Origin of the sequence: Klebsiella sp. BIGb0138 (genome assembly GCF_004342285.1) — a bacterium.
In the GTDB taxonomy this organism is placed as follows: domain Bacteria; phylum Pseudomonadota; class Gammaproteobacteria; order Enterobacterales; family Enterobacteriaceae; genus Klebsiella.
Genome location: NZ_SMCV01000001.1, coordinates 228,834 through 458,417, shown reverse-complemented (window position 1 = coordinate 458,417; position 229,584 = coordinate 228,834). Strand labels below are relative to the sequence as shown.

211 protein-coding genes, 3 tRNA genes, 7 pseudogenes and 1 other annotated feature (1 of these 222 cut by a window edge) are annotated in these 229,584 nt (G+C 55.3%); of the genes and pseudogenes, 135 read left to right on the top strand and 86 right to left on the bottom strand.

Annotation, left to right across the window (positions count from 1 at the left end):
- The 6 genes from EDF73_RS02240 to EDF73_RS02215 form a co-directional block, all read left to right on the top strand.
- On the top strand, nt 1-384 hold the 3' end of the coding sequence (locus tag EDF73_RS02240; RefSeq protein WP_132725240.1) for a glycosyltransferase family 1 protein. 672 nt of this gene lie to the left of the window's left edge; only the last 384 of its 1,056 coding nucleotides appear in the window; its start codon lies off the left edge, out of view; its stop codon occupies nt 382-384.
- 15 nt (nt 385-399) lie between these two features.
- Complete coding sequence (locus tag EDF73_RS02235; RefSeq protein ID WP_132725238.1) at nt 400-1,428, top strand: cellulase family glycosylhydrolase; 1,029 nt, start codon at nt 400-402, stop codon at nt 1,426-1,428.
- Nucleotides 1,429-1,582: 154 nt separating this feature from the next.
- Complete coding sequence (locus EDF73_RS02230) at nt 1,583-2,719, top strand: acyltransferase (protein ID WP_132725236.1); 1,137 nt, start codon at nt 1,583-1,585, stop codon at nt 2,717-2,719.
- 191 nt (nt 2,720-2,910) lie between these two features.
- Complete coding sequence (gndA, locus tag EDF73_RS02225) at nt 2,911-4,314, top strand: NADP-dependent phosphogluconate dehydrogenase (protein ID WP_132725234.1); 1,404 nt, start codon at nt 2,911-2,913, stop codon at nt 4,312-4,314.
- Nucleotides 4,315-4,547: 233 nt separating this feature from the next.
- Complete coding sequence (ugd, locus tag EDF73_RS02220; protein WP_132725228.1) at nt 4,548-5,714, top strand: UDP-glucose 6-dehydrogenase; 1,167 nt, start codon at nt 4,548-4,550, stop codon at nt 5,712-5,714.
- Nucleotides 5,715-6,343: 629 nt separating this feature from the next.
- Nucleotides 6,344-7,354 carry an acyltransferase gene (locus EDF73_RS02215; protein ID WP_132725226.1) on the top strand — a complete coding sequence of 337 codons (1,011 nt, stop codon included), beginning with the start codon at nt 6,344-6,346 and terminating at the stop codon, nt 7,352-7,354.
- Nucleotides 7,355-7,453: 99 nt separating this feature from the next.
- Here the strand turns inward: EDF73_RS02215 and EDF73_RS27600 are convergent.
- From EDF73_RS27600 to EDF73_RS02190, 6 genes and pseudogenes are all read right to left on the bottom strand, one after another.
- Nucleotides 7,454-7,600: pseudogene (locus tag EDF73_RS27600) on the bottom strand (IS3 family transposase); the annotation flags it as partial.
- 258 nt (nt 7,601-7,858) lie between these two features.
- Nucleotides 7,859-8,474: pseudogene (locus EDF73_RS02210) on the bottom strand (integrase core domain-containing protein); the annotation flags it as partial.
- 35 nt (nt 8,475-8,509) lie between these two features.
- Nucleotides 8,510-8,908: a transposase gene (locus EDF73_RS02205; RefSeq protein WP_132725224.1), complete on the bottom strand. Its 399-nt coding sequence runs from the start codon at nt 8,906-8,908 to the stop codon at nt 8,510-8,512.
- A 138-nt stretch (nt 8,909-9,046) separates the two neighbouring features.
- Entirely contained in the window at nt 9,047-9,538 is a 492-nt protein-coding gene (locus tag EDF73_RS02200; RefSeq protein WP_165905621.1) for a transposase, read from the bottom strand.
- Between the two features lie 50 nt (nt 9,539-9,588).
- A pseudogene (locus EDF73_RS02195) lies at nt 9,589-10,086 on the bottom strand (transposase); the annotation flags it as partial.
- A gap of 418 nt (nt 10,087-10,504) precedes the next feature.
- Nucleotides 10,505-11,587, bottom strand: a complete 1,083-nt coding sequence (locus tag EDF73_RS02190; RefSeq protein WP_132725220.1) for an acyltransferase family protein — start codon at nt 11,585-11,587, stop codon at nt 10,505-10,507.
- A gap of 2,042 nt (nt 11,588-13,629) precedes the next feature.
- Between EDF73_RS02190 and EDF73_RS02185 the strand changes: the two genes are divergently transcribed.
- The 4 genes from EDF73_RS02185 to EDF73_RS02170 all read left to right on the top strand — a co-directional run bounded on the left by EDF73_RS02185 (nt 13,630) and on the right by EDF73_RS02170 (nt 21,046).
- Nucleotides 13,630-16,236 (top strand): DUF4214 domain-containing protein, encoded by a 2,607-nt coding sequence (locus EDF73_RS02185; RefSeq protein ID WP_132725218.1) that lies wholly within the window; start codon nt 13,630-13,632, stop codon nt 16,234-16,236.
- A 270-nt stretch (nt 16,237-16,506) separates the two neighbouring features.
- Nucleotides 16,507-18,246 carry a type I secretion system permease/ATPase gene (locus EDF73_RS02180; protein WP_132725216.1) on the top strand — a complete coding sequence of 580 codons (1,740 nt, stop codon included), beginning with the start codon at nt 16,507-16,509 and terminating at the stop codon, nt 18,244-18,246.
- Between the two features lie 83 nt (nt 18,247-18,329).
- Nucleotides 18,330-19,661 (top strand): HlyD family type I secretion periplasmic adaptor subunit, encoded by a 1,332-nt coding sequence (locus tag EDF73_RS02175; RefSeq protein WP_132725214.1) that lies wholly within the window; start codon nt 18,330-18,332, stop codon nt 19,659-19,661.
- Between the two features lie 2 nt (nt 19,662-19,663).
- The gene (locus tag EDF73_RS02170; protein WP_132725212.1) at nt 19,664-21,046 is read left to right on the top strand and encodes a TolC family outer membrane protein; all 1,383 of its coding nucleotides are present in this window, start codon (nt 19,664-19,666) and stop codon (nt 21,044-21,046) included.
- A gap of 58 nt (nt 21,047-21,104) precedes the next feature.
- Here EDF73_RS02170 and EDF73_RS02165 read toward each other — a convergent pair whose 3' ends face one another.
- Nucleotides 21,105-22,109 (bottom strand): acyltransferase, encoded by a 1,005-nt coding sequence (locus EDF73_RS02165; RefSeq protein ID WP_132725210.1) that lies wholly within the window; start codon nt 22,107-22,109, stop codon nt 21,105-21,107.
- Between the two features lie 295 nt (nt 22,110-22,404).
- Entirely contained in the window at nt 22,405-23,409 is a 1,005-nt protein-coding gene (locus EDF73_RS02160; RefSeq protein WP_132725208.1) for an NAD-dependent epimerase, read from the bottom strand.
- A gap of 1,146 nt (nt 23,410-24,555) precedes the next feature.
- Between EDF73_RS02160 and rfbB the strand changes: the two genes are divergently transcribed.
- The 8 genes from rfbB (at nt 24,556) to EDF73_RS02120 (ending at nt 34,394) form a co-directional block, all read left to right on the top strand.
- Entirely contained in the window at nt 24,556-25,620 is a 1,065-nt protein-coding gene (rfbB, locus tag EDF73_RS02155) for a dTDP-glucose 4,6-dehydratase (RefSeq protein WP_087848943.1), read from the top strand.
- 12 nt (nt 25,621-25,632) lie between these two features.
- Nucleotides 25,633-26,502, top strand: a complete 870-nt coding sequence (gene rfbA / locus EDF73_RS02150; RefSeq protein ID WP_132725206.1) for a glucose-1-phosphate thymidylyltransferase RfbA — start codon at nt 25,633-25,635, stop codon at nt 26,500-26,502.
- Nucleotides 26,503-26,546: 44 nt separating this feature from the next.
- On the top strand, nt 26,547-27,437 hold the full coding sequence (gene rfbD / locus EDF73_RS02145; RefSeq protein WP_087848941.1) for a dTDP-4-dehydrorhamnose reductase: 891 nt from the start codon (nt 26,547-26,549) through the stop codon (nt 27,435-27,437).
- Between the two features lie 14 nt (nt 27,438-27,451).
- Nucleotides 27,452-28,006: a dTDP-4-dehydrorhamnose 3,5-epimerase gene (gene rfbC / locus EDF73_RS02140; RefSeq protein WP_087848940.1), complete on the top strand. Its 555-nt coding sequence runs from the start codon at nt 27,452-27,454 to the stop codon at nt 28,004-28,006.
- Nucleotides 28,007-28,112: 106 nt separating this feature from the next.
- Nucleotides 28,113-28,943: a glycosyltransferase family 2 protein gene (locus EDF73_RS02135; protein WP_132725204.1), complete on the top strand. Its 831-nt coding sequence runs from the start codon at nt 28,113-28,115 to the stop codon at nt 28,941-28,943.
- Between the two features lie 30 nt (nt 28,944-28,973).
- Nucleotides 28,974-29,807 (top strand): ABC transporter permease, encoded by an 834-nt coding sequence (locus EDF73_RS02130; protein WP_087848938.1) that lies wholly within the window; start codon nt 28,974-28,976, stop codon nt 29,805-29,807.
- Entirely contained in the window at nt 29,797-31,125 is a 1,329-nt protein-coding gene (locus EDF73_RS02125; RefSeq protein ID WP_132725202.1) for an ABC transporter ATP-binding protein, read from the top strand. The genes EDF73_RS02130 and EDF73_RS02125 overlap by 11 nt, the downstream gene beginning before the upstream one ends.
- 182 nt (nt 31,126-31,307) lie before the next feature.
- A complete protein-coding gene (locus EDF73_RS02120; protein ID WP_243655192.1) occupies nt 31,308-34,394 on the top strand; it encodes a hypothetical protein in 3,087 nt (1,028 codons plus the stop codon).
- 109 nt (nt 34,395-34,503) lie between these two features.
- Here the strand turns inward: EDF73_RS02120 and hisIE are convergent, their stop codons facing one another.
- The 9 genes from hisIE to hisL all read right to left on the bottom strand — a co-directional run bounded on the left by hisIE (nt 34,504) and on the right by hisL (nt 41,755).
- Complete coding sequence (gene hisIE / locus EDF73_RS02115; RefSeq protein ID WP_132725200.1) at nt 34,504-35,103, bottom strand: bifunctional phosphoribosyl-AMP cyclohydrolase/phosphoribosyl-ATP diphosphatase HisIE; 600 nt, start codon at nt 35,101-35,103, stop codon at nt 34,504-34,506.
- Nucleotides 35,097-35,873, bottom strand: a complete 777-nt coding sequence (gene hisF / locus EDF73_RS02110) for an imidazole glycerol phosphate synthase subunit HisF (RefSeq protein WP_132725198.1) — start codon at nt 35,871-35,873, stop codon at nt 35,097-35,099. Before hisF ends, hisIE begins: the two co-directional genes overlap by 7 nt.
- Nucleotides 35,855-36,592, bottom strand: coding sequence for a 1-(5-phosphoribosyl)-5-[(5-phosphoribosylamino)methylideneamino]imidazole-4-carboxamide isomerase (gene hisA, locus EDF73_RS02105; protein ID WP_132725196.1), 738 nt, complete (start codon nt 36,590-36,592; stop codon nt 35,855-35,857). The genes hisF and hisA overlap by 19 nt, the downstream gene beginning before the upstream one ends.
- On the bottom strand, nt 36,592-37,182 hold the full coding sequence (gene hisH / locus EDF73_RS02100; protein ID WP_048336079.1) for an imidazole glycerol phosphate synthase subunit HisH: 591 nt from the start codon (nt 37,180-37,182) through the stop codon (nt 36,592-36,594). The genes hisA and hisH overlap by 1 nt, the downstream gene beginning before the upstream one ends.
- Complete coding sequence (gene hisB, locus EDF73_RS02095) at nt 37,182-38,249, bottom strand: bifunctional histidinol-phosphatase/imidazoleglycerol-phosphate dehydratase HisB (RefSeq protein WP_048336077.1); 1,068 nt, start codon at nt 38,247-38,249, stop codon at nt 37,182-37,184. The genes hisH and hisB overlap by 1 nt, the downstream gene beginning before the upstream one ends.
- Nucleotides 38,246-39,307 (bottom strand): histidinol-phosphate transaminase, encoded by a 1,062-nt coding sequence (gene hisC, locus EDF73_RS02090; RefSeq protein WP_132725194.1) that lies wholly within the window; start codon nt 39,305-39,307, stop codon nt 38,246-38,248. Before hisC ends, hisB begins: the two co-directional genes overlap by 4 nt.
- A complete protein-coding gene (gene hisD / locus EDF73_RS02085; RefSeq protein ID WP_132725192.1) occupies nt 39,304-40,608 on the bottom strand; it encodes a histidinol dehydrogenase in 1,305 nt (434 codons plus the stop codon). Before hisD ends, hisC begins: the two co-directional genes overlap by 4 nt.
- Before the next feature lie 52 nt (nt 40,609-40,660).
- A complete protein-coding gene (gene hisG, locus EDF73_RS02080) occupies nt 40,661-41,560 on the bottom strand; it encodes an ATP phosphoribosyltransferase (protein WP_132725190.1) in 900 nt (299 codons plus the stop codon).
- Nucleotides 41,561-41,606: 46 nt separating this feature from the next.
- Nucleotides 41,607-41,729: a sequence feature (His leader region), on the bottom strand.
- Nucleotides 41,705-41,755 carry a his operon leader peptide gene (gene hisL / locus EDF73_RS02075; protein ID WP_004899375.1) on the bottom strand — a complete coding sequence of 17 codons (51 nt, stop codon included), beginning with the start codon at nt 41,753-41,755 and terminating at the stop codon, nt 41,705-41,707. It overlaps the preceding feature by 25 nt.
- 176 nt (nt 41,756-41,931) lie before the next feature.
- Between hisL and EDF73_RS02070 the strand changes: the two genes are divergently transcribed.
- The 3 genes from EDF73_RS02070 to EDF73_RS02055 all read left to right on the top strand — a co-directional run bounded on the left by EDF73_RS02070 (nt 41,932) and on the right by EDF73_RS02055 (nt 45,333).
- On the top strand, nt 41,932-42,756 hold the full coding sequence (locus tag EDF73_RS02070; RefSeq protein ID WP_132725188.1) for an SDR family oxidoreductase: 825 nt from the start codon (nt 41,932-41,934) through the stop codon (nt 42,754-42,756).
- A gap of 37 nt (nt 42,757-42,793) precedes the next feature.
- Nucleotides 42,794-43,684 carry a LysR substrate-binding domain-containing protein gene (locus tag EDF73_RS02065; protein WP_132725186.1) on the top strand — a complete coding sequence of 297 codons (891 nt, stop codon included), beginning with the start codon at nt 42,794-42,796 and terminating at the stop codon, nt 43,682-43,684.
- A 290-nt stretch (nt 43,685-43,974) separates the two neighbouring features.
- Entirely contained in the window at nt 43,975-45,333 is a 1,359-nt protein-coding gene (locus EDF73_RS02055) for an APC family permease (RefSeq protein WP_132725184.1), read from the top strand.
- Between the two features lie 251 nt (nt 45,334-45,584).
- Here the strand turns inward: EDF73_RS02055 and EDF73_RS02050 are convergent, their stop codons facing one another.
- The gene (locus EDF73_RS02050) at nt 45,585-45,896 is read right to left on the bottom strand and encodes a helix-turn-helix domain-containing protein (RefSeq protein WP_132725182.1); all 312 of its coding nucleotides are present in this window, start codon (nt 45,894-45,896) and stop codon (nt 45,585-45,587) included.
- Between the two features lie 239 nt (nt 45,897-46,135).
- Here EDF73_RS02050 and fusA point away from each other — a divergent pair, with 239 nt between their 5' ends.
- Nucleotides 46,136-48,238 (top strand): elongation factor G, encoded by a 2,103-nt coding sequence (gene fusA, locus EDF73_RS02045; RefSeq protein WP_132725180.1) that lies wholly within the window; start codon nt 46,136-46,138, stop codon nt 48,236-48,238.
- A gap of 104 nt (nt 48,239-48,342) precedes the next feature.
- On the opposite strand, the gene sbcB is transcribed toward fusA, so the two are convergent.
- Nucleotides 48,343-49,767, bottom strand: coding sequence for an exodeoxyribonuclease I (gene sbcB, locus EDF73_RS02040; RefSeq protein ID WP_132725178.1), 1,425 nt, complete (start codon nt 49,765-49,767; stop codon nt 48,343-48,345).
- 239 nt (nt 49,768-50,006) lie between these two features.
- Between sbcB and dacD the strand changes: the two genes are divergently transcribed.
- Together dacD and EDF73_RS02030 are read left to right on the top strand one after the other, a co-directional pair.
- Entirely contained in the window at nt 50,007-51,173 is a 1,167-nt protein-coding gene (gene dacD / locus EDF73_RS02035; RefSeq protein WP_165905620.1) for a serine-type D-Ala-D-Ala carboxypeptidase DacD, read from the top strand.
- Nucleotides 51,174-51,326: 153 nt separating this feature from the next.
- Nucleotides 51,327-52,763: a capsule assembly Wzi family protein gene (locus EDF73_RS02030; protein WP_132725174.1), complete on the top strand. Its 1,437-nt coding sequence runs from the start codon at nt 51,327-51,329 to the stop codon at nt 52,761-52,763.
- Here EDF73_RS02030 and EDF73_RS02025 read toward each other — a convergent pair.
- Together EDF73_RS02025 and EDF73_RS02020 are read right to left on the bottom strand one after the other, a co-directional pair.
- Nucleotides 52,753-53,526 carry an ABC transporter permease subunit gene (locus tag EDF73_RS02025; protein WP_132725172.1) on the bottom strand — a complete coding sequence of 258 codons (774 nt, stop codon included), beginning with the start codon at nt 53,524-53,526 and terminating at the stop codon, nt 52,753-52,755. The two genes, EDF73_RS02030 and EDF73_RS02025, sit on opposite strands and share 11 nt — an antisense overlap.
- Nucleotides 53,527-53,540: 14 nt before the next feature.
- Complete coding sequence (locus tag EDF73_RS02020; RefSeq protein ID WP_243655197.1) at nt 53,541-54,440, bottom strand: extracellular solute-binding protein; 900 nt, start codon at nt 54,438-54,440, stop codon at nt 53,541-53,543.
- 269 nt (nt 54,441-54,709) lie between these two features.
- Here EDF73_RS02020 and sbmC point away from each other — a divergent pair, with 269 nt between their 5' ends.
- From sbmC to cobT, 4 genes are all read left to right on the top strand, one after another.
- Nucleotides 54,710-55,183: a DNA gyrase inhibitor SbmC gene (gene sbmC / locus EDF73_RS02015; RefSeq protein ID WP_132725168.1), complete on the top strand. Its 474-nt coding sequence runs from the start codon at nt 54,710-54,712 to the stop codon at nt 55,181-55,183.
- Nucleotides 55,184-55,281: 98 nt separating this feature from the next.
- Nucleotides 55,282-56,340 carry an FUSC family protein gene (locus EDF73_RS02010; RefSeq protein ID WP_132725166.1) on the top strand — a complete coding sequence of 353 codons (1,059 nt, stop codon included), beginning with the start codon at nt 55,282-55,284 and terminating at the stop codon, nt 56,338-56,340.
- A 168-nt stretch (nt 56,341-56,508) separates the two neighbouring features.
- Entirely contained in the window at nt 56,509-56,844 is a 336-nt protein-coding gene (locus tag EDF73_RS02005) for a DUF496 family protein (RefSeq protein WP_132725164.1), read from the top strand.
- A 165-nt stretch (nt 56,845-57,009) separates the two neighbouring features.
- Nucleotides 57,010-58,068 (top strand): nicotinate-nucleotide--dimethylbenzimidazole phosphoribosyltransferase, encoded by a 1,059-nt coding sequence (gene cobT / locus EDF73_RS02000; RefSeq protein ID WP_132726258.1) that lies wholly within the window; start codon nt 57,010-57,012, stop codon nt 58,066-58,068.
- A 45-nt stretch (nt 58,069-58,113) separates the two neighbouring features.
- Here the strand turns inward: cobT and EDF73_RS01995 are convergent, their stop codons facing one another.
- Nucleotides 58,114-59,223: an adenosylhomocysteinase gene (locus EDF73_RS01995; RefSeq protein WP_132725162.1), complete on the bottom strand. Its 1,110-nt coding sequence runs from the start codon at nt 59,221-59,223 to the stop codon at nt 58,114-58,116.
- A gap of 201 nt (nt 59,224-59,424) precedes the next feature.
- On the opposite strand from EDF73_RS01995, the gene EDF73_RS01990 reads away from it, so the two are divergent.
- Entirely contained in the window at nt 59,425-60,156 is a 732-nt protein-coding gene (locus tag EDF73_RS01990) for an HPP family protein (RefSeq protein WP_132725160.1), read from the top strand.
- Nucleotides 60,157-60,175: 19 nt separating this feature from the next.
- On the opposite strand, the gene EDF73_RS01985 is transcribed toward EDF73_RS01990, so the two are convergent.
- Nucleotides 60,176-60,565 carry a tautomerase family protein gene (locus EDF73_RS01985; protein WP_132725158.1) on the bottom strand — a complete coding sequence of 130 codons (390 nt, stop codon included), beginning with the start codon at nt 60,563-60,565 and terminating at the stop codon, nt 60,176-60,178.
- Nucleotides 60,566-60,682: 117 nt separating this feature from the next.
- Here EDF73_RS01985 and EDF73_RS01980 point away from each other — a divergent pair, with 117 nt between their 5' ends.
- The gene (locus EDF73_RS01980) at nt 60,683-61,606 is read left to right on the top strand and encodes a LysR family transcriptional regulator (RefSeq protein ID WP_132725156.1); all 924 of its coding nucleotides are present in this window, start codon (nt 60,683-60,685) and stop codon (nt 61,604-61,606) included.
- On the opposite strand, the gene EDF73_RS01975 is transcribed toward EDF73_RS01980, so the two are convergent.
- Complete coding sequence (locus EDF73_RS01975) at nt 61,599-62,339, bottom strand: lipoate--protein ligase family protein (protein ID WP_132725154.1); 741 nt, start codon at nt 62,337-62,339, stop codon at nt 61,599-61,601. The two genes, EDF73_RS01980 and EDF73_RS01975, sit on opposite strands and share 8 nt — an antisense overlap.
- A 46-nt stretch (nt 62,340-62,385) precedes the next feature.
- Nucleotides 62,386-63,708 (bottom strand): shikimate transporter, encoded by a 1,323-nt coding sequence (shiA, locus tag EDF73_RS01970; RefSeq protein WP_132725152.1) that lies wholly within the window; start codon nt 63,706-63,708, stop codon nt 62,386-62,388.
- Between the two features lie 297 nt (nt 63,709-64,005).
- Between shiA and EDF73_RS01965 the strand changes: the two genes are divergently transcribed.
- From EDF73_RS01965 to EDF73_RS01930, 8 genes are all read left to right on the top strand, one after another.
- The gene (locus EDF73_RS01965; protein WP_132725150.1) at nt 64,006-64,503 is read left to right on the top strand and encodes a molybdopterin-dependent oxidoreductase; all 498 of its coding nucleotides are present in this window, start codon (nt 64,006-64,008) and stop codon (nt 64,501-64,503) included.
- Between the two features lie 10 nt (nt 64,504-64,513).
- Nucleotides 64,514-66,439, top strand: coding sequence for a bifunctional diguanylate cyclase/phosphodiesterase (locus EDF73_RS01960; protein ID WP_132725148.1), 1,926 nt, complete (start codon nt 64,514-64,516; stop codon nt 66,437-66,439).
- Nucleotides 66,440-66,644: 205 nt separating this feature from the next.
- Nucleotides 66,645-66,977, top strand: coding sequence for a DUF1971 domain-containing protein (locus EDF73_RS01955; protein ID WP_132725146.1), 333 nt, complete (start codon nt 66,645-66,647; stop codon nt 66,975-66,977).
- 10 nt (nt 66,978-66,987) lie between these two features.
- On the top strand, nt 66,988-67,326 hold the full coding sequence (locus tag EDF73_RS01950; protein WP_132725144.1) for a DUF1869 domain-containing protein: 339 nt from the start codon (nt 66,988-66,990) through the stop codon (nt 67,324-67,326).
- 355 nt (nt 67,327-67,681) lie between these two features.
- Complete coding sequence (locus tag EDF73_RS01945) at nt 67,682-68,692, top strand: LacI family DNA-binding transcriptional regulator (RefSeq protein WP_132725142.1); 1,011 nt, start codon at nt 67,682-67,684, stop codon at nt 68,690-68,692.
- Between the two features lie 16 nt (nt 68,693-68,708).
- Nucleotides 68,709-69,833 (top strand): mandelate racemase/muconate lactonizing enzyme family protein, encoded by a 1,125-nt coding sequence (locus EDF73_RS01940; RefSeq protein ID WP_132725140.1) that lies wholly within the window; start codon nt 68,709-68,711, stop codon nt 69,831-69,833.
- 13 nt (nt 69,834-69,846) lie between these two features.
- Entirely contained in the window at nt 69,847-71,070 is a 1,224-nt protein-coding gene (locus EDF73_RS01935) for an MFS transporter (protein WP_132725138.1), read from the top strand.
- Between the two features lie 394 nt (nt 71,071-71,464).
- Entirely contained in the window at nt 71,465-72,298 is an 834-nt protein-coding gene (locus EDF73_RS01930; protein ID WP_132725136.1) for a sugar phosphate isomerase/epimerase family protein, read from the top strand.
- A gap of 55 nt (nt 72,299-72,353) precedes the next feature.
- Here the strand turns inward: EDF73_RS01930 and EDF73_RS01925 are convergent, their stop codons facing one another.
- On the bottom strand, nt 72,354-73,517 hold the full coding sequence (locus EDF73_RS01925; protein ID WP_132725134.1) for a dihydrodipicolinate synthase family protein: 1,164 nt from the start codon (nt 73,515-73,517) through the stop codon (nt 72,354-72,356).
- Between the two features lie 278 nt (nt 73,518-73,795).
- Between EDF73_RS01925 and EDF73_RS01920 the strand changes: the two genes are divergently transcribed.
- Nucleotides 73,796-74,929, top strand: a complete 1,134-nt coding sequence (locus EDF73_RS01920) for an acyl-CoA dehydrogenase family protein (RefSeq protein WP_132725132.1) — start codon at nt 73,796-73,798, stop codon at nt 74,927-74,929.
- 129 nt (nt 74,930-75,058) lie between these two features.
- Here the strand turns inward: EDF73_RS01920 and EDF73_RS01915 are convergent, their stop codons facing one another.
- The 5 genes from EDF73_RS01915 to EDF73_RS01895 form a co-directional block, all read right to left on the bottom strand.
- Nucleotides 75,059-76,720, bottom strand: coding sequence for an electron transfer flavoprotein-ubiquinone oxidoreductase (locus tag EDF73_RS01915; RefSeq protein ID WP_207896578.1), 1,662 nt, complete (start codon nt 76,718-76,720; stop codon nt 75,059-75,061).
- 24 nt (nt 76,721-76,744) lie between these two features.
- Nucleotides 76,745-77,674, bottom strand: coding sequence for an FAD-binding protein (locus EDF73_RS01910; protein ID WP_132725128.1), 930 nt, complete (start codon nt 77,672-77,674; stop codon nt 76,745-76,747).
- A gap of 1 nt (nt 77,675) precedes the next feature.
- Nucleotides 77,676-78,425 (bottom strand): electron transfer flavoprotein subunit beta/FixA family protein, encoded by a 750-nt coding sequence (locus tag EDF73_RS01905; protein WP_132725126.1) that lies wholly within the window; start codon nt 78,423-78,425, stop codon nt 77,676-77,678.
- 111 nt (nt 78,426-78,536) lie between these two features.
- Nucleotides 78,537-80,123, bottom strand: coding sequence for a GMC family oxidoreductase N-terminal domain-containing protein (locus EDF73_RS01900; RefSeq protein ID WP_132725124.1), 1,587 nt, complete (start codon nt 80,121-80,123; stop codon nt 78,537-78,539).
- A 21-nt stretch (nt 80,124-80,144) separates the two neighbouring features.
- Complete coding sequence (locus tag EDF73_RS01895) at nt 80,145-81,662, bottom strand: aldehyde dehydrogenase family protein (RefSeq protein WP_132725122.1); 1,518 nt, start codon at nt 81,660-81,662, stop codon at nt 80,145-80,147.
- A gap of 331 nt (nt 81,663-81,993) precedes the next feature.
- Here EDF73_RS01895 and EDF73_RS01890 point away from each other — a divergent pair, with 331 nt between their 5' ends.
- Nucleotides 81,994-82,638: a TetR/AcrR family transcriptional regulator gene (locus EDF73_RS01890; protein ID WP_132725120.1), complete on the top strand. Its 645-nt coding sequence runs from the start codon at nt 81,994-81,996 to the stop codon at nt 82,636-82,638.
- A gap of 21 nt (nt 82,639-82,659) precedes the next feature.
- On the opposite strand, the gene EDF73_RS01885 is transcribed toward EDF73_RS01890, so the two are convergent.
- Nucleotides 82,660-84,168, bottom strand: a complete 1,509-nt coding sequence (locus tag EDF73_RS01885; RefSeq protein ID WP_132725118.1) for a CoA-transferase — start codon at nt 84,166-84,168, stop codon at nt 82,660-82,662.
- Between the two features lie 181 nt (nt 84,169-84,349).
- Here EDF73_RS01885 and EDF73_RS01880 point away from each other — a divergent pair, with 181 nt between their 5' ends.
- The gene (locus EDF73_RS01880; protein ID WP_132725116.1) at nt 84,350-85,378 is read left to right on the top strand and encodes an aldo/keto reductase; all 1,029 of its coding nucleotides are present in this window, start codon (nt 84,350-84,352) and stop codon (nt 85,376-85,378) included.
- A 78-nt stretch (nt 85,379-85,456) separates the two neighbouring features.
- Here EDF73_RS01880 and EDF73_RS01875 read toward each other — a convergent pair whose 3' ends face one another.
- From EDF73_RS01875 to EDF73_RS01855, 5 genes are all read right to left on the bottom strand, one after another.
- Nucleotides 85,457-86,500 carry an alcohol dehydrogenase catalytic domain-containing protein gene (locus EDF73_RS01875; RefSeq protein WP_132725114.1) on the bottom strand — a complete coding sequence of 348 codons (1,044 nt, stop codon included), beginning with the start codon at nt 86,498-86,500 and terminating at the stop codon, nt 85,457-85,459.
- A 12-nt stretch (nt 86,501-86,512) separates the two neighbouring features.
- The gene (locus tag EDF73_RS01870) at nt 86,513-87,529 is read right to left on the bottom strand and encodes an ABC transporter permease (protein WP_132725112.1); all 1,017 of its coding nucleotides are present in this window, start codon (nt 87,527-87,529) and stop codon (nt 86,513-86,515) included.
- A 19-nt stretch (nt 87,530-87,548) separates the two neighbouring features.
- Entirely contained in the window at nt 87,549-89,054 is a 1,506-nt protein-coding gene (locus EDF73_RS01865) for a sugar ABC transporter ATP-binding protein (protein WP_132725110.1), read from the bottom strand.
- Nucleotides 89,055-89,059: 5 nt separating this feature from the next.
- Nucleotides 89,060-90,025, bottom strand: coding sequence for an ABC transporter permease (locus EDF73_RS01860; protein WP_132725108.1), 966 nt, complete (start codon nt 90,023-90,025; stop codon nt 89,060-89,062).
- 66 nt (nt 90,026-90,091) lie between these two features.
- Nucleotides 90,092-91,207 (bottom strand): sugar ABC transporter substrate-binding protein, encoded by a 1,116-nt coding sequence (locus EDF73_RS01855; RefSeq protein ID WP_132725106.1) that lies wholly within the window; start codon nt 91,205-91,207, stop codon nt 90,092-90,094.
- A gap of 485 nt (nt 91,208-91,692) precedes the next feature.
- Here EDF73_RS01855 and EDF73_RS01850 point away from each other — a divergent pair, with 485 nt between their 5' ends.
- Genes EDF73_RS01850 through EDF73_RS01840 form a run of 3 tightly spaced genes read left to right on the top strand, consistent with a single transcriptional unit; the run spans nt 91,693 to nt 94,452 of the window.
- A complete protein-coding gene (locus tag EDF73_RS01850) occupies nt 91,693-92,472 on the top strand; it encodes a 3-ketoacyl-ACP reductase (RefSeq protein WP_132725104.1) in 780 nt (259 codons plus the stop codon).
- Between the two features lie 19 nt (nt 92,473-92,491).
- Nucleotides 92,492-93,670 carry a glycerate kinase gene (locus EDF73_RS01845; RefSeq protein WP_132725102.1) on the top strand — a complete coding sequence of 393 codons (1,179 nt, stop codon included), beginning with the start codon at nt 92,492-92,494 and terminating at the stop codon, nt 93,668-93,670.
- The gene (locus EDF73_RS01840) at nt 93,667-94,452 is read left to right on the top strand and encodes an aldo/keto reductase (protein ID WP_132725100.1); all 786 of its coding nucleotides are present in this window, start codon (nt 93,667-93,669) and stop codon (nt 94,450-94,452) included. The genes EDF73_RS01845 and EDF73_RS01840 overlap by 4 nt, the downstream gene beginning before the upstream one ends.
- Before the next feature lie 61 nt (nt 94,453-94,513).
- Here EDF73_RS01840 and EDF73_RS01835 read toward each other — a convergent pair whose 3' ends face one another.
- Nucleotides 94,514-96,034 (bottom strand): MFS transporter, encoded by a 1,521-nt coding sequence (locus EDF73_RS01835; protein WP_132725098.1) that lies wholly within the window; start codon nt 96,032-96,034, stop codon nt 94,514-94,516.
- A gap of 641 nt (nt 96,035-96,675) precedes the next feature.
- On the opposite strand from EDF73_RS01835, the gene EDF73_RS01825 reads away from it, so the two are divergent.
- From EDF73_RS01825 to EDF73_RS01810, 4 genes are all read left to right on the top strand, one after another.
- Entirely contained in the window at nt 96,676-97,572 is an 897-nt protein-coding gene (locus tag EDF73_RS01825) for an alpha/beta hydrolase (RefSeq protein ID WP_132726255.1), read from the top strand.
- A 485-nt stretch (nt 97,573-98,057) separates the two neighbouring features.
- Nucleotides 98,058-98,513, top strand: a complete 456-nt coding sequence (gene accB, locus EDF73_RS01820) for an acetyl-CoA carboxylase biotin carboxyl carrier protein (RefSeq protein ID WP_132725096.1) — start codon at nt 98,058-98,060, stop codon at nt 98,511-98,513.
- 8 nt (nt 98,514-98,521) lie between these two features.
- Nucleotides 98,522-99,868, top strand: coding sequence for an acetyl-CoA carboxylase biotin carboxylase subunit (accC, locus tag EDF73_RS01815; protein WP_132725094.1), 1,347 nt, complete (start codon nt 98,522-98,524; stop codon nt 99,866-99,868).
- An 80-nt stretch (nt 99,869-99,948) separates the two neighbouring features.
- A complete protein-coding gene (locus tag EDF73_RS01810; RefSeq protein ID WP_132725092.1) occupies nt 99,949-101,220 on the top strand; it encodes a Glu/Leu/Phe/Val dehydrogenase in 1,272 nt (423 codons plus the stop codon).
- A gap of 57 nt (nt 101,221-101,277) precedes the next feature.
- Here the strand turns inward: EDF73_RS01810 and EDF73_RS01805 are convergent, their stop codons facing one another.
- The gene (locus EDF73_RS01805; protein ID WP_132725090.1) at nt 101,278-102,198 is read right to left on the bottom strand and encodes a DMT family transporter; all 921 of its coding nucleotides are present in this window, start codon (nt 102,196-102,198) and stop codon (nt 101,278-101,280) included.
- A gap of 298 nt (nt 102,199-102,496) precedes the next feature.
- On the opposite strand from EDF73_RS01805, the gene EDF73_RS01800 reads away from it, so the two are divergent.
- From EDF73_RS01800 to EDF73_RS01785, 4 genes are read left to right on the top strand one after another with little or no spacing between them, the layout of a single operon-like run.
- The gene (locus EDF73_RS01800; protein ID WP_132725088.1) at nt 102,497-103,336 is read left to right on the top strand and encodes an ABC transporter substrate-binding protein; all 840 of its coding nucleotides are present in this window, start codon (nt 102,497-102,499) and stop codon (nt 103,334-103,336) included.
- Nucleotides 103,337-103,338: 2 nt separating this feature from the next.
- The gene (pxpB, locus tag EDF73_RS01795; protein WP_132725086.1) at nt 103,339-104,046 is read left to right on the top strand and encodes a 5-oxoprolinase subunit PxpB; all 708 of its coding nucleotides are present in this window, start codon (nt 103,339-103,341) and stop codon (nt 104,044-104,046) included.
- The gene (locus EDF73_RS01790; RefSeq protein ID WP_132725084.1) at nt 104,043-105,029 is read left to right on the top strand and encodes a biotin-dependent carboxyltransferase family protein; all 987 of its coding nucleotides are present in this window, start codon (nt 104,043-104,045) and stop codon (nt 105,027-105,029) included. The genes pxpB and EDF73_RS01790 overlap by 4 nt, the downstream gene beginning before the upstream one ends.
- Before the next feature lie 10 nt (nt 105,030-105,039).
- Nucleotides 105,040-105,810: a 5-oxoprolinase subunit PxpA gene (locus EDF73_RS01785; protein ID WP_132725082.1), complete on the top strand. Its 771-nt coding sequence runs from the start codon at nt 105,040-105,042 to the stop codon at nt 105,808-105,810.
- A 223-nt stretch (nt 105,811-106,033) separates the two neighbouring features.
- Here EDF73_RS01785 and EDF73_RS01780 read toward each other — a convergent pair whose 3' ends face one another.
- Nucleotides 106,034-107,236, bottom strand: coding sequence for a pyridoxal phosphate-dependent aminotransferase (locus tag EDF73_RS01780; protein ID WP_132725080.1), 1,203 nt, complete (start codon nt 107,234-107,236; stop codon nt 106,034-106,036).
- Nucleotides 107,237-107,598: 362 nt separating this feature from the next.
- On the opposite strand from EDF73_RS01780, the gene nac (EDF73_RS01775) reads away from it, so the two are divergent.
- From nac (EDF73_RS01775) to EDF73_RS01750, 6 genes are all read left to right on the top strand, one after another.
- Nucleotides 107,599-108,522, top strand: a complete 924-nt coding sequence (gene nac, locus EDF73_RS01775) for a nitrogen assimilation transcriptional regulator NAC (protein ID WP_132725078.1) — start codon at nt 107,599-107,601, stop codon at nt 108,520-108,522.
- Between the two features lie 117 nt (nt 108,523-108,639).
- Nucleotides 108,640-109,080 carry an acetyl-CoA carboxylase biotin carboxyl carrier protein subunit gene (locus EDF73_RS01770; RefSeq protein ID WP_243655191.1) on the top strand — a complete coding sequence of 147 codons (441 nt, stop codon included), beginning with the start codon at nt 108,640-108,642 and terminating at the stop codon, nt 109,078-109,080.
- Nucleotides 109,081-109,193: 113 nt separating this feature from the next.
- Nucleotides 109,194-109,946 carry an SDR family oxidoreductase gene (locus tag EDF73_RS01765; RefSeq protein WP_032686847.1) on the top strand — a complete coding sequence of 251 codons (753 nt, stop codon included), beginning with the start codon at nt 109,194-109,196 and terminating at the stop codon, nt 109,944-109,946.
- Nucleotides 109,947-109,969: 23 nt separating this feature from the next.
- Nucleotides 109,970-110,665: an amino acid ABC transporter permease gene (locus EDF73_RS01760; RefSeq protein WP_132725076.1), complete on the top strand. Its 696-nt coding sequence runs from the start codon at nt 109,970-109,972 to the stop codon at nt 110,663-110,665.
- A gap of 5 nt (nt 110,666-110,670) precedes the next feature.
- Complete coding sequence (locus tag EDF73_RS01755; protein ID WP_132725074.1) at nt 110,671-111,432, top strand: amino acid ABC transporter permease; 762 nt, start codon at nt 110,671-110,673, stop codon at nt 111,430-111,432.
- A 9-nt stretch (nt 111,433-111,441) separates the two neighbouring features.
- Nucleotides 111,442-112,179, top strand: coding sequence for an amino acid ABC transporter ATP-binding protein (locus EDF73_RS01750; protein WP_132725072.1), 738 nt, complete (start codon nt 111,442-111,444; stop codon nt 112,177-112,179).
- A 462-nt stretch (nt 112,180-112,641) separates the two neighbouring features.
- Here EDF73_RS01750 and EDF73_RS01745 read toward each other — a convergent pair.
- A tRNA-Asn gene (locus tag EDF73_RS01745) sits at nt 112,642-112,717 on the bottom strand.
- 194 nt (nt 112,718-112,911) lie between these two features.
- On the opposite strand from EDF73_RS01745, the gene EDF73_RS01740 reads away from it, so the two are divergent.
- Together EDF73_RS01740 and EDF73_RS01735 are read left to right on the top strand one after the other, a co-directional pair.
- A complete protein-coding gene (locus EDF73_RS01740) occupies nt 112,912-114,348 on the top strand; it encodes an EmmdR/YeeO family multidrug/toxin efflux MATE transporter (protein ID WP_132725070.1) in 1,437 nt (478 codons plus the stop codon).
- A 127-nt stretch (nt 114,349-114,475) separates the two neighbouring features.
- Nucleotides 114,476-114,551, top strand: a tRNA-Asn gene (locus EDF73_RS01735).
- Nucleotides 114,552-114,752: 201 nt separating this feature from the next.
- Here EDF73_RS01735 and EDF73_RS01730 read toward each other — a convergent pair.
- Both EDF73_RS01730 and EDF73_RS01725 read right to left on the bottom strand, forming a co-directional pair.
- Nucleotides 114,753-115,700: an NAD-dependent epimerase/dehydratase family protein gene (locus EDF73_RS01730; protein ID WP_132725068.1), complete on the bottom strand. Its 948-nt coding sequence runs from the start codon at nt 115,698-115,700 to the stop codon at nt 114,753-114,755.
- A gap of 205 nt (nt 115,701-115,905) precedes the next feature.
- Complete coding sequence (locus EDF73_RS01725; protein ID WP_132725066.1) at nt 115,906-116,736, bottom strand: alpha/beta hydrolase; 831 nt, start codon at nt 116,734-116,736, stop codon at nt 115,906-115,908.
- A gap of 185 nt (nt 116,737-116,921) precedes the next feature.
- Here EDF73_RS01725 and EDF73_RS01720 point away from each other — a divergent pair, with 185 nt between their 5' ends.
- Nucleotides 116,922-117,347, top strand: a complete 426-nt coding sequence (locus tag EDF73_RS01720; RefSeq protein ID WP_132725064.1) for a MerR family transcriptional regulator — start codon at nt 116,922-116,924, stop codon at nt 117,345-117,347.
- Between the two features lie 89 nt (nt 117,348-117,436).
- On the opposite strand, the gene EDF73_RS01715 is transcribed toward EDF73_RS01720, so the two are convergent.
- From EDF73_RS01715 to EDF73_RS01705, 3 genes are all read right to left on the bottom strand, one after another.
- Nucleotides 117,437-118,240, bottom strand: coding sequence for an HAD-IIB family hydrolase (locus EDF73_RS01715; protein ID WP_132725062.1), 804 nt, complete (start codon nt 118,238-118,240; stop codon nt 117,437-117,439).
- A gap of 179 nt (nt 118,241-118,419) precedes the next feature.
- Nucleotides 118,420-119,874 carry an AMP nucleosidase gene (locus EDF73_RS01710; protein ID WP_132725060.1) on the bottom strand — a complete coding sequence of 485 codons (1,455 nt, stop codon included), beginning with the start codon at nt 119,872-119,874 and terminating at the stop codon, nt 118,420-118,422.
- Nucleotides 119,875-120,013: 139 nt separating this feature from the next.
- A complete protein-coding gene (locus EDF73_RS01705) occupies nt 120,014-120,259 on the bottom strand; it encodes a histidine kinase (RefSeq protein WP_132725058.1) in 246 nt (81 codons plus the stop codon).
- 171 nt (nt 120,260-120,430) lie between these two features.
- Between EDF73_RS01705 and EDF73_RS01700 the strand changes: the two are divergent.
- Nucleotides 120,431-121,957: pseudogene (locus EDF73_RS01700) on the top strand (alpha/beta fold hydrolase); the annotation flags it as partial.
- On the opposite strand, the gene EDF73_RS27595 reads toward EDF73_RS01700, so the two are convergent.
- The 7 genes from EDF73_RS27595 to EDF73_RS01660 form a co-directional block, all read right to left on the bottom strand.
- Nucleotides 121,958-122,890 (bottom strand): nucleoside recognition domain-containing protein, encoded by a 933-nt coding sequence (locus tag EDF73_RS27595; RefSeq protein ID WP_243655190.1) that lies wholly within the window; start codon nt 122,888-122,890, stop codon nt 121,958-121,960.
- 170 nt (nt 122,891-123,060) lie between these two features.
- Nucleotides 123,061-123,453, bottom strand: coding sequence for a hypothetical protein (locus tag EDF73_RS01685; RefSeq protein ID WP_132725054.1), 393 nt, complete (start codon nt 123,451-123,453; stop codon nt 123,061-123,063).
- 112 nt (nt 123,454-123,565) lie between these two features.
- A complete protein-coding gene (fhuB, locus tag EDF73_RS01680) occupies nt 123,566-125,488 on the bottom strand; it encodes a Fe(3+)-hydroxamate ABC transporter permease FhuB (RefSeq protein WP_132725052.1) in 1,923 nt (640 codons plus the stop codon).
- Nucleotides 125,485-126,372 (bottom strand): ABC transporter substrate-binding protein, encoded by an 888-nt coding sequence (locus EDF73_RS01675; RefSeq protein ID WP_243655189.1) that lies wholly within the window; start codon nt 126,370-126,372, stop codon nt 125,485-125,487. Before EDF73_RS01675 ends, fhuB begins: the two co-directional genes overlap by 4 nt.
- Nucleotides 126,372-128,714, bottom strand: coding sequence for a TonB-dependent siderophore receptor (locus EDF73_RS01670; RefSeq protein WP_132725048.1), 2,343 nt, complete (start codon nt 128,712-128,714; stop codon nt 126,372-126,374). Before EDF73_RS01670 ends, EDF73_RS01675 begins: the two co-directional genes overlap by 1 nt.
- Before the next feature lie 73 nt (nt 128,715-128,787).
- The gene (locus EDF73_RS01665) at nt 128,788-129,831 is read right to left on the bottom strand and encodes a FecR domain-containing protein (RefSeq protein ID WP_132725046.1); all 1,044 of its coding nucleotides are present in this window, start codon (nt 129,829-129,831) and stop codon (nt 128,788-128,790) included.
- Nucleotides 129,828-130,325, bottom strand: a complete 498-nt coding sequence (locus EDF73_RS01660) for an RNA polymerase sigma factor (protein ID WP_132725044.1) — start codon at nt 130,323-130,325, stop codon at nt 129,828-129,830. The genes EDF73_RS01665 and EDF73_RS01660 overlap by 4 nt, the downstream gene beginning before the upstream one ends.
- A gap of 1,249 nt (nt 130,326-131,574) precedes the next feature.
- Here EDF73_RS01660 and EDF73_RS01655 point away from each other — a divergent pair.
- The 18 genes and pseudogenes from EDF73_RS01655 to EDF73_RS01570 all read left to right on the top strand — a co-directional run bounded on the left by EDF73_RS01655 (nt 131,575) and on the right by EDF73_RS01570 (nt 148,583).
- The gene (locus tag EDF73_RS01655) at nt 131,575-132,195 is read left to right on the top strand and encodes a hypothetical protein (RefSeq protein ID WP_132725042.1); all 621 of its coding nucleotides are present in this window, start codon (nt 131,575-131,577) and stop codon (nt 132,193-132,195) included.
- Nucleotides 132,196-132,230: 35 nt separating this feature from the next.
- Nucleotides 132,231-132,812, top strand: a complete 582-nt coding sequence (locus EDF73_RS01650; RefSeq protein ID WP_132725040.1) for a fimbrial protein — start codon at nt 132,231-132,233, stop codon at nt 132,810-132,812.
- Between the two features lie 102 nt (nt 132,813-132,914).
- Entirely contained in the window at nt 132,915-135,521 is a 2,607-nt protein-coding gene (locus EDF73_RS01645; RefSeq protein WP_132725038.1) for a fimbria/pilus outer membrane usher protein, read from the top strand.
- Between the two features lie 37 nt (nt 135,522-135,558).
- Nucleotides 135,559-136,275, top strand: coding sequence for a molecular chaperone (locus EDF73_RS01640; RefSeq protein WP_132725036.1), 717 nt, complete (start codon nt 135,559-135,561; stop codon nt 136,273-136,275).
- On the top strand, nt 136,272-137,615 hold the full coding sequence (locus EDF73_RS01635) for a hypothetical protein (RefSeq protein WP_132725034.1): 1,344 nt from the start codon (nt 136,272-136,274) through the stop codon (nt 137,613-137,615). Before EDF73_RS01640 ends, EDF73_RS01635 begins: the two co-directional genes overlap by 4 nt.
- 158 nt (nt 137,616-137,773) lie before the next feature.
- Nucleotides 137,774-138,355 (top strand): fimbrial protein, encoded by a 582-nt coding sequence (locus tag EDF73_RS01630; protein WP_165905619.1) that lies wholly within the window; start codon nt 137,774-137,776, stop codon nt 138,353-138,355.
- Between the two features lie 140 nt (nt 138,356-138,495).
- Nucleotides 138,496-138,639: pseudogene (locus tag EDF73_RS01625) on the top strand (transposase); the annotation flags it as partial.
- A 275-nt stretch (nt 138,640-138,914) separates the two neighbouring features.
- The gene (locus EDF73_RS01620; RefSeq protein WP_132725030.1) at nt 138,915-139,166 is read left to right on the top strand and encodes a hypothetical protein; all 252 of its coding nucleotides are present in this window, start codon (nt 138,915-138,917) and stop codon (nt 139,164-139,166) included.
- Between the two features lie 130 nt (nt 139,167-139,296).
- Nucleotides 139,297-139,656 carry a hypothetical protein gene (locus EDF73_RS01615; protein WP_132725028.1) on the top strand — a complete coding sequence of 120 codons (360 nt, stop codon included), beginning with the start codon at nt 139,297-139,299 and terminating at the stop codon, nt 139,654-139,656.
- Between the two features lie 329 nt (nt 139,657-139,985).
- The gene (locus EDF73_RS01610) at nt 139,986-141,077 is read left to right on the top strand and encodes an ABC transporter substrate-binding protein (RefSeq protein ID WP_132725026.1); all 1,092 of its coding nucleotides are present in this window, start codon (nt 139,986-139,988) and stop codon (nt 141,075-141,077) included.
- Nucleotides 141,061-142,674 carry an FAD-binding protein gene (locus tag EDF73_RS01605; RefSeq protein ID WP_132725024.1) on the top strand — a complete coding sequence of 538 codons (1,614 nt, stop codon included), beginning with the start codon at nt 141,061-141,063 and terminating at the stop codon, nt 142,672-142,674. The genes EDF73_RS01610 and EDF73_RS01605 overlap by 17 nt, the downstream gene beginning before the upstream one ends.
- The gene (locus tag EDF73_RS01600) at nt 142,675-143,037 is read left to right on the top strand and encodes a 4Fe-4S dicluster domain-containing protein (protein WP_132725022.1); all 363 of its coding nucleotides are present in this window, start codon (nt 142,675-142,677) and stop codon (nt 143,035-143,037) included. It begins immediately after the preceding gene.
- Nucleotides 143,034-143,870, top strand: coding sequence for an ABC transporter permease (locus tag EDF73_RS01595; protein WP_132725020.1), 837 nt, complete (start codon nt 143,034-143,036; stop codon nt 143,868-143,870). Before EDF73_RS01600 ends, EDF73_RS01595 begins: the two co-directional genes overlap by 4 nt.
- Complete coding sequence (locus EDF73_RS01590) at nt 143,867-144,664, top strand: ABC transporter permease (RefSeq protein ID WP_132725018.1); 798 nt, start codon at nt 143,867-143,869, stop codon at nt 144,662-144,664. Before EDF73_RS01595 ends, EDF73_RS01590 begins: the two co-directional genes overlap by 4 nt.
- Nucleotides 144,649-145,434 (top strand): ABC transporter ATP-binding protein, encoded by a 786-nt coding sequence (locus EDF73_RS01585; RefSeq protein ID WP_207896576.1) that lies wholly within the window; start codon nt 144,649-144,651, stop codon nt 145,432-145,434. The genes EDF73_RS01590 and EDF73_RS01585 overlap by 16 nt, the downstream gene beginning before the upstream one ends.
- Nucleotides 145,435-145,809: 375 nt before the next feature.
- The gene (locus EDF73_RS01580; RefSeq protein WP_132725014.1) at nt 145,810-146,733 is read left to right on the top strand and encodes a TIGR03571 family LLM class oxidoreductase; all 924 of its coding nucleotides are present in this window, start codon (nt 145,810-145,812) and stop codon (nt 146,731-146,733) included.
- Nucleotides 146,734-146,828: 95 nt separating this feature from the next.
- Nucleotides 146,829-147,263 (top strand): hypothetical protein, encoded by a 435-nt coding sequence (locus EDF73_RS01575; protein ID WP_132725012.1) that lies wholly within the window; start codon nt 146,829-146,831, stop codon nt 147,261-147,263.
- Nucleotides 147,264-147,266: 3 nt separating this feature from the next.
- A complete protein-coding gene (locus tag EDF73_RS01570) occupies nt 147,267-148,583 on the top strand; it encodes a sorbosone dehydrogenase family protein (RefSeq protein WP_132725010.1) in 1,317 nt (438 codons plus the stop codon).
- Between the two features lie 21 nt (nt 148,584-148,604).
- On the opposite strand, the gene EDF73_RS01565 is transcribed toward EDF73_RS01570, so the two are convergent.
- The 4 genes from EDF73_RS01565 to EDF73_RS01550 all read right to left on the bottom strand — a co-directional run bounded on the left by EDF73_RS01565 (nt 148,605) and on the right by EDF73_RS01550 (nt 153,271).
- Nucleotides 148,605-149,321, bottom strand: coding sequence for a glutamine amidotransferase (locus tag EDF73_RS01565; protein ID WP_132725008.1), 717 nt, complete (start codon nt 149,319-149,321; stop codon nt 148,605-148,607).
- Between the two features lies 1 nt (nt 149,322).
- Nucleotides 149,323-151,017, bottom strand: a complete 1,695-nt coding sequence (gene cysI / locus EDF73_RS01560) for an assimilatory sulfite reductase (NADPH) hemoprotein subunit (protein ID WP_132726249.1) — start codon at nt 151,015-151,017, stop codon at nt 149,323-149,325.
- A 262-nt stretch (nt 151,018-151,279) separates the two neighbouring features.
- Nucleotides 151,280-151,657 (bottom strand): AraC family transcriptional regulator, encoded by a 378-nt coding sequence (locus tag EDF73_RS01555; protein ID WP_132725006.1) that lies wholly within the window; start codon nt 151,655-151,657, stop codon nt 151,280-151,282.
- Nucleotides 151,658-151,873: 216 nt separating this feature from the next.
- Nucleotides 151,874-153,271: a PLP-dependent aminotransferase family protein gene (locus tag EDF73_RS01550; protein ID WP_132725004.1), complete on the bottom strand. Its 1,398-nt coding sequence runs from the start codon at nt 153,269-153,271 to the stop codon at nt 151,874-151,876.
- Between the two features lie 278 nt (nt 153,272-153,549).
- Between EDF73_RS01550 and cyoA the strand changes: the two genes are divergently transcribed.
- Genes cyoA through cyoD form a run of 4 tightly spaced genes read left to right on the top strand, consistent with a single transcriptional unit; the run spans nt 153,550 to nt 157,381 of the window.
- A complete protein-coding gene (cyoA, locus tag EDF73_RS01545; RefSeq protein ID WP_132725002.1) occupies nt 153,550-154,458 on the top strand; it encodes a ubiquinol oxidase subunit II in 909 nt (302 codons plus the stop codon).
- Nucleotides 154,459-154,461: 3 nt separating this feature from the next.
- Nucleotides 154,462-156,435: a cytochrome o ubiquinol oxidase subunit I gene (gene cyoB / locus EDF73_RS01540; RefSeq protein WP_132725000.1), complete on the top strand. Its 1,974-nt coding sequence runs from the start codon at nt 154,462-154,464 to the stop codon at nt 156,433-156,435.
- Nucleotides 156,436-156,438: 3 nt separating this feature from the next.
- Entirely contained in the window at nt 156,439-157,044 is a 606-nt protein-coding gene (gene cyoC / locus EDF73_RS01535) for a cytochrome o ubiquinol oxidase subunit III (protein WP_132724998.1), read from the top strand.
- A 1-nt stretch (nt 157,045) separates the two neighbouring features.
- Complete coding sequence (gene cyoD / locus EDF73_RS01530) at nt 157,046-157,381, top strand: cytochrome o ubiquinol oxidase subunit IV (protein ID WP_132724996.1); 336 nt, start codon at nt 157,046-157,048, stop codon at nt 157,379-157,381.
- Nucleotides 157,382-157,439: 58 nt separating this feature from the next.
- Here the strand turns inward: cyoD and EDF73_RS01525 are convergent, their stop codons facing one another.
- Complete coding sequence (locus tag EDF73_RS01525) at nt 157,440-157,703, bottom strand: hypothetical protein (RefSeq protein WP_132724994.1); 264 nt, start codon at nt 157,701-157,703, stop codon at nt 157,440-157,442.
- 94 nt (nt 157,704-157,797) lie between these two features.
- The gene (locus EDF73_RS01520) at nt 157,798-158,736 is read right to left on the bottom strand and encodes an AraC family transcriptional regulator (RefSeq protein ID WP_132724992.1); all 939 of its coding nucleotides are present in this window, start codon (nt 158,734-158,736) and stop codon (nt 157,798-157,800) included.
- 109 nt (nt 158,737-158,845) lie between these two features.
- Between EDF73_RS01520 and EDF73_RS01515 the strand changes: the two genes are divergently transcribed.
- Genes EDF73_RS01515 through EDF73_RS01495 form a run of 5 tightly spaced genes read left to right on the top strand, consistent with a single transcriptional unit; the run spans nt 158,846 to nt 163,200 of the window.
- Nucleotides 158,846-159,397: a carboxymuconolactone decarboxylase family protein gene (locus tag EDF73_RS01515; RefSeq protein WP_132724990.1), complete on the top strand. Its 552-nt coding sequence runs from the start codon at nt 158,846-158,848 to the stop codon at nt 159,395-159,397.
- Between the two features lie 33 nt (nt 159,398-159,430).
- A complete protein-coding gene (locus tag EDF73_RS01510) occupies nt 159,431-160,489 on the top strand; it encodes an acyl-CoA dehydrogenase family protein (protein ID WP_132724988.1) in 1,059 nt (352 codons plus the stop codon).
- Complete coding sequence (locus EDF73_RS01505; RefSeq protein ID WP_132724986.1) at nt 160,486-161,286, top strand: ABC transporter ATP-binding protein; 801 nt, start codon at nt 160,486-160,488, stop codon at nt 161,284-161,286. Before EDF73_RS01510 ends, EDF73_RS01505 begins: the two co-directional genes overlap by 4 nt.
- Entirely contained in the window at nt 161,270-162,460 is a 1,191-nt protein-coding gene (locus tag EDF73_RS01500; RefSeq protein ID WP_132724984.1) for an ABC transporter substrate-binding protein, read from the top strand. The genes EDF73_RS01505 and EDF73_RS01500 overlap by 17 nt, the downstream gene beginning before the upstream one ends.
- Nucleotides 162,457-163,200, top strand: coding sequence for an ABC transporter permease (locus EDF73_RS01495; RefSeq protein ID WP_132724982.1), 744 nt, complete (start codon nt 162,457-162,459; stop codon nt 163,198-163,200). Before EDF73_RS01500 ends, EDF73_RS01495 begins: the two co-directional genes overlap by 4 nt.
- A 7-nt stretch (nt 163,201-163,207) precedes the next feature.
- Here the strand turns inward: EDF73_RS01495 and EDF73_RS01490 are convergent, their stop codons facing one another.
- Nucleotides 163,208-163,987 carry a metallophosphoesterase gene (locus EDF73_RS01490; protein ID WP_132724980.1) on the bottom strand — a complete coding sequence of 260 codons (780 nt, stop codon included), beginning with the start codon at nt 163,985-163,987 and terminating at the stop codon, nt 163,208-163,210.
- Nucleotides 163,980-165,509 (bottom strand): MFS transporter, encoded by a 1,530-nt coding sequence (locus EDF73_RS01485; protein ID WP_132724978.1) that lies wholly within the window; start codon nt 165,507-165,509, stop codon nt 163,980-163,982. The genes EDF73_RS01490 and EDF73_RS01485 overlap by 8 nt, the downstream gene beginning before the upstream one ends.
- A 116-nt stretch (nt 165,510-165,625) precedes the next feature.
- Here EDF73_RS01485 and EDF73_RS01480 point away from each other — a divergent pair, with 116 nt between their 5' ends.
- The 5 genes from EDF73_RS01480 (at nt 165,626) to EDF73_RS01460 (ending at nt 169,474) form a co-directional block, all read left to right on the top strand.
- The gene (locus tag EDF73_RS01480; protein WP_132724976.1) at nt 165,626-166,495 is read left to right on the top strand and encodes a LysR family transcriptional regulator; all 870 of its coding nucleotides are present in this window, start codon (nt 165,626-165,628) and stop codon (nt 166,493-166,495) included.
- 116 nt (nt 166,496-166,611) lie between these two features.
- Entirely contained in the window at nt 166,612-167,670 is a 1,059-nt protein-coding gene (locus EDF73_RS01475; protein ID WP_132724974.1) for a catalase family peroxidase, read from the top strand.
- Nucleotides 167,667-168,218, top strand: coding sequence for a cytochrome b/b6 domain-containing protein (locus tag EDF73_RS01470; RefSeq protein ID WP_132724973.1), 552 nt, complete (start codon nt 167,667-167,669; stop codon nt 168,216-168,218). Before EDF73_RS01475 ends, EDF73_RS01470 begins: the two co-directional genes overlap by 4 nt.
- A gap of 3 nt (nt 168,219-168,221) precedes the next feature.
- Nucleotides 168,222-168,728, top strand: coding sequence for an RNA polymerase sigma factor (locus tag EDF73_RS01465; protein ID WP_132724972.1), 507 nt, complete (start codon nt 168,222-168,224; stop codon nt 168,726-168,728).
- The gene (locus EDF73_RS01460) at nt 168,725-169,474 is read left to right on the top strand and encodes an anti-sigma factor (protein WP_132724970.1); all 750 of its coding nucleotides are present in this window, start codon (nt 168,725-168,727) and stop codon (nt 169,472-169,474) included. Before EDF73_RS01465 ends, EDF73_RS01460 begins: the two co-directional genes overlap by 4 nt.
- Nucleotides 169,475-169,526: 52 nt before the next feature.
- Here EDF73_RS01460 and EDF73_RS01455 read toward each other — a convergent pair whose 3' ends face one another.
- Together EDF73_RS01455 and EDF73_RS01450 are read right to left on the bottom strand one after the other, a co-directional pair.
- A complete protein-coding gene (locus tag EDF73_RS01455) occupies nt 169,527-170,594 on the bottom strand; it encodes an aldo/keto reductase (protein WP_132724968.1) in 1,068 nt (355 codons plus the stop codon).
- 25 nt (nt 170,595-170,619) lie between these two features.
- Nucleotides 170,620-171,579 carry an oxidoreductase gene (locus EDF73_RS01450; RefSeq protein WP_132724966.1) on the bottom strand — a complete coding sequence of 320 codons (960 nt, stop codon included), beginning with the start codon at nt 171,577-171,579 and terminating at the stop codon, nt 170,620-170,622.
- A gap of 79 nt (nt 171,580-171,658) precedes the next feature.
- Here EDF73_RS01450 and EDF73_RS01445 point away from each other — a divergent pair, with 79 nt between their 5' ends.
- The 7 genes from EDF73_RS01445 to EDF73_RS01410 all read left to right on the top strand — a co-directional run bounded on the left by EDF73_RS01445 (nt 171,659) and on the right by EDF73_RS01410 (nt 178,333).
- Nucleotides 171,659-172,639 (top strand): AraC family transcriptional regulator, encoded by a 981-nt coding sequence (locus EDF73_RS01445; protein WP_132724964.1) that lies wholly within the window; start codon nt 171,659-171,661, stop codon nt 172,637-172,639.
- Nucleotides 172,640-172,817: 178 nt separating this feature from the next.
- Nucleotides 172,818-174,011: a GTP-binding protein gene (locus EDF73_RS01440; RefSeq protein WP_132724962.1), complete on the top strand. Its 1,194-nt coding sequence runs from the start codon at nt 172,818-172,820 to the stop codon at nt 174,009-174,011.
- A gap of 47 nt (nt 174,012-174,058) precedes the next feature.
- Nucleotides 174,059-174,478 carry a TraR/DksA C4-type zinc finger protein gene (locus EDF73_RS01435; protein ID WP_132724960.1) on the top strand — a complete coding sequence of 140 codons (420 nt, stop codon included), beginning with the start codon at nt 174,059-174,061 and terminating at the stop codon, nt 174,476-174,478.
- Nucleotides 174,479-174,494: 16 nt separating this feature from the next.
- On the top strand, nt 174,495-175,319 hold the full coding sequence (locus EDF73_RS01430) for an ABC transporter ATP-binding protein (protein ID WP_243655188.1): 825 nt from the start codon (nt 174,495-174,497) through the stop codon (nt 175,317-175,319).
- Nucleotides 175,320-175,327: 8 nt separating this feature from the next.
- Nucleotides 175,328-176,284, top strand: coding sequence for an ABC transporter substrate-binding protein (locus EDF73_RS01420; protein ID WP_132726246.1), 957 nt, complete (start codon nt 175,328-175,330; stop codon nt 176,282-176,284).
- Nucleotides 176,281-177,297, top strand: a complete 1,017-nt coding sequence (locus EDF73_RS01415; RefSeq protein ID WP_132724956.1) for an iron ABC transporter permease — start codon at nt 176,281-176,283, stop codon at nt 177,295-177,297. Before EDF73_RS01420 ends, EDF73_RS01415 begins: the two co-directional genes overlap by 4 nt.
- 355 nt (nt 177,298-177,652) lie before the next feature.
- The gene (locus EDF73_RS01410) at nt 177,653-178,333 is read left to right on the top strand and encodes a GntR family transcriptional regulator (protein ID WP_132724954.1); all 681 of its coding nucleotides are present in this window, start codon (nt 177,653-177,655) and stop codon (nt 178,331-178,333) included.
- Here EDF73_RS01410 and EDF73_RS01405 read toward each other — a convergent pair.
- Entirely contained in the window at nt 178,300-179,793 is a 1,494-nt protein-coding gene (locus EDF73_RS01405; protein WP_165905618.1) for an amidase, read from the bottom strand. The two genes, EDF73_RS01410 and EDF73_RS01405, sit on opposite strands and share 34 nt — an antisense overlap.
- Nucleotides 179,794-179,906: 113 nt before the next feature.
- Between EDF73_RS01405 and EDF73_RS01400 the strand changes: the two genes are divergently transcribed.
- The 6 genes from EDF73_RS01400 to EDF73_RS01375 all read left to right on the top strand — a co-directional run bounded on the left by EDF73_RS01400 (nt 179,907) and on the right by EDF73_RS01375 (nt 186,005).
- Nucleotides 179,907-180,875, top strand: coding sequence for an ABC transporter substrate-binding protein (locus tag EDF73_RS01400; protein WP_165905617.1), 969 nt, complete (start codon nt 179,907-179,909; stop codon nt 180,873-180,875).
- A 9-nt stretch (nt 180,876-180,884) separates the two neighbouring features.
- Entirely contained in the window at nt 180,885-181,706 is an 822-nt protein-coding gene (locus tag EDF73_RS01395; protein ID WP_243655187.1) for an ABC transporter permease, read from the top strand.
- Nucleotides 181,703-182,482, top strand: a complete 780-nt coding sequence (locus EDF73_RS01390; RefSeq protein ID WP_132724949.1) for an ABC transporter ATP-binding protein — start codon at nt 181,703-181,705, stop codon at nt 182,480-182,482. Before EDF73_RS01395 ends, EDF73_RS01390 begins: the two co-directional genes overlap by 4 nt.
- A gap of 52 nt (nt 182,483-182,534) precedes the next feature.
- On the top strand, nt 182,535-183,422 hold the full coding sequence (locus EDF73_RS01385; RefSeq protein WP_132724947.1) for an ABC transporter substrate-binding protein: 888 nt from the start codon (nt 182,535-182,537) through the stop codon (nt 183,420-183,422).
- 3 nt (nt 183,423-183,425) lie between these two features.
- Nucleotides 183,426-184,574, top strand: a complete 1,149-nt coding sequence (locus EDF73_RS01380) for an LLM class flavin-dependent oxidoreductase (protein WP_132724945.1) — start codon at nt 183,426-183,428, stop codon at nt 184,572-184,574.
- Nucleotides 184,575-184,736: 162 nt separating this feature from the next.
- Nucleotides 184,737-186,005: an OprD family outer membrane porin gene (locus tag EDF73_RS01375; RefSeq protein ID WP_132724943.1), complete on the top strand. Its 1,269-nt coding sequence runs from the start codon at nt 184,737-184,739 to the stop codon at nt 186,003-186,005.
- Nucleotides 186,006-186,036: 31 nt separating this feature from the next.
- Here the strand turns inward: EDF73_RS01375 and EDF73_RS01370 are convergent, their stop codons facing one another.
- The 13 genes from EDF73_RS01370 to EDF73_RS01310 form a co-directional block, all read right to left on the bottom strand.
- Entirely contained in the window at nt 186,037-186,699 is a 663-nt protein-coding gene (locus tag EDF73_RS01370; protein ID WP_207896574.1) for a GntR family transcriptional regulator, read from the bottom strand.
- A 99-nt stretch (nt 186,700-186,798) separates the two neighbouring features.
- Nucleotides 186,799-187,545 carry a carboxymuconolactone decarboxylase family protein gene (locus EDF73_RS01365; RefSeq protein ID WP_132724939.1) on the bottom strand — a complete coding sequence of 249 codons (747 nt, stop codon included), beginning with the start codon at nt 187,543-187,545 and terminating at the stop codon, nt 186,799-186,801.
- An 8-nt stretch (nt 187,546-187,553) separates the two neighbouring features.
- Nucleotides 187,554-187,946: a cupin domain-containing protein gene (locus tag EDF73_RS01360; RefSeq protein WP_132724937.1), complete on the bottom strand. Its 393-nt coding sequence runs from the start codon at nt 187,944-187,946 to the stop codon at nt 187,554-187,556.
- A 13-nt stretch (nt 187,947-187,959) separates the two neighbouring features.
- A complete protein-coding gene (locus EDF73_RS01355) occupies nt 187,960-188,904 on the bottom strand; it encodes an NAD(P)-dependent oxidoreductase (protein ID WP_132724935.1) in 945 nt (314 codons plus the stop codon).
- Nucleotides 188,882-190,231, bottom strand: a complete 1,350-nt coding sequence (locus EDF73_RS01350; protein ID WP_132724933.1) for an MFS transporter — start codon at nt 190,229-190,231, stop codon at nt 188,882-188,884. Before EDF73_RS01350 ends, EDF73_RS01355 begins: the two co-directional genes overlap by 23 nt.
- A gap of 95 nt (nt 190,232-190,326) precedes the next feature.
- A complete protein-coding gene (locus tag EDF73_RS01345; protein ID WP_132724931.1) occupies nt 190,327-190,725 on the bottom strand; it encodes a carboxymuconolactone decarboxylase family protein in 399 nt (132 codons plus the stop codon).
- Nucleotides 190,726-190,800: 75 nt separating this feature from the next.
- On the bottom strand, nt 190,801-192,231 hold the full coding sequence (locus EDF73_RS01340; protein WP_132724929.1) for an aldehyde dehydrogenase family protein: 1,431 nt from the start codon (nt 192,229-192,231) through the stop codon (nt 190,801-190,803).
- Nucleotides 192,232-192,233: 2 nt separating this feature from the next.
- Nucleotides 192,234-193,124: an NAD(P)-dependent oxidoreductase gene (locus tag EDF73_RS01335; RefSeq protein ID WP_132724927.1), complete on the bottom strand. Its 891-nt coding sequence runs from the start codon at nt 193,122-193,124 to the stop codon at nt 192,234-192,236.
- A 32-nt stretch (nt 193,125-193,156) separates the two neighbouring features.
- A complete protein-coding gene (locus EDF73_RS01330) occupies nt 193,157-193,483 on the bottom strand; it encodes an NIPSNAP family protein (RefSeq protein ID WP_132724925.1) in 327 nt (108 codons plus the stop codon).
- Between the two features lie 13 nt (nt 193,484-193,496).
- Complete coding sequence (locus EDF73_RS01325; RefSeq protein WP_132724923.1) at nt 193,497-194,312, bottom strand: N-acyl homoserine lactonase family protein; 816 nt, start codon at nt 194,310-194,312, stop codon at nt 193,497-193,499.
- Nucleotides 194,313-194,647: 335 nt separating this feature from the next.
- Nucleotides 194,648-195,064, bottom strand: a complete 417-nt coding sequence (locus EDF73_RS01320) for a heme-binding protein (RefSeq protein WP_132724921.1) — start codon at nt 195,062-195,064, stop codon at nt 194,648-194,650.
- 10 nt (nt 195,065-195,074) lie between these two features.
- A complete protein-coding gene (locus EDF73_RS01315; protein WP_132724919.1) occupies nt 195,075-196,301 on the bottom strand; it encodes an MFS transporter in 1,227 nt (408 codons plus the stop codon).
- Between the two features lie 83 nt (nt 196,302-196,384).
- Nucleotides 196,385-197,377, bottom strand: a complete 993-nt coding sequence (locus EDF73_RS01310; RefSeq protein ID WP_132724917.1) for an aldo/keto reductase — start codon at nt 197,375-197,377, stop codon at nt 196,385-196,387.
- A gap of 88 nt (nt 197,378-197,465) precedes the next feature.
- On the opposite strand from EDF73_RS01310, the gene EDF73_RS01305 reads away from it, so the two are divergent.
- From EDF73_RS01305 to EDF73_RS01295, 3 genes are all read left to right on the top strand, one after another.
- Nucleotides 197,466-198,374: a LysR family transcriptional regulator gene (locus EDF73_RS01305; RefSeq protein WP_165905616.1), complete on the top strand. Its 909-nt coding sequence runs from the start codon at nt 197,466-197,468 to the stop codon at nt 198,372-198,374.
- Nucleotides 198,375-198,782: 408 nt separating this feature from the next.
- Nucleotides 198,783-199,838 carry a catalase family peroxidase gene (locus EDF73_RS01300; RefSeq protein ID WP_132724913.1) on the top strand — a complete coding sequence of 352 codons (1,056 nt, stop codon included), beginning with the start codon at nt 198,783-198,785 and terminating at the stop codon, nt 199,836-199,838.
- Complete coding sequence (locus tag EDF73_RS01295; RefSeq protein ID WP_132724911.1) at nt 199,835-200,374, top strand: cytochrome b/b6 domain-containing protein; 540 nt, start codon at nt 199,835-199,837, stop codon at nt 200,372-200,374. Before EDF73_RS01300 ends, EDF73_RS01295 begins: the two co-directional genes overlap by 4 nt.
- A gap of 54 nt (nt 200,375-200,428) precedes the next feature.
- On the opposite strand, the gene EDF73_RS01290 is transcribed toward EDF73_RS01295, so the two are convergent.
- Nucleotides 200,429-201,184: an SDR family NAD(P)-dependent oxidoreductase gene (locus EDF73_RS01290; protein ID WP_132724909.1), complete on the bottom strand. Its 756-nt coding sequence runs from the start codon at nt 201,182-201,184 to the stop codon at nt 200,429-200,431.
- A 79-nt stretch (nt 201,185-201,263) separates the two neighbouring features.
- Here EDF73_RS01290 and EDF73_RS01285 point away from each other — a divergent pair, with 79 nt between their 5' ends.
- The 14 genes and pseudogenes from EDF73_RS01285 (at nt 201,264) to EDF73_RS01225 (ending at nt 212,438) form a co-directional block, all read left to right on the top strand.
- Nucleotides 201,264-201,629 carry a hypothetical protein gene (locus tag EDF73_RS01285; RefSeq protein ID WP_132724907.1) on the top strand — a complete coding sequence of 122 codons (366 nt, stop codon included), beginning with the start codon at nt 201,264-201,266 and terminating at the stop codon, nt 201,627-201,629.
- A complete protein-coding gene (locus EDF73_RS01280; RefSeq protein ID WP_132724905.1) occupies nt 201,619-202,206 on the top strand; it encodes a TetR/AcrR family transcriptional regulator in 588 nt (195 codons plus the stop codon). Before EDF73_RS01285 ends, EDF73_RS01280 begins: the two co-directional genes overlap by 11 nt.
- A gap of 606 nt (nt 202,207-202,812) precedes the next feature.
- Nucleotides 202,813-202,884, top strand: coding sequence for a hypothetical protein (locus EDF73_RS27980; RefSeq protein ID WP_347812713.1), 72 nt, complete (start codon nt 202,813-202,815; stop codon nt 202,882-202,884).
- Between the two features lie 24 nt (nt 202,885-202,908).
- Nucleotides 202,909-203,079 (top strand): annotated as a pseudogene (locus EDF73_RS27590) (hypothetical protein); the annotation flags it as partial.
- A 415-nt stretch (nt 203,080-203,494) separates the two neighbouring features.
- Nucleotides 203,495-203,959 carry a PTS sugar transporter subunit IIA gene (locus EDF73_RS01270; protein WP_165905615.1) on the top strand — a complete coding sequence of 155 codons (465 nt, stop codon included), beginning with the start codon at nt 203,495-203,497 and terminating at the stop codon, nt 203,957-203,959.
- Nucleotides 203,960-204,019: 60 nt separating this feature from the next.
- Nucleotides 204,020-204,301: a PTS sugar transporter subunit IIB gene (locus tag EDF73_RS01265; protein WP_048024389.1), complete on the top strand. Its 282-nt coding sequence runs from the start codon at nt 204,020-204,022 to the stop codon at nt 204,299-204,301.
- A gap of 11 nt (nt 204,302-204,312) precedes the next feature.
- Entirely contained in the window at nt 204,313-205,704 is a 1,392-nt protein-coding gene (locus tag EDF73_RS01260; RefSeq protein WP_132726240.1) for a PTS galactitol transporter subunit IIC, read from the top strand.
- Between the two features lie 76 nt (nt 205,705-205,780).
- Nucleotides 205,781-207,292, top strand: coding sequence for an FGGY family carbohydrate kinase (locus tag EDF73_RS01255; RefSeq protein WP_132724901.1), 1,512 nt, complete (start codon nt 205,781-205,783; stop codon nt 207,290-207,292).
- Complete coding sequence (locus EDF73_RS01250; protein WP_132724899.1) at nt 207,292-208,326, top strand: zinc-dependent dehydrogenase; 1,035 nt, start codon at nt 207,292-207,294, stop codon at nt 208,324-208,326. The genes EDF73_RS01255 and EDF73_RS01250 overlap by 1 nt, the downstream gene beginning before the upstream one ends.
- 182 nt (nt 208,327-208,508) lie before the next feature.
- Nucleotides 208,509-209,252, top strand: a complete 744-nt coding sequence (locus tag EDF73_RS01245; protein ID WP_048024381.1) for a GntR family transcriptional regulator — start codon at nt 208,509-208,511, stop codon at nt 209,250-209,252.
- 5 nt (nt 209,253-209,257) lie between these two features.
- The gene (locus tag EDF73_RS01240; RefSeq protein ID WP_048024379.1) at nt 209,258-210,097 is read left to right on the top strand and encodes a class II aldolase; all 840 of its coding nucleotides are present in this window, start codon (nt 209,258-209,260) and stop codon (nt 210,095-210,097) included.
- 43 nt (nt 210,098-210,140) lie between these two features.
- Entirely contained in the window at nt 210,141-210,410 is a 270-nt protein-coding gene (locus tag EDF73_RS01235; protein WP_048024377.1) for an HPr family phosphocarrier protein, read from the top strand.
- A gap of 70 nt (nt 210,411-210,480) precedes the next feature.
- Nucleotides 210,481-211,263, top strand: a complete 783-nt coding sequence (surE, locus tag EDF73_RS01230) for a 5'/3'-nucleotidase SurE (RefSeq protein ID WP_132724897.1) — start codon at nt 210,481-210,483, stop codon at nt 211,261-211,263.
- A 92-nt stretch (nt 211,264-211,355) separates the two neighbouring features.
- Nucleotides 211,356-212,438 (top strand): galactitol-1-phosphate 5-dehydrogenase, encoded by a 1,083-nt coding sequence (locus tag EDF73_RS01225; RefSeq protein ID WP_243655185.1) that lies wholly within the window; start codon nt 211,356-211,358, stop codon nt 212,436-212,438.
- A 389-nt stretch (nt 212,439-212,827) separates the two neighbouring features.
- On the opposite strand, the pseudogene EDF73_RS01220 reads toward EDF73_RS01225, so the two are convergent.
- Together EDF73_RS01220 and EDF73_RS01215 are read right to left on the bottom strand one after the other, a co-directional pair.
- Nucleotides 212,828-213,094 (bottom strand): annotated as a pseudogene (locus EDF73_RS01220) (Arm DNA-binding domain-containing protein); the annotation flags it as partial.
- A 193-nt stretch (nt 213,095-213,287) separates the two neighbouring features.
- A tRNA-Asn gene (locus EDF73_RS01215) sits at nt 213,288-213,363 on the bottom strand.
- A gap of 330 nt (nt 213,364-213,693) precedes the next feature.
- Between EDF73_RS01215 and nac (EDF73_RS01210) the strand changes: the two genes are divergently transcribed.
- The 4 genes from nac (EDF73_RS01210) to EDF73_RS01195 all read left to right on the top strand — a co-directional run bounded on the left by nac (EDF73_RS01210) (nt 213,694) and on the right by EDF73_RS01195 (nt 217,448).
- Nucleotides 213,694-214,611, top strand: a complete 918-nt coding sequence (nac, locus tag EDF73_RS01210; protein WP_132724895.1) for a nitrogen assimilation transcriptional regulator NAC — start codon at nt 213,694-213,696, stop codon at nt 214,609-214,611.
- A 106-nt stretch (nt 214,612-214,717) separates the two neighbouring features.
- A complete protein-coding gene (gene cbl / locus EDF73_RS01205; protein ID WP_132724893.1) occupies nt 214,718-215,668 on the top strand; it encodes an HTH-type transcriptional regulator Cbl in 951 nt (316 codons plus the stop codon).
- Between the two features lie 98 nt (nt 215,669-215,766).
- Nucleotides 215,767-216,711, top strand: a complete 945-nt coding sequence (ldtA, locus tag EDF73_RS01200; protein ID WP_132724891.1) for a L,D-transpeptidase — start codon at nt 215,767-215,769, stop codon at nt 216,709-216,711.
- Nucleotides 216,712-216,869: 158 nt separating this feature from the next.
- Nucleotides 216,870-217,448 (top strand): cytochrome b, encoded by a 579-nt coding sequence (locus EDF73_RS01195; RefSeq protein WP_132724889.1) that lies wholly within the window; start codon nt 216,870-216,872, stop codon nt 217,446-217,448.
- 67 nt (nt 217,449-217,515) lie between these two features.
- On the opposite strand, the gene EDF73_RS01190 is transcribed toward EDF73_RS01195, so the two are convergent.
- From EDF73_RS01190 to EDF73_RS01180, 3 genes are all read right to left on the bottom strand, one after another.
- Nucleotides 217,516-218,085 (bottom strand): YceI family protein, encoded by a 570-nt coding sequence (locus tag EDF73_RS01190; RefSeq protein WP_132724887.1) that lies wholly within the window; start codon nt 218,083-218,085, stop codon nt 217,516-217,518.
- Nucleotides 218,086-218,249: 164 nt separating this feature from the next.
- Nucleotides 218,250-219,200, bottom strand: coding sequence for a Gfo/Idh/MocA family oxidoreductase (locus EDF73_RS01185; RefSeq protein WP_132724885.1), 951 nt, complete (start codon nt 219,198-219,200; stop codon nt 218,250-218,252).
- Nucleotides 219,201-219,587: 387 nt separating this feature from the next.
- Nucleotides 219,588-219,866, bottom strand: a complete 279-nt coding sequence (locus EDF73_RS01180) for a DUF1471 domain-containing protein (protein ID WP_132724883.1) — start codon at nt 219,864-219,866, stop codon at nt 219,588-219,590.
- A gap of 220 nt (nt 219,867-220,086) precedes the next feature.
- On the opposite strand from EDF73_RS01180, the gene EDF73_RS01175 reads away from it, so the two are divergent.
- The 5 genes from EDF73_RS01175 to EDF73_RS01155 all read left to right on the top strand — a co-directional run bounded on the left by EDF73_RS01175 (nt 220,087) and on the right by EDF73_RS01155 (nt 224,658).
- Entirely contained in the window at nt 220,087-220,356 is a 270-nt protein-coding gene (locus EDF73_RS01175; RefSeq protein WP_132724881.1) for a hypothetical protein, read from the top strand.
- 33 nt (nt 220,357-220,389) lie between these two features.
- Nucleotides 220,390-220,692 carry a hypothetical protein gene (locus tag EDF73_RS01170; protein WP_132724879.1) on the top strand — a complete coding sequence of 101 codons (303 nt, stop codon included), beginning with the start codon at nt 220,390-220,392 and terminating at the stop codon, nt 220,690-220,692.
- 374 nt (nt 220,693-221,066) lie between these two features.
- Nucleotides 221,067-222,359, top strand: coding sequence for a glycoside hydrolase family 28 protein (locus EDF73_RS01165; RefSeq protein WP_132724877.1), 1,293 nt, complete (start codon nt 221,067-221,069; stop codon nt 222,357-222,359).
- 98 nt (nt 222,360-222,457) lie between these two features.
- Nucleotides 222,458-223,438: a Gfo/Idh/MocA family oxidoreductase gene (locus tag EDF73_RS01160; protein WP_132724875.1), complete on the top strand. Its 981-nt coding sequence runs from the start codon at nt 222,458-222,460 to the stop codon at nt 223,436-223,438.
- Between the two features lie 191 nt (nt 223,439-223,629).
- The gene (locus tag EDF73_RS01155; protein WP_132724873.1) at nt 223,630-224,658 is read left to right on the top strand and encodes an LLM class flavin-dependent oxidoreductase; all 1,029 of its coding nucleotides are present in this window, start codon (nt 223,630-223,632) and stop codon (nt 224,656-224,658) included.
- Nucleotides 224,659-224,733: 75 nt separating this feature from the next.
- Here the strand turns inward: EDF73_RS01155 and EDF73_RS01150 are convergent, their stop codons facing one another.
- On the bottom strand, nt 224,734-225,069 hold the full coding sequence (locus EDF73_RS01150) for a gamma-glutamylcyclotransferase family protein (protein WP_132724871.1): 336 nt from the start codon (nt 225,067-225,069) through the stop codon (nt 224,734-224,736).
- Between the two features lie 256 nt (nt 225,070-225,325).
- On the opposite strand from EDF73_RS01150, the gene EDF73_RS01145 reads away from it, so the two are divergent.
- The gene (locus EDF73_RS01145) at nt 225,326-225,865 is read left to right on the top strand and encodes a DUF2058 domain-containing protein (RefSeq protein ID WP_132724869.1); all 540 of its coding nucleotides are present in this window, start codon (nt 225,326-225,328) and stop codon (nt 225,863-225,865) included.
- Nucleotides 225,866-226,065: 200 nt separating this feature from the next.
- Here the strand turns inward: EDF73_RS01145 and EDF73_RS01140 are convergent, their stop codons facing one another.
- Nucleotides 226,066-226,971 (bottom strand): LysR family transcriptional regulator, encoded by a 906-nt coding sequence (locus EDF73_RS01140; protein ID WP_132724867.1) that lies wholly within the window; start codon nt 226,969-226,971, stop codon nt 226,066-226,068.
- A 103-nt stretch (nt 226,972-227,074) separates the two neighbouring features.
- Here EDF73_RS01140 and EDF73_RS01135 point away from each other — a divergent pair, with 103 nt between their 5' ends.
- On the top strand, nt 227,075-228,175 hold the full coding sequence (locus EDF73_RS01135) for an aldo/keto reductase (protein ID WP_132724865.1): 1,101 nt from the start codon (nt 227,075-227,077) through the stop codon (nt 228,173-228,175).
- A 641-nt stretch (nt 228,176-228,816) separates the two neighbouring features.
- On the opposite strand, the gene EDF73_RS01125 is transcribed toward EDF73_RS01135, so the two are convergent.
- Nucleotides 228,817-229,581 carry a GntR family transcriptional regulator gene (locus EDF73_RS01125; RefSeq protein ID WP_132724861.1) on the bottom strand — a complete coding sequence of 255 codons (765 nt, stop codon included), beginning with the start codon at nt 229,579-229,581 and terminating at the stop codon, nt 228,817-228,819.
- Nucleotides 229,582-229,584: the final 3 nt, after the last annotated feature.

Below are 229,584 nucleotides of genomic sequence, written 5' to 3'. Positions count from 1 at the left end.
GATTTGACTTCTGAGGATAGTCGGATTTCATTTCTTGGTCGCGTCAGTGATGAAGAATTGGCTGAATTATATTCTAATGCGTCTTGCTTTATTTTCCCTTCACTCTATGAAGGCTTTGGTATACCCCCCTTAGAAGCTCAGGCGTGTGGATGTCCAGTTGTCTCATCAAATCGTGCATCTATGATTGAAGTTCTGGGAAGGAGTGCCATTTATTTTGACCCGGAGTCTGATAGCGAAATTTTAGAAGCGATTAACCAGATCACAACTGATTCTATTTTGCGTGAGAAATTAGTTCAATCTGGCTTTATTAATTTCAAGCGTTTTTCTTGGTACGATTCTGCATTCAAGATTAATACTATCATTAAGTCCTTAGAACACCAATAATTTTGGGAGATTAATATGATTAGACTGATGAAAGGTTTGTTGCTAATTTTAGTCTTTTGGCCGTTAATTGCCTTATCATCGATGGAAATTGGGGTGTGTACACATTTTGGGCGATATAAAAATGACCCGGCGGCATATCTTAGGCTATTAAAACAATATGGATTTACCTCTTTTAGAGGTGATTATGGATGGGGAGGTATTGAGGAGCAAAAAAATATATATAAGGTTAGTGACAGACTAAGAAAATCTGACCAGGCATTCATGGAGAGCTCTAATTACGGAATTTCTGGTATGCTGATTCTTGCTTATGGAAATAAGCATTATGATTCTGGAGGATACCCTTTATCTGAAGATGCAGTAAAAGGATTTGCTAACTATGCAGCTTGGACGGCAAAAAGATTTAAGGGTAAAGTTAAGTATTATGAAGTTTGGAATGAGTGGACAAATGGTACTGGTATACAAAGGTCTACTCGTGTGATTCCATCAGCAAATGACTATTTTAACTTAGTTAAGGCTACGAGTATTGCAATTAGACAAGTAGATCCATCTGCGATTGTCATAGCTGGAGGCTTTAATTCATTAAATGGTGTAAATAAAAAAACAGGTTTAACTGGTACTGAATGGTTTAATATATTAGTAGAAAAGGGCATTCTAAAATATATTGATGGAGTATCCATTCATCCATATTCATTTCAGCTTCCAGATGTTAAACTTAAAAGTGCTGCTGGTAACATAAATCAAATCGATAAATTCCATGAATATTTTAAAAGAAAATACAATGTAAATATTTCTGTGTATTTAACTGAATATGGTGTTCCTGTTTATAGTGGCGTCGGAGGAACTTCAGAAAGTATTGCAGCATTCACTATAAAAAATTATATTTCTGAGGCTAAGAAAAGAGATTATATAAAAGGTGTTTGGTTATATGACTTAATTGATGATGGTCCCGATAAATCTAACAGGGAACATAATTTTGGTCTTTTCAGACAGAATCTAAAACCTAAAACGGCTGCACTCGAATTACAGAAGTTAGATGAAAAATGAATCCCCTTTAAGTTTTTTAAAATTTATTAAGATTTTATTGTGGTCTTGATAAATAATATAATGGGTGACATGCTATTTATTTCAATTTTACAGCATGTTTTGGAAAAGGTTTTTAGAGTCTTTGTATCTAAACTCAATATTTTGTGGTGAATAGATGTCACAAAGCAAAAATTGGTCCCCCGAATTGGATGGATTACGTGGCTATGCTTCTTTATGGGTGTTACTTGGACATATATGTATTTTGACCCAATGTAACATTCCATTATTAAGTAATCCCGACCTTGGAGTTGATCTTTTTATTTTATTGTCAGGCTATTTGATGGCAAAAAACTATATTGAAAGACGTCATTTTGAACCATGGAATTCGTTAAAAACAATGTGCATTTTTTGGATAAGACGTTTTTTTCGAATCGCACCTCTTTACTATATTCTTTTGATTTTCGCTTTTTCTTTTGGTGAGTTATTTGGTCATTTTCGAGATAACATAGCAAGTGCTTGGCCTTTAACACAGACTGAAACCTCACGATACGCGGATTCGTCTTTTTTAAATATTATAACACACTACTCTTTTTTATTTGGTTTTATGCCTTATTATTCATTTAGGACAGTACTGCCTGATTGGAGTATCGGCCTTGAGATGCAATATTATGCAGTGTTCCCCTTTATTATGCTATTAATTACTAGGCTTGGATTTATTTATGCATCTATCACTATGATTCTTCTATGTATTATTAGCTCTTGTTTTTTTTCAGAGTATTTTTCTGCATTCGAAATGCCTTCGATGATACTATTTAAGCTACCACTTTTCATTTCTGGAATGCTTATATATAAAGCAGTTTCGGAAAGTAAAAAAATGTATGTATTAACTGCATTGTTATCACCTGTTACTGCATATGCTATGGGGTATTTTATTTCTCCAATTAGGATGGTTATTGAATGTTTCCTTATTATTGGTATGGCAATGCTGTTAATGCCATATGATAACAAGTGTCAAGCAAGGCATTTTGTTAAATTTATAAGAAAATTTCTATCGTTACGTCTTAGCCAGTTTCTTGGGGACGTATCTTACTCTGTGTATTTGTTACATTTGATGATAGTGATTCCGGTGATTGGAATACTGGTTCAATATACTGACTTTTTAAATTTAGCATCACCGATGCGTTTTATTCTTAGTGCATTAATATCTTTGCCGTTTACATACTGTATTGCTTTAAATCTGTTCAAATACGTTGAGAGAAATGGAATTATATTAGGACGGAAAATTATTAGAAATGCACTTGACAAAAGCTAAAGGGATTTTGATACTTATTCATTTGTTTGCTTAGTGATGTACGCTTTGATATATATGCTATACAATAGCTTCATTGTGACATACCATTTATAGATATTTTATGTCTATGCGCATTACTTACTTTAAGCTAATATAATTCTACTTTTAAGCTGCGAATGTGTCGCAGCGACCACACCAGACAGGAGTATGTAATGTCCAAGCAACAGATCGGGGTTGTCGGTATGGCAGTGATGGGGCGCAACCTTGCGCTCAACATCGAAAGCCGTGGTTATACCGTCTCTGTTTTCAACCGCTCCCGTGAAAAAACCGAAGAAGTGATTGCCGAGAACCCTGGCAAGAAACTGGTTCCATATTATACCGTCAAAGAGTTTGTTGAATCCCTTGAAACTCCTCGCCGTATCTTGTTAATGGTGAAAGCGGGTGCTGGTACGGATAGCGCGATTGACTCTCTTAAACCTTATCTCGATAAGGGTGATATCATTATTGATGGTGGCAACACTTTCTTCCAGGATACTATTCGTCGCAACCGCGAATTGTCTGCTGAAGGCTTTAACTTCATCGGTACTGGGGTTTCTGGTGGGGAAGAGGGCGCGCTGAAGGGTCCATCTATCATGCCTGGTGGGCAAAAAGAAGCTTATGAGCTGGTAGCGCCAATTCTTGAGCAGATCGCTGCTCGTGCAGAAGATGGTGAACCTTGTGTCGCCTATATTGGTGCCGACGGTGCTGGTCACTATGTGAAGATGGTTCATAACGGCATTGAGTATGGCGATATGCAGCTTATTGCGGAGGCATACGCTTTGCTGAAAGGTGGCCTTGCTCTGTCTAATGAAGAACTGGCAACAACCTTTACTGAGTGGAACGAAGGCGAACTCAGCAGCTACCTGATTGATATCACCAAAGACATCTTCACTAAAAAAGACGAGGAAGGAAAATACCTTGTTGATGTGATTCTTGATGAAGCTGCCAACAAAGGTACAGGTAAATGGACCAGCCAGAGTTCACTCGACCTGGGCGAACCGCTATCCCTGATTACTGAATCTGTCTTTGCGCGTTACATTTCTTCACTGAAGGACCAGCGTGTTGCCGCTTCTAAAGTCCTGACGGGTCCAAAAGCTCAAACGGCTGGTGATAAGGCTGAGTTTATCGAGAAAGTTCGTCGGGCTCTTTACCTTGGCAAAATTGTTTCCTATGCACAAGGCTTCTCTCAGTTGCGTGCTGCATCTGATGAATACAACTGGGATCTGAACTACGGTGAAATTGCCAAAATCTTCCGTGCCGGTTGCATCATTCGTGCTCAGTTTCTGCAGAAGATCACTGATGCTTACGAGCAGAATGTTTGTATCGCTAACCTGCTGCTGGCACCGTACTTCAAACAGATTGCTGATGAATATCAGCAGGCTTTGCGTGATGTAGTTGCTTATGCTGTGCAGAATGGTATACCGGTACCAACTTTTTCTGCTGCTATTGCATACTACGATAGTTATCGTTCTGCGGTTCTACCAGCCAACCTGATTCAGGCTCAGCGTGATTATTTCGGTGCTCATACTTATAAGCGCACTGATAAAGAAGGGGTATTCCATACTGACTGGCTGTAATAGCCTGAGTTAACTTATTGATATTTCAATCCCGGCGCTACTGTGTCGGGATTTTCTGGTTTCTTGTTATTTATTTAATAGCCTGAGTATTTTGTCTAGAATTTTCATAATATTCCTTAGTCATGTTAATTATATTCTTGACAGGTAATTTCTTTCGGAGTAAAACCGCACAGAGTAACATTAAATCGTGTGGCTAACGCCATCGGCTAGTTAACTGATGTAAGTGTAAACGAATGAAAATTACTATTGCTGGAACCGGTTATGTTGGTTTATCGAATGGCATCTTAATTGCGCAGCATCATGAAGTGGTTGCCTTAGATGTCATTCAGACCAAAATTGATATGCTTAATAAAAAGCACTCACCTATTGTCGACAAAGAAATTCAACAGTACCTGACTAACAAATCACTCAATTTTCGAGCTACTATAGATAAGCATGACGCTTATCAAGATGCTGATTATGTTATTATTGCTACCCCTACAGATTACGACCCGAACACAAATTACTTTAATACCTCTACCGTTGAAGGGGTCATTCGTGATGTCACGGAGATCAACCCGAACACGGTAATGATCATTAAATCGACAATCCCGGTTGGTTTTACTCGAGAAATTAAGAAACGCCTGGGAATTGATAACGTCATTTTCTCACCGGAGTTTCTGAGAGAAGGTCGCGCATTGTTTGATAACTTGTATCCCTCTCGTATCGTTATCGGTGAGCGTTCTGAACGTGCTGAGCGATTCGCAGAATTGCTGCGGGAAGGGGCGATAAAAAAAGATATTCCGATATTATTCACCGATTCGACCGAAGCAGAAGCGATAAAATTGTTTGCCAATACCTATCTGGCATTACGAGTTGCTTACTTTAACGAACTTGATAGCTATGCTGAAAGCCAAGGTCTGAACAGCAAGCAGATCATCGAAGGTGTTTGTCTTGATCCGCGTATTGGTAATCACTATAACAATCCTTCATTTGGTTATGGTGGTTATTGTTTACCAAAAGATACCAAACAGTTACTAGCAAATTATGAGTCGGTACCCAACAATATTATTGCGGCAATCGTTGATGCTAACCGTACGCGTAAAGATTTCATTGCAGACTCAATTCTGGCTCGTAAGCCTAAGGTCGTGGGTATCTATCGTTTAATCATGAAAAGCGGTTCTGATAACTTCCGTGCATCTTCTATTCAGGGAATAATGAAGCGTATAAAAGCAAAAGGGATCCCTGTCATCATTTATGAACCGGTGATGCAAGAAGATGAGTTTTTTCATTCGCGCGTAGTCCGTGACCTTACTGTTTTTAAGCACGAAGCTGATGTTATTGTTTCAAACAGAATGGCTGAAGAACTATCCGATGTTGCAGATAAAGTCTATACGAGAGACTTATTTGGAAATGATTGATTAGTTTTTATCAAGCCGACGAGTGTCGGCTTTATATTTTATGAAATCATGTGATTGCTATTTTAATTGTAGATTTTTGTTATGATTATGATTTTTAGTTAACATCTGAATTTGTATGTCGTTGGCATCTATAGGATTTAAATAATGCAATAGTTTACATTGATATTCTGATTTTTGAAGAGTGTATTGATGAATATACTCAGGGGATTCTAAAATATTATTTTTCGGTTGCTATTACTGATGGCAATCATGATAAAATTTCTTTCGTATGCATTGTATTTTGTTCAAATTCTACTTTATCGAATATATTAGGTGACGGGGAGGGGCTTAAAATAAACTGTGGCCCAAAAACAAGATGCATTAGAGTGGAACAAGTTTCGAAATGTTTGGTGCTAGGAAAAATTCCTGTGTAAATGCCTTATAGTTTTCGATATATCACTTTATGTCATTCAAACTTTTTTTCCTCTGCTGATGTAATACCTAACTTCGATGCTTATTAGTTAGAGAACCGGTATCTGTATGATTTTAATGCCAAACCAGCGGAATCATTAATTTGACATGATAAAATTAGTCGTTTTTTCTTAACTAATCGCAATTAATAATTCATTTTTATAAAACAGGATGCTTTCATGGGCAAGATTTCCTATATCCATTATCTAAGAGGAATAGCAGCTTTCTTTATCGTTGCAATTCACTTTAATTTATTTACAAATACTGAAACATTATCAGGTCGTATATTTTATTATTTTCTATCCGAATGGACAGCTATTTTTGTTTTGATCTCTGGTTTTTTATTTCAGCATTTGGTTCATAAGTATAAACCAAAAAAATTCTTTATTAATAAATTAAAAAATGTTCTTATCCCCTATTTTATTATATCGTTCCCAGTTATATTGATCTTTGCATTGAAATTAAAATCCGATCACCCATGGTTGGATTTAGATGAATTATATAGTCATTCTGCACTGTATATTATGTTGTTTTTCTATGCTACTGGTGCTCAAATGGCTCCTTTATGGTTTATACCTGTATTGACATTGATATTCTTAACGTCAAAACCATTGTCTATCCTTGCAAGAAATCAGTCATGGTTAGGTTTCGCAGCTTGTATTTCTGTAATTGTAATTATTTTTACTTCTCGTCCTGAACACAATTTAAATCCATTTTTAGCCTATTTCCATTTTTTACCGGTATATATTATTGGAATGTTCATTTGCTCAAAAAAAGACAGTTTAATAAAGCAAGATTATAAAAATATATTCTTGTTCATTTATTTATTGGCTCTTACTTCTTGCATAGTTTTAGGGCTTAATGCTAGCTATTCCGTAGTATCAAAAATTCCATTATTTTTGTATTTATGCATAGTCCTTGATCGTGATATAAAAAATGATAGACTTGCTGCGGTAATATCGGTTTTGGCTGATGTAAGTTTCTCAATTTATTTTATTCATGGCATATTTATTGGTGTAGTAAGAAGGGGGGGTAATTCGATAGCAAGTTACTTACATCACGATATAAGTAATATGGAAGGGATATTTTTGGCGTTATTGATTACTGCCGTCATCATTACGATGATAACTTTTTTTTGTGTTATAGTAAAAAGAACTACAACATATTCTAGAATGCTTATAGGCTCGTAGTTTGTCGTCTATTTATTAGTGTTTCGGTCAGTGTAGCCTTTGATATATTGATATTGGCCGATTACATTTGTATGTTAAAATTTGTAGTTGCTCACAAAATCAAGACGCCGGAATAACCTGTTTCCATTTCTCTTCATGCAAGTAAGACGATAAATCGCGATTGTTCGTATGAGGGTGGTATGCGTTGTAATAACTATTTACCCTCTTGTTTATATCGCATTCCGAATGGCTTAAATCACCATGTCCGTCATTTATCTTGCTGATATTTGACAACCCGTTCGATAGCTTCGAGTTTGAACTTTGGAGAAAATGTGCGTTTGGTCCGACGAGTTTTGGTCATACATCACCTCATGTTCACTGTTTTAACATTAACAGCATTTCGAGGTGTCCTTAATTAGCCACTCACTACATACGCCTACTGATCCAGGATCCGCAGGCTTCCATTAGCCTGAAAACATCCTCACCTTTCAGCGATTTTCCAGCATGGGTGTAAGCATACCCATTTTAGTTCCACACACTTTTTGAGATTTCCGGTTTTCCGCCATCAGTCGGTACTCTTCCGGTATCAGGTTATTCAGGGATTCATGAGGCCGCTCGTTGTTATATTCACCTAGCCAACGCTCCGTAATCTCCCGGCCTTCATTCAGTGTCCTGAACACATAAAAATCCAGGATTTCTGTCCGGTACGTTCGGTTAAAACGCTCGATAAAAGCATTCAGTGTAGGCTTGCCCGGATTAATAAATTCCAGCAACACACCGTGTTCTTCTGCCTACTGTTCCAACGCCAGTTAGACCAGTTCTGGTCCGTTGTCCATCCGCATCTTCAGCGGGTATCCGTGGTTTGCCACGATCCTGTCCAGGACCCGGATGACACGCTGGCCGGGATATTCAGGTCGATTTCCATCGCCAGCGCTTCACGGTTAAAATCATCCACCACATTGAAGGTCCGGAAGCGTTTGCCACAGACCAGCGCATCGTGCATAAAATCGATAGATCAGCTCTAGTTTAACGCTTCCGGCGTCGCCAGCGGTGCAGGGTTACGGGCTGGCAGGCGCTGCTTTCCCTTACGACGAAAATTCAGTTTCAGCAGGCAGTAAATTCGTTGAACGCGTTTATCGTCTAATCAGTCAATATCAGGATATGATTTTTTACTTCTCAATTTACCGCTTTAAGCCGTTCATTATAAAAAGTCTCTGATTTCCACATACTCAGCATTAATGTTGTCAGTTTTCTCGCCAAAGAAACAATAACTTTCTTGTAGCCCATTCTGTGCCTGAGTTCATTTGCCCATATAGCCAGACTTGTATCCTTGCCATAGCGGGTCAGCAAGCAGGATGCTGCTTCATAGATAAGTGTGCGTGTCATTCTGTTGCGCTGTTTTGAAATTCCCCCATTCCTGTCCACCTCACCGTATTGGTACTTTTTGGGCGTTAAGCCGAGGAAAGCGCCAGCATCACTGACACGTCTGAAGCGCGAAGGGTCATCAATTGATGTTTTAAAGCTTAATGCCGTCAGAACGCCCACTCCCGGAACAGACAGTAATATCTGACACACAGGATCGTTTCGGGCAAGTTTATCAGCAGATAATTAAATTTTCTTATCTGGCCAGAAAGATGTTCCCACGTATCCAGCAGCATCATAACTGCAGGTTTAATGGTTTCCAGGGAAGGTGATGACTCAAGTACAGCACGCTCAAAAAACACTGTTTTTCCCCAGAGGAAGAACAACTCCAAATGTTTTCAGGAGCCCGCGGATCTGATTCGTGACAGCAACTCTGAGTTGAACCAATTTTTCCCGGCTGGTCAGAATGAGTCTTTGCTGATGGCATTCAAGGTTTTTGACATGTACCGGCTTATACCATCCAGAAAGAACCAGCCGGGCGATACCAAAAGCATCATTTTGCTCGGTTTTATTCAACTGCATCGACAAAGCGGCATGGACGTGCCTGGCGTGGACACAATCAATGTCCAGGCCAAAACTCTTGAGTGAATGGTAAAGCCATACGCAAAGCGGCCCTGTTTCCAGACCGACTTTTGACTTATCAAAACCTTCAGAAAAGAGATAATTAGCGACAACCCCAGGATGTGTATCGACGTTAACCATACGAATTTTATTGCCGTTATGGTCTATCACGCAAGTGCTTGTTTTATTGTGAGAAACATCAATTCCAACGAAAGTTTTCACGGCAGTCACCTCGGATATCACAGACTGGGATCGTATTAAGATTACAGCATGTGGTTCCAGGTATTGCCCTGCCTTCGCAGCAATTGAAACAGCTTCTTAAAACCGTATCGTGGATAGCGTTCCGCCAGCTCAGCCAGCGTCTGGATCACCGGTTCATCGCGTCGGGTATAGGGCTGGTAAAAATAGACCGTCCTGCTTAGCGATAACATCCTGCACGCCTGGCGTACGCTCATCGAAAACATCTCTTTCAGATAGCTGACGAGCTTACGCTTTATCGCTGGTTTTAAAGCGTTTTTTCTATGACGTCTTTTAATGCACGATTTTCCAGACTGAGATCGGCAAACATCTGTTTGAGTCGACGATTTTCGTCCTCAAGATCCTTCATTTTTTATATCGGAGGCGTCCATCCCACCGTACTTTGCTTTCCAGTTATAGTACGAGGCCTCCGATATCCCCGCTTCGCGGCAGACATCCTTGAGGGTATGTCCGGCTTCGACAGACTTCAGAACGACGATGATCTGGTGCTCAGTGAATCGGGCTTTGCGCATAACGATCTCCTCAGAGGACATAATCAGTATGTCGTAAGATCTCTAAAAGTGAATGGCTCGTTTAAGCGGGATGCTTACATGACTGCTTCTGATCTAATTTTTCGCTTATATGTATGAGAAAAGCAGTCTCGGTTATTACTTCAGTATCAACCAGGCCATTTTTTTGATTTGATAAAATATTTTACAAATGTTACCGGGACGATGTGGAGAATATTCCACAATCATTTTCGTTTCCCGCAAGCGAATGACAACCTAGACAGACTTCCATTCCAATCGTGGGCCGGCGCAAGCAGGTTAAATACTCAATAATAAAACGTTATAAACTATATTTTTGTGTGAATTAATTTACTGAGATTTGGATGCGAAAATAATACCGTGCATTATTAATAACATAGTGCACGGTATTAGAATGTTTAATTTACACTACCTTTTGAACGTTATTTATAACTAGTTTTGGGTGAGTAAATAATACTTTCCCAAATCCATTATTCAATAGTTTCCATACGAATAGAGAAAGTATGGTATACAGAAAAACTGATATAATAGGAAAGGCTACTCCCCATATTAATGAATAAGTTGTATTTTTGAACCAATAATCATCGATCCCAAGATGTAAGAAAGTAATGCCAAAAAATTCTACGAATATCCTATGTATGACATAAATTTGGAGCGTGTTTTTTCCGATCCAGTTTAACCATGACATGTTAAAGTTACTATTCAAGAATTTACATATAATTATGGAGGAGATAATTGCGGTTACGCATACAAATATATTTTTGCCAATTCCCAGTTTTATATTTATTAGAGCTAGTGTGATTATAAAAATCCATGGTATTATGTTTTTCTTTTTGAGTTCACTGTATCCAATAATAATTTCACTCAGATAAACTCCAATTACAAAAAACACCATATTTTGCGCAATACTGACTAATCCCCACCCTTCAATTAATCCGAGGCTTGAAACATAATTTAAAACTATCGCAATGACTATAATGAGGTATTTTTGGGTGTTAAAAAGCTTTGTAAAAAAAAAGTATCCTGCAAGGGCATAAAGATACCATAAGCTAGTCGATGCCTTGAAAAGAAATGTAAAAAAATCAATGGGAGAAGTGGCATATGCACTATTTTGAGCGTCAGATAACTGCATTCCTAATGGCTCAGTAATGATTTTCTTAATAAACAACCACTGTAAAATGCCCCATAAAATATAGAGATAGACAAGGTTAGATACTTTTTTGGTAAATACGTCCGCCCATTTTTTCTTCACTACCGAACTTGATGCGAGAAGCCCTGAAACAAAGAAAAATGCTGGCATCCTAAGTGGCGATACCGATTTATTGAAAAATTCCCACATTTTTGCAGGTAAAACACCACTCGACAAGTAATCGATAGATGGTATGAGCGTGGTTATTATCGAGTGATGAAGAATAACTAGAAGGATACAAGCTCCTTTCAGCGTATTTACCCATAAGATTGTACCACTTCTTTCTTGAGTAGACATATATATACCAAGATTTTTGACGGTAGCTAATAGCAGCTCCGCAATACTAGCATTGATAGACGATAATGAAGAAGATACTCAAATAGGTAAAGTAATGCAATGTGAAATCGGATAATTCTGTGGTGGTCTAGTGCATTTGGGATGTTACCAAGACATTAGGTTATTATTAATATGATAATAATCAATGTATTAGCTTGATTTTGTGCTATGGGAGCAGTGCGGAAAATGTATCACGAGTAGAGTAATAGTGGGACTTTATGCTTTGTCTCTGCAAGTCCCTGCATGGATTCAGCTAAATAATCATCAACAAATTACATCAGTATAGATGATTGATAAACTATGGATTTACCCTATGTATTGTATGGCTTTATCCTCACCTGAAGTTGTGATTACAAATTCAGTACCATGAGTGGTACCCTATGTGCTCTTTGGTGTGATATCCGCTGTGCTTGTTGTTTGCCATAGCCTAAGCTATTAACTATAACATGATTAACTGGTATTTTTTGTCAATATAGATGGTTGACTTTACTAAAAATTTGTGACGGAACATCGATTTTTTCGTGCAAGATGATAAGGCTGGCTTGCATCCCTGTTTTTTTGCCGTCTAGAGTCCCAACTGTACCTAAGATAACTTCGTATTACTCATACGTTTTATCTGGGAGTGTTTGGGTGGACAATAATGAATGCGGATTTTTTTGTTCCGTCAAACGTGGTTCACAGTGATGAAATGTATCTACGGTTTGAACTAAAGAGGTGGTCTGTTCAAATTGTTGTTGAGAGCTAACTGTAATAGCATATACTGTTGTATACCTACATCTGTTTTGGTGGAAAAAAAAGACCTTCATTTCTTTTATTCCGATATATATTTCTCCTTTATCAAAATTAACATCCCCCGAGAAAGTTCACCATGTCATTATCCGGTGTGAATCGCATTGGCCCGCAATAAGGTTGCTTGATATAGAATAATTTCCATCAGAGCATTTTACCACTTAGTATAGAAGTAAGTCTATTTGTACGCATCCCGTTAAAATGAGACCAGTCTAAACCGAAGTATCCAATCTTTTTTTTCACTTCACCGCGAGGCATATCCGTCATGAAAATGAAGAACAGGTTGCCTTTTCGCAGAAACAGGGCGAAATCGGTACCCGTGTGGAGGAAGTCTGCGGAAAGAAGCGGGGAAGTCCTTTTATAACGGGAAATTACTGAAGAGTCATGATGTGGTCAGCATTATGGAAGCTCTGCGGGGCTGGATAACTGCTCATTGGTAAGTATTCAGGCGGATAATGGTGGTGAATTTATCTCGAAAAGTCTCGATGAGCGGGGATTAGCACGTCGTGACAATGGACTTTTCCTATCGTAACAAACCGAGATTACCCATTTTCTTATTACTTAGTGTTGCTTGAGTGGCAAAAGAACTCTTTTTTTGTGCTGAGCTGATTCCAAAACTATGATTAAAATTAACTGATGTTCTATTTTTGTGTGTGATGCTATTTTCCCATGGAGTTAATTACTCTTTTTTTATATTTGTGGCTCCTTGAGCTGAACTATTTGTGATAGCCTAGGCTTGTTATAATGGTGCACATTGGATGAGGCTGCTGTAAATATATTTCACAGGCCTATTTAAAATGAGAGATTACTCGAAGGTTGTTGTGATATGGATCATAAATTATGAGCGATTTTTATGAAATTAACGTAGATTCAAAGGGGGGAATAAATTGCTAGTAGTATGATATATGTATCTCTATAGTTGGAATTTTAAATATATAAGTAATGATATAATGGTTATGTGTTCATCATTAAAATATTGCCATAATAAAATGGAGTTGTTTTTTTGGTTTTTTATGTTGCATTTTGTTTTTTTTTGGTTCTTTATTCTGATTGTCTGTCTTGTGTTGCTTTTTTGTTCTTTTTTGTTTCTTTTCGTTTGACGAGATGTAACTTACAGCTATTTCTTATTGTGCGGCAAGTGTTTTTGCACTAGCCCCCATGCTTAACTTGTCGTACGGGTTGAGTCAGGAGTGCTCAAAAGAGAGGGTTTAAAAATGGTTGCTCAGGTTTTACTCACACAGAAAGAAGTTGCTGCAATTCAATATGCCATTTTAGGGAAGGATACTTATACTACTGCTACTGCCTTTGACTCTATTGCTGGGCAATTTCGTGCAGGAACTCTTACGGAGGAAAGCTACATTGATAGTTTGATTAACTCATCTGCAGGGCAAACATTATATGCTGGCAAGTCAGACCTTGATATTTTAAAAGATGTTTACACCAAAATATATGGTAGTACGCCCAGTGACATAGAACTACAGACCTCCTTGGATGCTGGAAACTTAAACAGTGCAGTTGCAAATGCAATTAATACCCTATTGAATTATAATGGATTTGATGCAACTACCCTTACCGCTCAACAAACTTATGATGCCGCACTCAATAAGGTATTGTTTCAGGATTATGGTACTAGTACGTGGAACAGTTGGAGTAATGCATTATCATCCAAAGAGCAAGTTGCAGCTTCTTTTCTGACTTTGGCCGGTCGTTCCGCTGATATGACAGGTCTAGGTTTTTGGAGCAATGTGTTGGTTCAACAAGGGAAAACATTTGATTTTCTTCTTGGAAGACTGCTTAGTTCTTCCGAAGTACAGTCAAAAGGTGGTAATTTGACTGGTGATAATTATATTAATTATATTTATAAAGCAGTTTATGGTGTCGATGCGAATAGCACTGCGTTGGCAACTTATGGAGCTTTAGGTACTGATAAAACTGCAATTGCTCAAGCTATTATCAATGATCTTAGAAACTCTACGGCAACTGATAACATCACGGTTTCAAGTCTTCATGCTTTTGAAAATGCGATTGGTACCAGTTTGCTCTACAAAACAGGTGCCATCCTGACCGCAACACCAGGCGGCGGCAATGCTACTGGCACTGTCAACACAAACGCTAGTCATCAAATTAGCAATGCTGAAACGGCCGTTCTGACTAATGTTCAGCTCAATGCTAACGCGGCAACAACCGTCAATTTAAAATTTGCCGATCATCTGGCTAATCTTGAGATTGGTGGTGGCAGTGCGGCAACCGTTAACCTCTCTGATAATGGCGTGAATCCTGGCGTTAATATCACAGTCGACAACGGTAGCATCACGTTAAACGCCAGTTCTGGTGCAGATAAGGTACTGTTAACCACTGATGCGGTTGTTGCTTCAGCTACCGGTAAATTCAACCTGGGAACGGGTAATGATTCGCTGAAATGGTTGGGCAATGGAGTTTCTAACGGAGCAAACACGGTATCTACTGCTATTACGGCCAATGGCGGTGATGGCGTTGATACAATTTCCGCTAATTTAATCACTAAAAACGTTGTGATGTCAGGTAACGCCGTTACCCGTACAGCAACTATCAGCACCAACACTTCTCAGTTCACCAACTTTGAAAAACTGGATCTGGCCGGATATATTGGCAAGGCGACAGTAAGTTCAGGTTCTACCGCCGCGAACCACACCTTCGACTTTGGTATTCTGACGGGTAATGCGGTATCCGAGTCTAGTACTACTGGTCTGACTAACAACGTTGTACAGGCAGCAACATCAACCATTGGTTCCCAGGGCTTTGTCCTGTCTGGCCTTGCCGACCAGGTGCATGTAATTAATGCCGCTGGTGGCAACTCAGCACAACTGGAAGTCACGGGTAATGCAACTGCTGCTAGCAGCGTGGATATCACTTTCCTGCAAAACGCAACTAATCATTTTGATGTCAACTTCACTGCAACCAGTGATTCTGACATCAATGCTGGCTCTCTCTCGTTGATCAGCAGTAGTAGTTTGCTTGGTGGAACTGCGCTGTCTACAGTAAACATTGGCTCTGGTGGGACAGGCAATTTTGACAATGTTCTGTCACTAACAGGCGCGAATACACAGGTACAAACTATCAATGTGACTGGCGACCATGCTCTGAATCTGACGGTCGGTACAGGGTATAGCAACGTCCATGATATTAATGCTTCTACTAATACTGGCGGATTGAACCTGACATCCAATGTTGGCGGTACTGGTGATGGTATTCTTGTTCAGTTGTTGAATGCTTTACCGCTCAGCGGCGTAACGACCACGATCCTTAATTTGTTAGGATTAAATGGTGGTTACCATTTGAGTGTTGAAGGAACTTCAGTTGCTGATTCCTTCAATGTTGTTGGTAACACGGTTGTTACAGGGGGAACCGGCGAAAACCTGTATCAGCTGAAATCGAGCACCATTAATTCTGGGGTGACCATCTCCGACTTTAACAGTGGTAAAGATACCATTTTTGATACTGCCTCCGGTTTGACAATCAATAATGATACTTCGCACACAGCTATCGCTGATTATGGTACCCGAGCTACGGATGTGGTCGAGTCTTTGTTAGGTACCTTGGTTACTGGTATTGTTGGTGGTGTCGTTGGCCTACTGGGGCAAATTCTCGGTATTGGCAATAATGGCGATCTGACCTCTAAAGTTGGACTCGCATCCGTCGTCTGGGCTGATAACTCCCATGAGGCAAGTAACTACCTGATTATTGATAACAACAACGATCATACTTTGGATGCGAATGACACAGTTGTTTATCTGAATGGTCAGACGCACCAACAGTTGGTTGATACTCTGCACTATGCATAATTAAAGTTTTGCAAGTCTAAGTCTGTAAAAAAGCGGGGAGGGAAACCTCTCCGCTTTAATATTGTGATGTAACTCCTATTATTTCTATTTTATTAAACATTGTTTATTTTGTGGTTATCTTTGTGACTATAAAAAATATTGCTTTTGGCTTGATATTTAGGTCTTTTCCTATTTATATATAAGATATCTCCGGCCGGTGGTGAGTGCCAGATTCCCCTGTGTTTAGCAGGGGCACGTGGCTGAGGATACCCAAAAATTAAGGGAAAGAGAGTGGAACATTTTATACCGCGGAATGAAATCGCAGATGTAATTCGTACACGCAGCAAAATATTTTGGACTGTTGGTGTTTTTACTGCGTTCATCAACATATTAATGCTGGTACCCTCAATTTATATGCTCCAGGTCTACGACCGGGTGCTACCGTCAGGTAACGAAATTACGCTTTTAATGCTGACTTTGATCATGCTTGGCATGTTCGGGATGATGGCGTTGTTAGAGTATGCGCGTAGCATGGTGGTTATTCGCATAGGTTCTCAGCTGGATATGCGTTTGAATTCGCGAGTTTACACCGCTGCGTACGAAGAGAATCTGAAGAATAAGTCAGCCGATGCCGGGAACATGTTGAATGATTTGACCAATGTGCGTCAGTTTCTGACCGGGAACGCGCTGTTTGCCTTTTTTGATGCCCCATGGTTTCCCATCTATCTTCTGGTGATTTTCCTTTTCAATCCTTGGCTCGGCTTGTTTGCTCTCATTGGTTCGTTGCTATTGGTTGCTTTGGCCGTCGTCAATGAAATGGTTTCAAAAAAACCATTGTCCGAGGCCAGCAAGCTGGCATTGCAGTCAGGGAGTCTGGCAAGTACTAATTTGCGCAATGCCGAAGTGATTGAAGCTCTGGGTATGCTACCTAACATAAAGCGCCGTTGGTACGAACTACATCAGAGATTTCTTAATAGCCAGCGCATTGCCAGTGAAAGAGCAAGCAGCGTAACGTCTATCACTAAATTTGTTCGCCTGTCATTGCAATCACTTGTTCTGGGTCTGGGGGGATGGTTAGCGATCGATGGTCATATTACTCCTGGGATGATGATTGCTGGCTCCATTCTTATGGGTAGAACGCTCGCACCTATTGAGCAAGTGATTAACGTCTGGAAAAGCTGGAGTTCAGCAAAGCTTTCCTACCAGCGCCTGGTGAAATTACTTGAGCAAAATCCACCGCGCGGTACAAACATGTCTTTACCCGCTCCGGAGGGGGCCCTCTCTGTCGAGAATGTTTCCGCGACGCCTCCTGGCTCTCAGGGTGAAGCAGTGTTGCATAATGTTTCGTTTTCAATCCAGCCTGGCGATGTCCTCGGGATTATTGGCCCAAGCGCTTCTGGGAAATCGACGCTGGCACGTTTAATGGTGGGTATCTGGCCAGTCGGTGAGGGAATTGTACGCCTGGATAATGCGGATATTTATCAGTGGAACAAAGACGAACTCGGTCCCTACATCGGTTATTTACCACAGGATATTGAATTATTTGCCGGTACAATTGCTGAGAATATTGCTCGATTCAGCGAGGTCGATGCCGAAAAAGTGATTGATGCAGCCAGGCTTGCTGGCGTGCATGAACTCATTTTACGTTTTCCGCACGGATATGACACCGTAATCGGTAATAGTGGGGCCGGTCTGTCGGGTGGACAAAAACAGCGTATTGGCCTTGCCCGCGCATTGTACGGCGATCCATCATTAATTGTTCTCGATGAGCCTAACTCTAACCTTGATGATGCCGGAGAGCTAGCGTTGAACCAGGCGATTGCCTTACTAAGGCAACGTAAAAAAACGGTGGTACTCATTACTCATCGTACCAATCTGCTGTCGATGACCAGCAAGTTACTATTACTGGTTAGCGGTAAGGTGAACGCTTTTGGGCCGACTAATCAGGTGCTGCAGGCTCTGGCGAATGCGCAAAAAGCTCAGGCCGCGCAGCAACAGGCTGCGCATGCGGTGAACAGCGATATACATTAAGGCAATAATCCGGAAGCACCAATTAACCAAAACGCGATCTTGCCGGCGGAAGATATTCGCCGTTAGTAGTCGAAGGAGTGGGTATGTCTGTGCAGGTCAATATACCGCAGGGAAATAATGCTGAGCAATCATCGACGGATGAACGCAAGTTTACTCGTCTGGGGTGGCTGGTTATTGGCATTGGTTTGGTGGGGTTTTTTATGTGGGCGAGTCTGGCGCCGCTGGATAAAGGTGTCGCATCACCCGGGTCTGTTACAGTTTCAGGGAACCGTAAAACAATTCAATCCCCAGCAGGGGGGGTTGTCAGAAAAATAGATGTAAAAGAAGGGGATAAAGTTAAGGCTGGCGAAGTGTTGGTGCAAATGAGTCAGGTCCAGGCGCAGGCGCAGGTCGACTCCTTAAAAGACCAATATTACACCACTCTGGCTACTGAAGGTCGTTTACTGGCGGAACGGGATAATCTGAGCAAGATTCGCTTTTCACCCGTTTTTGATACTCTCAAAGATGATCCGCGGGTCGCGGAAATTATTGCTCTGCAGGTACAACTTTTTTCTTCTCGCCAGCAAGCCCTGCGCAGCGAAGTTGATGGCTTTAAACAATCGATAGATGGCATTCGTTTTCAGTTAAAGGGGTTGCAGGACTCCCGTGCTAACAAACAAATCCAGTTGGGCAGTATCCGTGAACAAATGAGTAGCATGAAGCAGCTGGCTACTGAGGGCTATTTACCGAGAAACCGCTATCTGGAGGCACAACGTCAGTTTGCAGAAATTAATAGTAGCATTGACGAAACGATAGGGCGTATTGGACAACTCCAGAAGCAACTCCTCGAATCGCAGCAACGTATCGATCAACGCTATGCTGATTATCAACGCGAAGTCAGAACCCAACTTGCACAAACCCAAATGGATGCCAATGATTTCAAGAATAAGCTTGAAATGGCAAATTATGATCTTGGCAATACTTCCATCGTTTCCCCGGTTGACGGCACTGTTGTAGGGTTGAGCATCTTTACCCAGGGTGGCGTAGTAGGTGCAGGGGACCACCTGATGGATATTGTGCCAAGTGAAGCTTCTCTTGTGGTTGATTCCCGGCTCAAAGTAGAAATGATTGACAAAGTCTATAGCGGTCTGCCTGTTGAGTTAATGTTTACTGCATTTAATCAGAACAAAACCCCAAAAATACCGGGAACCGTTACATTGATTTCTGCCGACCGTTTGGTTGATAAGGGGACCGGGGAACCTTATTACCAGATGCAGGTAACGGTGACACCTGAAGGACTCAAAATGCTGAGCGGCGCGGATATCAAACCGGGTATGCCAGTAGAAGTATTCGTCAAAACAGGGTCACGTTCATTGCTGAGCTATTTGTTCAAGCCAATTTTAGATCGCGCTCATACATCATTGACTGAGGAATAATCTTGATTCAGGTTAAACGGCAGATTTATGGTCTGGCCATAAGTTCATTGACGCTTATGATCTCTGCACCTGCTTATTCGTTAGGGATTCTGGATGCATACTCCCTGGCTCTGGAGAAAGATCCAACTTTTCAGGCTGCAATTAAAGAAAAAGAGGCAGGGAATGAAACTGAGAACATCGGTAGAGCCGGTCTTTTACCGAAGGTTTCTTTGAATTACCAAAATGCTCCTCGTAACTGGCAAACACAAAAATACCAGGCGAGTGATATTTTTGGCAACGTCAGTGATGTGACAAAACGACAGCAATACCGGAGTTATGCGGGGTCAGTGACATTGACTCAACCTCTTTTTGATTATGAGGCATATGCAAAATATAAATCCGGTGTTGCACAATCTCTGATGGCGGATGAAAAGTACCGTGGGAAATATCTTGATCTGGCCGTGCGTGTGATTACGGCCTATGTCGGGGTGGCCTACGCCAAAGATCAAATCGCTTTAGCCGAGGCGCAAAGGGAGGCTTATAAAGAGCAGTTAGCACTGAACGATCGTTTGGTCAGTGCCGGTGAGGGAACCGTCACTGATGTCGCTGAGACCCAGGCTCGTTATAGCCTGGCGGAGGCCCAGCTTATAGAAGCTCGGGATGCATTAGATTCCGCACAGCGTGACCTTGAGGTGATTATCGGTATTCCTCTTGAGCAACTGGACGATCTCCAGACTCTGCGTGCCGGTAAATTTCAGGTGAGACCGTTACAACCCACCAAATTTGAGGACTGGCAGCAGATTGCCATGAAGCAAAATCCGCTTCTTATGTCATCCCGACATGGTGTTGATGCCGCCAAATATGAGGTGGAAAGAAACCGCGCAGGTTTTATGCCACAGGTTCAGCTCTATGCTTCGCATTCAGAGAATGATTCTAGCAGTGACAACACGGTAAATCAGAAATACCGAACGGATAGTATTGGCGTACAAGTGAGTATGCCTATCTATTCAGGGGGCGGAGTTGCAGCATCAACCCGGCAGGCGGCGGCGCGTTATGGCCAGGCAAAGTATGAGCTGGATGCGCAAGTGGGTAGTGTTATTAATGACTTACGTAAGCAGTTTAATTTGTGTATCAGTAGCCAGGCGAAGCTTCTTGCTTATGATTATGCGGTTAAATCAGCGACAACTCAGGTTGAGGCAACGCGTAAAAGTGTTCTTGCGGGCCAGCGTGTGAACGTTGATGTTCTGAACGCCGAACAGCAACTTTATAGCGCACGGCGGGATCTTGCTGAAGCGAAGTACACTTACATTAAATCATGGATCTCACTGCTTAGTGACTCCGGAACTTTGAGTGAAAAGGATATTTCTCAAGTGGCAGGGTATTTTTCTTCACAGCGTGTAAATTAGGGCTTGTAGAATAAAACTAGCCAGTCCATATTCTGGCTAGTTTTAATATATTATATTCTTAACTCGACATTTTCTTTTTTCGAGGGAATGAGAATAAAAAATTTATATTATACCTCTTTGTAAAGAAGTAGACAGCTACCGGCGCTATAATACCAATGGAAATGCCTGTAATAATATGGATGTACCAATTCTGTATGTGCAGGAATTTGCTGAGTATTATTCTTGTACCACTTGCCGATAAAATATGTAGCAAATATATTACCATACTCAGAGTACCTATGGTCTCTAATGTATGTATTTTTATTTTCTCAAGTTGCATTGATAACAATGTGATGAAAGTTATACCAATTGTCGCTAGAGCAAATGTGAATAACCCGGTATCCATATAAATCAACCCCAATTTGATGTGGAAGATGTATTGCGCAATACCGAAAATTAAAAATATTAGCAATAAAGATCCCCATCCAGAGTTTATTTTTTCGGTCAGCGATAATTTATGATATATACAGCCCATAAAAAAGAAGATAATATAGTTTGTGATGTAATTAATATGAAACGATGTTCCAGTTGCATTGCTGAATATGTAGATGACAAAGGATAATAAAATGATAAGTGGAAGTGATTTTGAAAAGCTATCTCTTTTATAAATTAATGCAGCAACAATAAATATCATTAGTAAAGCATAAAGAAACCAAAATTGAGCTCTTGGATAGATAAGAAAAGAAAGGACATCAGTAAGTTCAGTTTTAGAATTGGTATACTTTGAAAGAATAACTTCAATCCCGCCTTGGAAAAGGGACCATAGAACATATGGATAAAATATTGTATCAATTTTATCTATGAAGAATGATTTCTTACCTTTTCTGTCTATTGATTTTACGAAGAAAAGACCGGATAAAAAGAAAAAAAGCGGCATGTGAAAAGTATAAATAATACTATCGAATAAAGTATAAAATTGCTTTGAAATGTAGATTCCGGAACTATAGAGACCTCTGTTAACATGGCCTGCCACGACTAAAATGATTCCTAGCGCCTTGGCATAGTCGACCCATACTTCTCTCATTTTTTCACCTGTCATTTAAAATTATGCTAGATAAATTTCTTTGATTATCATTTTTAATTTTCTTATCGTCAATACATAAATCGCATTAAGTCCTACATATTATAAGGCTTTTGTCTATGGTTACAGGATTAGAAACAACATTGTTAACCCCTAATATAATTAGTGACCACAAAAATGACAGGGAATTTCTGGTGGTTAGTATGATGAGTTAGTTTGGTTTATTAAACATAGCTTGAGTAACATTAATAAGAATAAGAGCCTATATACTGCAGGCCCTTATTCTTTAAAACACCAGTCAGGCGCGATAGAACTCTCGATACCAATCCACGAAGTTCTTCACGCCATCCTTGACCGACGTCTGCGGTTTAAAGCCAACCAGATCATACAGCGGCTTCGTGTCTGCGCTGGTTTCCAGCACATCTCCCGGCTGGATCGGCATCATGTTTTTCTCAGCGATCATTCCCAGAGCCTCTTCGAGAGCGGTGATGTAATCCATCAGCTCGACCGGCGAACTGTTGCCGATATTATAAACGCGGTAGGGCGCCGAGCTGGTGGCCGGCGAGCCATTCTCTACGCTCCACTCCGGATCCGGCTGCGGAATGACATCCTGCACGCGAATAATCGCTTCCACGATGTCATCGATATAGGTGAAGTCGCGCTTCATCTTACCGTAGTTGTAGACATCGATACTCTTACCTTCCAGCATCGCCCTGGTAAATTTGAACAGCGCCATGTCCGGGCGTCCCCACGGGCCATATACGGTGAAGAAGCGTAAACCGGTGGTCGGGATGCCATAGAGATGGGAATAGGTATGTGCCATCAGTTCATTGGCTTTTTTGGTTGCCGCATACAGCGAGACCGGATGGTCGACCGAATCGTCGGTTGAAAAAGGCATTTTGCGGTTCAGGCCATACACCGAACTGGAAGAGGCGTACAGCAGGTGCTGTACCTTGTTATGCCGGCAGCCTTCCAGAATGTTCAGGTAACCGATCAGGTTGGCATCGGCATAGGCATGCGGATTTTCCAGCGAGTAGCGCACGCCGGCCTGCGCAGCCAGGTGGATCACGCGGTCAAATTTCTCGCTCACGAAAAGCTCAGCCATGCCTTCCCGATCGGCAAGATCGATTTTGTGGAAGCTGAACAGGGGGGATTGCAGTAAATCCAGGCGAGACTGCTTGAGATTGACATCGTAGTAATCGTTCATGTTGTCGATGCCAACAACCTCGTGGCCCGCCTCCAGAAGGCGCTGACTGGTATGAAAGCCGATGAATCCTGCGGCTCCAGTGACTAAAAACTTCATATTCATCCTCCGGGTTTGTTGTTCCCCGCTATATATAATGGCTGATTTTACACTGGCTTGCCGTAGGGGTCATCTGCTTTACCGTTGCTGAATATAAGCATGAGCCGTGGAAACAGCCCGTTCATCTATGTATAACGCCTGTTTTATGAGCGTCAGCGGTGTGGTGTTTTATTGGAAATAGCAATCATTATCATTTTAAATAAGTTAGCACAATAATAGTCCCTGATGTTTTTACGCTAGTTAATATTCCCGTTTCATGGCGCCAGCCAGGTCCGTTGAAAAGTGTGTAACGTCTGTTCATATTGTATCCGTTTATATATTTTCCGAACGTTTCCTGAAAAACCATTCGTCATTACTATATCAATTGTTTGTCAGTATGATTGTTTTTTGTTTTAAATCAGTGTGTTGTACGTTGATTGCTTAAGTGTTCAAATAATGTCTCGCGGATGCTTAATTTTTACCAGAACGGATTCATCATGCTTTTTCATTTTTATTCTTACAGACCGGGGCTATAATGCGCGCGTAATTCATCTGTGGCACGAATGCATTATTGAGACAGATCAACATTTGGCCCCAACAGAGCATCGGCTGAGTGGCATCATAGAAGGCGGAGTCAATCCGCTATAAAGAAGAAATGATTCGCGGAGCGTTGCCATTTCCTCTGGGTTATCGTTGTTGAGCGATTTTGATGTCATCTCAGTAACGCCTGGTTACCGGTGGGTGGTGTTTACTCCATGGTTTTAAGCATCGTTCTGTTCCTGTGGCCCGGCTTGTCGCGAGACCGCTGAGCAAATGAGAAAGTCCTGATGGATAGCATGAGGAAAAATGGCGAAAGTAATGGGATCATTCTGCCATTTGAACTGTAGAGGGCAAGTCTGAAAACAGAGCTATGTCTGCTGATATACCTCTGTTTTTCGCTTTTTTGCGCCGGGCTGACTAGTCTGCTTGTATAGGGGGGAGCTTCACCGCAGAGGCCGGCGGGCAGCAGATGAGTGTTGTACCGTCCTGTCATCGTGCAGCCGGGTGCCATGAATACAGTCTGGTAGCGTTACGCGCTTTGGTTGCGATAGCCAATGGCGGTAGCGTGTTTGAAATTTAAGATATGTGCCCGAGTGGCATTTAACTCATTGAAAAACGAGAGAGAGTATGAAGATCCTTGTCACCGGTGGCGCCGGGTTTATTGGTTCTGCCGTTGTTCGTCATATTATTGAGAATACCCAGGATGACGTACGCGTTGTGGACTGCCTGACCTATGCAGGTAATCTCGAGTCTCTGGCCTCAGTAGCCGATAATGAACGCTATTCTTTCTCGCGTACGGATATCACCGACGCCCAGGGTATTGCAGAGCAGTTCAGTGAGTTTCAGCCTGATATCGTGATGCATCTGGCGGCAGAAAGTCATGTCGATCGTTCCATTGACGGCCCGGCAGCCTTTATCCAGACCAACCTTATCGGTACCTTCACGCTGCTGGAAGCTGCCCGTCAGTACTACGCCTCGCTGAATGAGGCGCGCAAAAAAAGTTTCCGCTTCCACCATATTTCAACAGATGAAGTCTATGGCGATCTGGAAGGTACTGACGACTTATTCACCGAAGAGACGCCATACGCCCCGAGCAGTCCTTACTCCGCCTCTAAAGCCGGGAGTGACCATCTGGTGCGTGCCTGGAACCGCACCTACGGTCTGCCGGTGGTGGTGACCAACTGTTCGAACAACTACGGTCCCTATCATTTCCCGGAAAAACTGATCCCGTTGACCATCCTTAACGCGCTGGCGGGCAAACCGCTGCCGGTTTATGGCAACGGCCAGCAAATTCGTGACTGGCTGTACGTGGAAGATCACGCCCGGGCGCTGTACAAAGTGGCCACCGAAGGTCAAAACGGTGAAACCTACAACATCGGTGGTCATAACGAACGTAAAAATATCGATGTGGTGAAAACCATTTGCGCCATTCTCGATAAGGTTGTTGAGAAGAAGCCGGGCAACATCAGCCATTTCGCTGAGCTGATCACCTTCGTGACCGACCGTCCAGGCCATGACCTGCGCTATGCGATTGATGCGGCAAAAATTGCGCGCGATCTCGGCTGGGTACCGCAGGAAACTTTCGAAAGCGGGATTGAGAAAACGGTCCGCTGGTATCTGGATAACCCGACGTGGTGGCAGCGCGTGCTGGACGGCTCCTATGCCGGTGAACGCCTGGGTCTGAATAACTAAAGGAACCGCAGAATGAAAGGTATTGTTCTCGCCGGGGGCTCCGGAACCCGCCTGTATCCGATTACGCAGGGCGTGTCCAAACAGCTGCTGCCGATTTACGATAAACCGATGATTTACTATCCGGTGTCGGTGCTGATGCTGGCCGGTATCCGGGACATCCTGATTATCACCACGCCGGAAGATATGCCGGCCTTCCAGCGTCTGCTGGGGGATGGCTCCCAGTTCGGCGTCAATTTCTCTTACGCTATTCAGCCTTCTCCGGACGGTCTGGCTCAGGCCTTTATCATCGGTGAAGAGTTCATCGGGAATGATGCCTGTGCATTAGTGCTGGGCGATAACATCTACTTCGGGCAAAGCTTCGGTAAGAAACTGGAAACGGCAGCGAGTAAAACCTCCGGGGCCACCGTCTTTGGCTATCAGGTCCTCGATCCGGAACGGTTTGGCGTGGTCGAGTTTGACGAAAACTTCACCGCGCTATCGATTGAAGAGAAGCCGCTGAAGCCAAAATCTAACTGGGCGGTGACCGGGCTCTACTTCTATGACAATGACGTTGTAGCAATGGCGAAAACGGTGAAACCTTCCGCACGTGGCGAGCTGGAAATTACCACCCTCAACCAGATGTATCTGGAACGCGGCGATCTGCAGGTTGAGCTGCTGGGCCGCGGTTTTGCCTGGCTGGATACCGGCACCCATGACAGCCTGATTGAGGCCTCGCAGTTCATTCACACCATTGAGAAGCGTCAGGGGATGAAAGTGGCCTGCCTGGAAGAGATCGCCTTCCGTAATAAATGGCTGTCTGCTGAAGGGGTTGCGGCCCAGGCCGAACGACTGAAGAAAACGGAATATGGCCGTTATCTGAACATGTTGATTAACGAACGTTAATGCCTCTCCGCGTGCGAAGTAACAATAATACAGAGTATTCGTTTATGAAGATTTTACTTATTGGGAAAAATGGTCAGGTTGGCTGGGAGCTGCAGCGTTCGCTCTCCACCCTGGGTGAAGTGGTCGCCGTTGACTATTTCGATAAGGAACTGTGTGGCGATCTGACGGATCTCGCCGGGATTGCGCAAACCGTCCGCCAGGTTAAACCGGATGTGATTGTCAATGCGGCAGCCCATACGGCGGTGGATAAAGCGGAAAGCGAGCGCGAGCTGTCCGATCTGTTGAATGACAAAGGCGTGGCGGTGCTGGCGGAAGAGTCAGCGAAGCTGGGTGCCCTGATGGTGCATTACTCCACCGATTATGTCTTCGACGGCGAGGGGGATCATTACCGCCTCGAGGACGAAGCCACCGGGCCGCTGAATGTTTATGGCGAAACAAAGCGTGCCGGGGAACTGGCGCTGGCGCAGGCCAATCCGCGCCATCTGATTTTCCGTACCAGCTGGGTCTATGCCACCCGCGGCGCAAACTTTGCCAAAACGATGCTGCGCCTGGCCGGTGAAAAAGAGACGCTGTCGATTATTAACGATCAGCACGGTGCGCCGACCGGGGCTGAACTGCTGGCAGACTGTACCGCTATCGCCATCCGTGAAGAGTGGCGCAATAAAGCGGTTGCCGGAACCTACCACCTGGTCGCCAGCGGGGAAACCAGCTGGTATGACTATGCCCGTTTTGTCTTTGATGTCGCGCGTGCCAACGGCGCTCAGCTGGCGATCAAGGAGGTGAACGGGATCCCGACGACGGCCTGGCCGACGCCGGCGAAACGCCCGTTGAATTCGCGTCTGTCGAATGAAAAGTTCCAGCGGGTATTTGGCGTGACGATCCCGGACTGGCGTCAGGGCGTTGAACGGGTGGTTGTTGAAGTTTCAGGTAAGTAGGTGAGTACAGCAGCATGAATATTATTAAAACTGACATTCCGGAAGTCTTAATCTGCGAGCCGCGAGTCTTTGGCGATGCGCGCGGATTTTTCTTTGAAAGCTTCAGCAGCAAGGTGTTTGATGAGGCGGTAGGTCGCAAGGTGGAGTTTGTGCAGGATAACCATTCGCAGTCGCAAAAGGGCGTTTTACGCGGCCTGCACTACCAGCTGGCCCCTCATGCACAGGGCAAACTGGTGCGCTGCGTGGAAGGTGAAGTCTTTGATGTGGCGGTGGATGTCCGTCGTTCCTCACCGACCTTTGGTCAGTGGGTCGGCGTCGTACTCAGTGCGGAAAATAAGCGTCAGCTGTGGATCCCGGAAGGGTTTGCCCATGGTTTTCTCGCGCTGAGCGACACGGTGCAGTTTGTCTACAAGGCAACCAATTACTATGCCCCGCAGTCTGAGCGTAGTATTCGCTGGGATGACCCGCAGATTAATATTAAGTGGCCCGATCTGAATGGCTGCGCGCTTTCATTGTCAGAGAAAGATATGCAGGCGCATACATTAGCAACCGCTGAAGTTTATGCCTGACAGGAAGCCATTTTTTACAGTTGATACACTTAACACATCCTCTTTTATTCATTAAAAATTATAACAATAATGCCATAGCGATGTTTACTCTAAAGGTAATAGATTAATGACTTATGAAGCAATGAAGCCGAAGATAATCGCTTCTATTGTATTATTTAATCATTCCTATGATGATATTAAGGATACATTGATCTCATTATGTCATGAGAATGGTGTTGAAAAAGTTGTCTTAGTTGATAATGGTGGTTGTCAATGGGTAACAGAACTGAATGAACCAAAGGTCAGTTATATTAAATCGCCTTACAATTGCGGATTTGGAGCTGGTCACAATCTGGCAATCAAGGCCAATGCAGATTTTGACGGCTATTTTCTGATCTGTAACCCGGATATTAGTTTCGCCCGGGGAGAGCTTGATAAGTTATTATCCTTTGCCTGGGATAATCAGTTTACATTTGTCTCACCTAAAATTCTCTATAAAAACGGCGATCGGCAATACAGTTGCCGTTTATTACCCACACCGGTTAATCTTTTTTTACGGCGTTTTTTACCGACTACCGCGCTGAAGTTTGATCTTGAGTATGAGCTGATGGATGCCGAGTACGATAAGGTTTTCTCTCCACCTTCGGTCTCTGGCTGCTTTATGCTGTTAACGAATGCTCTGCTGCAACAGCTGGATGGTTTTGATGAGCGCTACTTCATGTATCTGGAAGATGTCGATTTATGTCGCCGCGCATTGCCATTGACCAAAATATATTATTGCCCGGAAACGACAATCATTCACGTTTTTAATAAAGGGTCGTATAAAAGCAAACTGCTGCTTTGGTATCATGTTCGCTCTGCTATTTCCTACTTTAACAAATGGGGATGGTTTTTTGACCGTAAGAGGCATGTATACAACAAAAAAGCCCTGCTTGAAATCCCCCGGAAGTTAAGTTGATTTTTCAGATAATTTTATTACGAGTTTAAAATGAAAAACCCGCATCAAAAACTTTCATCATCACCCGTAGAAATTGTGCGTAGTATTTCTGGCCACTGGAGTATTATCCTGCAGATGGCAAAGCGTGATGTTATCGGAAGATATAAAGGTTCAGTGATGGGCTTGCTTTGGTCCTTTCTGAACCCACTGTTCATGCTGACCGTTTATACCTTTGTTTTCTCAGTGGTGTTTAAAGCGCGTTGGTCGACCGGTGGCGATGAGAGCCGAACCCAGTTTGCGATAATCCTGTTTGTCGGTATGATTGTTCACGGTTTCTTCAGTGAAGTCATCAACAAAGCGCCACTGATTATCCTCAGCAATACCAACTACGTAAAAAAGGTCATCTTCCCGCTGGAAACCCTGCCGGTGATCTCGCTGCTGGCGGCTCTCTTCCATACCTGCATTAGCCTGTTTGTTCTGCTGGTGGCCTTTGTCCTCTTTAACGGCTATCTGCACTGGACGATTGTGTTCCTGCCGTTAGTCTTCTTCCCGTTAATCATTTTCTGCCTTGGCTTATCGTGGATTCTGGCCTCATTAGGCGTTTTCCTGCGTGACGTGAGCCAGACTACGGTCATTATTACTACTGTCATGATGTTCTTATCCCCGGTGTTTTTCCCGATAAGCGCCTTGCCCGCGAAATATCATATCTGGATCATGCTTAACCCGTTGACCTTTATTATTGAACAAGCCCGCAGCGTTCTGATTTGGGGCGGGATACCTAACTTTTGGGGTCTCTTACTGTATTCCATGGGGGCATTAGTTGTCGCCTGGCTGGGTTTTGTCTTCTTCCAGAAAACAAGGAAGGGGTTTGCTGATGTCCTCTAATGAAATTGCAATTCAGGTCACCAATCTGAGCAAATGCTACCAGATCTATGCGAGTCCGACCGATCGGCTAAAACAGTTTTTTGTGCCAAAAATTCAGCAAGTCGCCAGAAGAGAGCGTAACTGTTATTTCCGTGAGTTTTGGGCTTTAGACGATGTCTCCTTTAGCATCAAGAAAGGAGAGACCGTCGGTATTATCGGTCGTAATGGCGCGGGTAAATCCACACTGCTGCAAATTATCTGCGGGACCTTAACGCCTTCCGCGGGGGATGTCCGGGTCAACGGGCGCATTGCCGCTCTGCTGGAGTTGGGCGCCGGTTTTAACCCTGAATTTACCGGGCGCGAGAACGTCTATCTGAACGGTTCCGTACTGGGGTTAACGAAAGATCAAATCGCGGCGAAATTTGCCGAGATTGAAGAGTTTGCCGATATCGGCCAGTTTATCGATCAGCCGGTGAAAACCTACTCCAGCGGGATGTACGTGCGCCTTGCGTTTGCCGTGCAGGCCTGCGTGGAGCCGGAAATTTTAATCGTCGATGAGGCGTTGGCGGTTGGCGATATTGGCTTCCAGTACAAGTGCTATAAGCGGATGGAAGCGCTGCGTGCGAAGGGCGTCACCATCATCATGGTGACCCACTCGACCGGAAGCATTCTCGAATATGCGGACCGCTGTTTAGTCATGGATCACGGTAAGCTGATTGGTGATACCACGGATGTTCTGGCGGCGGTTCTGGCCTATGAAAAAGGGATGATCCTCGCCAACGGGAGTGAGAAACCTGCCGTGGTCAGCAAGGCTGACAAGGGTTCCGTTGAAGACGTCAGCGTCGAAGAGCTGAAGGCGATTCAGCTGCGTACTACCAATGAGGCGATTGGCGAGAAGCGTTTTGGGAGCGCGCGCGCAATCATCGAGGATCTGACGATTTATAAATCGGACGGCACCACCCTTGCTGAGAAGCCGCTGATTAAATCCGGGGAAGAAGTGACGTTTGATTTTTCGATTCTGGCTTCCGAAGAAATTAAAGATATCGCGTTAGGGATTTCAATGTCGAAAGCGCAGGGTGGAGATATCTGGGGTGACAGTAATATCGGCGCAGGTGCGGCGATTACGCTGCGGCCCGGTCATCAGCGTATCGTGTATAAAGCCACGTTACCTGTCAATTCCGGAGATTACCTCATTCACTGCGGGCTGGCTAAGGTTGGCAACGGCGACAGGGAAGAGCTCGATCAGCGGCGTCCGATGATGAAAGTTAAATTCTGGTCTGCAAGGGAGTTGGGTGGTGTGATTCACGCCCCGTTGAAAATTATTTCGAATGGAGAGTAATGATGCTGGCTGTATTTTTACCTCCTTATCCGTTCAGGGGGCTTAAAGCCCCTTATTTATGGCTGTTTTATAAATATCTTCACTGCGCAACCGACAAGATTTTGTTTATTACCGGTGAGGGTTATTTAGACATCATAAATGATGACGCTCAGCATGGGCGTTGGGAATATGATCCGGCGTCGATGGCGTCGCTAGGATATGCGTTACCTACGGATGAAAGTATCGCGCGTCATGAGTACCTGCATCTCGATAATGGCCTATATGAAACGCTCCTTTCCCGTCACCACCACGATCCGATCGCATCATTTACGGCGTTTCTGACCGAGCGGATCCCTGAACTGGAAACAGAACTGCGCGTTTTGCTGGAGAGCAAAAGAGGCTTAGTTGACCAGGTCGATGCTTTTATCTCTATTTGCAACTGTCCTTCCCTGGAGCATCTCGCGAAGACTCTGGGGAAAGAGGTGATGCACATCGAGATTGGTCCGCTGCGTGCGCCGATGTATCGTAATACCGCCTATCTGGACTTTTCCGGCGTGAATGGGGGGACCGAGGCCAGCGAGCGGTATCAAAAATGCCAGTCCGAACTGGATATAAAGGCCTCGTTGGACGATTTGCACCGTTATTTTCTTGAGGCTCTACCGTCCACTGAAACTACTACCCCTTCGGCGGCCGGCGTGGTGCTTCAGGTTGAGGATGATTCCAACCTGATTGCCTATAATCACGGCTTTACCAACATTTCACTGATTTCGTACGTTCGCCAGCTTTATGAAAAAGACGACATTCTGGTGCGTGCGCATCCGGGAAGTTTGTTCCGCTTAAGGGACGACGTCTTTACGATTGATGACTCAGCCAATAGCCTTGCCTTCATTAATAAGTGCCAGGAAGTGTTCACCATTAACTCAAGCGTCGGTCTTGAGGCACTGCTAACCGGAAAGAAAACCACGGTTTTAGGTGACTGCTCTTACTCTTTTATCAATGAATTAGCTGAAGCCCCAGCCAGAGTCAATGCGGCCGCGTTTTATCTCTTCTCTTACCTGGTGCCTTTTGATCTGGTTTTCAGTCAGGAGTACCTCAACTTCAGATTACGCCATCCTGAAGAACAAGAGATTGCCGGCAAGCATCTTGAATTTTACTCAGCTGATATGCCGGGTAGCCCATCCGAGGCTGCACATACCCTGTCATCATTGATAAATGAAGCTATTTCCCAAGACAAAGCGATGAGAAAGATTTTAGAAAACTCCCTGCAAGAACATAACAAACAGCTCGATTTGTTAAAAAACCAGCTTGCCGCGGAGGTGTCCGAACGTGAGAAACTGACGGCCACGCTCGCGCAACTACAGGACAAGGTCGAGATTGCGGCGCACGCCAAAGCGGGACTGATATCGGCCGTCGAAACGAAGCAGGAAGAAATCAACCGCATGCGTAATAGTCTGTCGTGGAAACTGACCATGCCAGTGCGTATGTCGGGCCGAATTTGCCGCGGCGAATTCGCAACGATTAAGGCGATGACCCGCCACCACGCGGCGTCGGGTAATGGGGCGTTATCGCGCTTCCTGCTCTCGGGTGGTCTTCTGTCAAAATCGAAATATAAAACCGCGCTGCGGCTCATTATGTCCGGTAACTGGAAAGGGGCCGCGGACGGTTTTAAACGCGTGATGAACCGCGCGGCGACAGATTCTGCGCCGGCAGCGACGTTTCTTGATAACGGCGACGTGCGGATCCTCGCAACGCAGCACACCTTATTCGTTGCTCATTTGATCGAGAAAAGTCTGCTGGAGAACGGTGTCACCGCGCAGGTCAGTACCGCATACGTTGCAGAGCATGATAATGGTCAGCTGCATATCGTCGTCTGTCCGCAGATGTTTAAGCAACTACCTAAGCACTATATCGCGTTCCAGATGGAACAGTCGGTCAACTCCAGATGGTTCACCGAGGACTATTTCGCTCGCTTGAATAACGCGGTGGCGATATTTGATTACTCGCTGAAAAATATTGAATACCTGCTGCAACAGGGGATCCCCTATCAGAAACTATTCTATATGCCGATCTCCAGTTACGCAGATTATCCCGCTTATCTCTCGCAGATTGGCTATGACCTCAGTGAGAAGAAGGGTGATAAAGCCGCTGACGTTCTATTCTATGGCGATCCCAATTGCGAGCGGCGCAAAGCCTATCTGCAGGAGTTGAAGAAACATTTCAACGTAACCGTCGCTTCTGAAGTATTTGGCGATCGCCTGACCAAAATGGTTAAGGATGCGCGGGTGGTCATTAATATCCATTACTATGAGGATGCGCTGCTGGAGACGACGCGTTTGTATGAAACGTTGTCGTTAGGTACGCCGATCGTCAGTGAAAGCAGTTCGGATATTGAAGAACATCAGGACCTGCAGGGCGTGATTGATTTCTGCCCGGTTGGCGATATCCAGGCGATGGTGGCAAAGCTGCAGGCGCTGCTGTCTGATGAGCAACATTATCGCGAGACGCGGGCGGCTATTGCGCGCTTTACAGCGGAGGATAAGAAAAATAACGTCTATCTGAAGCGTTATTTACTGTCGATCGATAAGCTTACGTTCCCGCAGTACGAAAGCAGCTATAGCTTCGATGATATCGAGGAAAACGATATTCCACGTCTGTGTCTGTCGCTGTCGGAAACGCCGGCGCGCAGGAAGGCCTTCTTTAAGAGCCCTTCGCATGGCTTCCGCTTCTTTGACGGTATTCGTTATCGCATCGGCTGGATTGGCTGCGGGATGAGCTATAAATATATGCTTTCCGCAATGTTGGCCAGTAAAGCGAAAATGGGCATTATCTGTGAAGATGATGTGATTTTCCCACTTGATTACGACCAGAAGCTGAATAAGATTATCGACCATCTGCAGACGACCGAGATCGAATGGCATATTTTTGCCGGTATCATCGCGCATCTGCATGACGATACCCGAATCATTGACGTCAGAGAGATCGACGGTATCGAATATGTCTATATCGATAAAATGACCAGCATGGTGATGAATATCTACTCACGCAGCGGGATGGCGCTGATTTCGCAGTGGGATGAAACTAACATCGATGCGGAGACCAATACGATCGACCGCTATGTCGAATCTGCGCAAGATCTGGTGGTGATCACCACGGTTCCATTCCTGGTGGGATATGCGGAAGAGCAGCAGTCCACGCTCTGGGGCTTTGAAAACTCGCAATACACCTCGCTAATTAAGGCCAGCGAAGAGCTGCTGGCGAAGAAGGTGGCGGAGTTTAAACGCAACCGCTAGTTGTCAGCGGCGACCCCAGGGGGCGTATAGCAAAAGGCCGGGAGTTGAACGGGATCCTGAGTAAGGATGGTTCAACCCCGGCCTTTTTTATGCCTTAAATCTGCCGTTCTTACTGATGGCGGCTTTTTAAGTTGGCAATGATATCTTCCAGCGACAGCCCCTGGTCCTGCAGCAGCACCATCAGGTGATACATCAGGTCCGAGGCTTCGTTCTTCAGTTCGAACTGGTCATGCACCGTCGCGGCCAGCGCGGTTTCCACGCCTTCTTCCCCGACCTTTTGCGCAATACGCTTGGTACCGCTGGCGTACAGCTTCGCCGTATACGAGCTTTCCGGATCGGCATGTTTACGTTCGGCCAGCAGCTGTTCCAGCTGATACAGGAATAACCACTGATGTCCTGTCTCGCCGAAGCAGCTGGACGTGCCTTTATGGCAGGTGGGGCCAATCGGGTTCACCAGCAGCAGCAGGGTGTCGTTATCGCAATCCGGGGTAATGCTCACCACGTTGAGAAAATTGCCGGAAGTTTCCCCTTTGGTCCACAGGCGCCGTTTGGTCCGCGAATAAAAAGTCACTTTACCGCTCTCTTCGGTCTTCGCCAGCGCCTCCTGATTCATGTAGCCCAGCATCAGCACTTCGCCGGAGATGGCGTGTTGCACGATAGCCGGCATCATGCCGTCGGTTTTTTCCCAGTCCAGCTGTTCACTTAACATACCCTAATCTCCACGCCCTGTGCTGCCAGGTACGTTTTCAGTTCACCAATATTAATAATCTGCTTGTGGAACACCGACGCCGCCAGCGCGCCGTCGACGTTGGCGTCGCGGAAGGCTTCAAGGAAGTGCTCCATGGTGCCGGCGCCGCCGGAAGCGATCAGCGGTACGTGGCACACGGCGCGGACTTTGCGCAACTGCTCAAGATCGTAGCCGTTACGCACCCCGTCCTGGTTCATCATGTTCAACACGATCTCGCCGGCGCCGCGCTTCTGCACTTCCTGCACCCAGTCGAGAGTTTCCCACCGGGTGACGCGGGTACGGCTCTCATCACCGGTGTACTGATTGACGTGATACTTGCCGCTTTCAGCGTCAAACCAGGTATCGATGCCCACCACGATACACTGCACGCCAAAGCGATCGGCGAGGCGGGTGATCAGCGTGGGGTCCGCCAGCGCCGGGGAGTTAATTGAAATCTTGTCGGCGCCGAAGGAGAGAATCTGCGCGGCATCGTCAAGAGATTTGATACCGCCGGCAACGCAGAACGGAATATCGATAACCTCCGCGACCCGCGATACCCAGCTCTTATCCACCACCCGGCCATCGCTGGAAGCGGTGATATCGTAGAACACCAGCTCATCGGCGCCTTCGTCGGCATAGCGTTTTGCCAGCGGCACGATATCGCCGATGATTTCGTGATTACGGAACTGAACGCCTTTCACTACCTGGCCGTCGCGCACGTCGAGACAGGGGATTATCCGTTTTGCCAGCATTGAATGGCCTCCGTTACGTTGAATTTATCTTCCAGCAGCGCGCGGCCGACGATCACCCCGCGCACGCCGGTTCCGCGCAGCGCGGCAATATCATTAAGATCGCCGATGCCGCCGGAAGACTGGAACGCCACCTGCGGATAGCGGGCGCACACTTCTTCATACAGCGAGACGTTAGAGCCCGCCAGGGTGCCGTCACGAGAAATATCGGTGCACAGCACGTGCTGCAAGCCTACCGGCAGATAGCTTTCCACCAGCTCTTCGAGGGTCACCCCCGAGTTTTCCTGCCAGCCGCTGACCGCCACCTGTTTATTGCCCTCGGCATCAATGCGCACGTCTAACGCCAGCACCAGATGCTGCGGGCCAAAACGCCGGAACCACTCTTTCACCGTCTCCGGGGATTTGACCGCGGTTGACCCCACCACCACCCGGGCGACGCCGGCGTCCAGCAGGGCGGCCACGTCCTCTTCGCTGCGTACGCCGCCGCCGACCTGCACCGGGACATCCACGCCGGCCACCAGCGTCTTGAGCAGGGCAATCTGGCGTTTCTGCGGATCTTTTGCGCCGGTCAAATCGACCAGATGCAGGACTTCCGCCCCCTGCGCGGCGTAGGACTGCAGGCGCGGCAGCGGGTCGTTGCCGTAATCACGCTGCTGGCCGTAATCGCCCTGATGAAGGCGGACTACCGTGCCGTCAATTAAATCTAAAGCCGGAATGATCATCACATCTCCAGGAAGTTTTTCAGCAGCTGCGCGCCGGCGCTGCCCGAGCGTTCCGGGTGGAACTGCACGCCAAAAAAGTTATCTTTCTGTACCGCTGCGGTGAACGGTTCGCCGTAGTTGCACTGTGCGATGGTGTAAGGGTTCACCGGCATGGCATAACTGTGGACGAAATAGAAATACGCGCCGTCATCGATGCCGCGGAACAGGCGGTTCCCGGCTTTCGGGTACACCCGGTTCCAGCCCATGTGCGGCAGCGGCAGCCCGTGGTCGGCCATTTTCGGCACCTCTTCTTCAATAATGCCCAGCAAATCCACGCCGTTACTCTCTTCGCTGCGCTGTCCCAGCAGCTGCATGCCGAGGCAGATGCCCAGCACCGGCTGGGTACAGGCTTTCACCAGTTCAATCAGCTCGCGCTCGCGCAGCTGATCCATCGCCGCCTGGGCGGTGCCAACGCCGGGTAAAAATAGCTTATCGGCGCGCAGCACCACATCCGGGTCGCGGCTGACCGCCGGCTCATAGCCGTGACGGCCGATCGCCGACTTGACCGAATTGAGGTTGGCGCAGCCGGTATCGAGGATCACCACGTTCATCACAGCACTCCTTTCGAAGAGGGCAGCGTATCGCCCTGCACGCGAATCGCCTGGCGCAGCGTGCGGCCAAAGGCCTTAAACAGGCTCTCGACGCGGTGGTGGTCGTTCTTGCCCTTGGTTTTCAGGTGCAGGGTCACCGCCATGGTATAGGAGAGCGAGCGGAAGAAGTGTTCCACCATCTCGGTGCTCAGGTCGCCGACGCGCTGATAGGCAAAGTCCGCTTTATATTCGAGGTGCGGGCGCCCGGAGATATCCAGCGCGCAGCGGGCCAGGCATTCGTCCATCGGCAGGACGAAGCCAAAACGGTTGATGCCGCGCTTATCGCCTAACGCCAGACGCAATGCTTCGCCCAGCGCCAGGCCGGTATCTTCCACCGTGTGGTGATCGTCGATATACAGATCGCCGCCGACGTTAATCTCCAGACGGAAACCGCCGTGGGTGGCGATTTGATCGAGCATATGATCGAAGAAACCAACGCCGGTGTGAATTTTGCTGCCGCCTTCGCGGTCCAGCCAGACCTTGACGTCAACCTGGGTCTCTTTGGTATTGCGCTCAACGTGGGCGTAGCGGTCGCGGCGGGTCAGCTGCTCGCAGATGGTCGGCCAGTTCAGCGTCTCACGGTCATAGCGCAGGCCGATGATGCCCATATTGTCCGCCAGCTCAACGTCGGTGGCGCGATCGCCGATGACATAGCTGTGGGCTTTATCCATCACCCCGTCTTCCAGCCACGGCAGCACCAGCTGAGTCTTCGGCTTGCGGCACGCGCAGTTGTCGGCCGGGAGGTGCGGGCAAATCAGCACCTCTTCGAAGTCGACGCCCTGCGAAGAGAACACCTGCATCATCAGGTTATGCGGGCCGTCGAACGCCTCCTGCGGCAGGCTATCGGTCCCCAGACCGTCCTGATTGGTGATCATCACCAGTTTGTAGCCTTCCTGTTGTAATTTCAGCAGGGCCGGGATCACCTGCGGCTCAAAGGCCAGCTTGTCAAAGCGGTCTACCTGAAAATCAACCGGTGGCTCAGAAATCAGCGTACCGTCACGGTCAATAAAGAGAAACTTCTGGGTCATACATTCTCCGCAGTCAAGGCGTCAATCACGCGCTGGCTCTCTGCACGGGTACCGATAGTGATACGCAAACAGCCGCTTAATGAGGGTTGTTTATTTTGGTCTCGTAAGATAATGCCCTGATCCCACAAAGATTTAAACACCGCGCTGGACGCTTTAACGCGCACGAGGAGGTAGTTGGTCTCGGAATCGAAAACCTGCTCAATGCAGGCGATGCCGCGCAGCTGGCTCACCAGGTACGCACGCTCATCGAGGATCTGCGCTACGCGCTCCCGCATCGCGGCAATCCCGGCGGCGTTGAGCGCCTGGGCGGCGATATCGGCCACCGGCGTCGACAGCGGGTAGGGGGCGATGACTTTCAGCAGCAGGCTAATCACCTCGGCGTTCGCCAGGGTAAAGCCGCAGCGCAGCCCGGCGAGGGCAAACGCTTTCGACAGCGTACGCAGCACCACCAGGTGCGGGTAGTCGCTCAGCCAGCCGGCCAGCGTCGCCTGCGGACAGAACTCGATATAGGCTTCATCGGCCACCACAATCGCTTTCCCGCGGGTCATCTCCAGCAGCGTGCGCATATCGTTGGGGTTAATAATCTGCCCGGTCGGGTTGTTCGGGCTGCAGACAAACACCACCTTCACGCCGTCGAGATTCGCGGCGATGCCGGGCAGATCGAGCTGCCAGTCGCTCAGGCTCGGCACCGTCCGGCAGGCCACGCCGATGGTTTCGGCGCTGACGCTATACATCCCATAGGTCGGCGGGCAGTAGAGCACCGCATCCCGCCCCGGTTCGCAGAAGGCGCGGATCAGCAGTTCAATGCCTTCATCGGCGCCGCGGCTGACCAGAACCTGCTCCGGCTTGACGCCGGCATAGCGGGCGTAATTCTCAATCACCGCTTTCGGCTGGCATTCCGGGTAGCGGTTCAGCGTTTGCTGCGTCAGCTGAAATTCGACGGCGGTCGGAAACTCATTGGCGTTCAGCCAGACATCGCCTTTGCCGCCCAGACGGCGAGCAGACTGATAAGGCGTCAGATCGCGCACGTTAGCGCGGGCTAAATCTTCGATGCTCATGCTTGCTCCTTAAGGGCTGCAACGCGCAGCGTAACGGCATTTTTGTGGGCGGTCAGGCGCTCTGCGGCGGCCAGGATCTCGATGGTAGAGGCGAGGGCGGCGAAACCTTCGCGCGATAGCTCCTGCACGGTCATCCGCTTCTGGAAATCCGCCAGGCCAAGGCTTGAGCAGGTTGCGGTATAGCCGTAGGTCGGCAGCACGTGGTTGGTGCCGGAGGCGTAATCGCCGGCGGATTCCGGCGACCAGTCGCCGAGGAACACCGAACCGGCGCTGGTGATGCCGTCGACCAGCTCACGGGCGTTGCGGGTCTGGATAATCAGGTGCTCCGGGCCATACTGGTTGGAAATCTCGACGCACTGGGCAAGATCGCGGGCCACGATGATGCGGCTGGCGGAGAGCGCCTCGCGCGCGGTCTCCGCGCGCGGCAGTTCCGCCAGCTGGCGCTCAACGGCGCGGGCGACCTGCTCGCCCATCGCCGCATCCGGGGTCAGAAGGATAACCTGGGAATCCGGGCCGTGTTCCGCCTGCGACAGCAGGTCGGAGGCGACAAAGTCCGGCGTCGCGCCGCTATCGGCAATGACCAGCACCTCTGACGGGCCCGCGGGCATATCGATGGCCGCGCCGTCCAGACGCTGGCTGACCTGGCGTTTGGCTTCGGTGACGAAGGCGTTGCCCGGGCCAAAGATTTTGTCGACTTTCGCCACCGAGTCGGTGCCGAACGCCAGCGCGGCAATCGCCTGCGCGCCGCCGACGTTAAAGATATTGCGCACGCCGCACAGCTGGGCGGCATAGAGGATCTCATCGGCAATCGGCGGCGGAGAGCAGAGCACCACCTGCTGGCAGCCGGCGATCCGCGCCGGAGTCGCCAGCATCAGGACCGTGGAGAACAGCGGGGCGGAACCGCCCGGAATATATAAGCCGACGGAGGCGATAGGCCGGGTCAGCTGTTGGCAGCGTACCCCCGGCAGCGTTTCGACATCCACCGGCGCCAGCTTTTGCGCGTTGTGGAAGGTTTCGATATTTTTTACCGCCACCGCCATCGCCTGTTTCAGCTCATCGCTGAGGCGATCGCCGGCGGCGGCAATCTCTTCGGCGGTGACTTTCAGCGTTTTGACGTCGGTTTTATCAAACTTCGCGCTGTACTCGCGCAGCGCCGCGTCGCCGTTGTTTTTCACGTTATCAAGAATTTCCGCCACCGTACGGCTGATGCTGTCGGATGCGGAGATCGCCGGGCGCATTAAGAGTTGTTGCTGTTGTTCTGCGCTGCAGCTGTTCCAGTCGATGATTGTGTTGAAGCTCATGATCGTTTCCCCCTGTTTAACCCGGTTCCCGGCTTGCGCCGGGCGCGTTGGCTTACTCCATCATCTTCTCGATCGGCAGCACCAGAATCGAGCTGGCGCCCAGCGCTTTCAGTTTTTCCATGGTTTCCCAGAACAGGGTTTCGCTGCTGACCATGTGCATCGCGACGCGCTGTTTATCCCCCGCCAGCGGCAGAATGGTCGGGCGCTCGGCGCCAGGCAGCAGGGCCACTACTTCTTCCAGGCGCTCGGTCGGCGCGTGCATCATGATGTATTTGGATTCGCGCGCCTGAATCACCCCCTGGATACGCGTCAGCAGGCGGTCGATCAGCTGCTGTTTGCCATCGGCCATCTCGCCGTCGCGCTGGATCAGACAGGCTTTGGAACGGAACATCACTTCCACTTCGCGCAGGCCGTTGGCTTCAAGGGTGGCGCCGGTTGATACCAGGTCGCAAATCGCGTCGGCGAGGCCGGCGCGCGGGGCGACTTCAACTGAACCGTTCAGCAGACAGGATTTAAAGGAGATGCCTTTCTGGTCGAGGTAGCGCTTGAGCAGGTGCGGGTAGGAGGTGGCAATGCGTTTGCCATCCAGCGCCGCCGGGCCGTCCCAGCGTTCATCCGCCGGAGTCGCCAGCGACAGGCGGCAGCCGCCAAAATCCAGGCGACGCAGGGTGAAGTAGCGCGGGTCTTCGCCCTGAGCGCGGCGGCTCAGCAGCTCTTCTTCCAGCACGTTCTCGCCGATGATGCCGAGATCCACCACGCCGTCCATAATCAGCCCCGGGATATCGTCATCACGCACGCGCAGAATATCGATCGGCATATTTTCCGCCAGCGCAATCAGGCGCTGGGTGTGCAAATTCACTTTGATGCCGCAGCGGCTGAGTAATTCGCGTGAATCTTCGCTTAAACGCCCTGATTTCTGAATAGCTATGCGTAAACGGCTGTTGTCTAACATTCTTATTTCCTCTTAATTCCTGTCTGAATCTGGCCGAATTTGGTTCAAAAAAAAGCCCCCGGAAGTAAATCTTCCGGGGGCTCTATTCGCGCTCATGCACCTCTGGAAGATCTAAACGTCTTCCAGCACACATCGCCTGAAAGACTAGTCAGGATGATGGTGATGATGGTGGTGTTTAAATTGAACGCGGTTCATAAAATTCTCTTTGAATGACTATGCATTTGATGCCTTTTAACCTAAACCACTTCAAGCGCAGAAAGCAAGGGCTTTTTACTATCATTAATTCATTTCATATTCACTGAAGAAATTGTCAGTTGCCGCCGGCTGGCGTAGCCTTAAGTCAGCACAGCGAAAGAGTCAGGAGCCAGGGTATGAAAAAGGTCGCAATTGTCGGTTTAGGATGGCTGGGGATGCCACTTGCCCTGTCATTAAGCGCACGCGGATGGCAGGTTACCGGCAGTAAAACCACCGAGGATGGCGTGGAGGCGGCGCGGATGTGCGGTATCGAAAGCTATCCGTTACGCCTGGAGCCGCAGCTGGTTTGTGATACCGAAGATCTGGATGCGTTAATGAACGTCGATGCGCTGGTGATCACGCTGCCGGCCCGCCGCACCGGGCCGGGGGAAGAGTTTTATCTGCAGGCGGTGCAGGAGCTCGTCGATACCGCTCTGGCCCATCATATACCGCGGATCATTTTTACCAGTTCGACCTCCGTCTACGGCAATGCCAGCGGTACGCTGAAAGAGAATTCGCCGCGCGACCCGCAAACCGCCAGCGGCAGGGTACTGAAAGAACTGGAGGACTGGCTGCATAACCTCCCCGGGACCTCGGTGGATATTTTGCGTCTGGCCGGGCTGGTGGGGCCATCCCGCCATCCGGGGCGCTTCTTTGCCGGGAAATCCGCGCCGGACGGCCAGCACGGCGTGAATCTGGTCCATCTGCAGGATGTCATTGCGGCGATCGAACTGCTGCTGCAGGCCCCGAAGGGTGGACACATCTATAATATATGTGCGCCCAAACATCCGGCGCGCGGCGTCTTCTACCCGCAAATGGCCCGCGAACTCGGCCTGCCCGCCCCGGTGTTTGCTGATAATCCCGCCGGCGGCACGGGTAAGCTTATCGATGGCAACCGTATCTGCTACGAACTGGGGTTTGAGTATCAGTACCCCGATCCGCTGGTGATGCCGATGGAGTAATCCACCAGCGGGAAATCGCGTACCTAAGGGGGGGGCGATGAAACCACTGCTGGATGTCCTCGTTATTCTTGATGCGCTGGAAAAAGAGGGGAGTTTTGCCGCAGCCTCGGCAAAGCTCTATAAAACGCCTTCCGCGCTGAGCTATACCATCCACAAGCTGGAAAGCGATCTTAATATTCAACTGCTTGACCGCAGCGGTCATCGCGCGCGCTTTACCCCTACCGGGCAGATGCTGCTGGAAAAGGGGCGGGAAGTGCTGCATACCGCCCGCGAGCTGGAGCTACAGGCGGTTAAGCTACATCAGGGCTGGGAAAATGCGCTGGTGCTGGCCGTAGATAGTGCCTTTCCTTTCTTTTTACTGCCGCCTCTGGTCAGTCAGTTCTATCAGCAGCACACGCTGGCGCAGCTGCGCTTTCTCCGCGCCAGGGCGACTACCGGCTGGGATGCGCTGCTGGAGGGGCGGGCGGATATGGTGCTGGGGGCGTTAAGCGACCCTCCATCGCTCGGCGGCTACGGTTTCAGCCTGCTGGGCGAACTGGAGCATGTTTTTGTCGTGGCGCCGGGACATCCGCTGGCGCAGATGGACGCGCCGCTGAGCTGGCGGGTGATGAAGCGTCATCGGGCAATCGTCAGCGGGGGAAGCTGGCCGCCGGTCGGTGAGCAGGAGCAGCTGGCGACGTTTGATTTCTCCGGCCAGTTAATGCTGATCTCCGCCGGGCTCGGCTGGGGATATGTCCCGCGCTATCTGGCGCAGGCGCAGCTGGATAGCGGCGAGCTTATCGAGAAGGCGGTTGCCTCGCATGCGCCTTTGCATCGGGCGTGGCTGGGCTGGAATGAAGACAGCGCCGGGCGCTCCTGCGCCTGGTGGCGCAGCGAGATTTTAGCAAATAATGCTATCCACACGATCTACAATACTAAAATTGCATAAATATTAATCGGTTAAATAATTGTAGCGCTGATTTGCCGCTGCAACATCTTGTCATCCAGCCAGAAAATGTTGCAAAATACGCGGCCTGAAAAATAGAAACTAGCCGACGCTTTTTTAAAGCGTCGGTTATTTTTTTGCTTTTAAGACACATCATTCAATACCAAGAGGCCGGGCTTCGTACCGGATAGATATTTACTAAAAACCGACAGTCGTTGTCGCTGAGGAATACACTGAAATGGGGCAATTTTTTGCTTACGCGATGGCCTTCGCCGTAAAAGGGGATAACCACCATGTCGCATAACGCTACTCCAAACACCTCTCGCGTGGAATTACGTAAAACGCTTACGTTGATTCCGGTTGTAATGATGGGCCTGGCCTATATGCAGCCGATGACGCTGTTCGATACGTTTGGTATCGTCTCTGGTTTGACCGACGGTCACGTCGCGACGGCCTACGCCTTCGCGTTGATCGCGATTCTCTTTACGGCGCTGAGCTACGGTAAACTGGTGCGTCGTTTCCCGTCAGCGGGTTCCGCTTACACCTACGCCCAGAAATCCATCAGCCCGGCGGTTGGCTTTATGGTGGGCTGGTCATCGCTGCTGGACTACCTGTTCATGCCGATGATCAACATTCTGCTGGCGAAAATTTATTTTGAAGCGCTGGTGCCTTCCGTACCATCGTGGATTTTCGTTGTCGCGCTGGTGGCCTTTATGACCATCTCTAACCTGCGCAGCATCAAAACCGTGGCGAACTTCAACACCCTGATCGTTATCCTGCAGATGGGGATCGTGGCGGTGATTGTTGGCCTGATTATCTACGGCGTGATGCACGGCGAAGGCGCGGGCACGCTGACCAGCACCCGTCCGTTCTGGTCTGAGGGGGCGCACGTGGTGCCGATGATTACCGGTGCGACGATCCTGTGCTTCTCGTTCCTCGGCTTTGACGGTATCTCTTCGCTGTCTGAAGAGACCAAAGACGCTGAGCGGGTGATTCCGAAGGCGATCTTCCTGACGGCGCTGATTGGCGGCCTGATTTTCATCGGCGCCTCTTACTTCCTGCAGCTGTACTTCCCGGATATCTCACGCTTTAAAGATCCGGACGCGTCACAGCCTGAAATTATGCTGTACGTGGCGGGCAAAACCTTCCAGTGGGGCGTGCTGATTTTCTCCAGCGTGACCGTACTGGCCTCCGGTATGGCGGCGCACGCGGGCGTTTCGCGTCTGATGTACGTCATGGGCCGCGATGGCGTGTTCCCGACGCGTTTCTTCGGCTACGTGCACCCGAAATGGCGTACCCCGGCATGGAACGTGCTGCTGGTGGGCGCGATTGCTCTGCTGGCGATCAAATTCGATCTGGTCACGGCGACGGCGCTGATTAACTTCGGCGCGCTGGTGGCGTTCACCTTCGTTAACCTGTCGGTGATCTCCCAGTTCTGGATCCGTGAGAAGCGCAACAAGACGCTGAAAGACCACTTTAACTACCTGGTCCTGCCGGTGTGCGGCGCGCTGACCGTGGGCGCACTGTGGATTAACCTCGAAGAGAGCTCGATGATTCTGGGCCTGATCTGGGGGGGTATCGGTCTGGTGTACCTGGCCTGCGTGACGAAAAGCTTCCGCAACCCGGTGCCGCAGTACGAAGACGTTGCCTAATCACGTTTGGTGATGAGAAAGCCGGAGGGAAACCTCCGGCTTTTTTGTTTCTGGCGGATGTCGATCTTCCCGGCTCGCGCTACGCTTAGCCGGACTACAGGTTCACCGCTGCTCACGGTCTGGTAGCCCGGGTAAGGCGTGTACGCCGCAACCCGGGATTCCCGGGCACGAGTTCATGTGGTTTTGCGGGCCGGTAGCCCGGACAGATGCGCAGCATCGCCTCCGGGAGATTCGGCAGAAATGTGGGCGATTTACTTCTCCTGCTGCATCACCTTAAGCAGCGCATCCAGCAGGCCGGGAAAACGCGCGTCGAGATCGTCCCGGCGCAGAGAAATCATATTCTCCCGCCCCTGCGGGCGCTGCCAGATCACCCCGCTATCGCGCAGGACGCGCCAGTGGTGGGTCATCGTCGACTTCGCCACATCTTCATGACGCAGCGCGTTGCAGCTCTGCTCGCTGCCGTCGGCGAGGCTGCGGATGATCTCCAGCCGCATCGGATTGCCAAGGGCAAAAAGCACATTTTCCAGGCGAATTTGTTCACGTTCGGGATGATTGGCGATCATAATATTCCTGTGTCGGCGGTTGCTCTGCTCCCGGGAGCAGCAGCCCGTATCGGCGGCTGGCCGGTAATATACCGAAACTGAATTTCTAAAGCCATGCGAGTCGGTGCCGCTTCACCAATAGCTACGATAGCAAAAATAGTTCGAATATACTCGTACAGTTGTACTATGATAGCTGCCGTGAACCATACCGCGGCACACTCTGGCCGCTAACTGACAGTCAAAACGACTAAGGACGCATCATGCCCCGACCCATCCCCCTCGAACGTTATCGCAACATCGGTATCTCCGCGCATATCGATGCCGGTAAAACCACCACTACCGAGCGCATTCTGTTTTACACCGGAATGAGCCACAAACTGGGTGAAGTACACGATGGCGCGGCAACCACCGACTGGATGGCGCAGGAGCAAGAGCGCGGGATTACCATTACCTCCGCGGCGGTCAGCTGCTTCTGGCCGGGGATGGACCGAAGCTTCGAGCCGCATCGCATCAATATTATCGACACCCCCGGCCACGTCGACTTCACCATTGAAGTCGAACGCTCCATGCGCGTGCTGGACGGCGCGGTAATGGTGTATGACTCGGTGGGCGGCGTGCAGCCGCAGTCGGAAACCGTCTGGCGGCAGGCGAATAAGTATCACGTCCCGCGGCTGGCCTTCGTCAATAAAATGGACCGTCCCGGCGCCGATTTCTTCCGCGTCGTGCAGATGATGATTGACCGCCTGAAGGCCAACCCGGTGCCGATCGTTATCCCGATTGGCGCCGAAGAGCATTTCACCGGCGTGGTGGATCTCATCCGCATGCGCGCCATCCTGTGGGATGACGCTACACAGGGGATGACCTTCAGCTACGCGCCGGTGCCGGATGCGCTGCAGGCCAGCGCAGGAAAGTGGCGGGAAAAAATGGTGTCAGCGGCGGCGGAAGCCAACGATGAGCTGATGGACAAATATCTTGAAACCGGTGAGCTCAGCGAGGCCGAAATTGTGGCCGGGCTGCGTAAACGTACCGTGGCGGGGGAGATCCAGCCGGTGCTGTGCGGCAGCGCGTTTAAAAATAAAGGCGTGCAGCGGATGCTCGATGCGGTCATCGAACTGATGCCGTCGCCGCTGGACGTTCCGGCCATTGAAGGCGTCGATGAAAAAGGACAACCGGCGGCACGTCATCCCGGGGACGATGAACCCTTCTCGGCGCTGGCGTTTAAGCTGATGACCGACCCCTATGTCGGCCAGCTGACCTTTATTCGGGTCTATTCCGGCACCCTGAAAAAAGGCGATGCGGTGTATAACCCGGTCAAAGGTAAGAAAGAGCGGATCGGGCGCATCGTGTTGATGCATGCCAACGATCGCCATGAGGTGGATGAACTGCATGCCGGGGATATTGCCGCCTGCGTCGGGTTGAAGGATGTCACCACCGGCGACACGCTGTGCGACCCGGATGCGGTGATTACCCTTGAACGGATGGAGTTTCCGGATCCGGTCATCTCTCTGGCGATTGAACCGAAGACCAAGGCCGACCAGGAGAAAATGGGTATTGCCTTGCAGCGCCTGGCGTCTGAGGATCCCTCTTTCCGTCTGCATACCGACGAGGAGTCGGGCCAGACGATTATTTCCGGGATGGGTGAGCTGCATCTGGAAATTATCGTTGACCGGATGCGCCGTGAATTCGGCGTTGAGGCCAATATTGGCCGCCCGCAGGTGACCTATCGCGAGACCCTGCGTAAAACGGTCAACGAGGTGGAAGGCAAGTTTGTCCGCCAGTCCGGCGGGAAAGGGCAGTACGGCCATGTGGTGCTGACGCTGGAACCGCTTCCGCCGGGAAGCGGCTTTGTGTTTGAAGACGCCACCAAAGGCGGCGTGGTGCCGCGGGAGTATATTCCTTCCGTCGAGAAAGGGCTGCGCGAAGCGATGGGATCCGGGGTGCTGGCCGGTTATCCGGTGGTTGACGTGAAGGCGATCCTGACGTTTGGTTCGTATCATGACGTCGACTCCTCGGAAATGGCCTTCCGCATGGCGGCGATTTTCGGCTTCAAGGAGGGGGCGCGCCGGGCGGATCCGGTGATTCTCGAACCGGTGATGCACGTGGAGGTGGAAACGCCGGAAGAGTACGCCGGGAATATTATGGGCGATCTCTCTTCCCGTCGTGGGATGGTGCAGGGCATGGAGGAGCGGTTCGGCAGCCAGATCATTCGCGCTGACGTACCGTTGGCCGAGATGTTCGGCTACTCCACCACGCTGCGCTCGATGTCGCAGGGGCGGGCCACCTACAGCATGGAGTTCCACCACTACGCCGAGGCGCCGCGTAACGTGGCAGAGGCGATTATCGCCAGCCGCGCTAAAGGCTAAACTCCCCTTCCCGGGTGGCGGCTAACGCCTTGCCGGGCGACGAATCCGTGCGGTCGTGGATTTTGTCGCCCGGACAAGGCGCCGTCTCCGGGAATTCCCGCCAGTTAGACAATTTCCTGCGCGTACTGCCACAGCGCTTTTAGCAGCGCCAGCTTCTCGCTGTCGTCAGCATACTGCTGATACAGTCTCTGTAGCTCATCGGCGTAGGCCTGTAAAAACTCCGGCGTAAACACCTCGCGGCGATGATCTAGCCAACGCTGCTGCTCGGCTTCGTCAAGGCTGCCGGGGAAGTTGCGCGCGCGGTAGTTGAACAGCAGGCGCTCAATACGTTTATCGGCGAAAGTGATATCCAGCGCCGGCAGGTTGCGCGGCTCGGTCTCGAGGACGATTTTCATCGCCGCGCGGTCGGCGTCGCTGAAAAAGCCGTTATACAGCTGGGTGTCAACATTGTCGGAAGGGACAAACGGCTCCGCTTCGGCAAAGATGGCGACCACTTTCTCACGCACCTGCGGATGTGCGCGTAACAGCTGCAGGTTATCCAGACAGCGCTGACGGTTGATCCCCAGCCGGTCGGCATCCTCCGGGCGCAGCGTATTGGCCTGCGCCAGTACCGGGCATTTATTGAGATGGACTAATTTAACCGGCACCGCCGCCCGCTCGCCGAGTTCGGCTTTTGGCGTGTACAGCCGTTCGCGCAGCGTATCGGCATCCAGATCCAGCAGCGGCGACATATCGCCGGCAAGATCGACCATGATCACCGCATTGCGGTTGTCCGGGTGCCAGGCCAGCGGAGCCACCCAGCTGGTGTTGCCGCGCGCCGCGCCGAACATCCCGGAGACGTGGACCAGCGGTTTCATCTGCGGGACGTCAATCAGCGTCGCCAGCTTGCGCTTATGGCGATAGGCGTAGAGATACTCAAACAGGCGCGGCTGCTGGGTTTTGACCAGTTTCGCCATCGCGATGGTGGCATAAACGTCGGCCATCGCATCGTGAGCATTGCTGTGTTCAATCCCGTTGGCCACGGTCAGGTGTTCCAGGCGAAAGCTCGGCAGCCCTTCGTCGTTCTCCGGCCAGTTGATCCCTTCCGGGCGCAGGGCGTAGCAGGCGCGCATCACATCCAGCAGATCCCAGCGCGAGTTGTCGTGCTGCCAGCTCCAGGCGTAAGGATCGTAAAAATTGCGATAAAAAATATTTCGGCTGACTTCATCATCGAAGCGCACGTTGTTATAGCCGACGATACAGGTTTTCGGCACCGTGAACAGATCGTGGATGCGGCGGGCAAAGGCGGCTTCGTTTTCACCTTTGGCGAGAGCCTCCTGCGGCGTGATCCCGGTGATCAACACCGCCTGCGGCTGCGGCAGATAGTCGTCGGCGGGTTTACAGTAGAAGACTTCCGGCTCGCCGATGATATTCAAATCCGCATCGCTGCGGATGGCGGCAAACTGCGCCGGCCGGTCGAGCGAGGGGCTGGTGCCAAAGGTCTCGTAATCGTGAAACAAAAATCCGGGCTGATTGGCGCTATCTTGCATAGTCTGTTCATTATCCATGGTGGCTGGCATCTATACCCTAAATAGTTCGAGCTGTAGCCAACGCACATGCAGCTTGAAGTATGACGGGGATATTATGGTAAACGATTTGCCAGGGCATCAGAAGGGCAACGGCTGCGCAATGTTTTTAGCGTGTCATATTTTCTTGCAATTAAACCCTGATTCGAAAGGAGAATTTCCGTAAAAAGGACGGCGGATCTGTAAATCTAGAGGATATGCCGTTGAAAGGCCGTTTTTTTATTGCTGTTACTTTGCTCGCTTCGAGCGTTTCTTGCGCATTCGCTGGCAATGATTTTCCCGTCACCGTGACGCCACCTGCCATCCAGGCAGGCTCCTGGGTACTGATGGATTACACCACCGGGCAGATATTGACTGCGGGGAATGAACACCAGCAGCGCAACCCTGCCAGCCTGACGAAATTAATGACCGGTTATGTCGTCGATCGCGCCATCGACAGCCACCGTATCACCTTTGACGATATTGTCACCGTCGGCCGCGACGCCTGGGCGAAAGGCAATCCCGTTTTTAATGGCTCATCGCTTATGTTCCTTAAACCCGGCGACCGGGTCAGCGTGCGTGATTTAAGCCGCGGCTTAATCGTCGATTCCGGTAACGACGCCTGTGTGGCGCTGGCGGATTACGTGGCCGGCGGGGAAGCGCAGTTTGTGGCGATGATGAACGAGTACGTCGAGAAACTGCATCTGCAGGACAGCCATTTTGAGACCGTGCATGGTCTGGATGCGCCAGGCCAGCACAGCTCCGCCTACGACCTGGCGGTGCTCTCCAGAGCCATCATTCACGGCGAGCCGGAGGTGTACCATATGTACAGCGAAAAAAGCCTGACGTGGAACGGCATCACCCAGCAGAACCGCAACGGACTGCTGTGGGATAAAACCATGAACGTCGACGGCCTGAAGACCGGGCACACCTCCGGCGCCGGCTTTAACCTGATAGCGTCCGCGGTGGACGGTCAGCGGCGGTTGATTGCCGTGGTGATGGGGGCAGAGAGCCCGAAAGGTCGCGAACAGCAGGCGGCGAAGCTGCTGCACTGGGGGCAGCAAAACTTCGATACCGTCCAGGTGCTGCAAAAAGGTAAAATGGTCGGGAGCGAACACATCTGGTACGGCGATAAACAACAAATCCAGCTGGGTACCGACCAGGATTTCTGGTTAGCGTTGCCGAAGTCGGAAGTGTCGCGTATCAAGGCCAAATACGTGCTGGATAAAAAAGAGCTCGAAGCGCCGATTGCCGCCAATCAGCGGGTCGGAGAAATCTCGCTCTATGATGGCGACAAAGTGGTTGCCCACTGGCCGCTGGTGACGCTGGAAAGCGTCGGCAAGGGCGGACTGTTCTCGCGAATGCGCGATTATTTCCAGCAAAAGCTGTAACCCTCCTGCCGCTCTTTGATCGGGCGGCATCTTTTCTGGCGCGACATTGTTATGGCGCTGGTTGGCGCTTCGTTTAGTTTCAGTCCATTACCTTACCTGCTCACCCTTCAGGAAATACGCCGGCGCCCGCGCGCCGAAAATGGAGCTGGGAAGATGAAATATTTTGCGCGTCGCGCGCTTTCTCTGGGATTTTTTGCTGTATTGAGTACCCCAGGTTTTGCCTCTGGTCTGGTTCCGGGCGATAACGAATTGCGCAATGATTTAGCATGGCTATCCGATCGTGGAACCCTCGCCTTGAGTTTATCGACCTGGCCCCTGAGCGAAGAGGAGATTACCCGCGCGCTGGCGAATGCGCATCCGACCACTTCAGCCGAGCGGGGAGTGTTAATCCGGGTCGAGCGGCGACTCAGGTCACTAAAAACCGCTGTCCGTATCAGCGGCTACAGCTCGACGGACAGGCCGGGGACGCCGCAGGGTTTTGCCCAATCTCAGCCCGCGGATCGCGCGCTCTCCCTCGCGCTGAATACCAGCGGCGAAGGGTGGGATCTGCATCTGCAGGGCAATGTCGAAGGGGACAAACGCATCGACAATGGGTCCGCGGTGAATGCCAACGGCGCTTACGGGGCGGTGAAGCTGTGGAACCAGTGGCTGGCGTTTGGGCAAATTCCGCAGTGGTGGGGGCCCGGCTATGAGGGGAGCCTGATCCGCTCCGACGCCGCGCGGCCGCTGACCGGTTTTCTGCTGCAACGCGCCGAACAGCAGGCGCCGGAGAGCGCCTGGCTAAGCTGGATCGGCCCCTGGCAGTACCAGATTTCCGCCAGCCAGATGAGTCAGTACGCCGCGGTACCGCACACCAAAATCTTCGGCGGCCGCCTGACGCTCTCGCCGTTTTCCTCCCTGGAACTGGGGGCTTCGCGCATTATGCAGTGGGGGGGCGAGGGACGGCCCTCCTCGTTTGGTAGCTTCTGGGAGGGGCTCTCCGGGCGCGATAACACCGGCGATTCGGCGGACGATCCCGGCAATCAGCTGGCGGGCTTTGATTTTAAACTGAAGCTGGCGCCGACCACGGGCTGGCCGGTGAGCGTCTACGGGCAGATGATCGGCGAGGATGAAGCCGGGTATCTGCCGTCCGCCCATCTCTATCTCGGCGGCGTGGAAGGGCACCACCAGTGGAATAGCAACGCCATTAACTGGTACCTCGAGGCTCACGATACCCGTTCGAATATGGGGCGCACCAACTACGTCTACAACCACTTTATCTATAAAGACGGCTATTACCAACAGGGCTACCCGCTAGGCGATGCGCTGGGCGGCGACGGAAGGCTGTATGCCGGCAAGGTTGAGCTGGTGACCGAGGAGAACCAGCGCTGGAGCGCGCGTCTGGTCTACGCCGAGGTGAACCCGGAAAATCAGCGGATTAATAAAGCGTTCCCGCACGCCGATACGCTGAAGGGCGTGCAGCTGGGCTGGAGCGGCGACGTGACGCCAACGGTGCGCCTCAGCACCTCGGTGTGGTATACCGACGCCGGCCACAGCGACAGCGACGACCTGGGCGCCAGTATGGGGATTGAACTACCGTTTAGTTTGTAGCCGGCGGCGGCGTTTTTCGCCGCCACGTCGCGCCTCTTCCCAACGCAAAGCAGGCCAGCGGCAGAGGCAGGGTGACGATCAGCAGCATCCACAGCAGGGTATAGACCGCGTCAACGCCGTCGTTTTGCAGATTGGTATAGAGTTTTACCGGGATCCCCTGGGGGAAGTAGGCAAAGATCATCACAATGCCGAACTCGCCGACGGCGCGTACCCAGGCCAGAGCCACCGCGGAGGCCAGCCCCGGCAGCGCCAGCGGCAGGGCGAGAAAACGAAAACGGTTCCAGCCCGAGGCGCCCAGCGTTTGCCCGGCTTCAAGGATCGCTTTCGGCACCGTGGCGAACGCCGAGCGGGCGACCACGATAAAGTAGGGTAGCGCGCCGTAGACCTGAGCGAGGACAAAGGCGGCGGGATTGTTGACCAGCGTGACGCCCATCCGCGTCAGCCACTGGCCGGCCAGTCCGTAGGGGCCATAGGCGCTGACCAGTAAAATACCCATCGCCAGCGGCGGGGTCAGCAGCGGGATCATCAACAGCAATTCCGCCAGCAGACGCGGACGACCGCGGGCCTGCGACAGCCACCAGGCGGTCGGCAGGCCTATCGCCACGATCGTCGCCAGCGCCAGGCACCCCAGCCCCATCGACACGAGGATCGCATCGTCGTCGCGCCAGGCAAGGCGCAGATGATGCCACGGCGTGACGCTGATTAAGGTCAGAAAGGGGACGCTGAGCAGCAGCAATGCCGGCAGCGAGAGCCAGCCGGCAATGCGCCCGGCGCGTTTTACCTGGCGTATAAATTATCTCCTTTCGCCGCGGCATAGCCGTATTGTTTAAACAGCTGCTGCCCCTGGGCGCTTTGCATGAACTGGACAAATTTTTGCCCTTGTTCCACGCCGTTCGGGGCGTTTTTCAGCACCGCGGCGTAGAAAACCAGCGGCTGAGTATGCAGCGTCTGGTCTTTACCGGCGCTGTCCTTAATGGTGAAACTGACGGTGTCGTACCACTGTTTCGCCATTGCCGGGTTGCTGAGGTTAATTTCATCGGGCAGCGCGACGTACGGCAGGTGCGCGGAGATCACTTCACTTTCATAGCCCGCCGCGGCATCGACCTGGCCGCTTTCCAGGCGGCTCAGCAGGCCGCCTTCCTGGTGGGTCTGCGCCGGGTTTTGCAGTTCGCCGAGGATTTTTTCACTGATGCCCGGCTGGCGGTAATACTTCTCGGCCAGCAGCAGGGTAAAGACGATATTCTGGCCTTTCGGATCGACGTACGGGTCGGTGCGGCCAAAGCGGACGTCTTTCTGCGACAGTAGATTCAGCCACGAGGCATCCTGATTTTTATTCGCCGCGGCAAATTGCGCGGCGTATTTTCCTTTCGGGCTGTACGCGACCACCATGCTGGTGCTGGCGACCGGTATCGCGTCGTCAATCAAACCGGCGTCTTTCAGAATCTGCATCGGACCCGGGGTTATTGAGACAAAAACGTCGGCGGTCAGCTTATGGCTGGCCAGCAGGCGCGCCATGCCGTAGGCGCCCTGGCCTTGTCCCTGATAATCGCCGTTTTGCGCTTTGGCAAACGCCGGGCCTAGCCCCTGATCCATGACCTTCCCCATCGAACCGGCATAGGTGACGCGAATATCCTGCGCCATGGCCGCCGGGGTCAGCTGCCACACCAGCAGCGCCATGAGCGTGTACTTGATTTTTCCTTGCATAGGTCCTCTTTATCGTTATGTCGTTATTTATATAGCGAGTATCGATAAACGGCCGGGCGAAGACAATGAAAGCGAAGGGCGCGTTGAGGTGCGGTTGAAGTAAACGCCGCGTGGAAAGCGGGCGACGTCATTTTTCAGCCTCCGGCGATGGCGACTCTGTGAATCAGCGCACATACTGTTTTCTGGCTGCCTGCTACATTGCATGTATATATATACAGTATTCAATCAATCGCGGAGGCAACATGAACTACAGCGTGAAGTCCGTCGGCAACAAGAAAATTGCCGGTTTTCATCTGGTAGGGCCCTGGGAGCAGACCGTTAAACAGGGCTTTGAACAGCTGATGGCCTGGGTCAGCAACAGTCAGGTGCCGGCGCAGGAATGGGTTGCCGTCTATTACGATAATCCCGATCAGGTTCCGCCTGAGAAACTGCGCTGCGATACGGCGGTGACGGTCGCCGATGATTATGTGATCCCGCCGAATAGCGAAGGGGTGATTCTGACCGAGATTGCCGGCGGTGAGTATGCTTTCGCCCGCGCGCGGGTGGTGGATCATGATTTCTCCACGCCGTGGCTGCAGTTCTTCAACAGCCTGATGCAAAGCAAGGAGTATCAGATTGCGGCACAACCCTGCTTTGAAGTCTATCTGAACGATGGCAATCAGGACGGCTACTGGGACATTGAGATGTATGTCGCGGTCGAACGTGGCGGGAAATAAACGGGCGTCCCTGCTACAGGCAAGGTTTTTTAGATTAGCGTGCTGCTTGTGCTGAAAAAGCAGTTACAATTGGCCTTTGCTTCTTGCTGGAGAGGGCCGTGCGCGCTGATAAATCACTAAAGCCTTTTGAAATTCGCCTGTATCGCCACTATCGGGTGGTACACGGTATTCGGATCGCTTTGGCTTTTGTCCTCACATTTTTGTTGGTACGTCTGCTGAATGTCCCGGAAGGGACCTGGCCCCTGATTACCCTGGTGGTGGTGATGGGGCCGATTTCGTTCTGGGGCAACGTGGTGCCGCGCGCCTTTGAGCGTATCGGCGGGACCATTCTTGGCTCGGCGCTCGGGCTGGTGGCGCTAAAACTTGAGCTTATCTCCTTACCCATCATGGTGCTGTGGTGCGCGGTGGCCATGTTCCTCTGCGGCTGGCTGGCGTTGGGCAAAAAACCGTATCAGGCGCTGCTTATTGGCATTACCCTGGCGGTGGTGGTCGGAGCGCCGCCGGGCGATATGCACACCGCGCTCTGGCGAAGCGGAGACGTTATCTTCGGCTCGCTGCTGGCCATGCTGTTCACCGGTATCTGGCCGCAGCGGGCCTTCCTGCACTGGCGGATCCAGATGGCCAGTTACGTTACCGCCTTCAATCGCCTCTACCAGGCCGGGTTTTCCCCGAACCTGGTGGAAAGGCCGCGGCTGGAAAAACATCTGCAACAGGTGCTCAACGACGTGGTGAAGATGCGCGGGTTGATTACGCCGGCCAGCAAAGAAACCCATATCCAGAAGGCCATCTTCGAAGCGATTCAGACCGTCAGCCGCAACCTGGTCTGCATGCTGGAGCTGCAGATCAACGCTTACTGGATTTCGCGTTCTGGCCATTTCGTGATGCTGAACGCCCATACGCTGCGTGAAACCCAGCAGATGACCCAGCAAACATTATTGACCATCGCGCATGCGCTGTATGAAGGTAATCCGCAGCCGATTCGCGCCAACAGCGAAAAACTCAATGAGATCGTTGCCGAGCTGCGCGAGCTAATGGAAGCGCATCAGGGGGATAACCTGGCGGAAACGCCGATCCACGGCTACGTCTGGTTGACGATTGAACTGGCGCGCCAGCTTGAGCTGCTGTCGAATTTGATCTGCCGCGCTTTGCGTAAATAACAGCCAGATGCGTGCAATTTACCCACCGGTTGCTTCGATTCAGCAGCATTTAGGGGTATGATAAACATAAAGGAAAAAACATTGTCATCCGCGGCTGCTAACAGTTATGTTAGCCCTATATAGCAGTCGCTTTAGCGAATCCGAATCTCAAATATTAGGGGTGTAAAAATGGAAACAACTAAGCCTTCTTTCCAGGACGTACTGGAGTTTGTTCGCCTGTACCGTCGTAAGAACAAGCTGCAGCGTGAAATTCAGGACGTTGAGAAAAAGATCCGTGATAACCAGAAGCGCGTACTGCTGCTGGACAACCTCAGTGACTACATCAAACCGGGCATGAGCGTTGAAGCTATTCAGGGCATCATCGCCAGCATGAAAAGCGATTACGAAGATCGTGTTGATGATTACATCATCAAAAACGCCGAACTGTCGAAAGAACGTCGCGACATTTCCAAAAAGCTGAAAGTGATTGGCGAAGCGAAGGTCGAAGAGAAGATCGCTGAGTAATCACGCTGTACCTGCCCGGCGGCGACTCGCGCCGCCGGGGATGCCCCCTCCCTCTGATTGATATCCTTCCCCCTGCGGCGAACCGCCGTGTAACGCTGCCTGCGGAGCGCGACGCTGTTTGCGACGGGCGACGGTAAATCACTGAAAAATGCTACGAGGAACATGATGGACACTCTTTCTGCTTTCATCGCCGCCATTCCGCTGCCGGATCGAACCGCGATGGCCCAGGCACAGCTGCATCTGGATGGTTTATTAAAGCCACCGGGCAGTTTAGGGCGTCTGGAAGCACTGGCCGTACAGCTGGCCGGCATGCCGGGGTTGCAGGGGCAGCTGCGTCTGACGGAGAAAGCCATCGTGGTGATGTGCGCCGACCATGGCGTCTGGCATGAAGGGGTCGCCATCTCACCTCAGGTCATCACCGCGATTCAGGCGGCCAACATGACCCGGAAAAATACCGGCGTTTGCGTACTGGCGGCACTGGCGGGGGCGCAGGTACATGTGGTGGACGCCGGTATCGATGCGGATCCGCTCCCCGGACTGGTGAATATGAAAATGGCGCGCGGCAGCGCCAATATTGCCCGCACCGCGGCCATGAGCCGGGAGCAGGCGACGACGTTGCTGCTGGCGAGTATACGTTTTACCCGGGAGCTGGCGGCTGAGGGCGTCAGATTGTTTGGCGTCGGCGAGCTCGGTATGGCTAACACGACGCCGGCTGCGGCGGTAGTCAGCGTGCTGACCGGGCATGATGCGCGTGACGTGGTGGGGATCGGCGCTAATCTACCGGTATCGCAGCTGGCGCACAAAGCGGATGTCGTACGCCAGGCGATCGCCGTCAACCAGCCGCAGCCTGAAGATGGCCTCGACGTGCTGGCAAAAGTGGGGGGCTTCGATCTGGTCGGCATGACCGGCGTTATGCTGGGGGCCGCCTCCTGCGGGCTGCCGGTGGTGCTGGACGGTTTCCTCTCCTATGCCTCGGCGCTGGCCGCCTGTCGTCTGGCTCCGGCGGTTCATCCTTACCTGATCCCTTCGCATCTGTCGGCAGAAAAAGGGGCGCGTATTGCCCTCGAGCACCTGCGGCTGGAGCCCTATTTAGATATGGGGATGCGTCTCGGCGAGGGAAGCGGCGCAGCGCTGGCGATGCAGCTGGTGGAGGCGGCCTGTACGGTATTTAATGAGATGGGCACGCTGGCTGAGAGCAATATTGTATTGCCGGAAAGCCGCTAAACCTGAATCAGGGCGCCGATGGCACCCTGAACTCGTTGCGGGCGGCTATAGCGCTTTTTGCCAAACGTTCTGCGGCAGCAAATAGACCTCTGCCGCGGCTTTCATACCGTCAGTCACGATGTGATGGATCCCGCTTGCCATCACCGCCAGGGTCACGTCAAAGGCGTTGAGGCTATCACCAAACCCTGCGGTCAGATTCAGCATTGAGCCGTTAGCCATCAGATAGACGGTTTTATTCTCCATCCGCCAGGCGTTAATGTACGGCATCACCTCTTCATGGCTGAACTGCCGCAGGTACTCACAATCGATCTCTTCCGCGACGTGGCCCACGTTGAGGATAAATACGCCATCTTTGGCCTTATCCAGCGCCTGGCGGTTGACCACTTTTTTGCCGCCGGTTGCCGTTGCCACCACATCGGCTGCGGCGATGGCCTCCTGCAGGTCGACGACGTGCCAGCCATCATAGGCGGCCTGCAGGCGACGGGCGGGGTCGATTTCCGCCACCATCACCTGTCCGCCAAAGGCTTTGGCCGCCGCTGCGACGCCCTGGCCCACCAGACCGTAGCCAATGACCAGTACCTTTTTCTCATGCAGGGTCAGATGCGTGGTCTGGAAGAAGGTATGCCAGGCGGTGAGGCCCACCATATGGCGATTATGCAGACCCTCTTTAACCGGCAGGTCATCCCAGTTAAAAATAGGGTAGCCCGGGCGGATATCGCCAAGACGACTGACGCCGGAGCCGGTGGCCTCAAGGCCCGCCACGATGTTGCCAAACTCGCCGCGCTGGTGGAGCAGGGTAGTAATATCGGCCCCCATTTCGCACAGATGGGTGGGGCCCCAGGCGATGGCTTGTTCCCAGGAGCGCCGCCAGTCGGACTCGCTCATATCGCGCCAGGCGCAGGCTTCCGCGCCGCGCTCTACCAGCCAGGCAACCACCTCATCCTGGACGGTGGTGGGGTTACAGGTGGTTAAAAACACTTTCGCCCCTTTTTCCAGAATCCCCTGTACCAGCGGGATCATTTTCATATCCAGATGCATACAGCAGGCCAGGCGAACGTGGCTCAGGTCGGGAAGGGCGGCGACCTGACGCAGGGTACGCGGCATATTCTGGCTGGCCCATGCCACTTCTTTCACTAAATTTGTCTTATTATTCACTATATTATGACCTTCAATCCGTAGAGTGGGTGAAACCCTGGTTAGGGAAAAAGATTCTAACGTAGTGTGCGGGAATCACATAACTGCGGCGTATCGCTAAATTCCGGGGGGCGGTAGCCATGATAAAGATAAGGTTGTTAAAATATGGTTAAAAAAAGACAATGAAGCATAAGTTATGATTATGACGTGGTGAGTTGTCAGATGTTAAGCGTGTTACCCTCCGCTCTGTTTTCGCGGTTGCGCATTTTTTTAGGACGCCTCAAGCCGCATGCGCTGCCGGTTGCCAGAAAACATATTCTCCTCGGATCGATTGGCGCGGGCACCGGACTGGCTGTCACCAGTATGTTCAGCCACTGGCTGCTGGGCGAGGTCAACCTGTGGTTTATCGCCCCGATGGGGGCTTCCGCGGTGTTGTTGTTTGGGGTCCCCAGCAGTCCGTTAGCCCAGCCGTGGTCAATTGTCGGTGGCAATGTGCTTTCGGCACTGATCGGCGTCACCGTCGGGCTGCTGGTTCCCAACCTGGCACTGGCCTGCGGTCTGGCTGCCGGGCTGGCCATCGCGGCGATGTATTTTCTTCGCTGCCTGCACCCGCCCGGCGGCGCCGTGGCGCTGACGGCAATCCTCGGCGGAGCGGGCATCCACAGCGCGGGATACCACTTTGTGCTGACTCCGGTGCTGCTGAATTCAGCCATGCTGGCGCTGCTGGCCATCATCTTCAATAATCTGGTCGGGCGCCGCTATCCGCATCCTCTAGCGGCGGAAGAGGTCAAACCTCAGGTCGTCCCGCTGGGTATCCCGGTAACCCGGGAAGATATTCACGCCGCGCTGCTTGACGGGCAGTTCCTCGATATTGATGAGGATGATGTGCAGGAGCTGCTGGAAAATATCGAGCAAAAGGCCCGCCTGCGCATGGCCGCCGCGCCGCATTCGTAGCGGCTGCTGGCTCTGCGGCTCACAGCTCCCCGGTCATATACTGGGCGACGCCGCGGCCAAAACTCCAGTCGCCTTGCTGATTGCCGATCACGGAAATCATTAAATCATCCGCGCTCAGCCCGCAGTGCTCCTGCAGCTCAGCGAGCAGCGTGGCGTAGAACAGCTGCTTCTGCTCTTCGCTACGGGGACTGGTGAATACCCGTACCACCACCAGACTTTTGCTCCGCGTCAGGCCCAGCCCGGTATCCTCAATCACCATATGGTGTGCTTTATTTTCGTGAACAATCTGGTAACGGTCGCGCTCCGGCACTTTAAAGGCCCGGATAACGGCACGATGAGCCGCATCCAGCAGGGTTTTGATTTCGCGTGCAGTTCGACCTTCAATCACATCAAATGTCAATAATGGCATGGCGGGCGCTCCTTGAGTCTGTTGATGAAAAAGCTGACACCCATAAAGCTACCCCATGCCCTGATGAGCAAAAACCGCTATATTTGAATTCATTGTTTTTACTGGTGAACAATCACTATGAGCGAAATCCGCCCCGAGAGTTACTGGACCCATCTGTACTGGCTGACGGTGCTGGAGGAGCAAAAGAGCTATACCCGCGCGGCGGAAAAGCTGGCGGTCAGCAAATCGGCCATCAGCCAGAAAATTAGCGAACTGGAGCGTATTACCGGCAAGACGCTGGTACATCGCACTACCCGCAACGTGACGCTGAGCGAAGACGGGCTGCGGCTGGTGGCCGAGCTGAATGAACCTTTCGGCCAGCTGCGGGACATCTTTAGCGCAACCTGTGATGAAGGCGGGCCGCTGCGGGGGACGTTGCGGGTCACGGCGCCGGTGGCGTTTTCCCGTCAGCAGCTGGTGCCGGCGATTACCCCGTTTCTGCATCAGCACCCGCAGCTTCAGCTACAGCTTGAGGTTACCGATCGGCTGGTATCGTTGGCCAGCGAGGGATTTGACCTGGCGATTCGCCACTGCCGCCGGGAGGCGCTGCCGGATACCCACGTCGCGTGGCCTCTGTGTCAGACCGCGACGCTGATTGTCGCATCGGCGGAGTATATCCGTCGTTTTGGTCGCCCGGAGGGGCCCGAGGCGCTGCGTCACCATCAGTGTCTGACCTATCCGCGCGGGCCGCAAAGCCCGGAGTGGACATTTGCCTCCTGTAATGGGCGCTCCGAACGTGTGAGCGTGAAGGTTCATGGGCCTTTCGCCACCAATAACAGCGAATCGCTGCGCGATGCGGTGCTGGCGGGGCTGGGGATTGCCCTGCTGCCGGATTTTAGCGCCCGGGAGGCGATTGGCCGCGGCCTCGTTCAGGAGCTGCTGCCAGGCTGGCGGCCGGTGGACGTCTTTGCGCCGCAGCTGTATGTCATTCGGCCATTTGCGCCGCGCGTGTCGCGGGCGGTGGAAACCTTCAGCCGTTATCTGAAGAGCACTTTCAGCTGAGATCCGCCAGCTGCGCCATCAGCGCCTGGCGGAAGCGGGGAAGTAACCGGGTTTCGCCGGGCAGGAGCTGCGCCAGCGTGACGGTCTTATCCGCGCGATAGACGCGGCCGCTGTTGAGCCGGGTTTCAAATTCGTTGGCCGCCTGATGGGCGGCGAGCAGGTCCGCTTCGAGTAATATCACCGCGTGGGCGAGCACCACATGGCCCTTGCCTTCGGGCAGCGGCCGCCAGTACTGCGCGGTACCGGCAATTTTACGCACATTGTCGCCTTCGCCGCAGGCCAGATTGTAGCGCCCGTCGCAGAAAGAGCCGCTGACCGCCTGAAAATGACTGCTGACGCCGAATGTCGCCAGCGTACGTTGCAGTAGCCCGCAGAGCAGGAGATAGATCGGCTCTGCCGCTTCGCCCAGCGGCTGAGACACCGGCCAGGCAAGGCTAAGGTTGATAATCCCCGGCCCCTGCGGCACCAGCCCACCACCAGAGCGGCGTAACCATACCGGCCAGCCGCGTTGAGCAAAGCGCGTGCTGACCGCGCTGAGCTCGCTAAATTTGCGGTAGCTGCCCGGCACGACAAATCCCTGCGGCGCCTGCCACAGCTGGGCAACCGCTTCACCGCTGCGGGCCTGCTCAAACAGCGGCTGTTCGGCAAGCGTCGGATCCGGGCAGTGCTGCAGAGGAAGCTGTTGGTGATGAAACCCGCTGGGCCAGCAGGCCATTCGGCTGTCCTGAATCATGATATCTCCTTTTCTGGACGGCGCTTTTCCGCCGTCCGCAATGCGCTCAGGCGTGAGGACTTTTTTTCATCAGCATCGCCGTGACGGCAGAGAGCAGGCAGCCGACGGTCAGGTAAATCGCCACGCTATGCCATGAGCCGCCGGAGAAGGTGACGAGTGCGGCGGCGATAAAAGGCGTAAAGCCGCCCCCGACGACGCTGGCGACCTGATAGCCGACTCCGGCGCCGCTGTAGCGATAGCGGGCGCCAAACATCTCGGTGAACATCGGCTGCTGTACGCAAACCACCATATCATGGGCGATATTGGCCAGCATCAAGGCGAAGAACAGGATCCAGAAATACGACTGGCTTTCCAGCGCCATAAAGAACGGGAAAGCGCTGAGGGTACCGATCAGCGCGCCGGTGATGTAGATCCGCCGACGGCCAAAGCGGTCAGCCAGCCAGGCGAAGCAGGGGATCGTCAGACAGCTAATCCCGCCGACCAGCAGGCCGATGTTGAGGAACAGTTCACGCGGCAGGCCGAGGTTCTGCGTCGAGTAGTTCAGGGCGAAGGCGGTGACGATATACATGGTCAGCAGTTCGCACAGGCGCAGGGCGATTATTAGCAAAAAAGCGCCGGGATGGCGGAATAGCGCTTCGACGACCGGCAGACGCGGCTTCTTTGGTTGGCCAGGGGCTGCACGCTGCTGATCTTCGAACTCGGCCGATTCGGCCATGCCGTGGCGGATCCACAGCGCGGCCAGCACCAGCACGACGCTGAACAAGAAGGGCAGACGCCAGCCCCAGCTGAGGAACTGTTCATTGCTGGTGTTGGCGCTGATCAGCGAGACCAGACCGGTGGAGAGCAGCAGGCCGACGCCGTAGCCGACCTGGACGCCGCTGCTGTAGAAGGCTTTTTTCTTTTCAGGCGCGCTTTCCACCGCCAGCAGCGCCGCGCCGCCCCACTCGCCGCCAACGGCGAAGCCCTGAATCGCGCGCAGAGTCACCAGTAACACGGGGGCCCACCAGCCAATCTGGTTAAAGGAGGGCAGCAGGCCGATACAGGCGGTGGCAATTCCCATCATCCAGACGGTCATCATCAACATCCGTTTCCGCCCGAGGCGATCGCCAAAATGACCGAAGATAATGCCGCCTAAGGGACGAAACAGAAAGCCAACGCCGAAGGTGGCGAATGCGGCAAGCGTGCCCATCGCCGGGCTAATCTGCGGGAAAAATTCGCGGTTAAATACCAGGGCGGCGGTAATACCGTAAAGCAAAAAGTCGTACCAGTCGACGACGGCGCCGGCGAAACTGCCCCATGCGGCTCTTCTGGCGCGGCTGAGCGAACAAGGTTCTTTACCGTGGCGGGGGGAAATCAGCGTTGAGTCCATACCTGTTCTGTCCTGTCTGTTACAAAGTTTGTAATTATTGGAATGAGACGCAGTCATAGCCGCATCTCCACAAAGACTACCGCGCGCCAGGACGAGAGCAAAGATTTTTAGCGAACGCTCTGCGTTAATGGCAAAAAATGTGCTTTTTATCACCAGGTGTAAACATGGGATCGGAGGGTTCTGAAAGCAAAAAATATTTTTAATTAAGAACCTCACAACCCGTAGCCTGACCGCTTTTAAGAATTGACATGAATGGTTTACAATTAACCTATCTCCAATTCCGGAATGGTGAGTTAAATGCGTCTACTTTTCGCAGTTTTATTTTGTGTTATGGTTTTACCGAATGCTTTTGCAGAAAAACTGCCTGCGCCAACGGGAAAGCCCGTTTTAACCATTTCCGGCCTGATTGGAAATACAAATGAAGGTGATACTGCGGTGTTTGACCTCGCCGCGTTAGAAAAGCTGGGGATGGAGACAATCGTCACCACCACGCCGTGGTACTCCGGTAAGGTCCGTTTTGACGGCGTTTCCCTTAGCAAACTCATGGATTTAGTTGGCGCAAAAGGCAAATCCGCGCGGGTCATCGCCCTCAATGACTATACGACCATTGTTCCCATCAATGACTTTCAGCAGTTCCCGGTTATTCTGGCTTTAAAAATGAATGGCGAATATATGCGCATTCGCGACAAGGGGCCTTTATTTATTGTCTATCCGTACGATAGCAGCCCCGATTTACAGAATCAGATCTATTATTCCCGTTCGGCATGGCAAGTTTCAAAAATTATCATTGAGTAAGGGTTTGATCTTGAATCGAATACTTACTGCCATTATTTTGTCGCTTTTCATCATCACCGGATACATTACCTATCTGGTGCATGAGCGTCAGAGTGAGTTGCAAAAATTAACCCGCTATACCGACTCCTGGTCAGTCGCGCAGATGGTTTCCGAATATATGCGGCTGGAGTCGAGTTTAAGCGGCTTTGTGCTCGGTGTTGATAGCATCGATCGCGATGAGGTTCGCCTGCGTCTGGAGATCATGTTGAGCCAGATTGAGCTGCTGCAGCAGGGCGATCTGGGCAATTTTATTCGCAAAGATACCCGGCGCCAGGCCACCGTCGATAGTTTGATTCATATCTTGCATCAGCTCGACGAGCAGCTGGATACCATGACGCCTGCGCAGATCAAGCCGGTGTTGCGGGCGATGAACGCGCTTGATGGGCCGATGACCTCAATCGCCTCAACGTCGCTGGCGCAGGATATCGACATTGTTAATCTGACTCACGATAAAATACAAAATCTGTATTATATCTATTCAATCATCTCGATCCTGCTGATTATTATGTGTATTTCGTTGGGATTGCTGATGCTTCGCCAGAATAACAACCTGCGTCGCGCCCACGTGCGTATGAAGCTGCTGGCCAACGATCTGCAGGCCTCAAAAGAGAAGCTGCAGGTGCAAAACCGTCGCCTGCAATATGATGCGTACCATGATTCATTGACCGGCATGCCTAATCGGCTCTCTTTCTGGCAAAAGCTGCAGGAGATCGTTAATCAGGTCAGGCCTTATCACGGTTCCGCGGTGGTGATGCTGTTTGACCTCGATAATTTTAAAGACGTGAATGATTCGCTGGGCCACGATGCCGGGGATAAACTGCTGCAGGAGCTGGCCAGCCGTCTCTCTTTCTTCCGTAAAACGTCTGAAACGCTCTACCGTCTGGGGGGCGATGAGTTTGCGCTTGTCTCCTGTGATTTGAGTGAAGAGATGGCGCTGGAACGGGCGCATGTCATTCGGGAAAAGATCAGTCAGCCGTATCAAATTTATGACTCGCTGATCAATATCGGCGCCTGTATCGGCATCGTGATATCCGATCGGGAGAGCCGTAGCGATTATTTATATAAATGTGCCGATCTTGCGCTGTACGAGGCGAAAAAAGAGGAATCCGGGACGGTAAAAATCTTCCGCCCGGGCATGCTGCAGCGTTTGCAGGAGAATAAATCCTTTGAGGACGATCTGCTGCAGGCTCTGGATAATGGCGAGTTCCAGGTCTATTACCAGCCGATAGCCGATACGGTCAGCGGTGAAATCTATGGTTATGAAGCGCTGGTGCGCTGGTTCCATCCGCTGCGCGGCGTGGTGCCGCCAACCACCTTCATCCCGGTTGCTGAAAAGACGGGGATGATCAACCCCCTCGGCGAGTGGGTGCTCAGGACCGCTTGTGAGGAAGCGGCCAGCTGGTCTTCACCGCTTAAGGTTTCGGTTAACGTATCGCCTGTTCAGTTGATTAACAGTTCGCTGACCGAGATGATCGTCTCAGTCCTGAAAAAAACCGGCCTCGATCCGCATCGCCTGGATCTGGAAATTACCGAGTCGGATATGTTTAACGAAAACACCCGTTCCTTAGAAATTCTCAGCCAGCTCCGGGAACTGGGCATACAAATTTCCATCGATGATTTCGGTACCGGCTACTCGTCACTGTCGCGCCTCAGCTATTTCCCCTTTGATAAGATAAAAATCGACCGCTCATTTGTGATTAATATCCCGATGCAGAAAGACGATCTCGATATTGTCCGCCTGATTATCAGCATGGGGAAAAGTTTACATATGCGCATTGTCGCCGAAGGGGTCGAGACGGAAGAGCAGTTAGCTTCTTTACGGCAATTAGGCTGCGATTTGGTCCAGGGTTATCTGATTGGTAAACCTGGCCCGCTGAATAGATCGACACCGCGATAATTCTCTTCTCTTAATTATGGTGGTGCTGAATTTTAGAACCGCCATTTTTATATTTAAACCAAATTAACCCTTATTGAGTATAAATAGGGGTAGGCAGCGAGAAAACAAAAAAATAATACCCTTAGCGATTAAAAGGGGTATATCATATGCAACATATTTTCCCGTTCCAGACCGCGTTCATTCTTGCGGAAAGAGAGGCAGAATCATGCAGCGAATCATTATTCCCACCCATTACGTGCATACCCGTACGACGCCGCTGTGGACGAAAGAGACGGCGCCAGCATCAATCTGGCGGCGGCATCTCGATGCCGGTACCCGGCAGGGCGTGTATCCCCGTCTGGCGGTGATGCAGGGAGCGATACGTTATTATGGTTATGCCGATGAGACCAGCCCGAACCCGGTTGAAACGATGACCATTGCCGCCGGCCAGTTTGCCGTTTTCCCGGCGGAGAAGTGGCACCGGATCGAAGCCTTAACCGACGATACGGTATTTAATGTTGATTTCTATGTTGATCCTACGATTCTGCTAGAGGGATGAAACTGAACTTATGCACAGTGAAAATAAAGGTTATTCATTAGCCCTGGTTAATGGCAACAATAATGAGAAACAAGAGAAAGTCTATCTGAAACCGATGGCGCTTTATATTCCCGATATTGCCGTGCAGGCAGTGGCCGAACTTATTGCCGGGCTGTCAGCGGATCGCGCGTCGGGCGACGGTTTACTGCTGTCGGTCACCAATAATAATAATGGCGTCTCGGTGGATAAAGCGTTTGCCGCCCTGAGCGAACTCCAGGATCCGCTTATCGCCGCCGACGCGGTCAAAGATCTGGTGAATATTGTTCGCGGTTATGAATCAGATGAAGAGACCAACGTCTGCGGCTGGTAGCCACGGCATCGACAAATCAGGCAGGCATCACCCGGTGTCTGTCTTATCTCTCCCGTTCTCATCTTTCATCCCTCCATACATCCGTACATTCCGGATCGGCCAATGCGGCTTCATGCGCCGTATGAGCTAATCCCTTCCCCAGTCACTGAACATCCCGCGTTTGCTCTCTGCGACATACCCGATTAGACCGCAACAAGCTCGGTTGGGCCCGGATACGGCGGATCCATTGGCATCCTGACCCGCGGCGTAGCAAAGATCGACATCTCTCTTCGTTCCATGTTTTGAGATCATAATCACAGACAGTCCTGTATTGCGCGGTATATTTAGGTAATCGATTACCTAAAATTTAAAAATCATGAAGAATAAGTTATTAATTAAAGATGTGGCTAAGATGGCGGGGGTGTCGACGGCGACGATTTCCCGTTTTCTTAATGGGAAATACCATTCTATGAGCGAAGCGACTCGCCATCATATCGCCAGCACGATCGAGAAAATCGGATATCAACCAAACAATATCGCCCGCTCACTCAGAAGCCAGCAAAGTAAAACCATTGCGGTGATTATGGCTGATATTTTTAATCCATACTCGATGGATGTTCTGCGGGGAATCGAAGAGTTCTGCTCTCTTGAAGGTTATAAGATTTTCATCTGTGATGCGAAAAATTCAGGAAGCAGGGAACGTAATTATATTGAAGAGATGATTAGTCGTGGCGTTGATGGCATTATTATCAATACTACGGGTGAAAACGATCTGTTTATCAAGGGTGTTTCGTTAGAGCATCCTGTTGTTTTAATTGGTCGAAAGATTAAAGGCAGCAATATCAGCAGCGTAGTCGCAGATAACGCTCAGGGTATTCAGCTGGCGCTTGAGCATCTTTTAAATACAGGTTGTCGGCGAGTCAGTTACCTGACACCAGCACCAGGGAATGTTTCTCCACGAATAGAACGAATCGAAAATTTCGCGACTTTTTCCGCCCTGCGTGCCTTTTCTCATATTACATTTGAATGTCTCAGGTTCGAGAGGGTCGATCGTGAACATGTGCTGAACGTAATGCAAAAGCTGGTGGTTAACTCAACAAAAGATCACGCCATCATTACCGGTAACGGGCAGCTGTCGCTGTTCGTTGTACAAGCCGCCAGAGCCTTAGGTAAGTCTATTCCTGAGGACTTTTCCTTAATTGGTTTTGACGAAACTGAGTGGTCAGAAATACTGAAGAATCCACTTACGGTTGTTGCCCAGCCGACCTATGAAATTGGCTGTACTGCCGCTAAAAATATAATAAAAACCTTGCGCAATGAACATGGGAACGATGATCCGACAACCACTCTCCTGCCATTTTCACTGATTGTCAGGGATACCGCCTGACGGAAGAGAGGATATTATGAAAATTAGCGCTATCAAAACTCGTGTCATCACCGATGCGCTGTCAGAGCAATTCGGCATGTCGCAATGGTTCTGGAATAAAAGAGCGATATGCGTGGTTGAAGTTGAAACCGATGCCGGCATCAGCGGTTGGGGCGAGTGTTTTGGTCCGGCCCAGGCAAATGCCGCCTTGATCAATGAGCTATTTATTCCGTTGCTGACCGGGCGCAACCCGCTACAGCGCCGTGTTTTATGGGAAGAGATGTATAACCGTACCCGCGAATTTGGTCGCAAAGGTATCGCCATTACCGCTTTGTCGGGGATTGACATCGCGCTATGGGATATTTTTGGCAAAGTTACCGGAAAACCGATTGCCGAACTATTGGGCGGTGATATTGATACGCAGATTATTGCATATGCTTCCAGTTTTTATTATTCCCCGAATGATAACCTGCGGCAAATTGCAATTGATGCTAACCGCGGACTGTCGGAAGGGTATCAGCATTTTAAAATGAAAGTGGGGGCGCTGTCTCTCGCGGAAGATATTCAGCGCGTTGCCAGAGTTCGCGAATTAATTGGCCCTGAGGCCACGTTGGCCGTTGATGCTAACCGTGCCTATACCACGCATGAAGCGCTGAAATTCGCGCATGCTATCGAGAAATACGACATCAGCTGGTTTGAAGAACCAATACTCCCTGATGATACGACGGCATATCACCAGCTCAAGTTACAATTTCCGATGAAGCTTGCCGCCGGGGAGTCTGAATTCACCCGCTTTGGCTTCCGTCGTTTCCTCGAAGCGGACTGCGTGGATATTTCCCAGCCTGATGTTGCCGCCTGCGGCGGTATTAGCGAAATCCTCAATATTGCTGCACTTTCAACCACCTATGGCGTGGAGTGTTATCCGCACCAGTGGGGATCGGGGATCTCTCTTGCGGCCACGTTGCACGTTATGGCGTCGCTACCGATCGCAGTACCGCGTATGGCGAAAGAACCCGCCAGACTGGAACTCGACCGGGCGCCTAATATTTTCCGCGACCAGTTAACCAATCTCAATATTGGGCCGGTAATGACGGTGCCTGATAAACCAGGGCTGGGCATCGAGGTCGACCTTGAAATGCTTGACCATTTTTCTATCCACTAAAAGGTAGAGAACAATGTTTAAATCGAAATGGTTCAGAATTGGCTTTACGCTAATGGTTGGTCTGTTCGTCGCCTACCTTGATCGTTCAAATCTCTCTATCGCATTGCCAGGCATGGAGGAAACGCTGGGTATTGATGGCGCTGCAACAAAAAGTCTGGCGCTCACCGGGTTTCTGATTGGCTACGCGCTGGCGAATTTCTTCGGTGGTTTTTTGACAAATCGCCTGAATCCTAAAATCACCATCGTGACCATGGTGTTATTGTGGTCTATCGTGCAAATCATGACGGCGTGGATTTCCTCGGCGGCGTTGCTGATAGCGTTTCGCATTATTCTGGGTATTGCCGAGGGGATTTACTGGCCACAGCAGTTCCGCTTCGCCAGAGCCTGGTTTAATAAAGACGAAATAACGCGCGGCACTAACCTGATTCAATTCTACGGGCAGTTCCTGGCGCTCACTCTGGGTTTCATCATCCTGACTCCGATCTTCGATCATCTGGGCTGGCAATGGGTGTTCTACATTACCGGCGGGATGGGCGTCTTTATTGTGGTTCCGATGTTCCTCGCGTTCCTGAAAAACAGCCCGGATAAAACAAGTTCAGCGGATGAACCTGAGGTGGCAGCGGAAGCCGCGGGGGGAAAAATTAGCTTCCGCGATCTCGGCGGCGCGCCATTCCTGCTGCTGGTATTCAGCTATTTTGCTAACGGGATGCTGTTCTGGGGGATCACGCTGTTTATGCCGATGGTCATGCTTTCACTGGGGTTCAGCGGTTTTTCGCAGGGGGCGGCGAGCGCGCTACCTTATTTCTTCGCCATTCTGCTGGCAATCCCCGTCTCGTGGTACAGCGATAAAACACAAAAACGGGGATTAATTGCCGCCTGCGGGCTTGGCTCCGGGGGGCTGTTTTTAATCGCGCTGCCATTTATCGACAGTCCGGCAGGTAAGCTGGCGCTGATTACCTTGTCCATTGCCTGGTTTACCAGCTGCTATACCACGAATATCTGGTCGATCATTACCTCCAGCGTGAAAAAATCGGCGGTGGGGCCCGCTGCCGGAGTCATCAACGGTATTGGCGCGGGTCTGGGCGGGACTACCGCGGGGTTTATCGTTCAGTATCTACAATCCTGGAGTGGATCTTATGTCCCCGGTTTTACCGTGTTGGGGGGCGTCGCGATTGTGGGGGGCTTCTGCGTATACGCCTACAGCCGAATTATCGCCGCGCGGCCGATGACTTTGTAATTGCGTAAAAGGTCAACGGCCGCCGCGGCCGCCGTTGACCTACGTTCAGGAAACACCTGGCTAGTCGACAGGTGAATAATGACGCCTTACTCTCTGCCAGCAGGCGCAAATACCGACTCTGCAGGAGCCGCGTAACCTGCCACGATTCCCCGCCGCTGACCACCCGCCGCGCACTCAGACGATAATAAATGGCAAACGATCTTATTTAGCGGCGGAGATCCTTCAGTATCCCGTCACTGGTTGTAAATTACAATCATTGTAACTAACTGGTTGGTTATGTGATGGCGATCGTATTTACCCAACATATTCATTTCTATAATGCTTTGTTGAGCATATTGCTGCTTAAATTATTTGGGTTTAACGTTTTTCCGGCAAAACTACTGAGGTCACCGAGATGAATCAACCCGACAGCCGTAAACTGTCCCTCAATACCGCCACGGTGCGGCAGAAATGGAAACTCGATCAGATCATTGAAGGGTGCGCCCGGCATGAGATCCGCGGTATTGCGCCATGGCGGGATCAGGTGCAGGCGCTGGGGTTAAAAGAGTCTGCGCGTCTTATTCGCCATCATGACCTGACGCTGAGCGGCTATTGCCGCGGCGGGATGTTTCCCGCTAGCACCCCGGAGGAACGCCGGGAGAAAGCGCTGGATAACCGACGGGCGGTGGACGAAGCGCTGGAGCTTGGCGCTCCCTGTCTGGTGCTGGTGGTCGGGGGGTTGCCTGCGGGGTCGAAAGATTTACCCGCCGCCAGGCGGCAGGTGCGCGATGGCCTGAGCGAGCTGCTGGACTATGCGCGCCCGCTCGGCATGCCGCTGGCGATCGAGCCCCTGCATCCGATGTACGCCGCCGAACGCGCCTGCGTGAATACTCTGGCGCAGGCCAACGATCTGTGCGACGAATTAGGTGACGAGGGGCTGGGGATTGCAGTGGATCTCTATCATACCTGGTGGGATCCGCAGTTTCAGCAGCAGATCGAACGGGCAGGCGTGGCGCGGCTGCTGGCTTTTCATATTTGCGACTGGCTGGTGCCGACGGCGGATATGTTGCTGGATCGCGGCATGATGGGGGACGGGGTCATCGATATCCGCAGCCATCGCCAGGCGATCGAGGCTCTGGGCTATACGGGTCTTCATGAAGTCGAGATTTTTTCCCGGAATAACTGGTGGCAGCGGGATCCGGATGAGGTACTTACCATCTGTAAACAACGCCACCGCGAATTCGGCTAGAAAGTGATTTTCCCAGAGACGGTCGCTCTGGGAAATGGCTGTCGCCCCGCAATGCTCAGAGGCCGTAAACCTTCAGTAGACTTTGCATCCGCAGGGTGGCCAGCTGCGGGTCTTGCAGCAGACCGGCCCGATCGGCCAGGCGGAAAATCTCGGCATAGTGGCTAATCTCACGCGCGGCCTGCATCCCGCCGGCCATTGCGAAATGATTCTGGTGGCCGTTAAGCCAGGCCAGAAACACAATTCCCGCTTTGTAATATTGCGTCGGCGCCTTAAAGATTTCCCGCGACAGGGCAACGGTGGGGTTCATCAGGCGGTAGTATTCCCCGCGATTGCCCTGCGCCAGTTCATTGAGCGCCGTCGCGGCTACCGGGGCGATAGCGTCAAAAATACCTAACAGCGCATGTGAGTAATAGCCATCCTCTCCCTCAATCAGCTCGGGATAGTTGAAATCGTCGCCGGTGTACATTTTCACCTGCGACGGCAGGCGCTTGCGGAAGGCGACCTCTTTCTCTTTACTTAGCAGCGAAATCTTAATGCCTTCCACTTTATCGACGTTGCTGGCGATGATCTCGAGCACGGTATCGGCAGCGGCGGCAAAATCCGTCGTTCCCCAGTAGCCGCTCAGCGCCGGATCAAACATCTCTCCCAGCCAGTGGAGAATAATTTTACCCTGGCTCTGTTCAAGCAGGCGGTTATAGACGGCAAGATAATCCTGCGGCGTTTTTGCCACTTTGGCTAAAGCCCGGCTGGCCATCAGGATGATTTTCCCGTCATGCTGTTCAACCAGTTCCATCTGCTCTTCATAGGCCGCGATAACCTGTGCCAGCGTGGTGGCGTGAGCCGCCTCCAGCTGATCGGTACCCACGCCGGCGGCAAGGTCGGCGCCCGGTACGCTTCGCGCCTCTTGCAGCGAACGAACGATCAGCTCTTTGGCAATCTCCCAGCTTACCCCCATCCCGCGCTGCGCGGTGTCCATCGCTTCCGCAATATTGAACCCCAGACGCCAGAGATGATGGCGATAGGCCAGCGTTGCGTCCCAGTCAATGCGCGGGTTGTTCAGCCAGTCCGCCCCCTGATGCTGCGGGTCGATCACCACGTGCGCGGCGGCATAGGCGATACGGTTAAACGCGGGCGTGATAAGCGTAGGGCGTTCTTCTGTCGTCACCAGCTGATAATCGGTGATAGTCCCTTGTGGGGTAGGCAGGTGAATGTTAAACATGCTGACTCCTTAGTTAAGTATCTATTTGGTTACTTTTAGGTGTACTTTTTGCCCGCGAAAAAGTCAAGATCCTCACGGCTAAAGTGATAAGCCGGACGGCTTCTGTTGATCGGGAGGCCGCCTTTACCTGCGATATTTGTCGCACAGTTAACAACAATTCTTTAACCGGATTGACAACAATATCTATCCATTGTAGTAACTATCTGGTTATTTAATTAATGTGTTCAGATGTCGTAAAAAAACCGACGGCATGACTAATAGCTGGCAGGAGGATGACCATGTATTTGACTGAAACCCATCAACAGATCCGCGAGATGACCCGTAAGTTTGCCGACGAAGTGATTCGTCCCCAGGCGGAAGAGCTGGACAGAGAAGAGCGCTTTGCCGCAGAGATCTATCAACAAATGGGGGAACTGGGGCTGTTCGGCATTACCGTTCCGGAAGAGTACGGCGGCGTCGGACTGGATGCGGTGGCTTACGCCGTGGTGATGGAAGAACTGTCGCGTGGCTATGCTTCCATTGCCGATCAGTGCGGGCTGGTGGAGCTGCTGGGAACGCTGCTGTCGCAATACGGCAATGACGCCCAGCGTGCGCAATGGCTGCCGGGGTTGCTGAACGCGTCGCTGAAAGGGGCCTACTGCATTACTGAAGCCGGGGCCGGTTCCGACGTATCAGGGATTAAAACTACCGCTACCCGCACTGAAGAAGGCTGGGTGCTGAACGGAAGTAAGCTGTGGATCCATAATGCGCCGGTCGCCGATGTGGCCTTTGTGCTGGCGCGTACCGATAAAGAAGCCGGTCACCGCGGCATGAGTATTTTTATTGTCGATTGCTCTCGCGACGGCGTCTCCCGCGGCCCGAAAGAACACAAAATGGGCCAGCGTTCATCTCAGGTGGGCGAACTGCACTTCAACCAGGTCAGGCTGCCGGCGCAAGCGCTGCTGGGGCCAGAAAACCGCGGCTTCCATATTATGATGAGCGTGTTGAATAAAGGGCGGGTGGGGATCGGTGCACTGGCGGTAGGTATTGCCCGGGCCGGGCTGGAAGCGGCGATCGAATATGCGAAACAGCGCGAACAGTTCGGCAAACCGATTGCTGATTTCCAGGGCGTGCAGTTTATGCTGGCGGATATCGCCAGGGACACCGAGGCTGCTCGCCTGCTGGTACATAGCGCGGCCTATAAAATTGACACCGATGCGCCGGATACTTCGATTGCCTGCTCGATGGCGAAATGTTTTGCCGGCGATGTCGCGGTGCAGCACAGCGGCAATGCGGTGCAAATTTTTGGCGGCGGCGGCTATATCCGCGGCGTGGAAGTGGAGCGCCTGTACCGCGATGCCAAGATAACCCAAATCTATGAAGGTACTAACCAGATTCAGCGCATGATTATCGGCCGCAATTTGCTGGCGTAAACCCCGATTACCCGGCAGAACAGGCACCCCAGGCGGGGTGCTTTTTTTTGGGGCCTGTAACCGGGGTAGGGGCAGGGAAGGGGGGAACGCAGGCAAAGAAAACTCCGGCGTTGCCGGGGGGATAACACATCACATATTCGGGTAGTTGGGGCCGCTGCCCCCTTCGGGTACCGTCCAGACGATGTTCTGGAAGGGATCTTTGATGTCGCAGGTTTTACAGTGCACGCAGTTCTGCGCGTTGATCTGTAATCTGCTCTTCCCCTCTAAGGCGATAATTTCATAAACGCCCGCCGGGCAGTACCGCTGCGCCGGTTCAGCAAAACGCGGTAGCGTTTCCCGTATCGGTAGTTCGGGGTCTTTTAGCCTGAGGTGACAGGGCTGATCTTCATCGTGCGATGTATTCGCCAGATACACGGAAGAGGGCTTATCAAAGCTCAGCCGGTTATCCGGCTTCGGATAGTTGACCGGCGTACTTTGTTCGGCTGTACGCAGCTGCAGATGATCCGCCTTGCGGTCGTGCAGAGTGAACGGCAGTTTGCCTTTAAACCAGTTCTGATCGATATAGTTTAATGCGCCGCCTGCCAGCGTACCAAAACGGTGCAGCAGCGGACCAAAGTTGCGCGACTGGCGCAGCTCTTCGCCCAACCATGATTCGCTAAACGCCTGCGCGAAATCATCAAGGTCCCGTTTTTCATCCGGGGTTTGTATCAGCGCCCGATAGACCGATTCAGCGGCCAGCATGCCGCTTTTCATCGCCGTGTGGCTACCTTTAATTTTGGCGAAGTTGAGCGTTCCCGCGTCGCAGCCAATCAGCAGCCCGCCGGGAAAGTGCATTTTGGGTAACGCATTCATACCCCCTTTGGTGATGGCGCGCGCGCCGTAGGAGAGGCGTTTCCCACCGCTCAGGGTTTCACTAAAGGCCGGGTGGTGCTTCAGGCGTTGAAACTCATCGAACGGACTTAAATAAGGGTTGCGATAGTTGAGATCGACTATCAATCCAACCACGGCCTGATTATTTTCCGTATGGTAGAGAAAACTCCCCCCCGACGCGCCTTCGCTAAGCGGCCAGCCCGAGGCGTGGATGACCTGACCGGGCCGGCTTTTTTCCGGGGCGATCTCCCACAGTTCTTTAATACCCAGCGCGTAGTGCTGCGGATCGCGGCCGGCGTCGAGCTGATAATGGGCGATCAGCTGTTTGCCGAGGTGGCCGCGGCAGCCTTCGGCGAAAAGCGTATATTTCGCCAGCAGGTTCATGCCCGGCGTAAAACCGGGCTTCTCTTCCCCCTGCGCGTTAATGCCCATATCACCGGTGGTGATGCCGGCGACGGCGCCTGCATCGTCATACAGGATGCTGGCGGCGGCGAAGCCGGGGAAAATATCCACCCCCAGCGACTCTGCCTGGCGGGCAAGCCAGCGGCAAAAATCCCCCAGACTGATGACATAATTACCTGCGTTATGCATCGGGGCAGGGATAAAGGCCGCCGGGATCTTCCACGCTTTTTCGCCATTGCGCAGCAGCAATAGCTCATCTTGCGTCACGGGCGTATTCAGCGGCGCGCCAAGGGACTGCCAGTCGGGAAAGAGCTCATTGAGCGCCCGGGGTTCGAACAGGGCTCCGGAAAGAATATGCGCGCCAACCTCAGCCCCTTTTTCAATCACGCAAACGCTCAGCTGACGTTGTTCCTGCTGCGCCATCTGCATCAGCCGGCAGGCCGCCGACAGCCCGGCGGGACCCCCACCGACAATGAGGACGTCAAATTCCATCGTTTCACGTTCCACCGTAACCTCCATCTTTCGTTGCCTGCCCCTTGCGCATCAGAGTTTCGCCACCAGCTGCGGCACAATCTCGAACAGATCGCCCACCAGGCTGTAGTCGGCGATTTTGAAAATTGGCGCTTCTTCATCGCTGTTGATCGCCACGATGACTTTGGCATTGCTCATCCCCGCCAGGTGCTGAATCGCGCCGGAAATCCCCACCGCGATATACAGATCCGGCGCGACAATTTTACCGGTCTGCCCGACCTGCAGGTCATTGGCGACCATACCTGCGTCGACCGCCGCGCGCGATGCTCCGACGGCGCCGTGCAGTTTGTCGGCAAGCTGTTCGATCAGGGCAAAGTTTTCGCGACTACCCAGCGCACGGCCGCCGGAAACCACCACGCGGGCGGTAGCAAGCTGCGGGCGATCGGATTGCGCCAGCTCTTCATGAATAAAGCGGGATACCGGCTGGTGAGCGACGCCGTCCACCGGCTCAATCGGCGCGGCGGATTCGCTTTCTTGCGCCGCCGGGAAGCTGGAGGCGCGCAGGGTCATGATCACCAGGGGGTCGAGACTCTCGACGGTGGCGATTGCGCTGCCCGCATAAATGGGACGTTTGAAGACCCTGGGGTTGACCACCGCAACCACGTCGGAGATTTGCGCGACGTCGGCGAGGGCGGCCACGCGCGGCAGGATGTTTTTGCCGTTTGAACCGGCGACGGCGAGGATATGGCTGTAACTCTCGCGAAGCGAGAAGATCAGCGCGGCGACGTTTTCGGCCAGCTGATTTTTACAGGCGCTATCGTCGGCCAGCAGCACCTTCGCCACCCCCGCAATGCGCGCCGCCTGTTCCGCCACCGCGCGGCAGTTTTCGCCCGCCACCAGCAGGGTCACCTCGCCACCCAGCTCCCGGGCGGCGCTGACCGCGTTTCTGGTCACCGCGTTGAGCTGGTTATTATCATGTTCGACAAGGAGTAAAGTAGCCATATCAAATCACCTTCGCTTCGTTTTTCAGCTTGTTCAACAGTTCATCCACGCTCCCGACACGCACGCCGGCTTCGCGTACCGGCGGCGTCTCGACCTTTAACAGCGTCGTGTGCGGGCGTAATTCAAGGCCAAACTCCGCCACCGGCAGGATGCTGAGCGGTTTCTTTTTGGCCTTCATCATGTTGGGCAGGGAGGTATAGCGCGGCTGGTTCAGGCGCAGGTCGGTAGTGACCACTGCCGGCAGCGTCAGCGACACGGTCTGCAGGCCGCCGTCAATTTCACGGGTGACGATGGCCTGACCATTCTCAACGCGCAGCTCGGCGGCAAAGGTTCCCTGCGGGTAACCGCACAGCGCGGCGAGCATTTGTCCGGTCTGGTTATTGTCGCCATCGATGGACTGTTTACCCATCAGGATTAACGACGGCTGCTCCTGTTCGACGACTTTTGCCAGCAGCTTTGCCAGATTGAGCGGTTCGAGGGGCTGGTCGGTCACGATCAGTAATCCACGGTCGGCCCCCATCGCCAGCGCGCTGCGCAGCTGTTCCTGGGCCGCTTCTTCACCGATGCTCACCACCACAATCTCACTGGCGATGCCGAGCTCTTTCAGGCGAATGGCTTCTTCAACGGCAATTTCACAGAACGGGTTGAGCGCCATTTTCGCGTTGGTCAGATCAACCTGGCTGCCATCGTTTTTTACGCGGATTTTGACGTTATGATCGACAACGCGTTTAACGGGGACGAGAACTTTCATCGTTACCTCTCGGGATGTTTACATGTCTTTCTTGCTTTAAGTAAATAACTATTTAGTTATTTATTCAACCGGTTTTTGCCCATGAAAACGAACATGGGCAGCAATTTGTGATCAGTTCGACGCGATAATCAGATCGCTGGCTTTTTCGGCGATCATAATGGTGGGCGCGTTGGTGTTGGAGCTGACCAGATCGGGCATCACCGATGAGTCCACCACGCGTAGCCCTTCAATACCGCGAACGCGTAATTGGCTATCGACCACCGACATCTCGTCGACGCCCATTTTGCAGGTGCCTACCGGGTGATAGCAGGTGCGCGCAAACTGGCGGATGTAGTTTTCCAGATCTTTATCGCTTTGCGCCTCGCCTCCCGGCATATGCTCGCGGCGAATATAGGGGGCGAAGGCGCTTTGCTGCATGATATCGCGCATCAGTTTGCAGCCTTCGATCGTCATTTTCAGATCGTAAGGATCGCTGAGGTAGTTGGGGTCGATAAGCGGGGCATCGCTGGCGTTTGCCGAGCGTAAAGAGACCCGGCCGCGACTGCGCGGACGCAGGAAATAGCTGTTAATGGTCACGCCGGAGCCGGAGGGCACCGGTTCGATACCGGCTTCCACCCCGGCGCCCGCCAGGAAGTGTATTTGTGTATCCGGATTGGCAGACTGCTTATCGACATACCAGAACGCGCCGCCTTCGACGATGTTTGAACACACCGGGCCTTTGCGGAACAGCAGATACTCCAGCCCGGCCCACAGCATCCAGTGCGTTTTCTTGTACTTGTCATAGCTCAGCGCGTTGCCGAGCTCAAAGATCAGGTCGATACCCAGGTGGTCCTGCAGGTTTTCCCCGACGCCCGGAAGATCGGCTATGACCGGAATGCCTTGTTTGCTCAGCTCAGCGGCTGCGCCAATCCCGGAAAGCTGCAGCAGTTTAGGGGAGCCAATCGCCCCGGCGCTGACGATGACTTCACGGCTGGCGTGCAGCCGCTGCGATTTGCCATCCTGATAAATCTCCACGCCAACGGCGCGCTGATTATCGATAAGCAACCGGGAAATAGAGCAGCCGGTCTTAATGGTGAGGTTGTTGCGCTGGCCTGCCTCTTTCAGATAGGCCACCGCCGCAGAACAGCGGCGGGCGTTGCGCGTGGTGGTCTGATACAGACCGCAGCCGGCCTGGGTGGCGCCGTTGAAGTCCGGGTTGTACGGCAGCCCCGCCTGCTGGCAGGCTTTACTGAAGGTTTTACTCATCAGATTGGCGCCGATCGGACTGGAGACGCCGAGCGGGCCGCCGACGCCGTGCCAGGCGTCGGAAAAGGTGTCGTTATCTTCAGATTTAATAAAATAGGGCTGAATATCGGCAAATGACCAACCGTCGCAACCTTTTTCTGCCGCCCAGCGGTCATAGTCCGCTGGCGTGCCGCGGGTAAACACTTCGGCGTTGATAGAGCTACCGCCGCCCAGTACCCGCCCCTGGGCAAACAGCAGCTCGCGGTTGCCGAGCTGGGGTTGAGGCACGGTTTTATAGCCCCAGGTCAGCGGCCCGGCGGTGAGTTTGCTAAAACCGACCGGTAAATGGATATAGGGGTTGCTGTCCTTCGGGCCTGCCTCAACCAGCAGCACTTTACAGTCGGCGTTTTCGCTTAAGCGCGATGCAAGGACGCTGCCCGCCGAACCGCCGCCAATAATAATGTAGTCGTACATGTCTGATCCTCTGCCCAAAAATCACTCAGCGAGCCATTTAGCGCGCTTGCCCAACTGGATATGTACGGATTTAATTTCGGTGTATTCATCCAGACCATAGCTGCCGCTTTCGCGCCCGATGCCGGACTGTTTAAATCCGCCGGAAGGCAGTTCCGGGCCGCCGGCGATAGTGGTGTTTACCCACAGTCTGCCCGCTTTCAGATCGCGGAATCCCTGCACCGCCTTATCCAGGTTCGAAGTCCAGATGCTGGCCGCCAGCCCGTAGCAGGTATCGTTGGCGATGCCGATCGCCTCTTCATAGCTGTCGAAGGGGGTGACGCAGAGCACCGGGCCGAAGATCTCTTCGCGGAAAATGGTCATTTCCGGGGTTACATCGTCGAAAATGGTGGGTTCGATAAACAGTCCATTACCGGTGGGAACCGCATGGCCGCCGGTGAGCAGGGTCGCACCCTCATTTTTTCCCTGTTCGATATAACCGAGCACGGTCTGATAGTGTTTCTCAGTAATAATCGCGCCAATCTGGGTGTTTTCATTCAGCGGATCGCCGCTGCGTACTTTCTGCGCGCGTTCAACCAGCTTCTGGCAGAAATCTTTATGGATAGAACGCTCCACCAGCAAACGGCTGCCGCTGACGCAGCACTGCCCGCTATTGAACAGAAAGCCAAACAGCGTACCGTCCAGCGCGGCGTCAATATCGGCGTCGGCGAAAACCACCTGCGGGTTCTTACCGCCCAGCTCCAGCCCAAGACGTTTAATATTGTTTGCCGACGCGTGCAGCGCCATCTGGCCGACGGCGGTGGAGCCGGTGAAGGAGACCATATCGATGTCGACATGCTCGGTAATCCGCTGGCCGACGAGCGAACCGCTGCCGGTGACAACGTTAAATACGCCGTCGGGCAGACCCGCCTCTTTCAGGATCCCGGCCAGCAGCAGAGTCGTACCGGACGTGATCTCAGCGGCTTTCGCCACCAGCGTACAGCCGGCGGCCAGAATATAGGGGTAGCGTTCTGCGCCAATAAAGAAAGGGAAGTTCCACGGCGTGATAACGCCGACAACACCGATAGGTTCGCGGGTCACCAGGCCCAGCATGCTGTCGCCGAGGTTATTAAAACTGTCGCCATTGACGCTGCGCGCCAGACCGGCGGCATATTCCCAGATATCGGCCGCGCCCTGGATCTCACCGCGCGACTGGGCGATGGGTTTGCCGGTTTCCAGCGTTTCCAGCAGCGCCAGCTCCGCCAGGTTCTCGCGAATGAGCTGGGCGGTTTTCAGCAATACCGCCGCGCGCGCCGCACCGCTAATGCGTGACCATTTCCCTGAATCAAAGGCGTCTCTGGCCGCCTTTACCGCGTCATCAACGTCTTCAGCGGTGCCTGCCGGGTAAGTGCTAACGACAATATCGTGGGCCGGGCTTTTACGGACAAAACTTTCGCTGCTGTGACCCGTGGTCCACTTGCCATTGATGAACATCTGAAATTGCCGTGCTTTTTCAGGCAGCAAAGGGTGGTTAACGTCTACAGGGTGAAATGTATTACTCATAATCCTCTTTCCCATCGTTCATAGCCTTGCTTACCGGTCGGTAAGAGCCAGTGCGTGATCGTTGTCATCCTGCTGGCGCCTTTTTAACGCTGACAAGATGAGTTGGTTATGATTGTATTTAACTAAATGTTTTATAATGATAATATGTTATATATATAACTATATGGTTACATATATTAGCACGCTGTTTTGGGATTGAATAAGGAAACGCCAGCCCTTGTAATGAAATTGTTAAGCGGCTAGCAGAAAGGAGATTAGCGAAAAATTTTTCTTGATTTCCGCCAATGAGTAAGGGTTAATCATCAGCCAGATCCGCAACCAAAACGATGTAATGACTAAATCAGCTTCGGAAAAAACAGTACAGGTCCGTGACCCCATTGCGACACAGAATCGGATCCTGAAAGCCGCGAAACGAGAGTTTGCGCAAAAGGGACTCGGCGGCGCACGCATTGACGTTGTCGCTGAAAAGGCAAAGTCAAATAAGCGTATGATTTATCACTATTTTGGTAGCAAGGAACAGCTTTTTCAGAAAGTTGTCGAAGACTCCTATCTTGATATTCGCGCCGCGGAAAAAAAATTAAATCTCGAAAGTCTGGAACCGCAAGAAGCGGTTGAAACGCTGGTCAGGTTCACCTGGAACTACTACCTGAAAAACCCGGAGTTTCTGACACTGGTCAACAGCGAAAACCTGCATCGTGCCGTGCACCTGAAAAAATCGGTGGCGATTAAGTCGGCGCAGAAATCGATGGTCACCCTGATGGAAGGCATTCTTCAGCGCGGCGTGGAGCAGGGCGTATTCCGGGCCGGCGTTGATGCGGAACAGCTGGTGATTACCATCGCCGCGGTCAACTATTATTACTTCAATAACAAATATACCGGCGCCATTCTGTTCGATCGCAATTTCATGGATGCTGATTCCCTTCAGCAGCGCCTTGATTTCAACGTCGAAACGATAATGCGGATACTGCAGCCCTGATATCCGCATTGCGTTGCTTATTCAGAGAGAAACCACCGCGGGGCGATCGACTTTCGGGCAGAATTGCATACGCTGCAAAATATCCTGCTCGAGGTTAACCCCGCTGACAATCGCCGCCAGTTCCACCCCTTCTTCCGTCAGTTTGAAAATGGCGCGCTCCGTGACGTACAGCACTTCCTGCCCGCGTTTTATGGCTTCCGGCCCGCTGAAAGTGATATGGCGAACCTTTTGCACCAGCTTGGGAATTTGCCCATGAGACTCAATTTGTAAACGTTCACCCTGCTGACAAACCTGCAGGCCTTTCGCTTCGAAGGTGCCGCAGAAAACGACTTTTTTGGCCCCGCAGGTAATATCAATAAAGCCGCCCGGACCGACGATGGTATCGCCAAGCTGCGAAACGTTGACGTTGCCCTCGGCGTCCATTTCGCCCATGCCGAGGAAGGTGATATCCAGCCCGCCGCCGCAAAACAGATCGAACTGATCGAGCGAGCTGACAATGGCCTGCGGATATTTTGCCGCGCCAAACAGCGCCCCGTCGAGAAGCTGGCCGTTGTGAATACCTTGTTCCACCATCTGCCAGCAGGAGTCGACCAGCGATTTCTCGGCCATGGCGGAGATCCCGCCGGGGATGCCGAACCCGTAATTGACCCGCATATTCGGTTTCAGCTCCCGTACCGCCAGTCCCGAAATCAGGCGGCGAATACCTTCCGCTGGCGCATCGAGCGGGTGCTCGTCCGGCGGGGCCATCTGCCCGGAGATGGCCGGATCGTATTCGGCAAGGTAGCTCTGCCACTGCGCCGGGCATTCAACGATATGGTCGATCATCACACCGGGAACGGTGACCTTACGGGCCGGGACAAAGTGCTCCTGAACGGTGGATTTCACCTGCGCGATAACCATCCCGCCGTTGTTGTGCGCGGCCAGGGCCACGGCATAGGTATCCAGATCCGCGGGCTCTTCGCTGGTGGAGATATTCGCCGCGACGTCCGCCTGCGATCCGTGAATCACCGCGACATCCACTTTAAACGGTTTGTAATGCAGCCAGGTTTTACCGTCGAGTTCAATACGTGAAACGATATCTTCGCAGGTGATGTCATTGCATTTTCCACCGCTGATTAGCGGGTCGACAAAAGTCCCCAGCCCGACGCTGGAAATGACCCCCGGGCGCCCGGCGCCGCTTTCGCGATACAGCGTCATGATGATGCCGGTGGGTAAACAGTAGGCTTCGATCTCATTGTCGCGGGCCATTTTTTGCAGTTCGGACGACCACGACCAGTGCCCGCCGATGATCCGTTTGACCAGCCCCGGTATGGCCAGACGTCCAAGACCGGATCCTTTGCCGTTACCGATCCCTAACGCATGAATCAGGGTGAGATTCCGCGGATGTCCGGTTTCGCGGTAGCGCGTCGCGATGGCCGCCATGACGTAATCTGACTCCAGCAGGCCGCCACCGGAGCCGGTGAAGGCAACGGTGGAGTTGTCTTTGATCAAAGCAACAGCTTCTTCGACGCTTTTCAGTTTGCCATGCATTCTCGTTATCCTCGTTGAATTCAGCACTAAAAAACTAACTAGTTAGTTACAATTGCAGAAAGTAAATGCCGGATCAATGTAATTAATGACGCTTTGTTATCCAGGTAACATTTTCACAACATTCATTTTGATATAACTATCCTGTTAGTTAATTAACTCATCAACTCCCAGGAGCACCGAGATGGTTCCATCACAGAAGAATGCGTTTGGTCGTACCGCTATTCAGGTCACCGCAATGGGCTACGGCGCCGCGCCAATCGGCAATATTTTTCGCCCCATCAGTGAACAAGAATCGGAGAACATGATCCGCCAGGCGTGGGACAGCGGTCTGCGCTATTTTGATACCGCGCCGATGTATGGCCATGGCCTGAGCGAAGCGCGGGTCGGCCACGGTTTGCGCTGGTATCCGCGCGATGAGTATGTGTTGTCCACCAAGGTCGGTCGCCTGTTGAAGCCGAAAAAACGCAGTGAAATTGATTCCGGGGTATGGGTTAATCCGCTGCCGTTTGAGGCGATCTTTGACTACTCCTATTCGGCAACCATGCGCTCGATCGAAGACAGTCTGCAGCGTATGGCGCTGGAACATATCGATATCGCGTTTATTCACGATTGCGATTTTTATACCCACGGGGAGCAGCAGCCGCACTACTTTCGCCAGGCGATGGACGGCGCGTGGCGCGCGCTGGCGCAGCTGCGCGATGAAGGCGTGATTAAAGCGGTAGGGATGGGCGTCAATGAATGGCAGGTGTGCCATGCGGCGTTGCAGGAAGCCGACTTTGACTGCTTCCTGCTGGCCGGGCGCTATACGCTGCTGGAACAGGAGGCGTTAAAAGCGTTCCTGCCGCTGTGCGAAGAGCGCAATGCGGCGGTGGTGATCGGCGGGGGATTCAACAGCGGGATTCTGGCGACCGGGGCGGTTGAGAACGCGAAATATAACTACGGCCCGGCCAGCCAGGCGATTCTGCAAAAGGTCGGCAAAATTGAAAACGTCTGCCGCGATTATCACGTCAGTCTGCCGGCGGCTGCGCTACAGTTTGTCCTGGCTCATCCGGCGGTGCCGACGATTATTCCCGGCACCCGCACGGTGGCGCAGCTGGAGAACTGTCTGGAGTGGATCGCCGCCCCGATTCCGGATGAGTTCTGGCGTACGCTGCAACAACAGGGGCTGCTGGATGAAGGGGCGCCGACGCCGGCCGACCGCAAAGCCTGAGTGACGCGGGAAAGTAAAAAAGGTGCTCATCAGGAGCACCTTTTTTTATTCTGCCGTCTTATCCGCGCGGCTAAAATCTCACTCCTCGGCAATACGCAGCTGAATTTTCAGATGCTGCGGATGAGCGAGCAGAGTGGAGAAAACCTGCTGAATATCCTCCAGCGGGTGGACGGACTCGCAGAAAGGAGCGGTAATAAAACGTTGATGACTCAGCAGATGCAGCGCCTGGTGCATATCTTCTCCCATCCCGGCCACGCTGCCCTGAATCCTTTGCTCCTTTAAAATTATCTCCAGCGGTTTAATGGCTATCTCGGTTTCCGCATCGGTTAAGCCAAAGGCCAGCAGCCGTCCGCCGGGGCGCATAAACGTCAGCGCCTGTTTATACAGCGCAGGATGACCAACGCTTTCTATCACCACGTCGGCGCCGCGTCCCTCCGTGAGCGCCTTGATCTGCTCCAGCGCGCCTTCGGGGTCGGTGATGACGCTGTCCGCTCCGCACTGTCTGGCGAGTTCGGCCCGCTGCGGATTCAGCTCTACGGCAATAATCGGCGCGGCGCCGAGCAAACGCGCCATCTGAATATGCATGTTGCCAACCGGGCCTGCGCCAATCACCACGACGGATTCAGCGACGCTGAGGCCAATTTTTTTACTGGCGCGCACCACGCAGGAGAACGGTTCGGCCAGGCAGGCTACGCTATCCGCAATCGCGTCGCCGAGCGGAATCACCAGGCGGGCCGGAATCGCCACGTACTGCGCGAACGCGCCGTGGGTATGAATGCCGAGCTGGCGGATCTCCGGGCAGTTCAGCAGTTCGTTCCGCCGGCAATAGTAGCAGTGGCCGCAGCCGATATTGATGTCGGCGACCACCCGCTGCCCCGGCGTCAGCGTCGAGACCTGGCGGCCAACGGCAACAATTTCCCCGCTGAACTCGTGGCCGGGAATTAGCGGCAGCTTATCCTGGGAGTAATGGCCATTATAGATATGGATATCCGTTCCGCAGATTGAACATCGGGTGACGCGAATCAGTACCTCGTCGTCGCCGTAGGCGGGGACCGGGACCTGGCGTATTGCGAACGTTTTAGGCGCCGTCAGCACCGCGGCCTTCATTAATTGAGGGATCATTGTCGGCTCCGGTTATTTTACCGTAGAAATTTTGGCGCGATCGATAGTCATCGCGATCGCCACAATCATCAGCACGCCGAAGAAGATCTGCTGTGCCTGCGCTTCGACGTTCAGGTAGGTCATACTGGTACGAATAACGGCCACGATGAGGGTGCCGATAAGCGTGCTCAATACGCCGCCCACGCCGCCGGTCAGCGGGGTTCCGCCTAACAGCACCGCAACGATGGCCGGCAGCAGAAACTGGTCGGCCATCGTCGGCGATGCGCCGGAAAGACGGGTCGCCAGCAGCACCCCGGCGGCCGCGGAGAACGCCCCGGCAATGGCGAAAGTGATAATCTTCACCTTGACGACCTTCACCCCGCTGGCGAGCGCTGCGGATTCACCGGCGCCAATCGCCTTCATGTGGCGCCCCAGCGCGGTGCGTCTTTCCATCAACAGGGCTACCAGCAGCAGTACCGCCGCGATAATAATTTCCATCGGCAGCGTAAAGACGGTGGTGGTCATCCAGCCAACCGTCTGGCTGCGAATATCGGCTGGGATATAAAACGCGCGTTGTCCGGATATCACCTGCCCGGTGGCATAGGCAATGCCCCCGACGGCGAGCGTGGTAATGAATGACGATATTTTGAAACGGGTATGTACCCAGCCGGAGATCGTGCCGAACAGCGCGCCGACGAGCAGGGTGAGCGGAATCGCCAGCGCGCCAATTTGCGACAACAGAATGACCAGCACCACCGTCGACATACTGGCAATCGACTGGGCGGATAAATCGATGCCGCCGATATAAATCACAAAGGTCATGCCAATGGCCATAATAAACAGCGTCGACGCATCCTGCAGCAGCTGGAATATATTGTCGGGTTTAAGAAAATCCGGGTTATACAGGCTGACTAAGGCGACTAATACCACCAGGGTCAGAATGGGTAAATAGCGCGTAATTTTTTCACGCCCGGTTAACGGCGGCCGCGTCGGGCTGCCGGTGTTATTTTTTGTCGGCACTGCTAATAAATCAGAACGGGTGATTTTCATGGAGATTTGCCTTAATAACCTAGACGAAGTGCTGCAATAATTCATATTGCTCCGGACGCTTCTCTTCACAGCCGGTAAACTGATAGCGCAGTTTGCCGTCCTTAAAAATAGCGATGGTATGGGCGAGACCGATGGCCTCTTCCAGAGAATCGGCGATCAAAATCACGCCGCATTGCTCATCGGTGAAGTCGCGTACTAAGTCATAGACATCCTCTTTGGCGCCGATATCGAGGCCGCGGGTAGGGTGGTCGAGGAGGATGATTTTCGCCTCTGCGGTTCGCCATTTAGACAGCACCACCTTTTGCTGATTGCCGCCGGAGAGCTTGCCGCACTGCGTATCAATACTGGCGGTTTTTATCGACAGCTTTTTAACCCACTCATTGGCCAGCTGGCGCTCGTGATGGACCTGCAGCAGCCCGGCGCGGGAATAGTCCTGCAGGTTGGCGAGAGTGATGTTTTCCACGACCGACATCCCTTCGACGATGCCTTCGATTTTGCGCTCGCGCGGGATATATCCCACCCCTTCGGCGATGCTGTGCGTGGGGCTGAATTTGCGTACCGGTCTGCCGTTGAGAATCACCTCTCCCTGCTCGGGCTGCAGCAAACCGAAGATCGTGCGGATGATCTCCTCGGTGCCCGCCCCCTCGGTGCCAACCAGCGCCAGCACTTCACCGGCGTGCAGCGACAGCGAGACATTGTGATAGTGGCCCGGCAATGAGATATTTTTTAACTCGACCAGGGTGGTGGCTTTATGGATGCCGTGTTTGCGATGCTCGCGGTAGTAGCGTTCATCGATATCCCGGCCGACCATCTGGCGCTGAATATTCACCACATCAAACCGGTCGCGGGTGAGCATATCCATGACCTGTCCGTCCTTCATCACATAGATGCGATCGGACAGGGTCATCACTTCATCGAGACGATGTGACACGAAAATAAAAGAGGCCCGGCTTTTCAGCTCCCTGACCAGCGCAAACAGCAGCTCGATCTCCTGAGCAGGTAACACCGAGGTCGGCTCATCAAGCAGAATAATTAAATGGCCGCTGCTTCTCTCTTCGAGAGTTAAGACTTTCGCCAGCTCCACCAGCTGACGCTGGGTAAATGAAAGCTCGGAGGTCATTGTTTTCGGGTCGATATCCAGTTTGACCTTCGCCAGCTGCTTTCTCGCCGCCGCCGCCATCTTTTTCCAGTTGATAACGCCAAATTTTTTAAACGGCTGTTCAAAGCCGAGGAAAATATTTTCCATCACGCTCAGGTTGGAAATCAGCGACTGCTCCTGAAAGACCATTCCAATACCCTGCATCATGGCATCGCGCGGCGAACGAAATACCACCGGCTGACCATTAATCAGCACCTCGCCTTTATCGTGCTGGTACGCGCCGTAAATAATTTTCATCAGGGTGGATTTTCCGGCGCCGTTTTCACCGACCAATCCGACAATTTCTCCGGGATTAATTTGCAGATTAATATTTTGTAGGGCCAGAACGCCCGGGAATGATTTACCAACATTTTTGAATTCAAGCATAATCGTCACTTCACTATTTGCAGACGTTTACGATTAGTGACTAATGCCACCGAGATGATAACTAACGCGCCCAAAACGCCCTGTTGGATATAGGTCGGGAAGCCGACCAGCACCATGCCATTGTTAATCACGTTGATAATCAGCACGCCGATCAGGCTTTGCCACACTCCGCCGTTGCCGCCCATTAAGGAGGTGCCGCCGACGACCACGGAGGTGATGGCGATAAAGGTATAACCGTCGCCCAGGTTGCTGGCTACCGAGCCCAGGCGGGCTACCGCAAAGACGGCGCCCAGTCCGTAAAAGACCCCGGCTAGCGCAAAACCGAGCACGCGAATACGTTTTACCGACAGGCCGGAAGCGTAGGCCAGATGCTCGCCGCCGCCGACCGCATAAAAATTACGTCCCAGCGCGGTATAGCGTTGAATAAACCAGGCAAGCAGCAGGGCCGCCCCGGCGAGATAGACCATCAGCGGAAAATCAAAAATACGCTCGGTCAGCAGCAGCCTGAATACCGGGTCGGGCAGGGGAATACGTTCGCCGCCGGTAATCACCATCGTGACGCCAATCAGGCTAAAACCGATTCCCAGGCTGACCAGGAAGGAGGGGATTTTAAGTTTGACATGAATAAGACCATTGATCAGCCCGCAGGCCGCCGAAATAAGAATCGCTGCGGGAATCGCTAAATAGCCGAGTTCGTTAAAGCCGCCCAGTTTCACCATGATGATTGCCAGCATCGAGCCGCAGAAAGCCATGATGCCTTCAATTGACAGATCGATCGAACCCATAATGATGATAAACGTCACGCCAATGGCGATCATTAACGGCGCGGCGCTGGCGGTCAGTAAACGCGAGAAATTACGCACGGATAAAAATCCGGGGTAAATAACGCTGATGATGGTGCACAGCAGTAGCAGCACCATCAGCGGCGCCCATTTGCGCAAAAACTCTTTATAGCTGGAATGTGATGACATGTTCGACCTTCACTCATTGAATTTATGACGTCTTCATCGAGAATAAATATCCGCAGAAGGGGAAAACTATAATTTGCGATACTGGATGGGGCCTTTCGACGCCTGCCAGAAATTATTCCAGTCGACCACCGGCGTATTCACGATATTCTCCTGATACCACTTCTGCGCGTCGTCTTTGGTTATCATGATTGTCGGGCCGTAAAATTCGCGATGCTCATGCGGTTCGGCGGAGGGTTTAAAGCTGCCGAGAGCCGCATGGTGCGCCAGGGAAAGCGCAATCCCGCCAGCCCAGTAGGGGTCGGTGCTTACGGTGCAGAGTATTTCGCCGCTGATACACAGCTTGACGGCGTCCGGGGTACCGTCGTAGGAGACGATCGGAATTTGCCCCGCCAGACCTTCGGCGCGCAGCGCTTCAATAATGCCCAGGGTCATGCTGTCGTTGGAGGAGAAGATACCTTTGATATCATCCCCGAAGCGGGTGAGCATCGTCGACATCATGTCGTTGGCTTTCGAGGTACTCCAGTCCGCATCCTGCCAGTCCAGCAGCTCGATATCCGGATTTTCCTTCAGCTTGTGCATCAGCCCCGCTTTGCGTTCGATCGCCGGGACGTTAGAAGCGATGCCGCCGAGTCCGACAATCCCGCCTTTTTTGCCCATCGCGTCAAACAGCAGCTGCGCGCACTGTTGGGCCGGTTCGAAATCAGACCAGCTGATGTGGGCTACGTAGTTGTCACCAAAATCCCAGGGGTGCAGATCGTCGGTTTTGTTCCAGATGGTGGTAATAAACGCGCCGCGCTGCTGACAGGCCGTCACCACCGCCCGGGCGTTAGGGGCGTCGTTAGGATCGCAGCCAATCGCCAGTTTCCCTTCGGTTTTCGAGAGCAGGGCTTTGATATCAGAGAGCACCTTCTCGTTATTGCCGCCGTTAATCAGGCTCACCATCGGCGAGTTTTGTGTCTTTGCATAAGATTGCCCGCCGGCGGCAATCGCGTTCCAGTAGGAGTTATCAGGGTCGCGGTAGCCCCAGGCCAGAGTGAAATTAGCCCCTTCGGCAGCCATGGCTTTCGAGAGTGGGCTGATAAGCGGGAGCGCAGCCATGCCGCCGATGCCAAGGGCGCTTTTCAGCAGGAATTCACGTCGGCTAATCACGCTTTGTTCAACGAATTTTTTAATAAATGACATAGCGATATTTCCTGTCTTTCGGTTCACATGGAGGATCGTTTCTGGTGAAAAACACGTAACATGTAAATAACTAATTACTTACAAGTTGACGATATATCATCCAGGGATGTAATTGGCAATGAAGGGGGATTCTATCGCCTGGCCTGGCGTTTTTACCCGGCGAAAATCCATATTACTCTTTGTTTTTAATGGCTATTTTAAAACGGGGTATCTGTAGCGAAGTCAGCGTTGATGTACCGGGATTTTGGTGGTCGTTTTATTCTATCGTTATGATTAAAAACTACTTTTTTGTATTTTTTCTGCCTGGGGTGTTTTGCTTGCGTTTGGGAGATCAGTCACAAAGATTTTGCTGACGAACTTTCCCCCGGCAGCCACAGTCTGCAGAGATCGCATATTTGCTATTTGTAAGTAACTATTTATTTACAAGTGGCGAATGGCGTCGCTATGATTTCCTCGTATGCTCAACTAACAATGGGACGAAAAAAATGACGGTTAAAGCACGACAGGTCGCGTTTATCACCGGTGGGGCTCGCGGTATTGGTTTTGAGATTGCCGCGAAGCTGGCCCAGGCCGGTTTTGATATTGCGTTGAATGATTATCAGGATTCCGTAACGCTGCAGGCCTCCGTAGCGCGGCTAAAAGCCTGGGGCGTTAATGCGGTTGCGGTCCCGGGGGACGTGGCGGATATCAGCCTGCATGACAGAATGCTGGCGCGGGCGGAAAATGACCTTGGGCCGTTGACGACCTTCGTCAATAACGCCGGCGTCTCGGTGACCAGCCGCGGCGACCTCCTCGACGTGACGCCGGAAAGCTACGATCGCTGCCAGGCGGTTAACGCCCGCGCCACGTTCTTCCTCTGCCAGGCTTTTGCCCGGCGTCTGCTTGCCCGCACCTGCTTACCCGAACTGCACTACAGCCTGATCGTGGTCTCTTCTTCGAACGCCTCCGCGGCCTCCATCAATCGGGGCGAGTACTGCGTGTCGAAGGCCGGGGCCGCGATGGTGGCGAAACTGTTTGCCGCACGTCTCGCCGCGGCGGGGATACAGGTTTTTGATATTCAGCCGGGGCTGATTGTCACCGAAATGACCCAGCCTTCGCTGGCCATGTATCAACAGCGCGTCGATGAAGGCTTAACCCTGCTGCCGGAGCTGGGGACCCCCGCGCAAATTGGCACGATAGTGACCACCCTTGCCAGCGGAGGAATGCCCTATTTGACCGGTCAGGTGATTAGCGCCGATGGCGGAATGTTGGTTCCCCGTTTCTGATTTAAGCAGGTAAATTGCGATGAAAATAATTATTGCTCCTGACTCCTTTAAAGAGAGCCTGTCCGCCAGCGCCGTGGCCGATGCGATCGAACGGGGTCTGCGCAGAGCGCTGCCTGATGCGGAATATGTGAAACTGCCAATCGCCGATGGCGGCGAAGGGACGGTTGACGCGCTGATTAACGCGACTTCCGGCCAGCAGATATCCGTTGCGGTAACCGGGCCGATGGGGACGCCGGTGCAGGGCTTTTTTGGTTTGCTGGGGGATGGGAAAACGGCGGTCATTGAAGTGGCGGCCGCCTGCGGTTTGCAGTGGGTGGCACCGCAAGACCGGGATCCGCTAATCGCGACCAGCTATGGGGTCGGAGAGCTTATCAGGGCGGCGTTGGACCGCGACGTCAATAAAATCATTATTGGTCTGGGCGGCAGCGCCACGAATGAGTGTGGGATCGGCATGCTGCAGGCGCTGGGCTGTCGCTGTACCAACGCCGCCGGGGAAGAGGTTCCCCGGGGGGCTGGAGGGCTGGATGAGCTGGCTAATATCGATCTCTCCGGTCTCGATCCGCGATTAGCCGGGGTGACGCTTCTGCTGGCCTGCGATGTGAACAATCTGCTGCTCGGCGAGCAGGGCGCTACTGCGGTTTTTGGCCCGCAAAAAGGGGTCACCGCGCAGACGGCGGTGAGGATTGAAAACAATCTCGCCCGGGTCGCCAGCGTTATTAAGGCCCGCTCCGGAACGGATATCGCCAGCCTGAAGGGCGGCGGTGCTGCCGGCGGGATGGGCGCCACGCTACAGGGAGTGCTGCACGCCGGGATGTCCAGCGGGATCGATCTTGTGCTTAACACTCTGGATTTCGATGCGCAGGTATGCGATGCCGATCTGGTCATTACCGGCGAAGGGCGCCTTGATGCGCAAACCAGCAGCGGTAAGGGGCCTGCCGGCGTGATCGGCCGTGCGCACGCCCACGGTTGCCCAAGTATTGCGCTGGCCGGGTCGCTCGGCAGCGGTTATGAAGCGCTGTACTCACTCGGTCTCAGCTCGGCGTTTTCGCTGGTGCCGGGCATTATCTCCTACGAGCGCGCGCTGCGTGAAGCCGCCAGCCTGCTGGAATCGACGGCGTTTAATATTGCCTCGCTCTGGCAGCTGGCCGCGAACCAACCGCGTCGCCGCGAAAGCCGTCCTTTGAGGAAAGAGAGATGAATATTCTTTACCGTCCGGCGTTTATCCGCGGTTTTGGCACCTATAAACTGCGCGGAGAGAGATTAATTACCGCCTTAGAATCTGCCCTGAACGTGGGCTATAGGGCGATCGATACCGCGCAGATGTACGAAAATGAACAGGAGATTGGACACGTTCTGCGCCATCATCCCGTTGCCCGCGGCGAGCTTTGCATTACCACAAAAGTGCTGCCGGCGAACTACCCCGGTGACCGGTTTATGGTTTCGCTGGCGCAAAGCCTGGCGGCGTTGAATGTTGAACAGGTGGATGTGCTGCTGCTGCATAGCCCGCCAAAGCAGGATTTCAGCGCCACGTTGCGTTTGCTGGAACAGGCGCAGCGGCAGGGGCTGGCGAGATTTATCGGCTTGAGCAATTTCTCGGCGGAGCAGATGCTACGGGCGCGTGACGCCATCGCGACGCCGCTGGTTGTCAACCAGGTGGAGTTCCATCCGCTGCTGGATCAACGCGACTTGCTGCAGGCCGCTGTCGCGACGCAGATCCCGCTGTCATCATACTGTTCGATAGCCCGGGGAGAAGCACTTAAATATGGGATCATTCAGCAGCTTGCGGAATATTATGCCCGGACGCCGGCGCAAATTATTCTGCGCTGGATTTTACAGTCGGGCCTGCAGTCGAACACCATGTCCTCTGACCCGCAGAGAATTGCGGAGAACTTCGCGATCCTTGATTTCACCCTCTCCCATATCCATATGCAGCAGATAGCCGAATTAAAAAGCGCCAACTTCCGCGTTGTGGCGCTGTAAGTCTTTTAACTACCGGTCGGTGTCTGGCGGGGCAGGAGAGCATCTCCTTCCCCGCCAGGGTTTATTTCGACAACGTGACCGCGCCGGATGCCGGCGGGCGGCTAAGACGTGAAACCTGATTATTTCCCCACAGCTGCTGATAGCTAAAGCCGGTAATCTCCTCGAGAATACGCTGGTTTTGTTGGCTGGCGGGCGCTAATGGCCCACCGGCGAGGCGCATTCTGTCGCATTCCTCGCGTAGTATCGCATGCGTTTTGATATTCAGCGTGAAGCGGCGCGACACAAGGTAGCCGGCGAGCAGCAGCAGCGTGGTGCCGAGGCTCAGAACCGCCAGGATAACGTAATGCACCGATTCCGGCTGCTGCGGCTGTCCTGGGTTAAAATGCGCCAGCTGCAGCAGAACGCCGACGAGCATCACCGCCACCGCCTGTGACGCTTTGCGCGTCATGGTCATGACCCCGGCGAAAATCCCTTCACGCCGCAGACCGGTGATCGCTTCGTCGACGTCGGCCATGTAGGTGTAAGTGTTCCACGGGATATAGTTAATCCCCCCGCGGCCAAAGCCTGCCACCGCCGAGACCAGCATCAATACGGCAAGATGAGTGAAATCCCCGAGCCATAAAAACCCGTAGGTCAGACAGGCAAGCGCGAAAAAGCCCACCGCCAGACGATAGGCCGGAGCGGGGCCCCAGTGAATACAAAGTGGGATCATGCAGAGCACGGCGATCAGCTGCATGATGGACATGATGCCGAGCAGTTCAGATGAGACGGTGGCGGTCTGGAACAGGACATAAATGACGTAGTAGGTGAAAACGGCATTAAACACGTCCTGAGCGATAAACCCGCCGAGATACATCCCCAGATGGGTGCGGAAGGCCTTAACTTTAAGAGTGGAAAGCGCGTCGCTGAAAAAACGCTTGAGTAAAGACCCGGATGCGGCAGGCGGCTCCTGCGGCTCAACGCTGCGCTCTCTTTCCCAGGTATGGCAATACACCAGTGTCAGGGCGATGGCGCAGATGATGGCAATCACCAGGCCGGCATAGAAGAAGGCGTTGGGATTATCTTTTCCATACCAGCCAAAAAACAGGGCGGGCAGATATGCCGTGATGATGTACGACAGCTGGGCGAAGGAGATTCTCGCCCCGGAGAAGCGGGTCTTCTTTTTGAAATCATCGGTCATTTCCGGAACCAGAGTTTCGTAGGGCACCAGGACCATGCTGTAGACCAGTTCGAAGACCAGGTAGGTGAGCAGGTAATAGAGATAACCCATATCGCTGACCCAGATAAAGCAGTAGGAAAAGACGGCGGGGATGCCTAACAGAATAAAGAATTTGCGGCGGCCAAACTTTTTCCCCAGAAATGTGTGGCCAAAGTTGTCGGTAATATAGCCCATTAGCGGACTGGCGATGGCATCAAAGACTCGCGCAATGGCGAAGATAGATGCGGCTTCAACCGCGCTCAGGTGACAGAAATTGGTATAAAAGAACAGCAGCCAGGCACCGGTGAGCGCCGTCGTCCCCATACCAAAAAAATCCCCTGAACCGTAGGTGAGATAGTGCTTTAACGTGATTTTTCTTGTCATGATATACGCCTGTTATCTGAGTAACGAGTTCGCAGTACCATAGTTCACTGATAATAAAAAGTAACCAACTTGTTAGTTACTTTTGATCGTGGATCACATTTCATTAACCACCGCTCACCCCGGCATCGGTCGCAGGGGAAGGTGCGCTGTACCGCGTCAGTGGGCCGCCAGCGTCGATGGCATGCGGATAGAGGCACTCCCGCGCTCCGCACGGCACCGTCAGGTAACAAACCTCGCCAGCTGCTTTCCGCCGCGTATTGCAGCAACGGGGCGAAAAAGGATTGCACATCCTGGTCGACTAACCGGACATCGCCCGTTCTACAGACTGAATTGTACGACTTTCCTCGATCATCAATGCTTCTCTCTGTCGCCGATCCCGGCGCTCAATGGCGAGATAGATACCGGGCCGCATGATGAACAAAACATACCGGCGGCACAATACGTCGTATTGCCACCCGCTCTCCTGTAGCGCCGGTCTTTTTGTGTAATTGAAAATGATATTGCTAACCATTATCATCGTGGCGCAATGTGAATAAGGCTTATCCGCCAGAGAGATACGGGAAAAACAGGTGAAGAGAGAGCGTCAACAGGGGAATGGGCATCAGTCCCGAAACAGAGTTCAGCGCGTCGCGTTGTTTTGCATGCTCTCCTGTGTGGCGCTGCTGTACGCCGGGGAGAGCGCGGCGAAACCGGATATGAAGCCGCTGGGGCCGAATATTGCCGATCGCGGGTCTGCGGTTTATCACTTCAGCGTGCATCAGTTTGACTCTGCGGATGGCAAAAGACACTACCGGGTCTGGACCGGCGTACCGGACGCATCGCCGCCGCCATCGGGCTATCCGGTCCTGTATATGCTGGACGGTAACGCGCTGATGGACCGCTTGACGGATTCGCTACTTAGCCAACTCCGGCAAAAAACGCCGCCGGTGATCGTGGCGATTGGCTACCAGACGCCGCTGCCCTTCGACACTCACGCCAGAGCCTATGACTATACGCCCGCGGTGCAGCAGCGCGGGGCCGTAGTCGTCGGGCACTATGCGCGCGAGGGCGGCGGCAGCGCGACGTTCCGCCAGCTGCTGGAAGGGCGCATCGCTCCCGCGGTAGAAAAAAATATTCAAATCGACCCGAATAAACGGGGCATCTGGGGGCACTCCTTCGGCGGTCTGTTCGTGCTGGACAGCTGGTTAACCTCCTCTTTTTTCCACTTTTATTACGCGGCCAGCCCTTCGCTGGGCAGAGATAATTTCGCTCTGCTGGCAAGAATGGCATCGCTTAATCAACAGGGGGGCTGTAACAAGCAGCTCTATCTGATGGAGGGCGACGATCCGTCGGGAAGAAGCGCCGTCGCCGGCGCGAGCGATGTGCTGAGCAGGGTGCGCAAGACGGTATCCGCCCTGAGCGCAGACGGACTGGCAGCGACCTACTGGCATTATCCTGGGCTCACGCACGGGCCGATGTTTAATGCCTCCTTCCAGAGCGCTTTACTGCATATCGCTGCGGCCGATGAGAACAGCGAAAAAAAGTGTCAACACCGGTAGCATAAACGGTTGACGCCGCGAGGCGTACATCCTGGCGCGTTGTCGGTGAGGGGGCGGCGGCGCGATATTTCAGGCGCGTCGCGGAGGCGGTTTGTACCAGCGGGGATTTCCCTGCCGTGGCAGGAGCGCCTGTTTTGCTGACAGTAGAAAAGCAAACCAGGCTTTGCTGCGGATGGCCCCGGCTCCTCTGGCGCGGGCAACGTTTGCTAGGGATGACTATTTAGGCAATATGACCCCCTTCATCGCTATTGCAGCACATCTTCGGCGACATCCGCTTACCGACGACACATACTTTCTGGGCAGCCATAATGGGGTGACGCATCTGTCAGCCTTTGATTCGCGTAGTCTATTCGATACCTTACTATTTTCTTATCCCGCCACCTGAAGTTCCTATGAAATACCGCCCGCCGGCTCTGCTATAACTGCACCACCACTGATTGCGCGATCGGGTATATCACTTCCAATTTCTGCGGAACCCGTTACTTATGGATATTGCCAGCATTGAAAAATTGATCGCCTTAGTCGAAGCCTCCGGCATTGGCGAACTGGAAATTGCCGAAGGCGCCAGCTCCGTGCGCATCAGCCGCGTTATCGCCAGCCCGACGGCGGTCGGGCCATCCACCGCGCCAGCGGCCATCGTTCAGCCGCTGCCGACTATTCCGATTCCGGACGTACAGACGCCGGCCATCTCGCCGGACCCGGCGCCGGAACACGTCACGGTGTCCCCGATGGTGGGAACCTTTTATCTCTCACCGGGGCCCGGTGCGCCGCCATTTGTGGTTGTCGGTCAGCAGGTCAACGCCGGCGATACCCTGTGCATCGTCGAAGCGATGAAGATGATGAATCAGATCGCGGCGGATAACCGCGGGATCGTCAAAGCGATTCTGGCCACCGATGGTCAGCCGGTTGAGTTCGACCAGCCGCTGATCGTGATTGAATAGGGGGAGCCATGCTGGACAAAATTGTGATTGCCAATCGCGGCGAAATCGCGCTGCGTATCCTGCGCGCCTGCCGGGAGCTTAACATTCGCTCGGTGGCCGTCCACTCTACCGCCGACCGTGAGTTAAAACACGTGCTGCTGGCCGATGAAAGCGTCTGTATTGGCCCGCCGCCGTCCGCCAAAAGCTATCTCAATATTCCGGCGGTGATTTCGGCCGCTGAAGTGACGGGCGCGGCGGCCATCCATCCTGGTTACGGTTTTCTGGCGGAAAATGCCGACTTTGCCGAACAGGTGGAGCGCTCAGGGTTCGTGTTTATCGGCCCGAAAGCGGACACCATTCGTCTGATGGGGGACAAGGTCTCGGCCATTCAGGCGATGAAGCAAGCCGGGGTGCCGTGCGTGCCGGGATCGGACGGCCCGCTGGACGATGACCGGGAGAAGAATCGCCGGCTGGCGGCCGGGATCGGTTACCCGATCATCGTCAAGGCCTCCGGCGGCGGCGGCGGGCGCGGGATGCGGGTCGTCCGGCAGGAGAAAGAGCTGGCGCAGGCTATCGATATGACGCGCGCCGAGGCGAAAGCGGCGTTCAACAACGATATGGTCTACATGGAGAAGTATCTGGAGAATCCGCGCCATATTGAAATCCAGGTTCTGGCCGATGGACAAGGGCAGGCGATTTATCTTGCCGAACGCGATTGCTCAATGCAGCGGCGCCACCAGAAGGTGGTGGAGGAGGCCCCCGCGCCGGGGATCACCGCGGAGATCCGCCAGGCTATCGGCGCGCGCTGTGCCAAAGCCTGTCTGGACATCGGCTATCGCGGCGCCGGTACCTTCGAGTTTCTCTATGAGCAGGGTGAATTTTACTTTATCGAAATGAATACCCGCATTCAGGTGGAGCATCCGGTGACGGAAATGATCACCGGCGTTGATCTGATTAAAGAGCAGCTGAGGATTGCCGCCGGACTGCCGCTCTCTATCAGCCAGCAGCAGGTGAGCGTACGCGGCCACGCAATTGAATGCCGGATTAATGCCGAAGACCCACGCACCTTCATGCCCAGCCCCGGCAAAATTACCCGTTTTCATGCGCCAGGAGGCTTTGGCGTACGCTGGGAATCGCATATCTACGCGGGCTACAGCGTCCCGCCGTACTACGACTCGATGATTGGCAAACTGATCGTCATCGGCGATAGCCGGAGTGAGGCCATTGCGCGGATGGAACATGCCCTGAACGAGCTGGCGATCGAGGGCATCAAAACCAACGTTGAGCTGCAGCGGCGGATCATGGCGGATGACCATTTTCGCGCCGGCGGCAGCAACATCCATTATCTGGAAAAGAAACTGGAGCTCAGTCGCTGAACTTCGCCGCAAAGCCGCCTCCGGGCGGCTTTCTTCATTTATCGCTATCAATATCACTACTGGAAAACCGGAGGTAAGTTGTGTCTGCACTCTCTTATGTGACGGGTGAGAGCCATTGCGCCTGGGCTATCTATCTCGCCCAGGTGGAACGCGTCCTGCCGCTGCCCGGCGATCTCAATCGCTGGGCCGATACCCTGCGTCACCCGGAAAGGGCGCTGATTGTCGATGTTCCGCTGGAAATGGATGACGGGACGATTCGCCATTTTGAAGGCTATCGCGTTCAGCATAATCTCTCTCGCGGACCCGGCAAGGGGGGCGTGCGCTATCACCCCGACGTCAGCCTGCAGGAGGTGATGGCGCTGGCGGCGTGGATGACCGTGAAATGCGCGGCGCTCAATCTGCCGTTCGGCGGGGCGAAAGGCGGCGTACGCGTCGACCCGACGACGCTATCCGACAGAGAGCTGGAGCGTTTGACCCGCCGCTACACTTGTGAAATCAGCCGGGTGATCGGCCCCCGGCAGGATATTCCGGCGCCGGACGTCGGCACCAACGGCCAGGTCATGGCCTGGATGATGGATACCTGGTCGCGTCATGCCGGAACCGCCGCGACCGGCGTGGTGACGGGGAAACCGCTCCACCTCGGCGGCTCGCTGGGGCGGGTGCAGGCCACCGGGCGCGGAGTATTTATTACCGGCTGCCACATCGCGGAAAAGCTGGGGCTCTCCGTGGCGCAAAGTCGGGTCGCCGTGCAGGGGTTTGGCAACGTGGGTAGCGTCAGCGCCGGGCTGTTTCATGCCGCCGGCGCGCGGGTGGTGGCCGTCCAGGATCATCGCGCGACGCTGTATCAGCACAACGGCCTCGATATTCCGGCGCTGCAGGCGTGGCAGCAGGCTCATGGCACAATAGCCGGTTTCCCCGGCGCCGATAGCGTGGCGGACGAGGCTTTCTGGAGCCTCGGCTACGAAATACTGATTCCGGCAGCGCTGGAGGGGCAGATTAGCGCGGAGCGCGCCGCCGATCTGCGCTGTCGCCTCATTCTGGAGGGGGCCAACGGCCCGACGCTGCCGGAGGCCGACGATGTGCTGGCTGAGCGCGGGATCGTGCTGGTTCCCGACGTGATTGCCAACGCCGGCGGGGTGACGGTCAGCTATTTCGAGTGGGTGCAGGATTTCTCCAGCCACTTCTGGAGCGAAGAGGAGATCGATGCGCGGCTGGATACCATTATGCGCCACGCCATCGAAAGCGTCTGGCTGAAAGCGCAGGCTCTGGCTATTCCCCTGCGGACCGCCGCCTGGGTCCTGGCCTGCGAACGGATCCTGCTGGCGAGTAAAGACCGCGGGCTGTATTCCTGAGGCGCGGGGAGCGGCAAGCCCTGCGCTGCCCGCGCGGGGCCATGGGTATCAGCAAACTCAGGAAGAGGCGCGCGCGATATGCGCCCGCCGCTGCCGCTGGTCGCACCACAGGGTGAAGATCCCCGCCAGCGCCACGATCCCGGCGCCGATCAGCGTTGACGAAGCGGGCAGGCTGTTTAAGAACAGGTAGCCAATCACCATCGACCAGACCAGCGTGGTGTAGTCAAACGGCGCCAGCAGCGAGGCGTCGGTAAAACGCAGGCTTAGCGTGACCAGAATCTGCGCCATGCCGCCGAAGAAACCGCAGCCCACCAGCAACAGAAGCTGACCCGGCGTTGGCCGCGCCCAGCCGAACAGGCTGGTTGCGAGGCCAATCAGGGTGGTCATCAGCGAGAAGTAAAAGACGATGGCGCCGGGTTTTTCAATGCCGTTGAGAAAACGGATCTGAATGTTGGAGGTGGCGGTGCAGAGCGCGGCCAGCAGGGCGAACGCGACGCCGAGAGCCATCCCGGATTGCAGCTGACCGCCGGCGAACAGAGAGCCGCTGGCGGTTAAGCTGGCGGAGAGCATAAACAGGATGCCGGAAAAACCGACAATAACCCCCAGCCAGCGGGAAAAACGCACCCGCTCTTTCAGCAGTAAGGCCGCCATGATGACGGTGAAGAGCGGGGCGGCGTAGCTCAGGGCGGTGGCGTCGGCGAGGGAGATCGACACCAGCGCCAGATAGTTGAAGTACATCCCGCCGGTACCGGAAAAGCCGCGAATCAGATGGCCGAAAATATTTTTGGTCTTAATACTGGCCAGCACGTTGCCCTGAATTTTTAACCAGATGAGCAGGGGGAACATGGCGATAAAGGAGCGGAAGAAAATCACTTCGCCGGTGGGAATCGCCCCCTGTAATCCTTTGACGCAGGCCAGCATTAACGTCGCGCACAGCGCGGAGAGTATTTTTAGATAAATCCCAAGTCGGGCATTCATGTGACTACCTTTGGTTAACGGTCGCGGAGGGACGCGGGGTGGATGTCGCGCATGGCGTTACAGTAGAGGGCGCGAAGGGTCGGCAGATAAGATAATTTCGTTCTGTCAGGATAATGTTTGCTTATCTCTGGGCGCCGGCGCCGTCATATAAATCACCTATCTCCCGACAGCGTTTCCCTCTTACCCGTCGCGCAAGCAATGTCGATATAGTCGCGATAAGTGGTTAGCCATACCGGCGAAACGGGGAACCTCTTCGCGGACGTCGGTACTCTTTTATCCAGACCGAGGGGAAACAATAATGAAACTGAAGCGAAATGCGGGTTTAGCGCTGGCTCTGACGCTGGTAGCGGCGTCCGGCGCCGCGCGCGCCGACATGCTGGCGGATATTCATGCACGCGGCGAGCTGAAGTGCGCGGTCTATTCCGATGTGCCGCCGTTTTCGGCCCCGGATCCGAAAACCCGCCAGCTGGTCGGGATGGACGTTGAACTCTGCCACGCGCTGGCGAAACAGATGGGGGTCAAGGCGCAGCTGGTTCCCACTTCCGTGGAAGCGCGTATCGCCGTCATCGCTACCGGGCGAGCCGACGTGCTGATCGCCAACCTTGCCTATACCAAAACGCGCGGCCGCCAGATTCAGTTCAGCGACCCTTACTATGTCGCGAAAGAGATGCTGCTGGTAAAAGAGGCGAACGCCGATAAAACCCTCGCCGATTTCAAAGGCAAGCGCATCAGCGCCACCAAGGGGACCACCTCTGAACAATCCATCGTGCTGAAGGGCGGCAAACCGGTCACCTTCCAGGACGCCGCTTCGGCCTTCCTTGCCCTTGAGCAGAATAAAGCGCTGGGCTTCGTCACCAACACGATGACCGGTATCAAGATGATCGGTCAGGCGAAAAAGGACGGCATCAATCTGGCGATGATTAAGGAGCCGATGGCGCTTGAACCTATCGGCGTGGGGATGAAGCAGGGCGAACCGCAGCTGCTGAGCAGCGTCAATGAAAGCCTGAAGGCGATGGATGACGACGGGACGATCGACAAGATCTGGAATACCTGGATTGGGCCGAACACCGAATACAAAATGGTCCGCGAAGAACGGGTACAACCGTTATCCAGCCTCACGTTTGAACCGCTGGAATAAGTATGACGCCGACATCGAAAACCGTGTTACCCGAGCGCCGCATTGAGCTCCACGCTGGCGCCCCGGCGCGGATCTCCATGATGGGGAGCCGGGCCTGGCTTATCGAAGCGCCCGGCGCCTTCGACCTTCCGGCGCAGCGGCGCATCTGGTCTTTAGCGCAGACCCTGCGGCAGTGGCCGGAGGTGGAGTCCCTGATCCCCGGCGTGACCAATTTACTGGTGCTGCTGCGCGATACGCCGGAGGAGCCGACCGGGGTGGAGCGCCGTCTGCGCGAGTGCTGGCTGGCGGCGCAGGCGCTCAACGTCGAAGGGCGGCAGATTGACATCCCGGTGTGCTACGGCGGGGAACATGCCACCGATCTGGAGGCGGTATGTCGTCATACCGGGTTTTCCGCCCGGGAAGTCATTCGTCGTCATTCGCAGGGGATCTATACCGTGGTCGCGCTTGGCAGCGCGCCGGGGTTCGGCTATTTGCACGGCCTGGATCCGCGCCTGGCGACGCCGCGTAAAAAGGTGCCTTCGCTGAATATGCTTAAGGGGACGGTCACCATCGGCGGGCCGCAGGCGGGCGTCTCGGTGCTGACCGGGCCGAACGGCTGGAACGCTATCGGCTACGCGGAGATTGAGGTATTCAATCCCCATGCCGCCATTCCTGCGCTGATGGCGCCAGGCGATATCATCCGTTTTCTGCCTGAGAGAGTCGAACTGTGATTGAGATTGAACAAAGCGCCGCGCTAAATACGATCCAGGATTTAGGCCGCCCGGCGTGGCGCCACCTTGGCGTCTCGGTGAGCGGCGTGATGGACCCGCTGGCGCTGCGCGCCGGCAACACCCTGCTGGGGAATGAGGAAAACGCGGCGGCCATCGAAGTGCAAATGTTTCCCTTCCGCGTGCGTTTCCTGGCGGACACCTGGATCGCGCTCACCGGCGCCGACTGCCGGGCAAGGCTCGACGGCGCAGCGCTACCGGCCTGGTGGGGCTGCGCGGTACGTAAAGGCCAGCTGCTGGAACTGCGCTTTCCCCGTCGCGGCGCGCGCGGTTATCTCTGCGTGGCCGGGGGCATTGATGTCCCGCAGGTGCTGGGCTCGCGCAGCACCGCCCTGCGCGGCGGCTTCGGCGGACTCGAGGGCCGGCCGCTGCAGCGCGGCGACGTGCTGGCGTGCGGCCGGTGGCAGGGCGCGCCGCTGCCGGCCTCGGGGATCGGCATTGAGCCGCCGGAAGTGGCCTTAAGCGCTTTTTTCCCGCACAACGCGCAGGGCGATGCGCAGATCCGCGCCATCCCCGCCGGCGAATATTCGCTGTTTGCCGCCGATGCGCCGCGCTTCTGGAGCCAGGCGTGGAAAATTTCACTGCACAGCAACCGGACCGGCTATCGCCTGGCGGGGGATCCCATCCTGCCCGCCGAAACGGTTGAAATGCGCTCCTACGGTCTGATCCCGGGCATCGTACAGGTTCCGCCGGCCGGCGAACCGATTATCCAGCTGAGCGATGCCAACACCGCGGGAGGTTATCCCAAAATTGCCTGCGTGATTGAAGAGGACCTCTGGCGTCTGGGCCAGCTGCAGGCGGGTCAATCAATTCAACTGGTACAGGGCGATACGCGTACCGCCATCGCGGTGCGGCAGGCGATTGAACGCTGGCTGCAGCGTTTGCGCGTCAGCGTAGCGCCGCTGACCGGGGTTGTCGGTTTATAAGGAACTCAGCATGAAAATTGATGTGAACTCCGATATGGGAGAAGGTTTTGGCGTCTATCAGCTATGTGATGATTCGGCGTTAATGGATAGGGTCTCTTCCGCCAACATCGCCTGCGGTTTTCACGCGGGGGATCCGGCGATCATGACCCGAATGGTGCGCCTGGCGAAGGCGCGCGGCGTGGGTATTGGAGCCCATCCGGGCCTGCCGGACCGCCAGGGCTTCGGGCGCAAAGAGATGTCGTTCTCCGCGGATGAGATTTGCCAGCAGGTGGTTTATCAGCTTGGCGCGCTCTCCGCCATTGCCCGCGCCGAGGGCACCCGCGTCGCCCACCTGAGCTTTCACGCGGCGATGGGCAATATGATTAACCGTGACGACGCCCTGGCGCTTCAGGTGATGCAGACCGTCGCCCGGATCGATCCGCAACTGATTATCTTCTGCCAGCCGGACACTATCATTGAACGGGCGGCGCAGGACGCGGGGCTGCCGACGCTGACGCTGTTTCTCGCGGACCGGGCCTACGACGATCGCGGGCAGCTGGTCCCGCGCGGCACTCCCGGTTCGCTGATCAAAGAGGAGACGGCGGTGCGCGCCAGAGTACGTCAATTTCTGCAGCACGGTACGGTGACCACCTTTAGCGGCAATACGCTGCCGGTACGTGCGCGTTCGATCCTAGTTCATAGCGATACCCCGGGTTCGCTGGCGCTGGCGACGCTGGTTCGCAGCGAGATTGAAGCCTGCGGCGCGACGGTTGCGCCGGCGACGGAGGTGCTGGCGCAGTAAAGCATTTCCCCCGTAGCGAGGGGCGCAAACCGCGCCCCTGACCACCGTCTGCTCTCCCTTCGCCGTGGGACTGCTGGAGCCCCATCCTGCCAAAACCGATTTTCCCTCTCGTCAGGTATGAATTGAGCCCGTCGTCCCACAGGCGGGATAAAAAAATGCCTGCCGGTCAGACGCCAGGCAGGCATTTCACTCTGCTCAGCGCGCGCAATCTGCGCGCCGCAGCTTAACGACAGCCCGCGCAGAAGGCCGCAAGACGATCGCAGCCGGTTTGCAGGCGTTCCATACTGGTGGCGTAAGACAGGCGGAAATAGGGGCTCATGCCGTAGGCCGCCCCCTGTACCGTCACCACGTGTTGCTCTTCGATAAGCGCCATCACAAAATCGGCGTCGCTGGCGATAAAACGCCCGCCGGCGCTGGTTTTACCGATAAATTCCGCGATGTTGACGAACAGATAGAAGGCCCCCTGCGGCTTATGGCAGCGCAGGCCGGGAATACCGGCAAGGCGCTCAAGCACGTAATCGCGGCGCTGGCGATAGATTTCCGCGCGTTCCGCCAGCAGATCCTGCGGGCCATCAAGCGCGGCGACGGAACCCGCCTGCGCCAGGGTCGCCACGCCGCCGCTGTTTTGCGTATTGACGTTGCTCATCGCCTTAATCAGCGGCAGTGGGCCGCCGCAAAAACCCAGCCGCCAGCCGGTCATTGAATAGGCTTTCGAGACGCCGTTCACCGTCAATACGCGATCGTACAGCCGGGGCTCCACCTGCGCCAGAGTCCAGAATTTCACGCCGTCGTACAGGAGATGCTCATAAATGTCGTCGGTCATGATCCAGATCTGCGGATGACGCAGCAGCATTTCGCCCAGCGCCAGGAGTTCGGCATGCGTGGCGACGGAGCCGGTCGGGTTGCTGGGATAGTTCAGCAGCAGCCATTTGGTCTTCGGCGTGATCGCCGCTTCGACGTCCTGCGGCAGCGGTTTAAAGCCGTGCTCTTCATGACAGGGCACCGCAACCGGCGTTCCGCCGGCGAATTTAACGATGTCGGCGTAGCTAATCCACGACGGCATGGGGATGATCACTTCATCACCGGGGTTAATGGTCGCCATCATGGCGTTGAAGATAATCTGTCGGGCGCCGCCGGCGGTCAGGATCTGGCTGATGTCATAGCGCAGTTCATTATCGCGCAGGAACTTGCGCTGAATGGCGGCGCGCAGCGCGGGCGTGCCGTCCGTCGGCGGGTAACGGGTATCCCCGGCGCACGCCGCGGCATAGGCGGCATCGATCACGTGAGGCGGCGTGGGGAAGTCCGGTTCGCCGGTAGAGAGACCGACGACGTCGATTCCCTGCGCGGCGAGATCGCGCGCTTTTTGCGTCATGGCGACGGAGGCGGAGACGGTAACATTTTTGAGACGATCGGCGATATCAGGCATGAGGCTGCGGTTCCTGGTTATAAGGTCAGCAAACCCGCACGCGGCGCAGAACGATCCGCCACGTGCGGCGAGCGGGGGTCAATAGACGTCAACCAGCATAGAGGGGGGCAAAGGCGGCGAGCTAATAGCGCTTTGTTGTGGGGACATAACGCAATGCGATGACTGACGGGAATCGCCCCCTGACGACCGGCCGATGAACGGGGCCGCGCGTATGCGCCGCTGCACCCCTACGGTGCAAACGCGGGAGCGCTGAAGGGCGGATTGCCCGAAATGGTGGCGCGATCGGCGGCCTGCGGGGCTTTCAGGTTCTGGCATCGATTTTGCTTGTCATCAGAGATGCGTATTGATGTAGGACAGCTATTATGAATCTTCGCCGCCTGAAATATTTCATCAAAATTGTCGACGTCGGGAGCCTGACGCAGGCCGCTGACATTCTGCATATCGCCCAGCCGGCGCTCAGCCAGCAGCTGGCGACGCTAGAAGGCGAGGTCGATCAGCAGCTCTTGATTCGCACCAAACGCGGGGTTACGCCGACCGATGCCGGGAAAATTCTCTATACCCACGCTCAGGCGATTCTACGCCAGTGCGCGCAGGCGCAGAGCGCCATCGACGGCGCGGGCCGGGCCCTGAGCGGCCAGGTTTCCGTCGGCCTGGCGCCCGGCACCGCCGCCCAGCAGCTGGCGATCCCGCTGCTGACCGAAGTGCAGCGCCAGCATCCTGGGATCGTGCTCTATTTCAATGAAAACTTTGGCACGACCCTCAGCGAATTAATCATGAGCGGGCGAATGGATATGGCGGTGATTTATGGCGACCGCGATATTCACGGTTTGCGTTTTCTGCCGCTGATGAAAGAGGAGCTCTTTTTCGTCTGCCCGCACGCGCTGGGGGAGCCGCGGCGCGAAATCGCCCTGGCGGAGGTCGCCCGCTACGATCTGTTCCTGCCGCGCATTTATAACATTATGCGTAAAGCCGCGGACGACGCCTTTACCCTCGCCGGACTGAGCTACCGGGTGAAGTGCGAGATTGAATCGCAGACCACGCTTAACGCCGCGCTGGCGGCGGAGCTCGGCGGCACCATCATGCCGGAGTCCGCGGCGCGCACCATGCTCCAGCCCGCCAATGCCTGGATGGCGAGAATTGTCGAACCCAATGTGCTCACCTCGCTCTCGTTCTGTATGTCCGACCATCTGCCGCTTTCGCAGCCCGCGGAGGCGGTGAAGGGGATTTTGCTCTCCCTGATGGCGCAGCGGACCGAGGACAACCGGCCGCTAACCCTGGTGGGATAATAAGTCCCCCTTATTGCCTCAAAGCGAAACCCTCTTATCAACCCGCCCGATACCCGCGCTAGAGTCACTACTCTGGCGCGCGGCGCTGCCGTGATCTGACCCTTGCGCGATGGAATCATGATGGAAAAAGAACTGATAGCTTTTGAGGACCTGCGCCAGCTGGCGCAGAAGATGCATAACGCCGGACTACGGGAGCTTGAGTGGCGCGGCGCGGACTGGTCGGTTCGTCTGCGCTACCCCGGTGGCAAAACGATGGCCGAACCGCCGCCTCTGTCGTCGCCGCCGGCCGAACCCCGCCTGCTGCCGGTGTGTTCCCCGATGCCGGGACGTCTGCTGCTGAGCCACCCCAGCCACGGGGAGGCGTTCGTCAGCGAGGGGCAGCGCGTTGAGCCGGACGATATCCTCGCGCTGGTGCAGGTCGGGCCGCTCTATTTGCCGGTGCGCAGCCCGGTGGCCGGGACGCTCAAAAACCTTGCCGCGACGGCGGGGAGCCGGCTGGAGTACGGCAGCGAGATCGCGCTGCTGCTGCCCGCGGATGCCGCTTCCGCGAAGTTATAAGGACCCCTTATCGGGCCAAACTATTTATGTCTTATCCCCGTTGGACATAACTGCATACAGTCAGAAAAACAACGTCAAAGGCAGATCGGTCTGCCGCAACAGGAGAGGCACATATGCCATTTTCAGATTATAAAGTGGCCCTGGTGACCGGCGCTTCCGCCGGAATGGGTGAAGCGATTGTCGAACGCCTTTGTCAGGAAGGGATTGTGGTCCACGCGGTAGCGCGTCGGCACGAACAGCTGGCCGCGCTGGCGGACAGAACCGGCTGCATTCCCCACGCCGTCGACGTTGGCGATCTGTCGGCGCTGACCGAACTGTGCCGCGATCTGCAGGTCGATATTCTGGTGAACAACGCCGGCGTCTCTCATCCGGGATCGATTCTCGATGCCGAAGCCGACTGGATCAACACCCAGGTGGATGTCAACCTGCGCGCCGTGCTGCACCTGTGCCGGCTGCTGGTTCCGGGAATGGTGGCGCGCGACTGCGGCCACGTCATTAATATCACCTCCATCGCCGCGATTTATAACTTCAACGGCAATTCCATCTATCACGCCACCAAAGCGGGGGTACACGCGCTGTCGCGTCAGCTGCGCGTCGATTGCTACGGCAAGCGGGTGCGAATTACCGAAATTTGCCCGGGGCGGGTGGCGACGGAGATTTTCGGTAACGTTTCCGGCGATCACGAAGAGGCGCGCCGTCGCTTTATCGAGGGTTTCGAGCTGCCGGAAGCAAAAGATATCGCCGACTGCGTGGCCTTCGCGCTCGCCGCGCCGGTGGCGGTCAACATCGGCAATATTGAGATCACCCCGACGCTGCAGGTACCCGGCGGGCTATCCACAATGCGTCCCGGCGACCGTGAGTCCTGAATGACGGCAAACGAGGAGGATATATGGCACTCGACTTCAGTAACGTGATGACTGGCCACTACGGCCAGATGATTATTGATGGCACCGTCGTCACTCTGGAACTGGCGTTGGGTGCATGGCTGCTAGCCATGTTTATTGCGCTGGTGCTGGTGATGATCCGCCTGAGCAACAAGCGCTTCGCGCAACTGTTGGTGGCGGCGTATGTATCCTACCACCGCAACGTACCGACGCTTATTCAGCTGATGATGTGGTATTTCGCGATTCCGACGCTGCTGCCCGAGTCGCTGCAGATGTGGGTTAACGAGATGAATGCGGAGTTTTTGTTCTCGCTGGTCGCGCTGGGACTGTGCCAGGCGGCCTACTTCTCTGAAGATATCCGCAGCGGCCTGCGCGCCATCCCCGAGGGGCAGAATGAGGCGGCGCGGGCGCTGGGAATGGGGTATTTGCGCGCCATGCGGCTGGTGATTCTGCCGCAAGGGATCCGCAACGCGCTGCCGTCGGTGATTAACCACACCGTGCTGCTGTTTAAAAATACCAGCCTTGCCATGGTCATTGGCGTCGCCGAACTGACTTACGTTACGCGCGATATTGAAAACCAGACCTTCCGCACCTTCGAAGCGTATACGGTGGCGACGGTAGGCTACCTGGCCTTCTCTTTGCTGCTGATGGGGATGGGGGCGCTGCTGGCCCGTCGCTTTCAGCGCGCGTATGCGAGGTAATCTGTATGTTTGATTTTTTCACGATTCTGCACGATAACGGCCTGCTGTTGCTGATGGGGCAGTATCCCGATGGTCCGCTGGGCGGCGTGCTGTGTACCTTGCTGGTGTCGCTGCTGGCGGTACTGTTCGCTTTTCCGGTCGGCGTGCTGTTATGCCTCGCTCGCCTCTCGCCGTGGCGCTGGCTGAGCTGGCCGGTAACCTGCTGGATCTATTTGCTGCGCGGTATCCCGCTGATGATGGTGGTGTTCTGGACCTATTTCTGCGTGCCGCTGCTGATTGGCCACAACATCAGCGGCTTCAGCACCATGCTGTGTACGCTGATCATCTACGAGAGCACCTATATCGCTGAAATCGTGCGCGGCGGGATCCAGGCGCTGCCCTCGGGGCAATATGAAGCCTCCCGCGCGCTGGGAATGGGGCACATCCGGGCGCTGCGCCTGGTGATTCTGCCGCAGGCGTTGTACAACACGCTGCCGAGTCTGATAAGCCAGCTGGTGTCGATTATCAAAGATAGCACCCTTGGCTACGTGATTAACGTACCGGAGCTGACCTATGCGGCTAACCAGGTCAGTAACCAGCTGCTGACGAAACCGTTCCAGGTCTTTGCCATCGTGGCGCTGAGCTATTACATCATTAACTTTAGCCTGACGTGGCTGGCCAGTCGCCTGGAGCTGCGTATCGCCAGCAGGAGGCAAGGCGCGCAGTCCGCCACGGGAAAGCCGGTCACGCCGCTGGTTCTCGACCCGTCATCATCACAAACTCAATAAGGAGCAACCATGCGACCGATGATTCTGTTCAATCAGGTGAATAAATGGTACGGGGAATATCAGGCCCTGACCGACGTAAGCGCCGAAATCAAAAGCGGTGAAGTGGTGGTGGTGTGTGGTCCTTCCGGATCGGGAAAATCGACGCTCATCCGGACGGTCAACCGTCTTGAGCCCATTGAACAGGGGCAGATCCTGTTTGACGGCGTCGATATTCATGGCTCAAGCACCCGGCTGAACCAGCTGCGCACGCGAATCGGCTTCGTTTTCCAGAGTTTCAACCTGTTTCCGCACGTTTCGGTGCTGGAGAATATTATGATGTCGCCGGTGAAAGTGCTCGGCGAGAAGCGCTCTGAAGCCCGGCGCCATGCCGGGGAGCTGCTGGAGCGGGTAGGGCTGTCGCACAAGGCCGACGTTTACCCGGCGCAGCTTTCCGGCGGCCAGCAGCAGCGGGTAGCTATTGCCCGGGCGCTGGCGATGAAGCCGCCGGTCATGTTGTTTGATGAACCAACTTCCGCACTCGATCCGGAGATGGTCGGCGAGGTGCTGAGCGTGATGCGCGGGCTGGCGCAGGAAGGCATGACCATGATGTGCGTCACCCATGAAATGAATTTTGCCCGTGACGTCGCCGATACGATCTGGTTTATGGATCAGGGACAAATACTGGAAAAGGCCGAGCCGGATAAATTCTTCACCGCGCCGCAGCATCCGCGCGCGCGGCGTTTCCTCAATGATTTACTGGTCCACTAGACAGTTGAGCTGCTAGCGCGTTCCGCACCTGCTGCAACAGAAGCTGCGGAGGAACTCCTGGCCTGATGCTTGTTCTTCCCCCTGGCTGTGTTCTGATGTCAGGAGGTCGGCGGATATTTTTCATGGCAATGATATGGATGCCTGGTATCGGCATCCGTCATACCTTTCTGCCCTGACGGACCCAATAACAAAACCGTACCGCTGTGCACGGGTGCGGCTTTGCCTGGTGAAGAGAGGTTACCCGGTTTCGCCTCAACCCGGTAAAGCGAAGCCTCGGTGCTTGATATACACCAGGCGGGCCGTCGGATTTGACTCCCCGTGTTTGCCGCTACGGAGGGTAAAGTCTCAACGCTCCGGGATGCGCTTTAACCTAACCTTTTGAATTCATGCCGTATAAGGATTCGTAAGGATGTACGAAAGCAAAAAGCCCGCTTAAGTTTCCTTAAGCGGGCTTTTTAAATATGGCTCCTCTGACTGGACTCGAACCAGTGACATACGGATTAACAGTCCGCCGTTCTACCGACTGAACTACAGAGGAATCGTCGTGGAGTCGTATCTTAGCGGCGAAAAAATATTTGTCAAACATCAATTCGCCGACAGATGTTCAACTGCCGTTTCCATCAACAATTTGTTGCTATTACCGACAATTAATCAGGAAAAATGTTTTGCAGGATCGCCCATTCTCTATCATCATTTGAAATGTAGTTTCAACTTTTCTCACTAAGGTCTCCCTTGAACGTCACCTCCGCAGTACGCCAGGTCGCTGAACGCACGACCTGGTTTAAAAAGCGTAAAAGTTACCGTGTCCTTTACTGGCGTGAAATCAGCCCCCTTGCGGTGCCTATTTTCCTCGAAAACACCTGCGTTTTGCTGATGGGGGTGTTGAGTACGTTCCTGGTCAGCTGGCTGGGAAAAGAGGCGATGGCGGGCGTGGGGCTGGCCGACAGCTTTAACATGGTGATTATGTCGTTTTTTGCCGCCATCGACCTCGGTACCACGGTGGTCGTGGCCTTTAGCCTCGGCAAACTCGACCGGCGGCGGGCGAGGGCGGCGGCGAGACAATCGCTGGTCATCATGACGCTGTTCTCCATTCTGCTGGCGGCGGTGATCCATGCTTTCGGCAGCGAGATCATCGACGTTGTCGCCGGAGACGCCTCGTCGCAGGTGAAGGCTCTGGCGTTGACCTATCTGGAGCTGACGGTGCTGAGCTACCCGGCGGCGGCGATTGCGCTGATCGGCAGCGGGGCTTTGCGCGGGGCCGGCAACACCAAAATTCCGCTGTTGATCAACGGCGGGATGAACATCCTCAATATTATTATCAGCAGCATCCTGATTTACGGCGTTTTTTCCTGGCCGGGGCTGGGGTTTGTCGGCGCGGGGCTGGGGCTGACGATCGCCCGTTATATTGGCGCGGTGGCGATCGTGTGGGTCCTGGCGATTGGTTTTAACCCGGCGCTGCGCATTTCGCTGAAGAGTTACTTTAAACCGTTCAACTTCGCGATTATCTGGGAAGTGATGGGCATCGGTATCCCGGCGAGCATCGAGTCGGTGCTGTTCAACGGCGGTAAACTGCTGACGCAGATGTTTGTTGCCGGAATGGGGACTAACGTCATCGCCGGGAACTTTATCGCCTTTTCCGTCGCTTCGTTAATTAACCTGCCGGGGAATGCATTAGGTTCTGCTTCCACCATCATTACCGGTAAACGGCTGGGCAAAGGGCAAATAGGGCAGGCCGAGCGTCAGGCGTGGCACGTGTTCTGGCTATCCACAATCGTGCTGACGGTGATTGCCTGGGGCACCGCGCCGTTCGCTAACCTGATCGCTTCGTTCTATACCAGCGAAGAAGATGTCAAAGTGGTGGTCAAGGAACTGCTGTGGCTGAACGCCTTCTTTATGCCGATCTGGGCGACCTCGTGGATCCTGCCCTGCGCCTTTAAAGGCGCGCGTGATGTGCGCTATACCATGTGGGTGTCGATGCTGGGCATGTGGGGCTGTCGCGTGGTGGCGGGCTATACGCTGGGGATTGTCCTCGGGATGGGCGTTATCGGCGTCTGGCTGGGGATGGTGCTCGACTGGGCGGTGCGCGGCGTGCTGTTCTATTGCCGAATGGTGAGCGGGCGCTGGCTATGGAAATATCCGCGGAGTAAAACTCAAGTGGACGAAAAATAACCGCTTTTCAGGTAAAACGGTACTTTTTACCCAAAATGGAGAATAAATCGGCAAACGATTTAAAATGTGAGAAACAGCCTTTGACAAGGCCCTACGGCGCCGTTAATATTCGCCCCGTTCACACGATTCCTCTGTAGTTCAGTCGGTAGAACGGCGGACTGTTAATCCGTATGTCACTGGTTCGAGTCCAGTCAGAGGAGCCATATTTAAGAAGCCCGCTTAAGGAAACTTAAGCGGGCTTTTTGCTTTTTGTCGCGATTGAAATCTGCGGAAGGCGGACACCTGAGCCGATGCCGAGTGCTCTGTCAACAGAGGGCCCGGTCCGATGAGCGGGCCGGGAAAACTGAGAAACATTGGTCACAACATGCAAGATACGTCTGGTCATCCGCCGGCGTCTCCGGTGGCTAATTCCGGTTCGGCTGCTTATCCCGCCATTCTCTGTGTATCTCTTCCAGACCTTCACGGTAGGTTGTGACGGTGAAATCAGGGAAACGATGTTTAAATTTCGCCGATTCGAACAGGTTGTCATATTCATAGCGCGGCAGCAGTTCCCGAATTTCGCGTATCCCCTTCGAAAACAGACCCGCAACGATCATCCTCTGCTTACTGAGAACGGAATATTCAGCGGCTGTGCCGAACACTTCACCGGCCAGCGTAACAAACTGTTTATAGGTGAGGCGCTGGTCGCAGCAGGGCAGGTGCCAGCTCTGGCCGAAAGCATCCGGGGTATTACCGAGAACAGCAAGGGCGCGACTGGCATCAGGCGTCCAGATGAGCGTACGCAGCTTATCGTCACGTACCGGCACGCGTGGCCGTTCGCCCGTTTTTAGCCTGTCGATGATCAGGGCGTTGGTAAAACTCTGCGTCTTCCCCGGCCCATAGAACTCCGGCGCGCGTCCGATAATGACCGGAATGGCCTTGCGTTTCATCTCTTCAAGCACCATGTTCGTCATTCGGGCGCGCACCTTTCCTTTACGCCCCCTGGGGGCGAAGCGCGTTTCTTCCGTCTGCGGATCGCCGTTCTGCGGGTACATATAGGTATTGTCAAAATAGACAAAACTGGCTCCCGCCGCGCGGGTAGCATCGAGCGCATTTTTCAGCATCGTCGGGAACTGTTGCTCCCACAGCGCCGAGTCCGTCGGTAGCCCCGCGGCGAAATAGACAATGCTGCTGCCTTTTACCGCTTCCCGCGTTTGCGCCGCATCAAGCAGATTGGCCGCGACGGTCACATCGCCGTCGTTCACCTTGCGCGGGCTGCGGCTGACCAGTCTCAGGTCATCGGTGTATGAGCGTTTCAGCTCGCGGGCAAGCTCGCGGGCAATCTGACCGCTGGCGCCCAGAATCGTTTGCATCTCCGTTCCTCATTATTCTCAATCCCGATGCAAGGCATCTGCGTCCGTCACGCGACGTAAACAGTAAAAGGATAGTTTACCGACGTTGCGTAAGGGGCGCGGCGTTTGCATCGCAACCCGCCCCCCGGCTCTGCGGTGGCGAGGGGGCCTCTGGTGATGATTTATCTGCAGGGACCACGGCTGACGAGCGGCCGTGGTCAGCGCATCAGCTATTTACAAACGCCAGCAGGTCCGCATTGACCTGCTCAGCGTGGGTGGTGGGGATCCCGTGCGGGGCCCCTTTGTAGGTTTTCAGCGTACCGTTCCTGACCAGGCTTGCGGAAAGTAAACCTGAATCATGGTAGGGAACGACCTGATCGTCATCGCCATGGATGACCAGTACCGGGATGGAAATACGCTTAAGATCTTCGGTGAAATCCGTCTGTGAGAACGCAACGATGCCGTCATAGTGCGCTTTGGCTCCTCCCATCATCCCCTGGCGCCACCAGTTCCAGATCACCGCCTGCGACGGACTGGCTCCCGGCCGGTTGTAGCCATAAAAGGGGCCCGCGGGGACATCGTAATAGAACTGCGCCCTGTTGGCGGCCAGCTGCGCCTGGAAGTCAGCAAACACCGATTCAGGCGTACCTTGCGGATTATGCTCCGTTTTTACCATCAGCGGCGGGACGGCGCTAATCAGTACGGCTTTGGAAACGTTATCTTCGCCATGACGAACGATGTAGCGAACGACCTCGCCGCCGCCGGTTGAATGCCCCACGTGCATGGCGCCCTGTATGCCTAAATGCTGAACGACGGCGGCAACATCGTCGGCATAATGATCCATATCATGGCCGTCCCACACCTGGCTTGAACGCCCGTGACCGCGTCGGTCATGGGCGACGACCCTGAAACCTTTGTTCACAAAGAACAGCATCTGGGCGTCCCAGTCATCGCTGGACAGCGGCCAGCCGTGATGGAAGAAGATCGTTTTTCCCGTTTCAGGTCCCCAGTCCTTATAGAAAATATCAACGCCGTCGCTGGTTGTTACATAACCCATATCGTTTCTCCGGTTCAGTAAGTTGTCAAAGGCAGAGGTGTGTTCCGGGCGCGGCTCGTGCCTGAACGACTGGCGGGCGGATAGACGCCAGAGCTTGCGCACCGGTCCGGCAACGATCTTCTGTTGACCGTGGAAAAAGTATAAGTTTAAAGTTAACTTTAAGGTCAATAGGGGGAATCAATGACATGAGGATTGGTGAATTGGCAAAAGCGACGGGTGTGACGCCCTCCCGTATCCGTTTTTACGAAGCCGAGGGGCTGATTACACCGCCTCCGCGCAAGGGAAATGGCTACCGGAATTATGCTGTGGAAACGGCGGATCTGCTGAAGATCATTGATAACGCGCAGCGCGCAGGCTTTTCACTTGAGCAAATTCGCCGTTTTCTGCCGCAACGACAGAAAAAGTGGGATCATGAGGAGCTGGTACAGTCGCTGAAGATGCGGGTATCGGAGATCGAACTGATGCAACAGCAGCTTGCGAAGAGCAAGCTGGAACTGCTGAATCTGATCGCCAGCATCGCGGATCGGCCTGAAGGGATTTCGTGCGAGGAGAACATGCAGAGGCTGATCGGGCAGTTGCAGGAACCCGCCGCCGGTAAAGGGGAACGGTAACACCGGGTCAGGCAGCGAACGGTCCGCTTAACGCGATTGCCGCTGGCTTAAACAGCCCGCTGGCGGGCTTTTGCTGATTTTCTGCGGCCTCAGAGAGCGTCGGCGGCGCTCGCGCGTTTCTTGTGCTCCAGGATTTTATCCACCCCCTCGACAAACCCTTCTCCTCCGGGACCCTGGCTTATCCACGTCGGCAGCGCCGGAATGGTTGTCAGGTGCTGGCGCAGGGTGCTCATGCCTAGGGTATGCCTGAATCCGGCGAACATCGGGGCATCATTTTCAGAGTCCCCGCAATAAAAGACGCTGTCCTGCGCATCCGGTTCGTCCAGGTGATAAAACGTTCTGAGAACGTGGCGGCTCATCGTCAGTTTATCGTATTCCCCGCACCAGCCCAGCAGCCATAAATTATTGACCGTGGTTTGTAAGCCGGCCGCGTGCAGCGACGAACGCAGCGTGTCGATCTGCGCCGTTCGCTCCGGCAGGTTAAAGGCCAGGCTGGTCAGGCGAAACGGCTGATCTTCAGCAAGGGTCGCCCAGCGGCATGTTTCTACGATTTTCCCTGCGATGCCATTGAGTTTTTCCAGCACGTCGCGCTGCCGCTCCGCGTGCCAGAAGTGGCGGTCTATCGTCTGCCCCGCGGCGGAGCGCTGAAAGAACAGGCCGCCGTTCTCGCCGATGACGCCATCGACAGGCCACATTCTGACCATCTGATCGCACCATCCTGCCGGGGCGCCGGTGACGGGGATCACCCGGATGTCGGCAGATTGCAGCCGCTCTAATGCCGCGTAGGTGGCGGCAGAAAGCCGTCCGCGAAAGGTGAGCGTCTCATCCATATCGGTCAGAACATACTTTACCGAGGAGAATATTGCCTGTGATGCCTGCGCAAGCGGTCGCATATCCACTCCCAATATAAAAAAACGATTTTATCGCGCTTTGATGAGCTGGCGTTATAACGGAAGGCGATGAGTTATACCGCGGCAGGATGTACCGCGGCTGAAGGCCGGCGCCGGGGGAACAAGCCCGCCTGGTTGTTTCCTCTTTGCCCGCCGTGGCGCCGGGCAAAGAGGGGGAGGGGTCAGCGGAACGGCGGCTCGTTGAAGGTGCGCAGCTTACGAGAATGCATGTGGTCGCCTTCTGCGCGCAGTAAATCAATGGCCTTGATGCCGATCTGCAGGTGCTCAGATATCGCCCCTTCATAGAAGCGGTTGGCCTGACCCGGCAGTTTAATCTCACCGTGCAGCGGTTTATCGGACACGCACAGCAGCGTGCCATACGGGACGCGGAAGCGGTAGCCCTGGGCGGCAATGGTGGCGCTCTCCATGTCGATAGCCACGGCGCGGCTGAGGTTAAAGCGCAGCGCCGAGGCGGAATAGCGCAGCTCCCAGTTGCGGTCGTCCGTGGTAACCACCGTACCGGTACGCAGCCGCTGTTTAACCTCTTCCCCCGGCATGCCGCTGATCTGCTTGGTGGCGTCGTACAGGGCGCGCTGCACCTCGGCAATGCTGGGGATAGGGATATCCGGCGGCAATACCGCATCCAGCACGTGGTCATCACGTAGGTAGGCGTGCGCCAACACGTAGTCGCCGATGGTCTGGCTTTCACGCAGGCCGCCGCAGTGGCCAATCATCAGCCAGACGTCCGGGCGCAGCACCGCCAGATGGTCACAGATGTTTTTGGCGTTGGCCGGTCCAACGCCAATATTAATCAACGTGATCCCCTGGCCCTCTTTGGTGATCAGGTGCCAGGCGGGCATCTGGTGCTTTTTCCACGCCAGGTCGGAAATGGCCTGTTCCGGCGCTTCCGTATCGGCCGTTATCCAGATGCCGCCGGCACAGGAAAGGGCGATATAGGGGCTGTCGGGATCGAGGATCTGATTGCATCCCCAGCTCACGAACTCGTCGACGTAGCGGGTGTAGTTGGTGAACAGAACGTACGGCTGGAAATGATCCACCGGCGTCCCGGTATAGTGGCGCAGGCGCGCGAGGGAGAAATCGACGCGCCGGGCGTCGAAATGCGAAAGCGGATGATGCTCGGTCGGATGGAACAGGCCGTCCGCGGTTTCATCGCCGATTTGCGCCAGCTCGGTCGTCGGGAAATAGCGGGTCAGGCCCGCGCTCATCGAGCGATCGAGGGTTAATGCGGAACCGTCAATCACATAAGGATAGGGAATTTCATGCTGCGACAGCTCGACGCTAATATGCGCGCCGTAATCCTGATACAACGACGTGAGTTGCTCCAGCAGATACGAGCGAAACAGTTTCGGATTGGTGATGGTGGTGGTATAGCAACCGGCATGGGTGAAGCGGCCCCAGGCGCGGGTTTTCAGGGCCTTGTGATCGGTGCCGTCCCAGGAAACGGACAGCTGCGGATAGACAAATAAGCCGTTAGCGCGGGCCTCGTCATCAGGAAGAACGTTGTGGTCGATATACTCGCCGATGGCTTTACGTAATGCATTGACCGAACGTTCGTACTGCGCTTCCAGTTGGGTGAGTGCTTGTTCCGGGGTCAGACTGGCGGCCTTGTGGTTCATTTTCGCTCCTTGTTTCAGGTCTGCTGACATGTTCGATAGTATGTCACAGGCAGAAAAGAGCGAAGGGGAATTTTAGCGGCATAGAGGGGAAAGCGATTGTATTCAATATCGTTGAGGTGGGGGCTGGCGTTTATTCGTATCAACGGGCGATGTCCGCCCAGCGTTCGGCGCTAAAATGGACCGCTTTTATCACTTTTAATGTCCTGGCGGTATCGTTGTTGATGCAGTAGCGCGCGTTTGCCAGCGGCGTGAGTTTATCCCCGCATTGTAAACCGCAATCGCGGGATGCAATTTCGGCAATAATCATTAACTGACCGCTTTGTAATACCACGCAATGCGGTTCCGCTTCCTGACCTGATTGTACTTTTTTTACCCACCATTCCATCCGTATTTCCCCGAGCTGCCACATTCCCGGCGATAATTGCCCTTCATCTCTTTTCTGACAATCAGAATAGCCCGTTGGTTTAATCTATGTTTAAAAAGACCCGCGTTGCCTCTGATAGAACGGGCAACCCGGTTTAACGACCACGCTGTGTAATAAAAAATGGAAAGTGAGATGACCATAATGCGTTTTATCCGACTCCGGCATCAGTCGCGATCAAAAATTATCAACGCGGTGAAAAAAGTCGCTATTGGGCTGGCGCTGGTGGTTATCGTCTTTTTTATTGGCCGTATTTACGAATCGCAGCGCGGCCCGGCGCTGCACAGCTGGCATACCTGGTCGGCCGATGAAATGACCGCCGACGAGATCGACCGCGCCACCTTTGCCGATTACCGGGGGCGCGAAGAGGCGATTTTCCGCGATATGCGCCGCAACCTGACCGACACGCTGCGCGATGATGAAAAAACGCCGCTTAACCGTTTTTACGCCCACAGTCAGGTCTACCCGGCGCAATTTAATCCCGACTGGAACCGTTCAATGATTCTGCTGCCGTCGGGCAAACCGCGCGGCGCCGCCGTGCTGCTGCACGGTCTGACGGATTCGCCCTACAGTATGCGCTATCTGGCGCTGGAGTATCAGCGCCAGGGGTATGTCGCGGTGATCCCCCGCCTGCCGGGGCATGGGACGGCGCCGGGAGCGCTGACCGACGTCGACCGGGAACAGTGGATGGCGACGACCCGGCTGGCGGTAAGGGAAGCCACGCGGCTGGCGGGCCCGGATGTCCCGCTGTCTCTTGTTGGCTATTCCAACGGCGGCGCGCTGGCGCTGAAATATACGCTCGACGGGCTGGAGGATAGCACGCTGCGTCGACCGCAGCAGCTGGTTCTGCTGTCGCCGATGATTGGCGTTACCGCATTTGCCCGCTTTGCCGGGTTGGCGGGGTTGCCCTCGGTCTTCCCGGCTTTTGCCCGTGCGGCATGGCTGAACGTGGTGCCGGAGTTTAATCCCTGGAAGTACAACTCATTTCCGGTGAAAGCGGCCCGGCAATCGTGGCTGTTAACCCGGGCGCTACAGCAGCAAATTAGCCAGGCGTACCGCAGCCAGCGGCTCGCGGCGCTGCCGCCGGTCTTGACCTTCCAGTCGGTGATGGACTCCACGGTCAGCACCCGGGCGGTGGTCAATTCGCTGTATCGCTATTTACCCGACAACGGCAGCGAGCTGGTGATGTTTGACATTAATCAGGCGGCGAACCTCCGTGCGCTGTTCCGGCCGGCGCTCTACTCGGCGGTCAACTCGCTCTTACCGCCGCCGCCGCGGCGCTACGACACTACGGTGATCACCAATGCCTCGCCCACCACCTACGAGACGGTGGCCCGTGAGACGCCGGCGGGGGAACGGACCGATCGCGTGACGCCGCTGGATATTGCCTGGCCGCAGGATATGTATTCGCTCTCTCATGTTGCGGTGCCGTTCCCGCTCAGCGATTCGCTGTATGGTCGTGAGCCTACGGAAAAAAATCTGTACGGCATTAGCCTCGGCACCATTTCGCTCCGCGGTGAAACCTCAACCCTGAGCGTGGGGCTGGATACCCTGATGCGTGTGACCTCCAACCCGTTCTTTCCCTATATGATGGCGCGTATTCATCGCGATCTCGCCTGCGAGGGGCGCCCCGACCGGGCGCGATGCATTAAATCTGCGGCATCAGAAGAGCGTCGCGTGCATGAGGGTGCGGACAAGAATTCCCACGATGGCGCCCGGCGCCGCAAAGCGGAACAGGCGCACAAAGCGGGAGCTGACCCCGAGAAAGATGCCAATACCGGGGAGATCGAAGGTCTGAATTAATAGCCCGGCGGAGGCGTTAATCTGGCTGACGGTCACTTTCCCCTGCTGGATTAATTCGGAGATGACGCCAAAATAGGCGGTACCGCCGGCGACGCATTTCACCAGCGTCGGCAGGACAAAGTTAACCGGGATATTCAACCATAGCAGCAGCGGCATCAGCAGGCGCTGAAGCAGTTCGATAACGCCGGCCGCCTGCATCAACCCGACGATAGTCAATGACAGGATCAGCATTGGGACGGCGCCAAGCGCCAGACGGATCGCGTCGGAACCGGCGCTGTTGATCACGGCGATAATTCCCTGATTGCTTTGCTCGGCGTTGGGCAGGGCTTCAGCCCGCGGGTTTTCGACAACCGAGAGCCTGCGGCCGGTGACGTGCCAGGTGGCCGCCGCGGCGCACAGACCACCGATAACTGAAATGGTAATCGAGGCCATCCAGTGCAGGCCAAAAGGCGTTAAAGGATAGAATACGTTGCCTTGTCCCATGGCAAAAACCATGGCGAGGGTGGCGGCCATCTGCCGGTCCGAGACGCCGCGTTTATCCATGATCGATAAGGTGGCCAGCGGGGCGGCAAAGCTGACGAAATTTATCTGAATCAGCGCAAATGCGCTCATGCCGCTGAGGCCAAAAGGCTTGAGCAGCGGGGCGACCCAGCGGACGATAACGTCCAGTACGCCGCGCACTTCCAGATATTTCATGATGATCAGCATGACCACCATAATGGGTAACAACGTATAAAGCGCGACATCAACGGAGGATTTTCCCGCCGACATAATAATGCCGATAAGATCCATTTATTTCTCAATCACCGCATATCGAAAGAATAATAAACGTCAATCATAATCCCCGCCGGAAGGAATTGATATGGCTTCGCGCCGTTCACCGTTTCGCATCGGTCGGTTTCAGGATGAAAATAAGAAAATCATATTCCCCGCCCGGTGATTAAATGAAAACTTATGTCCGCTCAGTCATTATTTCGATATAGGGTTCCCCGGCCGCTGCGCGCCCGCGACCACAGTTCATCATCATCCAGCGAGGTCTGAATCAGTTCGATCGGCACCCCGGCATCGTTAATGACTGCGACAAAGTAATCATCAATCGGCTCATAGGGGCCCAGAATAACCTCTTCGCCTTCGATGGCCTGAAGCAGATCATCCACCTTAAAGGCCACGTGCGGTACCGTTCGCAGCAGCGGATGAAGCGGCGAGTCGGCATCAAAACGATGCCACTGCACGCGGAATTTCCCCGGATTATCCGCGGTATACATCCCCGCTTTTTCACTGTAAGTCCCGCTGGTGTCACCGTCCTGAACGGGAATGCCAAAATGGTGGAATACGTAAACAATATCTTTTTTCATCGCAACACCTTTCTTGTTACTTTTTCGTCAACCCGCTCCACGCGCTATCTGTGGGGGGCGATGACCTTGTGCGGACCGGACGGATATGCCCGGGGCGGACGACATGACTATATCAGTGAGTGGCGGTTTTTCGTAGCCGCCATAGAAACCACGGCGCGCCGATAAAGGCGGTCAGCAAGCCTGCCGAAACGGGCCATGGCCAGGCGATATTGCGCCCCAGCCAGTCTGCCAGCACCATTAACAGTCCACCGACTAACGCGGCCGTTACCAACTGCTGGCGTAAAGCATGCGCTCCCAGCACCCTCGCGCACTGTGGGGCAAGCAAACCAACAAAACTGAGCGGTCCCACCAGCAGCGTGCCTGCCGCCGTAAGCAGCGCGGTCAGCAGCAAAATGAGTAACTGGCTGCGTCGCAGCGACATGCCCGCAGACCGCGCGGTGAGCTGCCCCAGCCCGAGCAGCGTCAGCCAGCGCTGCATCATCAGCGCCGGCGGGCACAGGATGGCGGTGGCGATCAGCGCGCCGCTGGCCAGCGCGGCGTCAATATTGGCGGTGGAGCCGGTGCTCCAGTTCAGCAACATCAGCGCGCGCGGATCGCCGCTTAACATCAGCACCATATTCAGCGCCCCGGCGAAGCTGGTCAGGCTCAGCCCGATGAGGACCATTTTTTGTCGGCTGAACCGGCTACGTAAGCCAAATAAAAACAGCAAAGCAATCGTGATCAGGCTGCCGAACAGCGCGGATGGCAGCAGGAGGGTCAGCGGAGCAGGGGTAAAAAGGACGGTCAGCAGCACCGCCAGCGCGGCGCCGCTGCTGATACCCGTGAGCTCAGGGCTGGCCATGACATTGCCGGTCAGACGTTGAATCAGCACCCCGGCGCATGCCAGCATCATTCCGGCGCATAGCGCGCCGACCATTCGCGGCCAGCGCCATGCCAGCAGGTGAGCGGCCACGGCGCCCGGCGGCTCCCGGTTGAGCCATAGAGAGGCGAGTATCGCCAGCGCCAGCAGCAGGAACAGGAGCGGCACATGGCGGCGCTTTAATGGCGGGCGTGCCCGGCTGTCGCTCACAGACACTACGCCGCCGGTCAAGCGCTGACGGAGCAGCATCAGCAGCAGCAGCGGCGCACTCAACAGCGCGGTGGCCGCTCCCGCCGGAATATCGCCGGCGGCGGGGGAGCAACGCAAGGCCAACTGATCGACCAGGAGCAGGAGTACCGCGCCGGTGACAAGGGTGGCGCCAAGCTGCTGCCCTAAACGGCGCACCCCCCCGGCCTTGACCATGGCCGGCGCCGCAAGACCAATAAAGCTGATGATCCCCACCTGGCTGGTGATGATAGCGCTGAGCGCCACCGCAGTACCTAATGTGATGAGGCGAATCCGCAGGACCGAAACGCCCAATGCGCCGGCATGTTGCCCGGATAAGCCGAGGATGGTCAGCGGGCGCAGCAGAAGCAGGCTGATGAGGAGTGCGGGCAGCAGCGCAACGGCCAGCGCTTTACTGCTGGCCCAGCCGCTTTGCGTTAACGCGCCGGCCTGCCAGCTAAAGAGATCGCTCAGGTAATCGTGGTTGAATAGCACCAGTAGCGTATTCAGCGCGTTGCCGTACAGACTGAGCACCATCCCGACCAGAATCACGCTGAGCGGCGCGAACTGACGGCCCGCGGTCAACCAGAGAAGAATCAGTATGACCCCTGTTGAACCCAGCAGCGCCAACGTGGGCAAGCCGAGCGTCAGCAGGCCCGGAGCGAAAACCAGCGCAGCCGACATCGCCAGGTTAGCGCCTGCGGCAACGCCGAGCGTACCCGGCTCGGCCAGAGGGTTGCGTAATACCTGCTGGAACAGTAATCCCGCCAGCGCCAGCCCCGCGCCGCAAAGCAGGCTGACGGTGACGCGGGGAAGGAAGCTTTGTTCCAGCAGGAGCGAGGCCAGCGATGCGGGATAACGCGTCACCAGCGCCAGATAATTCCCGCCGGTTAAGATGATGGCGGCCGCGGCGCAGATAAAAAAGCCGGCTATCGCGCGCGAGGGCCTCATTTGACGCTTCCCAGGATCCGGGCTATTTGTCCGGCCAGCCCAAGAGCGGTGGCCAGACTGCCAAAGGGGAAAAAGTGTTCCAGCCGGGAAACGCGGCGCGCGGCAACGATCGGCAGATGCTGCCACAAACCGTTAGCTTGTCTGGCCCACATCAGGCGGGTCAGCGTCGTCGGCAGCTCAGTATAAAAAAGCCAGTCGCAGGGGAGGTCCGCCAGCGCTTCGATACGCACGCGCGCGACGTGGATTGCGCTGACCGGTTTTTGCCAGGCATTGGTGAGGCCAAGCTGGCGTAAAACGGCATCGGCAAGGCTACCGGGGCCATAGACCGTGGCGTACTTACCATCCTGATCGAGGACCATTACCAGGATTTTTGCCCGTTCACTGGCGGCCAGACGCCGGCGTAACGCCGCTATTTCCGTCTCGGCATATTGCAACCAGCGCGCTGCGCAAGGGCCGACGTCCAGACGATGAGCGAGCTGTCGCGTCCAGTCACCCAACCCCCGCCACAAATCGCCGGGCGTGGAGTAGGCGCTGACCGTTTCCACCGGCGCAATGGTCGCCATTTTGGCCATGATGGCGGCGGGCAGCACGTCGCTGAGGATCAGCGAGGGGCGCAGGGCGTCGAGCATTTCCATATTCGGTTCCCAGAAAGGACCCACGTCCAGTACGCTTGCCGGCAGAACGGGTTGGATTATCCGTCGGCGAAAATAGCGGCTATCGGAAATCGCCAGCGGCGTCACGCCAATGCTGAGCAGCGTTTCAGCCGCGGCCCAGTTAATGGCGACAATCCGGCGGCTATCCAGACGCGTCAGCCCGGCATGCGTCACCATCGGTAGCATAATGAGCGCCTGCAGGCAGGCGCGGCGGCTGATTCCTTTTGACATCAGAAGTTAAGCTTCAGTGAGCCGATGAAGGTCCGTTCCTGCCCGGGATAGCAGCTGGTGTCGCCATCGCAGGTTCCGACGTAGTGATGATCCAGCAGGTTCTGGATGTTGAAACCCAGCTGGATATGCTTATTCACCTGATATTTCACTCCGGCGTCGACCAGGGTGACGTTTTTAACCGGCAGAGTATTGGCGTTATCGCCGTACATGCTGCCAATATAGCGCACGCCGGTGCTGAGCAGCAGTCCATCCAGCGCCCCCTGGTGAAACGCGTAGTTCATCCACGCTGAGGCCATCTGTTTCGGCACGTTAGCCTGTTGTTTCCCCCGGTCGCCATTGTTGCTTTTGCTGATTTCAGCATCGGTCCAGGTATACGAGGCCAGCACATCGACGTTTTCCGCGATCTGCGCCTGGGTTTCCCACTCGATGCCGCGGGAGCGTACTTCTCCGGAGGCGACCTGATAACCAGTTGCCGCGCCGTTGACGATTTCATTGGTCAGGACGTTGGTTTTGCTGATGTTAAACGCCGCCAGGGTCATCAGCAGACGGCTGTCCGGTTGATATTTCACCCCGACTTCGTACTGGCGCGCTTTGCTGGGCTCGAAGGTTCGATTTTGGCTATCGGTCCCGCTGTTGGGTACGAACGACTCGGCATAGCTGATGTAAGGGGCGAGGCCGCTTCCCGACAGCCAGGTTAGTCCCGCGCGACCGGTCCACGCCCCTTTATCTACCCATGAAGTCGTGTCGTTCAGGTTGTTACGCGTGCGCATACTGACGTCGTCGTGGCGCCCGCCCAGCGTCAGCAGCCAGCTATCGGTCAGGTGGATTTGATCCTGTAAGTAGAGGCCAAGCTGCGCGGTGGTCTGATCGTTATCGTTGAGCGCATAGGTCGGATCCGGGATATCCACGCCGTAGACCGGGTTGTTGATATTGAGCGGCGGTGCGACTGCGCCAAAGCGTTTGGCGTTCCCGTCCAGCCAGCTGTAATCCACTCCGGCCAGCAGTCGGTGCGCAAGGGTGGCGGTGTTGAAATCCAGCTGCAGCTGGTTATCCACGTTGAACGCATGCATGTGTTCGTCAAAACGCACGGCGTTGCGCGCCAGCGTACCGGCGGCGAAATCCGGATCGCCGGGCAGCAGGTTATTGAGAATGGTATCGGTTTGTCCGTAGCGCAGGTTCTGGCGAAACTGTACGTTTTCCGTCAGCTGCTGGCTGAACTCATAGCCGACGGTGAACTGCTGCTGGCGAAAGCGGTTATAGCTGTAGTCGCCGAGCAGCGTGTCGGTTATTTTCCCGCCTGGTTTCGTCAGGACGGCAATGGTGCCGCCGGAGGTATCGCGCAGATAATCCGCGCGTAGGGTCAGGCTGGTATCGGCGGAGGGAAGCCACGTCAGCGTCGGCGCAAGGTACAGACGGTTATCTTCAACCTGCGGGCCGTCCTGATACTGGAACTGGGTATCGCTATTGCGGGCGAGCCCCACGACCCGGTACAACCACTGGCCTTGCTCATCCAGTTTATCGCTGACATCAAACTGCGCCTGGCGGCGGTTGAAATTACCGAGCTGAATTTCCACCTCGTGAACGCCGCGCGCATCCGGCATTTTACTGACCCGATTGATAATCCCGCCGGCGTCCCCCAGACCAAACAGCGTCGATGAGGGGCCGCGGACGATATCGATACGTTCGAGCGCGTAAGGTTCGGTACGGAAATAGCTGTAGCTGTTGTTGAGCTGGCGCAGGCCGTCGCGGTAATCATTGGTGGTCAGCGCGTTGAAGCCGCGGATATAGATCCAGTCATAGCCTTTAGGATCGACGCCGTAGGTCTCCGTCTTGACGCCGGGTACGTAGCGTAGCGCTTCGGTGACGCTTTGCACATTCTGGCGATCCAGTCGTTGACGTGTGATCACCGAAACCGACTGCGGAACTTCCAGTAGCGGGGTGTCCGTTTTCGTGCCGCTGGTGGTCTGCTGCGCCACCGCCGCCGATGCGGTGCTCCCCCCGGTGACGGTGATCGTCTCTTCGCCCGCGGCGACCGGTGTCACTGAAACCGTATCGCCGTTTAACGTCCAGCTCAGTCCGCTGCCTGCCAGCAGCCGGCCGAGCGCGGCGTCAAGCGTCATCGAGCCGGAAACGGCTGGGGCGATTTTGCCGGAAAGGGTGGCGGGGGCGGCAATCAGCTGAACGTTAGCCTGCTTGACTAACTGATTCAATGATGCCGTCAGCGGCTGCGCAGGCAGTGCGACGTTCAGCGTTACCGCCGCATAAACGCCAGAAACCGGTAACGCTGCCGCCAGCGCAATATGGTAGGTACGAAACGCACGCGAAACGGAAAAAAAGGCCATTCTTCATCCCCAGAGTTTTGACGAATAATAATCATTCTCTTCTGAAGACGAAGCGCGCGGGTAAACCCTGACGTCAGTTTTGATTATTTTTTACTGCCGCTGAAGATAAGCTAATAATATATTGATTATCCTTGTTTTTTATTTTTACCGGCAGTACGCGCGGCAGCGCGGTGGCAAAACTGTTCACCCGGGCGATCGCAAAACTCCCGCTGACGCGCAGCGCTGCCACGGCCGGGGAGTCAAGGGTGAGAGGCACCTCGGTGTAGCGGGCGAATTCCGCCAGCGCCATATCCAGGCGGATGTTTTCCAGAACGATGCGATCGTCACGCCATGCGGCAATATTTTCCGCCGGAAGCGGGGGACGAGAAGCCAGCATACCTTGCGCATCGCTGGTAGCGCGTTCAGAGGTGCGCAGCACGGTCAGATAGCGAGCAGCCTGCGGCAAGTGCAGATGTTGCATGGCGCGCCACCAGCGATTTTGCCAGATCCCGCGCGGGCCGACGCGCACGGCGCCGGTGCTGACGGCGATATCGGTACCGTCGCCGCTCAGGGTATGTGGGAGATAGCGTACGCTGAACTCGGTACCGACCACGGTGACCCGGGTCGGGCCGCTGAGCACCTCGAACGGACGTTGCGGCTGGTGCACAACCTTAAAGAAAGCTTGCCCTTGCGGCATCACCACCTCCCGGCGGTGGGCAAAATAGCGTACGGTTAACTGCGTCCCGGCATCAAGGGAGACGGTGCTTCCGTCGGGCAGGTCTATCTGCCGGATCTCTCCGCGCCCGGTGTGCCAGCTGGCGCTATAGATCGGCGCAGCAAACTCGTGGCGCAGGGGGAAAAAGAGGATCGCCGCCAGCAAAAAGAGCGCGCAACCCCAGCGCAGAGGACGCCAGACCGAACGACGCGCGGTGACCGGTCGCCGATGTGCGACATCGCGAAGCGGCAGGCGTGCCGTCTCCTGCCACAGTTCGCGAAGGTCGTCGTATTCAGCCTGATGTGCCGGAATTTGCAGCCAGCGCTGAAAATCGGTTTTCTCGGCGGGCGTCATACCTTCCCGCTGGCGGAGCAGCCAGCGGATCGCCTGTTCAGCAATAGTCAGCTCATCTCGATGGGTCATCGCGGCTTCCTTGTGGGCGGTTCTTCACGCCAGCTGTCGCGACAGGCGCGACAGGCCAGCATGGCTCGAATAATATGCTTTTCTACCATATTGGTTGAAATGCCCATTCTGCTGGCGACCTCGCTTTGCGATAGGCCGTCAATTCGATGCAGGATAAATGCCTCACGGCAGCGCGGCGGCAGTTGTTCAATGGTGACAACGAGGCGGTCGATATACTGCTGTTTCTCGATCAGGCTATCCGGCTGCTCATGACCCGGCGCCAGCAGTTCATCCGCCGCCATCTCCTGGGCGTGGTGGTGGCGCTGGCGATAGCGATCGACCAAAAGATTTCTGGCGATATGGTAGAGCAAGCCGCGGTGCGATGAAACCTTTTCAGGAGAGGCCAACGCGCGGCTGAATGTCTCCTGGGTAAGCTCCTCGGCGAGGTGTGTGTCCCGCAGTTTCCGACTGAGAAAGCGGAACAGTTCCGTATAGTAACGCTCAAACGCTGACAAGATAGCTTCCCAACGACCGCGCATTTCTGCGTGGAGTTAGCGAAAAGGGGGTTTCCCTATTTAAATGAAAATAGTTATCGTTATCAAGATGGAAACTGTAGGGATATCGCCAGCGGTCCGTCATTCGCCGCCTGCGCGCTGATGCGGCTCCAGCGTCGGGGTGACGGTGAAGCGGGAACATGACGCGGGGCGGAATCGTCAGCAGATAAAAGGATGTGGCAGGCGCCCGTTTGCGGCCTGTTCGCTAGGAATAAATTTTTCGCGCCTTCTCCGCTATGCATACTTATTTATTTTCTGCTGCCTGTATGTAGGTACGATGAGTAAGAGTTGTTGTCATTTGTTATGCCGATCGTTATTTCTCCTGTAACTCTGCGCAAACCGGTTGGCTATTTTTACGGCTGAAATTAAACGCCAGGCAAACAACTTTATTTTTCGGTGTTGCGTAAATATTGCAGGAAATAAGTTTTCGTGGGCTGAAAACATCAGTTAGCTGAATGGCAAGGCATAAAACCTATTGAATCATTTATATATTAATTTCTCTGATGTTGCTGCGCTGTTGGTTCGAGGTAAATGCCCGGCTATTCTTGATAGTTTTCGCTGATTGTTTTCTTTGCTTCGATAGTTATTATTGTTTTGAGATTTTTCTCCCTTAGTTTAATTATTATTCTTATGAAAATAACTGTTAGTATTATAAAGTTATTTAAATAAAACTAAAATAAATGAAAATCACAGCATGATTTTCTTAAGTGGCTATTTTTCTCGATTGTCAGCTTTCGAGTATGGAAGTTTTCTTATTTCGTTTTGTTCCCCTGAGGGATTGTCATTTGATATTTTTTGTCCAGACGGAAAAATATCGCCGTAGGACGGTAGTTGGTATTGATGATATGAATTTTACGGCCTGATCGTTTTCATTAGATGATGTGATGTTTTTAAATTGATATATATCAAGATTTTTTATGGAATCAGTGTCTAATCATATTGTTGTCATTCATTATGTCAATCTGCTTATAGGATTTTTACTAAAAAATAAGATTTATTTTTCCATGTATTTAATCATTTTAATTTTAATGGGGTAGGGAGACTTTCTAACTGATATGTTTTATCTATTAAATCCACTCCGTAGCGGCATTAAAAACTGTTAGGAGATTTTCTGGCGCTGTGTTTTAACTGGGGGTGTAAGAAAGCGGTTCTGAATGTATTAAAATGTATCTCGCGATGCATGTGTTTCTGTGGCTTTTTAAGAGAGAAAATGAAATATCATATCGTATCAGATAATTTGTATTTTCTCCTTGGCGTAAGAGGGTTGTTTAACCAGAAAGAAATTTTTGCATTTATATATCATACCGATGAAATGTCGATGGTGGAGTTGATGCGTGAAATAAATAATCAGCTTAAACCTGGGGATGTTCTGGTGATCGCCGTCCGTAATATCCACATCCGGCGCGATCTGATGAAATTACCAAAGGTATTTCTGGCGAAGGTTTTGTTTATACCCTTCTTCACCGTAAATGCGAAAACCACAGGTGCGCTTCCCTGGATACTGGCCAGCAATGTCACGGCAGAGGCGTTCTTTGTTGTGCTGCGGCAGATCGAGAAAGCCGTTTTTATGAGGAAACGTATTACTTATGAAAATCTTGTTGCGATGGATTTCTTGACCCAAGGCGAAAAGATAACCAACCTGGCTGAGATCTCCGGGTGGAATATAAAAAAACTCTACTATCAGCGCGCGGTTCTTTTAAAAAAATCAGGTCTGTCACGGACGACAGATCATGAAGTACTGTTATCCAGAGATATTTTATCGTTATTAAGGAGATTTAACTTCGAGACAAAACCCAATTCTGCAACTCCGCGGTTATCCGTTACAGGATGAAGACTATTTATAATTTAAGTTGTTAAGGGACATATATGAAAAAGCAGACAACACGCATGGCGGTAATTTCGGCGGCATTGGCGCTGGCGGGTATTTCAGTGAATGCCAGCGCGGCGGATGGCACGATTACTTTTCAGGGCACGGTAACCTCCAGCGCCTGTACTACCCATGTGGGGGTGGCGCCTGCCGGAGGCTCGCCGGGGCACACGACTACCGTTAACCTTCCACCGGTATCGGCCGGTACCCTGAATGACGCTTCCGGCACCTACGCTGGCCACACGGCGTTTACCATTCAACTGACCGGCTGTCAGGCCGCCGGGGGGCTGAACAGCATCCGGGCGACATTTTCCACCGGGTCACCGGCTGTCGGTGACAGTACGGTAATGCGTAATATCGCATCCGGCGGCGCTGCCGACGTGGCGGTGGCGATTCTGACTGCGCAAAGCGCGCCGATTCACCTGAACGGCGGCACGCAGCTCGATCCTGGCGCCGCGTTGCCTACCGGTTCTGCGGGGGCGGTGACCCTGAATTACCTGGCGGCGTATAAGTCGTTGAGTACCGCAGTGACGCCTGGGCCGGTGACAGGCGTTGCCGACTACGTCATCTCCTATTTCTAACCCACATAACGACCGTTTTGCCAATGAGAAAAGCCGGCGTGCCGGCTTTTCTCGGCTACTGATTTTGACTGTATTTTGCCCAATGCCGGGGAAGATGATTGTATGTATCGCTATTTACCGCGCTATTTCAACAGTAGTGAGTCCCCGATGTGCTGGTGCCGGTTACTCGTTATTTGCCCGGTGCTCTTCAGCCACGATGTGTGGGGGGAAACCGAATTTGAACAGGCTTTTTTGCGTCGGGGTAAAAACGGTGTCTCGCAGGCAGTCTTTATTAACCAGGATTCGCTGCTGCCCGGCCGCAGGTTGACAGATATTGTGGTCAATGAACGTTTCGACAGTAAGGCCGAAATTGATTTTGTGGATACCGGGAAGGCGGTGATTCCCTGTCTTTCCCAAACTCAGCTGCAGGAATTTGGCATCCGCGTGGCCCTCTATTCTGGATGGGTCACTCGCGATAAAGAAAATATCACGCCCTCCGGCGCCGAAGCGGGCGCTCTGGCCCGCTGTGAAGATCTGCCGCAGAGAATCCCCGCTTCATCGCTGAAATACGATAATACGAATCAGACGCTGAACATTACCGTGCCTCAGGAGGCGGTGGACAAGCAGCGGTTTACCATGATTTCGCCTGCAGAATGGGATCACGGCGTGCCCAGTCTGCGCACTTCGTACAGCGGCTATTTTTACTCTTCACGGCTCAAAGGCGCCTCAGGAGCCGGGGGGCGCACGGAGGATCTCTCTTCCAGCAGCGCCTGGCTCAGCCTCAACACCACCGGTAGCCTCGGGCCCTGGCGTCTGTACAGCATGGACTCGTTTAATCACGATAACGACGGACGCTGGACAGCGAACCATGACCGGAGCTATCTCGCCCGGGATATCGCCGCCCTGCGCAGCAGCCTGCAGGCCGGGGAAATTTACACCCGTACCTACGGGACCATGACCGGCTCGCTGCCGCTGCGCGGCATCTTGCTGGCCACCAGCGAACGGATGTCGCTGGATAATCAGTACAGCTATGCGCCGGTTATCCGCGGCGTGGCCCGCACCAACGCCCGACTGAGCGTGCGTCAGCGCGGGCGGGTGATCTACAGCACGCTGCTGACGCCGGGCGCCTTTGCGCTGGAAGATATTTATACCGCGCAGGTCGGGGCCGATCTGGATGTCACTGTCGAGGAGTCGGACGGGCAGATTCAGACTTTCCGCGTCCCCTATACCGCACTGCCAGGAATGCTGCGCCCCGGCTCAACGCGCTATAGCCTGGCGGCGGGGAGGTGGCGCAACCCGCACGGCGCGGGAACGGAACCCGCTTTGCTGTTCGCCACGCTGGAGCATGGCCTTGAACGCGTCACGCTGAACAGCTCTGCGCTGGTGGCGGAAAAATACCAGATGCTCTCCCTCGGCGCGGCCTGGAACATTGGCGCAATTGGCGCTTTTTCGGCTGAAGTGGCGCATGCCCGCTATAACGAAATCTGGAGCGACCATCGTCAACGCGAAGGGGCTGCGGCCCGGCTGCTTTATGCCCGTCAGTTTGATGCCACCGGCACCTCGCTGCAGCTGCTTGGCTACCAGTATCAGTCGGCCTCGTTTCTCGATCCCGCGGAGTTTCTGTCGCGCCAGAGTCTGAGCGATATCGATGGCAACGCCCCGGACAGCGCCTTCTGGCAACGGCGGCGCCGTAACCGGATGGAGGCGACCGTCAGCCAGAATTTGCAGGCCGTCGGCAGCCTGTATCTGACGCTCAGCCAGGAGCGTTTTTACGGTACCCGGGAGAAAAATACCTCCCTGAGCGCCGGGACCGGCACCACCGTCGGCAATGCCAGCGTTTCGCTCTCCCTGACCTATAACCGGAACAATCATATCAGCGATAACCAGCTCGGGCTGTCCATCAGCCTGCCGCTATCGTCACGGCGCCCCGGCGGCCAGGATGCCGGTTTTCTGAGCTACGGCCTGAGCCGCAACCGGGATAATCAATACGGCCAGACGCTGGGATATGCGGGCACCAGCGCAGGCAATGCCTTGAATTATTCGGCAAACGTCCAGCGCGATCCGCGCGGCGATTATAGCCAGGCGCTATCGTTGGGCTGGAATGCCAGCAAAGCCAGCCTGACCGGTGGATTCAGCCGGGGCGGCGATTACCGACAGTACTCCGCCGGAATAACGGGCGGCCTGACGCTCTATGAAAGTGGCGTCATTCTGTCGCCGTCGCTGGGGAATACGGTGGCGATCGTGGAGACCCCGGGAGCGGAAGGCATTCGCGTTTCAGGCGCCAGTAGCGCGCGGACGGATAGTAAAGGCCGCGCGATGGTGACCTGGCTGACGCCGTATCGCTATAACGAGGTGACCCTCGATACCAGCGTTGCCGATGGCGCAGAGCTGCAGGAGTCCTCCCGTAAGGTTGTGCCGTCAGAGGGCGCGGCCGTGCGGCTGCGTTTTGCCACGCGCGGCGGAAGACGCGCCCTGGTGGCGATCGGCAGTAAGAAGCGTATTCCCATCGGTGCGCTGGTGTATGTGGAGAATGAAGCGGAAGAGGCCGGGATTGTCGGTCAGAAAGGGCTGACCTGGCTGACCGGGCTGGATACCCGCCAGGCCCAGGCGCTGAGGGTGAAATGGGGCAACACGGCGAGCGAGCAGTGCCGGGCGACCCTGCCGGCCCCGACGAATGAGCAGCTTAAACCTGAGAATTTACACCAGAAAATAACGCTGGAATGCCTCTGAGTATTCCCCCCGGACAACGAAACGAAAGAGTCAGCAGATGAAATCAGTAAACATAGTGGTTGCCGCCGTTCTGGCTGGCATGTTGCTTAGCCTGCCCGCTCAGGGGGCCGTGAGGCCGAAGCTGACGCGGATTGTAGCCTATGCGCAGGATCGGGAAACGCCGGTTGAGGTCGTTAATGACAGCGATGAAACCTACCTGGCGCAGGCCTGGCTGGAAGACCTCGCGGGAAATGACCATGACATTCCGCTGGTCCTGACGCCGCCGGTGATGAAACTTGAGGGGAAAAAGCAGGGTCGGTTCCGGCTCGTGGTACTGCGCGGGGCCATTCCCCAGGACAGAGAATCCGCCTGGTGGCTGTCGCTGCAGGAGATCCCGCCGAAGGGGGAAGGGGCGAATAAGCTGGTGATCGCTATCCGCAGCCGCCTGAAGGTATTTGTGCGTCCGCAGGGCCTCAATTCGACCGACGCCCGCGAGGCCGCGGGGAAGCTTCGCTGGAGTATTGAAAAGGAAGGTGCCAGCGTCTGGCTGCGGGCGACCAATCCGACCCCTTATTACATCAGCTTCGGGCGCTTGACCGTGGGGAAAGGCAACGGTGCCTTGCTGGAGGATCGCCACCGGATGCCGCCGCCGTTCGGCAGCGAACGCTATCGTCTGCCGTCGGCGCTGAGGAGCGGCCCGGTTATCGTGACGTGGAGCGGTATCCATGACTGGGGCGGGGCGGGTGAGGAACACCGTGTGGAACTGGCATTATGACGATATACAACAACGGAGGGCGCGTATCCGCGGGTGTTCTGCTGGCACTGCTGCTGCAGGCTTTTGCGCCTGAGGCCGTCGCCTGGACGCTATCCCGACACTATATCTGGGATGACCTGTACGGTGATAGGCACACGCAGTCCGTGGGGACCTGCATCTATACCTACCCTGATCATTTACCCTTCTCGGTTCCGCGTTCGATCATTGCGGACAACTCGGTTCCCGTCGGCACGATTCTTTGGTCGTGGGGCTATGCGGAGTTCAATCTCGCCTTTTCCATCAGTTGTACCGGCAGCGGGATAGATAGTTCACGCTGGAAAATTGCCGGTACTGATGCCTCTGTTAATATCGACAGCTCAAGCTCAGCACTTGCAGGATTAGGATTTAACCTGTCGGGGATCAATGTAGGCAACGGCGTGCTTAAGACCTCGGTTGAAGGGGTTGGCATTCGATTTTATGTCAAATCAGACTCTTCGCCGTTGGGGAGTGGAATGTCTGATTATCCCTTTATCTATTTATTTGGTTTTGATGGGTGCGGCACCTCAACTGTGGCGGCTACCGGCGTGGAGTACGGGTTCTGTGGTCCGACGGTGGGGCAGGTCGGTATGGTATTAAATATGCTGGATACGCGTACCGAGGGCGGTGCCACGCGCTGGTTTATGCCAACCTTGAGCCTCACCTTCTCTTTACGGGCCGAGCTGATCAAAACCGGCCCCGTAACGGCGTATGGCCCCTTATCCGTCAGCCATCTTTTTAACTCCTGGATGGCGCCGGCGCCGGTGAACGTCAATACTAACCCGCCGACGCATTTTCTTGCCGGAAACGGGGTCACCCTGGTGCGGCCTACCTGTAAACTGAGTACCCAAAAGTCGACAAATTATATGGTGAATATGGGCCTATGGCCTGCTGATACTATCGCCCTTATCGGCGCCCCGGCCTTTGGGCCAGAGGTTCCGCTGCAGCTGGAGCTGGAATGTAACGGCATGGCGGAGAGCGTGCGGATGCGCTTTGAAGACGCCGGCGCCTCTCCGCTGGCCTCCAATAATATCAGCCTGTATGACGCCGCCGGCGGGGCAAAAATCGACGGCCTTGAAATCGAGTTGCTGCAGAATAGCGCGCATATCGATGTCAACGGCACGGCCGTTAATCTGGGCAGCTATGGGGTCGGGAGCACCGCCTCCGCCTGGGGCAGTGACAAGATTTTTGCCACCTTGTCAACCAGCTATGCTCCGCTTACCCTGCAGGCGCGCTATATCCAGCGAGCGGCGATCACCCGATCGAACATCCCATATACCGGGCCGGTCACCGGAACGGTCAACCTGTTTATGGTGTATGACTGAGGCGAGGGGCTGGAGATTGTTATCTCCAGCCGGGATGACCCCTGTTTTGCCGCTGAGATCCCGCTTGTGCCGGCGGGGAGCCTGAAAACGAATATTCACAGGGAATATTCATTACAGAATAAATATTGTTCATCGATTGATGTTATTAAGGAATGTATATGCAAAAGCAGACAACACACCTGGCATTTATTTCGGCTTCGATCATTCTGGCTGGTTTTTCGCTAAATGCGGCAGCCGCTGATGGCTCAATTCGTTTTGATGGCCACATTATGGAAAATATATGTACTACAATCATCGCGGCTCCAGGCAGCGGTACGCCGGGAAGCGCGACGGTCGTCAATCTACCCTCCGTTACTGATGAGATGCTGAACAGCGCGGTAGGAACTTATGCAGGTCATACCGCATTCACCATTCAATTAACATGTTATCGCAACCACGTCATTGGTAACGTCAGAACCTCTTTTACCACCTCAACGCCGGCGGCAGACGATAACACCGTCATGGGTAATATTGCCCCTTCAGGCTCGGCTGACGTGGCCGTTGCGATTTTGACGCCGGAAAACACTCCGGTTCATCTGAATGGCGGGACGTTTCTCGATCCCGGAGCTTCTCTTTCGCAGGCAACACCATCGGGAACAACAATAACGTTAAATTATCAGGCTGCCTACAAATCGCTCAGTACGACGGTTACTCCTGGACCCGTTACAGCGGTAGCGGATTATGTCATTTCATATTTCTGATAAAAGACCGCCGCTTTGTCGTCATCCCTAAACCACCTCTTGGGGAGGTGGTGATTGATCCTGTAAGGCTATAGCCTGAAGAATACCCATGTCGGAATATCTCTGCTTACTTCACCACAAGTAAAAGGAGACAAACCGCCATGGGACTTTACAGGAGTTCATCACATGTATATTGGAGTTGCAAATGCCACATAGTCTGGACGGCCAAGTACCGATTCAGGATCCTGAAAGATAAGCTGGGTAAGGCGCTGTACAGGACGATCTATATCCTCTGCGGAATAAAGGTGATCTTTTACTGATGAGAAAGCGGGTCTTTTCCCGGGAAATTGTGTTGGCTGAACGCGCCGCAAGGCTTAATGAAGAACATCTTTTTTCTCCAGACCACCCTGACGGAGGGAAGGAGAGCCTGCCGGGGTAAAAAGTGCTGAGGTCATGACGGAATGTCGACCTGTTGTGTTATATTGTAACAATATGTTTTTCGCGAAACGTTACGCTGGCGCGGGTCGGGCGCTGTGGTAGGGTTGATTAATAAATATTTGCTTCGGGATGCGTTCTTATTATGAAAATTTATCGTCTGGTACTTTTATCCGTGGCCTTCAGTTCCCCGGCGGCCTTTGCCTTCCAGGCAAAAAACGTGACCATCGCAGAGGTCAGCGCAGAACAGCTGAAAAAATCGGAAGATAACATCGTCAGCAATTTTTATAGCCACAATGACGCCGGCTTCCAGACTTCCACCTTAGGCACCTGTAGCGCGACCCCGGTTCCCGGCTGCCATTGCGCCTTCTGCACGATGCTGCGCGGCGGGGCGTAAATACGCCGGTCGTCCACGGTTTGCCATAGTATCTTTGTGGTTATTGTTGATGGTCGGTTGATACCGGCTCCCGGACAATCATGCCGGTAGCGAGTTGTATGAGCCGCTTTTTAACCCGAAGAGAAAGCTGATGTTTAAGATAATTTATCTGACCGCCGCGCTGGCTATGCTGTCAGGGTGTTCTGGCCTTGTCGATAAGGTCAAAAACACCGAACTGAAAGAGGAATATTTCTCCGCCAGCGTAGAACGCACCCACGAATGTATTCAGTATCAGTCCATCCGCCAGCATTTTTATGTTGAAAAAGACGATCCGCTGCCCAACGGCAATAAAAGGTATCACCTTCTCAGAGGCGATGAGGCGGTGGTAAATATGGATATGGGAAAATCGGGCAAACAGACGCTGGTCAGTTTCTTCTACGATAAAAGAGACCCGCAGGTAAAAAGCGCGTTGACTGACATCATTCATCAATGCCACCGCGACCTGGATTAGCTTTACGGTCTTGCCCACACGGTCAGTCTCTGAGGGTACAAATATCCTGTATGGCGCAAACGCCATACAGGGGTTAGCCGCCGTGACTGGAATACATGCCTTGATGGCATAGCTGCAGGATAGAGCGTAGAACCTCGCCAGCCTTACCCTCTTTTTCTCCTTCTCCCTCGTCAGATCGCGGCGATCCCGCCGCGATCCAGGTAAACAACCGCCTGCCTGTTTATCAATAAATCCCAATTACATTCATTTTATTGGCATATGTAACACAAATGTTATGCCTTATTATCATTTTTTAACCAATCAATCGGTCACCACCAGAGGGATGGCAATTGTTTATAAATACGATAAAAAAACACTATCTGACGAAGGTATTGCTGGGTACGTTCACCTTGATGCTCGGATTTTCAGGCCCTCTGTATGCCGAAGAACAACTGCCATCGGTTATCCATATTGCGGGGCAGGGCAATCCCTACGGTACGCCGTACGGCTCGGCGGTCATCGGTGTGGTGCGCGCGGGGCACTATCTGGAAGACGAATTTGCTAAAGACAACGTCAAAATTGACTGGCAGTTTCCACAGGGAACCGGTCCGGCAATTAATGAAGCTTTAGCCAACGGACAGCTGGATTTCGCTAATTACGGCGGCTTACCTAACATCGTCGGACGGGGATCGGGTTTAGGCACCACCGTACTTGCCTCTTACGGCAGTAGCCCCATTTACGTGGTGGTGCGTAAAGATTCGCCGATCACAAGCCTGCAGGATTTGAAAGGTAAAAAAGTCTCGGTTTCGCGCGGGACGATTCTGGAGTTATCGCTGGCGACGCTGTTGTCGGAACAGGGGCTGACGGAAAATGATATTCAGCTCTTCGACTTAAAATCCGCCGACCAAATTTCCGCCCTGACCTCCGGCGATATTGACGTCATCGTCGGCACCTCTGACGTATTGACGCTGCTGGATAAAGGCATCGCCACGCAGATCTACACCACCAAAGGCAAATCCGACCCTGCCAATATTTTTGGCTCGCTGGTGGTGACAAATAATTTCCTTAAACAGTATCCGCAGGCCACTCAGCGGGTTGTCGACGCTTTCGTCAAAGCCGCCGCGTTTGTCGCTGACGAGAAGAATCGCCCGCAGGTTTTCGCCTGGTGGGCATTGACCAAAGTTCCGGCCAACAGTCTGGAGACGGACTATAAAGGGGATTTGTTAAAGGATCGTCTCAGCCCGCTGCTGGATGATTACTATCTGGCGAACCTGCGCCGCGGGATTGCGTTTGCGAAGCAGAGTAAGCTGATTCGCCGCGACATTGATGTATCGACGTGGGTCGACCCGAGCTATCTGAATCGCGCCATTGAAAAGTACGGCTATACCTCCCTGTGGACCAAAAAAGCGGCGAACGGAGAACCTGATGTCCAGAGCCAATAGCGAGATCGTTGAGGAGAGCGCCGATGTGCTGGTGGTCGGCGGCGGCCCGGCGGGAGCATGGGCGGCGCTGATAGCGGCGCGCAGCGGATGTCGGGTGATCCTTGCCGATAAGGGATATTTCGGCACCAGCGGCGCGACGGCGCCCTCCAATACCGGCACCTGGTGCGTTCCGCCCGGGCAGCGGGAAGATGAGATCGCCCGGCGCCGTCGGCTTACCGGCGAGCTGGCGGCACCTGAAGTGATGCAGCGTACCCTGGCGGGCTGTTGGGAAGGTTTACAACAGCTGCTTGCCTGGGGCTATCCGTTCCCGCACGACCACGGCGGCAACCCCTATCTGGCCAATTTGCGCGGCCCGGATTATATGCGTTTTATGCGCCAGAAGGCACGTGAAGCGGGCGTGACGATTATGGACCATTCACCCGCGCTCGCGCTGCTGAAGGATGCCGATGGCGTGGCGGGCGCGGTGGGGTTGAACCGGCAAAAAAACTTCTTCTGGCGCGTGACCGCCTCCAGCGTGGTGCTGGCTACCGGCGGCTGCGCGTTCGGCGAACGTATTTTAGGCGCAACCGGGCTGACTGGCGATGGCTACGTGATGGGGATGGAGGCGGGAGCGGCGCTGTCCGGCATGGAATATAGCGCTCAGTATGGGATTACGCCGGTCCATACCTCCATGAACAAAGGCGTCATTTATCAGTGGGCGACCTTCTACGACGCCAATGGTCATGTGCTGGCGATTGAAGGCGACCGCCAGACGGCGCTGGCGCAGGCCTTACTTAGCGGGCCGGTTTACGCCTGTCTGGACCGTGCTGACCCGCCGCTGCAGGCCTGCCTGCGCCAGTCGCAGCCCAACTGCTTTGTGCCGTTTGACCGCCAGGGAATCAACCCGTTTAGCGACAAGTTTGAAGTCGTGCTGCGCTGCGAAGGGACGGTGCGCGGCCTGGGAGGACTGCGCTTGCAGGATAGCCACGGCGCGACGGACGTTGCGGGATTGTACGCCGCCGGCGATGCCGCCAGCCGTGAAGGTATGAATGGCGTGATCAGCGGCGGCGGCGGCCCCAACGCCGCCTGGGCTATCGCCAGCGGGCGCGCCTCGGGTCTCGCGGCGGCCCGCGCCGCCGGGAAACTAAAACCGCTGGCCGCCGCACGTCGGCAAAGGCATCGCCAGACGCCGCTGCTGAACGTAGGCGGACTGGGCTACGACCTGTACGGCAGCGGGGCGGGCGCCGATGCGCAGCAGCCGGCCGCCATTCTTGATGCCGTTCGCGACGAAATGCTGCCGTTGAATAAGAACTTCTTCCGCACGTCGGCGGGCATCAGTCAATCGCTCAGCCGCCTGAACGGTCTTTCTAAATCACTCGGCTTATACGGCTACAGCGCCAGCGATTCGCTGGTTGAACTGCTGCGCAGACGCGAAGCTCGTTCCCTGCTGAAGGTCTCCCGCTGGTCCTATAAAGCCGCGTTGCTGCGGCAGGAGAGTCGGGGCATTCATCGCCTGTTGGATCGTCCGCATAGCCAGCCGGCGTTCGCTAAACGCATCGTTATTCATGGCCTGAATGCGCCCGCGTGGGACAGCCATGCGTTATCGGAGGGGGAGTAATTGATTGAAATTATCTCTGCAGCATCCTGCATTGCCTGCGATCGCTGCGTCACCGTTTGTCCTGCCAACGTATTTGATAGCGTTCAGGGACGGGCGCCGATCATCGCCCGTCAGCAGGATTGCCAGACGTGCTTTATGTGTGAAATCTACTGCCCGACGGATGCGCTGTACGTCGCCCCGGATGCGGAAAAAAGCGCCCAGGTGAGAGAGGAGACGGTGTCTCGCGCCGGCCATATGGGCGAGTACGCGCTTAATCTTGGCTGGAAGCAGGGGCGCGCCGGCGGAGCGGAAAACGATCAAACCTATCGCATTCGTGAACTGTACCGTCAGCAGCAATCGAGGCAACGGGAGTCGTCATCATGAGAAGCATCGTCATTCCTCAAACGCTAAAGGCGTCCGAACAACTGCCGCGGCGGGTCGCAACCAGACGCTATCCGTGGCTATTCAATAGCCTGTTGGCGCTGGTCTTTCCGGCGTTTATCCTGCTGCTATGGCAGGTCGCCAGCGATTTCGCGTGGATGCCGGAGCAGATCCTGCCGGCGCCGTCTTTCACCCTGCAAACGGCGATTGAGTTGATTCACTCCGGCGAGCTGGGGGAAGCCTTACGCATCAGTCTGCTTCGTCTCACGGGCGGCTTTTTGGTCGGCAGTACGCTCGGGCTGGCCTGTGGTTTGCTTTTTGCCACCTCCAGCGCTGCCGACGAGTATATTGGCCCGACGGTGCGCGCGATTTGCCTGGTACCGTCGCTGGGCTGGCTGCCGTTCTTTATGCTGATTTTTGGTATCGGGGAAACGCTGAAGTTTGTACTCATCGCGAAAACCTGCTTTCTGCCGGTGCTGATTTCCAGCTATAACGCCGCGCGCGATCTGCCGCAAAAATACCGCGATGTCGCCAGGGCGCTTGAGCTGAGCGGCAGCGAGCGCTTGCGGATTATTTATTTACCCGCCATTGCCCCGGCTATTTTTACCGGTTTGCGCCTGTCGTTGAGCAAAGGCTGGAAAGCGCTCGTTCTGGTGGAAATGATCGCCTCCGCCGCCGGGATTGGCTATCTGATGACGTGGGGGCGTAAAGCCTTCCAGCTCGATGTGGTGTTTGTCACCATGGTGTTTATTGGTCTGATCGGCTGGCTGATTGATTACCTGGCATCGCGCTGGGAAAAACGCCTGATGCGCTGGGCGGATGAGGGCGCGTCATGAGCCAGATACAAGGGCGCAAGGTGGCGTTTTCCCGCCGCTGGCGCGCCGTGATTTTGCCGCTGGGCCTGCTGCTGCTGTGGGCGGCGCTGAGCCACGCCCGGGCGATGAATGCCAATATTATGGTCTCTCCCCTTCAGGTAGTGCATACCCTATGGCAAAGCCTTGGCGATGGCTCATTACCGCTGGCGATTAGCGCCACGGTTCTGCGTGCGCTGGCCGGTTTGCTGATTGGCGGGTTGGCCGGATTGGCGGTCGGCATGCTGCTGGGAACCAACGGCCTCTCCCATCGTCTGTTTTCACCGACGTTTAACGGGCTACAGCAGATTGCGCTGTTCGCATGGATCCCGCTATTAAGCGCGTGGGTCGGCACCGGCGAAGGATTGAAAATTACCGAGATTTCGCTAGGCGCTTTTTTCCCGATGCTGCTTAGCACGCGCGAAGGCTGTCGTCAGGTCGCGGAAAAATATCGCGAAGTGGGTTACCTGCTTGAATTCAACGCCATCCAGATATTGACGCGTATTACGCTTCCCGCCGCGCTGCCGGCGATGGTGAGCGGACTGGAAACCGCCTTCACCATCGCGTGGCTCGGGACCATTGGCACCGAATATTTAGTCGGGACCGGCTACGTTAATGGGTTGGGCGATGGCTTAGGTATCTATCTTGCGGCGGCCCGTATGTACGGTGATATGGACAAGGTGATTGTGGGCGTATTCACGTTGGCCGTCATTGGCATTCTGTTAAACCGTGCGATTGCACTTTTATCCCGGAGAATAACACCGTGGTTGACGCATTAATTCCTGTCGCTTCAGCAGCAAACCCTACGCAGGCCATCGACATTGTTGACGTGTCGCGTTATTTCACTGTTAACGAAGGCATCTTTCAGGCGCTGGATCGGATCTCCCTGACGGTGAAAAAGGGGGAGTTTGTCAGCCTGATTGGCCCCAGCGGCTGCGGGAAATCCACGCTATTGCGCATGCTGGCCGGCCTGGATCGGCCCGATAGCGGGCAGGTTCTGGTCAGCGGCGTGCCGATTGATGCGCCGTCCTTATCCCGCGGGATTGTGTTTCAGGATCATCGACTGCTGCCCTGGCTCAGCGTTGAAGACAATATTCTGCTTAGTCTCAAGCGCCAGGGAGGCGCGACGGAGCAAAACCGGCAGAGCGTCGCCCGGTTGATTGAGCTGGTCGGGTTGTCAGGGTTTGAGAAAGCCTGGCCGCATCAACTGTCCGGCGGTATGTCGCAGCGCGCGGCGATTGCGCGCTGCCTGGCGCCCAACCCCGAAATATTGCTGCTCGATGAGCCTTTCGGCGCCCTTGATTCCCTGACGCGCCGTCGTTTACAGCAAGAGCTGCTGCAGGTCTGGGAAAAAAATCAACTTACAACGGTCATGGTGACGCACGATATTGACGAAGCGCTCTATCTGTCTGACCGGATTATCGTCCTGAAGCCGCGTCCCGGCCGTTTGCATAACCAATATGAGGTTGCTTTATCACGCCCAAGATCGCTGGACGATCCCGCGCTGCTGGAGATAAAGCGTGAGATACAGCGGGCGCTGGATGTGTGAGCGGTGGCGGCAGATGGACTTGCCGCGGCCATTCGCCGCGCAATGGGCGAAACCCGTCGGCCCCCCAGAGACTGGCGGCAAACGCCCATCCCGCTGATTTTCCCTCCGGTTGACCGCCGTAAAAATCATTGTTGCGTTAAAGACAAAAGTATTTTGCGTTAATGCGTATTTATAGCAAAAGTCACGCGCCGCATACTCACCCGCAGTCATACGTCAGTGGCTCTGCGTACACCCTAAGTCAGCATATGCCTGACTTAGGTACGGGTCGCTTCCGGCATCCGCCGCACTATCCCGCAGTTAAAGCGCCTGCCCGCACGATGGGGCGCTGCAGCCACTCGCCAACACCTTATATATCGGTAAGTTACGGAGCGGTTCATGAGTTTAGATGCATTAACGCGAGGCGGTTTTTCCGTGGGGGTTGAGCTTCCGCTGGATAACGACTGGTCCGCCAGCGGACAGCGTAAAAGGGTACAGGAAGGGCGCCCTTTCGGCATTCCCGATCTTTCAGGCCATGAAGATCTTATTATCCTGGCCGACCAGCTGGGTTTTCGCGCGGCGTGGATCAGAGACGTACCGCTTTACGACCCTTCGTTTGCTGACGCGGCCCAGGTCTTTGAAACCATGACCTATCTGGGCTATCTGTCCGCGTTGACCCGGACGATTTTACTCGGGACCGCCGCCGTGGTTCTGCCTTTACGCCAGCCCTGGCTGGTAAAAAAAGCGGCCCGCACGCTCCAGACCCTGAGTCACAATCGGCTGCTGTTGGGGATCGCCAGCGGCGATCGGCCGCTGGAATATCCCATTTTTGATGTCGATTACGCCACCCGCGGCGAACGCTTTCGCCGCAGCGTGGAGATTCTGCGCGCCGACGACGGCGAAGCGCTGCCGCAGGGAGTGCAGCTGTTACCTCAGGCGCCGAATCCTCCCCTGCTTGTTGCCGGCCTGGCGCAGCAGACGCCGGAATGGGTAGGCAAGCATATGGATGGCTGGCTGGCCTATCCCGGCACACCCAATGAACACGTCCGCCGCGTCGCGCTGTGGCGCAAGCTGGCGGGTGATAAACCCTATATCAGCTTTATTCATCTTGATCTGCTGGCGGATCGGCATGCGCCTGTTGAACGCATCCATTTTGGTATTCGGACCGGCGTGCAGGGATTAATCACCGAATTAAATGCCATGCGTCAGGCCGGGGTGAATCATATTGGCCTGCATTTTCGGCATAACCAGCGCCCGCTGGCAGAAACTTTTCACGACATTGCCGAAAGTGTTTTGCCTCATTTCCATCAGCCAACGCTTTAGCCGCATAAAATATCAGTGTCAGTAACGCGATTAACTATACCTGCAAGGTTCATCGCTTGTTATACCCCTTATTATTCAAATAAAGGATAGGTGCTATGCAAAATACGCTTTTTTCTCCGCGTCATGCCGCTTCGGCGGTGGCGATATATGGGCTATTTAACCCGCTACCGGTCGGCTTTTTCACCGCCGCGTGGATTTTCGATCTGATTTATCTCTCCAGCTTTAATTCTCTGTGGACCCTGGCCGCCGCGTGGTTGATTAGCTTTGGGCTGGTGCTGGCGATTATTCCGCGGCTCATTAACCTGGTGTACGTATGGAAAGGCGGTTTCGCAGCGCTTTCAGCGCCGAAGGTGGATTTTTGGCTCTCGGCGGCCGCCGTTGTGCTGGCGATTATTAATGCTTTCGTCCACAGTCGGGATGCGTATGCCGTTGTCCCTCAGGGAGTCATACTGTCAACGCTGGTGGTATTACTGCTATCGATTGCCAATATTCAGACGGCGCTTCGTAGCCGCCAGAAGGCGGGGGTATAAGCCATGAAAAAACAACATATCCTCTCCCTGCTGACCCTCTCTTTGGCCCTCGGCCTGGCCGGCTGCGACGATGCTTCCACGCTGGACCCGAAACAACAGATGGGCGCCGAACCGACGCTGCCGCCGGCGGAGAATTTCCTGTTGCCGCCGATGAAGGTACCGCGGGGAGTCGGCTGGAAAGAGGGGGAAAAACCGAGAGTCGCCGCCGGGCTGCACATTGAGAAAATGGCCGATGGTTTTCTGCACCCGCGCCAGCTCTACGTATTGCCAAATGGCGACGTGCTGGTGATTGAGTCCAACGGTACCGGCGATCCGGTTTCCATGCCGAAACAGAAGATCATGGGCTGGGTGCAGAGCTTTTCCGGCGCGGGCGGCAAAGGCGGGAATCGCATCACGCTGCTCCGTAATAGCAATGGCGATGGTGTGACGTGGCAGAAACACCTCTTCCTGGAAAATCTGCATTCGCCATTCGGCGTACAGCTGATTGGTAACGATCTGTATGTCGCCAATTCCGATAGCCTGCGCAAATATCACTATCAGAGCGGGCAGACGCGGATCGACGATCCGGGAGTCGAGCTGACGGAACTTCCCGGAGGCCCGATTAACCATCACTGGACGAAATCCCTGCTGGCCAGCCCGGACGGTAAGACGCTGTATGTCGGCGTGGGGTCGAACAGTAATATCACGGAGAACGGCATCGGCGCGGAATACCGGCGCGCGGCGATTTTGCAAGTCGATGTGGCGAGCGGAGCCAGCCGTATTTATGCCAGCGGCTTGCGCAACCCAACGGGGCTGCAGTGGGAACCGCAGAGCGGAAAACTCTGGGCGGTCGTCAATGAGCGCGATGAAATCGGCGCCGATCTGGTCCCCGATTATCTCACCTCTGTGCAGGAGGGCGGGTTCTATGGCTGGCCATATAGCTATTTTGGTCAGCATATCGATCGCCGGGTGCAGCCGCAGCGCCCTGATCTGGTGGCCAAAGCCATTAAACCCGACTATGCCCTGAGCTCACACGTCGCGCCGCTGGCCCTGTGGTTCTATAGCGGAACGGGCTTACCGGCAAGATATCGCGGCGGCGCTTTTATTAGCGAGCACGGCAGCTGGGATCGTAAGCCTTTAAATGGCTATCGCGTCGCCTGGGTCGCCTTCAAAGAGGGGAAACCCGTTGGCTATCCGGAGCCGGTGGTGACCGGTTTCCTCAACGACAGCGGCAGCGAAGCCCACGGTCTGCCCGTAGGCCTGGCGATGGATAAACAGGGCGCGCTGCTGGTGGCGGACGATGCGGGGAATACCGTCTGGCGCGTCACCGCCGCCAGATAGACCGGCCCCCGCGATGCGCGATTATGAGTGGCGTAAGCGGGGCGCCTCGTCCTTGCACCAGAGATGATAGAAGCGCCTGAGCAGCGCTTTTGGCCAGCCCGGTTCGCCGGGCATTTCGGCCATGTCCAACCCTTTGTCGCACGTGCTGAGGCAGGCGGCCATAATATCCCAGTGAAACTCCGGGTGGAACTGCACCGAATACGCCGTGTCGCTATAGCGCAGAATCTGGCAGGCGTCCCGGGCGGAAAACGCCAGCACGCTGGCGCCTTCCGGCGGCCGCAGCACGGTTTGCTGGTGAGAAAGCCAGGCCGAAAAACGTCCGGGAAAGGCCGTCAGCAGCGGGGCCGTACTGTGTTCGGCGAGCTGGATCAGCTGAAGCCCGCGTTCGCTCCCCAGCGGGTTATCTGCGACCACGCCGCCCAGCGCGTGGGCAATCAGCTGGTGGCCGTAGCAGACGCCCAGCAGCGGCAGATGCAGGGCGTAGGCGCGGCGTATCCATTGTGCGGTCTCCTCGCTCCACGCCAGCCGGTCGGTGACCATCGCCCAGGAGCCGCTGATGATGGCGCCGCAGATCCCGCCGATGGCGGGCAGAGGATCGTGGCGATCCGGGCGAATAACCCGGTACTCCTCGCGCGTTAAGGCGAGCGCCTGCACCAACCATTGGCTTTGCTCGCCGACTGCCTGACGGATGGCCGCCGGCGGTTCGCCCATTTGAATAATCGCTAACGGCCTGGCCATCTTAATCCTGCAGATAAAAGTCGAGACTGGAGTTCAGCACCGGGCGAACAATCCCCGTCCGTAGCACAAAGTCGCCGAACGCCTCATCCAGGTTAGCCGCCTGCGCCCAGGCGCTAATCAATGCGTCAACCTCGTGGATAATCTCCTCAAGCGGCTGGTTCTCTTTATAGAGGCGAGGGATACGCGTACCTTCGCGGTTGCCGCCGAGGTAGACATCGTAGCGGCCCACCGCGCGGCCCACCAGACCGATTTCGGCCAGCATCGCTCTGCCGCAGCCGTTCGGGCAGCCGGTGACGCGAAATATTATCGACCGATCGGCAATACCGTTACGCAATAAGATCTCATCAAGGCGATCGATGATGCCTGGCAGCACGCGTTCGGCCTCAGCCATTGCCAGAGGACAGGTGGGATAAGAGACGCAGGCCATCGAACTTTTACGCTGCGGCGATACCGTTTCATCAATCAGGCAATACCGCTGCGCCAGTTGGTTAATCCGCGCTCTGTTGTGCTCGCTGACGCCCGCAATGATGATGTTTTGATTGGGCGTTAAGCGAAAATCGCCGTCATGGACTGCGGCGATGGCGGCGAGCCCCGATTTTAGTGGTTTGCCCGGTTTATCAATCAATCTCCCGCTGGGGATAAACAGGGTAAGATGGTGCTTACCGTCGATCCCTTCGACCCAGCCGATACGATCGCCGCGGCTGCTAAAGGCGTAGGGTTTCAGCGTCTGAAATGCAATGCCAGCCCGCCGCTCGACTTCCGCTTTAAAGACCTCAATGCCTACCCGATCGATCGTATATTTCGTTTTGGCATTGCGTCGATTTGAGCGGTTTCCCCAGTCCCTTTGGGTGGCAACAACGGCGGCGGCAACCGCCAGGGTGGCGTTCAAGGGGATATAGCCTAGCGCCGTCGCGAGGCGTGGATAGGTGCTATGGTCGCCGTGGGTCATCGCCAGGCCGCCGCCGACAAGCACATTGAAGCCTGTTAACTGCCCGTGCTCGCCGATAGCGACAAAGTTAAGATCGTTTGCGTGCAAATCGACGTCGTTTTGCGGCGGGATGACCACCGCGGTTTTAAATTTGCGCGGTAAATAGCTGTTGCCCAGGATGGTCTCGTCTTCCGGCTGCTTGATCTTTTCACCGTCCAGCCAGACCTCAGCATAGGCATTGGTTTTGGGCAGCAGGTGCTCCGATATCTTTTTGGCCCATTCGTATGCCTGATGATGGAGTCCGGATTCCACCGGATTTGAGGTACACAGCACGTTGCGGTTGACGTCGCCCGCCGTCGCCCGTGAATCCAGACCCAGCTGATGCAATAGCCGATGAACCGGCTTGATATTGCGCTTTAGCACGCCGTGCAGCTGCAGCGCCTGGCGGTTGGTGATGCGGATGCTGCCGTAGAGCGTATGCTGCGACGCAAACTCGTCGATCCCCAGCCACTGCTGCGGGCTGATGATCCCGCCGGGTAACCGTACCCGCAGCATCACCGTGTGCAGCGGCTCCAGCATTTGCGCCGCTCTTTCCTGGCGAATATCGCGATCGTCCTGCTGGTACATGCCGTGAAAGCGGATCAGCTGAAAGTTATCGCCGAGAAATCCGCCGGTTAATTCGTTATGTAGATCTTCTTTAATCGTGCCGCGCAGAAGCTGGCTCTGCTGCTTTAATCGCTCATTATCCGAAAGTTTATCATTGCTCATCATATTGTTCTCAAAATGTGCGGGTTAATTCACCCAGAATACGGGCGGATTACATCACAGCGGGTAATTAACCGACAGGCACAGTTAGTTTGTTAATCGATATAACAGTTGTTATAACCTACGGTTCTAATTAATAATTATGCGTTGTTGAACGGTTTTTCCGATATGCGTTAACGATTATTTTGCTAACGGCGCGAGAGCAGAAGGCGAGGCATCGCATGAGAGGCCGGCTTTATATTTATCCGCCACCGCTCAAGAGCGTTTATTTTTTAGGGGCGGTGAACGTTTGCGGGTTGTAGGTGGCAGGCGCGGCGTGCATATAGTGCTGAATCTGCCCGATAAATGCGTGTTTGCTTTTGAAATTATACTTAAGGTAGGCTGAGGCGGTATCTTCAATCCCGAGGATGATATCCGTCATCGCATATTCAATCTTTTTATTCGTGACGAAGGCGCCGACGGTCATCCCGGTACGTTTCTTAAAAATACGATGGACATATTGTCTGGAAACATTTAAATATTCCGCGATATCATAGACAGAAATGTTATTTTTTATATTTTGATAAATATACTGGATGGCAACGTTAATCAACGCCTGTTCGTTAGGTTTTTTGTTGTCGGGTAATTGAGCCTGGTGTTGCATAGATACTGGTTCTTTTCTTGATATACCGTTTTCATCGTATGCGATTTAAGACACAACAAAATATACAATATTGCGGTTTTTATGGATAACAGTATTGCGGCAGTCGGTATTACCGGGACTTTGGCGCAGACGTTTTCTGCGCATCATCCCTGCCGCACGGCGGGGAAATGCCTTAAGCATGGCTGGCAGGAGGCAGCCATGCTGGAAGGCGGTTCACTAAACGATTTCGTTCAATTGATGATAATTTTGGCCGTTAAGCACGGTATCCAGACGCCGCAGCCCTTGCTGCAACTCGCGGCAATCGCGGGCGCCGCCAAGAGAGATTCTTACCGCTCCCGGCCCCCGGCCTTCAGGGCTGAAAACATGCGAAGGGGCAATCCCCAGCCCGGCCCGGGAGGCGGTGTTGGTCAGGCTGTAGGGATCCCAGTGCGCGGGCAGCCTCAGCCAGACGTGCAGCCCGTAGGGATGTGCCTGTAGAGGGTGGCTCAGCAGCGACGCCACCAGCTGCTGGCGGCGGCGATTCTCCTCCCGCAGCTGGCTGAGAAGCTCGGCTGCGATACCGGTATGCACCCAGTCCGTCACCACTGCCGACATCAGCGGGTTGGCCACCAGGGTCAGCGAGCGCAGCGCGTGGGCCAGCGGCTCGTACGACATCCCTTCGGGGACGACGACCCAGGCGATACGCAGCCCCGGGGTCAGGCATTTGGAGAGGGTGGCAATATACCAGGTGTGTGCCGGGGCGAGGGCGGAGAGCGGCGTCATTGGCTCGGCAGGCAGCAGCCCGTAGGGATCGTCCTCAAGCAGCGTCCAGCCGTTTTCCGTCGCCAGGCGGGCGATCTCCCGGCGTCGTGCTGCGGAGAGGGTGACGGCGGTCGGGTTGTGGATCGTCGGGTTGAGATAAACCACTTTTGCCCCATGCTGGCGGCAGGCTTGCTGCAGCGACTCAGGCAGCATGCCCTGCTCATCGCCCTTCACCCCCACCACGTTGCGCCCGAGCTGCCTGGCCGCGGCGATAAAACCGGGGTAGGTCAGCTCGTCCGCCACAATCACTTCCCCCGGCTGGGTTAGCAGCAGTAACAGCGCGCTAATCGCCGCCTGTGCTCCGGAGCTGACCACCACCCTGGCGCTGTCCAGCGGTCCCAGCAGCGGCGTCAGCCACAGCGCGCCGGCCGCGCGCTCCGCCGGTTCACCGGCGCCAGGATGATAGCTCATCAGCGAGGCCGCGTCGGGGCTCAGCTGCATCCGGGTCATCGCTTCGCCAATCAGCGGCAGAATCCGCTCGTTACCCGGCGGGATATTCATGCTGAGGTCAAGATGGGTCTGGATCTGCTGCGGTAAGGCGATAAAAGAGCCGCGTCCGCTGGCCGCCTGCAGCAGCCCGCGCTGGCGAATCGCGGTATAGGCGCGGGTCACGGTGGTGAGATCGACCGCCAGCCATGCCGCCAGCTCGCGCTGCGCCGGCAGACGGTCGCCTGGCTGGAGAATGCCGTTATTTATCGCCTCGACGATCTGCGTGACGATCTGTTTGTATCGGGGACCGCCTGCGGGCGACAGCGGGCGAAGCCACGTCGCGTCAGGAAAACTTGTCTTTTCTTTCTCCGACGTATTTTTCATACATCCCTCTGGATAAAAGCATACAAATTAGTATAAATTAATTAACACAAATTAAATGTATGCATACATCTTTAACTTGTATGTTTTTTCGAGCGTAAATCATGAGAGTTACCGACCCATGCGGAAAAGGAGCCTATGAACAGATTCCCCGAATGTAACCGGCCGCGTCAGAGTATCAATGCCGCGCTAAACCTTCCCAGCTTAGCGACTTTCTCGACCAGCCTCAAACCCGGCCATGCGGTTAGCCGCGTGATTCATGCATCTTAGGGCGCAATGTGATGTTAAAACGAGTCTGTCAATCACTCAGGCTGCCGCTGGCGCTGGGTATTTTGCCTTTGCTGAGCGGCTGCAACTGGGCATTGTTCAATTCCAAAGGCGCGGTGGGAATTGAGCAACGCAATCTGATTATCACCGCGATTATGCTGATGCTGATTGTCGTCATACCGGCAATCGTGATGACCTTTCTTTTCGCATGGCGCTATCGGACGGGCAATCGCCACGCGCGATATACCCCGGAATGGGCGCATTCCAACAAGGTAGAAATCATCGTGTGGGGCGTTCCGCTGTGCATTATCGTGGTACTGGCGATCGTCGTCTGGGTCAGCACCCATCGCCTCGATCCTTATCGTCCGCTGGAATCATCCCAGCCGCCGCTGACCGTTGAGGTGGTGGCCACCGACTGGAAATGGGTATTTATCTATCCCGAACAGGGGATCGCGACGGTGAACGACCTTGTGTTGCCGGTGAATCGCCCGGTCTCCTTTCAGATCACCTCCGACGCCACCATGAACACCTTTTTCATCCCGCAGCTGGGCGGACAAATCTACGCGATGGCCGGGATGCGCACGCAGCTGAACCTGATCGCCAATGAGACGGGCGATTATGCCGGGATGTCCGGCAACTTCAGCGGCCCGGGTTTTTCCGATATGAAGTTTGTCGCGCACGCCACCAGCGCCGCGCAGTTTGACGCCTGGGTCAGGCAGGTGAAAGAAGGGAATCATCCGTTGGATTTCAACGGCTTCAAACAGCTGGCGCTCCCCAGCGAGAAACACCCGCCGGAGTATTTCTCCGCCGTCGAGCATGGTCTGTTCCAGCGCGTTATCGACCAGTTTATGGACTCCGGGATGGATATGGGCAGCCATATGCATGACATGAGTTCGGACAATTCAACCAGTTCCAGGGAGTAAAATATGTTTGGCAAGTTGACTCTGGAGGCCGTTCCTTACCATGAACCTATCGTCATGGTAACCATTGCCGCCATTTTGCTGGGCGGTGCGGCGGTTCTCGTCGCGCTAACGGCGTTTAAAAAGTGGGGGATTCTGTGGCGCGACTGGCTAACGACCGTCGATCACAAGCGTATCGGGATTATGTACATCTTCGTGGCGCTGATTATGCTGGTCCGCGGTTTTGCCGATGCCATTATGATGCGTACTCAGCTGGCGGTGGCCAGCGGCGGGAGTGAAGGTTTTCTGCCGCCGCACCACTACGATCAGATTTTCACCGCCCACGGCGTGATCATGATTTTCTTCGTCGCCACGCCGTTTTTTACGGGCCTGATGAATATCGTGATGCCGCTGCAGATCGGCGCGCGCGATGTCTCTTTCCCGTGGCTGAATGCGCTCAGCTTCTGGCTGTTCGTCGGCGGGGTGATTCTGGTTAACCTGTCGCTGGGGGTAGGGGAATTTGCCCAGACCGGCTGGGTTGCCTATCCGCCGCTTTCCGGTATTCAATACAGCCCCGGGGTCGGCGTGGATTATTACATCTGGAGCCTGCAGCTTTCGGGACTCGGCACGCTGCTGACCGGGGTGAATCTGTTCGTCACCATCCTCAAGATGCGCGCGCCGGGGATGAAGCTGATGATGATGCCGATTTTCACCTGGACCACGCTGGTCACCTGCGCGATTATCGTCGCCGCCTTCCCGATCCTCACCGCCGTGCTGGCGCTGCTGACCCTCGATCGCTATCTCGATATGCATTTCTTCACCAACGAACTGGGGGGGAATGCGATGATGTACGTCAACCTGATCTGGGCGTGGGGGCATCCGGAAGTGTATATCCTCGTGCTGCCCGCTTTCGGCGTGTTTTCCGAAGTGACGCCGACCTTCGCGCGTAAAAAGCTGTTCGGCTATAAGTCGATGGTCGGCGCGACGCTGGCGATCGGCATTCTCTCCTTCCTGGTCTGGCTGCACCACTTCTTCACCATGGGTTCCGGCGCCAACGTCAACGCCTTCTTCGGTATTATGACGATGATTATCGCCATCCCGACCGGGGTGAAGATCTTTACCTGGCTGTTCACTATGTTCCGCGGGCGGCTGGAGTTCACCACGCCGATTCTGTGGACGCTCGGCTTCCTCGTCACTTTCACCATCGGCGGCATGACCGGCGTGCTACTGGCAATACCGGGGGCCGACTTCCTGTTGCATAACAGCCTGTTCCTGGTGGCGCATTTCCATAACGTGATCATCGGCGGCGCGCTGTTCGGCTACCTGGCCGGGTTTACCTACTGGTTCCCGAAAGCGTTCGGCTTCCGGCTGAATGAGAAGCTTGGGCGTTACTCGTTCTGGTGCTGGATTATCGGCTTCTATCTGGCCTTTATGCCGATGTATATCCTCGGCTTTATGGGCATGACCCGCCGTCTTAATCACTACGACAACCCGGACTGGGCGCCGTATCTGAAGGTGGCCGAAGTGGGGGCGTTCTTTATCCTGTTCGGGATCTTGTTTTTTATCGCCCAGCTGTATGTCAGCATCCGCGATCGCCATCAGAACCGCGATCTGACCGGCGACCCGTGGGATGGTCGCACTCTGGAATGGGCGACCTCATCGCCGCCGCCGTTCTATAACTTCGCCATTGTTCCCCATGTGGCAAGCATTGACTCCTGGCATGAGGCGAAAAAGGCCGGGAAACACAATTTCGGCGAGCGCTACGAACCGATTCATATGCCGCGTAATACCGGCGGTCCGTTCATTATCGCCATGTTGGGCACCGTGATGGGCTTCGGTCTGATCTGGCATATCTGGTGGCTGGTGATTGGCTGCGCGCTGGCGATTGCCGTCGGCGTCATTGCCCGCAGCTATAACGACGATACCGATTACTTTGTTCCCGTCAGCGAAGTGGAACGGATCGAACGCCAGCGCCTGAGTCTTAACGTTAACAAGGTATAAATCATGAGTAGCCATACACTTGCGCCCGCGGCGGGGCATGAAGCACACGGTCACGACGACGGTAGCGCCCAGTTAGGACTGTGGATTTATTTGATGTCGGACTGCATTCTGTTCGGCTCTATTTTCGCCACTTATGCGGTGCTGAGCAACGCCTTTGCCGATGCGCTGACGCCGAAAGAGCTGTTTGAGATACCGTATGTCCTGACGGAAACCTTTATGCTGCTGCTGTCCAGCATTACCTACGGCTTTGTGATGCTGGCGCTGCGCAGGCAGCGTCGCGCACAGGTGCTGCTGTGGCTGGCGGTCACCTTTGCCTTCGGGGCTATCTTCGTCGGCATGGAACTGTTCGAATTTCATCATCTGATCGCCATCCACGCCGGGCCGGATAAGAGCGCCTGGCTCTCCGCGTTCTTCACCCTGGTGGGCACTCACGGTTTACACGTCACCTTCGGCCTGATCTGGATGGCGGTGCTGTTTCACCAGGTGCTGACCAAAGGGATCGGCGGCAAGATGTCCGGGCGGCTCTCCTGCCTGAGCCTGTTCTGGCACTTCCTCGATCTGGTGTGGATTTGCGTATTTACCGTGGTCTATCTGCTGGGAGTGTACTGAGATGGAAAAAATAACCCACGTCGGCGAACACGAAGCGCACGGGACGCTGGCGTCCTACCTGGTGGGCTTTGTGCTGTGCGTGATCCTGACGATGATTCCTTTTTCGCTGGTGCTCTGGCCCTGGGCGCCGCGCAACGTCACCCTGGCGCTGTTCGTTATCACCGCCGTGCTGCAGGTACTGGTGCAGCTGGTGTTCTTCCTGCACCTGAACCGTAAAACGGAAAATGGCTGGAACCTGGCGAGCTTTGCCTTCACCTTGTTGATTCTGCTGATTATTATCGGCCTGTCGATCTGGATTATCTGGAGTATGCATTACCACATGCTGATCCGCGCCTGAGGCAGGACGGAGATGCGAACACCGCGGCCCCGGCAGGGAATCTGTCGGGGCCGTTGTTTTAAGGCTGGCGGTGGAAACGCGCAACAAACTGCTTTTGCATTTCCGCGCAGCTTTCATCATTGAAATAGCCGACGATGTTGCGCCCGGACTCCGGCTGCGAGGCAAGCTGGCACTGGCGTATCGCCTCACGGGCGTTATTTTCCGCGTTGTGGTTCGTCCACAGGGTCATGCAGGCGATCATTATGGCGTAGACCGCCACGATGAACAGTAGCGCAAGCCCCATTAACAGCAGGCAGCCGCGCGGTCCCGATCTGAGCTTCATGGTGTACCTTACGATTCTGATGGCGAGGGAAGAGAGCGGTATTATAAAATATTGTATGCATACAATAAACCATACAATTGCGATATTGTATGGTTCATACGGCGGGAGATCGGGAGAGCGCCTGCTGAGCTGCGGCGTTGTCCCGGCAATGCTGGCTGTAGCGGCCAGGCGTGACGCCGGTGACACGTTGAAACGCGCGGTTAAACGCGGCCTGGGACTGATAGCCGACGCGTTCCGCGCTCTGCGTCAGGCTCACACCGTTGCCGATGTGCTGGCAGGCGATCGCCATGCGAATATGGCGCACTATCTCCGCCGGCGGCAGCGGCGAGACCTGGTTAAAACGCTGAATAAACCACGAGCGGGACATGCCCGACGTACGCGCCATCGTCTCCACGGTCCAGCAGCGTGCCGGAAACAGGACGATCTCCGCCATCAGATGGAGAAACTCCGTCGCCACAGGAACCTTATCCAGCGGCGTCTTAATCGTATGGCAGGATAAATAGTGGCGGATTACCATGAAAAACAGCAATTCGGTCAGCGAGGCGATGAATTTTTCACTGGCATAGTGCGTCTGCGTCGCCTCCTGATTAATCACCGCCACCAGTTTGCTGATTGAGCCGGAGAGGTCATCCTCTGCCTTAAATACGATCGCCGGCGGTAAAAAACTTAGCACCATCTGACTAATGGCAGTTTTAAAGATAATAAAACCGCAGGTTAATGCCGTGCTGGTTTCGTCTTTATAAGAGAGCGGCTGCATTTCCCGGAGCGGCGCCCGATATGCGCTTTGCGCATCGGCCTGCGAGGAAAGAACGAATGGACAATCCTGTAAAATAAATACCATATCGCCTTTTTCCAGCCGCGTCGGTGTGGGAAGAGGGGGCAGATGCAGCCAGCAGTGACCCTCCATCACCAGATGATAGCTGGCCTTACCGCTGCCGGCAGTGCCGCCTTTCCACGACCCGCAATATTTACCCACGTGGTAAACGGTGCTCTCAATACTCAGGTTATCTAATAACCATTCGTTATTTAGCATAGTAAAAAAGAATAAATAAAGGACGAATGAACAATAATCAACTTTTTATCAGTGTTGCTCCTGGTGTGCAATAAAAACATACTGGTTGGAATTTAACGGGAGGATAATTATGTCAAGAATTACCTTGCAGTCTCTGGAAAGCGCACCAGCGCAATCAAAACCGTATCTGGAAAATGCCCGGCGTGCTTCCGGCTTTATTCCTAATTTATTACTGGCGCTGTCTAATTCACCGCAGGCGCTGGAAACATATATAACAGTTGGCGGTATAAATAATAATAACAGTTTATCCGCAGCGGAAAGAGAGACGGTTCAGCTGATTGCCGCCACCGTTCACGGTTGTGGTTTTTGCGTGGCGGGGCACAGCGCGACGGTAGAAAAGAAAAATATTATGGCACAGGCCGATTTGCAGGCGCTACGCGAGCGGCAGACCCTGCCTGATTCGCATCTTGAGGCTATCGCCAGCTTTACCCGCGAAGTCATCGCCACCCGCGGCGCGGTTAGCGACGCGGCATGGCGGGCGTTTCGCGAGGCGGGTTACAGCGAGCGGCAGGCGCTGGATGTGATCCTCGGCGTCAGTCTGGCCACGCTGTGCAACTTCGCCAACAGCCTGGCGCAAACGCCGCTGAATACCGAGTTAAGCCAATGGGCCTGGTCCGACTGAACCTGGCGTATCGTCTGCTGAAGGAGAGTGCGAATGCTACATCACCCATTACGCGAGTGGCTTGACGACCGGGCTGTGGAGCTGGATCGCTCCGGCGAGCTCAGCCATACGCTATTGCAAAAGCTGGCCGAGGCGGACTTATTTCGCATCGGGGTACCGGAAGCGGTCGGCGGCAGCGGCGGTACGCTGCTGGACGCGATCGACGCCATCAGCGCGGTGGCCCGCCATTCGCTGACGGCGGCGTTTATGTTCTGGGGACATCGTACCTATATCGACATTCTGACGCAGGCGCCGCAGAGCGCGTTATGCGCGCGGCTATTACCCGAACTGCTGGCCGGCCGGCTGGCGGGGGCGACCGGCTTATCCAACGCGATGAAATTCCTTTGCGGACTGGAAGAGCTTCAGGTCGGCGGCGTTCCTGACAAGGCGGGCGGCTGGCGGGTTTCCGGGCAGCTGTACTGGGTCACCAATTTACAAACCAGCGGTTTCCAGGCGGTGACGGTGGTTCTGCCTGAGACGGGCGGCGAGCCGTTTATCGCCAGTATCGGCTCCGGGCTCGCTGGCGTGGCGCGCTCCGACGATCTTGCCCTGATGGCGATGCAGGGCAGCGCCACGGCGGCGCTGCGTTTCAACGATGTCGTGCTGGAGAAAGAGTGCGTGATTCATCCTGTCGCCCGGACGTTCTTGCCCGCCGTGCGCCCGCGTTTTCTCGGTTTGCAGTGCGGTATGGCGCTGGGATTGAGCGAACGCATCCTTGACGAGTGCCGCGACAGATTAAGCGACGGCCATGTGCTGCGCGGCGAATGGCAGGCGCTGACCCAGCGCTATCACCAGATCCGCTCCGGCCTCTGCGGCGGCGTGGCATGCCAGCGGTTTGTGCAGCAGCCTGGTGAACTGTTCCGGCTGCGCATCGAACTGGTCGAACTGGCGATGAGCGTCATGCAGCTGGAATTAATGCTGGCGGGAGGCCGGGCCTACCTGTCGCCGCAGGGCGATCAGATTGCGCGCCGCTGGCGCGAATGCGCCTTCCTGCCGCTGGTCACGCCCAGCGTTGTTCAACTAAAACAGCAGCTGGCAAGGCAGCCGTCATGAGCGTTTTGCTACATGCCAGCCACCTTGAGGTGGGGTATCGCCGCCGGCAGATGACGACCCGCTTGCTGCAGGATTTCAGCTTTTCACTGGCGGAAAATGAAATTGTCGCCGTGGTGGGGGCCAGCGGCGTCGGGAAATCCAGCCTGCTGCGGATCCTGGCCGGGCTGGAAACGCCGCTGGCCGGCCAGGTGAGTTACCTCGGCCTGCCGCTGAACGGCCCGCACCCCCATCTTTCGGTGGCTTTCCAGGACGCCACGCTGTTGCCCTGGCGTACTCTGGAACAAAACGTCGCTTTTGGTCTGGATTTTCGCCATCAGCCGCGTCTTGACGCGCAGGAACGTCGGGAACGCGTGCGGCACGCGATTGCAGCAGTTGGCCTGAGCGAACATCGCAACAAGTTGCCGGCCCAGCTTTCCGGCGGAATGGCGCAACGCGTGGCGTTAGCCCGGTGTCTGGCTCGGCTACCGAAGGTGATGCTGCTTGACGAACCGTTCAGCGCGCTGGATGAAGTCACCCGTCATGATATGCAGCGGCTGTTAATCGCCGTGCTCAATCAACACCGGATGTCGGCGCTGCTGATTACCCATGACATTGATGAGGCGCTGCTGGTGGCCGACCGGGTCGTTTTACTGGGCGGCAGCCCGGGGCGGCTGATGGGCGAATGGCGCCCGCACATTCCCCAGCCACGCGATAATGCCCTGGAGGCGCTGGCCGCCCTGCGCCTGGATATTTTGAAAAAACTGCGCGATGTGCGCTCTGATACCGATGCGGAGAAACGCTATGTGCCTGATGTGTGATGCGGTGTCGCGCCGCGACTTTTTGAAACTGAGCGCGCTGCTGAGCGCCGGAGCCGCTCTGCCGCTGATTATGCAGCAGCAGGCCCGCGCCGCCGCCGAACCGGATGCGCCGGTCAGAGTCGGCTATCTGCCGATTACCGACGCGGCGCCGCTGCTGGTGGCGCACGGGCTGGGCCTGTTCGACAAGGCTGGGGTGAAGGCTGAACGTCCGGTGATGTTTCGCAGCTGGTCACAGCTGACAGAGGCGTTTATCGCCGGCCGGGTGAATGTTATCCATATGCTCTCTCCGGTCACTATCTGGGCGCGTTTCCAGGCGAAGCTACCGGCAAAGGTGGTGGCCTGGAACCATACCAACGGCTCGGCGCTGACCGTTGCGCCGCAGATTAGCCGTCCGGAAGAGCTGGAAGGGAAAACCGTCGCCGTACCTTTCTGGTATTCAATACATAACGTGGTGCTTCAGCAAATCTTGCGCAGCGCCGGGTTGCAGGCGGTCACCGGCACGCCGGGGAAAAAGCAGGTCCGTCTGCTGGTGCTTCCGCCTGCGGATATGGTGCCCGCGCTGGCGGCCGGGCAGATTCAGGGCTTTATCGTCGCCGAACCGTTTAACGCGTTGGCGGAAGCGCGCCATGTCGGGCGCATCCTGCGCTTTACCGGCGATGTCTGGCAAAACCATGCCTGCTGCGTGGTGATGATGCATGAAAGCGACCTGACCACGCGCCCGGCGTGGAGCCAGAGCGTGACCGATGCGCTGGTTAACGCGCAGCTATGGATCCGCCAGCATCGGGCGGAAACAGCGCAACTGCTGGGGCGCGGCGACGAGCATCATTATACGCCGCACGACGCCGAGGTGCTCCGTCAGGTATTGCTGCCCACCCCGGCGATGCAGGCCGGCTGGCAAAAGGACGGCGCGATCCGCCATGAAGACTGGCACCAGCAGCGGATTGATTTCCAGCCCTGGCCTTACGGCAGCTATTTCGCTTCGCTGACCGAGCAGCTAAAGCTGACGGTGATGGAGGGGAACCGCGATTTCCTCGAACAGCTGGACGCACAGCAGGTCGCCGCCGAGCTGGTGGAGCCGGAGTTTGTTCGTCAGAGTATTGCTCGCGCCGGCGGCATGACCGCGTTTGGTCTGGCCGACCAGGCTTTTGACCGCAAGGAAACGATCGCGCCATGAAGTTGTTTTTCATTCGTATTGGCTGGGCGCTGCCCGGCCTTGCGCTCTTGCTGCTGGTCTGGTGGCTGGTCGCGCACTTTGGCGGAGGTATGGCCGGGCTGTTCGCGCCGGAAAACGCCTTCCGCAGCCTGGGGGAGATGCTTATCCAGGGGGAGCTGACGCGGAATATCGCGATCAGCCTGTCGAGAGTGGCGGTTGGACTGGGGCTGGCGCTGATGGTCGGCATTCCGCTCGGTCTGCTGATTGGCTGCTCGCCGGCAAGCGAGCGTCTGGCGATGCCGGCGATGCAGTTTCTGCGTATGATATCGCCGCTCTCCTGGATGCCTGTGGCGGTAATGCTGCTGGGGATCGGCGATCGCCCGATCTGGTTCTTGCTCAGCTTTGCCGCGGTATGGCCGGTTCTGCTTAATACCGCCAGCGGCGTCAGGCAACTGCCGCCCGGCTGGCTGCTGCTGGCCCGTTCGCTGAGCGCCACGCGCAGGGAAACGCTCTGGCATATTATTCTGCCCGGCGTGCGCGCCCACATTCTCACCGGCGTCCGGCTGGCCATCGGTATCCTGTGGATTGTGCTGGTGCCTTGTGAAATGCTGGGGGTCAGCTCAGGGCTGGGGTATGCCATTCTCGATGCCCGCGACCGGCTGGATTATTCCGCGCTGATGGCGGTGATTGTGACCATCGGTGCGATCGGTTTTTTGATGGACTGGCTGGCCAGATATCTGATTCAGGCGGTGAGCGCCTGAATAGCGGTTAACCTCCGCCGAGGGCAAACGTGCCCGGCATGCCGTAGCGCATTAAATCATCGGCGTAGAAGTCGGGTACGGCGCTTTCACGGATCGCCTGGGCCGTGCGGGTAACGTCGTAGCGTACGCTCCTGACGTCCAGGGTGAGCGTTCCCCGCTGGTAGCGGGCTAAAAGCCAGCTTGCCTGCGGCTGACCGGGTTTGATTCGCCCGGTCGCCCCCGGGTTGGCGATAATGCACTGACCTTGCTCTGACGTCACGGTTCTGACCCCGGCGCGATGCGTATGCCCGGCCATCAGCACATCAAAAGCATATTGTTGCCGGTATGCCATCAGCTGCGCATCGCTGACCTCCGCCGTCAAATACTCCGACAGCGAACGCGGGCTGGCGTGGACCAACAGGATCCGTAGCGGCGCGTGGCGCGGGCCAATATTCAGACGCAGGGAGGTGGGGCGGTTTTGCAACCAGCGTCGGTTCTCTTCGCTTAGCGTTCGTTTACTGAGTCTGACGGCCAGACGGCGAGCCTCACGCTCGGCCGCGCTATGCCAGGGGAGCGGCTTCAGCGGTTCGTTGCAGGCGACGCGGCGGTCATGGTTACCGAGTACCACCGGGATATTCTGCTGGCGCAGGAGCGCAATGGTCTCATTGGGCCACGGGGCAAAATCCACCAGATCGCCGAGGCAGTAGCGGGCATCGACACGGTACTGCCCGATATCATCAAGCACGGCCTTCAGCGCCGGCAGGTTGGCATGTACATCGCTGAACGCGGCGAAGGTAAAATCAACCATGGGCTTTCCCCTTCATGTTCATTGACCACATCACAAAGAGCGCCGAGCAGAACGCGAACAGCGCCGCGCCGATCAGCAGCGCCGCAAAGCCGCTGCGGTAAGCGTTATGCATCAGTTCCCGCAGCATCCCGGCCTGCTGCGGAGGATAGCTCGCCAGCGCCCGCGCGATATCGCCGGTAACCAGCCGGGCTAGCGCCTCCTGATGCAGGGGCAGGTGATTTGCCTGCAGGGAGGCGCTCAGCATGTGGCGCAGGCTGCTGGCCAGGATAGCGCACAGAATGGCGAACCCGAGCAGGATCCCGGAAAATCGCGCCGTGGTGCTGATCCCGGAAGCCATCCCGGCCCGCTGGTGTGGGACGGTGCCCATAATCGCCTTTTGCGTTTCGCCGTTCAGCATTCCGCCGCCGCTGCCGAGGAGCATCATCCCGCCGGCGACAAGCCCGCTCATCTGCTGCTGGACGGCGAAGGCGATCAGCAGATTTCCTGTCGCCACCAGCAGCAGCCCGATCGCCAGCAGCCAGCGGGCGGCGAGGTAATGCGCCAACCAGCGCCCCACGACGGGAAAGACCAGCATCGCGAGGGCGAAAGGGAGCATGCCGATACCGGCGTGGAGCGCTGATTTACCTTCGACATTTTGTAACAGCAGCGGCAAGAGCGAGGTCATGACCTGGGTGGTGGCGGCGTAGGCGAACATCGCCAGCACCGCGCCGATAAAGGGCAGGGAACGAAACAGGCGCAGATCCAGCATTGGCGCGCGTTGCCGTTTTTCGACGAAGGCAAAACCGCCAAAAAAGCACAGGCTGCAGGCGAGGCGCAGCAGCGTTTCAGGGCTGAGCAGGCCGCGTTCCGGGGCGAGAATGAAGGCCCAGGTAAGCATAAACATCGCGGCGATAAATAGCACGATGCCGGGGATATCCAGTTTTCCGGCATCAGGGTGACGCGATTCCTCAATCACCCGCAGGACCAGCAGGGCCAGCAGCAGGCAGATGGGGATATTGATATAAAAGGCCCATCGCCAGCCAAGCAGGGCGCTGATAACGCCGCCCGCCAGCGGCGCCAGCACCATGGTGATGCCCATTATCCCTCCCCAGATGGCCCACGCGCGGTTGCGCTCCGCGGGGAGGCGCCAGGTATGACCGATAATCGCCAGGGCGGGGGCGAGCAGGAGCGCCGAACCGACGCCCTGCGCCGCGCGGGCAAAATTGAGCCACCTCACCGTTGGCGCGACTCCACAGGCCAGCGATGACAGGGTAAAAAGCGCGATCCCCCACAACAGCACTTTCCGGCGGCCAAAACGATCCGCCAGCGAACCGGCGGGCAGCAGGAGCGAGGAGAAACAGAGGACATAGGCGCCGATAACCCACTCCATCGCGGAGAAAGTGGCGCCGAGCCCCTGGGCGATCGTCGGCAGCACTACGCCGACGATATTGGTATCGACCACCGTAATGGCGCAGCCGAGCGAGGCGACCAGCAGAACCGAACCCGGCGATTTAACCGCTTCGACGGAAGAGTGATGGGCCATCAGGACTCCTGAAATGAGAGGGGAATGAAGGCTCTCAGGATCGCCCGCGCCGCCCGCAGTATCAATTTCACAGAATGGGATTATTATTAGGTAATACCTAATAATCTGGAGAGAATATGGAGCTTCGTCATCTGCGTTATTTTGTCGAAGTGGCTAATACGCTGCATTTTGGCGCGGCGGCGGAGTCACTGAATATTGCGGTGCCGACGCTTTCGGTGCAGATAAGCCAGCTGGAGCGAGAGCTCGGCGCGCCGCTGTTTGTACGCAGCAAAAGACGCGTCCAGCTGACCCAGGCTGGTGAGGTGCTCCTTGAAGAGGCTCAGATGACGCTGGCCCATGCCAACCAGGCCCGGGAGCGAACGCTTAGCGCCGCGCGCGGCGAACGGGGTTATATCCGCGTCGGTTACGTCGCGTCGGCGCTGATGTCGGGTAGCCTGAGTCAGAAGGTCGCTCATTTTCGACAGCGTCATCCCGATGTCTTTGTCCAGGCTCATGAAATGGCGATGGACGGTATGGCTTCCGCGCTGGTCGAGGGAAAAATTGATGTGGCGCTGGTGCGTGCGCCGGTCGCGCTACCCGCCGAGGTGGCCCATATTAATATACAGCAGGACCGTTTTTGCCTGGCTCTGCCGGCGACCCATCCGCTGACGACAGGTGAAGCCAGCGTTGACCCTGCCGACCTGAGCGCAGAAACCTTTATTTTACCCGAGCAGGTCTCCGGTACCCGGGAGGTGGCGCGCCGCGGCGGATTTATGCTGAACAACACCCTGCGGGCGGGCAGCCTGACGGAAGTGCTGGCCAACGTGGCGCTCGGCAACGGCGTGGCGGTGGTGCCGGTGATCCTCAGCCAGGCAATCTCTCTGTGCGAAGTGGTCTATCGGGAGATCGCCGCACCGGATATTCCCTCGGCAATCTGGCTGCTGTATCGCAAACGCGAACGTGCGCCGGTCATTAAAAAGTTTATGGCGATGGCGCAAACGGCATAGCGGAGCGCGGCGGCGTGGCAGGGGGCGAGATGCCGGGATAAAAAAATTGCGTCCCGGGGGAATAAACCCGTTCCCCGTTCGTCTTATGGAGACTCTATCGTGACCGAGCTTCTAAGATGAAAACACCCGACCGCGTTTTTGCTCATAAAACTCTCCTGTTGCTGCTCGTCGGCGCCATACCTGCGGCCCTGCTGCTGCTCTTTGTCTGGGCCGGAGGCTGGCTGACGCCGAACCGGCTCTCGGCGAATACGCTCATCGAGGTGCTGGAAAAAAATGGCGGCGTGCATCCCGGTTTTCGCCGCAATCATGCCAAAGGCGTTTGTGTGAGCGGCGAGTTTATCTCCAACGGCAAGGCCGCAACGCTTTCGCGAGCGGTCGTCTTTCGCCCGGGAAACGTGCCGGTGACCGGCCGGCTGGCGATCGCTGGTGGTAACCCGGGCGCGCCGGATTACGCCGTGCCGGTGAGAAGTTTCGCCCTGGCGTTCCACCTGCCGGATGGCGAGCAGTGGCGCAGCGGTATGAATGCGCTGCCTTTCTTTAGCGTCTCCACCCCGCAGGGATTTTATGACCAACAAATCGCTACCCGCCCGCAGGCGGCGAACGGAAAACCCGATCCACAGAAAATGCAGCACTTTATGCAGGCGCACCCGGAAGCGAAACCCTTCTTCCAGTGGGCTAAAACGCATGTCCTGGCCGCCAGCTGGGCGCAGGAGCGATACAATAGCTTAAATGCGTTCCGCTTTATTGATGCGCAGAATCAAAGCCACTTTGTGCGCTGGAGCCTGGTGCCGCACTCCCCGTGGCAGCCTGTTTCAGCGCAGGACAAAGAGGATAAAAACTATCTTGCCAGCGATCTGAAAACCCGTCTGGCCGCGGGACCGTTATCCTGGGATCTGCTGATTACCGTCGCTCAGCCGGGAGACCCGATAAACGATGCGACGAAAGCCTGGCCGCAGGAGAATCCCTCGCTGGTGGCGGGGACCGTGGTGATTCACCAGGCTGAAGATCAGCAGGGGGGCGCGTGTAACAATATTAATTACGACCCGCTGATCCTACCGGACGGGATTGCCGGTTCCGACGATCCGTTGCTCAACGCCCGCTCTGCGGCTTATGCCAAATCGTTTAATCTGCGTACGACCGAAGAAGCCCGTCAGGGTCAGGAGAAGCGTTCATGAAAACTCAGGCGACGACCTTTCATCCGCTGCTGCGCCTTGTTCACTGGCTGATGGCGCTGGCGATACTGGCGATGTTGTTTATTGGCGTGGCGATGGTCTCAACGGTGTCATCCAGCCACTCGCTATTACTTGCCGTGCATAAACCCCTTGGCGCCGCCATCGGCGTATTGGTGCTGCTGCGTATTTTTCTCCGCTGGCGCTATGGCGCGCCGGCGTTGCCGGGCACTTTGCCCCACTGGCAAAAAAGGATGGCCTATCTTTCCCACCTGGCGCTTTATCTATTGATGGTTGCCCAACCGCTGGTCGGCTGGGCGATGCTTTCCGCCGCCGGCTATCCCGTCACGCTGTGGAGTGGGGTCGTGTTACCCGCATTGCTGCCGGTGAATATCGATCTGTACGTCATTTTGCGTCCTTTACACACCCTGCTGGCGTTTGCTTTGTTCGCCGTTGTGCTGGCGCATGTCGCGGCGGCGCTGCTACATGGATTGATCCTGCGTGACGGGGTATTCAGCAGCATGAGCGGCGTTCGTCGGCGCCCGGGAGGGTGAACGATGCTGCTTAGCGATGATGATATTCGCGAACTGCTCCCGCATTTGCAGCGCTTTGCGCTATGGTTGACGCGGGACGTCATGGCCGCGGAGGATCTGGTGCAGAATACGCTGATCAAAGCGCTGGATGGCCCGGCTCACAGGGATGAGGTGCGGCATCTGCGCACCTGGCTGTTCTCGATTCTCTGGCACCAGTTTGTTGACGGAGAGCGAAGGCGCAAGCGCTGGCAAAAGCTGCTGACGTTTTTTCAGGGGGAAGATAAAACGGAGATCACCGGTGAAAACAGCGTGATGGCTGATGAAATGCTGGCGCTGTTTGCGCATTTACCCGCGGAGAGCCGGGCGTTGCTCCTGTTGGTCAGCGTGGAGGAGATGAGCTACCGGGATGCCGCCGAGGCGCTCAATATCCCTCCCGGAACGGTGATGTCGCGCCTATCCAGAGCCCGCAAGCAGCTGCGGAAGTTGACTGAGGAGCACGCGGCGCCGGTAGTGCTAAGGAGATTAAAATGAGCAATCTGCCTGATGAAAGCCTGTTTCACGCCTGGTTAGATGGTGAAACCGACGAACGGACCAACCGGGAAATAGAAGCCTGGCTACGCGAGCATCCCGCCATGGCCCGGGAGGTGGAAGGATGGCGACAGGATAAGCTGCGTCTGCAACGCGCCGTGAACCGAACCGATATCCGTTATCTGTCAGTCAATTCTGACCCAACGATACTGCGTTTTCGTCTGCGGCAGCGGCGTATTCAGCGCCTTACGCTGGCCTTTGCCCTGGTGATGGCATTGGGGACGGGAAGCTTCGGCGGCTGGCAGCTTAAAGAACACGTTCAATCGCGGGCATTGCCGATGGAAGACGCGGTACAGGCCTATAAACTGTTTGGCGATCGCCCGCAGCTCGCCAGTATGGATATCCGCACCAGCCAGCCGCCGATGCTGGAAAACTGGCTGCGGCGCTACTTTATCAACGGCACGCTCCCGCCGAATCTTGAACGCTATGGCTTTACGCTGATCGGCGCCCGGCTGATGGCCAGCGAGCAGGGGGCATCGGCGTTAGTGCTTTATGAAACCGCCGGTGGGGAGCGGATCGCCTGGTATATTCGCCATCAGGCGACCCACCTGAGCAAAGGGGCGCGGCAGAGCGATGGTCTGGTCGCGCAATACTGGAGCGACAGCCATTACAACTATGCGGTGGTGAGCCCGGTTAGCGGGGAAAATTTACCGGCGTTACGCGAGGCCATTAGCAGCGAAATGGGCTAAACCCACCGGCGCGGTTGGTCCGCCGCGCCGGTGGATTGGCTTACGCCCTCGCTCAGGAGGCGTGCGGGGTGAACGAAGGCACCGTTTGACCGTCTACCGTCATGCCGGAGAAGGCGAGCATCGGCGCCAGCGTGGCGTTGTTGTCGGCCGGGAAATTCAGCGTGGGTCTTGAGATCTCGCTGAGCCGGGTGAGCTGTTCCGCCGACAGCGTCACCTCAAGCGAATCGAGGTTAGTTTGCAGCTGATCGAGCCGCCGGGCGCCGATCAGCGTCGAGCTGACCCCCGGCTGCGAGCGGACCCAGGCCAGCGCCACCGCCGCCGGGCTGACGTTAAGCGCCGAGGCGATATCGGCCACCGTGTCAATCACCGCGTAATCCGCCGGGGCGGGCACGCCAACCATGTTAGTGCGTCGGGTATCGACGTTGCCTTCACCGTCGCGGCGGAATTTGCCGCTCAGGAAGCCGCTCTTCAGCGGCGACCAGGGCAGGATCCCCATGCCCATCTCCTGTGCCAGCGGGAACAGCTCTCCCTCGCTCGTGCGTTCCAGCAGAGAATATTCAAGCTGAAGGGCAATAATCGGCGCCCAGCCGCGAAAGCGGGCAATCGTCTGCGCTTGTGCCGTCTTCCACGCCGGAATATCTGAGAATCCCACATAGCGAATTTTACCGGCCGTAACGAGATCGTCGAGCCCACGCAGCGTTTCTTCAACAGGCGCGGCGCGATCCCAGTTATGCAGCCAGTAGATATCGATATAGTCGCTCTGCAGGCGTTGCAGCGAGGCTTCGCACTGCTGGATCAGCGCTTTACGCCCCGCGCCTCCGCCGTTTGGGTCGCCGGGAAAGAGGTTACAGTAGAATTTTGTGCTCAGCACCAGCTCATCGCGCCGTAGCGCACGGTGCTTAATGTAGTCGCCGACAATCTGCTCCGAGTGGCCGGCGGTGTAGATATTGGCGGTGTCGACAAAGTTGCCGCCGCGGCTTCTGTACTCGTCAAGCATGGCAAACGACTCTTGCGGGCTGGCGCCCCAGCCAAAGTCTTCGCCAAAAGTCATGGTTCCGAGGCAGTATGGGCTGACCCGCAGCCCGGAACGCCCCAACGTAATGTAGTGATTGAGAGGCATAACGTTCTCCTGTGTGCGTAGAAAATTATTGTCCGATCAGCGTCAGCGACAGGTCCCACAGGCGCTCGGCCTGCCGGGGATCTATCGCCCAGCGGCGCACGCCGCTGACGTCGGGGCTATCGTCGGCAACCCGCGCCGCAATATTGCAGTCGGCGCAGTAGACGCCGCCCATTCCGGCCAGTTGCGGGCTGGTGGCGGCCCACAGGCTGGTGGACGCCCCCTGGGCAAGGGTTTTCAGCGGCGAGGGGACAAAGTCCGGGCCAACCTGCGCCGCCTGGGCCACCGCCGCCTTCTCCTCCGGGGTCATAAAGCGGCTTAGCTGCGTGGCGGGGATTCTGCCGGGATGCACCGCGAAAGCGCGAATGCCGGACTCGCGCCCCAGTCTGTCGAGATGGACGGCAAACAGGGAGTTGGCCGTTTTGGACTGGCCATAGGCGCGCCAGGGATCGTAGGGCCGCTGCGTATACTGGCTATCCTCGAAGCAGATCGGCGCATAGCGGTGACCCAAAGAAGATAAGGCGACGACGCGCGCGTTCCCCGCGGCGGCAAGCGCCTGCCACAGCCGCAGCGTCAGCTGGAAATGCCCGAGATGGTTGGTGGAAAACTGCGCTTCGTAGCCGCGCGCGTCGCGGGTGAGCGGCGGAGCCATGATACCGGCATTATTCAGCAGAATGTCGACGGTATCGGTACCGGCGAGCACCGCATCGGCAAAACGGTCAATAGCGGCCGGGTCCATCAGATCCAGCGGCTGCACCATGACGTCCGGCATATCGGCAAGGGCAGCCCGCGCTTTGGCGACATCGCGGGCGGGAGCCATCACTCTGGCGCCAGCGGCGCGTAGCGCCCTGACGGTTTCCAGGCCAATGCCTGAGTGACCGCCGGTCACGATGGCGTATTTCCCGCGAAGGTCAATGTGACGCATCACCTCCTCGGGGGTGGAGGTAGCGCTAAAACCTGAAGCTATAGGCGATTGCGGGGTGGACATAATGATTCTCCGGGACGAAGGGGTTAGCACATGCTAGAGTGTCCTCACTGAACGATGAAGCCGTGAAAGTGCAATTTTTATGCGTGATAGTTCAAATTTACCCCCCGACCCGCTCTCCGATCTGCTGGATTTCCTGCAGGTTGAGTGTGATCTGTCCGGGCGACTGGTGGCCGGCGGGACGTGGGCGCGCCGTTTTGCCAATCTGGATGCGATTAAGTTCTGTGCGCTAACCCAAGGGCGCTGCTGGTATTCGCTGGACGATACGTCCCCGCCGCGGCTGGCGGAGACCGGCGACGTCCTGATTACCAACGGTACGCGTACCCTGACGCTGGCCAGTGACGCCGGGTTGATACCCGGCGCCGGGACGGCGCCGATCGCACGAGACGACGACGATCGGTATTGCCTGGGCCACGGGCAGGATTTCACCATGCTGGGCGGCAAAGTCCGGCTGGATGCCGACCGCCAGGCGCTGCTGTTGAGCGGGCTGCCGCCGCTGATCCACGTTCGCGGCGGCGCCGTTGAAGCCGAGCCGCTCTCCTGGCTGCTTAGGCAACTGGTGAGCGAAATGGCCAGCCACCGTCCAGGGCGAGCAAGCGCGATCGCCGGACTGACGCAGCTGCTCTTCACCCAGACATTACGGGCCTGGCTTGCTCACGCCCCGGAGGACGATAAGGGGTGGTTGAAAGGTTTTGCCGACCCGCGGCTCTCCCTGGCGCTCAGCTGCATTCATGGCGAGCCCTCCCGCCGCTGGAGCCTGCACAGCCTCGCGAAGCACGCCGGAATGTCGAGAACCTCGCTGGCGGTGAGGTTTCGTGAACAGATGGGGATGCCGCCGCTGGCCTATTTGACGCGGTGGCGCATGTATCTGGCGCGCCGCGAGCTGCTGGCGGGGGAGGCGATCGCCGAGGTGGCGATGAAGGTCGGGTACGCTTCCGAAAGCGCGTTCAGCAGCGCCTTTAAGCGGGTGATGGCCGTGGCGCCCGGCTATTATCGCCGGGGCGCATCGGGTGAGACGCCTGAACAGACGCCCTCCGCCGCATCGGATAGCGGCGATTTTTAATCGCCGCGCGGCCGGGCTGACGCCGGGTGATGGCACCTTTCTCGTGATGACCGCCATTCCTGCGCCATGGTTGCTCTCTCTCATTATTAAATGTTATGTTATATCATAACACATGAAATCTTATCGGCGGCTGGCGGGATTGGACGCGCCAGCGCCGGTTTGCGGTTGAGAGAAATGTATGGAAAGAGTCCCCCTGACGATCCTGAACGGTTTTCTCGGCGCGGGGAAAACCACGCTGTTAACTCGTTTACTGGCGCAGGCGCACCGGCGGCAGCTTTCGGTGTGCGTCATTGTTAACGACATGAGTGAACTGGATATCGATGGCGTGTTGATTGCCGGTACCGACATTGTCGGCGCGGATCGGCACAATTTCGTCACTATTTCCGCCGACAGCATCAGTAGCGCCAGCGGCATACAGAAACTGGACGCCGCGCTGAAACAGCTGCTATCCCACCGCCGGCCCGCTCATATTTTGCTGGAAACTTCAGGGAGCAGCCATCCGCTGCCGCTGGTGAAGTACCTGCGCGACCATCCGCGGGTCAGCCTGAAAGGGCTGTTCACGCTGGTTGATTCCGTGATGCTGCACGATGATTTTGCTGACGGCGAGACCTTGCTCACCGCGTGGCAGGAGAATCTGCGGCGCGGGCGCCGGGGAACCGAAAACCTGCTGGCGGAGCAGGTATTGTTCTGTAGTCACCTGCTGTTGACCAAAAACGATCGCCTGCCTTTTGCACACATTGCCGCCATGGCGAAGAGCCTGCATGTCATCAACCCCTATGTTTCCGTCCTGGCCGTACCCTGGGGCAATTTACCGCTCGCCGACGTATTCGCCGCGTCGGAATATGATTTTGAGCGGGTCGCCACGCTGATTGCCGAGCTGGAGGACGACCTCGAAAGCGGGGGGGAACAATCTCACGCCATAGCAGCGCGGGTGCTGGAAGACGACCGGCCTTTTCATCCCCAGCGTCTATGGGATACCTACCACCGGTTCCTGGGCACCGGAATACATCGCAGCAAAGGCTTCTTCTGGCTACCGAGCCGGGATGATTTGGCGCTGCTGTGGAATCAGGCGGCGGGCAGCATCAGCCTGGGGTTTGTCAGCTACTGGAAGGCCGGGGTGCTGACGCATGCGGATCCGCGGCTGACGGCAGAAGAACGGGAGGTGCTGCGCCGGCAGTTACACCAGCAGTGGCCGGGCCGTTTCGGCGACCGACGCTGCCGGCTGACGGTGATCGGACAGCGCAGCGAGCTCGAGCCCTTTGTCGCGGCGCTGAAACGCTGTTTTCTGACGGAGGCGGAAATTGACCACTGGGCGGCGGGGGGCACCTTCGCCGACCCCTGGCCCAGGCGTGTGGCGCGACTACAGGCGTAAGCGATATGCAGGAGCGTGACCCGGAGGGAGAGATGAATGAGTACACAATGAGTAAACCATTACCGGAAGAGAAAAAGCAGATCCTGGCCATGCCGCCAGAGGAGTATATGAACGCGCGGCAGCGGGCGTTCTTCGCCGCGCTGCTGCACGATGAGCGTGCGCAACTGCTGGAACATATTGCCGGGTTGAAAAAGCAGCTGCAGTTAGCCGATGACCCGGGCGATGAGGGCGATATGGCCGCGCGGGAAGAAACTCTGCGGCTGCTGTTACGCCACATCGAACGCCACAGCAGGCTGCTGCTGCAATGCGATCGGGCGCTGCAGCGCCTGAAACATGGCGAGTATGGCTACTGCCGGGAAACGGGGGAAGCTATTGGCCTCCCGCGGTTAATGCTGCGGCCGACCGCCGAACTGAGCGTCGATGCCCGGGCCAGGCAGGAACGGCTGGAAACGTTATATCGCCGCTAAGGGCATGGAGGAAGGTTTGCGTCTTTTACCCTCGGTCACTCCCGGCGCGCTCCCGGAGAAGGTTCTGCGCGTCAACATTTCATCGCTACTGCGGCCCGGCGGCGCAGAGCTGCTTTCCTCCGTGCATTTTGAGGTCCGGGCGGGGGAGTGCCTGGCCGTTGTCGGGCCCAATGGCAGCGGCAAAACCTCTTTGCTACGGGCGATCGGCCAGCAGCTGACCGCTCTGCACGGCGATATCCAGCTCCTGGGGCGTTCGCTTTCCAGGTTGTCACTGTCCCAGCGGGCAAAGCAGATTGCTATCCTGGCGCAAAACGACGCGCCCGATATGCGGCTGGCCCTTGAGGATTATGTGGCCCTGGGGCGTATTCCCCATGCCCGGGATATGCCGCGCCGCATGCATGATGCCATCGTGGCGAACGCCATTAACGAGACCGGGTTACAGGGATTGCGCAAGCGATCGCTGTCCGCGCTTTCCGGAGGGGAAAGGCAGCGGGCGGCGCTGGCGCGGGTGCTGGCCCAGACGCCGAGCCTGCTCCTGCTTGATGAGCTCACTAATCATCTGGATCCCCCGGGGCGGCTGGAGCTGCTTTCGCTGGTGAAAAGTAAGGGCATCACGGTGGTCGCGGTATTGCACGATCTGTCGCTGATTGAACCCTTTGCCGATCGCGTCTTGCTCCTGTCGCAAGGCAGGGCGGTGGCCTGCGATACCCCGGAGCGGGTGCTGGTCCCGGAGTATCTGCGGCCCGTTTTGGGGGTGACCAGCTTTACCGTAGCCCACCCCCATACGGGGAAGGCGCTGCGGATCTTCGAAGTATCTGATTGCAACACCCTAACTGACTGAGGAACATGATGAAAAAATGGCTGTTAAGCCTGGTGGCGGTGCTGGCGGTTTCCGCGACGAAGGCCGCTGATTTTCCTGTCACGATAGAGAGCTGCGGCGTGCCCGTGACGTTCAGGGCAGCGCCGAAGCGGGCGGTGATTAACGACCTCAATATGGCGGAAATGGCGTTCGCTTTGCATCTGCAGGATCGTATCGTCGGGCTGACCGGTATCAGCGGCTGGTACAAAATGACGCCGGAATTTAAAAAGGCAATGGGGACGATCCCGGAACTGGCGCCGAAATACCCCGCGCTGGAAACGTTGCTGGCGGCGAATCCCGATTTCTTTTTCGCCGGCTGGAACTACGGTATGAAGGTGGGGGGCGAGGTAACGCCTGCGGTACTCGGTCAATATGGCATCAGGACGTTTGTGCTCAGCGAGAGCTGTGTGTTCACCGCGGCGCATAAGCGTAAAGCCAGTATGGATCTGCTTTATCAGGATGAGCTGACGCTGGGCAAAATTTTTGGCAAGCAAAAGGAGGCTCAGGCGCTGGTGAATGGCTGGAAAAAGACCCTCAGCGCCCTCCCTGGGCCGCCGAAAGGGACCCGGCCATTAAAGGTGTTCGTCTATGATTCGGGGGAAGACAAGCCGTTTACCAGCGGGCGGTATGCGATGCCGACGGCGATTATCGAAGCTGCCGGCGCGACAAACGCCATGGAGGCGCTGAACATCAGCTGGGGAACCACCTCCTGGGAGAGCGTCGCCGCCAGCGAACCGGACTTTATTATCCTGCTGGATTATCAGACCGGCAGTGGGGCGGATGCGCTTCGCCGCTTCCTGGAACACCACCCGCTGATGAAACTGACTCCGGCGGTGAAACATCAGCGTTATCTGAAGCTACAGTACGCCGAACTGACGCCCGGTCCGGCGAATGTCACCGCGGTCGAAAAACTGGCGCGGGCGCTGTACCCGACGGCGACGCCATGATATCCGCCGCGTATCGGTACCCCTGGGCGATGGGGATCGCGGCGGTGGCGTTGGCCGGATTGATGCTGCTCAGTATCGCCAAAGGCGCCGTTGCGCTATCGCTGATGCAGGTGTTGGGCGCATTGGGGCTGGCGGAGGTACCGGTCTCCGATCTGGTCAGCCGAATCGTGATCGATGTCCGCATGCCGAGGACGCTCCTCGCGGTACTGACGGGGGCGGGGCTGGCGATGGTCGGCGCCTTGCTACAGACCACGACGCGTAACGATCTGGCCGACCCTTTTCTGTTCGGGCTATCATCCGGCGCGTCGGCGGGAGCGGTGCTGGTCATTACCCGGTTTGGCGATCGGCTGGGCGCATTCACGCTGCCGGCCTCGGCGTTTGTCGGCGGGATCTGCTCCGCCGCGGCGGTGATGCTGCTGTTCCATTTCAAAAGGCAGCGCGGGGCCGGACACCTGGTGATCTGCGGGCTCGCCATCTCCTTTCTGTTCGGCGCGGTGACCAGCTATCTGATCTTTTCCGGTGACCAGCGAGCCGCCAGCTCGGTGCTGTTCTGGTCCCTCGGCGGGCTGGGGCTGGCCAGCTGGCAAACCTTGCCTTTTGCCTTGTGCAGCCTGTTATTACTGAGTGCGCTGGTGCTGTGGCGATGGCGTTCTCTGGATGCCATGCTGGCCGGTGAACAAACGGCGCTGTCGCTGGGGATCCACGTCAACCGTCTGAGGATGGAGATTTTCCTCTGCTGTGCGCTGGCAACCTCTTTTTTAGTCGCCTTAACCGGCGTGATTGGCTTTATCGGGCTGATGGTGCCTCATTTATGCCGACCCTTTTCCGGGGTTAAACATGCCTTGCTGCTGCCCCTGTGCGGGATGTGGGGGGCGGTATTGCTGTGCGGCGGCGATATTGCCAGCCGCACGCTGCTGGCCCCGCAGGAACTGCCGATAGGGATCATTACCGCCGGGATTGGCGGCGTGTTTATCATCACCTTACTTGCCCGTTCCTCCTCGTCGGGGGAATAATGTACGCCCGGCGGCGGCAAGCGCCAGGGTCATGGCGCTGCCCTCAATGGGGTAAAGGTGAGCGTTTTCGGGCATCGATCGTCGCCCGGGCGTCGATCGGCAGGTCGAAGAGCGCGAGGATGTTACTCGCCGCGCTGGCGCTGGAGTTTACCCGTCATTGTCCGGTCATTGGCACGGTATCGCGCGGCGGGGTGATTGAGCTCATCATCGATGACGAAACGCTGAACTGGCGATAAGGCCATACGCACCAGGGAGGGCGCCCTGTACCGGCGAAAGCTGGCGGGGATCGATCTGATGCCGTAAAATGCGGGCTCTCCCGGGTGGATTTTGACGGCACAGGCAGCAGGAATAAAATATGATTGATCAGGTCCGTGGTTTTCTGACGAAAAGTGAGCTGGCATACCAAACGCTGCTTAGCGCTATTCAAAGCGGAGAACTGAAAGCGGGACAAAAAGTCACGCTCAACGAACTGGCTGAGCGTTTAGGGATGAGCCTGACGCCGGTACGGGATGCCTTTACGCTGCTGGCCGAGCAGGGGTTTATCGTGCGCAAACCGCATTATGCGGCGGTGATTGCCGAGAAAAAACTCAGCCGCACGGATGAAGTTTCCCTGTTACGCGCGATTCTCGAACCGGAGACCGCGCGTCTTGCCGCCATGCATGCCAATAAAGCGCAGATCGATGAGATTGCCGCCGCCTATGAAGCCTCGCTTGCCGCGGCAAAGAACCAAAATGCGCGCGAGCTTAGTCGGCTCAACGAGCTGTTTCATCTGAAGATCGCCGAAGCCAGCGGCTCAACCCTGCTGGCCGAATTTATTACCAGCTTATGGAAAGCCCTGCCGGTTCAGGGCATAACGCTGACGGGTGACACGGCTTCCATTCTTAAATCCCACGCCGATATTTTAACCGCCATCAGCGAAGGTAACGCGGATGAAGCCCGTACGCTGATGGCGGGGCACGTCGGGCATGCCGCCGATCGCGGCCGGGCCTATCTCGCCAGCCTTCAGTCGGCCGGGGAGGCAGATAACGCGGGCTGAGAGATTGCCGGCGGCGGCGTGAAGCGGTAATGGTGCCGCTCCAGTATTTCTGCCAGCGCGATACAGGCGCGATCGGCCCCTGAACGGCCAATAATCTGTGCGCCGACCGGCAGGCCCGAGGCGGTGCGCATCAGCGGCACGGTGGTCGCTGGTAATCCACAGGCAGAAGCCAGCCCCAGCCAGAAATAGTCATTTGCCGACGGCAGCGCCCGCCCGTCGACCTCCAGATAACGATCCTCCTTCGGCACATTATTAAACAGCGGGAAGGCAGGGGTGCTGGCCACCGGACAGAGCAAAAAATCCACCTGATTAAAAAAGGCCTGCCACGCCGCCATCAGTCGGTAGCGTCGCTGATTCAGCGCCAGCCACTGGCGATGGCTGAGCACATTGCCTCGCAGCAGCAGAGCGCGGTAGCTTTTGTCGTCGTCGGCTAACTGTTGGCAGAGATGCTGGCGATCGGTAAAGGCTTCGTCGCTTTGCCGACCGCTGGTGGCGGCTCTCAGCAACTGAACGTACACCTCATAACTCTCCCGGCTGTCGAAGGACGGCCGCCCTGTTTCGACCACCTTCACGCCGGCGCGGCGCAGCGATTCGGCGGCCTGATCCAGCGCCAGACTAACTTCCCCGCGCACTGCAAAATGAGGATCGTCGCGCCATATCGCCACCCGGAAATGCGCGCCGTGGCGCGGCCGCGCGTCGTCAAGGACGGGCCGCATCCGCGGCCAGCTGTACGGGTCGGGATGGGCTAACAGATCCAGCGCCAGCCGTAAATCGCCAGCGCTGCGGCTGAGCGGACCAAACGCGGCAATATCCGCCGGGGCGATATTTCCCGGTTGGGCATGGCCGCGTCCGGGGATTGCGCCGTAGCTGGGTTTATGTCCCCAGACGCCGCAGTAATGGGCGGGCATTCTTATCGAGCCGCCGATATCGCTACCGAGCTCAAGGGCGGAAAAGCCGCAGGCCAGCGCTGCCGCCGAACCGCCGGACGATCCGCCGGGGGTGCTTTGCGCATCCCACGGGTTAAGCGTAGCGCCATAATCCGGGTGCCGGGTTTGCCAGTCGGCGAGGTTCGGGGGAACGTTGGTTTTTCCCAGTACGATAGCGCCCGCCTGCTTTAAGCGCGAGACCGCCAGCGCGTCTTCCCCGGCGATATTATTGCGCAGATGGGGTAAGCCAAACGTCGCGGGCAACCCGGCGACGTCCCAGGACTCTTTGACCGTGATCGGCACGCCGTGCAACGGTCCGATCGCCCGGCCTGCTTCCCGCGCGTGATCCGCCTCCCGGGCCTGTTCCAGCGCCTGTTCAGCCAGCAAAACAACCACCGCATTAATACGCGGATTAAATCGCGCGATCTGGTCTAAATGCGCCTCGACCAGCCCAACCGCGCTGATTTCACCGTGTTTTATGCGTGCTGCCTGATGGCGCGCGGAATCGAAGACTGAAAAGGGTGGGGTTATCACATTATCACCTATGGTTATGCGGAAAAGTTCGTTACGTAACGATTGTTTTCACGTTTGTTTTCTTTATGTTAATACAAAATATATTTTATAAAATATTAAAGGTAACTAACGATATGCAAACAGTAGCTATGCGCGGACGCGGCATGATTGCCGTATTACTGTTGGGATTAAGCGCATTTTCCCTGCAGGCGAAGACCACCCTTACGCTCGGCGCGGCGCAAAACTCATTGGGATCGCTACCTTTGATCGTGGCTGAGCAAAAAGGTTTCTTTGCCGATGAAGACCTGCAGGTGAACACCGTGTCGTTCAAAGGCGGCGCGCCGGCGGTACAGGCGCTGGCGGGAGGGAGCATCGCGGCCTGCATCTGCGCCGCCGACCATGCGGTGCGTTTACAAAATCGCCATCTCGGCGGGCGAGTGCTGGTGGCGTTGACCGAACATCATGGTTATGGGCTGGTGGCGCGGGCAGACACTCCCGCCGCCCGGCTGAGCGATCTGCGCGGAAAAACGGTCGGGATAACCTCTCCCGGCAGCCTCACCGATAATACCCTGCGCTACTACATCGGCCAGCAGGGGCTGAATGCCGAACGCGATTTTCGTCTGGTGGGGATTGGAACCGGCGGTCCAATGCGCGCGGCCATAGAGAGCGGGGCGGTGCAGGCCGGCATGCTTACAACCCCGGATGTCCAGGCGGCGCTGGCGGACAAGCGTTTTAAACTGATTCAGGATTTTCGCACCTTACAGTATCCGGCGCTGGACCTGGTGGTGGTTGACCGTTGGTTGGCAAAACACCGTGATGAAGCGCAGCGCCTGGCGCGCGCGGTGATCAAGGCGGAGCAGGTGATCCAGACCGACCCGGCCGCGGTACAGGCGGGGGTGGATGAAATGTACCCGCGTTTGTCTCCGGCGTTACGCCAGGTGCTGGTGGAAGAGGCACCGAAATTGCTGTCGCCTGACGGAAAAATGGCGCCGGAAGGCTATCAGCTGATGGTGAAAATGCTCAAAGCGTCCGATCCGACACTGAGTCAGCCTGACTACAGCGCCATTACCGTGCCCGATCTCGATCTGCTGAGCAAAGGATAAGGAGAAGGCGTGAGTAACCTATTTACCTCTTCTTCACTGCAGCCAAAGCGGCAGGCGGATGGCGCGGCGCAAAAAAGCGCCCCGACGTCGCGGCGGATATTAAGCCAGCAGATTCTGTTTATCCTCGCGCTGCTATTGATATGGCAGGCGGCGGGAAGCTGGTTTATCGACCCGTTCTGGGTGAGCCGACCGGGTGATATCGCGCAGCGGCTGTGGCAGCTGGCGTTAAATGGCGATCTGTGGCGCCACACTGCCGCTACCCTGAGCGAAGCGGGCATCGGCCTGATATTGGGCGCGCTGGTCGGCATAGCGCTCGGGCTGGCGCTGGCGCGTTTCCGGCGTGTCGCAAGCGTGGTGGAGCCGTTATTGATGGGGCTGTATAGCCTGCCGCGGGTAGCGCTGGCGCCGCTGTTCGTGCTGTGGTTTGGCATTGGCCTGTCGGCGAAGGTGATGATGTCCTTCTCGATGGTGCTGTTCGTCTTCATGTTAAACGTACTGGAAGGCGTGCGATCGCTGGATCGCGATCACATCGATCTGATGCGCACCATGCGCGCCACCCCACGCTATATCCTGCGCCGGGTCATGCTGCCGGCAATCCTGCCGTGGATCGCGGCGGCGATGCGTATCGCCGTGGGCCTGGCGCTCATTGGCGCGGTGGTTGGCGAACTGATTGGCTCCAGCGAGGGGGTCGGCTGGTATATCGAAAATGCCGCGGGCCAGCTCGATTCTACCGGCGTGTTTACCGGCATCATGATTCTGCTGGTGCTGGCCATGATCGCCAATTCACTAATCGCCCGGATCTTCCGGCGTATGACGGAGTGGCGCCAATGACCGCCAGCATAGATATCAGACAGTTATCGGTACAGTTTACCGGTAATCACGCGACGATGACCGCGATTGAGCACCTTTCTCTGCGCGTGGCGCCCGGTGAGTTTGTCGCCATCGTGGGGCCGTCCGGCTGCGGTAAATCGACGCTACTGCGCGTGATTGCCGGGCTGGTGGCCGCCAGCGGCGGCGAGGTCCGGATTAATGGCGTACCGGTTAGCGAGCCGCCGCCGGGCGTTGGCTTTATGTTTCAGCGCGACACGTTGTTACCCTGGGCGACGGTGGCGGAAAACATCAAAGTGGGCTGCGAACTCTCCGCCATGGCGCCTGCCGACTATCCACGGCGGGTGGCCGAACTAATCGAACTGGTCAAATTGCATGGCTTTGAGGGGCATTACCCCAGCGCGCTTTCCGGCGGCATGCGTCAGCGCGTCTCCCTGGCGCGGCTGCTGGCCTATGAACCGCAGCTTTACCTGATGGATGAGCCGTTCGGCGCGCTGGATTACCAGACCAAAATCGTTATGGGGCGCGAGCTGCTGCGGATTTGGGAAAGCCGCAGGCGCAGCATCGTGTTTGTTACCCATGATATCGAAGAGGCGGTAGCGCTGGCCGATCGGGTGATCGTGATGAGCCCGCGTCCGGGGCGTATCGTGCAGGATTACCGTATTGATTTGCCCCGCCCGAGAGAGCCGCGCGCGCTGCGCGGCAACCCGGAGTTCTCCCGGCTGTGCGCTGCAATCTGGGCCGACCTCGCGCAGGCGAGCGGTGAGGCTCTGGCATAAACCCACGGCGTATGACCGTACGTCGCAAGCATAAAAAATAAGGAACAACGTGATGAAGATTCGTATCGGCGCCCATCCCTCCAACCTGACGTTAACCGCGCTGACCCACTATCCGCCCCTGCAGCAGCCGCTGCTGGACGCCGGTTTTGCGCCTGAATTCTTATGGTATCCCGAAGGCAAAATGATGCATGAGCTGGCGCTCGGCGGCAAAGTGAATGTGATTGGCACCGGCACCACGCGTGCGGTGGTGGCGCAGGCAGACCATGTCCGGCTGGCGTATATTGGCGCGTCGCATCCGCGCCGTAGCTGGTCGTCGATCCTGGTGACGGAACACTCGCCGATCGTCCGCGCGGAGGATTTAGCCGGTAAGCGTATCGGCTTTATCGAAGGCTCTTTTCAGACCTACTTCCTGCTGGCGACCCTGGAACAGGTTGGGCTGAAGTACACCGATATCGTACCGGTGAATTTATTGCCCGGCGCATCGCTCGCCGCCTTACAGGCGGATGAGGTAGATGCGTGGATCGCCATGGATCCTTACCTCAGCGCGGCGCTGGCGGGCGGCGGCTTGCGTAAAATTCAGGATTGCGGGGATGTGATCGCCAATCGTTCCGTTTTTTGGGTCCTGCCGGATGTGGTGGCCGCCGGCGAGGACAAAGTGCGGGCGCTGTTCGACACGCTGGTGGCGACCGATGCGTGGATTGGCGAAAATCTAACCGCGGCGGGAGAGCTGTTTTCGCGGGTGATCGCCAACGGGCTGACGCCGGAAGAGTGGACGCGCGGGCTGCAGGGGCGCGAATGGGGGATTACCGCGCCGGATGAGCAGCTCTTTGCCGAACAGCAGGCGGAAGGGGATTTACTGTTCCGTCACGGTCTGATCGCCAACAAAATCGATATCAACGTGACGCGTTTACCCTTCCAGCTTGATGCGGTGGAGGTATAACCGATGGGTCAGCCGATTGAGTTTTTCTGGCGTATTCCCACGCACGGCGATGGCCGCTCCGTGTCGTCAAAAGCCTGGAACCGCGGCGACTGGAAGCCCGCAACGTCCCACTCCATCGCCCCGGGCGGCGGTGGGGCCTCCGCCAGCGCCTGGGGCTATATCGACTATATGGCAATGGTGGCGAAAGCCTGCGAGGTCGCCGGTTTTGACGGCGCGCTGGTACCGACCTCCCTGCCCAGCGACGAACCGCTCATGATTGCCGCGGCGCTGGCGCGGGAAACGCGGACCTTACGTTTTATGACCGCGTTTCAGCCCGGTTTTATCACTCCAGCCTATGCGGCGAAGATGAGCGCGACGCTGCAACGCATCAGCGGCAACCGGCTGGAGTGGAACGTGATAACCGGCGGTAGCGCCCCGGCACAGCGCGCCTACGGCGATTTTTTACCGCATGACGATCGCTACGGGCGGACGGGGGAGTGGCTGGAGGTCATCGAAGGTTTATGGCAAGGGCAGCCGTTCGATCATCATGGCGAACGCTATCAGGTGGCGGGAGGAGGGTTAGCCGCTCCGCTGTTGCATACCCGTAAGCCGGGAGTTTACTTCTCCGGTTCCTCCGAACCGGCTTTAGCAGTGGCCGCGCGCCATGCCGATTTTTATCTTATGTGGCTGGAACCGCTGGCGCAAATGCAGGCGATGATGCAACGTCTGAACCGGATGGCGGATGAGCAGGGGCGCCAGCTGAAATACGGCCTGCGGGTGGATATTTTTGCCCGCGAGACTGAAGAAGAGGCGTGGGATGAAGCGCGCCGGTTGTGGGATAAGCATGACTTCAGCGCGCCGCGCACGGCTAACCCGATGACCAGCGTCGGCGGCGGTGATTCGGTAGGCGCGCAGCGTCAGGCGGCGCTGCGCCAGGATAAAGGAGAAAACTTCGCTGATTACGTTATCGGGCCGAATTTATGGTCCGGCCTTGGACTCGTACGCCCCGGTCCGACGATCGGTATCGTCGGCAGTTATCAGCAGGTGGCCGATCGCCTGGCGGAGTACGTGCGCGCTGGCTTTTCTAACTTTATCCTGGCTGCGAACCCGCACCTCGAGGAGGCGATACGCGTTGGCGAAGAGGTTTTACCGCGCGTTCGCAGCCAGCTTTAACGTTTTATCCCGCGCTGAATAATAAAAAATATCGCCTTCCGGAAATTATTTCTGGAAGGCCGGCTCGCGCCGTTCATGATTAATATGCGTTATTTCCCGGCTCGCAGATATTATTAGCAGGCGGGAGCGCAAGTGAATTTATTGGGTTAATTTAAGGGTAATATGAAAAACCAGATAAATCGCATTCTGGGAATCGCATTGCTATTCCCGGCGGGGGTTTTTGCTGCCGAAACGCCGGAGACGCGTGAGTGTCATTATCCGCAACCGCAGGGCGCGTCGCTGTTTTCCGCCCTGGCCTGCGGTAAGGTGAACGGCAGCATCAGAACGCTTTATTATTCGACCCATAATGCGAACTTCGTGACGGCACGTAATCAGGACACGGTCAGCTATGGCGGTTCAATTAACTATGAAACCGCCGACTATTACGGTTTTAGCGCCGGAATCAGCGGTATTTTTGTGCGAGGTATTGACCACCCGGATAGCGCGCACACCCTTTCTTCCCTTGCGGATAATCAAACGAATATCGGCGAAGCCTGGCTGCGCTGGCACGATGACGCATTAAGCATCACCGCCGGCGACCAGCGCGTCAATCTACCGTTTGTCTCCGATTATGACTGGCGCATCACCCCGATCCTGTTTCGCGGCGTGGATGCGCACTATGGTGATAAAGAGGACTTTTTGCACGCCAGCCGGCTCTGGCGTTATAAACCCTGGGGCAGCGATCGCTTTCAGGCCACCAGCGCCTATACCAACGTTAGCGAGAAGACCGACGGTATGTGGGCCGCTGGGCTGGGACGAACGTGGCGGGCCGCGGAGAAAAAGCTGTCTGGCCAGCTGTGGTATGAAAACTATCAGGACTACGCCAGGCTTTTTTATAGCGAAGGCCGCCTGCGCTGGCTAAATTATCGCTGGCAGCCGGATATCGGGCTGCAGTTTATTCGCGGTACCGGCGCAGGACGAGAGTGGCTGGGAGAGGTGGACAGCACCTCATACGGCATTCAGTTTTCTGCCACGCCGCTACCGAAAATGCACTGGGATATTAACTACGATCATATTGCTTCACACCCTTCAGCGTGGAATAACGGAAGCGTGGTGGTGCCTTATGCGCACAGTACCTCCTCCGGGCCGTGGTTCGCTCAGCCTTATTTTACCAGCACCGAGGATTTGGGCAGCGGAAACGCATACTCAACGAATGTGGCTTATTCGCTACAGGAGGCGCTGAAAGTCGGCGCGCGCTACTCCTTTATGGATCTGAAGGCGGACGTCGCCGCGCCGGGAATCAATCAGTCGGAATATATGGTGTTCTTTACCTGGTTCGCCCCGGGTATTTTTACAGGCTTTAATCTCAGCGATTATGCCGGAGTACAGACATCATCACGATATAAAAAGAACTTTTGGCAGAACCGTTTAACGTTAAAATATGATTTTTAACTCTCCGCCTTTTACGCGATCCGCGCGCCGGCTACTCTTCGTTCTGGCGACGCAGCATCTGCAGCGCCACTTTGCAGGCGTTATTGACATGTAACGAGGCGATCGCCTGGGCCTGTTCGGCATCCCGCTCGCGCAGCGCCTGGGCTAATTGATCGATCTCCGCCAGGCTCGACGGCATGCGATGAGGCTCCATCAGCGAGGTGGCGCGTAACAGGTTCACCCGTGAATGCAGGCTGGTGAGGATCTCTTTCACCAGGCTGTTATTGCAGTTATCAAAAATGATGTCATACAGGGCCGTTTTGGCACGCAGCACCTCTTCCTGCTGGCCTGACTCCGCGGCCTCACGCAGCTGACCGGCCGCCTGAGCAAATTGCGCGATACTGGCGTCGCTGCCCTGGAGCGCAAACTCCCTGGCGGCAAACCCTTCCAGTACGCTGCGCAGGGCATACAGCTCTTCGGCCTCTTTCAGGGAGATACTGGCGACGATCGGGCCTTTATGCGGCACGATGCGGATTAATTTTTCCGCTTCCAGCTGGCGTAACGCTTCCCGGATAGACGTCCGACTCACGCCAAGGTTTTCGCACAGCTCGCGTTCGATCAGACGCTGGCCGGGATGAAAGCGGCCGGACATGATGGCTTCACGAAGGGCGTTCTCCACCTGACGCCGCAGGGTATTCGGCCGGACCAAGTTCATCTCCGTATTCATTTTTGTATTCCTGTATGACAAAAGACATCACAATTTGTACCATATCTTTCTGAGTCACAGCAAGTGACCCTGCTGCGACCCGGTCATTCAGCGCGGGTTCAGCGCCTGTTCCAGCAGCGGCGCCGCCGCTTCCGCTCCGTGCATGCCAATCAGGCTCACGATTTCCAGCACTTCTAAAATCTCTTCTTTGCTGGCGCCATAGCCGATAGCATTACGCATATGCAGCTTCAGGCCCTGTGCGTACAGGTGGGTTGCTGAAGCGTCAAACGCGCAGTAGATGAGCTCCTTAACTTTGGGGGATAGTACGCCTGTGCGCCAGGGGACTGACGAAAATTCAATGTAATATTCAAACAAATCTGGATCCAGTTCTAATAATCCGTCCCATGAAGCGTGCCAGTAGCCGCGGTTGGCAATAAAGCTGGCCTTCAGCGCCTGCTGACGTTCGGTCAGCGCTGCCGGCTCCTGGCGTAGCCCTTCTTCCTCGAGAACCTCCAGCAGCAGCGGGACGCCAATATTGGCCGCATGAATCCCCAGCGTGCTGGTGAGCTCCAGGATTTCGACCAGTTCTTCACGGGTGGCACCATATTTTAACGCCACGTCGATATGGCGGCGGATCCCCGGTTGATAGATATGCGTCGATGCCAGGCTGGCGCTGAGTGCGACCATGGCTTTCACTTTGTTTTCCAGATGATTTTTTCGTAACGGTACGCAGGCCAGCTGGTGCCAGGCCTGCAGAAAACCGGCATCAAGACGCAGCAGCGCATCCTGACCCTCTTCCCAGTAGTGATGCGTATCCAGTATCTGCTGGCGTAAATCGGGTTGGCTCGTATTCATTGCGCCCCCTATCCACGTGTTGACTGTTCATATTGGTCGTGAGTCACCTCGTCCTGCCACCCGGTTTTGCCGAGCGACGTCGCGGTGTGCTGCATGTAGCTATCCTGCGCCGCGCCGTGCCAGTGGCGTTCGCCTGCGGGGATCCAGACGGTATCGCCCGCCCGGATCGGCTGCGCGCTTTCCCCTGCAACGCAAATCCAGCCTTTACCCGCGATCACCTGCAGAATCTGCCCCTGCTCGTGGGTATGCCAGAAGGTACGCGCGCCCGGGGTAAAAAAGACGTTGTTGATGGTGATCCCGTCGGTCGCCGGCATCACCACATCGGCCCAGACCTCGCCGGTGAAAGTCGCCCCGCGTTTTTCGGAAGGCAGGTTCGCCTCACGGCCATGAAAAATACGCATAATGTGCTCCGTATCAGTTATTGGAAGAAGAGAGGCGGATACCACCGGAAATATCGCCGATGGCGTCAACCACGCGATTGCTGATGACATCGCCGTAACCCAGCGCGGTCGCCAGACCGAAGCTGGCGAGCGGCCCGGCGCTGTTTAATGACGCCATGCCGAGCTGGTGAAGCAGGTCGGCATACAGCACCAAATCTTTGGTCATTAATTTGCCGGTTAATCCGCCTTCCAGATAATCGCCCTGCACGATCCGCGGGAAGCGATGCAGGGTGGCGAAGTTAACCCCGCTGCTGCTGTTCAGCACGTCCAGCAGCCGCGGCAAATCCAGACCGGCTTTTTTACCGGCGACCATCACCTCGGCGGTTGCCGCCAGGCTGACCGCGTTGAGGAAATTGTTCAGCAGTTTGGTGGTGTGGCCCGCGCCGCTTTCCCCCATCACCACCACCTTGCTGGCGATAGGCGCAAACGCCCACTCAAGCGCCTGAATAGCGGCCTCCTCGCCGCCGACCATCAGCGTCAGCTGGCCTTTTTCCGCCGCCGCCGCGCCGCCGGAGATCCCCGCGTCGATATAGGTCACGCCTTTTTCCTGCAGCAGGCCGTGCAGGCGCACGGTCGACGCCGGCAAGGCCGTACTCAAATCGACGATGGTCTGTCCATGGCGGCAATGGGCAAGAAGGCCATCCTGCTGCCGCATGACGTTTTCGACAACCTTACTATCCGGCAGCGACAGCAGAATCAGATCGCACTCCGCCGCCACCTCACGCAGGTCCCGCGCTTCGCGGGCGCCGGCTTTTTGCGCCGCGCCAGGCTGAGGGTCGAACCCCAGCACCTCGATACCGGCGTCCACCAGGCAACGGGTCATGCGTCCCCCCATGTTACCTAAGCCAATAAAACCTAACTTTTTACTGTGCATCACTTTTCTCCTGTGAGTGCGGTTAATGTGCGGTGAAATCCACATTTTTGGTTTCGGGTCCCATCATGGCTCCGATCATGCCAATCACCCCGCCGAGTATCAGCAGGAAAACGGCGGTCAGGGCCAGCGGCATCAGCGCGCTCAACCAGCTCATATAAAAGGCGTAAAACGACGGTAAGATCACGGACAGGCTGAAGCCCACGCCAAACCCGGTTGCACGGACATCGGTTACGAATCGTTCATTGATATAGGTGACGATCGCTCCCCAGGGGGAGGTCACCAGCACGGCCAACAGACAGACCAGGGTCATCACCGCCCACAGCGGCAGTGGCACGGTGGTCAGGATATAGAGGATGGCTGCGCCAACGGTTGCAATCAGCGGTCCGACGACGATAAAGAAGCGACGGCGACCAAATTTTTGCCCCAGCAGACCGGCGCCAATATAGCTGAAGAACAGCACCAGATAGGTGAGCATCAGCGTCGCGGTCATCTCGAAACCATTCAGATGCAGGGTATTGATCAGCAGACCGGTCGGCAGATAGATCGTGACGATATTCTGCGTTAACCAGAATCCGGTCATCATAATCAGTACCTGCAGCAGGTTGCGCGCGCTTTTGCCGCTAATTAAATCGCGCAGCGGCAGCTTCTCTTTCACCGTTCCCTCTTCGTTTTGCCAGACCTCTGATTCAGCCACCTTGTGGACGTAATAAAAAGCGAGGGCGGCCGCCAGCAGCGCACCGATAATGAACGGGATACGCCAGCCCCACTGCGCATACGGCGAGTGAATGCCGTCGAGCGGGAACAGGAAAAACATCAGCATGGTGATTAAGTTGATGGTCACATAGGCCGCCGGGAAGCCGGCGATGATCAGTCCGCCGACAAACCCGCGCTGCTCTTTTTTGGCATATTCGATCGCCAGCGGCATAGCCCCGGTATAGCCGCCTCCGAGAAAGATGCCGTCAATAAAGCGCAGCAGCACCAGCAAAATATAGGCAGTGAGGCCGAGCGTCTCGTACCCGGGCAACAGGGCGATCAGGAAGGTCACGACCCCAAATCCGGACACCGAATAGATGGAGGCTTTTCGTCTCCCCAGTTTGTCTGCCACGATGCCGAATATCAGCGCCCCCAGCGGTCTGCCCAGCAGGGTGGTGATAAACACCAGCGAAGCCAGAATGGTGGCCGTACCGCTGGACAGATTAGGCGGCTGGAAATAAAACAGCACCGGCGACAGCGCAACGACCGGAAGGTAGATGTCAAACATGTCGATATATTCGGAAAAGAATGCGCCGCGCACGGCGCTCTTACGTTTATCTTCCTGCGATTGCTTCTGTTCCATATCAGTGACGGCCTGGTTGGCGCTAATGCTTACCATGTCTGTCTCCTGCATTGTTCGCACCTCTCAGGGCGCGTTTGGCGTTAGGGAATTCACTGCCGGAGGCGGTGAATGTGTAGGGTCAGAATGCGCGATCATGCCTCGGGGATGTTCTCCTTTTCCCATTCGCTAATGGCGGCGGTAGCGACGCGAAATGCGGCGAGCGCGGCAGGCGCGCCGCAATATACGGCGGTTTGCATCAGCACGGCCTGGATTTCAGCCTTGCTGACGCCGTTATTGAGCGCGCCGCGGACGTGGACTGCCAGTTCGTGGTGCTGGCTCATCGCGGTCAACATGGCGATGTTCAGCATGCTGCGGGTTTTGAAGGGCAAGGTTTCGTCTCCCCACACTCGTCCCCAGCAGAATTCCGTCACCAGGCGCTGCATGGGACGATTGAAGTCATCCGCGCTGGCCCATGATTTATCAACATGGGTCTCGCCTAAGACCTCTTTACGGTTAGCAAAGCCTTGTTGAAACAGTTCACTTTCTTCCATTATGCCCCCCTGAGGAAACTTTCCTCATTTTCGTATGATTGTATGACAGTGAAAATGGCTAAATTTTTTTGCCGATTAGGCCGGGTGATAGCCGACCATCGCTTTCACCTCCAGATACTCCCGCAGCCCGGCTTCTCCCCATTCGCGTCCGTTACCGGAGCGGCGATAGCCGCCAAAGGGAGCATGAAAATCAACGGGAGGATAGTTGATATGGACCTGACCGGCGCGGAGCCGCCGGGCGATGGCCCGGGCTCGTTCGGGATCGGCCGACTGCACGTAAGCGGCCAGACCGTAGTCAGAACCATTGGCGATGTCGATGGCCTGGTCTTCATTGTCATATGGCATGATGCATAACACCGGGCCAAAGATTTCTTCACGGGCGATGATCATGTCGGGGGTCACCTGGCTGAAAATAGTGGGTTTCACGTAGTAACCCTGCTGGACGCCTTCGGGTCTGCCGGTTCCACCGAGCAACAGCTCCGCCTGTTCATCGATGCCGCGCTGGATGAGCTGCTGAACGCGTTCGAACTGCGCGCGATTGACCAGCGGCCCCAACCGGGGTTTGTCATCGTCGCCAGGAGCCGCGCGATACTGCATCGCGGCCCGCCGGGCGATGGCATTGACCTCATCCAGCCGGGCGCGAGGGACCAGTAAGCGCGTCGGAATTGAGCAGGACTGTCCGCTGTTGGTAAAACAGGCGGCGACCGCGCGGGTTACGGCGTTTTGCAGATCGATATCATCGAGCAGGAGATTGGCCGATTTGCCCCCCAGCTCCTGCGCCACGCGCTTGACGCCCGGAGCGGCCAGCCTGGCGACTTCGATCCCGGCGCGAGTCGAGCCGGTAAACGACACCATCTCTATATCCGGGTGCGCCGCCAGAGCGGCGCCGACGCCGGGTCCATCGCCATTCACCAGGTTGAAAACGCCGGCAGGCACCCCGGCGTCATGCAGCACTTCGGCAAACAGCAAGGCGCTGAGCGGGGAGTATTCGCTGGGTTTCAATACCATGGCGCAACCTGCCGCCAGAGCCGGCAGCACTTTCACCACCACCTGATTCACCGGCCAGTTCCAGGGGGTAATCAAGCCGCAAACGCCGATCGGTTCCAGCCGCAGACGGGTGCTACCGCGCTGTTCTTCAAAGGCGAAATTTTCCAGCACCTCAATCAACGTCTCCAGGTGCGCGACGCCGCGTACCGCTTGCCCGTCGCGGGCGAATTTCATCGGCGCGCCCATTTCGCGGTGAATGGCGGCGGCAAACTCCTCGTAGCGGCGCTGATACCCGGTCAGGATGCGTTTTAATAAGGCGATGCGTTCGGCAACCGGCGTCTCAGCCCAGGCGGGAAACGCCCGCCGCGCGGCGGCGACCGCCTGGTCGACGTCCTGCTCATTCCCCAGCGCTAGCTGGGCAACCGCTTGCTCGGTTGCCGGGTCTATCACCGTGAACCAGCGCGGCGCCGCCGGCTCAACCCAGCGGCCATCAATATAAAACTGTGTGGTATGGGGCATAGTCAGTTTCCTGTGGAGGGGTCGTTGTCGTCCAGCAGCCGATACATTTCCGTATGGTCAGCGCTGGCCGATACGGACCCTGCATACTGGTGCCAGAGATCGATGCAATGCTCGCCAAGACGTAGCGGGTAATCGACCGCAGCGGCCAGGCCTTTGGCAATCTGCAAATCTTTATCCATTAGTTTCAGCGCGAAGCCTGAAGCGTAGCTTCCGCTCAGCATAAATTGCCGCACCTTGTTTTCTGAGGTGTTGCTGCGGCCGCTGGAGGCGTTGAGCACATCGGTCATCACTTGCGGATCGATGCCAAACCGGCGAGCCACCAGCAACGCCTCCACCGTCGCCGTCAGACCGGCGGCCGAAACATAGTTGTTCAGCGCCTTCGCCGCATGGCCGCTGCCGGCGGCGCCGATATGCAGGATGGAGCTGCCCATGGCGGCCAGCAGCGTCTGGCAGCGGGACAGCACCTCCTCCTCGCCGCCGACGAGGATGGCGAGCTTGCCCTGTTCCGCACGTCCGACGCCGCCGGAAACCGGAGCATCCAGATAACATAAGCCCTGTTGCTGCAGGCGCTGCGCCAGATCGCGCGAACGGGACGGTACGGATGAGCTCATATCAATGACGACCGCGCCGGCGGGCAGGCGTTCGGCCCACTGCTGGCCGAACAGCACCTCTTCGACGATGTCGGAGTTGGGCAGCATGGTGATGAGCACATCCAGACTTGCCACGTTATCGGCCGACAGCGGCGCAGCGCGCAGCGATTCCGCCAGCGCGTCGGCGCGTTGGCGATCGGCGTCATGCAGCAGCAGGCTGTAACCCGCCCGGCTCAGGCAGGTCGCCATGGGCGTTCCCATCATGCCTAAGCCAATAAACCCCACGGTGTGGATACTTTTCACGTCAACCTCTCTTAACGGCAGAAACGGCGGTTTTAGCGCAGCGCTGAAAAATCAGTGGGTAGCAGAAAGCTGTTCTCGATACGGGAAACGATGGCGTGCTGACGCTCGCTTTCCGCGCGCTTTTCCTGCCATTCCACATCGGCCTGGAATGCATTCCAGCATTTTTCACGCTCGGCCATATCTTCCCAGCTCAGCAAATAGGTCAAAGTGTGGTTGCTTTCGCCGACCGCGGTGGTCCAGAAACCAATTTGCTTAATACCGTATTTGGCAAAGAAACCGAGCGTGGTATGACGAAAACGCTCCAGTAATGCCGGTAACCGACCCGGCATGCAGTGGTAAATGCGCATTTCAACGATCATGGGATACTCCTTTTCAAAATGAAGTGGCGGGCTGCGGCTGCCGATCGACGCGGACAATCCACCCCTCAGTGGCGGCCGAAAAAGCAGGATAACGGCGTAGAACCAAAGGATCGTGACCGGGAACGATATGGTCGGCCGAGTCGGCTAAGCGTTTGACGGTTGCGTAACCTTCCAGCATATCGCCAACGTTAAACACCACCGGGTAGGGGCGAGCCTGTTCGATATTCGCGTAGAAATGCGCGGCGTCCGACGCGAGCACCACCCAACCGCGGGCGGTACTGACGCGCACGATCTGCAGCCCGTCAGAGTGGCCGCCGGTACGATGCAGCGTAATGCCCGGCGCCAGTTCGGCGTCGCCGTCGTGAAAACGTACGCGACCGGCGAAGAGCTTATCGATCATCGCTTTCACGTCTTCCACATCGAAGGGGTGACGCACTTCGTGGTGGCACATGCAGCGGCCGGTACAGAAGGCCATTTCGCGATCCTGCAGATGGAAGGTTGCCGCCGGGAACAGCGGGTGATTACCGGCGTGGTCGTAATGCATGTGGCTAATGATGACGTCAGTCACGGTAGCCGGATCGACGCCAATTTGCGCCAGACCTTCGGCGATCGGATGGATGATGGTGCGCCCGCGTTGTTTGGCCATCTGTTCATCGAAGCCGGTGTCCAGCACGAGGGTGCGGGTGTCGTTCTGGATCACCCAAATGAAGTAGTCAATCGGCATGGGGCCATCGTGGAGATCGCCGCCGATAAAATTATCCCGCGCCATACGGTGGTGGTGGGCATAGCGGATTGCGTAGATTCGATACTGTTCAACGGCGGAAGACATTGTTGACTCCTTGTTAAAAGGTCGATAACTGCCCGATCGTTTTTTGTAGTAAAGAGGTTATAATCTTGTATGACAATAATTCAATAATACAAATATGATCGGTTTCACAAATTTCGCCCGTTGACCGCTAAACCGCGGCTTAATGTGATGTCCGTTCGATTCTCGACCTGATTTGCCGGATTTTTAATGAAAGCAAGGCTGAGATGCGGACGAAAAGGTGGGTTTTATCGCGCGGGCGTGATGCGAGACGCGCGCTTGCGGAATAGGATTGAACGAAAAGGCGGGGCGGGCGGGGGGCAGGTGAGGTGATAGCGCCTACGCCTGCCCGGTTGCGGTTAAGTGCGGGACTCCATCACCGCGGCAATCGCAAAAGCGGCAATCTGCCGGTCCTGCTCTTTGCTGGCGCCGGAAACGCCGATCGCGCCGATCGTCGCGCCCCGGGCATTGCGCAGCGGGATGCCGCCTTCAATGCCGACCAGGCCGCCGTTGCTGTTTTCCAGCGAATATGCCGCCCCGGCGGGATGCAGATCGGCGCCGACCCTCTCGCTGTTCGCCTGAAACAGCACGGCGGTACGGGCTTTACGTATCGCAATATCGATGGTCGCCAGGAACGTACCGTCCATGCGGGCAAACGCCGTCAGATGGCCGCCGCTGTCCAGCACTGCCGCGGAAACTGGCGGAAAGCGATGGGTTTCCACCGCCGTTTTGACACCGGCGAGCAGCGCGTCGGCAAGCGTCAGAGTCAGGGTCATGACATCATCCTCAATGGGGTAAAGGTGAGCGCTTTCGGGCATCGATCGTCGCCCAGGTGTGGATCAGCAGGCCGAAGAGCGCGAGGATGGCTCCGACCCAGCCGGTGGACTGCCAGCCGAAACCGGCGGAAATGGTGACGCCGCCCAGCCAGGCTCCCAGCGCATTGGCGATGTTAAACGCGGAGTGGTTCATCGCCGCGGCCATGGTTTGCGCATCGCCGGCAACGTCCATCAGGCGGATTTGCAGTACCGAAGAGAGCGACACCATGGTGCCCACCAGCATTACGGTTATCGCGCCGGGCCACGCGTAATGTGCGGTATAGACGTAGGCGCTCATCACCACAATCGCCCAGACCAGCAGCAGACGAATGGTTTTTTCCAGGCCGCGATCCGCCAGACGGCCGCCAACGATATTGCCGATAATCATCCCAAAGCCAAACATCGCCAGGATGACCGGAATCATGGCTACCGGCTGGTGGGCCAGTTCCAGCATCGTCGGCTTCACGTAGCTGAATATCGAGAACATCCCGCCGCTGCCGATGGCGCCGATCGCCAGCGTCAGCAGCACCTGCTTGCGGGTCAGCGCCGTCAGCTCGCGCAGCGGGCTGGCCGCTTTATCGCCGGCGCGCCATGGCACCCAGGCGCGCACCAGAATCAGCGTCAGTACGGCCAGGCCGCCAACGATAGCGAAGGCGCTGCGCCAGCCGAACAGCTGGCCGATGGCGGCCACCGCCGGCACCCCCAGCAGATTGGCGATGGTCAGGCCAAGCAGCACCATCGATACCGCCTGAGCGCGTCGCGAGCGGTCCACCAGGCTGGCGGCCAGCAGCGCGGCAACGCCGAAGAAGGTGCCGTGCGGAAACCCGGCGACGAAGCGCGCCAGCAGCATGGAATAGTAGCCCGGCGCAACGGCGCTCAGCAGGTTGCCGGCGGCGAACATCGCCATCAGGGCAATCAGAAAGTCCCGTCGCGGCCAACGTGCGCCGAGGACCGCCAGCAGCGGCGCGCCGACTACCACCCCCAGCGCGTAGATACTGATCAGATGGCCGGCCGATGGAATCGACACCTGCAGCCCGCTGGCCGCATCGGGCAGCAGGCCCATAATAACGAATTCGCCGGTACCGATAGCGAAACCGCCCGTGCCGAGGGCGAACAGCGCCTTCAGCAGAGCGAGGCGCGACAGGGAAACTTCGCCAGCATCCGTCTCGCGAGGAGGTTCATTGACTGATGAGCTCATTTTTATTTTGACTTATGCAGGTGAACAACAAAACGCGCCCCGGGCAGCGCACTGCTCGGGGCGCGTCACTCTTTTTACCACGCTTAGCGGCGGTGCGGCGGCGCCATGAATTCCGCACCCAGCGGTTCGGCGATGTGCTGCGCGAGGATCGCGTCGATCTCCTGCTTATCCTCCGCGGTAAGCTGCCAGCCGGCAACCTCTTCGAGCCCCGCCAACTGCTGCGGACGACGGGCGCCCCACAGCGCAACGGTCGGGCCGGCGTCGAGGACCCAGCGCAGCGCCAGCGCCATCACGCTTTTGCCGAAGCGCTGCTGAGCGAAGGTTTTCAGCGCCGCAACCGCCGCCAGGTAGTGGGCATAGCGCGGCGGCTGGAACTTGGGATCGATACTGCGCAGATCGTCTGTGCCAAATACCGTATCCGGCGTCATCCGCCCCGACAGCAGGCCGCGGCAGATGGCGCCGTAGGCGAGGACCACCAGCTGATGTTGTTCGGCATAAGGCAGCAGCTCGCTTTGCGTTTTTCCGCGCTCAAACAGATTGAGCGGCGGCTGCAGGGTCGCCAGCGGCGCCGCGCTGCGGAACCGATCCATCTGCGCCGGAGAGTAGTTGCTGACCCCCAGCGCACGAACTTTTCCCTGCTGTTGCAGATCTTGCAGGACGCGGGCCGTCTCTTCGAACGCCACCAGCTCGTCCGGCCAGTGGACCTGATACAGGTCAATATAGTCGGTTTGCAGGCGGCGGAGCGAGTCTTCAATCTCCTGGCGGATACGCTGCGGGGTGGAATTGCGGGTAATGCGTCCCGCGTCGTCCCACTCCAGGGCGACTTTAGTGGCGATAATCGCCCGCTCGCGGCGGCCCGCCAGCGCCTTACCGACCACCTCCTCGGAGTGGCCGAAGCCGTAGGCCGGGGCGGTATCGATAAGATTGATGCCGCGGTCCAGCGCTTCGTGCAGCGTGGCGATCGACTGCTCGTCATGGCTGCCGCCCCACATACTGCCGCCCATTGCCCAGGTACCAAGACCGATACGGCTGACCGGTTGTGAAATGCCGGCGATGTGAATCGTTTCGATTGCCATGTTCCCTCCTGTCGATAGTTGGGAACTATACTAACTCATGTTAAGTTGAATTAATTTCAACGAACCCTTGATGACAGAGGGCACTTTTATGCCTGCACCGGTCCGCGGCGAACTCGCCGATCTGAACGTATTTTTAACTATCTGCCGGCGCAAAAGCTTTCGCCTTGCGGCCTCGGAGCTTGGCGTATCGACCTCCGCGCTAAGCCATACCATGCGCGGACTGGAAGAACGGCTGGGGGTGCGTCTGCTCAATCGTACCAGCCGTTCGGTGGTGCCGACCGATGCCGGCGAGGCGCTGCTCGGCCATCTGGAAACGGGCTTTTCCCATATCCGCCTGGCGCTGGATGAATTGGATCATTACCGCGAATCGCCGGTAGGGCGACTGCGGATTAATATTCCCCGCGATGCGGCCCAGCTGCTGTTTGCCCCGGTGCTGGCGAAATTTATGGCGATGCACCCGCGGCTGCAGCTGGAAATCACCGTCGATAATACGCTGGTGGATATCATTGGCAGCGGCTATGACGCCGGGATCCGCTATGGCGAGAGCGTGCCGCGCGACATGATTGCCATGCCGCTGACCCGCAAGCTGAAGTGGATTGTGGTGGCTTCCCCGGCGTATCTGCACAATAACGCCCATCTTCCTCTGCACCATCCCGACGATCTGTTGCAGCATCAGTGTATCCGCATGCGGCTCGGTAACGGGACGCTGTACAAATGGCAGCTTAACCACGCCGGGGAAGCGCTGGCGCTGGATGTTCCCGGCTCGCTGATCCTTAACGAGACCGAGATGATTATCGATACCGCCCTTAACGGCTTTGGGCTGGCCTATTGTCTGGAGGTGCGGACGCGCCCGCTGCTGGAAAGCGGGCGGCTGGTACAGGTGCTTCCCGGGTGGATATGCGAAGATGAACCGATGGTGATGTATTACCCCAGCCGCAGGCAGCTCCATCCGGGCCTGCGAAAATTGATTGAGATGATGCGCGCGGCGACGCTGTAAAAGAGAGAAAAGGGCATCAGCACCGTTTTTTCTTTCCGCTCCGGCGGTAAGTTACGGGGTCACGTCATGCTAACAGCGTGAATTATCCTTCTCCAGGCCAGCTCCTGCAGGTCGCCAGCGGGCATCAGCCGGCGCGGATAGGCTCTTCGCCTGTTTTGTAACGGCCAGGCCGCCCTCCCCAATAAGACGCCTTCCCGATCCTGTATCGACAGCGCTGCCGCGACAGATTCGCATTCCGGCATTGACAGGTAAACTACCAACTAGTAGGTTTGTTTGGCGTGGGGCATAACCACAATGAGACCGCGCGGCGATAACGACCCGCGGTTTTGTGCAAATAAACTTTTGACCTGCCGGAGCGCCTTCTCGCCTCCCGGTCTGCGGATTCAATGCAATAGTGTGAGCAAAAATATGACAATCTCTTCACTCTCTGGCAGGCAGAAAATAGTGCGCCTGCTGCTGGTCGCTATTATTCCCCTGGCCGTGATAGCGCTGTTTCTGTGGGCGGGCGGCTGGCTGACGCCGCATCGTCTCACCTCTGACAAGCTGGTTACGGTGCTGCAACAATCGGGCGGCGAGCATCCGGGCTTTCGCCGCAACCATGCCAAAGGCGTATGTGTCGTGGGGCGCTTTATCTCCAATGGCCATGCCAGTTCCCTGTCGCGGGCAGCGCTGTTCGCACCGGGAGAAACGCCGGTCACCGGACGTTTCGCCATTGCCGGCGGCAACCCCGACGCGCCGGATTATGCCGTTCCCGTGCGCAGTATGGCGCTGGAGTTCAGGCAGCAGAATGGCGAACAGTGGCGGACAGGCATGAACGCCATGCCGCTGTTTCCGGTTTCCACCGTTGAAGAGTTCTACGAACTGCAAACCGTCACCTTGCCTGACCCGGCAACCGGCAAGCCCAACCCGGAAAAGCTGAAGGCGTTTGTGGGCGCGCACCCCCAGCTCCAGCGCTATCTGGCCTGGGCAAAGCAGTACGTTCCCTCATCCAGCTGGGCGAGTGATCGCTATAACAGCCTGAATGCGTTCCGTTTTATCGACAAGACGGGGGCAGGACATCTGGTTCGCTGGAGCATGGTGCCGCATACCGGCTATCAGCCCATTAGCGAGGCGGATAAACGTGATAAAGACTTCCTGCAGCAGGATATTGCACAGCGCCTGGCGCAAGGGACGCTGAAGTGGGATCTGGTAATCACTGTCGCCCGACCTGGCGACGTGGGAAACGATGCCGCCAGCGTCTGGCCTGACGATCGGCAAACTATCAATGCCGGTACGCTCGAGCTGACAAGCGCCGTGGCGCAGCAGAACGGCCCATGCAACGATATCAATTACGACCCCCTGATTCTCCCGAACGGTATTGCCGCCTCAGACGATCCGTTACTCAATGCGCGTTCGTCAGCCTACGCCAAATCGTATAACGCCCGCACCCGTGAACAATCCCAACAGTCAGGAGCCCACTTATGAAACAGGTCGCTCATTTCCATCCGGCGCTGCGCTTCCTGCACTGGCTGATGGCCGCCGCTATCATGGCGATGCTCTTTATTGGCGTCGCCATGGTCGCAACGGTTTCGTCGCTGCATGCGTTACTGGTGTCTATACATAAGCCGCTGGGGCTGATGATTCTGCTGCTGGTGGTGGTGCGGCTATGGCTCCGTTTTTACACCGCCGTGCCGCCGCTGCCGGCTTCGGTACCCGCCTGGCAACGGGGGCTGGCGCATCTCTCGCACTGGGCGCTGTACGCGATGATGCTCCTCCAGCCGCTTATCGGCTGGGCGATGCAATCGGCGGCGGGGTATCCCATCTCTGTGGCGGGCGTCTTTATTTTACCGCCGCTTACGCCGGTGAATAATGACTGGTATGCCGTCCTGCGCCCGCTGCATTCGCTGGTGGCGCTGGCATTGTTTATCACCGTTATGCTGCACCTGGCCGCCGCGCTATTCCATGCCCTGGTGCGACGCGATGGCGTCTTCGAAAGTATGTCCGGTCGCGGCAGGCGATAAGTTCGGCGAACTGACCAGCAAAGCCGTGCCGAATCATATCGGCACGGCTGGGGGTTAATCCGGGTTCATGGCGCGGAAAAGCGTATCAAAGGTTCCCTCTTTTTCCGCCCAGCGCCGTGCTTTATCCCCCTCAAGCAGGATCTCTCCGTTCGGGTGCTGATGATTTTCGATTAACGCCATTACGCGGGAGATATATTCCGCCAGCGGCATGGCCCGGGGATCGGTGGCCTGAGCGCTGCCCGTGAGTTCCGTCTGCACATAAGGCGGAGAAAGTTCGAGGACTTCGACGGGGATATGACGCATCTGGTGACGTAAAGAGATCAGCCAGGAGTGCAGGAATGCTTTGCTGGCGCAGTAGGTTGGGAAGTCGGTTCTTGGCACAAACGCCAGCGCGGAGCTGGTTGCCATGAAGGTGGCATCCGGCTGTCCGATAATCAGCGGCATAAAGGCCGCCGCGGTGCGTAGGGGGCCGAGAATGTTGGTGCTGACTATCTCCTGAGCGGCGTCTGTCTTCCAGCCGTCCGCGATGAAACGCTCTGTGCGTGAAATACCGGCATTGGCAATCAGCACGTTCAGATCGGGAAAGCGCTCTCTGACCTCGGCGGCGACCGCGTCAAGCATCGCATCATCGAGTATATCGAGCCTGAAGCCGGTCATACCCGGATGTGCGCGGGTCATTTCATCGAGCAGGGACTGGCGGCGCCCGGTAATGATGACCCGGTTGCCGCGTGCGTAAAACGTTTCGGCCAGCGCGCGACCGATACCGCTGGTGGCGCCAGTAATCAGCAGGGTATTACCGCTAATTTTCATAACAATGTCCTCTCCGGCTGGAACGGGTGGAAATGCGGCGAGGGGACTATCGGCATTGCCGTGGATGAGGATAGCCTGGATGAAAAACAGGACGTCGCCGCTGACGATCCCCGTACTCTCTGCTGAGACCCTGGGGCATCCGGGCGCGTTGGATGACGGTAACGCCTACGGCATTGTGGAAATGCCTGATGATTATATTTACCGCATCCTGGACAGGCAAGAGGATTATCACTCCCACGCGGCGCAGAAAAATCCCGGCGGGATGAGGCCAAAAAGGAAGACTCATTTGTGGGAAGGGGAGCGATATGTTGCGCCCGAACGGCTGGACACAGCATTTTCATCATCAATAAGCAGACTACCTGTTGGTAGGTTTTCCACCAACGCTCTGATAGTATGCATCTTATTGAGCGGTATATTGACACCGGGATCTGACCATGACGACTGAGCGTTCATCGAAAGCAAACGAAATTATTTCTTATACCCGGCAGCTGCTGACCTGCGGCGGCTACCGCAGTTTCAGCTTCGCCGATATCTCGGAAAAGGTGAACATCCGCAAAGCGAGCATTCATCACCATTTTCCCAGCAAGGCAGACCTGGTCAAGGTCGTCGTCACCGGGTATCGCGAAGAGGCCCGGGCCGGAATGCAGGCGATGAGCCGCCAGATAAACAACCCGGCGGCGGAGCTTCAGGCCTACGCCGACTACTGGGCGACCTGTATTCGTGAGGGATCCTCACCTTTTTGCATCTGCGCGCTGCTTGCCGTTGAACTGCCGACGCTGCCGCCCGAGGTGGCCAGCGAAGTCACCGGGCATTTCACCGATCTTACCGACTGGCTGGCTTCGCTCCTGCGTAAAGGAGAGAGCGAAAAGCGCTTTCAGCTACGCGGAACCCCTGAGAACGTGGCGAACCTGCTGATGGCGACGGTGCACGGCGCGATGCTGTCGGCTCGCGCCTTTGATGATGCGGCCGTTTTCCCGAGAATTGTGCAGCCGGTGATCGATAGCATTATTATTAGTGATTGATATTGCTATAGAAACAGACGGTGTATTTTTCTCACTCATTTTACCTACCCTCTTGCGGCCCATACCAGCATCAGGCAGCCATGGCGGGAAGTGGAGGCTCAGCTCACTGCGGAAAGCGTACGCGCCTATCTCGTTTCCGCTACGCTTTTACCTATTCTTACCGCCGGGAGATGGCGTTTGCCCGATACGGTAGTCCCGGGAAAAGCATCGATGAGCTATGCCGCAAGACGGGTTAAGTTCCGTCCCGGATGGCGAGCCTCAGACAGAAAGCAGAAAGCCCGCTTACGTTTCCTTAAGCGGGCTTCTTAAATATGGCTCCTCTGACTGGGATCGCCTTTGCCAGTAACTGGCTGATTGGTAAGCTAAACCTTGATTCACTCTCTGGCAAGACCAGCAGAATGACCACCAATCATTCCAGCAACGCTGGATAGGTGAGTTATTGAGCTCGACGCATCGACGGGTATGGGATTGTCCGTTTGGCACGGCACGTGAAAATGGTCCATTCGGTACTAAATTAGGTTTACCAATTTATATTGGTACGCCTAACGCTGGCGGTTCAGTCGTAACCACGTCGGGTTTGATCTTTATCGTAGCCGCGACGATAACTTGATACTAGCCATTGATATCACCACCGGTAAAACTATCTGGTCCAGGGCACTTTCTGCAGGTGCTCTATAGGATAGGTCAAAGCAGGGGGAGCAGTGGGCTAGCGATGTGGATGCCAGCCGCCTGGTTGGAGCCTCTGCCGTGGCGACTCTGCATTAGACCCCAGTGTTCATGAAACAATTACAAAAAGCCAAAGACGAATTTTCCCGCCTGAAAAAAGATGATCACAATTATCCATGCTCAAATGTAACAACCACTGACTGTTGAGTGAAGAACACGGTGTTCATTTACCTTCGACAGCTGCTATTCCGGTGCCCCGTTTTCTTCCGGGGTACCGTTTTCCTGATAGTGACGAGACAAAAGCGCCGGTCATGGCGTTCGGAATTCTGTTATCAGCCATATGACCTGAAGCACACGGCTAAATGGAAAGGTCAGTAACATAAAAGTCATAATAAATTATATTTTTTATTTAAATCAATTTGTTATGTGTGTTTTCTTCACCGAAAAAGAAAATGAGTAATGCTTTTTTGTGAACTTAGGCACAAATCTTAACGACGCTGGTTGCGTGATTTGTGTTGTCAGGGGTAACGTTTAAACAAGTTGAGCATGGTTGTACATAGACAAGTATACCTGTCATTTTTTGAATCCTTAAGCATTGACAGCCATTATGAGGCCAAGTGATATGTCGTTAAATTCAAGACTTGAACCCGAACTCATTATCCTGAATGAGCCCCCCCAGAACAGAAACACCCTGTTCAGTTCCGTTAGTAAGTTACTGCTTTTAAAAAACTATGTAGAACCGAGCTACCCGGAGGCATTGATTGCCCGGGAAGAAGATCATCCAACGGCAATGCAGTTGGAAAGAATGGGGGTCGCTATCCCTCATGTTGATGTCGAGCATATCCGGGAAGAAAAACTGGTCGTGGTAACCTGCCCTGAGGGGATCGTATTTAATCAGGCTGAAGATCCCGACTGTACTATGAAAGTAAATGTCATTTTCTTTTTACTGCTCAAAGAAAAAGATGCACACCTCGAATTTCTGATGAAGCTAATTTCGCTTTTTCAGCGCAGCAATGAAATGGATAAAATCCTTTGGGCGAAATCAAAGGATGATGTTATGGAGCTTTTAGCAAAGAATCTGTATTAAACCGTCTTAACATTTGTTCTTATTACCTCGTTATTCTTATTACTATATCTGGAGTCTGAAATGAACAAGAAAATTATCTTCGCCTGTACCAGCGGTATTGCGACTTCTGCGGTAGCAACTGAAAAAGTGGTTCAGTACTGTAAAAGCCAGGGTATTAACGTTGAGCCTATTCAGTCTAATATCGGCACGATTGGCAAACAGGATGGAATGGCGGATCTCATTATCGTGACATCTGCGGTTAAGACGGAACTGAATACCCCGGTCCTGAATGGCCTTCCTTTGCTGACCGGATTTGGCGAAGAAGAATTACTGGAAAAAATCGTAGCCATCCTTAAAAAATAAAGGTGAGCATGATGGATAAAGTATTTTCCGCCGTCCAGTATATTCTGGGGCTCGGTCCGACGATCATGTTGCCGATAATTATATTTATCATGGCAATGTGTCTTCAGACCGGTTTTAGCCGGGCATTACGCTCGGCGCTGACCATCGGTATGGGCTTCATCGGCATCTTTCTGGTCTTTGGTTTACTGGTCGACAGCCTGGGTCCGGCTGCTAAGGAAATGGTCAGTCACACTGGGATCGATTTGCCGGTTGTTGACCTTGGCTGGACACCGCTTGCTGCTATTGCCTGGGCTTCTCAGGTCGCACCATTCGTTGTGCCGATGACTATCGGTATTAACGTGCTGATGCTGACCCTGAACTGGACTAAGACAGTCGATATTGATGTCTGGAACTTCTGGCATTTCTCGATGGTCGGCGCCATGGTTTACGGGGTAACCGGTAACTTCTTCTTTGGTCTGCTGATTGCAGGTGTCACCGCAGCGATTACGTTCGTGATGGCTGACTGGTGTGCACCGATGATCCAGAAGTATTTCAATCTGCCGGGAATTTCCTTGCCAACACTGTCATCGGTTATTTTCTTTCCGATCGGCGTGCTGGGGAATATGGTGCTCGATAAAATCCCGGGTATTAACAAACTTAACGCTGATCCGGATCAGATCCAGAAGCGCTTTGGCGTCTTTGGCGAGCCGATGATGTTAGGGGTGATTCTGGGAGCAGGGATTGGCCTGCTGGCGGAATATGATGTTAAAGGCGTTCTTAACCTGGCGATGAGTCTTGGTGCGGTGATGCTGATTATGCCCCGCATGGTTAAGCTGCTGATGGAAGGCCTGCTACCATTGTCGGACGCCGTGCGTAGCTTCCTGAAGAAACGGTATCCTGACCGCCACGATCTATATATTGGTCTGGATATCGCGGTTGCGGTGGGGCATCCGTCCGTGTTGTCGACAGCACTGCTGCTGATTCCGGTTGGCGTACTCCTGGCGGTAGTTCTGCCTGGTAACCGCTTGCTGCCACTGGGTGACCTGGCGAACATTTGGGTACCGATATCCATGGTGGTACTGGCCTGTCGCGGCAATATTGTCAGGGCGTTCATCATTGGCATTCCATGCCTGGCGGTGAACCTGTATGTGGCTTCGGCAGCGGCGCCTATCCTGACCAAAATTGCACGGGATATGAACTTCCCGCTGAAAACGGATGGTGAAATCTCCAGCTTGCTGGATGGTGGTAACCCGTATCGTTTCTGGGCAGTCAAAATCTTTGAAGGAAATACCATTGCCCTGGTGCTTATTCCTGTCATCTTCCTGCTGTGCCTGTGGTTATATCGTGTCACCAAAAAACAACTGAAAGCAGAAGAAGTAGCAGAAAATGAAGCCGCTTCGGCTGATATTCCGGTAGCAAAATAATCCTGTCTATTCGAAAGCAGAGGGAACTGCTTTTGAATTAAACAAACGTTGTCCCTTGCAAAAAAAGGGGAGAGTGATGTATACGATCGGAATCGATGTGGGTACGACCAATTGTAAGGTGTGTTTGTTCGCTATTCCTTCTCTGGAATTAATGAATCAGTACAGTTTCAGAACGCCTAAAATTGTTGACGGAGAAAATACTGATTTTGATGTCCGCCTCATCTGGGAAGGGGTCATCCATGGCCTCAGAACAATAACCAATATTCTGGATGATGCGGAGCAAATCAGCGCCGTAGCGGTCGCCAGTGTGGGAGAAGCCGGCGTTCTGCTTGATGATAACGATAATGTCGTTGGTCCGGTACTGACCTGGTATGACACCCGGCCTAAACAACAGCTGGAAAATATTATTTCCGCCATGGATATCGAACATATCTATGAAATAACCGGTATCCCTGCACATTCAAATTACAGCATCAATAAAATTAAGTGGTTGCAGGATAATATCAGCAATGCCCATGAAGGCCGGAAATGGTTATGCCTGGCGGAATATATTGCTTTTAAATTATCTGGGGTGAAACGTTCGGAATATTCCCTGGCTTCACGTACGATGGCATTAAATATTACTGAGATGAACTGGGATGAACAGCTCATTACTGCTGCTGAACTTTCCCCTTCTTTATTTAGTCCGCTGGTCCACGCCGGGGAAGCGATTGGTACCGTCGCGGCAGACGTCTCTGAACTGACCGGACTGACGGTGGACACTCGCATCGCCATCGCCGGGCATGACCATATGTGCGGTTCCGTGGCCGTCGGGTTGACCAGTGAAGATCAGATCCTGAATTCCACAGGGACAACAGAGGGATTACTGGTGGTGACCGAAGCAGTCAACAACACCGAACGGTTCTTTCGTGCCCGGGTGTCAAATGGCATGCATGTGCTTCCAGGGCTCCATTCCCTGTATGCCTCATTACCTTCTGCCGGGTATGCCATTGAATGGTTCAGAAATCTCTTCGAGCTCGATATGCCCGCCTTCCTGAGAATGGTGGATACGCTTCGCCACGAGCAGGACATGGCTGTGGCTGACGCGCTTGACGGTATCTTCATTCCCCATCTGCGGGGCAGCGGACCTCCGGACAGAAACACCTGGTCCCGGGCATTAGTTTACGGTCTTGATGATAAGTCCCGACCGGAAGACGTTCTGCGCTTTGTGTTCCAGGGGTTGTGCTTTGAACTGCGAAACCTGCTGGATTTATACGAAACGCTGATCGGAAAAAATTATCCGGTCGTGAATGTGATTGGGGCCGCCTGCAAAAACACGTACTGGTTGCAGCTTAAGGCCAATATTCTTAACCGAGAAATTGTGGCCTGTAATGTCAATGAGGCCGTGAGCAAAGGGGCCGCCATGCTGGCAGCGAAAGCTGCAGGTGTGGACGTGGAATCTCTTCCCGGAACAGCTGAAGAACAGACCCGACGCTACCTGCCGGAGAGTGATGCCGTGATGCACTATCAGGCAATTTACACTCAGATCTATAAGCCGCTTTATGAATCCAAGATGCGTACTGAGCGTCTCTGTAATGGAGTTAACTAATGAAAGCCAGCGTTTACTACAGTAAAAATGATATTCGGTATGAAGATGTCGAGGTGCCAGAAATTGGCGACGGTGACATGCTCATCAAAATGCACTCCTGTGGCTTGTGCGGTACCGATATTCATAAAGCGCAGCACCAGACGGTGACCGGCCCGGTGATCCTCGGCCATGAAGTGTCAGGGGAGGTGGTGAAAGTCGGCAAGGATGTTACCCGCTACCGGGTTGGTGAACGGGTGGTGACCGCCATTCATGTTCCCTGCTTTAACTGCCATTACTGTGATCGAGGGTTCTTCACTCTGTGCGATCAGTTCAAGAAAACTAATCTGGAACCTGGCGGGTTCAGTGAGTTTATTCGTATCCCACGCCTGCACGTTGAACATCTGACGCACCGGATTATCGACGGTCTTGACTGGGATCGGGCGGCAATGATCGAGCCTGTCGCCTGTTGCCTGCATGGCCTGAAATCATCCAATATCCATCCGAAAGATACGGTGCTGGTTCTGGGCTCCGGTACCATTGGCCTGGTCAGCGCACAACTGGCGGCATTGAAAGGCGCCTCGACGGTGATTGTATCCGACCTTTCCCGGTTCAAGCGTGAACTGGCGCTGAAGGTGGGGGTTACCCACGCAATCGATCCGGCAAACGAAGATGTCGAAACCCGGGTAGCAGAAATTACCCAAGGGAAAGGTCCGGATGTGGTGATCATCGCCGCCGGGGTCTCGTCCCTGGTTTCTCAGGCGGTCAATGTTGTACGCCGCGGGGGGAGAATTGTTGTGTTCTCACCATTTGATAAAAATCCGGTTGTGGAAATTGATGCCAGCAGACTGTTCCGGGATGAAATTTCAATCGTGGGCACCTATTCACTAACCCCTTATGACATGAAAGAAGCGATTGAGATTGTGGAAAAAGACAAAATCAATACGAAGGACATGATCACCCATACCTGGCCGTTGTCCCGTATTGCTGAAGCGATTGAGTTTGCTTCCAATCCGGATAATGACGTCCTGAAAGTCATTATTAAAGCTGACGTATGACGGATGTGCCTCCGTATTTCTGTACGGGGGCCTCTGCAGAATGGAAAGCGTTGCCGTACGGACATCTGTATGTTGGGCTGAAACTGTGAAGTTGGTCATATAGTTAAATTTTTAAAAACGCTGTATTATCATGAGTTGTTCATACTTGTATACAGATGATCTACACACAGGAGAAGCATCACATGAGTACCATACTGCAAGACTCTGAAATTCCATTATATATGCAGGTTTCTGAATGGATCCGCGGGAAAATCTATAAGGGTGAGCTGGGTAAGGGGGATCGGATCCCTTCCGAAAATCAGATCATGGAAATACTTCAGGTTAGCCGAGGCACGGTTAAAAAAGGTGTCACCATGCTGGTCAATGAAGGGTTGTTGGTTCAGGTGCAGGGAAAGGGGACTTTTGTGAAGAAAGAAAATATCTCCTACTCCCTGGGAGAAGGATTGTTATCTTTCGCGGAGTCGCTCGAAAGCCAGCACTTATCTTTTACGACGGAGGTCATTGACTCCTGTATAGAAAAGGCGTCAAAAGGGGTGGCCGCAAAGCTGCAGATAGAACCCGGTACACCTATTTTTTATCTTAAACGAATCCGTAGTGTGGACGGAGAAAGGGTTATGTTAATTGAAAACAGAATCAATATTTCGCTGTGTCCGGGAATAACTGAGGTTGATTTCAATAAGCAAAACCTGTTTCAGACTGTCGAAGCCATGACGGGACGAAAAATTGAATATTCTGAAAGTCGCTACGCCGCAAAAATTGTGGGTAGCGAACGGGGACACTATCTGGAAGTGAATGAAGAAGCACCGGTGCTTCATCTCGAACAACTGGTATTCCTCGATAATCATATGCCATTTGATTTCGGCAATGTCTGGTTGAAATCAGATAAATATTATTTGGGTACAGTACTTCAACGAAGAAAGAGGTAAATATCATGCCATTAGTAAACGGTAATATCCTGCTCGATCGTATCCGTGAAAAACGTGTCCTGGCGGGTGCATTCAACACCACCAACCTGGAAACCACTATTTCTATTCTGGACGCGATTGAGCGTTCAGGATTACCTAACTTTATTCAGATTGCACCGACAAATGCAAAATTGTCGGGTTATGATTATATCTATGAAATTGTGCGTAAACGCGCGGCGACCATGGATGTGCCGGTCAGTCTCCACCTTGACCATGGTAAAGAGCTGGATGATGTTAAGCGGGCTGTTCGTGCAGGCTTCACCTCCGTGATGATTGACGGAGCAGAGCTGCCGTATGAAGAAAATATTGCGTTTACTAAAGAAGCCGTCGACTTCTGCAAATCTTTTGGCGTGCCCGTTGAAGCGGAGCTCGGCGCGATTCTGGGTAAAGAAGATGACCACGTCAGCGAGGCCGACTGTAAGACGGATGTGAATCAGGTTCGTCGGTTTGTGGAAGAGACTGGATGCAGCATGCTGGCAGTTTCCGTCGGTAACGTTCACGGTCTGGAAGATATTCCGCGCATTGATATTCCGTTGCTGCAGGAAATTGCCAAAGTATGCCCTTGCCCGCTGGTTATCCATGGTGGTTCCGGCATTGATGAAGATATCATCCGCAGTTTTGTAAAATATAACGTCGTGAAGGTTAATATTGCCAGCGATCTGCGTAAGGCATTTATTACCACAGTGGGTCAGGCGTGGACGCAAAATAACAATGAAGCAAATTTGGCTAAAGTGATGTCCGGTGCGAAAGCGGCAGTAGAAGCGGACGTTTACAGCAAAATTCTGATGATGAATAAGGCGTCCTGATATACCTTTTCTTTTAATTCTTCAATCAGAGTTGGATGTGAAAATGATTCGAGAAAATATTCGTGTTGTTAACAGCACGGGACTGCACGCACGTCCTGCGGCCACATTTATTAAAACGCTAAAAAAATATGAGTCTTCTGTTACGCTTATAAATAATGGTAAGGAAACCGTTATTAAAGGACTGATGAGTGTATTGGGAGCCGGCGTTAAAGGTAAGTCCAGTATTGAAATCATCTGCGAAGGTCCTGACGAACAGGTTCTGATGGATGAAATCAAAGGATTATTTGCCAGCGGATTTGGCGAGAAAGAATAATCCACTTTATTCCCGGAAAAGTTTAACTCACTGACTGGTCTTTATTTATCCCTGAAAGGGAGGTAATACTGTGGCTCAAAAATGGTTACAACGGATCTTACTTGTCAATGATGACGGTATTGACGCACCGGGAATTAAATTGCTTGAAAGGGTGGCAAAACAGCTCGCCGATGAAGTCTGGGTCGTGGCACCAGCAACTGATAAAAGCGGCGTGGCCAACTCTGTCAGCCTGAGGGAGCCTGTCCGTGTGGAGCAACGCGGAGAACGTTGGTTTGCAGTGCATGGTACACCAGCTGATTGTGTCACGGTGGCCGTCCGGCAGTTGATGAAAGAACAGCCTCCACAGCTGTTACTGTCAGGCATTAACAACGGCTCTAATATCGGTTTTGAAACCGTGCTTTCCGGCACGGTAGGCGCGGCCATCACAGGCCTCCTGCTCGGCATTCCGTCGGTCGCACTGAGTCAGGACAAACGACCTGAGGATGCTGTTAACTGGCGTACGGCAGAAGCCTTTTGCCTGCCCGTACTCGAGACGATACTCCGCCGGGGGTTGCCGCTGGACTGTTGCCTGAGTATTAATTTCCCCGACCTGCCCGCGGAAAAGATCAGGGGCATTAAAGCCACGCGCCAGGGTATCGGCAAAGTGAAAGGATTACAGGTCGCCCCCACGACAGATCCGCACGGAGAAAATTATTTCTGGATCCGGGTGGAGCATGGGATCACGACATTTCCTGAACACAGTGAGGCCGGGGCGGTTTCCGAAGGATATATCTCTGTCACGCCTTTAATGTTTGAAAGAACGGCCATGGAATGCTGGCACCAGCTTTCCGGGCTCCTGAATTCGCCGCACTAATCCCTGACATAGCAGGTGCGTTTGTCGCTCTTGTGGGGGGCGACATTTTTTTCACATTCGTGTGTTTAACCCCGATAACAGTGAGTGAGATTATGATGAAGGCACTGAATTTGTATGGTGTACAGGATGTCCGCTATGAAGACGTGCGGAAACCTGAAATTGAAGCCGCAAATGATGTTCTTATTAAAGTCCATACGGCAGGTATATGTGGTTCTGATATATCGCGCTTTGGTAAAATCGGATCATATAACCCCGGTCTGACCTGGGGACATGAGTTTTCCGGTACCGTGGAGAGCACGGGGAGTGGGGTGACATCGGTCAGGAAAGGCGACCGTGTCACAGCCTGTAACTGCTTTCCCTGCTTCCACTGTGATTACTGTCAACAGGGAAATTATGCCCGGTGTACGGATCTGAAGGTGCTGGGTGGCCATGTCAGCGGAGCTTTTGCTGAATATATTCGGATGCCGGCTGAGAACGTCCTCAAATTACCCGACTCGATGGACTTCGCGACCGCAAGCTTTATCGAGCCATCCAGTGTGGTTGTGCATGGCATGCGGCAGGTCGATATCAAACCGGGGAGCAGCGTGGCCGTTGTTGGGTGCGGCACCATCGGCTTACTTGCTGTTCAATGGGCAAAAATCTGCGGTGCGGGAGACGTATTTGCATTTGACACCGATGAAATGAAACTCGAAATTGCGGCGAAAACCGGGGCAACGGCAACGTTCTATGTCAAAGATGAAAATCATTTATCCCGGTTCCGGGAGGTTACCCATAACGCCGGTGTTGATGTTGTCTTTGAATCATCCGGGAATGCGGCCGGGGTCGGCTCATCCCTGCTTCTGGCGGCTAAAGGTGGCACGGTGGTACTGCTGGGTATCCCTTACGGAGACGTTGCTTTACCCCGGCTGAATTTTGAAAAAATTGTACGCAATGAGCTTAAGGTCATTGGCTCATGGAACTCAATCTCTGCGCCGTTTCCGGGAAAAGAGTGGCAGACCTCCATCCATTACCTGAGTACCGGGCAGATTGATGTCTACCCACTAATTACAAAACGGGTGTTACTGGAACAGGTTCCGTCGATTTTGCCGGGGCTTTATAACCGGGAAGCGTTTTTCGTTAAGGTCCTGGTCAATGTTGAAGCGTTAGAGGCATGTCCCTTGTCGAGTCTTGTATGATGCAACTATTATTTCAGGCCAACAAATTGACCTAAGACGAGGCAGAAGGTTCGGAGAGTATCGATATTATCCTGACTGTACCTGATTTATTTACGCAGACATGCCAGAATGCCCTTTACATAATCCTGTCGAGACTGATATCAGAAATCAGTTTCTTCAGCCTGAAGTTTCATTTCTCAGCAGCCCTCTGAGCTTGAGTTCCGGGGGGAGAGATACTGCTGTATTTCTTACATAATGAGTAAGAGGGACATCAGCATATTCAGCTTGCGCCAAATCCTCTAAACCGCATGACCCCTTTGCTCTTAATCGTTACCGTAAGTCCTGGGGCAACGTCAAGAATGCCCCTATTCCCCATGATATATTCTATTTGCTTGATGAGCGTAATCGGGAGCGCTTCGTTGGTGATTAATTACCGGGTTGATGTTCAGCGCCAGCATCTTACAGATACCTTCACGCTGCTGTCGGGCAACAGACAGGGAGACGGCAGGATAGGCACCCAGCGCAATGCGGGATTCTTTACCGTTAATACGGTACTTGAGATACCAGTGACGGGAGCCACCCGGCTTGACCAGCAGATAAAGACCGTGGGAATCGGAGACTTTAAAGGGTTTATCAGAAGGCTTGAGAGTACGGATTTTCACGTCGGTAAGGGACATATGAGGTCACTCCATTATCGAACTAACCTGACCCCAGATTTGACCACCAATTTTCCCCGCTACGGAGGGTAAAGTTTCAACTCTCCGGGATGGGCTTTAACCTAACCTTTTGAATGCATGCCGTATAAGGATTCGTAAGGATATACGAAAGCAGAAAGCCCGCTTAAGTTTCCTTAAGCGGGCTTCTTAAATATGGCTCCTCTGACTGGACTCGAACCAGTGACATACGGATTAACAGTCCGCCGTTCTACCGACTGAACTACAGAGGAATCGTGTGAACGGGGCGCATATTAACGGCGGCGCATGGCCTTGTCAAAGGCAGAATCACCGGAATGCGTTTGATTGCTGACAATTTCAGCAGCTGGCCTGCTTTTACGCTTTTTTCCCTCGCCGTGCACCGCAATAGTGCAGATGTACCCCTAATGGGGCATATCGTAATCCGCTTACCGGGCAAATAAATCCGCGCCTGCTATCAGAATCGCTTATCACGCCGCGTCCGGCGGCATTTGCGCTAATGTAAGAAAACTGGCAAGCAAATTGCAAAACCTTCTGTATCTCAATTGCCAGCGTTGGTACTGGCTTTCCTTACAGGAGGCAAAATGAACCTAAGACGACTGAAGTATTTTGTAAAAATCGTCGATATCGGCAGTCTGACCCAGGCGGCTGAAGTCTTGCATATCGCACAACCGGCGCTGAGTCAGCAGGTGGCGACCCTGGAAGGCGAACTGGACCAGCAGCTGCTGATTCGGACTAAGCGCGGGGTCACGCCGACCGAGGCGGGCAAAATTCTCTACACCCATGCCCGTACTATTCTGCGCCAGTGCGAGCAGGCGCAGCTGGCGGTCAATAACGTCGGCCATACGCTCACCGGCCAGGTTTCCATTGGCCTGGCGCCGGGAACGGCGGCATCGGCCATTACTATGCCGCTGCTGCAGACGGTGCGTAACGAATTGCCGGAGGTTATGGTGTATCTGCAGGAAAGTAGCGGCACCATCCTCAACGACAAATTACTCAGCGGCCAGTTGGATATGGCCGTGCTGTATGAACGTTCCCCGGTTGCCGGCATCGTCAGCCAGCCGCTGCTGAAAGAAGATCTTTACCTGGTGGGCACCCGCGATTGCCCGGGGCAAAGCGTCGATCTGACGGCGGTGGCGGAGATGAATCTGTTCCTGCCGCGCGATTACAGCGCGGTGCGGGCGCGGGTGACCGAGGCCTTCACGCTGCGCCGCCTGTCGGCGAAAATTATCGGCGAAATTGAATCGATCACCACCTTAACCGCGGCGATTGCCAGCGGCATGGGCGTTACCGTCCTGCCGGAATCCGCCGCCCGCTCGCTGTGCGGCGCGGCAAACGGCTGGATGGCGCGGATCAGTACCCCGTCCATGAGCCTGTCGCTATCGCTCAACATGTCGGCCAGGGGAAGTCTGTCGCCGCAGGCGCAGGCAGTGAAGGAGATTTTGCTCTCACTGGTCAGCCGTCCGTCGCTGGAAAACCGTGAATTGCTGCTGGTGAGTTAATGTATATTCCTGAATGGAATAAGTTGCTGGTTTTTATTATTTGTTAGCAGGGACAACAGACTTTAACAATAGAGCATATGTTATGTCTGCTAGCCCGGAGGAAAGGGTGAATTTCCAGCAACTCAAAATAATTCGTGAAGCGGCCCGTCAGGACTACAACCTGACGGAAGTCGCCAATATGCTGTATACATCGCAATCGGGCGTCAGTCGTCACATCCGCGAGCTGGAAGAAGAGCTGGGGATCGAGATTTTCATCCGTCGCGGTAAGCGTCTGTTGGGGATGACGGAACCGGGTAAGGCTTTATTATCGATTGCGGAACGTATTCTCAATGAAGCCAGCAACGTCCGTCGCCTTGCCGACTTGTTTACTAATGACGCATCCGGCGTATTAACCATTGCCACCACTCATACCCAGGCCCGCTACAGCCTGCCGCCGGTGATTAAAGCCTTTCGTGAACTCTTTTCCGATGTTCGTCTGGAACTGGTGCAGGGCACGCCCCAGGAGATTGAAGCGCTGCTGCATAACGGCGGGGCGGATATTGGTATCGCCAGCGAGCGCCTGAGCAACGATCCGACGCTGGTGGCTTTCCCCTGGTTTCGCTGGCATCACAGCCTGCTGGTGCCGAAAGATCACCCTCTGGTGCAGATCACCCCTTTGACCCTCGAAGCCATTTCGCGCTGGCCGCTGATTACCTATCGCCAGGGGATCACCGGACGTTCGCGCATCGATGAGGCCTTTAACCGCAAAGGGCTGATGCCGGATATCGTCCTCAGCGCCCAGGACTCCGACGTGATTAAAACCTATGTTGAGCTGGGGCTCGGGGTCGGTCTGGTGGCGGAACAATCCGGCGATGCCCGGGAGGCGGATACCTTCACGCGCCTTGATACCCGCCACCTGTTCGACGCGAATACCGTCTGGCTAGGTTTAAAACGCGGACAGCTGCAGCGTAACTATGTCTGGCGCTTTATCGAACTGTGCAACGCCGGGCTGTCGCTGGATGAAATCAAGCGTCAGGCGATGGAGCCGGAAGAAGCGGCAATCGACTATCAGATCTGAATAAACGCCGGGGCGCCAGCGGGAAGAGCGCTCCGCTGCACCTGCGGGAGATAAAAAAGCTATAATTCATTCACGATTGTCGCGACTGAGGAAGGGAAATGATGGTGCGGCGTGTGAAATTGCTTTGTTCTCTATTATTTATGATCTCAAGCCCCAGCGTGCTGGCGGTGAGCTATCCCTTGCCGCCGGAAGGAAGCCGTCTGGTGGGAAACCCGCAGACTATCACCGTTCCGCACAATAATACGCAGCCGCTGGAGGCCTTTGCCGCGCAGTACGGGCAGGGGCTGAGCAATATGCTCGAGGCCAACCCTGGCGTTGACGTCTTTCTGCCAAAGTCGGGGACCACGCTGGTGGTGCCGCAGCAGCTGATCCTGCCCGCCACGGTGCGCAATGGTATTGTGGTCAACGTGGCTGAAATGCGCCTCTACTACTATCCGCCGGAAGGAAATACGGTGGAAGTGTTGCCGATCGGTATTGGCCAGGCGGGGCGTGAAACGCCGCGTAACTGGGTCACGGCGGTTGAGCGCAAGCAAGAGGGGCCGACCTGGGTGCCGACAGCCAATACCCGTCGCGAATATGCTAAAGAAGGCAAAACCCTACCGGCCGTCGTGCCAGCCGGGCCGGATAACCCGATGGGGCTATATGCCATTTATATCGGCAGGCTGTACGCCATTCATGGCACCAATGCCAATTTTGGTATTGGGCTGCGCGTCAGCCAGGGCTGCATCCGTTTACGTAACGCCGATATCAAGTATCTGTTCGACAACGTGCCGCTGGGCACCCGCGTGCAGATTATCGATCAGCCGGTGAAATTTACCCAGGAGCCAGACGGCAGCCGCTGGGTTGAAGTACATGAACCGTTGTCGCGTAACCGCGCGGAATATGAGTCGGATCGCAAAGTTCCGCTACCGATGGCGGCGGGGCTCCAGACCTTTGTAAAAGGTGAGGGCGTTGATGTCAATCAGGCCAGCCAGGCGCTGGAAAGGCGCTCCGGTATGCCGGTGAATATCAGCGCTTCTGGTCTCAATGCTGCCGGTAGCTAACCTTCGATACTCCGATGATGCTCTCAAAAAGCCCGCCTTTGCGGGCTTTTGCTTTCAGGTCATCCCCGTGCCGGATCGGAAAAAATCGCCTGCTGGCGAATAAAAACGCTCGCTGGGGCGTTTACCCCTCATTCACACCACTACGGAGTAATTTTGCGATGAATGATAAGGGTATAACTCAGCGGCGCCAGCGTTACGACGGCCTGACGTTAACGCTGCACTGGCTCACCGCCGCCTGCGTGATTTTCCTTTTCGCCAGCGCCCATATCTGGGAGTTTCTGGAGCGGGGCACGGCGCTGAGGAAAGGTCTGCAGGCGGTACATATCTCCTGCGGTATTATGCTGGCGATAGTGATGGTGATTCGTCCCCTATGGCGCCTGTTGAGCCAGCTGTCCCCGCGATATCGCATGCCCGCGGTGCAGGGACCGCGAGCGGTTAAATTCCTTGCCCACTGCGTCCATGGCGTACTCTACCTGCTGCTGTTGGCGCAGGTGTGCCTGGGCTTTTTATTTCGCTGGGCGCAGCAGGAGCCCTTCCGCTTTTTTGGCCAATTCGATCTTGCCGACCTGCTGTATGTGGATCCTGCCCTCCGGCATAGTCTGGGGCAGTGGCATAACAACGTGGCCTGGGCGCTGATCGTGCTTGCCTGCGGCCACGCGTTGGCGGCGCTGGCGCACCACTATCTGTTGCGGGATAACGTTCTACGCCGCATGCTGCCGGGGCGTGCTTTTCGTTAATAGCCCGGCGGTTGAAGAACGCGTTTTCATCAACCGCCTGGATAAAAAATACAGTGAGGCCGCTGGCCTAGGACCTGGTGGCGCGGATGGCAATCGCGATTGCGATCCGGTCATCCACCACCATCGCGAAGCTGTCCATGTTGTAGGCGGAACGTGAAATCGCGCTGGCGGCATGGAGCGCCAGGTCACCATCCTCTGGCGATAACCCTGTTTGCGCTTCGAGCGTGGTGTCGAGGATAACCGGCCGCCGGATATCTTTGACCCGCAGCGAGCCAAAGATCCGCATATGACCCGCGTCCTGCATTACCACTCTGTCACTGATGAAGGTGATATACGGGTAGCGTCCGGCGTCAAAAAACAGGTTGCTTTTTAGCTGCCAGGTCAACAAGGCGTTGGAGGCGACGAGGGTGGCGACAGGAATTTTTACCCTGATACGATCGTTGAACTCGTTTTGCGGATCCAGCGTCACGTCACCCGTCACGCCGTGAATGTTGGCCCAGGACTGGACGCCGCCGAAGGCGCGCCACGTGAGCTGGATGGCGGTACTTTCCGTGTCGATGGCGTAGTTAAGCGGCTTTGCATGCAGGAGCGGGCTTATCATCAGCGTTACGAGCAGCAGCGGGGGGAAACGGTTCATAATGGAAACTCCTTGGCTCAGATAAGGAGTTAACGCTGCAGGAGGCGAATCTATTCGCTGCAATGGGGCGAATGCGAAAATTAATCACCAAAGCCACACGCCGTGTGGCTTGATATGAAAAACTGGTGAGGCGCGCTCAACGGCGCCAACGGCGACGTCGCTGTTCAGCCGGGGAGTTGAGCGTGACGAATCATGTCCAGCACCTGCATGTTCCGCAGGCTTTCCTGGAGGGATATCAGCCGTGCGGGCTGGTTTAGCACGGCGGCGGAAAAGTGGTGAATTTCCGCCTGATAGCGATCCGCTTGCGCGACGGAAAGGGCGCGTACCCCCTGAGCGCTATGCAGATAAATTTCTCCCGCATCATCCAGGAAAGGCGTGTCGATACAGAGCATGCCTTTGTCGCCGATAATTTCCGCATAGTTTCGCCCGAATGCATTGAAACCACAGTGAATATTGGCAATAAGACCATCGTCGTACTGCAACAGCGCCGACAAATTGGTATCTACGCCCTGATGCCTCTCGCTCAGCACCTGGCAACGGCGCGGTATGCGCCCGGTGACCATCCCGAGAAAGTTGACCGGATAGCATCCCACATCATACAGGGCGCCGCCGCCGAGTTCGGCTTGCATCTTGATCGTATTGGGACGATCCAGCAGGAAGCGGAAGGTGGCATTGATATGGCGTAATTCGCCTAATTCCCCGCCGTCCAGCACCTCTTGCACTACCCGCATCCGGTCGGTATAGCGGTACATAAAGGCTTCCATCAGAATACGCTTATGCCGGCTTGCGACCTGCTGCATGGCCGCCACTTCGGCGGCATCTAATCCCAGCGGTTTCTCGCATAACACGTGTTTGCCCGCTTCCAGCGCCCGAATAACCCACTCTTTATGTAACGAATTGGGTAAGGGAATATAAACCGCCTGAATATCGCTATCCGCCAGCAGGTCGGCATAGCTGGCATAACTTCTCTCCCACTTATCCGTGGGGAGTTCGTCAGGTTTGCGTGATGCTACCCCGAGCAGCCGGGCGTTTGCCGCCCGTTCGATGGCCGGAATAACGGACAGTCGGGCTATCCGGGCATAGCCCAGTACCCCCCAGTTGACGATATCAGTCATCAGATTCTCCTTATAAAATCAGGGTGATAAAACGGTACCCGGCGCCTGTTTCTCCCGGTATGACGTGCTGATTCTAAGGTTCTGCGGCCTGGTAAGGTATGACAGCCTTCAAAAATTTATCATATATATTCTGATATTTGTTATACAGCAATCCTCCCGGGAGGAGGAAGGGGATTCTGTCGCTGAGCGCCGCAAGCGCGGGGCGTGCGAATGCCCGCAGCCGTTTCGTTATCGTGCGCTGAGCATGTCGGCGGGGGAGCTACGGTGAATCTCTGCTCACTCTTACCCCGGGGAATCTGCCGGGGGAACGCGCGTTCAGCGGGCCGGGAGCAGAGGTTAAGGCCGCATCGTCTGCTGCGGCCTCGGGAGTAATAACAATACTATCTATTATTTGAATACTTCAGCGGTGGCTTCAAAGTTTGGGCCGTGTTCTCTGGCTGAGATAATGACGTAATATTTCCCACCTTTCTTATCGGCCAGCTGGGATAACTTTTCATGTAGATCCATTGGCGATGATATTTCACCTCCGGACGCCCCCACAGAGATATTATCAACATACTCATATTTGAAGTGATGCGCTTCATCTTTTGAAATGAGCATTGAAGCAAAACCATTCATGGACACAAAAATAGAGGCGGCAGCAATGGCAGTAATGACCTTTTTCATAACAACTCCTTTGTTTTAGTCAAGCGGAAATGCGGGGCTATGATTACAAAAAATGGGCGGTGAATATTGTTTTAGATCAATCATGTAAACTGTAAATATCCACAATTACAACGATTTACACGATCAATATTTGTAATGACATTAATTTTCTTATGCTGATGTTACGGGTTTATATACGCTGCATCCTGGCTACGTGATAAATTATCCTGCGGAATATCTGATGGCTTTAGACTATGCTGCCATCCGCCGTTTCACTCTATGCATAGCGTCGCGCGCCAGCAACGTGAAGAGGCGACTTTCTAAACGCTTTACAAACAGAACAAAAATTCAATATAAAATCATGGACAAGGTCTATCCTCTTGCACAAAATGAAATCTTCCGTAGTGAGGGTATCGTGTCGACTGGATGGGGTGATAGTTCTGCGAGGCGCTTTTTACTGCGGCGAAATATATTAATAGCGCTTAATGTTAAAAAGGATTTTATATTTTAATAATATTATTGTTGGCTGGGTGGCATCAGGAATATGAAGAAAAAATCACAGTATCTATCTGATTTTCAACAATTCAAGCATGAAGTGAATAGTGCCATTCTGGCGACCACCTCCCCACAATCCTGTGAATGTCTGACAAGAGCCAGGGTGCTTAGCTATTTACTTTGCCGCAATATGGCACCGTCTGTCGCCGTGATGCTAAATGATATCTACGATAAGGCCGTCTTTGCCTCAACGGCGGCTGGCCGGGCGAATCAAGACCTCAGGGCTGAATTAAAAAATGCGCTCTACCAGCTGGAGTATCGGTTAAGCGCGGATAATTGTTCTGCTCTATAACGAGGAAGGGAGAAGAGTGCGCTACCGGGAGGGGTGAAAACGGCTCTGATACGCTGATTGCATCCAGGATGAGATGGCTGCATAAGTTATAATCTTATCTTTCCTCGAAATATCATGCTTGTTTAAGGAAGAAACAGTTTTTTATTGTCTATTCCGTTTCCCCGCAGCCATGTCCTCGCTGGTCTCTGTGGCATAGCAGCACCCACATAGATACGGTTTTGATGGGATGCCCGAACTTTTAGCCCAGTAAATGCGATCGGCACAGCGCTTTTTATGCCGATATTGCCATCGACGGACGGCGCCTGGCGCCTATGTAAAGGTTGCTCCGCTGCTAAACGATTATGATCCCGGTTCATTTTGAGCAGGAGATAACGATGGCAATCCTTAATATTCGCGACTTTGGCGCAGACCCGCTGGCCACGCGGCTGGCAACATCCGCTATCCAGCAAACCATCGATAGCGCCAAAACCGGCGACACGATCCTGATCCCCGCCGGACGCTTTCTTAGCGGAGCGCTGTTTCTGAAAAGCGACATTACCCTCCATTTAGCCAAAGATGCACTGTTACTCGGCAGTCAGAACCTTGCCGATTACCCTCTGATAACCACGCGGGTGGCCGGTATCGATATGCCCTGGCCGGCAGGCATCATCAATATTCATCGCTGCCAGAATGTGCAGGTTAGCGGGGCGGGTACCATCGATGGTCAGGGTGTCAGCTGGTGGGAGGCTTTCTGGGGGAGCGACGGCCGCGGCGGCATGCTGGAAACATACGCGGCGAAGGGGTTACGCTGGGTGGTCGATTATGATTGTCAGCGGCCGCGTAATATTGTGGTCTACGAGAGCGATACTATCCTGTTACAGGATTTCACCAGTCGCGAGTCAGGTTTCTGGAATCTGCACCTGTGCTATTCGCGTCGTCTATGCGTCCAGAACCTGACGATTGCTAATTCCGCGGGCCCCAGCACCGACGGAATTGACGTCGACTCATGTGAACAGGTCCTGATTGAAGGATGTACCGTCTCCTGTAATGATGACAATATCTGCGTGAAGGCAGGGCGGGGAAAAGCGGCCGCGTTGCAGGGGCGAGCGTCGCGGGATGTGGTGATTCGCCATTGTACGCTGCTACGCGGTTCCGGGATTACCCTCGGCAGCGAAACCTCCGGCGGCATTGAACGTATTACCATCGAACAGAACCGTTTTCGCGGTACCGGCGTGGGGTTTCGCATTAAATCCGCGCGTAATCGCGGCGGGTTTATTCGTGATATTACGGTTCGCCATCTCGATCTGTTGGATGTCACCTTTCCGCTGATGATCCAACTGAACTGGTTCCCTCTCTATAGCTACGGCGCGCGGGAAAATCTTACCGATGCCCCGGCCCACTGGCGCGATCTGGCCGAAGGTGTTGATGGCGAGGCCGGTTTAACGCGGGTCTCCGCCATTGAGATTCGCGATATTTCAGCCCGCCGCGGGCAGCAGGAGGGTTTTTCCCGCGCGTTCTTTATTGAAGGGTATCCGGAGCTGGCGATTGACGGCCTGACCTTAAGCGCCATTGATATCGATGCGACAGAATTTGGCAAAATAGCCGGGGTGAAGGGGCTGCGGTTTGATCAGGTCACGGTGAATGCGCCGACCCTCACTCAGGCAGAAAATGATACGTATGAGCGTTAGCCGGTGAACCGCCCTGATAAGATCCGTTGGGCGGAAATGACGGCAGCGGCTTAGCCTTGCGTCACCGGCTGGGCCGGGGACTGATTCCTGGAGGGTAAATGAAATATGTCATCGTAGGCAGCGGAAATATCAGTAATACCTATCTTCGGGCGGTAAAAAACATCGACCATGCTGACATTGTGGGCTGTGTTTCGCGCAGCTGTCGCGCGCCGCAATCGGCGCCAGACTTAGCCTGCTGGAACAGCCTGGACGCGGTGGATCGGCCCTTTGATGCCGTGATTATCACCACACCTAATGGGTTACATCATCAGAGTGCGATTGCCGCCGCACAGGCAGGCAAACATATTCTGGTTGAGAAACCGCTGGATATCACCCTCGCCGCCGCTGACCAGATCATTAACCGCGCCGAAAAGGCTGGCGTGGTGCTGGCCGTTGCCTTCCAGCGGCGGACCTATCCGGACAACATGGCGGTAAAAAAAATGGTCGATAGCGGCGTGCTGGGAAAATGTTACGCCGCCGATCTTTCCTGTCGGTTCTGGCGCGAGCAGGCCTATTACGACAGCGCAGAGTATCGTGGCGGCTATGAAATTGACGGCGGTGGCGTTTTTATTCAGCAGGCTGCGCACAATATCGATAACTATATCTGGTTGTTTGGTATGCCGGCGCGTGTCACCAGTGAACTCGCGACCTTTGCCCACCGGATGGAGGCCGAAGATCATGGCGCCGTGCTGCTGCGTCATGCCAACGGCATGATTGGGACGATAGTCGCTTCTACCTGCGCGCGGCCGGGTTATGCTGCGCGCCTCGAAGTCTGCTGTGAAAAAGGCACCTTTACGCTAACGGACGATCGGATCACGCAGTGGGATATTGACGGAGTCGCTAACCCGGCGAGCACGCTGGTGACGGCCGCAGATGACGGCGCGCGTAGTGCGGTAGTGACGGACACGTCGCGCCATGAAGCCATACTTCATGATTTTGCCCGGGCGGTTAAGACCGGGAGCTCGCCTTTGTGCAGCGGCCGCGACGCCCGGCGTACGACGCAACTGGTGCTGGAGATATACGGGCGTAATACGGATTAATGTCACAGACCGCCGGAGTAAGGTTCGGCGGACATCCGTCAATTTATTTGATGCTTTATGTTAAACAACCGATATTTATTCTCAACGGGTAATGCGTAGAGTAGAGGTCACACAAGGCAGGGCCAGGTACGTTCGATGACCAATGATACCTCATCTGCTGAACATCTCCCTGCAACCAGGATAAATACGTCATGAAAAAGATTGGATTTTTGTCATTTGGTCACTGGACGCCATCGCCGCAGTCCGGCACCCGCTCGGCCGCTGACGCATTGTTGCAATCCATCGATCTGGCCGTTGCCGCTGAAGAGCTGGGGGCCGACGGAGCCTGGTTCAGGGTGCATCACTTTGCCCGCCAGCTGAGCTCGCCGTTCCCTCTGCTGGCCGCGATAGGCGCGAAAACCCGGCGTATTGAAATTGGTACCGGCGTCATCGACATGCGCTATGAGAACCCGTTGTATATGGCGGAGGAGGCGGGGGCGGCGGATTTGATCGCCGGCGGGCGTCTACAGCTGGGGATCAGCCGTGGCTCACCGGAGCAGGTCATTGATGGCTGGCGCCATTTCGGCTACGTTCCTGCGGAAGGGGAAAACGAGTCTGATATGGCGCGCCGCCATACCGAAGTGCTGTTGGATGTGCTGCGTGGTGAAGGTTTTGCGAAACCCAATCCGCAGCCGATGTTCCCGAACCCGCCGGGCCTGCTGCGCCCTGAGCCATACTCCGAGGGGTTACGCGAGCGTATCTGGTGGGGGGCCGGTTCAAACGCTACGGCGATGTGGGCCGCGAAGCTGGGTATGAACCTGCAAAGTTCGACATTAAAGGACGATGAAACCGGCGAGCCGTTCCACATTCAGCAGGCAAAACAGATCCGTGCCTATCGCGAGGCCTGGGCGCAGGCGGGGCACACGCGGACGCCCCGCGTCTCGGTGAGCCGCAGCATTTTCGCGCTGATGGACGATCGCGACCGGATGTACTTTGGTTCAAGCCGCGACGATAGCGATAAGGTCGGTTTCCTGGATGAGAAAACCCGGGCGATATTCGGGCGCAGCTATGCCGCCGCACCGGATAAGCTGATCGAGCAGCTGAAACAGGATGAAGCGATTGCCGAAGCGGACACCTTGTTGCTGACCGTGCCAAATCAGCTGGGCGTGGATTACAACGTGCACGTTATCGAATCTATTCTGCAGCATGTCGCTCCGGCGATGGGCTGGCGCGAGGCATAGCCGAGCCCTGAAAAACGTCTCGCCTGGGTTATGCCTGGCGAGGCGTTAAAGCGGAATTCCCGGAGCAGGGCAATATTACGCGGTCGTTGGTGGCTGTAGCTGATAGATCCATGCCGTAACGCGCTGACCCTCTGCCGTGGTTACTTCCACCTCAACGCGGTCGTAGCCCTCTTCAAATTCATCCAGCATTGGCCAGTGCGCTGCCAGGTTCGCGGAGAAAAACAGGTAACCGTGGACGAGCGGACCTTGATTATCCAGAACGATCCCAGGAAAATCGGCAGCCGCTCCCCAGCCGCGCTCATAAAATGTCCCCGTTACCGACCCCGGCAGCCACTCCCCACCGATGTTTTCCAGAATATGGGCATTAGCATAGCCCGGACGTAGCGTCCCGTAGACAAACAAGCGTTCCATTATCCCTCGTTAGCCAAAGCAGTGATTACCCTAACGGGCAGAGCAGAATGCTCAAAATACGGGGGAACGAGCGGGTGCGCAAGCGGTGAGAAAGGGGGATGTTCGGTAAGCAAACCGATCCTGGACGCAGCTCCCGGCGGCCTTAGCGCACTCCTTTCGGACGCAACCCGTATCGTTAGCCGTTCCTGCAAGCTGGTACAGCCTTAAAAATTACGGGTATAATCCTACAAAATGTGCAACGGGCTTAGCAACGAAGATGACAAAACTGACCTTACAAGAGCAAATGCTCAAAGCTGGATTAGTAACCAGCAAAAAAATGGCCAAAGTCCAGAGGACGGCCAAAAAATCACGCGTTCAGGCCCGGGAGGCAAGAGCGGCTGTCGAGGAAAATAAAAAAACGCAGCTTGAGCGTGATAAGCAGCTAAGCGAACAACAAAAACAGGCCGCTTTATCTAAAGAGTATAAAGCTCAGGTTAAGCAGCTTATTGAAATGAACAGAATCGACATTGCAAAAGGCGATATTGGTTTTAACTTCACCGATAATAATTTAATTAAAAAAATATTTGTCGATAAGCTGACTCAGGCCCAGCTGACCAGCGGCCGTCTCGCCATTGCTCGTCTGGACGGGGATAACAATAGCGAAAGCACATACGTGATTATCCCGGCGAGCGTAGCCGATAAAATTGCGCAGCGAGATGCGAACAGCATTGTATTAAATAGCGCGCTGAGTCAGGAAGAGCAAGACGAAGACGATCCGTACGCCGATTTTAAAGTGCCCGATGATTTGATGTGGTAATTCACCGGTTGACGATGCTGACCAATGAAAAGCCCTGCGGGGCTTTTTTTATGTTCGCCCGGTCGTGAAGCCAAACCGTACTATCGGGAACAACCCGAGCTTCAGCAACGTGTTGTTTGGTTTAGAACGGTTCGGCTATTGATTTTTACCATTCTGGCTGTGACTTTTTGCGACACGGTAGCAGCAGGGCGAGTATGGCGTCACCGGCTGGAGCCGGCATCCTTCCAGCGCAGCGTATCAATCAGCGCCCGTAGCGCTGAAGTCACCCGGCGGTTCGGGTAGTATAAATGACAGCCTGGAAAGGCTGGGCACCATTCGTCCAGCACAGAAATGAGTCTACCGTCAGCCAGTTCTTCTGCGACCTCATGCTCCATCAACATGCCTAGCCCTGCGCCTGCTCTGACCGTCGCCGCAGCCAGAACGCCATCGTTCACGATCAGCTGACCCGTAGTCCGGCGTTTTACCTCATGGCCTTCGTGTTTAAATGCCCATGGCAGGAGCTTCCCCGTGCTGACGAGGCGATAGTTAATACAAATATGTTCGTCCAAAGCGAGAGGAGAGGTGGGTTTTCCATGGCGTGCAAAATAGTCCGGCGTTCCTACCACCAGTGCGCGGACATCTGGCCCAATTCGGACTGCGATCATATCGCGTTCCACCGTTTCGCCGAGTCGGATACCGGCATCAAAGCCGTTAGCGACGATATCCACCAGGTGGTCATCCACAATAACTTCGACTGATATGTCAGGATGTTCCAGTAAAAAGGTGGGAAGTTTATCCGCGAGAAGGGTACGCGCGGCATAGTGGAACGTTGTCAGGCGAATAGCGCCGGACGGAGCGCTGCGAAAATCAGACAGTCCTTCCAGCCCTTCCGCCAGGCTGGTCAGCGCGGGTTCCAGCGTCTGTAACAGCTGTTTGCCCGCGGCTGTAGGGGCTACCGAGCGGGTGGTTCGTGCCAGCAAGACCACACCCAGTCGTTGTTCCAGGCTGCGCATCGCGTGACTGAGTGCCGACGGGGACAAACCTAATTCGGCCCCGGCTCGGGTGAAACTGCCGGTTCTGGCCACGGTGGCGAATGCCGCCAGGTCGTCAAGGTCACCACGCTTCATTGCTGCATTCCTTTCATAAGGCTTTGCCACGTTACAGGGATACTCGTACCGGTGTTCGCTGTCATATTCTTACTTTTTACCGGCTTATTGAGAGGATAATATCATGGATATGACGTGCTATCGCACGCTCGGCAACTCCGGGCTGGCGGTTAGTCCATTGGCTCTGGGCACGATGACGTTTGGTGCTGGCCGTTGGGGAGTGGATGAAACAGGCGCCCGCGCGATTTTTGATGCTTATTCCGCGGCGGGGGGAAACTTCATCGACACCGCAGATGTTTATGCTGGCGGAAACAGTGAAATGATGCTGGGCCGTTTTCTGGCCAGGAGCGGTAGTCGTGAGAAAATGGTGATATCGACCCGGTCAGGCTTCCCGCGCCGTCAGGATACGCCGCTCGCCGGGGGAAATTCGGCACGGAACATCCGTAACGGAATTGAAGGGTCGCTGAAGCGGCTTGCCACTGACTATATCGACGTCTACTGGACTCATATCTGGGATATGACGACTCCGCCAGAAGAGGTGCTCCGGGCACTAACCGACGCCGTACGTCGTGGCGATATTCTCTACTATGGCTTTTCCAATGCTCCGGCATGGTATGCCGCGCAAATCGCCACCCTGGCTTCCGCCCAGGGTTTGCCGCGACCTGTCTGCCTGCAATATTCCTATTCACTCATCGATCGCGGCGTTGAACTGGACATACTTCCGGCCGGCAATGCGCTTGGCATGGGGCTGGTGGCCTGGAGTCCACTTGGCGCCGGTTTGCTGACCGGGAAATATGGCAGGGAAAAACTTGCTGATGCCGGGCCTGCCGGCAATCTACCTAATCGTGCCGGAGAGTCCAGCGGAGGGAGTAACGGGCGTCTCAATGGGGATAACCCGTTTGGTGGGCTGCTCTTTACTGAGGCAAATTTCCGTATCGTCGACGTGCTTCGCGAAGTTGCAGCCGAAGTAGGCAGACCGATGGCGCAGGTTGCGCTCTCCTGGGTCGCGAACCGGTCAGGGGTCTCCTCAGTTTTGCTTGGCGCGAGCAGGGTAGAACAATTGCAGGAGAATATAGCCTCTCTGGAAATTGAGCTGACGGCCGATCGATTATCCCGTCTGGAGGCCGCAGGGCAGTTGCCTATGATGAACCCGTATTTAATTTTTAATCTGCCACGAGAGCGTATTTTCGCTGGGTATACTGTCGAGACCTGGAAGCAGCGTTAAACGGCAGAAATACAGATGCGGATTATCGTTTTCAGGCCCGATCCTGTTGATGGATTAGGGCCTGATTGCGCGATGAGACGGCCATTGTGCCATTGCCATCTATCTTCATCCGTGGACAGTTCCCGGCGCGCCATACCCGGGCTAATTTCCGTACGGGGGCCATCCGATCTATTTAACTATCCCGTAGATAGCCATTTATTTTCGGGCCGTCGCTCCAGCGCCAGGGAGAGGCAATGGTTTTTCACCGGCGGGGGATGCTTGCCCGATGCGCGTGAAGCATGAGAAAGAAGGGGACACACAAACAAAAAGCCCGCTTAAGTTTCCTTAAGCGGGCTTCTCTAAATATTCATGTCGGTGCTGTAATCAGTCAGGCAGGAAAACTGCTTGGTACTCGCATTATTCAAACCAATCCTGGATTGGATGAGTCGCTGGATAAACTTACCCGCAAATATGCCCGTAGTCTTCGCAGCCAGTTTGGTGTTGGGCCGCAGACCGCGGCGACACTCTTCGATTACATTGAAGTGTTCTACAACCGAGCCCGACGGCCTTTGAACAGGCCATGTCGTGAGGACTGGAAATGCCTACCGGGGTGGGGGCAGTCCATTCCGTCAAGAACACTGACATAGAGCGTTTTTTTCATCTTATTCATCGGCATATACCGTCATTGAAAACTGATAGAATTTTGGATTCATGGTGGCAACGAAGTATTCAGCCGCCTGGTTGTTATCCATGAATGCTACTCGCGAGACTGAGATGATGGCTGTGCCGACAGACAAACCAAGATGCTGAGACTCCTCGATCGTGGAGTTCCTCACCAGCAACTGCTGCTCTCCTTTGTAAATTGGATGAGGAAGTGATTTATCGAACAAGGCCATCAACGATTGAGAAAAGTCATAAGTTTCAAGTTCAGGCAATAAATCTACCGGGATCCAGGAGATCTGATGAGCGATGGGTTGCTCTGCAGCGTAATGTAAACGCTCGATACAGAAGCATTCAGCTTTAGGGGATAACTTTAGCTCTGCGTTAATACGCTCATTAATAACTCGACTGAAACTGATAGTTTTAGTTGAGGGTTTCATGCCCGCAGCCAGAAGATCGTCAGTAAAGAAACCCCGCAGACGATTTAAACGCTGAACTGGCGGTAATTTTCGTAACCGCAGACGACCGCGTGATTTTGGTCGTACAACAATATTTTCGCTAATCATCTCATCCAGAGCACGTCTGACAGTGATACGGCTGACGCCAAATTTCTCAGTAATCTCTTTTTCCGTAGGAAGGTCATCGTCAACGGTGAAGGCTTGTTGGAACCAACTCTCCAACAGATCGCGCAATTGATGGAAGAGCGGAACCGGGCTTGCAACATCCAAGAGAGAGTAATTACCTTCAAATTCATTTGGTAACGACAAAGT

Bases quoted from the DNA above. Each gene is read 5' to 3' on its own strand.
- EDF73_RS01185 (WP_132724885.1), bottom strand. From the start codon at position 219,200: ATGACTGATATCGTCAACTGGGGGGTACTGGGCTATGCCCGGATAGCC.
- hisH (WP_048336079.1), bottom strand. From the start codon at position 37,182: ATGAACGTGGTGATCCTCGATACCGGCTGCGCCAACCTCAATTCGGTC.
- EDF73_RS01295 (WP_132724911.1), top strand. From the start codon at position 199,835: ATGAAACAGGTCGCTCATTTCCATCCGGCGCTGCGCTTCCTGCACTGG.
- cyoB (WP_132725000.1), top strand. From the start codon at position 154,462: ATGTTTGGCAAGTTGACTCTGGAGGCCGTTCCTTACCATGAACCTATC.
- EDF73_RS01920 (WP_132725132.1), top strand. From the start codon at position 73,796: ATGTATTTGACTGAAACCCATCAACAGATCCGCGAGATGACCCGTAAG.
- EDF73_RS01755 (WP_132725074.1), top strand. From the start codon at position 110,671: ATGTTTGATTTTTTCACGATTCTGCACGATAACGGCCTGCTGTTGCTG.
- EDF73_RS01880 (WP_132725116.1), top strand. From the start codon at position 84,350: ATGGTTCCATCACAGAAGAATGCGTTTGGTCGTACCGCTATTCAGGTC.
- cyoD (WP_132724996.1), top strand. From the start codon at position 157,046: ATGGAAAAAATAACCCACGTCGGCGAACACGAAGCGCACGGGACGCTG.
- EDF73_RS01390 (WP_132724949.1), top strand. From the start codon at position 181,703: ATGACCGCCAGCATAGATATCAGACAGTTATCGGTACAGTTTACCGGT.
- EDF73_RS01620 (WP_132725030.1), top strand. From the start codon at position 138,915: ATGAAAATTTATCGTCTGGTACTTTTATCCGTGGCCTTCAGTTCCCCG.
- EDF73_RS01135 (WP_132724865.1), top strand. From the start codon at position 227,075: ATGGATATGACGTGCTATCGCACGCTCGGCAACTCCGGGCTGGCGGTT.
- EDF73_RS01150 (WP_132724871.1), bottom strand. From the start codon at position 225,069: ATGGAACGCTTGTTTGTCTACGGGACGCTACGTCCGGGCTATGCTAAT.
- EDF73_RS01435 (WP_132724960.1), top strand. From the start codon at position 174,059: ATGAGTAAACCATTACCGGAAGAGAAAAAGCAGATCCTGGCCATGCCG.
- EDF73_RS01305 (WP_165905616.1), top strand. From the start codon at position 197,466: ATGCCTGCACCGGTCCGCGGCGAACTCGCCGATCTGAACGTATTTTTA.
- hisF (WP_132725198.1), bottom strand. From the start codon at position 35,873: ATGCTGGCAAAACGGATAATCCCCTGTCTCGACGTGCGCGACGGCCAG.
- EDF73_RS01345 (WP_132724931.1), bottom strand. From the start codon at position 190,725: ATGGAAGAAAGTGAACTGTTTCAACAAGGCTTTGCTAACCGTAAAGAG.
- hisA (WP_132725196.1), bottom strand. From the start codon at position 36,592: ATGATCATTCCGGCTTTAGATTTAATTGACGGCACGGTAGTCCGCCTT.
- EDF73_RS01500 (WP_132724984.1), top strand. From the start codon at position 161,270: ATGTGCCTGATGTGTGATGCGGTGTCGCGCCGCGACTTTTTGAAACTG.
- EDF73_RS01705 (WP_132725058.1), bottom strand. From the start codon at position 120,259: ATGGAATGGTGGGTAAAAAAAGTACAATCAGGTCAGGAAGCGGAACCG.
- EDF73_RS01855 (WP_132725106.1), bottom strand. From the start codon at position 91,207: ATGTCATTTATTAAAAAATTCGTTGAACAAAGCGTGATTAGCCGACGT.
- EDF73_RS02175 (WP_132725214.1), top strand. From the start codon at position 18,330: ATGTCTGTGCAGGTCAATATACCGCAGGGAAATAATGCTGAGCAATCA.
- EDF73_RS02235 (WP_132725238.1), top strand. From the start codon at position 400: ATGATTAGACTGATGAAAGGTTTGTTGCTAATTTTAGTCTTTTGGCCG.
- EDF73_RS01570 (WP_132725010.1), top strand. From the start codon at position 147,267: ATGAAAAAACAACATATCCTCTCCCTGCTGACCCTCTCTTTGGCCCTC.
- EDF73_RS01840 (WP_132725100.1), top strand. From the start codon at position 93,667: ATGAATATTCTTTACCGTCCGGCGTTTATCCGCGGTTTTGGCACCTAT.
- EDF73_RS01875 (WP_132725114.1), bottom strand. From the start codon at position 86,500: ATGATCCCTCAATTAATGAAGGCCGCGGTGCTGACGGCGCCTAAAACG.
- EDF73_RS01870 (WP_132725112.1), bottom strand. From the start codon at position 87,529: ATGAAAATCACCCGTTCTGATTTATTAGCAGTGCCGACAAAAAATAAC.
- accC (WP_132725094.1), top strand. From the start codon at position 98,522: ATGCTGGACAAAATTGTGATTGCCAATCGCGGCGAAATCGCGCTGCGT.
- EDF73_RS01470 (WP_132724973.1), top strand. From the start codon at position 167,667: ATGAAAACTCAGGCGACGACCTTTCATCCGCTGCTGCGCCTTGTTCAC.
- EDF73_RS01805 (WP_132725090.1), bottom strand. From the start codon at position 102,198: ATGAATGCCCGACTTGGGATTTATCTAAAAATACTCTCCGCGCTGTGC.
- EDF73_RS01155 (WP_132724873.1), top strand. From the start codon at position 223,630: ATGAAAAAGATTGGATTTTTGTCATTTGGTCACTGGACGCCATCGCCG.
- rfbA (WP_132725206.1), top strand. From the start codon at position 25,633: ATGAAAGGTATTGTTCTCGCCGGGGGCTCCGGAACCCGCCTGTATCCG.
- EDF73_RS01455 (WP_132724968.1), bottom strand. From the start codon at position 170,594: ATGCCTCTCAATCACTACATTACGTTGGGGCGTTCCGGGCTGCGGGTC.
- EDF73_RS01715 (WP_132725062.1), bottom strand. From the start codon at position 118,240: ATGCGACCGCTTGCGCAGGCATCACAGGCAATATTCTCCTCGGTAAAG.
- EDF73_RS02160 (WP_132725208.1), bottom strand. From the start codon at position 23,409: ATGAAGTTTTTAGTCACTGGAGCCGCAGGATTCATCGGCTTTCATACC.
- EDF73_RS01650 (WP_132725040.1), top strand. From the start codon at position 132,231: ATGAAAAAGCAGACAACACGCATGGCGGTAATTTCGGCGGCATTGGCG.
- EDF73_RS01900 (WP_132725124.1), bottom strand. From the start codon at position 80,123: ATGTACGACTACATTATTATTGGCGGCGGTTCGGCGGGCAGCGTCCTT.
- EDF73_RS01930 (WP_132725136.1), top strand. From the start codon at position 71,465: ATGAATCAACCCGACAGCCGTAAACTGTCCCTCAATACCGCCACGGTG.
- EDF73_RS01365 (WP_132724939.1), bottom strand. From the start codon at position 187,545: ATGAATACGAGCCAACCCGATTTACGCCAGCAGATACTGGATACGCAT.
- EDF73_RS01290 (WP_132724909.1), bottom strand. From the start codon at position 201,184: ATGAAAATTAGCGGTAATACCCTGCTGATTACTGGCGCCACCAGCGGT.
- EDF73_RS01245 (WP_048024381.1), top strand. From the start codon at position 208,509: ATGAGTACCATACTGCAAGACTCTGAAATTCCATTATATATGCAGGTT.
- EDF73_RS01160 (WP_132724875.1), top strand. From the start codon at position 222,458: ATGAAATATGTCATCGTAGGCAGCGGAAATATCAGTAATACCTATCTT.
- rfbC (WP_087848940.1), top strand. From the start codon at position 27,452: ATGAATATTATTAAAACTGACATTCCGGAAGTCTTAATCTGCGAGCCG.
- EDF73_RS01485 (WP_132724978.1), bottom strand. From the start codon at position 165,509: ATGGCCCATCACTCTTCCGTCGAAGCGGTTAAATCGCCGGGTTCGGTT.
- EDF73_RS01420 (WP_132726246.1), top strand. From the start codon at position 175,328: ATGAAAAAATGGCTGTTAAGCCTGGTGGCGGTGCTGGCGGTTTCCGCG.
- EDF73_RS01865 (WP_132725110.1), bottom strand. From the start codon at position 89,054: ATGCTTGAATTCAAAAATGTTGGTAAATCATTCCCGGGCGTTCTGGCC.
- EDF73_RS02125 (WP_132725202.1), top strand. From the start codon at position 29,797: ATGTCCTCTAATGAAATTGCAATTCAGGTCACCAATCTGAGCAAATGC.
- EDF73_RS01985 (WP_132725158.1), bottom strand. From the start codon at position 60,565: ATGCCATTATTGACATTTGATGTGATTGAAGGTCGAACTGCACGCGAA.
- EDF73_RS01910 (WP_132725128.1), bottom strand. From the start codon at position 77,674: ATGGCTACTTTACTCCTTGTCGAACATGATAATAACCAGCTCAACGCG.
- EDF73_RS02120 (WP_243655192.1), top strand. From the start codon at position 31,308: ATGGCGTCGCTAGGATATGCGTTACCTACGGATGAAAGTATCGCGCGT.
- EDF73_RS01615 (WP_132725028.1), top strand. From the start codon at position 139,297: ATGTTTAAGATAATTTATCTGACCGCCGCGCTGGCTATGCTGTCAGGG.
- EDF73_RS01905 (WP_132725126.1), bottom strand. From the start codon at position 78,425: ATGAAAGTTCTCGTCCCCGTTAAACGCGTTGTCGATCATAACGTCAAA.
- EDF73_RS01265 (WP_048024389.1), top strand. From the start codon at position 204,020: ATGAACAAGAAAATTATCTTCGCCTGTACCAGCGGTATTGCGACTTCT.
- hisD (WP_132725192.1), bottom strand. From the start codon at position 40,608: ATGAGCTTCAACACAATCATCGACTGGAACAGCTGCAGCGCAGAACAA.
- EDF73_RS01725 (WP_132725066.1), bottom strand. From the start codon at position 116,736: ATGGGTTATGTAACAACCAGCGACGGCGTTGATATTTTCTATAAGGAC.
- EDF73_RS01505 (WP_132724986.1), top strand. From the start codon at position 160,486: ATGAGCGTTTTGCTACATGCCAGCCACCTTGAGGTGGGGTATCGCCGC.
- EDF73_RS01955 (WP_132725146.1), top strand. From the start codon at position 66,645: ATGCAGCGAATCATTATTCCCACCCATTACGTGCATACCCGTACGACG.
- EDF73_RS01575 (WP_132725012.1), top strand. From the start codon at position 146,829: ATGCAAAATACGCTTTTTTCTCCGCGTCATGCCGCTTCGGCGGTGGCG.
- EDF73_RS02190 (WP_132725220.1), bottom strand. From the start codon at position 11,587: ATGTCTACTCAAGAAAGAAGTGGTACAATCTTATGGGTAAATACGCTG.
- EDF73_RS01925 (WP_132725134.1), bottom strand. From the start codon at position 73,517: ATGTTTAACATTCACCTGCCTACCCCACAAGGGACTATCACCGATTAT.
- EDF73_RS01490 (WP_132724980.1), bottom strand. From the start codon at position 163,987: ATGGTTGATTTTACCTTCGCCGCGTTCAGCGATGTACATGCCAACCTG.
- EDF73_RS01645 (WP_132725038.1), top strand. From the start codon at position 132,915: ATGTATCGCTATTTACCGCGCTATTTCAACAGTAGTGAGTCCCCGATG.
- EDF73_RS01730 (WP_132725068.1), bottom strand. From the start codon at position 115,700: ATGCAAACGATTCTGGGCGCCAGCGGTCAGATTGCCCGCGAGCTTGCC.
- EDF73_RS01475 (WP_132724974.1), top strand. From the start codon at position 166,612: ATGAAAACACCCGACCGCGTTTTTGCTCATAAAACTCTCCTGTTGCTG.
- EDF73_RS01145 (WP_132724869.1), top strand. From the start codon at position 225,326: ATGACAAAACTGACCTTACAAGAGCAAATGCTCAAAGCTGGATTAGTA.
- EDF73_RS01190 (WP_132724887.1), bottom strand. From the start codon at position 218,085: ATGAACCGTTTCCCCCCGCTGCTGCTCGTAACGCTGATGATAAGCCCG.
- cyoA (WP_132725002.1), top strand. From the start codon at position 153,550: ATGTTAAAACGAGTCTGTCAATCACTCAGGCTGCCGCTGGCGCTGGGT.
- shiA (WP_132725152.1), bottom strand. From the start codon at position 63,708: ATGGACTCAACGCTGATTTCCCCCCGCCACGGTAAAGAACCTTGTTCG.
- EDF73_RS01950 (WP_132725144.1), top strand. From the start codon at position 66,988: ATGCACAGTGAAAATAAAGGTTATTCATTAGCCCTGGTTAATGGCAAC.
- EDF73_RS01450 (WP_132724966.1), bottom strand. From the start codon at position 171,579: ATGTCCACCCCGCAATCGCCTATAGCTTCAGGTTTTAGCGCTACCTCC.
- EDF73_RS01770 (WP_243655191.1), top strand. From the start codon at position 108,640: ATGATGGAAAAAGAACTGATAGCTTTTGAGGACCTGCGCCAGCTGGCG.
- EDF73_RS01400 (WP_165905617.1), top strand. From the start codon at position 179,907: ATGCAAACAGTAGCTATGCGCGGACGCGGCATGATTGCCGTATTACTG.
- EDF73_RS01685 (WP_132725054.1), bottom strand. From the start codon at position 123,453: ATGAAAAAAGATATTGTTTACGTATTCCACCATTTTGGCATTCCCGTT.
- EDF73_RS01300 (WP_132724913.1), top strand. From the start codon at position 198,783: ATGACAATCTCTTCACTCTCTGGCAGGCAGAAAATAGTGCGCCTGCTG.
- EDF73_RS01520 (WP_132724992.1), bottom strand. From the start codon at position 158,736: ATGCTAAATAACGAATGGTTATTAGATAACCTGAGTATTGAGAGCACC.
- EDF73_RS01515 (WP_132724990.1), top strand. From the start codon at position 158,846: ATGTCAAGAATTACCTTGCAGTCTCTGGAAAGCGCACCAGCGCAATCA.
- EDF73_RS01800 (WP_132725088.1), top strand. From the start codon at position 102,497: ATGAAACTGAAGCGAAATGCGGGTTTAGCGCTGGCTCTGACGCTGGTA.
- EDF73_RS01350 (WP_132724933.1), bottom strand. From the start codon at position 190,231: ATGGTAAGCATTAGCGCCAACCAGGCCGTCACTGATATGGAACAGAAG.
- EDF73_RS01325 (WP_132724923.1), bottom strand. From the start codon at position 194,312: ATGTCTTCCGCCGTTGAACAGTATCGAATCTACGCAATCCGCTATGCC.
- EDF73_RS01845 (WP_132725102.1), top strand. From the start codon at position 92,492: ATGAAAATAATTATTGCTCCTGACTCCTTTAAAGAGAGCCTGTCCGCC.
- EDF73_RS01990 (WP_132725160.1), top strand. From the start codon at position 59,425: ATGTTAAGCGTGTTACCCTCCGCTCTGTTTTCGCGGTTGCGCATTTTT.
- EDF73_RS01460 (WP_132724970.1), top strand. From the start codon at position 168,725: ATGAGCAATCTGCCTGATGAAAGCCTGTTTCACGCCTGGTTAGATGGT.
- EDF73_RS01415 (WP_132724956.1), top strand. From the start codon at position 176,281: ATGATATCCGCCGCGTATCGGTACCCCTGGGCGATGGGGATCGCGGCG.
- EDF73_RS01555 (WP_132725006.1), bottom strand. From the start codon at position 151,657: ATGCAACACCAGGCTCAATTACCCGACAACAAAAAACCTAACGAACAG.
- sbmC (WP_132725168.1), top strand. From the start codon at position 54,710: ATGAACTACAGCGTGAAGTCCGTCGGCAACAAGAAAATTGCCGGTTTT.
- EDF73_RS01975 (WP_132725154.1), bottom strand. From the start codon at position 62,339: ATGATTCAGGACAGCCGAATGGCCTGCTGGCCCAGCGGGTTTCATCAC.
- hisC (WP_132725194.1), bottom strand. From the start codon at position 39,307: ATGAGCATCGAAGATTTAGCCCGCGCTAACGTGCGCGATCTGACGCCT.
- fusA (WP_132725180.1), top strand. From the start codon at position 46,136: ATGCCCCGACCCATCCCCCTCGAACGTTATCGCAACATCGGTATCTCC.
- rfbD (WP_087848941.1), top strand. From the start codon at position 26,547: ATGAAGATTTTACTTATTGGGAAAAATGGTCAGGTTGGCTGGGAGCTG.
- EDF73_RS01640 (WP_132725036.1), top strand. From the start codon at position 135,559: ATGAAATCAGTAAACATAGTGGTTGCCGCCGTTCTGGCTGGCATGTTG.
- EDF73_RS02230 (WP_132725236.1), top strand. From the start codon at position 1,583: ATGTCACAAAGCAAAAATTGGTCCCCCGAATTGGATGGATTACGTGGC.
- EDF73_RS01175 (WP_132724881.1), top strand. From the start codon at position 220,087: ATGGCTTTAGACTATGCTGCCATCCGCCGTTTCACTCTATGCATAGCG.
- EDF73_RS01465 (WP_132724972.1), top strand. From the start codon at position 168,222: ATGCTGCTTAGCGATGATGATATTCGCGAACTGCTCCCGCATTTGCAG.
- hisB (WP_048336077.1), bottom strand. From the start codon at position 38,249: ATGACCCAGAAGTTTCTCTTTATTGACCGTGACGGTACGCTGATTTCT.
- EDF73_RS01240 (WP_048024379.1), top strand. From the start codon at position 209,258: ATGCCATTAGTAAACGGTAATATCCTGCTCGATCGTATCCGTGAAAAA.
- EDF73_RS01565 (WP_132725008.1), bottom strand. From the start codon at position 149,321: ATGGCCAGGCCGTTAGCGATTATTCAAATGGGCGAACCGCCGGCGGCC.
- EDF73_RS01670 (WP_132725048.1), bottom strand. From the start codon at position 128,714: ATGGCCTTTTTTTCCGTTTCGCGTGCGTTTCGTACCTACCATATTGCG.
- EDF73_RS01320 (WP_132724921.1), bottom strand. From the start codon at position 195,064: ATGACCCTGACTCTGACGCTTGCCGACGCGCTGCTCGCCGGTGTCAAA.
- cysI (WP_132726249.1), bottom strand. From the start codon at position 151,017: ATGAGCAATGATAAACTTTCGGATAATGAGCGATTAAAGCAGCAGAGC.
- EDF73_RS01885 (WP_132725118.1), bottom strand. From the start codon at position 84,168: ATGCATGGCAAACTGAAAAGCGTCGAAGAAGCTGTTGCTTTGATCAAA.
- EDF73_RS01270 (WP_165905615.1), top strand. From the start codon at position 203,495: ATGTCGTTAAATTCAAGACTTGAACCCGAACTCATTATCCTGAATGAG.
- EDF73_RS01760 (WP_132725076.1), top strand. From the start codon at position 109,970: ATGGCACTCGACTTCAGTAACGTGATGACTGGCCACTACGGCCAGATG.
- EDF73_RS01255 (WP_132724901.1), top strand. From the start codon at position 205,781: ATGTATACGATCGGAATCGATGTGGGTACGACCAATTGTAAGGTGTGT.
- EDF73_RS02050 (WP_132725182.1), bottom strand. From the start codon at position 45,896: ATGATCGCCAATCATCCCGAACGTGAACAAATTCGCCTGGAAAATGTG.
- ldtA (WP_132724891.1), top strand. From the start codon at position 215,767: ATGATGGTGCGGCGTGTGAAATTGCTTTGTTCTCTATTATTTATGATC.
- hisG (WP_132725190.1), bottom strand. From the start codon at position 41,560: ATGTTAGACAACAGCCGTTTACGCATAGCTATTCAGAAATCAGGGCGT.
- EDF73_RS01980 (WP_132725156.1), top strand. From the start codon at position 60,683: ATGAGCGAAATCCGCCCCGAGAGTTACTGGACCCATCTGTACTGGCTG.
- EDF73_RS01260 (WP_132726240.1), top strand. From the start codon at position 204,313: ATGGATAAAGTATTTTCCGCCGTCCAGTATATTCTGGGGCTCGGTCCG.
- EDF73_RS01835 (WP_132725098.1), bottom strand. From the start codon at position 96,034: ATGACAAGAAAAATCACGTTAAAGCACTATCTCACCTACGGTTCAGGG.
- EDF73_RS01375 (WP_132724943.1), top strand. From the start codon at position 184,737: ATGAAAAACCAGATAAATCGCATTCTGGGAATCGCATTGCTATTCCCG.
- EDF73_RS01140 (WP_132724867.1), bottom strand. From the start codon at position 226,971: ATGAAGCGTGGTGACCTTGACGACCTGGCGGCATTCGCCACCGTGGCC.
- EDF73_RS01675 (WP_243655189.1), bottom strand. From the start codon at position 126,372: ATGTCAAAAGGAATCAGCCGCCGCGCCTGCCTGCAGGCGCTCATTATG.
- EDF73_RS01890 (WP_132725120.1), top strand. From the start codon at position 81,994: ATGACTAAATCAGCTTCGGAAAAAACAGTACAGGTCCGTGACCCCATT.
- EDF73_RS01360 (WP_132724937.1), bottom strand. From the start codon at position 187,946: ATGCGTATTTTTCATGGCCGTGAGGCGAACCTGCCTTCCGAAAAACGC.
- EDF73_RS01635 (WP_132725034.1), top strand. From the start codon at position 136,272: ATGACGATATACAACAACGGAGGGCGCGTATCCGCGGGTGTTCTGCTG.
- EDF73_RS01750 (WP_132725072.1), top strand. From the start codon at position 111,442: ATGCGACCGATGATTCTGTTCAATCAGGTGAATAAATGGTACGGGGAA.
- EDF73_RS01710 (WP_132725060.1), bottom strand. From the start codon at position 119,874: ATGAACCACAAGGCCGCCAGTCTGACCCCGGAACAAGCACTCACCCAA.
- EDF73_RS01480 (WP_132724976.1), top strand. From the start codon at position 165,626: ATGGAGCTTCGTCATCTGCGTTATTTTGTCGAAGTGGCTAATACGCTG.
- EDF73_RS01440 (WP_132724962.1), top strand. From the start codon at position 172,818: ATGGAAAGAGTCCCCCTGACGATCCTGAACGGTTTTCTCGGCGCGGGG.
- EDF73_RS01410 (WP_132724954.1), top strand. From the start codon at position 177,653: ATGATTGATCAGGTCCGTGGTTTTCTGACGAAAAGTGAGCTGGCATAC.
- EDF73_RS02185 (WP_132725218.1), top strand. From the start codon at position 13,630: ATGGTTGCTCAGGTTTTACTCACACAGAAAGAAGTTGCTGCAATTCAA.
- EDF73_RS01780 (WP_132725080.1), bottom strand. From the start codon at position 107,236: ATGCCTGATATCGCCGATCGTCTCAAAAATGTTACCGTCTCCGCCTCC.
- EDF73_RS01580 (WP_132725014.1), top strand. From the start codon at position 145,810: ATGAGTTTAGATGCATTAACGCGAGGCGGTTTTTCCGTGGGGGTTGAG.
- EDF73_RS01315 (WP_132724919.1), bottom strand. From the start codon at position 196,301: ATGAGCTCATCAGTCAATGAACCTCCTCGCGAGACGGATGCTGGCGAA.
- EDF73_RS01330 (WP_132724925.1), bottom strand. From the start codon at position 193,483: ATGATCGTTGAAATGCGCATTTACCACTGCATGCCGGGTCGGTTACCG.
- EDF73_RS01280 (WP_132724905.1), top strand. From the start codon at position 201,619: ATGACGACTGAGCGTTCATCGAAAGCAAACGAAATTATTTCTTATACC.
- nac (WP_132725078.1), top strand. From the start codon at position 107,599: ATGAATCTTCGCCGCCTGAAATATTTCATCAAAATTGTCGACGTCGGG.
- cyoC (WP_132724998.1), top strand. From the start codon at position 156,439: ATGAGTAGCCATACACTTGCGCCCGCGGCGGGGCATGAAGCACACGGT.
- rfbB (WP_087848943.1), top strand. From the start codon at position 24,556: ATGAAGATCCTTGTCACCGGTGGCGCCGGGTTTATTGGTTCTGCCGTT.
- EDF73_RS01665 (WP_132725046.1), bottom strand. From the start codon at position 129,831: ATGACCCATCGAGATGAGCTGACTATTGCTGAACAGGCGATCCGCTGG.
- EDF73_RS01655 (WP_132725042.1), top strand. From the start codon at position 131,575: ATGAAATATCATATCGTATCAGATAATTTGTATTTTCTCCTTGGCGTA.
- EDF73_RS02055 (WP_132725184.1), top strand. From the start codon at position 43,975: ATGTCGCATAACGCTACTCCAAACACCTCTCGCGTGGAATTACGTAAA.
- EDF73_RS01850 (WP_132725104.1), top strand. From the start codon at position 91,693: ATGACGGTTAAAGCACGACAGGTCGCGTTTATCACCGGTGGGGCTCGC.
- EDF73_RS01945 (WP_132725142.1), top strand. From the start codon at position 67,682: ATGAAGAATAAGTTATTAATTAAAGATGTGGCTAAGATGGCGGGGGTG.
- EDF73_RS01720 (WP_132725064.1), top strand. From the start codon at position 116,922: ATGAGGATTGGTGAATTGGCAAAAGCGACGGGTGTGACGCCCTCCCGT.
- accB (WP_132725096.1), top strand. From the start codon at position 98,058: ATGGATATTGCCAGCATTGAAAAATTGATCGCCTTAGTCGAAGCCTCC.
- EDF73_RS01510 (WP_132724988.1), top strand. From the start codon at position 159,431: ATGCTACATCACCCATTACGCGAGTGGCTTGACGACCGGGCTGTGGAG.
- EDF73_RS01165 (WP_132724877.1), top strand. From the start codon at position 221,067: ATGGCAATCCTTAATATTCGCGACTTTGGCGCAGACCCGCTGGCCACG.
- ugd (WP_132725228.1), top strand. From the start codon at position 4,548: ATGAAAATTACTATTGCTGGAACCGGTTATGTTGGTTTATCGAATGGC.
- EDF73_RS01180 (WP_132724883.1), bottom strand. From the start codon at position 219,866: ATGAAAAAGGTCATTACTGCCATTGCTGCCGCCTCTATTTTTGTGTCC.
- EDF73_RS01310 (WP_132724917.1), bottom strand. From the start codon at position 197,377: ATGGCAATCGAAACGATTCACATCGCCGGCATTTCACAACCGGTCAGC.
- EDF73_RS01235 (WP_048024377.1), top strand. From the start codon at position 210,141: ATGATTCGAGAAAATATTCGTGTTGTTAACAGCACGGGACTGCACGCA.
- EDF73_RS01860 (WP_132725108.1), bottom strand. From the start codon at position 90,025: ATGTCATCACATTCCAGCTATAAAGAGTTTTTGCGCAAATGGGCGCCG.
- EDF73_RS01170 (WP_132724879.1), top strand. From the start codon at position 220,390: ATGAAGAAAAAATCACAGTATCTATCTGATTTTCAACAATTCAAGCAT.
- EDF73_RS01915 (WP_207896578.1), bottom strand. From the start codon at position 76,720: ATGGAGGTTACGGTGGAACGTGAAACGATGGAATTTGACGTCCTCATT.
- fhuB (WP_132725052.1), bottom strand. From the start codon at position 125,488: ATGAGGCCCTCGCGCGCGATAGCCGGCTTTTTTATCTGCGCCGCGGCC.
- EDF73_RS01550 (WP_132725004.1), bottom strand. From the start codon at position 153,271: ATGAAAAATACGTCGGAGAAAGAAAAGACAAGTTTTCCTGACGCGACG.
- EDF73_RS27595 (WP_243655190.1), bottom strand. From the start codon at position 122,890: ATGGATCTTATCGGCATTATTATGTCGGCGGGAAAATCCTCCGTTGAT.
- EDF73_RS01250 (WP_132724899.1), top strand. From the start codon at position 207,292: ATGAAAGCCAGCGTTTACTACAGTAAAAATGATATTCGGTATGAAGAT.
- EDF73_RS02020 (WP_243655197.1), bottom strand. From the start codon at position 54,440: ATGGCGCTGCTGGTGTGGCAGCTGACCCCGGCGGCCATGGCGCAGGAT.
- nac (WP_132724895.1), top strand. From the start codon at position 213,694: ATGAACCTAAGACGACTGAAGTATTTTGTAAAAATCGTCGATATCGGC.
- EDF73_RS01935 (WP_132725138.1), top strand. From the start codon at position 69,847: ATGTTTAAATCGAAATGGTTCAGAATTGGCTTTACGCTAATGGTTGGT.
- EDF73_RS01765 (WP_032686847.1), top strand. From the start codon at position 109,194: ATGCCATTTTCAGATTATAAAGTGGCCCTGGTGACCGGCGCTTCCGCC.
- EDF73_RS01785 (WP_132725082.1), top strand. From the start codon at position 105,040: ATGAAAATTGATGTGAACTCCGATATGGGAGAAGGTTTTGGCGTCTAT.
- pxpB (WP_132725086.1), top strand. From the start codon at position 103,339: ATGACGCCGACATCGAAAACCGTGTTACCCGAGCGCCGCATTGAGCTC.
- EDF73_RS02005 (WP_132725164.1), top strand. From the start codon at position 56,509: ATGGAAACAACTAAGCCTTCTTTCCAGGACGTACTGGAGTTTGTTCGC.
- EDF73_RS02065 (WP_132725186.1), top strand. From the start codon at position 42,794: ATGAAACCACTGCTGGATGTCCTCGTTATTCTTGATGCGCTGGAAAAA.
- EDF73_RS02070 (WP_132725188.1), top strand. From the start codon at position 41,932: ATGAAAAAGGTCGCAATTGTCGGTTTAGGATGGCTGGGGATGCCACTT.
- EDF73_RS01225 (WP_243655185.1), top strand. From the start codon at position 211,356: ATGATGAAGGCACTGAATTTGTATGGTGTACAGGATGTCCGCTATGAA.
- EDF73_RS02135 (WP_132725204.1), top strand. From the start codon at position 28,113: ATGACTTATGAAGCAATGAAGCCGAAGATAATCGCTTCTATTGTATTA.
- EDF73_RS02130 (WP_087848938.1), top strand. From the start codon at position 28,974: ATGAAAAACCCGCATCAAAAACTTTCATCATCACCCGTAGAAATTGTG.
- EDF73_RS01370 (WP_207896574.1), bottom strand. From the start codon at position 186,699: ATGAACTTGGTCCGGCCGAATACCCTGCGGCGTCAGGTGGAGAACGCC.
- EDF73_RS01825 (WP_132726255.1), top strand. From the start codon at position 96,676: ATGCTCTCCTGTGTGGCGCTGCTGTACGCCGGGGAGAGCGCGGCGAAA.
- EDF73_RS02165 (WP_132725210.1), bottom strand. From the start codon at position 22,109: ATGAGAGAAGTATGGGTCGACTATGCCAAGGCGCTAGGAATCATTTTA.
- EDF73_RS01590 (WP_132725018.1), top strand. From the start codon at position 143,867: ATGAGCCAGATACAAGGGCGCAAGGTGGCGTTTTCCCGCCGCTGGCGC.
- EDF73_RS01340 (WP_132724929.1), bottom strand. From the start codon at position 192,231: ATGCCCCATACCACACAGTTTTATATTGATGGCCGCTGGGTTGAGCCG.
- gndA (WP_132725234.1), top strand. From the start codon at position 2,911: ATGTCCAAGCAACAGATCGGGGTTGTCGGTATGGCAGTGATGGGGCGC.
- EDF73_RS02215 (WP_132725226.1), top strand. From the start codon at position 6,344: ATGGGCAAGATTTCCTATATCCATTATCTAAGAGGAATAGCAGCTTTC.
- EDF73_RS02030 (WP_132725174.1), top strand. From the start codon at position 51,327: ATGAAATATTTTGCGCGTCGCGCGCTTTCTCTGGGATTTTTTGCTGTA.
- EDF73_RS01940 (WP_132725140.1), top strand. From the start codon at position 68,709: ATGAAAATTAGCGCTATCAAAACTCGTGTCATCACCGATGCGCTGTCA.
- EDF73_RS01595 (WP_132725020.1), top strand. From the start codon at position 143,034: ATGAGAAGCATCGTCATTCCTCAAACGCTAAAGGCGTCCGAACAACTG.
- EDF73_RS01355 (WP_132724935.1), bottom strand. From the start codon at position 188,904: ATGTGGATTTCACCGCACATTAACCGCACTCACAGGAGAAAAGTGATG.
- EDF73_RS01965 (WP_132725150.1), top strand. From the start codon at position 64,006: ATGCGTCTACTTTTCGCAGTTTTATTTTGTGTTATGGTTTTACCGAAT.
- EDF73_RS01525 (WP_132724994.1), bottom strand. From the start codon at position 157,703: ATGAAGCTCAGATCGGGACCGCGCGGCTGCCTGCTGTTAATGGGGCTT.
- EDF73_RS01380 (WP_132724945.1), top strand. From the start codon at position 183,426: ATGGGTCAGCCGATTGAGTTTTTCTGGCGTATTCCCACGCACGGCGAT.
- EDF73_RS01630 (WP_165905619.1), top strand. From the start codon at position 137,774: ATGCAAAAGCAGACAACACACCTGGCATTTATTTCGGCTTCGATCATT.
- hisIE (WP_132725200.1), bottom strand. From the start codon at position 35,103: ATGTTAAGTGAACAGCTGGACTGGGAAAAAACCGACGGCATGATGCCG.
- sbcB (WP_132725178.1), bottom strand. From the start codon at position 49,767: ATGCAAGATAGCGCCAATCAGCCCGGATTTTTGTTTCACGATTACGAG.
- EDF73_RS01445 (WP_132724964.1), top strand. From the start codon at position 171,659: ATGCGTGATAGTTCAAATTTACCCCCCGACCCGCTCTCCGATCTGCTG.
- EDF73_RS01385 (WP_132724947.1), top strand. From the start codon at position 182,535: ATGAAGATTCGTATCGGCGCCCATCCCTCCAACCTGACGTTAACCGCG.
- cobT (WP_132726258.1), top strand. From the start codon at position 57,010: ATGGACACTCTTTCTGCTTTCATCGCCGCCATTCCGCTGCCGGATCGA.
- EDF73_RS01605 (WP_132725024.1), top strand. From the start codon at position 141,061: ATGTCCAGAGCCAATAGCGAGATCGTTGAGGAGAGCGCCGATGTGCTG.
- EDF73_RS01495 (WP_132724982.1), top strand. From the start codon at position 162,457: ATGAAGTTGTTTTTCATTCGTATTGGCTGGGCGCTGCCCGGCCTTGCG.
- EDF73_RS01895 (WP_132725122.1), bottom strand. From the start codon at position 81,662: ATGAGTAATACATTTCACCCTGTAGACGTTAACCACCCTTTGCTGCCT.
- EDF73_RS01195 (WP_132724889.1), top strand. From the start codon at position 216,870: ATGAATGATAAGGGTATAACTCAGCGGCGCCAGCGTTACGACGGCCTG.
- EDF73_RS01285 (WP_132724907.1), top strand. From the start codon at position 201,264: ATGAAAAACAGGACGTCGCCGCTGACGATCCCCGTACTCTCTGCTGAG.